This window comes from Comamonas sp. BIGb0124 (assembly GCF_003752175.1).
GTDB lineage: Bacteria > Pseudomonadota > Gammaproteobacteria > Burkholderiales > Burkholderiaceae_C > Comamonas_F.
The window spans coordinates 343,497-574,182 of sequence record NZ_RJVF01000009.1 but is presented as its reverse complement, the minus strand read 5'-3'; the positions used below and the strand labels follow the sequence as shown (position 1 = coordinate 574,182).

General features: G+C 66.0%; 198 protein-coding genes, 5 tRNA genes, 1 other RNA gene, 1 pseudogene and 2 riboswitches (2 of these 207 only partly in view). Of the genes and pseudogenes, 102 read left to right on the top strand and 103 right to left on the bottom strand.

What is annotated here, in order from left to right; all coding sequences use genetic code 11:
* Positions 1–1,044, bottom strand: the 5' portion of a protein-coding gene (locus tag EC845_RS08765) for a pitrilysin family protein (protein ID WP_123298024.1). Its footprint begins 300 nt before the window's first position; 1,044 of the gene's 1,344 nt are visible here — the first part of the coding sequence; it begins with the start codon at positions 1,042–1,044; the stop codon falls past the left edge of the window.
* A 50-nt stretch (positions 1,045–1,094) separates the two neighbouring features.
* Complete coding sequence (locus tag EC845_RS08760) at positions 1,095–2,573, bottom strand: pitrilysin family protein (RefSeq protein ID WP_123297185.1); 1,479 nt, start codon at positions 2,571–2,573, stop codon at positions 1,095–1,097.
* 686 nt (positions 2,574–3,259) lie between these two features.
* Between EC845_RS08760 and ftsY the strand changes: the two genes are divergently transcribed.
* Positions 3,260–4,432 carry a signal recognition particle-docking protein FtsY gene (ftsY, locus tag EC845_RS08755; RefSeq protein ID WP_370451293.1) on the top strand — a complete coding sequence of 391 codons (1,173 nt, stop codon included), beginning with the start codon at positions 3,260–3,262 and terminating at the stop codon, positions 4,430–4,432.
* Between the two features lie 322 nt (positions 4,433–4,754).
* Complete coding sequence (locus EC845_RS08750; RefSeq protein ID WP_123297183.1) at positions 4,755–4,946, top strand: YqaE/Pmp3 family membrane protein; 192 nt, start codon at positions 4,755–4,757, stop codon at positions 4,944–4,946.
* A gap of 25 nt (positions 4,947–4,971) precedes the next feature.
* Here the strand turns inward: EC845_RS08750 and EC845_RS08745 are convergent, their stop codons facing one another.
* Entirely contained in the window at positions 4,972–6,069 is a 1,098-nt protein-coding gene (locus EC845_RS08745; RefSeq protein WP_123297181.1) for an HPP family protein, read from the bottom strand.
* A 508-nt stretch (positions 6,070–6,577) separates the two neighbouring features.
* Here EC845_RS08745 and EC845_RS08740 point away from each other — a divergent pair.
* The 3 genes from EC845_RS08740 to gudD all read left to right on the top strand — a co-directional run bounded on the left by EC845_RS08740 (position 6,578) and on the right by gudD (position 10,138).
* A complete protein-coding gene (locus tag EC845_RS08740) occupies positions 6,578–7,579 on the top strand; it encodes a LacI family DNA-binding transcriptional regulator (protein ID WP_123297179.1) in 1,002 nt (333 codons plus the stop codon).
* Between the two features lie 160 nt (positions 7,580–7,739).
* Complete coding sequence (locus EC845_RS08735; RefSeq protein WP_123297178.1) at positions 7,740–8,720, top strand: tripartite tricarboxylate transporter substrate binding protein; 981 nt, start codon at positions 7,740–7,742, stop codon at positions 8,718–8,720.
* Between the two features lie 68 nt (positions 8,721–8,788).
* Positions 8,789–10,138 (top strand): glucarate dehydratase, encoded by a 1,350-nt coding sequence (gene gudD / locus EC845_RS08730; RefSeq protein WP_123297176.1) that lies wholly within the window; start codon positions 8,789–8,791, stop codon positions 10,136–10,138.
* Between the two features lie 50 nt (positions 10,139–10,188).
* Here gudD and EC845_RS08725 read toward each other — a convergent pair whose 3' ends face one another.
* Together EC845_RS08725 and EC845_RS08720 are read right to left on the bottom strand one after the other, a co-directional pair.
* Positions 10,189–11,520 carry an LLM class flavin-dependent oxidoreductase gene (locus EC845_RS08725; protein WP_123298019.1) on the bottom strand — a complete coding sequence of 444 codons (1,332 nt, stop codon included), beginning with the start codon at positions 11,518–11,520 and terminating at the stop codon, positions 10,189–10,191.
* Between the two features lie 147 nt (positions 11,521–11,667).
* Positions 11,668–12,567: a LysR family transcriptional regulator gene (locus EC845_RS08720; protein ID WP_123297174.1), complete on the bottom strand. Its 900-nt coding sequence runs from the start codon at positions 12,565–12,567 to the stop codon at positions 11,668–11,670.
* Positions 12,568–12,692: 125 nt separating this feature from the next.
* Here EC845_RS08720 and EC845_RS08715 point away from each other — a divergent pair, with 125 nt between their 5' ends.
* On the top strand, positions 12,693–14,096 hold the full coding sequence (locus tag EC845_RS08715) for an MFS transporter (protein ID WP_123297172.1): 1,404 nt from the start codon (positions 12,693–12,695) through the stop codon (positions 14,094–14,096).
* A gap of 25 nt (positions 14,097–14,121) precedes the next feature.
* Here the strand turns inward: EC845_RS08715 and EC845_RS08710 are convergent, their stop codons facing one another.
* The 3 genes from EC845_RS08710 to EC845_RS08700 are packed head-to-tail and all read right to left on the bottom strand — an operon-like array spanning position 14,122 to position 17,987.
* On the bottom strand, positions 14,122–15,189 hold the full coding sequence (locus EC845_RS08710; RefSeq protein ID WP_123297170.1) for an ABC transporter substrate-binding protein: 1,068 nt from the start codon (positions 15,187–15,189) through the stop codon (positions 14,122–14,124).
* Positions 15,190–15,212: 23 nt separating this feature from the next.
* Entirely contained in the window at positions 15,213–16,589 is a 1,377-nt protein-coding gene (locus EC845_RS08705; RefSeq protein ID WP_123297168.1) for an LLM class flavin-dependent oxidoreductase, read from the bottom strand.
* Positions 16,590–16,598: 9 nt separating this feature from the next.
* Positions 16,599–17,987 (bottom strand): LLM class flavin-dependent oxidoreductase, encoded by a 1,389-nt coding sequence (locus tag EC845_RS08700; protein WP_123297166.1) that lies wholly within the window; start codon positions 17,985–17,987, stop codon positions 16,599–16,601.
* Between the two features lie 271 nt (positions 17,988–18,258).
* On the opposite strand from EC845_RS08700, the gene EC845_RS08695 reads away from it, so the two are divergent.
* The 4 genes from EC845_RS08695 to EC845_RS08680 are packed head-to-tail and all read left to right on the top strand — an operon-like array spanning position 18,259 to position 22,388.
* Entirely contained in the window at positions 18,259–19,098 is an 840-nt protein-coding gene (locus EC845_RS08695) for an ABC transporter ATP-binding protein (protein WP_123297164.1), read from the top strand.
* A gap of 3 nt (positions 19,099–19,101) precedes the next feature.
* Positions 19,102–19,938, top strand: coding sequence for an ABC transporter permease (locus tag EC845_RS08690; RefSeq protein ID WP_123297162.1), 837 nt, complete (start codon positions 19,102–19,104; stop codon positions 19,936–19,938).
* A gap of 1 nt (position 19,939) precedes the next feature.
* Complete coding sequence (locus EC845_RS08685; RefSeq protein WP_370451269.1) at positions 19,940–20,746, top strand: ABC transporter permease; 807 nt, start codon at positions 19,940–19,942, stop codon at positions 20,744–20,746.
* 22 nt (positions 20,747–20,768) lie between these two features.
* Positions 20,769–22,388 carry an FAD-binding protein gene (locus EC845_RS08680; RefSeq protein WP_123297159.1) on the top strand — a complete coding sequence of 540 codons (1,620 nt, stop codon included), beginning with the start codon at positions 20,769–20,771 and terminating at the stop codon, positions 22,386–22,388.
* 363 nt (positions 22,389–22,751) lie between these two features.
* On the opposite strand, the gene EC845_RS08675 is transcribed toward EC845_RS08680, so the two are convergent.
* On the bottom strand, positions 22,752–23,936 hold the full coding sequence (locus tag EC845_RS08675; protein ID WP_123298017.1) for an LLM class flavin-dependent oxidoreductase: 1,185 nt from the start codon (positions 23,934–23,936) through the stop codon (positions 22,752–22,754).
* A gap of 281 nt (positions 23,937–24,217) precedes the next feature.
* Between EC845_RS08675 and EC845_RS08670 the strand changes: the two genes are divergently transcribed.
* Positions 24,218–25,819: an ABC transporter substrate-binding protein gene (locus EC845_RS08670; protein WP_158615657.1), complete on the top strand. Its 1,602-nt coding sequence runs from the start codon at positions 24,218–24,220 to the stop codon at positions 25,817–25,819.
* Between the two features lie 33 nt (positions 25,820–25,852).
* Here the strand turns inward: EC845_RS08670 and EC845_RS08665 are convergent, their stop codons facing one another.
* Positions 25,853–26,773 (bottom strand): LysR family transcriptional regulator, encoded by a 921-nt coding sequence (locus EC845_RS08665; RefSeq protein WP_123297156.1) that lies wholly within the window; start codon positions 26,771–26,773, stop codon positions 25,853–25,855.
* Positions 26,774–26,923: 150 nt separating this feature from the next.
* Between EC845_RS08665 and EC845_RS08660 the strand changes: the two genes are divergently transcribed.
* From EC845_RS08660 to EC845_RS22465, 11 genes are all read left to right on the top strand, one after another.
* Entirely contained in the window at positions 26,924–27,346 is a 423-nt protein-coding gene (locus EC845_RS08660) for a cupin domain-containing protein (RefSeq protein WP_123297154.1), read from the top strand.
* A 2-nt stretch (positions 27,347–27,348) separates the two neighbouring features.
* Positions 27,349–28,152, top strand: a complete 804-nt coding sequence (locus tag EC845_RS08655; protein ID WP_123297151.1) for a cysteine hydrolase family protein — start codon at positions 27,349–27,351, stop codon at positions 28,150–28,152.
* A 150-nt stretch (positions 28,153–28,302) separates the two neighbouring features.
* A complete protein-coding gene (locus EC845_RS08650) occupies positions 28,303–29,289 on the top strand; it encodes an ABC transporter substrate-binding protein (protein ID WP_123297149.1) in 987 nt (328 codons plus the stop codon).
* A 44-nt stretch (positions 29,290–29,333) separates the two neighbouring features.
* Positions 29,334–30,167: a creatininase family protein gene (locus EC845_RS08645; protein ID WP_123297147.1), complete on the top strand. Its 834-nt coding sequence runs from the start codon at positions 29,334–29,336 to the stop codon at positions 30,165–30,167.
* 3 nt (positions 30,168–30,170) lie between these two features.
* Positions 30,171–31,565 (top strand): FAD-binding oxidoreductase, encoded by a 1,395-nt coding sequence (locus EC845_RS08640; protein ID WP_123297145.1) that lies wholly within the window; start codon positions 30,171–30,173, stop codon positions 31,563–31,565.
* Positions 31,562–33,265 (top strand): CocE/NonD family hydrolase, encoded by a 1,704-nt coding sequence (locus tag EC845_RS08635; protein WP_158615656.1) that lies wholly within the window; start codon positions 31,562–31,564, stop codon positions 33,263–33,265. Before EC845_RS08640 ends, EC845_RS08635 begins: the two co-directional genes overlap by 4 nt.
* Positions 33,262–34,125, top strand: a complete 864-nt coding sequence (locus EC845_RS08630; RefSeq protein WP_199739758.1) for an ABC transporter permease — start codon at positions 33,262–33,264, stop codon at positions 34,123–34,125. The genes EC845_RS08635 and EC845_RS08630 overlap by 4 nt, the downstream gene beginning before the upstream one ends.
* Positions 34,122–34,919 carry an ABC transporter ATP-binding protein gene (locus EC845_RS08625; RefSeq protein ID WP_123297141.1) on the top strand — a complete coding sequence of 266 codons (798 nt, stop codon included), beginning with the start codon at positions 34,122–34,124 and terminating at the stop codon, positions 34,917–34,919. The genes EC845_RS08630 and EC845_RS08625 overlap by 4 nt, the downstream gene beginning before the upstream one ends.
* A 4-nt stretch (positions 34,920–34,923) precedes the next feature.
* Positions 34,924–35,901 carry a PDR/VanB family oxidoreductase gene (locus tag EC845_RS08620; protein WP_158615655.1) on the top strand — a complete coding sequence of 326 codons (978 nt, stop codon included), beginning with the start codon at positions 34,924–34,926 and terminating at the stop codon, positions 35,899–35,901.
* A gap of 11 nt (positions 35,902–35,912) precedes the next feature.
* Positions 35,913–37,082, top strand: coding sequence for an amidase (locus tag EC845_RS08615; RefSeq protein WP_123297137.1), 1,170 nt, complete (start codon positions 35,913–35,915; stop codon positions 37,080–37,082).
* A gap of 58 nt (positions 37,083–37,140) precedes the next feature.
* A complete protein-coding gene (locus EC845_RS22465; RefSeq protein WP_199739756.1) occupies positions 37,141–37,383 on the top strand; it encodes a DUF6436 domain-containing protein in 243 nt (80 codons plus the stop codon).
* 21 nt (positions 37,384–37,404) lie between these two features.
* Here the strand turns inward: EC845_RS22465 and EC845_RS08605 are convergent, their stop codons facing one another.
* Positions 37,405–38,328, bottom strand: coding sequence for a LysR family transcriptional regulator (locus EC845_RS08605; RefSeq protein WP_123297135.1), 924 nt, complete (start codon positions 38,326–38,328; stop codon positions 37,405–37,407).
* Positions 38,329–38,442: 114 nt separating this feature from the next.
* Between EC845_RS08605 and EC845_RS08600 the strand changes: the two genes are divergently transcribed.
* From EC845_RS08600 to EC845_RS08585, 4 genes are all read left to right on the top strand, one after another.
* The gene (locus EC845_RS08600; RefSeq protein WP_123297133.1) at positions 38,443–39,522 is read left to right on the top strand and encodes a 4-oxalomesaconate tautomerase; all 1,080 of its coding nucleotides are present in this window, start codon (positions 38,443–38,445) and stop codon (positions 39,520–39,522) included.
* A gap of 55 nt (positions 39,523–39,577) precedes the next feature.
* A complete protein-coding gene (locus EC845_RS08595) occupies positions 39,578–40,564 on the top strand; it encodes a tripartite tricarboxylate transporter substrate binding protein (RefSeq protein ID WP_123297131.1) in 987 nt (328 codons plus the stop codon).
* Between the two features lie 515 nt (positions 40,565–41,079).
* Positions 41,080–41,523 carry a hypothetical protein gene (locus EC845_RS22125; protein WP_148077273.1) on the top strand — a complete coding sequence of 148 codons (444 nt, stop codon included), beginning with the start codon at positions 41,080–41,082 and terminating at the stop codon, positions 41,521–41,523.
* A 15-nt stretch (positions 41,524–41,538) separates the two neighbouring features.
* Positions 41,539–46,146 carry a calcium-binding protein gene (locus EC845_RS08585; RefSeq protein WP_148077272.1) on the top strand — a complete coding sequence of 1,536 codons (4,608 nt, stop codon included), beginning with the start codon at positions 41,539–41,541 and terminating at the stop codon, positions 46,144–46,146.
* A 34-nt stretch (positions 46,147–46,180) separates the two neighbouring features.
* Here EC845_RS08585 and EC845_RS08580 read toward each other — a convergent pair whose 3' ends face one another.
* The 5 genes from EC845_RS08580 to ompA form a co-directional block, all read right to left on the bottom strand.
* Positions 46,181–46,633: a hypothetical protein gene (locus EC845_RS08580; RefSeq protein WP_123297125.1), complete on the bottom strand. Its 453-nt coding sequence runs from the start codon at positions 46,631–46,633 to the stop codon at positions 46,181–46,183.
* A 288-nt stretch (positions 46,634–46,921) separates the two neighbouring features.
* Positions 46,922–47,300, bottom strand: a transfer-messenger RNA (tmRNA) gene (gene ssrA, locus EC845_RS08575).
* Positions 47,301–47,320: 20 nt separating this feature from the next.
* Positions 47,321–48,007: a phosphoglycolate phosphatase gene (gph, locus tag EC845_RS08570; protein ID WP_123297123.1), complete on the bottom strand. Its 687-nt coding sequence runs from the start codon at positions 48,005–48,007 to the stop codon at positions 47,321–47,323.
* Positions 48,008–48,011: 4 nt separating this feature from the next.
* Complete coding sequence (gene ubiG / locus EC845_RS08565) at positions 48,012–48,728, bottom strand: bifunctional 2-polyprenyl-6-hydroxyphenol methylase/3-demethylubiquinol 3-O-methyltransferase UbiG (protein ID WP_123298013.1); 717 nt, start codon at positions 48,726–48,728, stop codon at positions 48,012–48,014.
* 127 nt (positions 48,729–48,855) lie between these two features.
* Entirely contained in the window at positions 48,856–49,509 is a 654-nt protein-coding gene (gene ompA, locus EC845_RS08560) for an outer membrane protein OmpA (protein WP_123297121.1), read from the bottom strand.
* 228 nt (positions 49,510–49,737) lie between these two features.
* Between ompA and gyrA the strand changes: the two genes are divergently transcribed.
* The 10 genes from gyrA (at position 49,738) to lapB (ending at position 62,331) form a co-directional block, all read left to right on the top strand.
* Positions 49,738–52,380, top strand: coding sequence for a DNA gyrase subunit A (gyrA, locus tag EC845_RS08555; protein WP_123298011.1), 2,643 nt, complete (start codon positions 49,738–49,740; stop codon positions 52,378–52,380).
* 131 nt (positions 52,381–52,511) lie between these two features.
* Positions 52,512–53,108 carry a DUF2059 domain-containing protein gene (locus EC845_RS08550; protein ID WP_123297119.1) on the top strand — a complete coding sequence of 199 codons (597 nt, stop codon included), beginning with the start codon at positions 52,512–52,514 and terminating at the stop codon, positions 53,106–53,108.
* Positions 53,109–53,197: 89 nt separating this feature from the next.
* Positions 53,198–54,289, top strand: a complete 1,092-nt coding sequence (gene serC, locus EC845_RS08545) for a 3-phosphoserine/phosphohydroxythreonine transaminase (protein WP_123298009.1) — start codon at positions 53,198–53,200, stop codon at positions 54,287–54,289.
* Positions 54,286–55,413, top strand: coding sequence for a prephenate dehydratase (gene pheA, locus EC845_RS08540; protein ID WP_123297117.1), 1,128 nt, complete (start codon positions 54,286–54,288; stop codon positions 55,411–55,413). The genes serC and pheA overlap by 4 nt, the downstream gene beginning before the upstream one ends.
* Positions 55,406–56,374 (top strand): prephenate dehydrogenase/arogenate dehydrogenase family protein, encoded by a 969-nt coding sequence (locus EC845_RS08535; RefSeq protein WP_123297115.1) that lies wholly within the window; start codon positions 55,406–55,408, stop codon positions 56,372–56,374. The genes pheA and EC845_RS08535 overlap by 8 nt, the downstream gene beginning before the upstream one ends.
* Before the next feature lie 13 nt (positions 56,375–56,387).
* Positions 56,388–58,430, top strand: a complete 2,043-nt coding sequence (locus EC845_RS08530) for a bifunctional 3-phosphoshikimate 1-carboxyvinyltransferase/cytidylate kinase (protein ID WP_123297114.1) — start codon at positions 56,388–56,390, stop codon at positions 58,428–58,430.
* A 185-nt stretch (positions 58,431–58,615) separates the two neighbouring features.
* Positions 58,616–60,304, top strand: a complete 1,689-nt coding sequence (gene rpsA, locus EC845_RS08525; protein WP_123297112.1) for a 30S ribosomal protein S1 — start codon at positions 58,616–58,618, stop codon at positions 60,302–60,304.
* Positions 60,305–60,371: 67 nt separating this feature from the next.
* Positions 60,372–60,698: an integration host factor subunit beta gene (locus EC845_RS08520; protein WP_123297110.1), complete on the top strand. Its 327-nt coding sequence runs from the start codon at positions 60,372–60,374 to the stop codon at positions 60,696–60,698.
* Positions 60,699–60,801: 103 nt separating this feature from the next.
* Complete coding sequence (locus EC845_RS08515; protein WP_123297108.1) at positions 60,802–61,131, top strand: lipopolysaccharide assembly LapA domain-containing protein; 330 nt, start codon at positions 60,802–60,804, stop codon at positions 61,129–61,131.
* Between the two features lie 51 nt (positions 61,132–61,182).
* Positions 61,183–62,331 carry a lipopolysaccharide assembly protein LapB gene (gene lapB, locus EC845_RS08510; RefSeq protein ID WP_123297106.1) on the top strand — a complete coding sequence of 383 codons (1,149 nt, stop codon included), beginning with the start codon at positions 61,183–61,185 and terminating at the stop codon, positions 62,329–62,331.
* A 91-nt stretch (positions 62,332–62,422) separates the two neighbouring features.
* Here lapB and EC845_RS08505 read toward each other — a convergent pair whose 3' ends face one another.
* The 3 genes from EC845_RS08505 to EC845_RS08495 all read right to left on the bottom strand — a co-directional run bounded on the left by EC845_RS08505 (position 62,423) and on the right by EC845_RS08495 (position 65,917).
* On the bottom strand, positions 62,423–62,758 hold the full coding sequence (locus EC845_RS08505) for a YnfA family protein (protein ID WP_199739755.1): 336 nt from the start codon (positions 62,756–62,758) through the stop codon (positions 62,423–62,425).
* 114 nt (positions 62,759–62,872) lie between these two features.
* The gene (locus tag EC845_RS08500; protein ID WP_123297103.1) at positions 62,873–64,114 is read right to left on the bottom strand and encodes a PQQ-dependent sugar dehydrogenase; all 1,242 of its coding nucleotides are present in this window, start codon (positions 64,112–64,114) and stop codon (positions 62,873–62,875) included.
* 204 nt (positions 64,115–64,318) lie between these two features.
* Complete coding sequence (locus EC845_RS08495) at positions 64,319–65,917, bottom strand: glucan biosynthesis protein (protein ID WP_123298007.1); 1,599 nt, start codon at positions 65,915–65,917, stop codon at positions 64,319–64,321.
* 493 nt (positions 65,918–66,410) lie between these two features.
* Here EC845_RS08495 and rpoH point away from each other — a divergent pair, with 493 nt between their 5' ends.
* From rpoH to EC845_RS08470, 5 genes are all read left to right on the top strand, one after another.
* Positions 66,411–67,346 (top strand): RNA polymerase sigma factor RpoH, encoded by a 936-nt coding sequence (rpoH, locus tag EC845_RS08490; RefSeq protein WP_123297101.1) that lies wholly within the window; start codon positions 66,411–66,413, stop codon positions 67,344–67,346.
* A gap of 208 nt (positions 67,347–67,554) precedes the next feature.
* Complete coding sequence (locus EC845_RS08485; RefSeq protein WP_123297099.1) at positions 67,555–68,538, top strand: tripartite tricarboxylate transporter substrate binding protein; 984 nt, start codon at positions 67,555–67,557, stop codon at positions 68,536–68,538.
* Between the two features lie 165 nt (positions 68,539–68,703).
* Positions 68,704–69,408 carry a GTP cyclohydrolase I gene (gene folE / locus EC845_RS08480; protein ID WP_123297097.1) on the top strand — a complete coding sequence of 235 codons (705 nt, stop codon included), beginning with the start codon at positions 68,704–68,706 and terminating at the stop codon, positions 69,406–69,408.
* A gap of 46 nt (positions 69,409–69,454) precedes the next feature.
* Positions 69,455–69,880 carry a BLUF domain-containing protein gene (locus EC845_RS08475; protein ID WP_123297095.1) on the top strand — a complete coding sequence of 142 codons (426 nt, stop codon included), beginning with the start codon at positions 69,455–69,457 and terminating at the stop codon, positions 69,878–69,880.
* 107 nt (positions 69,881–69,987) lie between these two features.
* Positions 69,988–70,064, top strand: a tRNA-Met gene (locus tag EC845_RS08470).
* Positions 70,065–70,176: 112 nt separating this feature from the next.
* On the opposite strand, the gene EC845_RS08465 is transcribed toward EC845_RS08470, so the two are convergent.
* A complete protein-coding gene (locus EC845_RS08465) occupies positions 70,177–71,265 on the bottom strand; it encodes an MBL fold metallo-hydrolase (RefSeq protein WP_123298005.1) in 1,089 nt (362 codons plus the stop codon).
* 91 nt (positions 71,266–71,356) lie between these two features.
* Entirely contained in the window at positions 71,357–71,794 is a 438-nt protein-coding gene (locus EC845_RS08460; protein WP_123297093.1) for a helix-turn-helix domain-containing protein, read from the bottom strand.
* Positions 71,795–72,026: 232 nt separating this feature from the next.
* On the opposite strand from EC845_RS08460, the gene EC845_RS08455 reads away from it, so the two are divergent.
* Complete coding sequence (locus tag EC845_RS08455) at positions 72,027–72,830, top strand: SDR family NAD(P)-dependent oxidoreductase (RefSeq protein WP_123297091.1); 804 nt, start codon at positions 72,027–72,029, stop codon at positions 72,828–72,830.
* 61 nt (positions 72,831–72,891) lie between these two features.
* The gene (locus EC845_RS08450) at positions 72,892–73,188 is read left to right on the top strand and encodes a YciI family protein (protein ID WP_123297089.1); all 297 of its coding nucleotides are present in this window, start codon (positions 72,892–72,894) and stop codon (positions 73,186–73,188) included.
* 51 nt (positions 73,189–73,239) lie between these two features.
* Here the strand turns inward: EC845_RS08450 and EC845_RS08445 are convergent, their stop codons facing one another.
* On the bottom strand, positions 73,240–74,139 hold the full coding sequence (locus EC845_RS08445; RefSeq protein ID WP_123297087.1) for a LysR family transcriptional regulator: 900 nt from the start codon (positions 74,137–74,139) through the stop codon (positions 73,240–73,242).
* A 111-nt stretch (positions 74,140–74,250) separates the two neighbouring features.
* Here EC845_RS08445 and EC845_RS08440 point away from each other — a divergent pair, with 111 nt between their 5' ends.
* Complete coding sequence (locus tag EC845_RS08440) at positions 74,251–75,915, top strand: carboxylesterase/lipase family protein (RefSeq protein WP_233597989.1); 1,665 nt, start codon at positions 74,251–74,253, stop codon at positions 75,913–75,915.
* A 72-nt stretch (positions 75,916–75,987) separates the two neighbouring features.
* Here the strand turns inward: EC845_RS08440 and EC845_RS08435 are convergent, their stop codons facing one another.
* Positions 75,988–76,884, bottom strand: coding sequence for a LysR family transcriptional regulator (locus tag EC845_RS08435; protein ID WP_123297085.1), 897 nt, complete (start codon positions 76,882–76,884; stop codon positions 75,988–75,990).
* 369 nt (positions 76,885–77,253) lie between these two features.
* On the opposite strand from EC845_RS08435, the gene EC845_RS08430 reads away from it, so the two are divergent.
* Together EC845_RS08430 and EC845_RS08425 are read left to right on the top strand one after the other, a co-directional pair.
* The gene (locus tag EC845_RS08430) at positions 77,254–79,614 is read left to right on the top strand and encodes a membrane-bound PQQ-dependent dehydrogenase, glucose/quinate/shikimate family (RefSeq protein WP_123297084.1); all 2,361 of its coding nucleotides are present in this window, start codon (positions 77,254–77,256) and stop codon (positions 79,612–79,614) included.
* Positions 79,615–79,699: 85 nt separating this feature from the next.
* A complete protein-coding gene (locus tag EC845_RS08425) occupies positions 79,700–80,737 on the top strand; it encodes a Bcr/CflA family efflux MFS transporter (protein ID WP_199739754.1) in 1,038 nt (345 codons plus the stop codon).
* Positions 80,738–80,806: 69 nt separating this feature from the next.
* Here the strand turns inward: EC845_RS08425 and EC845_RS08420 are convergent, their stop codons facing one another.
* Positions 80,807–82,069 carry a type II toxin-antitoxin system HipA family toxin gene (locus tag EC845_RS08420; protein ID WP_233597988.1) on the bottom strand — a complete coding sequence of 421 codons (1,263 nt, stop codon included), beginning with the start codon at positions 82,067–82,069 and terminating at the stop codon, positions 80,807–80,809.
* Positions 82,070–82,089: 20 nt separating this feature from the next.
* Positions 82,090–82,461, bottom strand: coding sequence for a helix-turn-helix domain-containing protein (locus EC845_RS08415; protein ID WP_233597987.1), 372 nt, complete (start codon positions 82,459–82,461; stop codon positions 82,090–82,092).
* 311 nt (positions 82,462–82,772) lie between these two features.
* Between EC845_RS08415 and EC845_RS08410 the strand changes: the two genes are divergently transcribed.
* Both EC845_RS08410 and EC845_RS08405 read left to right on the top strand, forming a co-directional pair.
* Positions 82,773–83,102, top strand: coding sequence for a type II toxin-antitoxin system PrlF family antitoxin (locus EC845_RS08410; protein WP_123297078.1), 330 nt, complete (start codon positions 82,773–82,775; stop codon positions 83,100–83,102).
* Positions 83,099–83,452, top strand: a pseudogene (locus EC845_RS08405) (type II toxin-antitoxin system YhaV family toxin); the annotation flags it as partial. The gene EC845_RS08410 and the pseudogene EC845_RS08405, both read left to right, overlap by 4 nt.
* A gap of 7 nt (positions 83,453–83,459) precedes the next feature.
* Here the strand turns inward: EC845_RS08405 and EC845_RS08400 are convergent.
* Positions 83,460–84,953, bottom strand: coding sequence for a carboxylesterase/lipase family protein (locus tag EC845_RS08400; protein WP_123297074.1), 1,494 nt, complete (start codon positions 84,951–84,953; stop codon positions 83,460–83,462).
* 7 nt (positions 84,954–84,960) lie between these two features.
* Positions 84,961–85,956: a tripartite tricarboxylate transporter substrate binding protein gene (locus EC845_RS08395; protein ID WP_158615654.1), complete on the bottom strand. Its 996-nt coding sequence runs from the start codon at positions 85,954–85,956 to the stop codon at positions 84,961–84,963.
* A 166-nt stretch (positions 85,957–86,122) separates the two neighbouring features.
* Here EC845_RS08395 and EC845_RS08390 point away from each other — a divergent pair, with 166 nt between their 5' ends.
* Entirely contained in the window at positions 86,123–87,073 is a 951-nt protein-coding gene (locus tag EC845_RS08390) for a LysR family transcriptional regulator (RefSeq protein WP_123297071.1), read from the top strand.
* 647 nt (positions 87,074–87,720) lie between these two features.
* On the top strand, positions 87,721–88,176 hold the full coding sequence (locus tag EC845_RS08385) for a hypothetical protein (RefSeq protein WP_123297069.1): 456 nt from the start codon (positions 87,721–87,723) through the stop codon (positions 88,174–88,176).
* Here the strand turns inward: EC845_RS08385 and EC845_RS08380 are convergent.
* The 10 genes from EC845_RS08380 to EC845_RS08340 form a co-directional block, all read right to left on the bottom strand.
* Entirely contained in the window at positions 88,139–88,813 is a 675-nt protein-coding gene (locus tag EC845_RS08380; protein ID WP_123297067.1) for an amino acid ABC transporter permease, read from the bottom strand. The genes EC845_RS08385 and EC845_RS08380 overlap by 38 nt on opposite strands.
* The gene (locus tag EC845_RS08375) at positions 88,810–89,499 is read right to left on the bottom strand and encodes an amino acid ABC transporter permease (RefSeq protein WP_123297065.1); all 690 of its coding nucleotides are present in this window, start codon (positions 89,497–89,499) and stop codon (positions 88,810–88,812) included. The genes EC845_RS08380 and EC845_RS08375 overlap by 4 nt, the downstream gene beginning before the upstream one ends.
* 6 nt (positions 89,500–89,505) lie before the next feature.
* Positions 89,506–90,255: an amino acid ABC transporter ATP-binding protein gene (locus EC845_RS08370; protein WP_123297063.1), complete on the bottom strand. Its 750-nt coding sequence runs from the start codon at positions 90,253–90,255 to the stop codon at positions 89,506–89,508.
* A gap of 37 nt (positions 90,256–90,292) precedes the next feature.
* Entirely contained in the window at positions 90,293–91,138 is an 846-nt protein-coding gene (locus EC845_RS08365; RefSeq protein WP_158615653.1) for a transporter substrate-binding domain-containing protein, read from the bottom strand.
* A gap of 49 nt (positions 91,139–91,187) precedes the next feature.
* Positions 91,188–91,850, bottom strand: a complete 663-nt coding sequence (locus EC845_RS22345; protein WP_158615652.1) for an aspartate/glutamate racemase family protein — start codon at positions 91,848–91,850, stop codon at positions 91,188–91,190.
* A 19-nt stretch (positions 91,851–91,869) separates the two neighbouring features.
* Positions 91,870–93,279, bottom strand: coding sequence for an amidase (locus tag EC845_RS08360; RefSeq protein ID WP_123297059.1), 1,410 nt, complete (start codon positions 93,277–93,279; stop codon positions 91,870–91,872).
* Positions 93,280–93,286: 7 nt separating this feature from the next.
* Positions 93,287–94,765, bottom strand: coding sequence for a dihydropyrimidinase (gene hydA, locus EC845_RS08355; protein WP_123297057.1), 1,479 nt, complete (start codon positions 94,763–94,765; stop codon positions 93,287–93,289).
* 16 nt (positions 94,766–94,781) lie between these two features.
* Positions 94,782–95,561 (bottom strand): SDR family oxidoreductase, encoded by a 780-nt coding sequence (locus tag EC845_RS08350; protein WP_123297055.1) that lies wholly within the window; start codon positions 95,559–95,561, stop codon positions 94,782–94,784.
* A 16-nt stretch (positions 95,562–95,577) separates the two neighbouring features.
* Positions 95,578–96,516 carry a dihydrodipicolinate synthase family protein gene (locus tag EC845_RS08345; RefSeq protein ID WP_123297053.1) on the bottom strand — a complete coding sequence of 313 codons (939 nt, stop codon included), beginning with the start codon at positions 96,514–96,516 and terminating at the stop codon, positions 95,578–95,580.
* A gap of 163 nt (positions 96,517–96,679) precedes the next feature.
* On the bottom strand, positions 96,680–97,600 hold the full coding sequence (locus EC845_RS08340) for a LysR family transcriptional regulator (RefSeq protein ID WP_123298001.1): 921 nt from the start codon (positions 97,598–97,600) through the stop codon (positions 96,680–96,682).
* A gap of 88 nt (positions 97,601–97,688) precedes the next feature.
* Here EC845_RS08340 and EC845_RS08335 point away from each other — a divergent pair, with 88 nt between their 5' ends.
* A complete protein-coding gene (locus tag EC845_RS08335) occupies positions 97,689–99,128 on the top strand; it encodes an FAD-binding oxidoreductase (RefSeq protein WP_123297051.1) in 1,440 nt (479 codons plus the stop codon).
* Between the two features lie 123 nt (positions 99,129–99,251).
* A complete protein-coding gene (katG, locus tag EC845_RS08330) occupies positions 99,252–101,579 on the top strand; it encodes a catalase/peroxidase HPI (RefSeq protein ID WP_123297049.1) in 2,328 nt (775 codons plus the stop codon).
* A gap of 29 nt (positions 101,580–101,608) precedes the next feature.
* On the opposite strand, the gene EC845_RS08325 is transcribed toward katG, so the two are convergent.
* On the bottom strand, positions 101,609–102,349 hold the full coding sequence (locus EC845_RS08325; RefSeq protein ID WP_123297047.1) for an SDR family oxidoreductase: 741 nt from the start codon (positions 102,347–102,349) through the stop codon (positions 101,609–101,611).
* An 853-nt stretch (positions 102,350–103,202) separates the two neighbouring features.
* Here EC845_RS08325 and miaB point away from each other — a divergent pair.
* The 5 genes from miaB (at position 103,203) to mdoH (ending at position 110,926) form a co-directional block, all read left to right on the top strand.
* Complete coding sequence (miaB, locus tag EC845_RS08320; protein ID WP_123297046.1) at positions 103,203–104,603, top strand: tRNA (N6-isopentenyl adenosine(37)-C2)-methylthiotransferase MiaB; 1,401 nt, start codon at positions 103,203–103,205, stop codon at positions 104,601–104,603.
* Positions 104,604–104,625: 22 nt separating this feature from the next.
* Complete coding sequence (locus EC845_RS08315) at positions 104,626–106,050, top strand: sensor histidine kinase KdpD (RefSeq protein ID WP_123297044.1); 1,425 nt, start codon at positions 104,626–104,628, stop codon at positions 106,048–106,050.
* Entirely contained in the window at positions 106,040–106,777 is a 738-nt protein-coding gene (locus tag EC845_RS08310; RefSeq protein ID WP_148077271.1) for a hypothetical protein, read from the top strand. The genes EC845_RS08315 and EC845_RS08310 overlap by 11 nt, the downstream gene beginning before the upstream one ends.
* 64 nt (positions 106,778–106,841) lie before the next feature.
* The gene (locus EC845_RS08305; RefSeq protein WP_123297040.1) at positions 106,842–108,242 is read left to right on the top strand and encodes a sigma 54-interacting transcriptional regulator; all 1,401 of its coding nucleotides are present in this window, start codon (positions 106,842–106,844) and stop codon (positions 108,240–108,242) included.
* A 599-nt stretch (positions 108,243–108,841) separates the two neighbouring features.
* The gene (gene mdoH / locus EC845_RS08300; RefSeq protein ID WP_123297999.1) at positions 108,842–110,926 is read left to right on the top strand and encodes a glucans biosynthesis glucosyltransferase MdoH; all 2,085 of its coding nucleotides are present in this window, start codon (positions 108,842–108,844) and stop codon (positions 110,924–110,926) included.
* A 105-nt stretch (positions 110,927–111,031) separates the two neighbouring features.
* Here the strand turns inward: mdoH and hemG are convergent, their stop codons facing one another.
* On the bottom strand, positions 111,032–111,616 hold the full coding sequence (gene hemG, locus EC845_RS08295; protein ID WP_123297038.1) for a menaquinone-dependent protoporphyrinogen IX dehydrogenase: 585 nt from the start codon (positions 111,614–111,616) through the stop codon (positions 111,032–111,034).
* Between the two features lie 109 nt (positions 111,617–111,725).
* Here hemG and EC845_RS08290 point away from each other — a divergent pair, with 109 nt between their 5' ends.
* Positions 111,726–113,018, top strand: a complete 1,293-nt coding sequence (locus EC845_RS08290; RefSeq protein WP_123297036.1) for an amidohydrolase family protein — start codon at positions 111,726–111,728, stop codon at positions 113,016–113,018.
* A gap of 56 nt (positions 113,019–113,074) precedes the next feature.
* Here the strand turns inward: EC845_RS08290 and ffh are convergent, their stop codons facing one another.
* Complete coding sequence (gene ffh / locus EC845_RS08285; protein ID WP_123297034.1) at positions 113,075–114,451, bottom strand: signal recognition particle protein; 1,377 nt, start codon at positions 114,449–114,451, stop codon at positions 113,075–113,077.
* Positions 114,452–114,550: 99 nt separating this feature from the next.
* Here ffh and EC845_RS08280 point away from each other — a divergent pair, with 99 nt between their 5' ends.
* The 6 genes from EC845_RS08280 to EC845_RS08255 all read left to right on the top strand — a co-directional run bounded on the left by EC845_RS08280 (position 114,551) and on the right by EC845_RS08255 (position 120,916).
* Positions 114,551–115,354, top strand: a complete 804-nt coding sequence (locus tag EC845_RS08280; protein ID WP_123297032.1) for an inner membrane protein YpjD — start codon at positions 114,551–114,553, stop codon at positions 115,352–115,354.
* A gap of 31 nt (positions 115,355–115,385) precedes the next feature.
* A complete protein-coding gene (locus tag EC845_RS08275; protein WP_123297030.1) occupies positions 115,386–115,667 on the top strand; it encodes a PP0621 family protein in 282 nt (93 codons plus the stop codon).
* Positions 115,657–117,363 (top strand): nitrogen regulation protein NR(II), encoded by a 1,707-nt coding sequence (locus tag EC845_RS08270; RefSeq protein ID WP_123297028.1) that lies wholly within the window; start codon positions 115,657–115,659, stop codon positions 117,361–117,363. Before EC845_RS08275 ends, EC845_RS08270 begins: the two co-directional genes overlap by 11 nt.
* A gap of 8 nt (positions 117,364–117,371) precedes the next feature.
* On the top strand, positions 117,372–119,057 hold the full coding sequence (locus EC845_RS08265) for a sigma-54 dependent transcriptional regulator (RefSeq protein WP_123297026.1): 1,686 nt from the start codon (positions 117,372–117,374) through the stop codon (positions 119,055–119,057).
* Entirely contained in the window at positions 119,038–119,634 is a 597-nt protein-coding gene (gene ampD / locus EC845_RS08260) for a 1,6-anhydro-N-acetylmuramyl-L-alanine amidase AmpD (RefSeq protein WP_123297025.1), read from the top strand. The genes EC845_RS08265 and ampD overlap by 20 nt, the downstream gene beginning before the upstream one ends.
* A gap of 580 nt (positions 119,635–120,214) precedes the next feature.
* On the top strand, positions 120,215–120,916 hold the full coding sequence (locus EC845_RS08255) for a histone H1 (RefSeq protein WP_123297023.1): 702 nt from the start codon (positions 120,215–120,217) through the stop codon (positions 120,914–120,916).
* An 87-nt stretch (positions 120,917–121,003) separates the two neighbouring features.
* Here the strand turns inward: EC845_RS08255 and EC845_RS08250 are convergent, their stop codons facing one another.
* From EC845_RS08250 to EC845_RS08215, 8 genes are all read right to left on the bottom strand, one after another.
* A complete protein-coding gene (locus EC845_RS08250; protein WP_123297021.1) occupies positions 121,004–121,912 on the bottom strand; it encodes a carbohydrate kinase family protein in 909 nt (302 codons plus the stop codon).
* Positions 121,913–122,024: 112 nt separating this feature from the next.
* Positions 122,025–123,404, bottom strand: coding sequence for a zinc-ribbon and DUF3426 domain-containing protein (locus EC845_RS22770; protein ID WP_123297019.1), 1,380 nt, complete (start codon positions 123,402–123,404; stop codon positions 122,025–122,027).
* Between the two features lie 40 nt (positions 123,405–123,444).
* Complete coding sequence (gene prmA / locus EC845_RS08240) at positions 123,445–124,329, bottom strand: 50S ribosomal protein L11 methyltransferase (RefSeq protein ID WP_123297017.1); 885 nt, start codon at positions 124,327–124,329, stop codon at positions 123,445–123,447.
* Between the two features lie 129 nt (positions 124,330–124,458).
* Positions 124,459–125,808, bottom strand: coding sequence for an acetyl-CoA carboxylase biotin carboxylase subunit (gene accC / locus EC845_RS08235; RefSeq protein ID WP_123297014.1), 1,350 nt, complete (start codon positions 125,806–125,808; stop codon positions 124,459–124,461).
* A gap of 104 nt (positions 125,809–125,912) precedes the next feature.
* Positions 125,913–126,365, bottom strand: coding sequence for an acetyl-CoA carboxylase biotin carboxyl carrier protein (gene accB / locus EC845_RS08230; RefSeq protein ID WP_123297012.1), 453 nt, complete (start codon positions 126,363–126,365; stop codon positions 125,913–125,915).
* Between the two features lie 246 nt (positions 126,366–126,611).
* Complete coding sequence (locus EC845_RS08225) at positions 126,612–127,166, bottom strand: TlpA disulfide reductase family protein (RefSeq protein WP_123297010.1); 555 nt, start codon at positions 127,164–127,166, stop codon at positions 126,612–126,614.
* Positions 127,167–127,244: 78 nt separating this feature from the next.
* Positions 127,245–127,856, bottom strand: a complete 612-nt coding sequence (locus EC845_RS08220) for a hypothetical protein (protein ID WP_123297008.1) — start codon at positions 127,854–127,856, stop codon at positions 127,245–127,247.
* A gap of 17 nt (positions 127,857–127,873) precedes the next feature.
* The gene (locus tag EC845_RS08215) at positions 127,874–128,851 is read right to left on the bottom strand and encodes a YihY/virulence factor BrkB family protein (RefSeq protein ID WP_123297005.1); all 978 of its coding nucleotides are present in this window, start codon (positions 128,849–128,851) and stop codon (positions 127,874–127,876) included.
* Between the two features lie 192 nt (positions 128,852–129,043).
* On the opposite strand from EC845_RS08215, the gene mpl reads away from it, so the two are divergent.
* On the top strand, positions 129,044–130,462 hold the full coding sequence (gene mpl / locus EC845_RS08210) for a UDP-N-acetylmuramate:L-alanyl-gamma-D-glutamyl-meso-diaminopimelate ligase (protein ID WP_123297003.1): 1,419 nt from the start codon (positions 129,044–129,046) through the stop codon (positions 130,460–130,462).
* 79 nt (positions 130,463–130,541) lie between these two features.
* Here mpl and EC845_RS08205 read toward each other — a convergent pair whose 3' ends face one another.
* The 13 genes from EC845_RS08205 to folC all read right to left on the bottom strand — a co-directional run bounded on the left by EC845_RS08205 (position 130,542) and on the right by folC (position 143,004).
* Positions 130,542–130,850, bottom strand: coding sequence for a hypothetical protein (locus tag EC845_RS08205; RefSeq protein WP_123297997.1), 309 nt, complete (start codon positions 130,848–130,850; stop codon positions 130,542–130,544).
* Positions 130,851–131,015: 165 nt separating this feature from the next.
* On the bottom strand, positions 131,016–132,188 hold the full coding sequence (locus tag EC845_RS08200; RefSeq protein WP_123297001.1) for a 3-deoxy-7-phosphoheptulonate synthase: 1,173 nt from the start codon (positions 132,186–132,188) through the stop codon (positions 131,016–131,018).
* Positions 132,189–132,501: 313 nt separating this feature from the next.
* Positions 132,502–133,374 carry a pirin family protein gene (locus EC845_RS08195; protein WP_123297995.1) on the bottom strand — a complete coding sequence of 291 codons (873 nt, stop codon included), beginning with the start codon at positions 133,372–133,374 and terminating at the stop codon, positions 132,502–132,504.
* A gap of 72 nt (positions 133,375–133,446) precedes the next feature.
* Positions 133,447–134,376, bottom strand: a complete 930-nt coding sequence (locus EC845_RS08190; RefSeq protein ID WP_123296999.1) for a pirin family protein — start codon at positions 134,374–134,376, stop codon at positions 133,447–133,449.
* 270 nt (positions 134,377–134,646) lie between these two features.
* Positions 134,647–136,311 carry an energy-dependent translational throttle protein EttA gene (gene ettA, locus EC845_RS08185; protein ID WP_123296997.1) on the bottom strand — a complete coding sequence of 555 codons (1,665 nt, stop codon included), beginning with the start codon at positions 136,309–136,311 and terminating at the stop codon, positions 134,647–134,649.
* A 263-nt stretch (positions 136,312–136,574) separates the two neighbouring features.
* Positions 136,575–136,651, bottom strand: a tRNA-Asp gene (locus tag EC845_RS08180).
* 80 nt (positions 136,652–136,731) lie between these two features.
* Positions 136,732–136,807: transfer RNA gene (locus EC845_RS08175), tRNA-Glu, on the bottom strand.
* 82 nt (positions 136,808–136,889) lie between these two features.
* A tRNA-Ala gene (locus tag EC845_RS08170) sits at positions 136,890–136,965 on the bottom strand.
* Between the two features lie 97 nt (positions 136,966–137,062).
* Positions 137,063–138,469 (bottom strand): glutamate--tRNA ligase, encoded by a 1,407-nt coding sequence (gene gltX / locus EC845_RS08165; protein ID WP_123296995.1) that lies wholly within the window; start codon positions 138,467–138,469, stop codon positions 137,063–137,065.
* A gap of 161 nt (positions 138,470–138,630) precedes the next feature.
* On the bottom strand, positions 138,631–140,118 hold the full coding sequence (purF, locus tag EC845_RS08160) for an amidophosphoribosyltransferase (protein ID WP_123296993.1): 1,488 nt from the start codon (positions 140,116–140,118) through the stop codon (positions 138,631–138,633).
* Between the two features lie 156 nt (positions 140,119–140,274).
* Positions 140,275–140,838 carry a CvpA family protein gene (locus EC845_RS08155; protein ID WP_123296991.1) on the bottom strand — a complete coding sequence of 188 codons (564 nt, stop codon included), beginning with the start codon at positions 140,836–140,838 and terminating at the stop codon, positions 140,275–140,277.
* Positions 140,839–140,866: 28 nt separating this feature from the next.
* Entirely contained in the window at positions 140,867–141,694 is an 828-nt protein-coding gene (locus EC845_RS08150; protein ID WP_123296989.1) for an SPOR domain-containing protein, read from the bottom strand.
* Positions 141,691–143,004 (bottom strand): bifunctional tetrahydrofolate synthase/dihydrofolate synthase, encoded by a 1,314-nt coding sequence (gene folC / locus EC845_RS08145; protein WP_123296987.1) that lies wholly within the window; start codon positions 143,002–143,004, stop codon positions 141,691–141,693. The genes EC845_RS08150 and folC overlap by 4 nt, the downstream gene beginning before the upstream one ends.
* 98 nt (positions 143,005–143,102) lie before the next feature.
* Between folC and EC845_RS08140 the strand changes: the two genes are divergently transcribed.
* From EC845_RS08140 to argG, 3 genes are all read left to right on the top strand, one after another.
* Positions 143,103–143,450: an ArsC family reductase gene (locus EC845_RS08140; protein ID WP_123296985.1), complete on the top strand. Its 348-nt coding sequence runs from the start codon at positions 143,103–143,105 to the stop codon at positions 143,448–143,450.
* Between the two features lie 212 nt (positions 143,451–143,662).
* On the top strand, positions 143,663–143,983 hold the full coding sequence (locus EC845_RS08135) for a pyrimidine/purine nucleoside phosphorylase (RefSeq protein WP_123296983.1): 321 nt from the start codon (positions 143,663–143,665) through the stop codon (positions 143,981–143,983).
* A 34-nt stretch (positions 143,984–144,017) separates the two neighbouring features.
* Complete coding sequence (argG, locus tag EC845_RS08130) at positions 144,018–145,355, top strand: argininosuccinate synthase (RefSeq protein WP_123296981.1); 1,338 nt, start codon at positions 144,018–144,020, stop codon at positions 145,353–145,355.
* 146 nt (positions 145,356–145,501) lie between these two features.
* On the opposite strand, the gene tsaD is transcribed toward argG, so the two are convergent.
* Positions 145,502–146,557, bottom strand: coding sequence for a tRNA (adenosine(37)-N6)-threonylcarbamoyltransferase complex transferase subunit TsaD (tsaD, locus tag EC845_RS08125; protein WP_123296979.1), 1,056 nt, complete (start codon positions 146,555–146,557; stop codon positions 145,502–145,504).
* A gap of 111 nt (positions 146,558–146,668) precedes the next feature.
* On the opposite strand from tsaD, the gene EC845_RS08120 reads away from it, so the two are divergent.
* Complete coding sequence (locus tag EC845_RS08120; RefSeq protein ID WP_123296977.1) at positions 146,669–148,006, top strand: nitrate regulatory protein; 1,338 nt, start codon at positions 146,669–146,671, stop codon at positions 148,004–148,006.
* Positions 148,007–148,041: 35 nt separating this feature from the next.
* Here the strand turns inward: EC845_RS08120 and EC845_RS08115 are convergent, their stop codons facing one another.
* Positions 148,042–150,228: a bifunctional diguanylate cyclase/phosphodiesterase gene (locus tag EC845_RS08115; RefSeq protein ID WP_123296975.1), complete on the bottom strand. Its 2,187-nt coding sequence runs from the start codon at positions 150,226–150,228 to the stop codon at positions 148,042–148,044.
* 604 nt (positions 150,229–150,832) lie between these two features.
* Here EC845_RS08115 and EC845_RS08110 point away from each other — a divergent pair.
* The 7 genes from EC845_RS08110 to cobA all read left to right on the top strand — a co-directional run bounded on the left by EC845_RS08110 (position 150,833) and on the right by cobA (position 160,953).
* The gene (locus EC845_RS08110) at positions 150,833–152,095 is read left to right on the top strand and encodes a CmpA/NrtA family ABC transporter substrate-binding protein (RefSeq protein WP_123296973.1); all 1,263 of its coding nucleotides are present in this window, start codon (positions 150,833–150,835) and stop codon (positions 152,093–152,095) included.
* A 58-nt stretch (positions 152,096–152,153) separates the two neighbouring features.
* A complete protein-coding gene (gene ntrB / locus EC845_RS08105) occupies positions 152,154–153,143 on the top strand; it encodes a nitrate ABC transporter permease (protein ID WP_123296971.1) in 990 nt (329 codons plus the stop codon).
* Positions 153,144–153,153: 10 nt separating this feature from the next.
* Positions 153,154–153,957 (top strand): ABC transporter ATP-binding protein, encoded by an 804-nt coding sequence (locus EC845_RS08100; RefSeq protein ID WP_123296969.1) that lies wholly within the window; start codon positions 153,154–153,156, stop codon positions 153,955–153,957.
* A 339-nt stretch (positions 153,958–154,296) separates the two neighbouring features.
* Positions 154,297–154,644 (top strand): nitrite reductase small subunit NirD, encoded by a 348-nt coding sequence (gene nirD, locus EC845_RS08095; RefSeq protein WP_123296968.1) that lies wholly within the window; start codon positions 154,297–154,299, stop codon positions 154,642–154,644.
* 21 nt (positions 154,645–154,665) lie between these two features.
* A complete protein-coding gene (locus EC845_RS08090) occupies positions 154,666–158,931 on the top strand; it encodes a bifunctional nitrate reductase/sulfite reductase flavoprotein subunit alpha (RefSeq protein ID WP_123296966.1) in 4,266 nt (1,421 codons plus the stop codon).
* Between the two features lie 193 nt (positions 158,932–159,124).
* A complete protein-coding gene (gene ybiB / locus EC845_RS08085; RefSeq protein ID WP_123296964.1) occupies positions 159,125–160,111 on the top strand; it encodes a DNA-binding protein YbiB in 987 nt (328 codons plus the stop codon).
* The gene (cobA, locus tag EC845_RS08080; RefSeq protein WP_123296962.1) at positions 160,108–160,953 is read left to right on the top strand and encodes a uroporphyrinogen-III C-methyltransferase; all 846 of its coding nucleotides are present in this window, start codon (positions 160,108–160,110) and stop codon (positions 160,951–160,953) included. Before ybiB ends, cobA begins: the two co-directional genes overlap by 4 nt.
* 72 nt (positions 160,954–161,025) lie before the next feature.
* Here the strand turns inward: cobA and EC845_RS08075 are convergent, their stop codons facing one another.
* The 3 genes from EC845_RS08075 to rodA form a co-directional block, all read right to left on the bottom strand.
* The gene (locus EC845_RS08075; RefSeq protein WP_123296960.1) at positions 161,026–161,526 is read right to left on the bottom strand and encodes a hypothetical protein; all 501 of its coding nucleotides are present in this window, start codon (positions 161,524–161,526) and stop codon (positions 161,026–161,028) included.
* A 23-nt stretch (positions 161,527–161,549) separates the two neighbouring features.
* Positions 161,550–163,022 (bottom strand): metalloprotease TldD, encoded by a 1,473-nt coding sequence (gene tldD / locus EC845_RS08070; RefSeq protein WP_123296958.1) that lies wholly within the window; start codon positions 163,020–163,022, stop codon positions 161,550–161,552.
* A 61-nt stretch (positions 163,023–163,083) separates the two neighbouring features.
* Positions 163,084–164,238 carry a rod shape-determining protein RodA gene (gene rodA / locus EC845_RS08065; RefSeq protein ID WP_123296956.1) on the bottom strand — a complete coding sequence of 385 codons (1,155 nt, stop codon included), beginning with the start codon at positions 164,236–164,238 and terminating at the stop codon, positions 163,084–163,086.
* A 290-nt stretch (positions 164,239–164,528) separates the two neighbouring features.
* Between rodA and EC845_RS08060 the strand changes: the two genes are divergently transcribed.
* Positions 164,529–165,137: a YqiA/YcfP family alpha/beta fold hydrolase gene (locus EC845_RS08060; RefSeq protein ID WP_123296954.1), complete on the top strand. Its 609-nt coding sequence runs from the start codon at positions 164,529–164,531 to the stop codon at positions 165,135–165,137.
* 20 nt (positions 165,138–165,157) lie between these two features.
* Here EC845_RS08060 and EC845_RS08055 read toward each other — a convergent pair whose 3' ends face one another.
* Both EC845_RS08055 and EC845_RS08050 read right to left on the bottom strand, forming a co-directional pair.
* Positions 165,158–166,096 carry a bestrophin family protein gene (locus EC845_RS08055; protein ID WP_123296952.1) on the bottom strand — a complete coding sequence of 313 codons (939 nt, stop codon included), beginning with the start codon at positions 166,094–166,096 and terminating at the stop codon, positions 165,158–165,160.
* 200 nt (positions 166,097–166,296) lie between these two features.
* Positions 166,297–166,737: a gamma-glutamylcyclotransferase family protein gene (locus tag EC845_RS08050; protein WP_123296950.1), complete on the bottom strand. Its 441-nt coding sequence runs from the start codon at positions 166,735–166,737 to the stop codon at positions 166,297–166,299.
* 210 nt (positions 166,738–166,947) lie between these two features.
* On the opposite strand from EC845_RS08050, the gene EC845_RS08045 reads away from it, so the two are divergent.
* From EC845_RS08045 to phnE (EC845_RS08005), 9 genes are all read left to right on the top strand, one after another.
* On the top strand, positions 166,948–169,038 hold the full coding sequence (locus tag EC845_RS08045) for a ribonuclease catalytic domain-containing protein (RefSeq protein WP_123296948.1): 2,091 nt from the start codon (positions 166,948–166,950) through the stop codon (positions 169,036–169,038).
* A 79-nt stretch (positions 169,039–169,117) separates the two neighbouring features.
* Entirely contained in the window at positions 169,118–169,987 is an 870-nt protein-coding gene (gene aroE, locus EC845_RS08040) for a shikimate dehydrogenase (protein WP_123296946.1), read from the top strand.
* A gap of 27 nt (positions 169,988–170,014) precedes the next feature.
* The gene (gene mtgA / locus EC845_RS08035) at positions 170,015–170,791 is read left to right on the top strand and encodes a monofunctional biosynthetic peptidoglycan transglycosylase (protein ID WP_123296944.1); all 777 of its coding nucleotides are present in this window, start codon (positions 170,015–170,017) and stop codon (positions 170,789–170,791) included.
* 240 nt (positions 170,792–171,031) lie between these two features.
* Complete coding sequence (locus EC845_RS08030) at positions 171,032–173,482, top strand: membrane-bound PQQ-dependent dehydrogenase, glucose/quinate/shikimate family (protein ID WP_123296942.1); 2,451 nt, start codon at positions 171,032–171,034, stop codon at positions 173,480–173,482.
* Between the two features lie 208 nt (positions 173,483–173,690).
* On the top strand, positions 173,691–174,239 hold the full coding sequence (ruvC, locus tag EC845_RS08025) for a crossover junction endodeoxyribonuclease RuvC (protein ID WP_123297993.1): 549 nt from the start codon (positions 173,691–173,693) through the stop codon (positions 174,237–174,239).
* A gap of 115 nt (positions 174,240–174,354) precedes the next feature.
* Entirely contained in the window at positions 174,355–175,308 is a 954-nt protein-coding gene (phnD, locus tag EC845_RS08020; RefSeq protein WP_123297991.1) for a phosphate/phosphite/phosphonate ABC transporter substrate-binding protein, read from the top strand.
* A gap of 26 nt (positions 175,309–175,334) precedes the next feature.
* Positions 175,335–176,213, top strand: coding sequence for a phosphonate ABC transporter ATP-binding protein (gene phnC / locus EC845_RS08015; protein ID WP_123296940.1), 879 nt, complete (start codon positions 175,335–175,337; stop codon positions 176,211–176,213).
* Positions 176,210–177,022: a phosphonate ABC transporter, permease protein PhnE gene (gene phnE, locus EC845_RS08010; protein WP_123296938.1), complete on the top strand. Its 813-nt coding sequence runs from the start codon at positions 176,210–176,212 to the stop codon at positions 177,020–177,022. The genes phnC and phnE (EC845_RS08010) overlap by 4 nt, the downstream gene beginning before the upstream one ends.
* Complete coding sequence (phnE, locus tag EC845_RS08005; RefSeq protein ID WP_123296936.1) at positions 177,019–177,837, top strand: phosphonate ABC transporter, permease protein PhnE; 819 nt, start codon at positions 177,019–177,021, stop codon at positions 177,835–177,837. Before phnE (EC845_RS08010) ends, phnE (EC845_RS08005) begins: the two co-directional genes overlap by 4 nt.
* 112 nt (positions 177,838–177,949) lie before the next feature.
* Here the strand turns inward: phnE (EC845_RS08005) and EC845_RS08000 are convergent, their stop codons facing one another.
* On the bottom strand, positions 177,950–179,242 hold the full coding sequence (locus EC845_RS08000; protein ID WP_123296933.1) for an LLM class flavin-dependent oxidoreductase: 1,293 nt from the start codon (positions 179,240–179,242) through the stop codon (positions 177,950–177,952).
* Between the two features lie 14 nt (positions 179,243–179,256).
* Positions 179,257–180,048, bottom strand: a complete 792-nt coding sequence (locus EC845_RS07995; protein WP_123296931.1) for a 3-oxoacyl-ACP reductase — start codon at positions 180,046–180,048, stop codon at positions 179,257–179,259.
* A 66-nt stretch (positions 180,049–180,114) separates the two neighbouring features.
* Positions 180,115–180,233, bottom strand: a riboswitch (TPP riboswitch).
* 90 nt (positions 180,234–180,323) lie between these two features.
* A riboswitch (TPP riboswitch) is annotated at positions 180,324–180,434 on the top strand.
* A 69-nt stretch (positions 180,435–180,503) separates the two neighbouring features.
* Here EC845_RS07995 and EC845_RS07990 point away from each other — a divergent pair.
* Positions 180,504–181,943 (top strand): sodium:solute symporter family protein, encoded by a 1,440-nt coding sequence (locus tag EC845_RS07990; protein ID WP_123296929.1) that lies wholly within the window; start codon positions 180,504–180,506, stop codon positions 181,941–181,943.
* Between the two features lie 12 nt (positions 181,944–181,955).
* On the opposite strand, the gene EC845_RS07985 is transcribed toward EC845_RS07990, so the two are convergent.
* Both EC845_RS07985 and EC845_RS07980 read right to left on the bottom strand, forming a co-directional pair.
* Entirely contained in the window at positions 181,956–182,924 is a 969-nt protein-coding gene (locus EC845_RS07985) for a tripartite tricarboxylate transporter substrate binding protein (protein ID WP_123296927.1), read from the bottom strand.
* 78 nt (positions 182,925–183,002) lie between these two features.
* Positions 183,003–184,046, bottom strand: coding sequence for a CDP-6-deoxy-delta-3,4-glucoseen reductase (locus EC845_RS07980; protein ID WP_123296925.1), 1,044 nt, complete (start codon positions 184,044–184,046; stop codon positions 183,003–183,005).
* Positions 184,047–184,147: 101 nt separating this feature from the next.
* Between EC845_RS07980 and EC845_RS07975 the strand changes: the two genes are divergently transcribed.
* Entirely contained in the window at positions 184,148–185,134 is a 987-nt protein-coding gene (locus EC845_RS07975; RefSeq protein ID WP_123297989.1) for an SDR family oxidoreductase, read from the top strand.
* A 103-nt stretch (positions 185,135–185,237) separates the two neighbouring features.
* On the opposite strand, the gene EC845_RS07970 is transcribed toward EC845_RS07975, so the two are convergent.
* A complete protein-coding gene (locus tag EC845_RS07970) occupies positions 185,238–186,203 on the bottom strand; it encodes a 1-aminocyclopropane-1-carboxylate deaminase/D-cysteine desulfhydrase (RefSeq protein WP_199739753.1) in 966 nt (321 codons plus the stop codon).
* 6 nt (positions 186,204–186,209) lie between these two features.
* Positions 186,210–188,048 (bottom strand): SulP family inorganic anion transporter, encoded by a 1,839-nt coding sequence (locus tag EC845_RS07965; RefSeq protein ID WP_123297984.1) that lies wholly within the window; start codon positions 188,046–188,048, stop codon positions 186,210–186,212.
* A 200-nt stretch (positions 188,049–188,248) separates the two neighbouring features.
* Here EC845_RS07965 and EC845_RS07960 point away from each other — a divergent pair, with 200 nt between their 5' ends.
* Entirely contained in the window at positions 188,249–188,923 is a 675-nt protein-coding gene (locus tag EC845_RS07960; protein ID WP_233597986.1) for a GDSL-type esterase/lipase family protein, read from the top strand.
* A gap of 77 nt (positions 188,924–189,000) precedes the next feature.
* Positions 189,001–189,789, top strand: coding sequence for a siderophore-interacting protein (locus EC845_RS07955; protein ID WP_123296921.1), 789 nt, complete (start codon positions 189,001–189,003; stop codon positions 189,787–189,789).
* A gap of 173 nt (positions 189,790–189,962) precedes the next feature.
* On the opposite strand, the gene EC845_RS07950 is transcribed toward EC845_RS07955, so the two are convergent.
* From EC845_RS07950 to EC845_RS07900, 11 genes are all read right to left on the bottom strand, one after another.
* Positions 189,963–190,502 (bottom strand): glycine zipper 2TM domain-containing protein, encoded by a 540-nt coding sequence (locus tag EC845_RS07950; RefSeq protein WP_123297982.1) that lies wholly within the window; start codon positions 190,500–190,502, stop codon positions 189,963–189,965.
* Between the two features lie 212 nt (positions 190,503–190,714).
* Positions 190,715–191,602: a GNAT family N-acetyltransferase gene (locus EC845_RS07945; RefSeq protein WP_123296919.1), complete on the bottom strand. Its 888-nt coding sequence runs from the start codon at positions 191,600–191,602 to the stop codon at positions 190,715–190,717.
* 58 nt (positions 191,603–191,660) lie between these two features.
* The gene (locus tag EC845_RS07940; protein ID WP_123296917.1) at positions 191,661–193,364 is read right to left on the bottom strand and encodes an AMP-binding protein; all 1,704 of its coding nucleotides are present in this window, start codon (positions 193,362–193,364) and stop codon (positions 191,661–191,663) included.
* A gap of 40 nt (positions 193,365–193,404) precedes the next feature.
* Complete coding sequence (locus EC845_RS07935; protein WP_123296915.1) at positions 193,405–194,730, bottom strand: MSMEG_0569 family flavin-dependent oxidoreductase; 1,326 nt, start codon at positions 194,728–194,730, stop codon at positions 193,405–193,407.
* Between the two features lie 106 nt (positions 194,731–194,836).
* Positions 194,837–195,118: an MSMEG_0570 family nitrogen starvation response protein gene (locus tag EC845_RS07930; protein ID WP_123296913.1), complete on the bottom strand. Its 282-nt coding sequence runs from the start codon at positions 195,116–195,118 to the stop codon at positions 194,837–194,839.
* Between the two features lie 39 nt (positions 195,119–195,157).
* Positions 195,158–196,369 carry an MSMEG_0565 family glycosyltransferase gene (locus EC845_RS07925; protein WP_123296911.1) on the bottom strand — a complete coding sequence of 404 codons (1,212 nt, stop codon included), beginning with the start codon at positions 196,367–196,369 and terminating at the stop codon, positions 195,158–195,160.
* Positions 196,362–197,363 (bottom strand): sll0787 family AIR synthase-like protein, encoded by a 1,002-nt coding sequence (locus tag EC845_RS07920; RefSeq protein WP_123296909.1) that lies wholly within the window; start codon positions 197,361–197,363, stop codon positions 196,362–196,364. The genes EC845_RS07925 and EC845_RS07920 overlap by 8 nt, the downstream gene beginning before the upstream one ends.
* The gene (locus EC845_RS07915; protein ID WP_123296908.1) at positions 197,360–197,929 is read right to left on the bottom strand and encodes an MSMEG_0567/Sll0786 family nitrogen starvation N-acetyltransferase; all 570 of its coding nucleotides are present in this window, start codon (positions 197,927–197,929) and stop codon (positions 197,360–197,362) included. Before EC845_RS07915 ends, EC845_RS07920 begins: the two co-directional genes overlap by 4 nt.
* Positions 197,930–197,951: 22 nt before the next feature.
* A complete protein-coding gene (locus tag EC845_RS07910) occupies positions 197,952–199,022 on the bottom strand; it encodes an MSMEG_0568 family radical SAM protein (RefSeq protein WP_123296907.1) in 1,071 nt (356 codons plus the stop codon).
* Complete coding sequence (locus EC845_RS07905) at positions 198,985–200,055, bottom strand: Nit6803 family nitrilase (protein ID WP_123296905.1); 1,071 nt, start codon at positions 200,053–200,055, stop codon at positions 198,985–198,987. The genes EC845_RS07910 and EC845_RS07905 overlap by 38 nt, the downstream gene beginning before the upstream one ends.
* Before the next feature lie 23 nt (positions 200,056–200,078).
* Positions 200,079–200,561, bottom strand: coding sequence for an MSMEG_0572/Sll0783 family nitrogen starvation response protein (locus EC845_RS07900; RefSeq protein ID WP_123296903.1), 483 nt, complete (start codon positions 200,559–200,561; stop codon positions 200,079–200,081).
* A gap of 413 nt (positions 200,562–200,974) precedes the next feature.
* Here EC845_RS07900 and EC845_RS07895 point away from each other — a divergent pair, with 413 nt between their 5' ends.
* The 4 genes from EC845_RS07895 (at position 200,975) to bioB (ending at position 204,896) form a co-directional block, all read left to right on the top strand.
* Entirely contained in the window at positions 200,975–202,375 is a 1,401-nt protein-coding gene (locus tag EC845_RS07895) for a PLP-dependent aminotransferase family protein (protein WP_123297980.1), read from the top strand.
* A 147-nt stretch (positions 202,376–202,522) separates the two neighbouring features.
* Positions 202,523–203,140 carry a GntR family transcriptional regulator gene (locus EC845_RS07890; protein ID WP_123296901.1) on the top strand — a complete coding sequence of 206 codons (618 nt, stop codon included), beginning with the start codon at positions 202,523–202,525 and terminating at the stop codon, positions 203,138–203,140.
* 149 nt (positions 203,141–203,289) lie between these two features.
* Complete coding sequence (locus tag EC845_RS07885) at positions 203,290–203,868, top strand: biotin transporter BioY (RefSeq protein ID WP_123296899.1); 579 nt, start codon at positions 203,290–203,292, stop codon at positions 203,866–203,868.
* Entirely contained in the window at positions 203,865–204,896 is a 1,032-nt protein-coding gene (bioB, locus tag EC845_RS07880) for a biotin synthase BioB (RefSeq protein ID WP_123296897.1), read from the top strand. Before EC845_RS07885 ends, bioB begins: the two co-directional genes overlap by 4 nt.
* A 42-nt stretch (positions 204,897–204,938) precedes the next feature.
* Here the strand turns inward: bioB and EC845_RS07875 are convergent, their stop codons facing one another.
* From EC845_RS07875 to EC845_RS07865, 3 genes are all read right to left on the bottom strand, one after another.
* Positions 204,939–205,910, bottom strand: a complete 972-nt coding sequence (locus EC845_RS07875) for a tripartite tricarboxylate transporter substrate binding protein (RefSeq protein WP_123296895.1) — start codon at positions 205,908–205,910, stop codon at positions 204,939–204,941.
* A gap of 99 nt (positions 205,911–206,009) precedes the next feature.
* Positions 206,010–206,732: a class II aldolase/adducin family protein gene (locus EC845_RS07870; protein ID WP_123296893.1), complete on the bottom strand. Its 723-nt coding sequence runs from the start codon at positions 206,730–206,732 to the stop codon at positions 206,010–206,012.
* Between the two features lie 140 nt (positions 206,733–206,872).
* Complete coding sequence (locus tag EC845_RS07865) at positions 206,873–208,798, bottom strand: FAD-binding monooxygenase (RefSeq protein WP_123296891.1); 1,926 nt, start codon at positions 208,796–208,798, stop codon at positions 206,873–206,875.
* A 101-nt stretch (positions 208,799–208,899) separates the two neighbouring features.
* Between EC845_RS07865 and EC845_RS07860 the strand changes: the two genes are divergently transcribed.
* Positions 208,900–209,403: a MarR family winged helix-turn-helix transcriptional regulator gene (locus tag EC845_RS07860; RefSeq protein ID WP_123296889.1), complete on the top strand. Its 504-nt coding sequence runs from the start codon at positions 208,900–208,902 to the stop codon at positions 209,401–209,403.
* 48 nt (positions 209,404–209,451) lie between these two features.
* On the opposite strand, the gene EC845_RS07855 is transcribed toward EC845_RS07860, so the two are convergent.
* The 6 genes from EC845_RS07855 to EC845_RS07830 form a co-directional block, all read right to left on the bottom strand.
* Entirely contained in the window at positions 209,452–210,174 is a 723-nt protein-coding gene (locus EC845_RS07855) for an IclR family transcriptional regulator (RefSeq protein ID WP_233597985.1), read from the bottom strand.
* A 152-nt stretch (positions 210,175–210,326) separates the two neighbouring features.
* Entirely contained in the window at positions 210,327–210,815 is a 489-nt protein-coding gene (locus EC845_RS07850) for a PaaI family thioesterase (RefSeq protein WP_123296887.1), read from the bottom strand.
* A 9-nt stretch (positions 210,816–210,824) separates the two neighbouring features.
* Positions 210,825–211,688, bottom strand: a complete 864-nt coding sequence (locus EC845_RS07845; protein ID WP_233597984.1) for a tripartite tricarboxylate transporter substrate binding protein — start codon at positions 211,686–211,688, stop codon at positions 210,825–210,827.
* A 217-nt stretch (positions 211,689–211,905) separates the two neighbouring features.
* Positions 211,906–213,138 carry a CaiB/BaiF CoA-transferase family protein gene (locus EC845_RS07840; protein ID WP_123296883.1) on the bottom strand — a complete coding sequence of 411 codons (1,233 nt, stop codon included), beginning with the start codon at positions 213,136–213,138 and terminating at the stop codon, positions 211,906–211,908.
* Complete coding sequence (locus tag EC845_RS07835) at positions 213,135–214,283, bottom strand: MaoC family dehydratase N-terminal domain-containing protein (protein ID WP_123296881.1); 1,149 nt, start codon at positions 214,281–214,283, stop codon at positions 213,135–213,137. The genes EC845_RS07840 and EC845_RS07835 overlap by 4 nt, the downstream gene beginning before the upstream one ends.
* 49 nt (positions 214,284–214,332) lie before the next feature.
* Positions 214,333–215,919 (bottom strand): acyl-CoA synthetase, encoded by a 1,587-nt coding sequence (locus EC845_RS07830; RefSeq protein WP_123297976.1) that lies wholly within the window; start codon positions 215,917–215,919, stop codon positions 214,333–214,335.
* 523 nt (positions 215,920–216,442) lie between these two features.
* Here EC845_RS07830 and EC845_RS07825 point away from each other — a divergent pair.
* Positions 216,443–216,667: a hypothetical protein gene (locus EC845_RS07825; protein WP_123296879.1), complete on the top strand. Its 225-nt coding sequence runs from the start codon at positions 216,443–216,445 to the stop codon at positions 216,665–216,667.
* A 456-nt stretch (positions 216,668–217,123) separates the two neighbouring features.
* Here EC845_RS07825 and EC845_RS07820 read toward each other — a convergent pair.
* Positions 217,124–217,208: transfer RNA gene (locus EC845_RS07820), tRNA-Leu, on the bottom strand.
* A 77-nt stretch (positions 217,209–217,285) separates the two neighbouring features.
* Here EC845_RS07820 and cysM point away from each other — a divergent pair.
* The 3 genes from cysM to EC845_RS07805 all read left to right on the top strand — a co-directional run bounded on the left by cysM (position 217,286) and on the right by EC845_RS07805 (position 219,066).
* Positions 217,286–218,188: a cysteine synthase CysM gene (gene cysM / locus EC845_RS07815; RefSeq protein WP_123296877.1), complete on the top strand. Its 903-nt coding sequence runs from the start codon at positions 217,286–217,288 to the stop codon at positions 218,186–218,188.
* 22 nt (positions 218,189–218,210) lie between these two features.
* Positions 218,211–218,744 carry an NUDIX domain-containing protein gene (locus EC845_RS07810; RefSeq protein ID WP_123296875.1) on the top strand — a complete coding sequence of 178 codons (534 nt, stop codon included), beginning with the start codon at positions 218,211–218,213 and terminating at the stop codon, positions 218,742–218,744.
* 64 nt (positions 218,745–218,808) lie between these two features.
* Positions 218,809–219,066 carry a sulfurtransferase TusA family protein gene (locus EC845_RS07805; RefSeq protein WP_123296873.1) on the top strand — a complete coding sequence of 86 codons (258 nt, stop codon included), beginning with the start codon at positions 218,809–218,811 and terminating at the stop codon, positions 219,064–219,066.
* A 91-nt stretch (positions 219,067–219,157) separates the two neighbouring features.
* Here EC845_RS07805 and galU read toward each other — a convergent pair whose 3' ends face one another.
* The 4 genes from galU to EC845_RS07785 all read right to left on the bottom strand — a co-directional run bounded on the left by galU (position 219,158) and on the right by EC845_RS07785 (position 223,334).
* The gene (gene galU, locus EC845_RS07800; RefSeq protein WP_123296871.1) at positions 219,158–220,039 is read right to left on the bottom strand and encodes a UTP--glucose-1-phosphate uridylyltransferase GalU; all 882 of its coding nucleotides are present in this window, start codon (positions 220,037–220,039) and stop codon (positions 219,158–219,160) included.
* 230 nt (positions 220,040–220,269) lie between these two features.
* Positions 220,270–221,118 (bottom strand): MurR/RpiR family transcriptional regulator, encoded by an 849-nt coding sequence (locus EC845_RS07795; RefSeq protein ID WP_123297974.1) that lies wholly within the window; start codon positions 221,116–221,118, stop codon positions 220,270–220,272.
* Positions 221,119–221,169: 51 nt separating this feature from the next.
* On the bottom strand, positions 221,170–222,627 hold the full coding sequence (zwf, locus tag EC845_RS07790; RefSeq protein ID WP_123296869.1) for a glucose-6-phosphate dehydrogenase: 1,458 nt from the start codon (positions 222,625–222,627) through the stop codon (positions 221,170–221,172).
* Positions 222,628–222,728: 101 nt separating this feature from the next.
* Complete coding sequence (locus EC845_RS07785) at positions 222,729–223,334, bottom strand: lipocalin family protein (RefSeq protein ID WP_233597983.1); 606 nt, start codon at positions 223,332–223,334, stop codon at positions 222,729–222,731.
* A 251-nt stretch (positions 223,335–223,585) separates the two neighbouring features.
* Between EC845_RS07785 and tal the strand changes: the two genes are divergently transcribed.
* Positions 223,586–224,533, top strand: coding sequence for a transaldolase (tal, locus tag EC845_RS07780; RefSeq protein WP_123296865.1), 948 nt, complete (start codon positions 223,586–223,588; stop codon positions 224,531–224,533).
* Positions 224,534–224,650: 117 nt separating this feature from the next.
* Positions 224,651–226,234, top strand: a complete 1,584-nt coding sequence (gene pgi, locus EC845_RS07775) for a glucose-6-phosphate isomerase (RefSeq protein ID WP_123296863.1) — start codon at positions 224,651–224,653, stop codon at positions 226,232–226,234.
* A 141-nt stretch (positions 226,235–226,375) separates the two neighbouring features.
* Here the strand turns inward: pgi and EC845_RS07770 are convergent, their stop codons facing one another.
* The 4 genes from EC845_RS07770 to EC845_RS22120 all read right to left on the bottom strand — a co-directional run bounded on the left by EC845_RS07770 (position 226,376) and on the right by EC845_RS22120 (position 230,240).
* Entirely contained in the window at positions 226,376–227,656 is a 1,281-nt protein-coding gene (locus EC845_RS07770) for an aspartate carbamoyltransferase (protein ID WP_123296861.1), read from the bottom strand.
* Between the two features lie 168 nt (positions 227,657–227,824).
* Positions 227,825–229,465 (bottom strand): chaperonin GroEL, encoded by a 1,641-nt coding sequence (gene groL, locus EC845_RS07765; protein ID WP_123296859.1) that lies wholly within the window; start codon positions 229,463–229,465, stop codon positions 227,825–227,827.
* Between the two features lie 68 nt (positions 229,466–229,533).
* Positions 229,534–229,827, bottom strand: a complete 294-nt coding sequence (groES, locus tag EC845_RS07760) for a co-chaperone GroES (protein WP_123296857.1) — start codon at positions 229,825–229,827, stop codon at positions 229,534–229,536.
* Between the two features lie 119 nt (positions 229,828–229,946).
* A complete protein-coding gene (locus tag EC845_RS22120; protein ID WP_148077270.1) occupies positions 229,947–230,240 on the bottom strand; it encodes a hypothetical protein in 294 nt (97 codons plus the stop codon).
* Positions 230,241–230,252: 12 nt separating this feature from the next.
* Between EC845_RS22120 and EC845_RS07755 the strand changes: the two genes are divergently transcribed.
* On the top strand, positions 230,253–230,686 hold the 5' portion of the coding sequence (locus EC845_RS07755) for an aspartate dehydrogenase (protein ID WP_123296855.1). 376 nt of this gene lie beyond the right edge of the window; only the first 434 of its 810 coding nucleotides appear in the window; the start codon lies at positions 230,253–230,255; its stop codon lies beyond the right edge, outside the window.

Below are 230,686 nucleotides of genomic sequence, written 5' to 3'. Positions count from 1 at the left end.
CGCCTGGTCGGGCCGGGTCTGCAGCGCCACGGCGAAAGGACCGGCCTGCAGCGCAGGGCTGAAGCTGCTGGAGATGCCGTAGGTCAGTCCGCGCTTTTCGCGCACCTCCTGCATGAGGCGGGACACAAAGCCGCCCCCGCCGAGCACGTAGTTGCCGGCCGTCAGGGCAAAGTAGTCCGGATCGCTGCGCGCGATGCCGGGCTGTCCGATCAGGACCTGGGCCTGGGCGGAATCGAAGCGGATGTCGCGCCGCACGGCCTGCGCCAGGGGCGCGACCGGCGCGATGTCCGGCAGACCGGCACAGCTTGCCTCTCGGCGGGCGTCCAGACCGGCCAGCAACCGGCGCACGATGGCGTCGGCCTGCGCACGGTCGACCGCACCGACGACGCTGACCTTGGCGCGGCACGGCACGATGTAGCGCTCATGGAAAGCCTGCATGCTGGCGGTGCCGATGCGCTGCAGGGTCTCGGGGGTTTCGGCCTGGCCGTAGGGGTGATCGGCGTAGACGGCCTGCCGGAATGCGCGCGAGGCGTGTGTACCGGGCCGCGTCTCGGCTTCCCGCAGGGCAGAGGTCCACTGTTCGCGTTCACGCTGCCAGACCGACGGCGCAAAGCTGGGACGGGCGAGCTGGCGTGCCGCGAGCGCGACGGCCGCATCGAGCAGGCGGGGCTCGGTGAGCGTGCGCAGTTCGTAGCTGGTGCGGTCGGCGGTGGCCGAGGCGCCGAAGCCGGCCCCCAGATCGGCCCAGGCTTCGCCCAACTGGTTTTCATCGAGCGCGGGCTGTCCCGCCTCCTCGCGAACGCCCTTGGACGCCATGCCGGCGGTGGCATCGGCCAAGCCCTTCAGGGCCGGCGGATCGCGGCGGTTGCCGGCGTCGAAGTCGATCTGCACCTGCACCATGGGCAGGGCCGGACTCTGCACGAAGTACACCTGCGCGCCGCTGGGCTGCTGCCAATGGGCGATGGGCAGGGCGGCACGGGCGGAGGGCAGGACCGCCGCGGCCAGCGCCAGCAGGACCAGGCCACGCCAGGATTTCAGCGACATCGTTCGTGTGGTGTTCATTTTCATGTTCATGAGGGCCATGCGCTCCATGCTCAGTGCTCGCCGCCCTGGCTGGGCTGGGCATCGCCGTCGCCACCGGGACGCCGGGGCCGTTCACCGGCTGCTGCGGCCTGAGGCACCAGCACGCCCACGGTGAGCTGGTCGTCGCCGAAGTAACGCGCCGCCACCGAGCGGACCTGCTCGGCGGTCACGGCGTCGAGCCGGGCGATGAGACGGTCGTTGGCGTCGAGAGGAAGGTCTTCGATCCAGTTGCTGCCCAGCATCCGGGCCTGCGACATGACGGAGTCGCGCTGGTAGATCTGGGCCGCTTTCCATTGCGTCTTGACGCGGTTGAGTTCGGCCGCGCTGATGCCGTCGCGTGCGATCTGCGCGATCTGGGCACGCCAGCCGGCTTCGAGCGCCGCGACATCCTTGCCTTGCGCCGGCACGCCCGAGAACAGAAACAGCTGCGGGCCGCGGCCCGACAAACCGTTGCTGGCGCTGGCGCTGTCGGCCACCCGGTCGGGCCCCTGGGTCAGGGCACGGCCGAGCCGGGCACCGCCATAGCCGTCGAGCACGGCGGACAGCACGGTGAGCGCAAGGGCATCCTGCGTGGCGGCGTCCTGGGCATCGATGCCGCTCATGCGCGGCACCTTGTAGGCCATGAGCAGGTAGGGCTGCTCGGCCACGGCCTTGAGCTCGAAGCGCCGGATGCCGCGCTGTTCGTTTTCGACCTGCGGCTTGCGAGCCGGCACGGGCCGCGCGGCGATCTGGCCGTAGGTCTGTTCGGCCCATACCCTGACCTGCTCGGGATCGACATCGCCGGCGACGACCAGCGCGGCGTTGGCGGGCACATACCAGCGGCGGTGGAAGTCCCTGACATCGTCGGCGGTGTAGGCCTCGATGTCGCTCATCCAGCCGATGACGGGCCGGCGGTAGGGCGAGATCTGGAAGGCCTGTGCCATCAGCGCCTCGTAGAGCCTGGCACGCGGCCGGTCTTCGATGCGCATGCGCCGCTCTTCCTGCACCACGGCACGCTCGGGCGCAAAGGCCGCGTCGGGCCACTGGTTGTTGGCGAAGCGGTCGGACTCCAGCGCCATGACCTCGCGCAGATGACCGGCGGGCACCTGCTGGTAGTAGCCGGTGTAGTCGAGATAGGTGAAGGCGTTCTCTTGGCCGCCCAGCGCTGCGACGCGGCGCGAGAACTCGCCGGCCGGCACGGTCGGCGTGCCCTTGAACATCATGTGCTCGAGCATGTGCGCCACGCCGGAGGTGCCGCTGACCTCGTCCAGGCTGCCCACCCGCACCCAGAGCATCTGCACGGCCGTGGGCGCGCGATGGTCGGGCTGCACGATGACGGTCATGCCGTTGTCCAGCTGGAACCGGCGCGGCTGCGGAGCCGACGGCGCCGGCGCGGACTGTGCGGCGACGCTCGCCGGCGCAGGTGCCGCGACGGTCGGCACCTGGGCCCACGCGGCACCCGCCCAGGCCATGCAACCCAGGACTTGCGGCAAAAGAGGGAGACGTTTCATAAAATACACGAGTCTTTGCAAAAACAGCGCGGCCCGATCAACGATCATGGGCCGTGGTGTGAGGTGACCGGCTGGTACGCTGACTGTCTTGCACGCGCCGGGACGTGGCCGCCGCCGCAAGCCGTCCCGGCATCGCCGATGGCCCCCCGGGCCAGGCGGGGCCGACAGGTTACCTGTTCACTGATTCAAAAAAGCCAAACATGTTCTCATTTTTCAAAAAGAAACCCGTGCCGGTCCCTGCCGATTCCCCGGCGCTGGCACCCGCGCCCCAGGCCGAACCGGTGAACGTCAGCCCAGCGCCCGCTGTCCCGTCCCCCGCCGTCGCCGCACCGGCCAGCCCGGCAGAGTCCGAGCCGCCGGCCGCCGCTCCTGCACCCGGCGGATGGGCCTCGTGGTTCAAGCGCGCGCCCGCGGCGGCTCCCACGGCGGATGCGCCGGCGCCTGCCGCCCCGCCCCTTCCCGCGCCTTCGGTGCCCGTGCCCGTGCCCGTGCCTGCGCCCGAATCCGTCCGGGCCGAGCCGGGTCCGATCACGCCCCCGTCGACGCCGCCGGTCCAGCCGCCCTCGGTGCCGCCCGCACCGGCGCCGACCCAGCCGCCGGTGTCCGATCCCCCCGGACAACCGGGCCATCCCGTGCGCGAGCCCGGCCCGACGCCGCCCGGCATCGACGAACCCGACGCCATTCGTGTGGCCCCCGTGCCGGCGCCCGTCCAGCCGCAGGTTCCGGCCTCTGTCCCAGCCCCTGCCCCTGCCCCTGCACCGGTTAATGCTCCCGCGCCATCGCCCGCCAGGCCCCCTGCCGTGACACCGACGCCGACGCCGGCACCCGCGCGCGCCCCGATTCAGCCCACCGCTCCTCCGGCCGTCCTGCAGCCGGCCAGCCCGCCGGCCGCTGCCGTTGCGGTTTCCATTCCGAATGCGGTTGGCGATGCGCCTGTTGCCATGCAGGAACCGGCCGCCGAGCGCGCCGGGTGGCTCAACCGGCTCAAGGCCGGCCTGCGCAAGACCGGCTCCAGCATCACCACGGTCTTTACCGGCACTCGCATCGACGAGGATCTGTACGAGGAGCTCGAGACGGCGCTGCTGATGGCGGATACCGGCGTCAAGGCCACGCAACACCTGCTCGACGACCTGCGCCGCCGGGTCAAGGAACACAAGGCGACCGATCCGGCTGCAGTCAAGGAACTGCTGGCCGACGCCATCACCGACTTGTTGCGCCCGCTCGAGAAATCGCTGGTGATCGGCGAGCAGCAGCCGACCGTCATCATGGTGGCGGGCGTCAACGGTGCGGGCAAGACGACCTCGATCGGCAAGCTCACCAAACACCTGGCCGACGCACAGGCGGCCGTGCTGCTGGCTGCGGCCGACACCTTCCGTGCCGCTGCGCGCGAGCAGCTCGGCATCTGGGCCGACCGCAACACCGTCGAGATCGTGAGCCAGGACGGCGGCGATCCGGCAGCCGTGAGCTTCGATGCCGTCACGGCCGGCAAGGCCCGCGGCAAGGACGTGGTCCTGATCGACACGGCCGGGCGCCTGCCGACGCAACTGCACCTCATGGAAGAGCTGAAGAAGATCAAACGCGTGATCGGCAAGGCCGATGCCAGCGCGCCGCACGAGGTGCTGCTCGTGATCGACGGCAACACCGGACAGAACGCACTGGCTCAGGTGCGTGCCTTCGACGATGCCCTTCAACTGACGGGCCTGATCGTCACCAAGCTCGATGGCACGGCCAAGGGCGGCGTGCTGGCGGCCATCGCCCAGGAACGCCCGATTCCCGTCTACTTCATCGGCGTCGGCGAAAAACTGGAAGACCTGGAAACCTTCAGCGCACGCGAGTTCGCGCAGGCCCTGCTGAACTGACCGGCATGGCGAGCCGCGGCGTCACGTGGCTGTCACACCCGGGCACTACATTCCCGTGTGTTGTCTGCGCAGACAAAGTGCGACTGCTCTCGAGCGCACACGTCGTTGGCCTCCGACGGAAAACAGAGGTACAGCCGCAGGGGCCGACCTGCCGTAATACGGTGACCGCGTAAGAGTCGTCGTCCACATTCCTCGCAGTTTTCCTGCTGCCATCCTCCGCCTTCGGCCGAGGATGGTTTTTTTTGCCGATCCGCTCGGGAGCGGAGACGGCAGCATCCGCTAGCATGGGGCATTCCCTACTCTTGCACCGAGGTTGTCTCTCATGCGTCTGCTGCTCGCCATCTTTCTGCCCTTCGTGGTGTTCTTCACCATCGGTCGCCCCATCGCCGGCGTGATCTGCCTCGTCCTGCAGATCACCCTGATCGGCTGGCTGCCTGCCGCGCTGTGGGCCGTCTACGCGCTCAGCCAGTACAAGACCGACCAGAAGATCAAGGCCTCGCTCGGCTCGCGCTGAGACGGCACTCCCCCACTGCGGCGCCTCAGCTGCGCACGGCGGCATACAGCGCCTTGATCAGATCCGATTGCGTGATGATGCCGACCAGCCGCCGCTCCTCGTCGAGGATGGGGATATGGCGGTGGCCGCCTTCCGAAAAGACCGGTACCAGATCCATCAGGAGCCGGTTGCCGCTGGCCACGCGAACCTGGCGCGTCATGATCTGGCCGACCGTGCCGGCAACGGGTGAAGCGTCTGCGCGCTTGCGCCGCCTGACCAGGTCGCGCAGCCGGTGACCCAGGCCCTCGTGCACATCGAGGTCGACCTGACGCATGAAGTCGGCGACGGTCACGATGCCGACGAGGTGGCCCAGCCGGTCGACGATGGGCAAGGCCTTGACGCGGCGCTGGCGCATCAGCGCCCAGGCCTGCCGCAGCGGGGTCTCGATCCTCGCCGTGACCGGTGAACGGGTCATCACATCGGCGCAACAGAGGTCGCCCAGGGTGCGCCTGTACGCGGCGGCTTCGGCCTGCCGCAGCAGGAACTCGAGGTCACCCCGGTTGACGTCCATGACCTGGTTGTAATGCGCGAGTGCCGCATCCAGGTCCGAACGCGTCAGGCGCGTGCCCCCGTCGGCCGGCGGTGTGCGGTTCACGTGCGGGTAGCGCCGGCCCGTGAGGGAGTTGTAGAGCATGCCGGCGGCCACCAGCAGCACGGAATCCAGCAACACCGGTTCCAGTGCAAAACCGAAATCGCTCACGCCGTTGAGGACCATCAACAAAGCCGCTGCACCGCCGGGCGGATGCAGGCAGCGCAACGCCATCATGGCCAAGATCGCCAACCCCACCGCCAGGGCGGCCGCAGCCGCCGGCTCGGGCACCGCGTGCACACAGGCAATGCCGATCAGCGCCGACACAGTGTTGCCGCCCAGCACCGCCCAGGGCTGCGCCAGCGGGCTGGACGGCACCGCAAAGACCAGCACCGCGCTGGCGCCCAGCGGCGCCACCATCCACAGCGCGAGTTGCGCGGGCACCGGCTCATGGCCCAGCACAGCCATCAGCCAGGGCACGCTCAGCGCCACGCCCAAGGTGCCCAGGGCCGCGCCCAGGCAGGCCCGCCATTTCTCGCGTGCATCGATGGCCATGGGCGCGGGCCACAAGGCGCGGACCGACGCGCGCACGGCAACCCGTGCCTGTGCGAGTGCCGGGGCGGGCGGATCGGCGGAAACGGAAGATCCGGATGCACCGGCCGATCCCGCAGAAACGGAATCGGAGGCCGCAGCGGAAGAAACGGAAGAAGCGGAATCGGAGGGCTGGGACATGGCGGGGCAGAGGGGTATGCAGCCCGCGCATCCGGTGTGCGGTGATCGCTGCACACCCGGCCGCACGGTCTGTCGAACAAGGATCAGCCCCATTGCTGCGGCGTGAACGACACGCCATGGGCACGCCTCGATGCGCGCCACACCGTGGATTCTAGGCAGGGCGGGAGACGGCTGCACGGCGGCCGGGGCAAGTCCTGCCGCCGCCCATGGACAACGCGGCCACGGCATCCCTGCGGCTGCCGGACCCCGGAGGCCTCGGTGCCCGCCAAGGCCGGCTCGGGCCCATATTGCTCTACGATGACGGCTCCTCCACTCGTGTGCCCCGGGTTTCATGACCAGCCCCGTTCGACCGTCCACCGTTCAAGATGTCGCCCGCGTCGCGGGTGTTTCCGCGATGACGGTTTCACGCGCCCTGAATGCACCGGACAAACTCACGCCCGAAACGCTCAAGCGCGTGCGCGAGGCCATCGAGCAGATGGGGTATGTGCCCAACGCCATGGCCAGCGGCCTGCGCCTGTCGCGCGCCCGGCTGGTGGCCGCGATGCTGCCCACGCTGGTGGGGCCGGTGTTCCAGGAGATGATCCAGTCGCTCGACAGCGCCCTCAACCGCCTCGGCTACCAGTTGATGGTGGGCTGTACCGGCTACGACGCGGCGCACGAGGCCGAGTTGCTGAGAACCGTGATCCAGCGCCGCCCCGACGGCATCATCATGACGGGCATCACGGCCTCGGAAGACGGTCGCCGCGCCCTGCTGGCCTCGCGCATTCCGGTCGTCGAGACCTGGGACTACACCGATGCGCCGATCGACATGCTGGTCGGCTTTTCGCACGTGGCGATCGGCACGGCGGTGGCCGATTACTTCGCCAGTCGGGGACATCGCCAATTGGGCATCGTCAGCGGAAACGACGCACGGGCCCAGGCCCGGATCCAGGCGTTCAAGGCCCGGGCCGGCGAGCTGGGGCTGCCGCCGGTCACGGTTTCCCTGACCGCGTCGCCCAGCACGCTGGGTGCGGGCCGGCAGGGACTGGCCGACATCCTGATGCGCGCGCCCGCGACATCCGCCGTGTTCTGCAGTTCGGACACGCTGGCGCTCGGTGCCTTGATCGAGGCCCAGCACAAGGGCGTCGATGTCCCCGGGACGCTGGCGGTGATGGGCCTGGGCGACCAGGAGTTTGCCAAGGACGCGCCGCCCGCACTGACCACCGTGCGGGTCGACGGCACACGCATCGGCCAACTGGCGGCCGAACTGATCGTGTCCCGAGCCGAAGGCCGGACGGTGGATCAGCCCCGGATCGACATCGGCTTCTCCATCGTCACCCGCAGCAGCACCTGATGGCGCGCAGCGTTCACCCTCCCGACTCGGGTTTTCACTGATTACGGACCGTCAGGTAACGTTAACAATCCTTCAATGCCGTGATGTTAACGTTACCTCGACAACAACGATAAAAGTCCGGGGGCGGCCTCAAACCCTCTTTTTCGAACTGGAGACAGACATGAATGCAATCAAAAAGACAGCAGCCGCCATCGGCGTGGCGCTGACGGCACTGGCTTCGGCCGGTAGCGCCTGGGCATGGCCCGACAAGCCGGTCACCATCATCGTGCCGTTCCCGGCCGGCGGCTCCACCGACACCATCGCACGTTCGCTGGGCAACCATCTGGGCGATCAGTTCAAGCAGACGTTCGTGGTCGACAACAAGGCCGGCGCCACCGGCAGCATCGGCGCCGCGCAGGTCGCGCGCGCACCGGGCGACGGCTACACCCTGCTGGTTTCGTCGCTGGCCCCGCTGGTCGTGGCTCCCCACCTCATCAAGGGCCTGACCTACGATCCGCTCAAGGACTTCACCTACATCACCGTGGCCGTGCAGACGCCCAACGTGCTGGTGGTCAACCCCACGCTGGCAGCCAAGGTCAACACCGTTCAGGACGTGCTGGCGATGCTCAAGGCCAAGCCCGGCGCTGTGAGTTTCGCGACCTCGGGCGCGGGTTCGTCCGATCACCTCACGGCCGAACTGTTCTGGCAGAAGACCGGCACCCAGGGCCTGCATGTGCCCTACAAGGGCGGCGCTCCCGCCACGGCCGATCTGCTGGGCAGCCAGGTCGACATGTCCTTCCAGAACGTGAACACGGTGTTCGCCCACATCAAGTCGGGCAAGCTCAAGCCCATCGCGGTCACCGGCAGCAAGCGCTCGCCTGTTCTGCCCGATGTGCCTACACTCGCAGAAAGCGGCATCCAGGGTGTCGACGTGTACGCCTGGCAGGGTATCGCCGCACCGAAGAACCTGCCGGCCGACGTGAAGGCCAAGCTGCACGCCGGCATCGTCAAGGCGCTGCAGGACCCGGCCGTGAGCAAGCCTTTCACCGATGTGGGACTGGAAGTCGTCGCCAACAGTCCCGAGGAGTTCGCCCAGTTCCAGGCCAAGGAGTTCGCGCGCTGGAAACAGGTGATCGAGACCGGCGGCATCACCGGCCAATAACGCCAGACGGCGATCCACCCGGCCGCGTGCCGGGTTTTCTTGTTTGAATCTTTTTAGCGCAGACTGCCATGACTCTTTTTTCCTCTGCCCCTTCCACGACCCCCGTCGTCACCGATCTGCGCGTGGTGCCGGTTGCCGGCCACGACTCGATGCTGCTCAACCTCAGCGGCGCGCACGCTCCGTTCTTCACCCGCAACATCCTCATCCTCACCGACAGCGCGGGCAACACCGGCGTCGGCGAAGTCCCGGGCGGCGAAAAGATCCGCCAGACCCTCGAGGATGCCCGCGAACTGGTGGTCGGCCAGCCCGTCGGCAACTACAACGCCGTGCTCAATGCCATGCGCACGCAGTTCGCCACGCGCGACAGCGCCGGCCGCGGCCAGCAGACTTTCGACCTTCGCATCGCCATCCACGCCGTCACCGCCGCCGAATCCGCGCTGCTCGACCTGCTCGGCCAGCACCTCGGCGTGCCCGTTGCCGCCTTGCTCGGCGAAGGCGTCCAGCGCACCTCCGTGCAGATGCTCGGCTACCTGTTCTACGTCGGCGACCGCACCCTCACCGATCTCCCCTACCAGACCGCGCCCGACGCACCCGACGACTGGACCCGCCTGCGCCACGAGAAGGCCATGACGCCCGAGGCCATCGTCGCGCTCGCCGAAGCGGCCTACACCCGCTACGGCTTCGAGGACTTCAAGCTCAAGGGCGGCGTGCTGCGCGGCGAGGAAGAGGTCGAGGCCATCCGTGCGCTGCACGAACGTTTCCCCCAGGCCCGCATCACGCTCGACCCCAACGGCGGCTGGCTGCTCAAGGATGCCATCCGCATCACGCGCGACCTCCATGGCGTGCTCGCCTATGCGGAAGACCCCTGCGGTGCCGAGGATGTGTATTCCGGCCGCGAGGTGATGGCCGAGTTCCGCCGCGCCACCGGCCTGCCCACCGCCACCAACATGGTGGCCACCGACTGGCGCCAGATGGCCCACTCGCTGTCCCTTCAGTCGGTGGACATCCCCCTGGCCGATCCTCACTTCTGGACGCTTGCCGGCTCGGTGCGCGTGGCGCAGCTCTGCCAGGCTTTCGGCCTGACCTGGGGTTCACACTCCAACAACCATTTCGATATCTCGCTGGCCATGTTCACCCACGTGGGCGCTGCCGCCCCCGGCCGCGTCACCGCCATCGACACGCACTGGATCTGGCAGGACGGCCAGGCACTCACCCGGAACCCGCTGCAGATCAAGGGCGGCTACATCGAGCTGCCGCAGCGCGGCGGCCTCGGCATCGAGCTCGATCTGGACGCGGTGGAACGCGCCCATCAGCTCTACCTGCAACACGGCCTGGGCGCGCGCGACGACGCCATCGCCATGCAGTTCCTGGTGCCCAACTGGACTTTCGACAACAAGCGTCCCTGCATGGTGCGTTGAGCCGGCAAGCGCCCCGCGCCGGATCGACGCGGGGCCCGTGGTCGACACTGTCAGTCCGCCGGGAAGAACCGGTTGCCCGGCCGCGGCAGCCCCAGGTTCTCCCGCAGCGTCGTTCCTTCGTATTCGGTGCGGAAGATGCCTCGCCGCTGCAGCTCGGGCACCAGTTGCTCGACAAAGACGTCGAGCCCGCCGGGCAGCCAGGGGAACATGATGTTGAAGCCGTCGGCTCCCTCTTCCTTGAGCCAGCGCTCCATCTCGTCGGCCACCGTGCGAACCGAGCCGACAAAAGCCAGTCCGCCGTAACCGGCCAGCCTCTGTGCCAACTGGCGCACGGTCAGGTTCTCCCGGCGTGCCAGGGCGATCACGCGCTCCTGCCCGCTCTTGCTTTCGTTGGAGGGCGGCACTTCGGGCAAGGGGCCGTCGAGATCGAATCCCGAGGCATCGTGGCCCAGGGCGATCGAGAGGGCCGCCATGCCGCTGTCCATGTGCACCAGCGAGTCGAGCCGGCTGCGCGTGGCCCGTGCCTCCTCGTCGGTCTGGCCAAGCACCACGAATGCGCCGGGCAGGATCTTGAGATGGTCCGGATGCCGCCCCGCTGCCGCCATGCGCCCCTTCACATCGGCATAGAAACGCTGGCCTTCGGCCAGGCTGGGCACCGAGGTGAAAACGACTTCGGCAGTCTCCGCTGCGAGCTGCCGCCCGGGCTCGGAGGCTCCCGCCTGCACGATCACCGGCCACCCCTGCACGGGCCGCGCGATGTTGAGCGGGCCCTGCACCGACAGGCTCGGTCCCCGGTGCGCGAGCACATGCAGCCGTTCGGGATCGAAGAAGTCGCCCCCTGCCACATCCCGCACGAAGGCATCGTCCGCCCAGCTGTCCCACAGACCGGTCACGACGTCGTAGAACTCGCGGGCCCGGGTGTAGCGCTGGTCGTGCGGCACATGGCTGTCGCGGCCGAAGTTGCGCGCGGCATCGGGATTGCTCGTGGTCACGATGTTCCATCCGGCCCGCCCTTCGCTGAGATGGTCGAGCGAAGCGAAACGCCGGGCGATGTGATAGGGCTCGTCGAATGTCGTCGAGGCCGTGGCGACCAGCCCGATACGGCTCGTGCACTGGCTGAGCGCCGACAGCAAGGTGAAGGGTTCGAACGAGGTCACGGTATGGCTGCGCCTGAGCGCGGCCATGGGCATGTTCAGAACCGCCAGATGATCGGCCATGAAGAAGGCATCGAACCGGGCTTCCTCGAGCCGCTGGACCAGGTACTTGAGCCGGGTGAGGTTGAAGTTGGCATCGGGCCAGGCGCCTGGATAACGCCAGGCACCGGTGTGAATGCTGACCGGCCGCATGAAAGCGCCGAGCTTGAGTTGGCGAATCGAACCCATGACGAAGACCTCGTGGAGAAAAGACAAGGCAGACCGCACACTTCGGGCACGAAGGCTCGCAGAACCCATGCGGCAGCGATCCAAGCAAGCGTATCAGGCACCGGATAATCGTGCAGGCCAGTGGATTTCAGGCCCAGACGGTCGAGATCAGCCGCAGCCGTCGGCCAAGGCATCGATGACCACACGCATGCGTGCGCTCATGCGTGTGGTGCGCGCCCAGAGGACATGGATGGGCAGGGGCGGGGGCTGCCATTCCGGCAGCACGGGGCGCAGCCGGCCGGCCCGCAGCGCGTCCGAGATGAACCAGGCGGGCAATTGCGCCAGACCCAGCCCCGCCAGCGCGGCCTCCTTCACCGCATCGAAGTCGCTGAACCTGAAGCGTGCGTTCTGCGGCAGGCGCGAGCTGCCCATTGCACCCTCGCGGAACTGCCAGGCTTCGTGCCGCCCCTCGCGCAGGCGGGCGATGCAGGTGTGCTGCGCCAGCTCGTCCAGGGTCGCCGGCGTGCCGTGCTGCCGAAGATACGCGGGCGATGCGCTCAGCATCAGGGCCTGCTCGCCCAGACGACGCGCCACATGCGTTGCACTGCTGTCCAGCCGGCCGATGCGTACGGCCAGATCGAAACCTTCCTCGATCAGGTCGACGGCGCGGCTCGAAAACAGCACATCCAGATCGAGTTCCGGATGGCTTTGGCTCGACGCGATCAGGACCGGCATCACGCGCACACGGCCATACAGCGAGGGCAAGGCGATGCGTACACGGCCAGCAGGCTGGCGTCGGCTGTCGCGGGCGCGGCCCGTCGCCCGGTCGAGTTCCGAGACGGCGCGCAGGCAGCTTTCGTAGAAGTCGGCCCCCTCGTCGGTGAGCGAGAGCCGGCGGGTGGTTCGCTGGAACAGTTGCACCCCCAGCCGCTGCTCCAGCCGCGCGACCGCCTTGCCGACACTCGAGGGCGACAGCCCCATCCGGCGCGATGCCACGCTGAAACTGCCGCACTCCACCGCCTGGACGAAGGCGGGAATGCCCTGGAAATGATCGGTGGGTTGGTGCATCGATTTGATACTTGAAGTCTCCAATGTTGCGATAAATTCTATCCATCCGATCACCGGTTTATTCATTAGCATGCCCTGCCCCCCTTTTTTCGAAGGGGGTTCTTGTGTTGCAGGAGCTTTTTTTCATGACCCAACCGGCAGAACGGTCGCGCAGGCTGGCCATGGCGGGCATCGCCATGGCCAGCTTCCTCGGCTGCATCGACTTCACCATCGTCAACACCGCGATTCCCCACATCCAGGCCGACCTGGGCCTGGGCATCGAACAGGTGCAATGGGTGATCACCGCGTTTGTGATGGCTTTGTCCAGCTGCACCATCGCCGTGGGCCTTTGGGCGGATCGGCACGGCATGCGCCGCGCGATGCGGGTCAGCATGGTGGTGTTCGGCCTGGCCTCGCTGGGCGCCGGCCTGTCCACCGGATTGACGGCGCTGGTGGGCTGGCGACTGCTCCAGGGCATGGCCACGGCCGGGCTCTACACGGCGTCGGCCGGGCTGGTCGCTTCGATGTTTCCGGACAACCGGCGCGGCAAGGCGCTGGGGCTGCTGTTCAGCGTGAACGGTCTGGGCCTGGCATTGGGGCCGGTCGTCGGCGGCCTGCTGGTGGAACTGCTGGATTGGCGCTGGATCTTTTTGCTCAACGTGCCCCTGATCGGCGCCAGCCTGGCGCTGTGTGCGGGGCGACTGGCTGCGGACAGCCGCCCGCCCGTGGCCGGCCGATTCGACTGGCCTGCGGCCGCCCTGCTGCTGGCTGCGCTGCCGTGCTGGCTGGGCGTGGTGATTCATGGCGCCGACTGGGGCTGGGCATCGCGCCACACCCTGGGTCTGCTGGCCGCGGCGTTGGGCTTGTCCGGCGCCCTGGTGGTCGTCGAGCGCCGCACGGCAGCGCCGCTGCTGCGCATCGCCCTGTTCATGCAGCCGCGTTTCCTGGTCGCGGCGGGCGCGACGGCAGCCCTGGCCTTTTTCTACTGCGCGGCGTTTTTCCTGATGCCCCTGTACCTCGGGGAACTGCGGCTTCTGGACAGCGCATCGACCGGCTGGCTGCTGCTGCCGACCACTGCGTCGATGGCATTGGCCTCGCCGTGGGCCGGTCGCTGGTGCGACCGGGTGGGCTGCGGCCCGGTGATGCTGGCGGGCTTCACGGCCCTGCTGGCATCGGCGCTGATGCAATCGGCCTTCACGGCCAGCACCTCGTGGCTCTGGGTGGTCACGGCCTTTGCCTGCATGGGCGTGGGCTGGGGCAGCGTGCTCGGCCCCTCGATCACGGCTGCGCTGTCGGCCTTGCCGCGAGACCTCTCGGGCATGGCGCTGGGCATGGCCACGACGCTGCACAACCTGGGCGGCGCCGTGGGCCTGGCCCTCGCGACCGCCCTGTACACGGGGGTGTCGGCACGGGCCGGGACCACGCCGCCCGACGGCGCGTTCGTGGCCGGCTACCAGGCCGTGATGCTGCTGCTGGCCGCCGTCTGCCTGGCCGCGATCGCCATGCTGGCGCTGAGCGAACGGCACCGATGGTCCAGGCGCCCGGCCTAGGCCTGGCAGCCGCCCTCCGCGAGCCTCAGGCCACGGGCTTGTCGCCGGCGTTGTGCGGGGTCCAGAACGACTCCAGCTTCAGCTCACGGATCGCCGCATTCAGGTACTTGGGCTCGAACCAGTCGTTGACCTCGATGTCGCGGCGAATCAGGCCGAACTCGCGGGCCTGCGCGGCCTTGGTGCGGTAGAGATTGCGGGTGTACTCGTCGAGCAGCGGCGAATGGCGCAGCTTCAGGTCGACGCCGTCCAGATCGGCACGCAGCACCGAATCGGGCGTTCCCGATTTGCCCCAGACCTTGATCAGCTCGTCGCGGTTGGCCTCGACGGACGACCAGTGGGCACCCCGTGTGAAGGCCTTGACCACCCGTGCGACGATCTCCGGATGCTGGGACTCGAAGGCTTCCGACACAAAAGTCGACCCCACGCGCGCGGCAGCCGGCGTGTCCTGGTTGCTCTGGTAGGCCACCCGGACGAGGCCCTGCGCCTGCAGCAGCAGAAAGCTGACATCGCCAAAGGCCGCATCGACCTCGTTGCTCGCCAACGCGGCGTTGGCCGATGCACTGTCGAGGTTGACGAGGGTCAGGTCCTTGCTGCCCAGGCCGTGCGCCTTGAGCACCGTGGCCGCCGCCAGATGGTTGTTGGTCCCAAGTTGCAGGGCCACCTTCTTGCCGCGTAACTCGGCAATGCGCTGGATGGACGATTGGGCCGGCACTGCCAGGTAAACCGGACGCCGCGTGCCACCGACCAGCAGGATCTTGCTGCGCAGGTTGCTGGCCCGCCCGATGATCGAGGGCAGATCCCCTTGCGAATAGAAGTCGAGCTGCTTGTTGGCCAGCGCTTCATTCACGGCCGGTCCGGCGCCCCTGAAAAAATACCATTCGAACTTCACGCCTGGGTCGTTCTTGAACTCCTCCTCGACCAGGCCCAGCGCATGCGTGGTCGCCCAGGTATTGCCCTGTGCGAACTGGCGGTTGTCGGCGCCGATGCCCGAATAGCCCAAGCGCACGACCACGGGGGTCTGGGCCGACACCGAGGGTGCCAGCGTAGCCAGCGACAAGGCGCCTAGGGCCAATGAGAAGTTTCTGCGATGCATGGAGAGGTTGTTCCGTTCTGTTTTCAGGAATGCGGCACCGCAGTTGCCTTGGCGCTGCGGGTGGCGAAGGAAGAGCCGAAAGCCGGGCGCTTCAGGCCCAGGTGGTCGCGCAGCGTGCGGCCGCCGTATTCGTGGCGGAACAGGCCTCGCCGGCGCAGCTCGGGCAGCACCAGTTGGACGAAGTCGTCGAGCCCCGTCGGCGACGGCGGCATGATATTGAAACCGTCGGCGCCGCCTTCTCGGAAGCAGGTTTCCAGCGCATCGGCGATTTCTGCGGGCGTGCCGACGAGTTGCCAATGCCCGCGCGCACCGGCGATTTCGAGATAGAGCTCGCGGATCGTCAGGCGCTTGCGCCGCGCCAGCTCGAGCAGCAGCGCCTGTCGGCTTTTGTTGCCTTCGGTGGCAGGCAGCGTCTCGGGAACGGGGCCGTCGAGCGGATAACCCGAAAGGTCGACGCCGCCCAGGTGGGTCTGGATGTAATTCAGGCCGACCACCGGATGGACGAGATCCTGCAGGGCCTGGAATTTGTCCCTGGCCTCGGATTCGCTGGCGCCCGTGACGATGAAGGCGCCCGGCAGGATCCGGATGCTGTCGGCGTCGCGCCCATAGGCCTGCGCCCGGGCCTTCACGTCGCCGTAGAACTCCTGTGCGTCGGCCAGGGTCTGCTGGGCGGTGAAGACCGCTTCCGCACTGTACGCAGCCAGGTCGCGGCCGGCCGGCGACGATCCGGCCTGGACCTGCACCGGCCGGCCCTGCGGCGAGCGCGGCACGCTCAGCGGACCGGCGACATCGAAATGGGTGCCCCGGTGATTCAACGCATGCACTTTTCCGGGCAGCGAGAACTGCCCGCTGGCCTTGTCCGCGACCACCGCGTCGTCTTCCCAGCTGTCCCACAGCCTGCGCACCACATCGGCATATTCGCGGGCTCGTCCATACCGGAGCGCATGTTCGCCGTAGCCGTCGAGCGGGCCGAAGTTCTGCGCCTCGAGACTGGAACCGGAGGTCACCAGATTCCATCCCGACCGTCCCTGGCTGATGTGATCGAGCGAAGCGAACTGGCGTGCCAGGTTGTAGGGCCGGTTGAAGCTGGTGGAAACGGTGGCGACCAGTCCGATGTTCCGGGTTGCGGCGGCCAGGGCCGAGATCAGCGTGAGCGGTTCGAACAGCGCGGCGCGGGTCGTCCGGCCGACGTAGTCGAGGTCGGTCGACGGTATGGCGACCTGGTCGGCCAGGAACACCAGATCGAACTTGGCCGCTTCGGCCAGCCGGGCCAACCTGACGTAGTTGGCCAGATTGACGCCGGCATCGGCCTGCGCATCGGGGTGCCGCCAGGCCGCCACGTGATGGCCCGAGGGATGAAGGAAAGCGCCCAGTGACAGTTGGCGCGGAACGTGGCTCATGACAACTCCTCAACGGACGGCGGATGGCACTGCGGCCTGGGTGGACGAGTGACGCCCCGGCCGGCGAACCGTGCCCAGGCCCAGATTGCCGCGCAGCGTGCTCGTTTCGTACTCCGTGCGGAACAGCCCCCGGCGCTGCAGCTCGGGCACCACCGATTCGATGAAGTCGTTCAGGCCTCCGGGCAGAACCGGCGCCATGATGTTGTAGCCATCGGCGGCACCGTCGCGGAAGTACTGTTCGAGTTCATCGGCGATCCGGCTGGGCGTCCCCACCAGTTGCCAGTGGCCTCGCGCGCCGGCCACCCGCAGGTACAGCTGGCGTATGGTGAGCTGTTCGCGCCGGGCCAGCTCGACCAGCAGGTGCTGGCGGCTCTTGCTCTGATGGGTGGGCGGCAGTTCGGGCAACGGCCCGTCCAGCGGATACGCGGACAGGTCGACACCGCCGAACAGCGGGCGCAGCAGCGCCAGGCCGACCTCGGGTGTGATCAGGGACTGCAACTGCTCGAACTTTTCCTGGGCCTCGGCCTCGCTCCGGCCCACGAATGGCGAAACGCCCGGCAGCACCAGCAGCTCGTCCGGACTGCGACCGTAGCGTGCGAGACGCGACTTCACATCGCGGTAGAAGGCCTGCGCCTCCGAGAAATCCTGGTGCGCGCTGAACACCACTTCGGCGTACCGGGCCGCAGTCTCGCGACCGGCATCCGACGCCCCGGCCTGGACCAGGACGGGCCGGGTCTGCGGGGAAGGCGGCACATTCAGGGGACCGCGGACCTGGAAGCGGTCGCCGCGATGATGCAGCGGATGCAGTCCTTCCGCATCGAAGAGAACGCCCGTTTGCTTGTCGTAGCGCAGAGCTCCGTCGTCCCAGCTGTTCCACAGGCCCGTGACCACATCGGTGAACTCGGCTGCGTGCGCATAGCGCTGGGCGTGATCGAGCGATGCCGGCTGCCCGAAGTTCGGGGGATCGAACAGGTTGGTCGACGTCACCATGTTCCAGCCGGCACGGCCGCTGCTCAGCCGGTCCAGCGAAGCGAATCGACGGGCCACGTTGAACGGTTCGTTGTAGACCGCCGAGGCGGTTCCGACCAGTCCGATGCGTTCGGTCACGGCCGCCAGCGCGGACAGCAGCGTGATCGGTTCCAGTCTTGCGGAACGCTCGGCGAGATGGGTGGCAGGATCGTCCGGCGATCGCACCGAGATCGAATCGGACAGGAAAACCAGATCGAACTTGGCAGCCTCGGCAGCCTGTGCAGCCTGGGCGAAGTGTTGGAAATCCAGGCCCGCAATCGAAGGCGAATCCGGATGACGCCAGGCTGCGATGTGGTGGCCCGACCCCATCAGAAAAGCCCCCAACCGCAGTTGCCTGCGCGACTGGTGCGGTATGTCAGTCCCACTCATCGTTACCTACCTCGGCTTGAACAGCAAGCTCACGACTCTAGGCGCGGCAACGCATGGCGACAAAAGAAAAAACGGCATATCGAGCCTCGGAAAGGACATAACCCGTCATCCCTTGCCGGCGAAGTCTTTCCGTTCGATCGCCGCTCAAAGCAGATATTCATGTTCGGAAAGCAGATATCGCAGGCATCGGACACGCCCCAATAATGAAGCTCCGAACATCCATCACCTCCCTCGACAGGGGCTCTCGAAGCCCTCCAGAAAGCGAGTGGCCATGAGCCGCGCATACCTTTCCATCCAGCACGTGAACAAATCCTTCGAGGTGGATGGGCGCGCGCTGCAGGTCCTGCAGGATGTTTCTCTCGACCTCGAGAAAAACAGGTTCGTGACCATCGTGGGAGCCAGCGGTTGCGGCAAGTCCACGCTGCTGCGCATCGTGGCAGGACTCGAGGATGCCGACGGCCAGGTGCTGCACGACGGACTGAAAGTCACCGGCCCCAGTCTGCATCGCGGCATGGTGTTTCAGGAGCCCCGTCTGTTCCCGTGGCTGACCGTCGAGCGCAACGTGGCACTGGGTCTCGAGAACTCGGAGCACGGGGCGGATCGGCGGCAGGCGCTGGTGGACCAGCATCTGGCCCTGGTCGGCCTGTCGGACTTCTCCAAGGCCTATCCCAGGCAGCTCTCCGGCGGCATGGCGCAGCGCGTGGCGATCGCACGCGGCCTGGTCAACCGGCCTAGCCTGCTGTTGCTGGACGAGCCCTTCGGCGCGCTCGACGCCTTCACGCGCAGCCATCTGCAGGAAGAACTGCAACGCATCTGGCAGCAGGAACACCTGACCACGCTGCTGGTCACGCACGATGTCGAGGAAGCCGTTCTGCTCGGGGGCCAGGTGGTGGTCATGTCGCCGCGACCCGGCCGCATCGCCGAAGTCATCGACGTGCCGCTGGCCTATCCACGCGATCGCCGGGATCCCGCGTTGGGGGCTCTGCGCAATCGCGTGCTCGATGCCCTCGAAGACATTCGTTCACCGGCCGGCCTGCAGACGCCAAGGCCGGCGCCGGCCCTCGCAAGCCCAGTACGGCAGCCGGATCGGCAGCCTCGCAAGGTCGCCTGACGCATGAGCAGCCCCGCCCTGGTTCCGGCCCTGCCACGAGCCCTCCCTGACGCCCGCCTGCGACAGTGGCGGCGATCCGCAGGCCGGCCGCTGCGTGCGCTGCTGTTTCCCCTGGCACTGCTGCTGGTCTGGTTCTGGGCAGCGCAGGCCAAGCTGCTGCCCGAGCAGATCCTGCCCTCGCCGGTCTACGTCTGGCAGGCCTCGCTGGACGCGATACAAAGCGGCGATCTGCTGATGCACATCGGCTGGAGCGCCTGGCGGGTGGCAGCCGGCTTCGGCATCGGGGCCTCGCTCGGTCTGTCGCTGGGCCTGGCCATGGGCCTGTGGCCTCGCCTGGACGACTATGTGCGCCCGACCTTCACGGCCATATCGCAGGTCCCGACGCTCGGCTGGATCCCCTTGTTGATGCTTTTCCTCGGCATCGGCGAGACCTTGAAGATCGTCATCATCGCCAAGGCGGCTTTCATACCGGTGGTCCTGAACACCTGCTCCGCCATCCGGAGCATTCCCTCTTCTTACTTCGAGGTCGCCCGCATGCTCAGGTTCACCGCGCTGCAGCGCCTGCGGCTGGTCATCCTGCCGGCAGCGGTTGCGCCGGTCTTCACCGGCATCCGCTACGGACTGACCAAGGCCTGGACCGCACTGGTGGCCGTCGAACTGCTCGCCGCCGCGCAAGGACTGGGCTTTCTGCTGGTCTGGTCGCGCCAGATGTTCTGGCTGGACATGATGCTGTTCGCCATGATCGTGATCGGCCTGGTGGGCTTTCTCATGGACTATGGGCTGGCACGGGTCGAAAGTCGGCTGCAGCGCTGGCGCCTCGATCCCCAGGCCGGAGCATGATGTGACCCTGGCTCGGCCTGCCTCCTCGGCACCATCCCGCCGGCGTTTCCGCTACCTCTCGGTTCGTGCGCGCCGCGGCTTGGTCCTGCCCGCGTTGCTGCTGCTTCTGTGGGAACTGTCGGCCCATCTGGGCTGGGTCGACCGGCGTTTTCTGCCGCCTCTCGAACAGGTCGCTGCAACCGCCCTGCACGAACTGCGCGATGGCGATCTGCTGCTGCATCTGTCGGCAAGCCTGAGCCGCAATCTGACCGGCTTTGCGATCGGGTCGGCCGCCGGCGTGGTGTTCGGCGCATGGCTGGGCCTGTCCCGCACGGCCAGGGAGCTGATCAACCCGACGTTCAATGCGCTCAAGCAGATCGCCGTGCTGGCCTGGATCCCCTTGATCTCGATCTGGTTCGGTTTTGCGGAAATCGCCAAGGTCACGTTCATCGCCCTGGCGGCTTTTGTTCCCGTGGCGCTCAATACCTTCGAGGGCATGGGATCTGCGCCACCCCAGATTCTGGAGGTCGCCCGATCGCTCTGCCTGAGCCGCTCGCAGACGCTGAGGCGGGTCTATCTGCCTGCGGCCGTTCCGTCCATCCTGACCGGCATCCACCTCGGACTCATCTATGCCTGGCTGGCCACGGTCGCAGCCGAGTATTTCATGACGGTGGGACCGGGCCTGGGCGGCATGATCATCGCGGGCCGCGAACGCTTCGACATGGATCTGGTGATGCTGGGCGTGGTGATCCTGGGTGCTGTCGGCTACGGCCTGAACCGGCTGGCACAGTGGGCCGAAGAATACCTGCTGCGCTGGCGCGACGGCTGAAGAACGCACGGATTTCGGAGTCATGACCCAGAACCCCTACCCACCGAGCGATCTCGTCCACGAGAACACGCACGATCGACATTACGCTGCCGACATCCTGGTCATCGGCGGCAGCATCGCAGGCTGCTGGGCGGCACTCAGTGCCCGGGCAACCGGGGCCACAGTGATCCTGGCGGAAAAGGCACAGGTGGGCACCGCCGGGGTGGTAGCCCAGGCCGGCGGCAGCGGCTACTACACCCGCCCGGGCGAGGAAGAATACAACCGCAAGCTGATCCACTCTCGCCACGATGCGGCATGCGGCCTGGACGACCTGACGGCGATCGAACGGATCTACGAAGAGAGCTACCGCATCGGTCTGCAACTCAAGGCGCTGGGGTTCCTGTCGAACAACGGCATGCCCACGCTGGATGGATCGCCACCGAGCCTGCTGGCCTTCCACGGCGCGCGCGCCATGCTGTTCCTGCGCGAGCAGTTGGAGAAGACGGGCGTGGTGATGCTCGACCACAGCCCGGCACTCGAGCTGCTGGGCGACGAAGGCACGGTGGCAGGCGCAGCGGGGCTGGACACACGCGACGGACACAGTTGGGCCGTGCGCGCAGGAGCCGTCATCCTCGCCACCGGCGGCAATGCATTCCTGTCCGGCGCCATGGGCACGCAAGGCACCACCGGCGAAGGCCATCTGATGGCGGCCGAAGCCGGGGCCAGCCTGGCGAGCATGGAGTTCAGCGGTCACTACGGCATCTCGCCGCAAGGCAGCCCCACCACCAAGGGGTTCTGGTACGGCAGTGCCACCTTCTACGATGGGCAGGGTCGTGAACTGCCGGCCAACGGGTGGGAGTCCGTCGCCGATGTGGCACGTGCCATTCTGGAGACCGGCGGTGCCTACGCCAGCATGAACAAGGGCGGCGCAAGCCTGAAGGCCTTTGCACGCACGGTCAGCAGCATCTACGATCATTTCCAGACCATCGGCCTCGACCCCTACACCGAACGTTTTCCGATCGAACTGCGCTACGAAGGCCTGATCCGCTCGGCCGGCGGTCTGGTCGTCGATGCGCACGCCGCCACCGCCGTTCCCGGCCTGTACGCAGCAGGCGATGTCACCGAACGCACCCACCTGTCGGGGGCGGCAATGAGCGGCGGCGGGCCGGCGATCGCATGGTGCCTGGTCTCCGCCAAATGGGCCGCACAGGCCTCGGTCGACTTCGCCCGTTCGAGGCCTTCCTCCAAGGCCCCGCTTCGGGCCCTGGGCGGCACGGGCTTGCGTCCGCGGCGCGGCGGCAATCCCTCCTTGTCCAGCAACGCGCTGCTGCAACGCGCGCAAGACGAGATCCTGCCCATCGACAAAAACGTGTTCCGCACGCGAAACGGCATCGCGGCATCGCTGGCGAGACTCGACGATCGCTGGACATCTGCAGCCGACGGCCTGGCCCCACAGGCACATCAGAAAGCTTGGCAGACACGCGAAGCCGCAGCCTTGCTGGCCGGCGCACGCTGGATCTACCGCAGCGCCGGTGTTCGCCACGAAAGCCGGGGACTGCATCGGCTGCAGGAAGCCCCCACCCAGGACCCGGCCCAGCGAGATCGCATCGTGGTGAACGGCCTGCACGACATCGGCTTGCAGAGAATCGCTCTTGCCCCCTGACGCACGGAACCGGCCTGAGCTTATGCCGCATTAACAAATGATGGATTCGATCCACACAAAACCGGCGGTCTGCCTAGAATTCGATCCATGGCAGCGTCTGCAACGCAAAACGCCAGCCGTCGGGCGCCAACCGACGTAAATCAAACAGGCCTCCGCAGGTGATCCTGCCGTAACACGGTGACCGCGTAAGAGTCGCCGTCCAATCTCTCTGCCGATGTCTCCTCTCGCAAACGGCGGGCTCCATCGTGAATGACCTTGCGAGACTTGATCCCACCGCCCCCCGGACGGTGGGATTTTTTTCATCCGCTTCTCAAGGTCCGCGGGCGTCAGTTGCCCGCCCTGCGGATACGCGGCTCGTCGTACTCACAGCCGCAGTCCGGCCTGCTTCATCAGCGGCAGAATGCGGTCGCCGAAGAACGCGAGGTCGGGCTTGAAATCGAAGAAACTCAGTTGCAGCCCGTCGATGCCCGCGCGCTTGAGCGCGACGAACTGCTCGACCACCTGTTCGGGCGTGCCGACCACCTCGATGTTGCCGCCGATGGCTCGCCGGTTGGCCCCGTCCAGCCCCGCACGGCCGCGCCAGGCATGGGCATCGCTGTTGAGCGTGTGGAAACCGTCGGGGGTCCGGACATCCTGATGCGCGACGATGGCGTCGTAGTACGCACGGGTCTCCTGCTCGGTCTCGCGGCTGACGACCATGGGATTGAGCAGCGTGCGGATCTCCCGCCCTTGCTCCCGTGCGGCCTGCTTGACCCGTGCCGCATGCGCCGGCAGCAGCTCGATCGCACTGGCGAAGTCGGAGGCCCCCGGACTCGTGATGAAGACCACATCCGAATAACGTGCGGCAAACGAGATGCCGGCATCCGATCCCGTGGCATTGACCAGCAGCGGCCGGCCATACACCGGCTTGGGCGTGACGAAGGCGTTGTTGAGACGCCAGCTGGATTCGCCTTCGAACGAGAACGGCTCGTCGCCGGTCCACAGCCGCTGCAGCACCTCGATGAACTCGGCGGTGAGGGCGTAGCGTCGGTCGTGCTCGATGCGATCCCAGCCGAAGGCCTCGTGTTCGACCGCACGATGCCCGGTCACCACGTTGATGCCCCAGCGCCCGCCCGAGATATGGTCGAGCGTCGCCCCCCACTTGGCCAGGTGCAGCGGATGCAACGGCCCGTACAGTACATGGATGGTCGAGACCAGCAAGATACGTTGCGTCACTGCGGTCAGCGCGGCCATGGTCTGGAACGAGTCCAGGGCATGACCGTCGAAAACACCGCCATATCCGCCCTTGGGCAGCCACTGCGACAGGGCGAACACCAGATCGAAACCCAGCGACTCGGCCTTGAGCACCAGGTCCCGGTTGTAGGGCCAGCGCCAATCCGTGGTTCGCGGCAGCGTCGAGGCACTCCAGCCTCCGGCCTGGATCGGCAGGAACAGCCCCAGCAACACCGGCTGCCGGAGAGCCTGTGCATAAGGGCTGTCGGGAAAATCCGCGGGCGAGGCGAAACGATCCAGCCCCACGAGGGAGCCGGCAGGACGAGTCAGAGTCATGCGAAGGCCGAAGATGAAATCGAACGGCGGCCAGGACGGCACGCCAAGACAGCCAACTTAGCGAAACCCGGCGCAACCGGCTGCTACGGATCTTCATATCGATATGAGCTTCGCCTTGCGGACGGCTCGACGCCTGTCTCTTGCTGCAGACGATTCCGCATCCGAGCCTTTTCCCGCTGCATCGCCCGAGGATGGATATCGGTTTTTCATCGTGGCGATTTCCGTTCACGGTCAATAGCATGCCCGAGGTCTCTTCTGACTCACAACCCTGCATTCCGGACATGACACTCGACCGTCGCCATCTTCTGAAATCCCTGCCCGCAGCCTTCTCCGGCAGCGCGCTGTGGTGGCTTTCACCCTTCGGCGCCCAGGCACAGGCGCCTGCGGAAACCCTCGGAACACTCGTCGTCGGCACCACGACCGAGCCCTCGCTGCTGACCAGTGCACTGACCACGGCCGGCCCCACGCAACTGGTCTCGGGCAAGATCTTCGACGGCCTGCTGGCCTATGCGGAAGACGGAACGCCGCGCCCCGAACTGGCCACGAGCTGGTCGGTCAGCCCCGACGGCCTGACCGTCACCTTCCAGTTGCGCAGCGGAGTGAAATGGCATGACGGACGCGACTTCAGCTCGGCCGACGTCGCCTACTCCGTCCTTGAAATCTGGAAAAAACTGCATGCACGCGGCCGCGCCATCTTCGCCAACGTCGACGAGGTTCTCACACCCGATGCGCAGACCGCCGTCCTGAAGCTCTCCAAGCCTGCGCCCTACATCCTCAACGCGCTGTCGGCCGTCGAATCGCAGGTCCTGCCCCGTCACCTCTACGAAGGCACCGACCCGCTCGCCAACCCGCGCAACAATGCACCGGTGGGCACCGGGCCCTTCAAGTTCGGCAACTGGTCACGCGGGCGCGACATCACGCTGCTGCGCAACGACGCCTACTGGGGCGGGCGGCCTAGCCTCGAACGGGTCATCGTGCTGCTCAAGCCCGACGCACAGGCGCTCGCATCCGCACTCGAAGCCGGCGACGTGCACATCGCCGAAGGCCTGTCGCCCGCCGATGTCAAACGGCTGTCGGACAACCCGTCGCTGGCCGTGCATGTATCGGACTCCTCTTTTCTGCTGACCAACGCCTACATCGAATTCAACCTCGACCGGCCCGTTCTGCAGAATCCGCTGCTGCGCGAAGCCATCGGGCATGCGGTCGATCGCGACTTCCTGGCCCGCAACGTCTGGCATGGCTACGCGCAGCCCGCCGACTCGCCCATTCCGCGCAGCCTGAAGGCTTTCTACACCCCCGATCCCACGCTGCCGAAATTCGACCTCCCGCGTGCCGAAGCCCTGCTCGATCAGGCCGGCCTGCCGCGCAACGCCCAGGGCATCCGGCTGACCCTCAATGCCGATCCCTACACGGCTCCGGCCACCATCCAGACCGCACGTTACCTGCGCGCCAACCTTGCGCGGCTGGGCATCCAGCTCAATGTGCGCGGCCAGGATACCGCCCAGTTCATCAACCGCGTCTACACCCAGCGCGATTTCGATCTGCTGATCTACATCGCCAACCCCGGCCCGGATCCAGTCATCGGACTACAGCGGTTCTTCTGGTCCAAGAACTTCAAGCCGGGCGTGCCGTTCTCGAACGGTGCCCATTACGCGAACCCCGAGGTCGATCGCCTGCTCGAAGCGGCCCAGGTCGAGCCCGACTCGGCGCGTCGCCAGGCGCTCTACACCCAGTTCCAGCAGTTGGTCGCCCAGGATCGCGTGACCCAGCCGCTGGTCTGGATCAGCAGCACCCTGGTCTCGCGCCGAAGCGTCACCGGCTTCATCAACAGCGCCGACGGCGTCCGCGGCAATTTCCTGCAGGCTCGGCTGGCCGCGGCCTGACGGCCGACCGGTGCAAGCCCTGCCTCGCACCGATCAACGCACAAAGACTTCGGAACGCAAGGCTTCCTGGATCACGCCTTTGAGGCTCTCGACAAACACCGCGGTCAGCGCGGGCATGCGGTTCTCCGGGCCGATCAGCATGAGCTGCTGCTGGTGGTGTGCCAGCTCGTACAGCGGCACATAAGTCAGCCGCGCGGTGCGCAGTTCGAACTCGATGTCGAACGGCGTGAGGAACGTGATGCCCTGGTCCGACATGGCGCCATGGCGCATGACTTCGATCGAATTCGTCTCGATGCTGAAATGCGGCTCGACCTTGGACTTGGCAAACAGCTGGTCCAGGTGCGGCCGGATCGCCATGGTCTTGTCCGCGACGATGAGCCGATGGCCCAGGCATTCGCTGATGCGCAGCGACAGCCGGTTCGCCAGAGGGTGATCGGGCGCCATCACCGCGCCGAGCTTGCCCAGCGCCACCTCCAGCACCCGCACATTGGCGCGTGACGGAAAGTCGAACCCGATGCCGAGCTGCGCCTCGCCCGAAGCCACGGCGGCCAGAATCTCGTCTCCCGTCGGCAGCAGGCGCAGGTGCAGCTTGATGCGGTGGTTGCGCTGCTGGAACTGCGTCACCGCACGCGGCACCACATTGGCCGCCAGCCCGCTCATCACGGCGACCGTGATCTCGCCGCGATGCAGGCCCTTGAGTTCCTCGATCTGGTCCTGCGAACGTTCGAAGTCCTTCAGCGTGGCACGTGCATGCCGGATGACGATTTCACCGGCCGCCGTCGGGATCAGCTTGCGCGGCGTGCGGTCGAACAGCGGCGTACCGAGATCCTCCTCCAGGGCGATGATCTGGCGGCTGATGGCCGACGGCACCACGTGCAGGCGTTCGGCCGCCTTGCGCATCGACCCCGAGCGGGCCACTTCATCGAGATAGGACAGCAGGCGGGCGTGGAGCACAAGGTTTTCTCTGTTGCTTTTTAGGAAACACAACAGACACATTAAGTCGCTTTTCATCACGCGTCAAGCCACCCAGAATGCACTTAGCCCCGTGATTTTTGCCTCGCGATCACCACGGTTCGGCATGAATCCTGCTCTGGATGGACACCCATGAAAACCTTTTCGTTCGAGCGTGCGAGAACGGCCCAGGCCTTCCGAATCTCGCCTCAAGACACCAACTACTTCGCCATCCTGTCCGACGCCAGCAAGGACGGCAACGACAACATCGCGGTCATCGAGATCTTCAATGTGGGCGGCGCCACGCCGCCCAACAGCCATGTCCGGGCGCATGAGTTCTTCTACGTGCTGCACGGCAGCGGCGTTGCCGTCAGCGACGGCGAAGAGCAGCCCATCCGCCAGGGCGACGCCCTCCTGCTCAAGCCCGGCAGCGTGCACGTCATCCGCAACACCGGCGCCGGCAAGCTCTACACCCTGACGGTGATGACGCCCAACGAGGGCTTCTCCGAGCTGATCCGAAGCGGCGAGCCGGTCCGGCTCGACGCGCAGGATCTGGCGATTCTCGAGGGAGCCTGAGCATGGACGCCTTGGTGAAATCGCCGCCGCTCCATGCGCTCGGCGCCAACTCGCGCAACGAATGGCAGGTCTCCAGCGCCGGCGTGGACATGGTCCGGCCGTCGCCCGGCGCCCGCCCGGTCCAGGTCGAAGACAGGGGCCGAACGATCACATTCGACCTCGCACGCACGGCCATCCTCGTGGTCGACATGCAGAACGACTTCTGCCATGCCGACGGCTGGCTGGCGCACATCGGCGTCGACATCGGCCCGGCCCGCACACCGATCCCGCCGCTGCAGACCCTGCTGCCGGCCTTGCGCGACGCCGCCGTCCCGGTGATCTGGGTGAACTGGGGCAACCGCGCCGACAAAGCCAATCTGGCGCCCAATGTGCTGCATGTGTACAACCCGCATGGCGACGGCGCCGGCATCGGCGACCCCTTGCCCGGACGTTCCGGTACGCAGGTTCTGCAGGCGGGCAGTTGGTCGGTCCAGGTGGTCGACGAGCTCAGCCCCGTGCCCGGCGACATCCATGTCGACAAATACAGCATGTCCGGCTTCCACGACACCGTGCTCGACAGCGTGCTGCGCAATCTGGGCATCACCACCCTGCTGTTCGCCGGGGTCAACGCCGACCAGTGTGTGCTGTGCACGCTGCAGGACGCCAACTTCAAAGGCTACGACTGCCTGCTGCTGGAAGACTGCTCGGCCACGACCTCGCCCCGCTTCTGCTGGGACGCCACGCTCTACAACGTGCGCCAGTGTTTCGGCTTCGTTTTCGGCTCCGCTGAACTGCTGGCAGAACTCGCAAGCGGAAAGCCCGCATGAACGCCGATCGTCTTTTCATCTGACGGATCGACGCCATGGACGCCCCGTTCCCGGCGCCCCGACGCACCGCCTGAATCCGAGGCGACCCGCCGTTCCACCGTCCCGTTTCTTTTTGTTTCGATCTCAAACTTTCTTGATGAGGCACAGACCATGACACGACGTTTCTCCCGGGCTCCCGCCGTTGCCGCGATCATGGCCCTGGCCGGGCTGGCTGCGCAGGCACAGGCCGCCACACCCGTCACGTTCCAGCTCAGCTGGAAAGCCCAGGCCGAGTTCGGCGGCTACTACCAGGCCCTGGCCAAGGGCTACTACGCCGCCTGCGGCGTGGACATGACGCTGCGCGAAGGCGCGCCCGGCATGGATCCTTCGCAACTGCTCACGGCCGGTGCGGTCGATGCCGCCATGGTGCCGCAGAACGACGGCGCCATGCTCATGAACAAGGCCGGTTTTGCCGCCCGTGCGGTGCTGGCCGGTGTGCAGAAGGCCCCGGCCATCCTGCTCTACCACGAGGAATCGGGCATCCGCAAGCCCGAAGACCTCCTGGGCCGTCCCATCCTGCTGTCGGCATCGAGCCGGGCATCGATCTGGCCCTACCTCAAGGCCAAGTACGGTTTCCGCGACGACCAGCTTCGTGCCTTCAGCGGCCAGATGGCGACCTGGCTGGCCGACAAGACCGCCATCCAGCAAGGCGTGGTGACGCAGGATCCCTATCGCTTCGAAGCCGAGACCGGCAAGCCCGCTCGCTTTTTCCAGCTGGCCGAGCTCGGCTACAACCCCTACTCCGCCATCATGGTGGTCTCGCAGAAGATGATCGACGAGAAGCCAGCGGTCGTGCAATGCATGGTCAGCGGTTCACGCAAGGGCTGGGCCGACTTCATGAAGGATCCCGAGCCCGCATTCCAGGCCATCCGCAAGCTCAATCCGCAGCAGACCCCCGAAGTGCTGGCCTACGCCCACCGCGTGATGCGCGACAACGGCATGGTCGTCAACGACGGCACGCCCTACGGCGCCGGCAGCATCACCGAAGCCCGCTGGAAAGCCCACTTCGACCTGCTGGTCCAGACCAACGTGCTGCCCGCGACCTTCGACTACCGCAGCACCTTCACCACCCGCTTCCTCGAACAGCCCCTGGACTGAGGTCCCGGCCGGCCCCCGTTCCGTCTTCTCTCGAACCGATGACCATGAAACTGAAATCACACTGGTGGTGGGACCTGTCGGCCCACGACTTCAGCGCACTCGACTTGAGCCAGGTGGTGGCCGTGCTGCCGGTCGGCGCCGTCGAGCAGCATGGACCGCACCTGCCGGTGCGTGTCGATGCCGCCATCGCCGAGGGCATCATGCGCCATGCCGTGGCGCTCATGCCCGACGACTTCCCGGCCCTCGTCCTGCCCACCCAGGGTGTCGGCACCTCGTTCGAACACAGCGCTTTCCCGGGCACGCTCACGCTCAAGCCCGAGACGCTCATCCGCGTCTGGTTCGAGATCTGCGAGAGCCTTCACCGGGCCGGCGTGCGCAAGGTGCTCTTCGTCAACGCGCACGGCGGCCAGCCTCAGGTCATGGACATCGTGTGCCGCCAGCTGCGTGTGCAACTGGGCATGCTGGCGGTGGCTTCGCAGTGGTCGCACTTCACGCCACTCGACGATCTGTTCGACGCCGAGGAACTCAAGCACGGCATCCACGCGGGTGAAGTCGAGACCAGCGTGATGCGTTACCTGCACCCCGATCTCGTCGACATGACAAGGGCCGAGGATTTCCAGTCGCTGTCGCAGACGCTGGAGCAGGAGTACGAACTGCTGATGCCCGAAGGGGGCGCGGTCGGCTTCGGCTGGCAGATGCAGGACCTCAACCCCAAGGGCGCCGCAGGCCATGCCGAGCGTGCGGATGCCGAGCGCGGTCGCATCACCGTCGAGCGCGCCGCCGCCCGGTTGCTGACCCTCATCCGCGAGGTCGCGAACTATCCCCTCGCCCAGGCCAACCGGGCCGTTCACCCCAGCATGGCCATCCACCAGGACTAAGACATGAGCAGCTATCCCCTCCAAGAACTGGCCTCGGCACTCGACGGCGTGGATGTCACCCTCGACCCCCGCCGCATCCGCGTCAAGAGCCGCGACCGCTACGCCATCAGCCCGCTGCTGCGCGACATGCTCGCCGACAAGCAGGCCGATGCGGTCGTGACCCCCAAGACGCTGGACGAACTCAAGCACGTGGTCTCCACGGCCGTTCGCCTGCGGATCCCGATCACGGTGCGCGGCGGCGGCTCGGCCAACTACGGTCAGAGCGTGCCGCTCAAGGGCGGCATCGTGCTCGACATGACCGCCTACAGCGGCATCGTCGCCCTCGGGAACGGCACCATCCGGGCCCGAGCCGGCACGCTGGTCGCCGAGATGGACCTGGCGGCCAAGGCCACGGGCTGGGAACTGCGCATGCACCCCACCACCGCCCGCATCGCCACCATCGCCGGGTATGTGGCCGGTGGCACCGGCGGACCGGGTTCGGTGGCCTACGGCATCCTGCGCGACCGCGGCAACATCGCGGCCGTGCAGGTTCTGACCATGGAAGAGCAACCCCGCCTGCTCGAACTCACGGGCCCGGACGCCCAGTTGGCTCACCACACCTACGGCGCCACCGGCATCATCACCGAAGTCGAGATGCCTCTGGCGCCGGCCTGGCCGTGGATCGAAGCGCTGGTCGCATTTCCCGACTACCTGCAGGCCGTGCGCTTCGGTGTCTCCCTGGCGCAGCAGACGGGCATCACCCGCAAGGTCGTGTCGGTGCAGGAATGGCCCGTGCCTCGCCTGATCCAGCCCTTTGCTCCGCTGGTGCCCGAAGGCCACTCCATCTGCTCGACCATGATCGCCAAGGGCAACCTGGTCGATTTCGAAGGCCTCGTGGCCGCGCACGGCGGCACCGTGGTCTCGACCGCGCCCGAAGGCCAGGGGCCCTACGGCGCGCCGATCTGGGAGTTCGTCTTCGGCCACGCCTTGTTCCAGATCCAGAAGACCGATCCCCGCCGCTCCGTGATCGAGGGCTTTTTCCGCGCCCCCGACCTGCCGGCGCTGGTCGAACGCGTGCACGCCAAGGTCGGCCACTATGGACCGATGCGCATGGAAATCCTGCGTGTGGGCGGTGACGTCGTGGGCTCCGGCGCGCCCTACTTCGTCTACGAGAACCCGCAGCAGATGGCCGACCTCGTCCTGGCCATGCAGGAGGCCGGAGCCGTGGTGTCCAACTCGCACTCGTCCAATGTGCGATCGGTCGGCAAGAAAGAGATCACGCCCCGCGACCTCGCCTTCAAGCGCGAAGTGGATCCGCACGGGCTGCTGAATCCGGGCCGCTTCGAGGCCGACGATTCGGCGGATGCCAAGTTCGCCATCGAACTGCCCACCGACCAATGGGACAAGCGCCAAGCATGACTGCAGCCCCCACCCATCCGGCCGGCACGGGCCTGCCGGTTCTGCGGCCGCAAACCCTGTCGATGACGCTCGGCGATGGCACCCGGCTGGATGCGGACGTCTACCGTCCGGCCCAGCCTGGCCCCTACCCCGTGCTGCTCCAGCGCCAGGCCTACGGACGCCGCGTGGCCTGCACCCTGAGTTACGCCCATCCGGCCTGGTATGCGGCACACGGCTACATCGTGGTCGTTCAGGACGTGCGGGGCAGAGGCACCTCCGAAGGCGTCTTCAGACCCGGCGAGCACGAGCGCGACGACGGCGCCGAAGCCGTGGAATGGGCCGCCCGCCTGCCGGATGCCGATGGGCAGGTCGCCCTGTATGGCTTTTCCTATCAGGCCTACAACCAGTTTCTGGCGGCTGCGGGCCACTGCCCGTCGCTGCGCGCCATCGCCCCGGCGATGGGCCCCTGGGATCCGGCTCGCACCTGGGTCTACGAGAACAGCGCGCTGCGCATGAAGCAGATGCTGGGCTGGGGTTTCCAGATCACCGCCGAAGCTGCCCGCCGCGCCGGCGACGCCAGTGCCTGGAGCGCACTCCAGGCCGCCAGCGGTGCCTTGCCGCTCGGCGGTCCGGTCACTGCGCAACCCGCCCTGCTCAAGACCCATCGGGCACTCTCGCACGTCATGGACTGGCTCGAGACGCCCAGCGACTCGCCCTTCTGGGACGGTATTTCGCCGGCCGCGCAGGCCGAAGCCATCCAGGCCAAAAGGCTGCCCACGCTGCTGACGGGCGGCTGGTTCGACACCCATCTGGCCAGCACCTGGCAGGCCTTTGCCCAACTGAGTGCGGACAACCCCGAGGTGCATCTGTCGATCGGGCCCTGGGTGCATTTCCCGTGGGTTCGCCAGGTCGGTCAGATCGACTTCGGCAACGAAGCCGCACGCGACATGGACCGCGAGCACATCCGCTTTTTCGACCGCGTGCTCAAGGGCCGCGGCGAGACCGCCGCCCGGGTCCCCATCGAATTGTTCGACATGGGCAGCCGGCGCTGGCGTGCATTCGAGCAGCTGGCCTGCGGCAGCCTGGAACTCAGCCTCGCCGGCCATGGCCGGGCATCCATCGACACCCGCGACGGCAGTCTGCGCGGACAACCCGCCGCACACCCCGGCGCCGAATTCGTGGTGCACGACCCCTGGCGTCCCGCACCCGTTGTCGGCGGCTGCTACGGCGTGCCCAGCGGTCCGGTCGACCGGCGCCAGGCCGATGAACGCGGCGACGTGGTCACCTTCACCACCGAGGGGCTCGAAACCCCGCTGGACATCGTGGGCTGCGCCGAAATCGACCTCGCCCTCGACTGCGACCGTCCCAGCTTCGACCTGTCGTGCGTGCTCTCGCGTGTGACGGCAGATGGCAAGGTGTTCCAGATCGCCAGCGCATACGCCCATTACAGGCAGTTGCGTGCCGACGGCCGCTACCGCCTGGCATTGAGCCCCACCTGCACCACCCTGGCCGCCGGCGAGCGCCTGCGCCTGTCGATCGCCGGCAGCGACTTCCCGGCCCATCCGGTCAACCCCGGTACCGGCGCGGACCCGGTCCATGCCGAGACCACCCAAGCCGTCATCACCACCGTGACGCTGCACCACGGCGGCCCGCGCTCTTCGCGGCTCGTCCTGCCGACCCCCGCACCCCATCCCCTTCAATCGACAGGAGTCCTCCCTTGAGCGCCAACCTGACTGCCCATCCGCCGACACCGCCCGCCGGTCCGGTCCGGACGTCCTCCAGCCTGCTGCGGCGCCTGCCGGCAGCCACCGACGTCGTGACCCCCTTGCTCGCCGGCGCCGTGTTCCTGTTCATCTGGGAGATGCTGGTCCACTACTTCCAGGTCTCGCGCTTCATCCTGCCCGCGCCCTCGGCCATCTTCGCCAAGCTGGTCGCGGACTTTCCCCTGCTGCTCAAGGCGCTGGCGTTCACCGCATCGATCACGCTCGGAGCCTTCATCGCCGCCGTGCTGTCAGGCATCGCCGTGGGCGTGCTGATCACGCAGAACCGCACCATCGAGCGCATCCTGTGGCCCTATGCGGTGGCGCTCCAGGTCACCCCCATGGTGGCCATCGCCCCGCTGGTCGTCATCTGGGTCGGCCTGAACAAGGTCTGGCTGGGCCTGCTGGTGCTGGCGTGGATCGTGGCCTTCTTTCCCATGCTGTCGAACACCGCCGTCGGCATGAAGTCGGCCGATCACGGCCTGCGCAACGTCTTCAGCCTCTACAAGGCCACGCGCTGGCAGCGATTCCGCTACCTGCAGTTGCCCTCGGCCCTGCCCTTCATCCTCGCGGGTGTGCGCATTTCTTCCGGTCTCTCGGTGATCGGCGCCGTGGTGGCCGAATTCGTGGCCGGCTCGGGCTCGGCCACCGGCCTGGCCTGGATCATCGTCGAGAGCGGAACCATGCTGGACATCGCCCGCATGTTCGCCGCCCTGTTCATGCTGTCGACCTTCGGCCTGCTGATCTGGCTGGTGATGGGCATGGTGCAGAACCGGCTGCTCAGCCGCTGGCATGAGAGCGAAGTCGTGCAGGAAGGATGAACATCATGGAAACCGCCATTCAGACCACCGCCCCCGGCAAGCCGCTCGTCCGGCTGAGCCGCGTCAACAAGATCTACGCCAACGGCACGGTCGCGCTCAAGGATCTCGACCTCAGCGTCCGCCCCGGCGAGTTCGTCAGCCTGCTCGGCCCCAGCGGCTGCGGCAAATCCACCGCCCTGCGCATCATCGCCGACCTGGGCCAGCACACCGATGGCCGGGTCGACCGGCCCGGCGACGACGGCAAGAGCACCGGCGATATCGGCTTCGTGTTCCAGGAACCCCACCTCATGCCCTGGTCCACGGTGTTCGACAACGTCTACCTGCCGCTCAAGCTTGCAGGCCAGTCGCGGGCCAAGGCCCACGACGCGGTGATGTCGGTGCTCGCCATGGTGGGCCTCGACGCCTTCTGCAACTCCTATCCGCGCGAGCTCTCCGGCGGCATGCGCATGCGGGTATCGATCGCCCGCGCGCTGGTCACGAAGCCCCGTCTGCTGCTGATGGACGAGCCCTTCGCCGCGCTCGACGAGATCACACGCAACCGGCTCTCGGCCGACCTGCTCAAGATCTGGCAGGCCAGTTCGGCCACCATCATCTTCGTCACGCACAGCGTCTACGAAAGCGTGTTCCTGTCGAGCCGCATCGTCGTCATGGCCGCACGCCCCGGCCGCATCATCGGCGAGTTGCCCATCGAGCAGCCCTACCCCCGCGACGCCGACTACCGCCTCACGCCGGCGTATGCAGACCACTGCCGCGAAGTCTCGGCACTGCTCTCCCAAGCCATGCTGGCAGGCTGAAGACATGGCCGCCCAGACCCAGACGCTGCGCATCGCCGCCATCGCAGACGAGGCCCAGGACATCCGCACCTACCGGCTGGTCGGCACCGACGGTTCGCCTCTGCCTGCAGCCCCGCCGGGCTCCCATCTCGACCTCTACCTGCCCGACGGCCTGGTACGCCAGTACTCGCTGTGCCAGGATCCCGGCGACCGGCACGCGTACCTGATCGCCGTCAAACGCGAACCCGCATCCCGCGGCGGATCGGCCTGGCTGCACGACAGGGCGGCAGAGGGCATGACACTCGAGGCCGGCCTGCCGCGCAGCATCCTCGCCCCTGCCCCGGCAGCACGCCACCACATCCTGCTGGCCGGCGGCATCGGCATCACGCCGCTCTACAGCCTGGCCCGGTCCTTCGAGGCGGCAGCGGCCAGCTACGAACTGCATTACTTCGTCCGTTCGGCCGCACACGCCGCTTTCCTCGGCGCGCTCCGGGCCTCCCCGTCCAGCCCCCGCCTCCATCTGCATGCCGGCCTGCCCAACGATGCGCTGGCGCCCACGCTGGTCCGCATCCTGGCATCGCAGCCCGCACACAGCCACGTCTACGTCTGCGGCCCCGTCCCGTTCATGGATGCCGTCCAGACCGAAGCCGGCCGGCACTGGGCGCCCGAACACATCCACGAGGAGCGGTTTGCAGCACCGGCGCCCCAGGCTCATGCCGCCGCGGCGAGCGGCGCCGGCACGCTCGAGGTCGTCCTGGCATCCACCGGCGCCACCATCCCCGTGGCACCGGGCACCAACCTTCTGGCCGCGCTCAACCGCGCCGGACAGGCCATCCCCACCTCGTGTGAACAGGGCTTCTGCGGCACCTGCATGACCGGCGTCGTCGAAGGCTGCATCGAACACCACGACACCTTTCTCACCCCCGAAGAACAACAGAGCGGCCGCTGGATCATGCCCTGCGTCTCGCACGCGACCGGGACACGACTGGTCCTGGATCTCTAAGGAAACCCCCAATGCTCGACACCTGCAGCGCATTCGTGACTCGCTTCGACGAGCCCATCCGGCGATCCGGCGGCACGGAGGCGCCACGCCTGCTCGAAGGCCTCACCGTGGCCGTGAAAGACAACTTCGACGTCGCCGGCCACATCACCGGCGCGGGCAGCCCCGAGTACGCAGCCGAACGCCAACCCGCTGCAGCGCATGCCCAAGAAGTCGAAGCCCTGCTCGACCAGGGCGCCCATCTGGTCGGCAAGACCCACATGGACGAACTCGCCTTCAGCCTGATGGGCCTCAATGCCCGCTACGGCGTGCCGGTCAATCCGGCCGCGCCCGACCGGGTTCCGGGCGGTTCGTCTTCGGGATCGGCATCGGCCGTCGCGGCCGGACTGGCCGACATCGGCCTGGGCACCGACACCGGCGGATCGGTGCGTCTGCCGGCCTCGTTCTGCGGCCTGTATGGCTGGCGCGCCAGTCATGGGCTGCTCTCGCCCCAGGGCCTGGTGGCCCTGGCCCGAAGCTACGACGTACCCGGCTTCTTCACCCGCGATGCGCACACCATGGACCGCGTGATGCAGGCCTTTGCGCCCGCCCCGACGGCGGGCGAGGCTCCCCGTTTCTGGCTGCCCGACGATCTGTGGGCTCTGGCAGACGAACCGGTCCGGGCGCAGCTCCTGGCCCGCCTGCCATCCCTGAACGCCGACCGCCGTCCGCTGCTGCCCGAAGGCGGTGCGGCCGCCTGCCTGCAAGCCTTCCGCATGCACCAGGGTCACGAGATCTGGCAGCACTTCGGCGCCTGGATCCAGCAATCCCGTCCGCAGTTCGGCCCCGGCATACGCGAGCGATTCGACATGACCAGCCGTATCGGTGCCGCCGAATTCGACGCCGCAGCAAGCTATCGCGCCGCATTCACGCACAAGATGCAGCGCGACCTCGCCGGTCCGGTCGTGCTGGTGTACCCCACCTCGCCGTCTCCTGCGCCCCTGCTCTGCACGCCGCAGTCCGAGCTCGAGCCGCTGCGCAACAAGGCCCTGTCGCTGCTGGCCGTATCGGGCCACGCCGGACTGCCCCAGCTCAGCGTCCCCGCAGGCAGCGTCGACGGCGCGCCTGTCGGTCTTTCATTCACCGCCGCCAGCCTTCAGGACCGGCTGCTGCTGCAGGCCGCACGACACCTCGGCCTGGCTTGATACCCCACTGACAAGTTGCCCGGTTGCCCCCGGTCCGGCCGTCGAGCAACCCCTGACGATGCGGATCAATGATCCGACGGCCCGCGCGCCCCGCGCCCTGCACCATGACGCCGGGCAGGCCTTGGTGTTCGACGACGTCTCGCAGCGCCTGCCCGCCGAGCGGGCCGTCAACACCGGGCTGGTCTGCAGCTCGGCCAACAGCTTTTTGGTCGAGCCCCTCATCGACCGGCTGATGGAAGGCCAGACCGTCGAGCCCATCGGCATGCTTGCGGTGGGCTGCTACTGCCGTTGGAAAGATTGAACGCGCGGCCAAACGACCGCATCAGGATGCAGGCCGGCTCGTTCGGCGTTTGGTCTTGGACAAGTGCATCAGCATGTCGTACAGCGGCTGCGCAGCCAGAGACAAAGATCGGCCACGCCGCTTGATCAATCCGATCTGCCGGTCGACCACCGGGTCTGTCAGCGGAATGCTGGCCAGCAGAGGATGATCCTTGGCCGGCATGGCCAGGCTGGGCACCGCTGCGACGCCCAGGCCCGCTTCGACCAGTCCCAGCAACGTGGTGACGTGCCGCGCCTCGTAGACGGGAGCGAGCCGGATATCGGTTCCGGCCAGCGCCAGATCGAGCAGCACCCGATTGCCCGACGTCTTGCCGACCGAAATGAAGGGGTGATCCGCCAGATCCCGCCAGGTGACTTTTTTCCGTTTGGCCAGCGGATGATCGCGCCGGCAGGCCGCGACAAAACGCTCGACCAGGATGCGATGGAATTCGATGTCCGCCTCCTGGCTGCCCACGAAGTTGATGCCGAAATCGGCCTCGCCATGCGCGACAGCCACCAGCACGTCGTTGGCACTTTCGTCGTGGATGCGGACCCGGATGCGCGGAAACTGCTCGTTGTAGCTCTTCACCACCGCGGGCAGAAAGTAATACGCGGCTGACGGCACACAGGCGATCGTCACCTCGCCCTGCCGAAACGCCGAGATATCGCCTACGCCGACCAGCATGCTGTCGAGATCGTTCAGCCAGTGCGTCGCCTTCTGCGCGAACTCGCGGCCCACCGCGGTCAGGGTGACCCGTCGCGTCGTTCGGTCCAGCAGCTTCACGCCCAGGGCATCTTCGAGCTTCTGGATCCGCCTGCTGAAAGCCGGCTGCGAGATGTTCACCGCCTCGGCCGCCGCACGAAAGCTGCTGAGTTCCGCCACCGCGGCAAAGGCCTCGAGGTCGACCAGATCGAATTTGTGACTCATGAAATGAACTCCCGTGGGCGGATTCGTCGGCCTGAATTCTATTGTGTCCAACGCATCAATGATTCCTTTATATGCAATTAACAAAATGGACCGACAGGCAGATCATCGGCCCCCATGACATACACACTTCCTTGCGTCCTCATGCGCGGCGGCACTTCCCGGGGTCCTTTCTTCCGTTCGGACTGGCTGCCCGATGAGCCCGACGAACGCGACAAGGTCCTGCTCCAGGCCATGGGGTCTCCTCACGAGCTTCAGATCGACGGGTTGGGCGGCGGCCACTCCCTCACCAGCAAGGTCGCCATCGTGTCGCGATCCGCACGGGGCGATTGCGACGTCGACTACCTGTTCGCGCAGGTCAGCGTCAACGAGAAGCGTGTCGACACACGCCCCAACTGCGGCAACATGCTCGCCGGCGTCGGCCCCTTCGCCATCGAGCAGGGCCTGGTCGCCGCCACCGAAGGCACGACGCTGGTCCGCGTCTTCAACGTCAACACCAACTCACGCATCGACGTGCAGGTCCAGACACCGCATGGGCATGTCGCCTACGACGGCGACGCAAGAATCGACGGCGTCGACGGCACTGCGGCACCGGTTCGCCTCAATTTCCTGGACGCCTGGGGCAGCGTGACCGGCAGCGTCTTTCCGACCGGCAAGACACAAGACACGATTCAAGGCGTCGACGTCACCTGCATCGACGCCGCGCAAGTGATGGTGTTGATGAGGGCCGCCGATTTCGGGCTGCAGGGCACCGAGTCCGCAGACGAGCTGGATTCGAACACCGCGCTGCGAACCGCGCTGGAATCCATCCGCCGCGAAGCCGGCCATCGCATGGGACTGGGCGACGTGTCCTCGAGCGTGCTGCCCAAACCCGTCCTGATCGCACCGGGTGTTTCCCCGGGCTCCATTCAATCGCGCTACTTCACGCCTGCCCGTTGCCATCGCTCGCATGCCGCGACGGGCGCCATCGGCGTCGCCGCAGCCACGGTGCTGGCGGGAACCGTCGCTTTCGATTCGCGACTGGCCGCCGACGCCTCCCACGTTTTCCGCCTGGAGGTGCTGCATCCATCCGGCGCCATCCAGGTGGAAATAGAGAAATCGGCAGGGACCGGCGACGGTTCCGAGGGCATCAAAAGGGCCTCGCTGATCCGTACCGCGCGAAAGATCTTCGATGGGACACTGCACCTGAGAACGTAGTCCATCTCGCGCACCGCCATCAAACCGGAAATCGATAATTATTCAGGAGACAAAGATGAAGACTGCAAACCAATCGCTCACACGGCGCGCGCTGATCGCGGCCGCCTGCACACTCGCGTTCTCGGCATCCGCATGGGCGTCGGATGCGTATCCCAACAAAGTGATCTCCCTGGTGGTCCCGACTGCGGCAGGCGGCGGAAACGATGCCATGGCCCGTGTGCTCGCCAAACGCATGTCCGAGATACTGGGCCAGCAGATCGTGGTCGAGAACAAGGCCGGCGGCAACGGCGCCATCGCCTCGGAATACGTGGCCCGCGCCAAGCCCGACGGCTACACCATTCTGTTCGGCTACATCGCGACCCATGCGATGAACCCCGCACTGCAAAAACTGCGTTACGACCCTGTCGCCAGCTTCTCGCCCATCGGCATGGTCTGCAATTCGCCCACCCTCATGGTGGCCAACCCCAAGCTCGCCATCTCCAGCGTGCCCGATCTCATCAAGGCGTCGAAAGCCGACCCCAACGGTTTGAACTACGCCTCGGCCGGCAGCGGCACGGCACCGCATTTTGCGGCCGAACTCTTCAAGCTTTCGACCGGCACACAGATCATGCACGTGCCCTACAAAGGCTCCGCACCCGCCATGACCGACACCATGGCCGGCCAGACTCAGATCATGTTTCCCAGCCTCTTCACGGCCTACCCCTTTGTGCAGACCGGCAAACTCAAGCCCTTGGCCGTGGCCGGCCCCCGCCGCTCCGAACTCATGCCCGACGTTCCCACGCTCGCCGAACTCGGCATCCAGGGCGTCGACGTTTCGCAGTGGTATGCGATGTTTGCACCCGCCCGGACCCCCGTCGACATCGTCACCCAATTGAATCAGGCACTCAACCAGACCCTGCAGGACAAGACCGTCGCCAAGAATCTCGAACTGCACGGTGCCATCGTCGAATGGAGTACCCCCGAACAATTGGGCACGCTGGTGTCGACCGAACTGAAAAGATGGCAGGGAGTCGTTGCACGGGCCGGCCTGACACCCGACTGAACCCACACCCCATCGCCTGATCGCTGATCGCCTGCCCGACTCATACCAGGGCAAAACAAAACGCCACACAAGGGCTGCTTGCCCCGTGTGGCGTTTTTTTTGCACCAACCGGATAGCCCGCCGCCCTCCTCCCACTCGGTGGTTGCCTACCCCAAGCGCGGCCTCTTGTTCGGATAAATCATGCCCGGTGCAGGAAAACATAGCCTCTCATCATGGTTCTTTGAGACACCTTCGTTGACGGTCACGCCGGAGTTGCCCCCTTCCCCCCAGTGCCCGTCGACATCGGCACTGTCGTCGCAGGAGCGATCAAAAGCAGTGGACCCACGACCAGGAGCCATCCGATACGCATGGATAACTTGCCCGCGGGCTCGATGAGACCCTGAAAACGGCCGTCTCGTCTATGCAGCGGGTTCAGCGGGCTGTGAGAACCTTCATCCGCAGCGTTCGCTCGCGCACTGAGGCTCACGTCTTAGTTAGAAAATTGAATATTCAACCGGACCGATCGAAAGGAAATCATGACTTACGAAATCAGGAAAATAACCTCAGATGATTTAAACCAAATCCTAGAGGACGCAAAATCAGATCCACACTGTGATTCCGAGTTATTCAGAAATCTAGATTTCCTAATCAAAGACAGAGAATACGCAATCAAGTTCATCAATAGCTGGGTCATTGATTTAGAAAAAAAATCCTACCTATTCAGAACATGCTCGATCGCAAGACGAGTCAGACCAGGCGAAACATACAACGTATTCACTCAAGGGAGGATGTTCGAAGTCAATACCGCCAGCGTCTTCGAGTCAAAGATCTATTTCACAAAAGAATTAACCCCTGACCCCATCACTCTTGAAAACACAAAAAACGATATTCTAAACCTCTTTACCACCCTAAACCCTGCGGAGCTGGATATCACGCAGTTCCCCATCACATTTGTCAACGACCCTGAAAACAACCTGTAGGACAGAAAGCAATCTATGCCACTGATCTTCCAGGATGCTGAACTGGCTCTAGCGAGCCATTCGCATACGTTGACTCAATTGGTTGAGCTTGTCCGATCAACTTCAGGCAAAGTAAATGGAGCTACCAATGAGACAACGTACCTGTTGCACAGCGGTTTTATGCCAGATGGCGTCAATACATATGTAACAGCTGGCGAGATTGCGCACGCAGGCGGTGGAACAACGGTAGCCAAAAGCGATGTTGGCAAGTTAATACAAACTCCAGAATTTGCTTCCGCGTTTCGAAAAGCCATAAAAGCCGACCTCTTCGGCGACCCACACTTTCGACCCGTCACACAAGAACAATTCGATGCCCTCAATGAAAAGTTTCACCGTATTCTATACGGGAAAAACGGCACAGGGCAATCCGCACCAAGAATCCCAAATGCAGATTCCCTATGGGACATCGCCAGTCGCAACTATGTTCTGGAAGCCCAAGGCAACTTTCGAATCATCGCACCGGACAAATTCAATGACCTGAGTGTATTCGTTCAAAACGAGCTGCCTGCCTTACTGGATAATCCACGGACAAATTTCTTTGTCGACGGCATTAATATCAACCAGTTGCGAGAACTGAGGGATAAACTGGGAATGGACAGTGTCAAGCATGTCCTCAACAGCAACTCTTTGATGCAAGTCGCCGCCAGCGACCTATCGCCTACGAATACCCAGGACTACCTTCAAAAAATAGACGTCGACCTCCCAAATTACCTTCACGCCAACCCACAAGCACAGGAAAGGCTGGCGCAGGCACTGCGGAATGTGGATGAACCTCGCAGAGCTGAATTACGGGAGTCTGCACGCCACATGATAGGGCTGGAAAGCACCGCATCGCTCGCACACGGAGCATGGGTAAGCAGGGCGGGAATGGGCACACCCGACGTAGGCACTACAGGGTCTAGCGTTGCGGCGGGAGCCAAACTGCTCAACAAGATCGGCGTCGTCGGCGCGGTGCTCAGCCTGGCGCTCGCGGCCGGGCAAGCGGCGGCGCAGAGCGCACACGGCGACAACGCAGGCGCAGCCAAGACCCTGCAGGACTGGCTGGTCGACGCAGCGTCATCCGAGCTGGGTTCGCTCATCGGGACCCTCGCCGGCGGCGTGCTTCTGGGAGCACTGGCGGCTGCCGGGCTGACTCTGACAGCGCCCGCATCGCTGGCGGTGCTGATACTGGCCGGCATAACGGGGGGCGTTATCGGCAGCGAAGTCGGAAAAACGCTGCTCGACCACATAAGGGGGCTGTTCGAAGTGGCCCAGGTCACGGTTTCGCCGCTGATTCTCGATTTGGACGGCGACGGCATCGAAACCCTTGCACAGACCACATCGGGCATCCATTTCGACCATGACGGCAACGGCTTTGCCGAACGTACGGGCTGGGTGGCTCGAGATGATGGGCTGCTGGTGCGTGATCTCGACGGCAATGGCCATATCGATCGCGGACTCGAACTGTTTGGCAACTACAGCCGTCTGGCTTCCGGAGCAAACGCCGAACACGGTTTTTCAGCGCTGGCCGAGTCGGATGCGAACGATGACGGCAGCATCGATCTGGCCGAAGCAGAGGCAGCCGGACTGCGTGTCTGGCGTGATCTCAACAGCGATGGCATAACCGATGCAGGCGAACTGCTGACCTTCGGCGAGGCCGGTGTATCGCAGTTGGGACTCGCTTACACGTCGAACGGTGCTGCCGAGGACGCTCAGGGCAACGCGCACCGCCAACAAGGCGGGTTCACCGACAGTGAGGGTCAGCATCGCGCGATGCACGACGTCTGGTTCGCCACCGATCGAGCCATCACACGAGACCTGGGCCAAGTAACGATTCCAAACGATATCCTGGCGTTGCCCGGCCTGGCGGGCATGGGCAATGTGCCGAGCTTGCATCAAGCCATGGCCCGCGATGCCCGTGGCGAAATCAAGGCTGTGCTGACGCAGTGGCAACAGGCCGATGCCACGCAGCGCCCTGCACTTTTGCTGGAGCTGATCTACCGCTGGTCCGGCGTGCACGATATGGATCCGGCCAGCCGAGCAGACAGTAGTTCCCAAAATTTCATCGGCGACGCCCGCAAGCTCGCGACGCTGGAAGCCCTGCTGGGCAACGAGTACACGAATACCGTGAATGGTTGGGGAGCCAGCCATAGGAACCCTCGCCAGACAGCAGCGACAAAGCTGCACGAGGCATTCGACTTCTGGGTCGAGGGGGTCGAATCGCAACTGCTTTATGTGACGGAGCATCGGCCCGTTTTGAGCCGACTCGGCTTGCGCTGGGACGAGTCGGTCCAGGCATTCGCACTCGATGTGAGTGAGGTGGTCCTGGCTCTCGAAGCCAGCTACGCCCGGCACGGCCCAGTATATCTGGTGCGTCTCGGCACATGGCTGACACAACATGGAGAGCCAGGGCATGCCGTAGGTCAAGCCATTCGCGACGCTTCGCAGACGCGAACCGATGTGTTCGCCCACTTGCTTTCGAAACTGATGCTCTCGCGCCACCACATGGGTCGCGAGTTTGCAGACGACACGCTGAATGCAGGCGATGCCCAAGCAGCGATTCTGCTGGGACTCGGCGGAAACGACACGCTTTGCGGTGGCTCTGGCGACGACATACTGATCGGCGGCACGGGTGACGATCTTCTAGACGGCGGTTCAGGCGATGACCTGTTGATCGGAGGCGCAGGTAATGACGCATTGCACGGCGGTGCCGGCAACGACATCTATGTTTTCCAGGCCGGAGACGGTCACGATCGGTTCCAAGACTATGACTGGCAGCGGTATTACGGCCACAGCCAAAGCGATCAAGACACCCTCCGTCTCGGGGCTGGACTGACTGCCGAGACCACTCGCGTAACCAGGCAGGGCGAAGACCTTGTACTGTCGTGGGGAACCGACGATTCGGTCACCATCGACCTTTACTTCCAATCCGCCGCCTACCGCATCCAGATCGTCACGTTCGAGGACGGCACCCGCTGGAGCACCGACGACATGGCCGCCAAGCTTGTTCAGGACGGAACCGCCGACGCCGATCAGATCACGGGATTGCAAAGCCATGCCAACCGCATCAACGGCCTGGGTGGAAACGACGTGCTGTACGGCGGCGCCCTCAACGACGTCCTCGCAGGCGGTGACGGCCATGACGCGTTGTACGGCGGACAAGGCAATGACCAGTTGATCGGGGGCACGGGCAACGACACCTCGTATGACGAGGCTGGCAACGACATCTATCTCTTCCAGGCCGGTGACGGCCATGATCGGATTCAAGACTATGACTGGCAGCGGCATTACGGCTACAGACAAAGCGATCAAGACACCCTCAGCCTTGGGGCTGGACTGACTGCCGAGACCACTCGCGTAACCAGGCAAGGCGAAGACCTCGTACTGTCCTGGGGAGCTGCCGGTTCGGTCACCATCGACCTTTACTTCCAATCCGCCGCCTACCGCATCCAGACCGTCACGTTCGAGGACGGCACCCGCTGGAGCGTCGACGACTTGACCGCCAGGCTTGTTCAGGACGGAACCGCCGACGCCGATCAGATCACGGGATTGCAAAGCCATGCCAACCGCATCAACGGCCTGGGTGGAAACGACGTGCTGTACGGCGGCAACCTCAACGACGTCCTCGCAGGCGATGACGGCCATGACGCGTTGTACGGCGGACAGGGCGATGACCAGTTGATTGGAGGCACAGGTAACGATGCTTTGTATGGCGGTGCTGGTGCAGACCAATTCATCGGTGGTACGGGCAACGACACCTCGTATGACGAGGCTGGCAACGACATCTATCTCTTTCAGGCCGGTGACGGTCATGATCGGATTCAAGACTATGACTGGCAGCGGCATTACGGCTACAGCCAAAGCGATCAAGACACCCTCAGCCTTGGGGCTGGACTGACTGCCGAGACCACTCGCGTAACCAGGCAAGGCGAAGACCTTGTCCTGTCGTGGGGAACCGACGATTCGGTCACCATCGACCTTTACTTCCAATCCGCCGCCTACCGCATCCAGACCATCGTGTTCGAAGACGGCACCTACTGGGGCATCGACGACATAGCCGCCAGACTTGTTCAGAACGGAACCGCCGAAGCCGATTACATCAATGGGCTTCAAGCTTATGCCAACCGCATGAACGGACTTGGAGGTCACGACTGGCTGCACGGAGGTGTCCTTGACGACGTGCTCTCAGGCGATGGTGGTGATGACACGTTGCAAGGAAATCAAGGCAATGACCGTCTGATCGGCGGCAGTGGCGACGATACCTTGTATGGTGGCGCGGGCAGCGATACCTATGCCTTTCGGCGTGGCGATGGCAGAGACATCATCTACGATGGAGACCCGACAGGAAACGATGTCGATGTTCTGCAATTGCTCGACCTGAATCGCAACGAGCTGGTTTTTGTCCGCACGGATAACGATCTTGACATCGGCATCAGGGATACGTCGGACCAGATCACGGTGAAAAACTGGTTCACGAACAGCACGAGCAACCACCGTATCGATCGCATCGAGACAGCCGACTCCGCACCACTCTATGTGACCGACGTTCAGCAATGGCTCCAGAACCAGGCGCTCACGACACAGAACAGCGTACCGTTGGGGTGATCACAACAAACGTCCGAGCAAGCGAGCGTCGCGATCAGCTTGACTGCAGGCGCACACTCACATAACCGAGGTGTTGCATGCACTCGCGCAGGATGAGCAGGGCTGCGGCCGTCTCGCCATCCGCAGGAATCTCGCCCATGACGCCCGGATGGCCCAGCGATGCCGAAGCCAGCCGCTGAAAAAGCGCCTCCACATCGTCACGCGTCAGACTCGCGCCCTCTGCGTTCAGGCCCGGCAGGCCGCGCAGAATCGCGTCGGAGGTGAGCAGTTCACCACGATCGGCATGCCGAAGACGGCTTGCCATCAATGCATCTTCCACGACCTCGATGGCGTGCTCCATCTCGGAGGGCGTGGGCGGCGTGTGACGAAAGATGGCGCCGACCAGATGGCTCAGTCCGATCTGAACGACGACTTCCTTGCCACTCTGCGCCGACAGCGTGATGTGCCGAGGATGAAGTCCGAAGTGGGTCGTGTCGATGAGGCTCATGTCGGTCTATGTGAGGCTGGGTGCAGGCCACTTGGCAGGTTGAATGTGAATGAATCCATTCTGCATGACACCCGGCTTCACGGACTGGCTGTGTCCGTCGAACGGTACGCCCTTTTCAGAAGGACGATCGATCGACCCAAGGCGCCCCCGGCCAGACGCCTGGACCATCGGACCCAGGCCACTGGAATCCGTGCGAATCGTGTGCGAATTTCAGCGCAATCCAAGGCCATCCAGGACAAAGAAAAACGCCACACAAGGGCTACTTTCCTTGTGTGGCGTTGTCTTGAATGGTGGAGCTGGGGGGATTTGAACCCCCGTCCGTCAGCCGTCCTCGCGCAGATCTACATGTTTAGCGGTCTGTTTTGGATCTCACCCATGCCATCGCGCAGTCGCACGCTATGACACAGGCCAGTGCCCTTGAATCTCGCCCCATGCCAAGACACCCGGCGTGGAACCAGCCAATGTAGATTACCTCGCAGCCTGGACGCCTTGCGGCACCCTTGCCCAGCCCATTGGCCTGCTGTTGCGAGGCTCACCGGTGTTTAAGCGGCGAGTGCGAAACGTTCGTCGTTTGCAGTTAGTTTTTTGAGCAGAGATTTACGAGCGTCACTCAAGCTCGACATGCACCACGGCGATTCTGTACCCACGTCGAAACCAGTGCAGCCCCGTGTCCTTCGCATTTTAGGCCTAAGCCAGGCATTGCAAGACCTCGAGGGGAGATTTAATCGTCCAGTCGGCCCGCCACTCGTCGGGGTCGACCGCGCCCAGGTAGCCGTAGTTGGCGGCCACCGTGGGCATGCCGGCGGCCTGGCCGGCGACGATGTCACGGTGGTCGTCGCCCACGTAGATACAGGCTTGCGGCGGCAGGCCCAGCCGGCGGGCAGCTTCGAACAGCGGCTCGGGGTGCGGCTTGGCGTGCGGGGTGGTGTCGCCGCTCACCACGGCGCCGGCGCTTGCAAACAACGCAATCGAAGCCACCAGCGGCAGGGTGAAACGCTCGGCCTTGTTGGTCACGATGCCCCACTGCAATCCACGCGCCTGGATCTCGGCGATCAATTCGGCCACACCGTCGAAGATGTATGTTTTTTGCGTCATGCGGGCTTCGTAGCGCTGAAAGAACTCTTCGCGCATGCCTGCAAAATCCGCGTGTTCGGGCGTCATGCCAAACGCCACGGCCAGCATGCCGCGGGCACCCGCGCCCGCCATGCCACGGTAGTTCTCCAGAGGCAACGAGGGCAGGCCCCGCGCCACCCGCATGTCGTCGGCCGCACCGCCCAGATCGGGCGCACTGTCGACCAGCGTGCCATCGAGATCGAACAGGACAGCCCGCACGGCCTTGCCGTTGCCATTCAAGGTTTCGTTGAGATCGGTCATTGCGTTACGCCTGCTCACGACGCGTCGCCAGCATGTAGTTCACACGCGTGTCGTCGCTCAGCCAGTAACGGCCGGTAAAGGGGTTGTGCTCCAGGCCGCTCGAGCCCTCGAGCACCAGGCTGGACTGGCGAGCCCAGCGGGCCAGTTCGCTGGGACGGATCAGGCGGTCGAATTCGTGTGTGCCCCGCGGCAGCATCTTGAGCACGTACTCGGCCGCGCCGATGGCCAGCGCCCAGGCGCGTGCATTGCGGTTGATGGTGGAGAAAAACACCCAGCCGCCCGGCTTGACCAGGGCGGCACAGGCCTGCACCACCGAAGCGGGGTCGGGGACGTGTTCCAGCATCTCCATGCAGGTCACGACGTCGAAGGATGCCGGCTGCTCGGCCGCCAGGGCTTCCACCGCGATCTCTCGGTACTGGATGTTGGGTGTGCCGGTTTCCAGCGCATGCAACTGGGCCACGCGCAGCGACTTGGTCGCCAGATCCACACCCAGCACCTCTGCGGCACCGCGGCGAGCCATGGAGTCGGCCAGGATGCCGCCGCCACAGCCCACATCGAGCACACGTTTGCCCGCGAGCGCCGCACGCTGGTCGATCCAGTTCAGACGAAGCGGATTGATCTGGTGCAGCGGCTTGAATTCACTTTCCGTATCCCACCAGCGATGGGCCAGGTCTGAAAACTTGGCCAATTCGGCCGGATCGACGTTCGAAGCATTCGGCATTTCGTTCATGGCTCCATTATCAAGCGGCCGCGCGGCAGCTCGCTCGCCAGCCCCCTTCGGTGCCGGCCTGGAGGCCAAAAAAAAGCCCCGCAGAGCGGGGCTTTTCTGGTGCGGATCGAGTGAACGATCAGCGACGGTTTTGCGTGCCGACCACTTCGATTTCCACGCGACGGTTTTGTGCGCGGCCTTGGCGGGTGGCGTTGCTGGCCACGGGCTGGGTTTCGCCCTTGCCTTCGGTGTAGACGCGGTTCTGTTCGATGCCCTTGGACACCAGGTAAGCCTTCACAGCTTCAGCGCGGCGAACCGACAGCTTCTGGTTGTAAGCAGCGGGACCGGTGGAGTCGGTGTGGCCCACGGCGATCACGACTTCCAGGTTGATGCCCTTGATGCGGGTCACCAGTTCGTCGAGCTTGGCGATGCCGGCAGGCTTCAGAACAGCCTTGTCGAAGTCGAAGAAAGCGTCGGCGGAGTAGGTCACCTTGGAGGCGGCCACCACGGGAGCGGGAACCACGGGGGCGGGTGCCGGTGCGGGAGCGGGTGCCGGAGCAGCAGCTTGAGCCACGACCAGAGCGCCATCGCAGCCCTTGGCAGCGGTAGCAGGCGTCCAGTTCAGATCGCGCCAGCAGTATTCGTTTGTGCCGTTCTTCCAGACCAGCTCGCCCGTACCATTTTTCCAGTTGTCAACAACGTTGCCGCCGTTAGCAGCCGTAACTTGAGCACCAGCAACAGAGACAAACGCTGCGGAGGCAAGCAACATTGCCACTTTATTAAGTTTCTTCATGGTTCTCCTCTAGGGGGAAGGCCGCAGACGCGCTGCGATATAAAACTTGGCCTTACATGACCACCATGCAAGACGCTGAATTCATTGTGCCACAGCGCCTGATCGTGCTCCAAACCTTGACATGCCGGAAATTGTCAGACGAAACCGTATAGTCCACAGACTGTTGCGACAGGGCAACAGCGGCTGCCCGCTAAAATGGGCCGCTATGACTACCAGAGTGTGCCTCTCATGACTCAGTTCGCCAAAGAAACGTTGCCCATCAGTCTTGAAGAGGAAATGCGCCGCAGCTACCTCGATTACGCGATGAGCGTGATCGTGGGCCGCGCCTTGCCCGACGCGAGGGACGGCCTCAAGCCGGTGCACCGGCGTGTGCTGTTCGCCATGCACGAACTGAACAACGACTGGAACCGCCCCTATAAGAAATCGGCGCGTATCGTCGGTGACGTCATCGGTAAGTACCACCCGCACGGCGACAGCGCGGTCTACGACACCATCGTGCGCATGGCCCAGGACTTCTCCCTGCGCCACATGCTGGTGGATGGACAGGGCAACTTCGGTTCGGTCGACGGCGACAGCGCCGCCGCCATGCGGTACACCGAAATCCGCCTCTCGAAGATCGCCCACGAAATGCTGGCCGACATCGACCGCGAGACGGTGAACTACGGCCCCAACTACGACGGCTCCGAAAAAGAGCCGCTGGTGCTGCCCACCCGCCTGCCCAACCTGCTGGTCAACGGCTCGGCCGGCATTGCCGTGGGCATGGCCACCAACATTCCGCCGCACAACCTCAACGAGGTCGTCGACGCCTGCCTGCACGTGCTCAAGAACCCCGAGGCCACGATCGACGAGATCATGGAGATCATTCCGGCACCCGACTTCCCCACGGCCGGCATCATCTACGGCCTGCAAGGCGTGCGCGATGGCTACCGCACCGGGCGTGGCCGCGTGGTGATGCGTGCCAAGTGCCACTTCGAGGACATCGACCGCGGCCAGCGCCAGGCCATCATCGTCGACGAGATTCCCTACCAGGTGAACAAGAAGAACCTGCTCGAGCGCATCGCCGAGCTGGTTCACGAAAAGAAGATCGAAGGCATCAGCCACCTGCAGGACGAATCGGACAAGTCCGGCATGCGGGTGGTGATCGAGCTCAAGCGCGGCGAAGTGCCCGAGGTCGTGCTCAACAACCTCTACAAGCAGACCCAGCTGCAGGACACCTTCGGCATCAACATGGTGGCCCTGGTGGGCGGCCAGCCCAAGCTGTGCAATCTGCAGGATCTGATCCAGGTCTTCCTGCAGCACCGCCGCGAAGTCGTCACGCGCCGCACCATCTTCAATCTGCGCAAGGCCCGCGACCGCGGCCACGTGCTCGAAGGTCTGGCCGTGGCGCTGGCCAACATCGACGATTTCATCAAGATCATCCGTGGCGCACCGACGCCGCCGGTGGCCAAGAGCGAGCTGATGGCACGTTCCTGGGACAGCTCGCTGGTGCGCGAGATGCTGACCCGCACCCGCGAGGACGGTGGCATCGTGAGCGCCGACGACTACCGTCCCGAGACGCTGGAGCCCGATTTCGGCCTGCAGGGCGATGGCCTCTACCGCCTCTCCGACACCCAGGCCCAGGAAATCCTGAACATGCGCCTGCAGCGCCTGACCGGCCTGGAGCAGGACAAGATCGTGGCCGAGTACAAGGACGTCATGTCCGAGATCGAAGACCTGCTCGACATCCTGGCCAAGCCCGCACGCGTTTCGGCCATCATCAGCGACGAGCTCACCACGGTGCGCACCGAGTTCGGCCAGACCAAGGCCGGCGCACGCCGCAGCGTGATCGAACACAACCCGCAAGACCTCGGCACCGAAGACCTGATCACGCCGACCGACATGGTGGTCACGCTCAGCCACACGGGTTACATCAAGAGCCAGCCCCTGTCCGAGTACCGCTCGCAGAAGCGCGGCGGCCGCGGCAAGCAGGCCACGACCACCAAGGAAAACGACTGGATCGACCAGTTGTTCATCGCCAACACGCACGACTGGATCCTGTGCTTCTCCAACCGCGGCCGCCTCTACTGGCTCAAGGTCTGGGAAGTGCCGGCCGGTTCGCGTGGCGCGCGCGGACGCCCCATCGTCAACATGTTCCCGCTGCAGGAAGGCGAGAAGATCAACGTCGTGCTGCCGCTGACCGGCGACAAGCGCACCTTCCCGGCCGACCAGTTCGTGTTCATGGCCACGGCCATGGGCACGGTCAAGAAGACGGCGCTCGATGAATTCTCCAACCCGCGCAAGGCCGGCATCATCGCCGTCAACCTCGACGAGGGCGATTACCTCATCGGTGCGGCGCTGACCGACGGCGAACACGACGTGATGCTGTTCTCGGACGGCGGCAAGGCCGTGCGTTTCCACGAAGGCGATGTCCGTCCGCTGGGCCGCAACGCCCGCGGCGTGCGCGGCATGACCATCGAGGAAGGCCAGAGCGTGATCGCCATGCTGGTGGCCGAAGACGAGCAGCAGAGCGTGCTGACCGCGACGGAAAACGGCTACGGCAAACGCACCAGCATCGTCGAATACACGCGCCATGGCCGTGGCACCAAGGGCATGATCGCGATCCAGCAGTCCGAACGCAACGGCCGGGTGGTCACCGCCACCCTGGTCCATGCCGACGACGAGATCATGCTGATCACCGATCGTGGCGTGCTGGTTCGCACGCGGGTCTCCGAGATCCGCGAGCTGGGCCGTGCCACGCAGGGCGTGACCCTGATCGCGCTCGACGAAGGCACCCGCCTGATCGGACTGCAGCGCATCGTCGAGAACGACGCGCAGGCCATCATCGCCGACAGTGAAGACGATTCCGTGGACGAACAACCGCCGGCCGAATAATCCCTCGGTCGTCGCGTCTGCGCTCTGCCGCAATGTGCCCGGTTCCACCGCTTGCGGGGAACCATAGGCACAAAGCGGTGCCCAAGGCTGTTCCTCTGACTATCAATCAGCCTTCTCGAAGGTCAAATATCATGAAACAACATCTCCTGACCGGTATCGTCGCTGCCTCGCTGCTGGCCGCATCCGGGGCTTATGCCCAGACCAAGCAAGAACTGGTGCAGCAAGTCATCCAGATCCAGCAACCCAGCATCGAAGGCCTGGCCCGCAGCGTGGTCGAAGAGCCCGCCATGCAGATCAGCCAGATCTCGCAGCAGATCCTGCAGACGCAGATCCCCGAAGACAAGCGCGAGGCCCTGGCCAAGAGCGTGAGCGCCGAGATCCAGAAATACGTCAACGAGGCCACGCCCCTGGTGCGCGACCGCGCCCTCAAGCTGGCCCCGACGACCGTCGGCCCCCTGCTCGAGAGCAACTTCACCGAAGACGAACTCAAGCAACTGATCGCCTGGCTGCAGTCGCCCGTGAACAAGAAGTACGGCGAGATCGCCGGCCAACTGCAGAACGCCCTGCTCGAAAAGGTGGTGAACGACAGCCGCGCCCAGGTCGATCCCAAGATCGCCACCATGGAGCAGAATGTCGGCAAGCTGCTGGGCGTGCGCACGGGTCCTGCCGGCAATGCCGCGCCGGCCAACGGTGCCGCCAGCAAGCCGGCTGCGCCCGTCAAGAAATAATAGGCCCATGGCGCCGGAGCCCGTGCTCCGCGCCAGCCCTTGGCACCCGCATGCCGGTGCCCCCCGCTTCCTCGATCCTGTCTTGTGCCATGAAACGCCCTTACAACTTTTCGGCGGGCCCCGCCGCCTTGCCGCCTGAAGTCCTGCAACACGCCGCAGCAGAGATGCTGGACTGGCACGGCTCCGGCATGAGCGTCATGGAGATGAGCCATCGCGGCAAGGAATTCATCTCGATCTACGAGCAGGCCGAAGCCGACGTGCGCGAGCTGCTGGCCGTGCCGCGCGAGTTCAAGATCCTGTTCATGCAAGGCGGCGGCATCGGCGAGAACGCCGTGGTGCCCCTGAACCTGTCGCGTGGCCAGCGGGCCGACTTCGTCGTCACCGGCAGTTGGTCGCGCAAATCGGCCAAGGAAGCCGGCAAGTACTGCAGCACCCACGTGGCCGCCGACAACACCGAATCCGGCGTGACCGACATTCCGCCGGCCAGCCAATGGCAGCTGTCGAGCGACGCCTCGTATGTGCATCTGTGCACGAACGAGACCATCGACGGCATCGAATTCCACGAACTGCCCGATCTCAAGGCCCTGGGCAGCGATGCGCCGCTGGTCGTCGACATCTCGTCGCACATGGCTTCGCGCTCCGTCGACTGGAGCCGCGTCGGCCTGGCTTTCGGCGGTGCACAGAAAAACATCGGCCCCGCAGGCCTGACGCTGGTCTTCGTGCGCGAGGACCTGCTGGGCCATGCCCTGCCGATCTGTCCTTCGGCCTTCAACTACAAGCTGATTGCCGAGGCCGACTCCATGTACAACACCCCGCCGACCTGGGGCATCTACATGGCCGGCCTGGTGTTTCAATGGCTCAAGGCCCAGGGTGGCATTGCCGCCATCGAGCACCGCAACAAGACCAAGGCCGAACTGCTCTACAGCTACATCGACCAATCGTCCTTCTACGTCAACCGCATCGCGCCGGCCTGCCGCTCGCGCATGAACGTGCCTTTCCTGCTGCGCGACGAATCGCGCAACGCCGACTTCCTGGCCGGCGCCCACAAGGCGGGATTGCTGCAGCTCAAGGGCCACAAGTCGGTGGGCGGCATGCGTGCGAGCATCTACAACGCCATGCCGCTCGACGGCGTGCAGGCGCTGGTCGACTACATGCGTGGCTTCGAGAAGGAACAGGCATGAGCACGGCACCCGACACCCCCCCCGGCGTAGCGGCCAGCAATGCGGCGCTCGCGCCGCTCCGCCAGCAGATCGATGCGCTGGACCAGGAACTGCTGTCCATGCTCAACCGGCGCGCGCTGCTCGCCGAGCAGGTCGGCGAAATCAAGAAGAAGGAAGGCTCGCCTTTCTTCCGCCCCGACCGCGTGGCCCAGCTCATCACCAGCCTGCAGCAGAAGAACCCCGGTCCGCTGCGTGCCGAACACGTCGCGGCGGTCTGGCGCGAAGTGGTCTCGGCCTGCCTGGCGCTCGAATCGCCCATCCGCATCGCCTACCTGGGCCCGGCGGGCACCTTCAGCGAACAGGCCGCCGTGCAGTACTTCGGTTCGAGCATCGGCCGCGTACCCTGCGCGAGCTTCGACGAGGTCTTCCGCGCCACCTCCTCGGGCATGGCCGAGTTCGGGGTCGTGCCCGTGGAAAACTCGACCGAAGGCGTGGTCGCCCGCACACTCGACCTGCTGCTCACCTCGCCCCTGCACATCGTGGGCGAGGTCAGCCTGATGGTGCGCCACAACCTGCTGCGCCTGTCGAACTCGCTCGACGGCATCGAGGTCGTCTGCGCCCATCCGCAGGCCCTCGCCCAATGCCATCAGTGGCTGAGCACCCATCTGCCCCACGCCGAACGCCGGGCCGTCTCCAGCAATGCCGAAGGCGCACGGCTGGCGACCGAGAACCCGGCCTGGGCCGGCATCGCCAGCCTCAAGGCCGGCACCGAATTCGGGCTGCACAGCGTGGCCCACGGCATCCAGGACGTGGCCGTCAACCGCACCCGTTTCGCGGTGGTGTGCCTGCCTGCGGTGCTCGACCTGCCGCCGCCTTCGGGCGACGACCGCGTCAGCCTGGTGGTCTCGGTGCCCAATCGCTCGGGCGCCCTGCACGACCTGCTGGTGCCGCTCAAGAAACACGGCGTGTCCATGACCCGCTTCGAATCCCGTCCGGCCAAGTCAGGCCAGTGGGACTACTATTTCTACATCGACCTGCAAGGCCACCCACAGGAGCCGCATGTCGCCGCCGCGCTGGCCGAGCTCGAGCAGTACTGCGCGTTCTGCAAGATCCTCGGCACCCACGCCATCAGCCGCGATGTCTGAGCCCGCCGCAGGGGCCGGCGATGCCGGCGTACAGCCCTGTGAACGGGTGGCCATCATCGGCTGCGGCCTCATGGGCGGCTCTTTTGCCCTGGCGCTGCGCCGGGCCGGCCTGGCCCGCCACATCGTCGGCTACAGCGCCACGCCGGCCACGCTCGACACCGCCGTCGCGCACGGCGTGATCGACAGCCGCGCAGGCAGTGCCGCCGAAGCGGCCGAGCAGGCCGACCTCATCCTGCTGGCCGTCCCGGTGGGCGCCATGGCCGAGAGTTTCCGCGCCATCGCTCCGGTGGCGCCCTCGCATGCGCTGATCATGGATGTCGGCAGCACCAAGAGCGATGTCGTCGCGGCGGCTCGCGCCGAGCTCGGCGACAGACTCGCCAACTTCGTGCCCGCCCATCCCATCGCGGGCAAGGAAAAAGCAGGCGCTGCGGCAGCCGATGCCGATCTCTACCTCAACCGCCGCACCATCCTGACGCCGTTGCCCGGCACGCCGGACGCGCGCATCGACCGCGCGACCGCCCTCTGGCAGGCCATCGGCTGCACGGTGGTGCAGATGGCGGCGGACCGGCACGACACCGCCTTTGCCGCAGTCAGCCATTTCCCTCACCTGCTGGCCTTCGTGTATGTGAACGGCCTGCTGGACCAGCCCGACGGCGCCTCGCTGCTGGCTTATGGCGGCCCGGGTTTCCGTGATTTCTCCCGCATCGCGGGCAGCGACCCGGCCATGTGGCGCGACGTGCTGCTCTCCAACCGGGACGAGATCCTGGCCCAGGGCCGTGCCTTCCGGCAGGCGCTCGACGCACTCGAAACCGACCTGATCCAGGGCGACGGCAAGGCGCTGGCGGCACGCATCGCACGGGCCTCCGAAGCCCGCAGCGGCTGGCAGCTCTCGACCGGCCTGCCGCCCGAACCGGCCTGCGCCCGCAACACCCCGCCCGCAGCCGGCTCCACATCGCGATAATCAACCGAACGATATGTTCCGCATCCCCTTCCTCGACCTCCCGCCGTTGCGCACCGCCCATGGTTCGGTGCAATTGCCGGGCTCCAAGAGCATCTCCAACCGGGTGCTGCTGCTGGCCGCGCTGAGCGAAGGCCGTACCGTCATCCACGATCTGCTCGACTCGGACGACACCCGGGTGATGCTGGCGGCCCTGCGCGAACTGGGCTGCACGCTCGAAACCCTGCCGGCTGCCGATGGCGCGATTGCCCCCGGTCTCGCCATCACGGGCATCGCGGGCCGGCTGCCGGCCGGAACCCGCACCCAGCTGTTCCTGGGCAATGCCGGCACGGCCATGCGCCCGCTCACGGCCGCCCTGGCGCTGCTGGGCGGCGAGTTCGAGCTCAGCGGCGTGCCGCGCATGCACGAGCGTCCCATCGGCGACCTCGTCGACGCCCTGCGCCAGCTCGGCTGCCCCATCGACTACCTGGGCAACCCCGGCTTCCCGCCCCTGCGCATCCATCCGCCCGACCGCGCCGCGCTGGCGCTGGACCAGCCCATTGCGGTGCGCGGCGATGTGTCCAGCCAGTTCCTCACCGCCTTGCTGATGGCCTTGCCGCTGGTCGCCGACGACCGCGACATCCGCATCGACGTGGTGGGCGACCTCATCTCCAAACCCTACATCGACATCACGCTCAAGCTGCTGGCACGCTTCGGCATTGCCGTGCAGCGCGAGGAATGGCGGCGTTTCGTGATCCCGGCCGGCAGCCGCTACCGCTCGCCGGGCGAGATCCACGTCGAGGCCGATGCCTCGTCCGCCAGCTACTTCATCGCCCTGGGCGCGCTCGCCGCCCCGCCAGAAGGCGGCCCGCTGCGCATTCACGGCGTGGGGCACGACTCCATCCAGGGCGACATCCGGTTTGCCGAAGCCGCACGGGCGATGGGTGCGCAGGTCGACAGCGGTCCCAACTGGCTGGCGGTGTCGCGCCAGGCCTGGCCGCTCAAGGCCATCGACCTCGACTGCAACCACATTCCCGATGCCGCCATGACGCTGGCCGTCATGGCGCTGTATGCCGACGGCCCCAGCACCCTGCGCAACATCGCGAGCTGGCGCGTCAAGGAAACCGACCGCATCGACGCCATGGCCGCCGAATTGCGCAAGCTCGGCGCCACGGTCGAGGACGGACACGACTTCATCCGCGTGCACCCCCTGCCCGCCGGGCAATGGCAAGCCGCAGCCATCCACACCTATGACGACCACCGTGTCGCCATGTGTTTTTCGCTGGCCGCCTTCAACCCCGACGGCTGCACGGTGCGCATCCTCGACCCGCAGTGCGTGGGCAAGACTTTCCCGGACTACTTCGAGACGCTGTTCTCCGTTGCACAGACACAACAGGAAGACATCCCCGTGCTCTGCATCGACGGCCCCACCGCGTCGGGCAAGGGCACGCTGACCACCCATGTGGCCGAGCGCCTCGGCTATCACCATCTCGACTCGGGCTCGCTCTACCGGCTCACGGCCCTGATGGCGCTGCGCCAGGGATTGGCGCTCGACACCCTGGACGGCCTGGGTCCGGTGCTGGGCGACATCGCCCGCCGGCTGCCGGTGCAGTTCAAGGGCGATACCGTGTGGCTGGGCGGCGAGGACGTGACCGACGCCATCCGGGCCGAGCGGGTGGGCAACACCGCCTCGCGCATCTCCGCGCTGCCCGAGGTGCGCCAGGGCCTGTACGAGCTGCAGCACAGCTTCCGCCGCCTGCCGGGCCTGGTCGCCGACGGCCGCGACATGGGCACCGTGATCTTCCCGCAAGCCCCCTTGAAGGTCTTTTTGACCGCCAGTGCCGCCAAACGGGCGGATCGCCGGTATAAGCAGTTGATTTCAAAGGGTATTCCAGCTACACTTTCGGACTTGCGTGCGGATCTCGAAGCACGCGATGCGCGCGACACCCAGCGCAGCACCGCGCCCCTCAAGCCCGCACCCGACGCCATCTTGCTAGACAACTCCGAATTGACGATTGAAGAATCCGTCGACCAGGTGCTGTCGTGGTGGCAAGACCGGCAGCCTGCCGCGCTGCGCTGAAGCCCGCTTCAGCCTCGCTCGGCTGCCGTTAACCGTCCCGGAGCGTCCCCGCCCGCGCTGCATGCGCACAGGCGCCCCGGGTTGTTCAACCGTAACCGCGGTCCCCACCGCAACCAACCGCCTCGGCCGAATCACAACGACAGCAATCATGCTGACGCTAACCCGCGCCGTGGATAGGAAATTTCATGTCTGAATCTTTTGCCGCCCTGTTTGAAGAATCGCTGCAGCGCACGGAAATGCGCCCCGGCGAGGTCATCACCGCTGAAGTGGTGCGTGTCGAGCACAACTTCGTTGTGGTCAACGCCGGCCTCAAGTCCGAAGCCTACGTGCCGATCGACGAATTCAAGAACGACCAGGGCGAAATCGAAGTCCAAGTGGGCGACTTCGTGTCCGTGGCCATCGGCTCCATCGAAAACGGCTACGGCGACACCATCCTGTCGCGCGACACCGCCAAGCGCCTCGCCTCGTGGCTGGCCCTGGAAAAGGCCCTGGAATCCGGCGACTTCGTGACCGGCACCACCAGCGGCAAGGTCAAGGGCGGCCTGACCGTTCTGGTCAACGGCATCCGTGCCTTCCTGCCCGGCTCGCTGGTCGACACCCGTCCCACCAAGGATCTGACGCCCTACGAGAACAAGACCCTGGAATTCAAGGTCATCAAGCTCGACCGCAAGCGCAACAACGTGGTGCTGAGCCGCCGTGCCGTGGTGGAAGCCTCCATGGGCGAAGAGCGCGCCAAGCTGATGGAAACGCTGAAGGAAGGCGCCATCGTTCAAGGCGTGGTCAAGAACATCACCGAATACGGTGCGTTCGTGGACCTCGGCGGCATCGACGGCCTGCTGCACATCACCGACATGGCATGGCGCCGTGTCCGTCACCCCAGCGAAGTGGTCACTGCCGGTCAGGAAATCACCGCCAAGATCCTCAAGTTCGACACCGAAAAGAACCGTGTCTCGCTGGGCATCAAGCAACTGGGCGACGATCCCTGGATGGGCGTGTCGCGTCGCTACCCGCAGAACACCCGTCTGTTCGGCAAGGTCACCAACATCGCCGACTACGGCGCATTCGTGGAACTGGAACCCGGCATCGAAGGCCTGGTGCACGTTTCCGAAATGGACTGGACCAACAAGAACGTTGCGCCTTCCAAGCTCGTGTCGCTGGGTGACGAAGTCGAAGTCATGGTGCTCGACATCGACGAAGACAAGCGCCGCATCAGCCTGGGCATGAAGCAGACCCGTGCCAACCCCTGGCAAGAGTTCGCTCAGAACACCAAGCGTGGCGATCGCGTCAAGGGCCCGATCAAGTCGATCACCGACTTCGGCGTGTTCGTGGGTCTGGCTGCCGGTATCGACGGCCTGGTTCACCTGTCCGACCTGTCGTGGAACGAACCCGGCGAAGCCGCCGTTCGCAACTACAAGAAGGGCCAGGAAGTCGAAGCCATCGTTCTGGCAGTCGACGTCGACCGCGAACGCATCAGCCTGGGCATCAAGCAGCTCGACGGCGACCCGTTTGCCACCTTCGTGTCGATCAACGACAAGGGCTCCGTGGTCAGCGGCAAGATCAAGACCGTGGACCCCAAGGGCGCTGAAATCGACCTCGGCGAAGACATCACGGGTTACCTGCGTGCCAGCGAAATCTCGGTGGACCGCGTGGAAGACGCCCGCAATGTGCTCAAGGAAGGCGACGAGATCACCGCTGTGGTGGTCAACGTGGATCGCAAGACCCGCAACATCCAACTGTCCATCAAGGCCAAGGATGCTGCCGACAACCAAGAAGCCATGGCCAGCCTGAGCCAGCAATCGGCCCGCGAAAACGCCGGCACGACCAGCCTGGGCGCCCTGCTGCGTGCCAAGCTCGACAGCAACAGCCAAGAGTAATCTCTTGTTGAAACACCCCTCGGCTCGTTATGATCCGAGGGGTTTTCGCTCAGTTTTTTGAATCAGCATGATACGCAGCGACATCGTCGAAGCCTTGGCCGAACAATTCAGCCAGCTCACCAACAAGGACAGCGAATCGGCCGTCAAGACCATTCTTGACGCCATGAGCGATGCCTTGGTCCGCGGGCACCGGATCGAGATCCGGGGTTTCGGCAGTTTTTCCATCAACCGGCGCCCGCCCCGCATGGGCCGCAATCCGCGGACCGGCGAAAGCGTTGCCATTGCGGAAAAACGCGTTCCCCACTTCAAGCCGGGCAAAGCCCTGCGTGAAGCGGTCGACGGGCAGGACGACCTCGATGTCGCCGATGCCCGATCGGACGCAGCGATGCGCTGACGCATTTCGCATCTTCGCCGGGCATTTCACGATGCCCGGCGTCCATGCCTCGCCTTGACCTGCACAAGCGGCAGGTAGAATCCGCAAGATTCCTTGGAGAGACATGAAATACCTCATGTGGCTGCTCAAGGCAGCCATTTTTTTTACGCTTTTCGCTTTTGCGCTGAATAACCAGCAGGAAGCGGGCGTGCACTTCTTCTTCGGTTACCAATGGCGTGCGCCCATGGTGCTGATCGTGCTCACTGCGTTTGCCGCCGGCCTGGTCGTCGGTGCCATGGGCATGCTGCCGCATTGGTGGCGGAGCCGGCGCAGGCTGGCCGCGCCGACTTCTCCCGCCGATGTCGTCCGAGCCCCGACCACCTCCGCACCCGAGCCCGTTTTCGTGCAGCCCGACGCGCCTGCCGACGAACGCCCCTCGTCCCCCCGCCCCTGACCGGACCGTGACCGGCATTTCCAGCCCGCAAGCGGGCGAGCCAGGATAGCTATGGATTTCGACATCTACTGGATACTGCTGGGCCTGCCCGTCGCCTTCGCGCTGGGTTGGCTGGCATCGCGGCTGGATTTCCGTCAGTTGCGCATCGACAACCGCCAGGCGCCCCGGGCCTATTTCAAGGGCCTGAACTTCCTGCTCAACGAACAGCAGGACCAGGCGATCGACGCTTTCATCGAGGCCGTTCAGAACGACCCGGACACCTCCGAGCTGCACTTCGCGCTGGGCAATCTGTTCCGCCGGCGCGGCGAGTACGAACGGGCCGTGCGGGTCCATGAACACCTGCTCAGCCGTGCCGACCTGAGCCGCACCGACCGCGAACGCGCCCAGCATGCACTGGCGCTCGACTTCCTGAAAGCGGGCCTGCTCGACCGAGCCGAAGATGCCTTGCGCAAACTCGAGAACACCCCCTTCGAAACGCAGGCGCGCCTGGCTCTGCTGGCGATCTACGAGCGCTCGCGCGAATGGCCGCAGGCCACCGAGATCACGCAGAAGCTGCAGGCCGCAGGCCAAGGCGACTTCAGCGTGCGGCAGGCCCACTACCTGTGCGAGCAGGCGCTGGTCGCACGCATCGCCGGCCAGTTCGAACAGACCCTCGCGCTGCTCGACCAGGCCATCGCGGCGGCACCCAATGCACCGCGCCCGCGCATGGACCTGGCCGTGGCTCACACCACCCAGGGCCAGCACGCCAAGGCCTACGCCACGCTGGTCGAACTCATCAAGCATGCACCGACCGCTCTGCCCCTGATCGCGGCGGACATGGCGCGTGCAGCCATCGCCAGCGGACAACAGGTCGAGGCGCGCCAGTGGCTGGTCGACCAATACGGCCAACTGCCTTCGCTCGATATCGTCGAAGCGCTGGTCCTGCTCGACGGCGTGCTCGATGCACCCAGCCAGGACTGGTATATCCAGCACCTGCACCACGAGCCTTCGCTGATCGCCGTCAGCCGCTGGCTCACGCCCGATCGCCTGGCCGAGCCCGAACAGCACCCGCAGATCCAGCGTGCGCTGGACGAACGGGCCCGCCCGCTCAAGCGCTACCGCTGCGCCGCCTGCGGATTCGAAGCCCAGACACATTTCTGGCACTGCCCGGGCTGCCAAGCCTGGGACAGCTACCCGCCGGTCCGCGTCGAGGAGCTCTGAGCGTCGCGCGGCGTGCGCGAGGCCGCCTGCAGGCCGACGTCGCGCAGCAGCGCCCGGCCAACGGTCCCTCGCTCTGCACGGGTCAGCTGGGTCAGCCCGGGCGTGTGCCCGCCATGATGACCACGGTGCCGGCCAGGCAAAGCGCCACGCCGATGCCATCGCTCAGGCTGGGGCGCACGCCGTCGACCAGCCACAGCCAGGCCAGGGCGGCAGCCACGTACACGCCGCCATAGGCCGCATACACCCGGCCCGAGGCGGTGGGGTGCAGGGTCAGCAGCCAGGCAAACAGCATCAGGCTGAGCAGCCCGGGCACCAGCAGCCACGCCGAAGCGCCCTTGCGCAGCCACAGATACGGCAGGTAACAGCCGACGATCTCGGCCAATGCGGTCAGGACGAACAGTCCTGCGGTACTCAAAACAGCGCTCATGGCATGACAGACAGGCAAGGTTGCACAAAGGCGAAAAACCGGCCCCGCCTGCCTTCACGGCTCACGGATGCGAGGTGCCGGACGATACCGGCACACCTCGCGCACGCGCCGCGTTCAAGGGGTGGATGCAGGCTTGAGCCGCAGCAATTGTGCACCGCTGCCGTCCGTCAGCACGTAGATCCATCCGTCCGGTCCTTGCCGGACATCGCGGATGCGTGCGCCCAGGTCGGCCAGCAGCTTGCTGCGCCGGCCGATGGTGGCCTGGTCGCCCGTGCCTTGCACCTGCAGGCGCTCGAGGTAATCGAACTTGAGCGAGCCGACCAGCAGATTGCCCTGCCAGCCCGGGCCGTAACGGTCGCTGGTGACGAAAGCCGTTCCCGAGGGTGCGATGGAGGGGGTCCAGTGCAGCAGGGGCTGGGCGAGTCCGGGGCCTTCGGATTCCCCTTTGCCGACCGCCGTGCCCGAGTAGTTGCGGCCGAACGAGACCAGCGGCCAGCCGTAGTTGCGGCCCGCGCGGGGGATGTTGATCTCGTCGCCGCCGCGCGGCCCGTGCTCGGTCATCCAGTAGGTGCCGTCCGGGGCCAGCGCCGCCCCCTGGGGGTTGCGATGGCCGTAGCTCCAGATCTCGGGCTTGGCATCGGAGCGCGACACGAAGGGGTTGTCGGCAGGCACGCCGCCGTCCTTGTCGATGCGCAGCACCTTGCCCAGGTGGCTTTGCAGGTTCTGGGCCTGCTGCGCCTGAGACGAACGCTCGCCCACGGCCAGCATCAGCTTGCCGTCGCGGGTCTCGACGACGCGGCAGCCGTAATGCATCTGGCTGGCGACCTTGGGCTGCTGCGAAAACAGCACCTTGACCTGCTCCAGCTGGCGGCGGTCGGCCGACAGGCGCGCCGAGGCCAACGCAGTCGAGTTCACGTTTCTCACGCCATCGGCCTGACCGGGTTCCGAGTAGCAGAAATAGATCGTGCGGTTGCGGGCGTAGTCACTGTCGGTGATGACATCGAGCAATCCGCCCTGCCCCCCCACCACGACGGGCGGCACGCCTTGCACGGGCTCGCCGGCCCGTCCGTCGGCTTCGATCACACGCAGTTGCCCGCCCCGCTCGGTGACGAGAAAACGGCCGTCTTCGATAAAGGCCACCGCCCAAGGCTGGGCCAGATCCCGGGCAACCACCTCGGTTTGGATGGGATCGGTGGCTTCGGCAGCCTGCGCCCAAGCGCCGGAATGCACACCGGCGCCTGCCAGCAAAGCGGTCAGTACGCCGAGATGCGCAAGCCGGAGAGCCGGCGCGGCTCGCAAGACCTGCACGGACGACGCAGGGGATGAAGAGGATGGGGGGTGGAACGACGACGGCATGCGAAACAACTCCTTGGGGGTGAAAGGTGATGGGTACGGGGCCCGTGATGGGCAGACACGTACCGCAGCGCCAGCGAAGCTGTTGTTGGTTTTTTTAGGGTCGCATGGGCCCTGCCGGATCAGTGTGGCACGGTTTAAAAGACCGCGCACGGCACCGTTGGAACAGGGGCCGGCGTCCGACAAGCCGCAAGCCCGTGCCCCGGATCAGAACGGATGGAACTGGTAGAGCCAGGTCTCGGTCAGCGTCTCGTCGCCGTTCTTGAGGAACAGGCGCATGTCGACCGGATCGTTGCCCGCCGGCGTGAAGTCGAACTGGGCGCGCCAGTGGCCGGCCTCGCCGTCGGGGATGGCTTCGGCAAAGACATACGAGAACTGCCCGGACGAGGCCGACAGCACCAGCTCGGGCTTGACGCCGAACGGCAGCTTGCCCAGCGAGCCGCCCTTGAACTCGACCATGAACTTGCGCACGCCGGCCGGCCGCGGCTGGCCCGGCTGGCCGCCGCGCCCGATGCGTGTGCCGGTGCAGCGCGCCAGCGGCGAGGGATAGGGCTCGTCGGCCATCCAGTGCAGGCGGTAGCTCAGCTTGTACGCCTTGCCCGCGCGGGCCGACTCCTTGGGCACCCAGAAGGCCACCACGTTGTCGTGAATCTCGTCGTCGGTCGGAATCTCGATGAGCTGCACCGCACCTTCGCCCCAGTCGCCCAGCGGCTCGACCCAGAGGCTGGGCCGGCGTTCGTAGTGCACGCCGTCGAGGTAGTTGCCGAACTGGCGGTCACGCTGCATCAGGCCGAATCCGCGGGGCTTGGTGTCGCCGAAAGCGGATGCGGTGGTTGCCGGCGGATTGTTGAGCGGACGCCAGATGCGCTCGCCCGAGCCCGTCCACAGCGCCAGGCCGTCCGAATCGTGCACTTCCGGGCGCCAGTCGATGCCGGTGGGCTTGACCGACTCGGAGTACCAGAACATCGAAGTCAGGGGCGCAATGCCCAAACGGGCCACATCCTTGCGCAGGAAGAGCTGGCAGTCGATGTCCATGATCACCGCCTTCTCGCGTTTCATCACGAACTTGTAGGCGCCCGTGATGCTGGGACCTTGCAGCAGCGCATAGACCACCACCGAGGTGCTGTCGTTGGCTGCCGGCGGCTCGAAATAGAAGTGCGTGAAGTTGGGAAACTCCTCGGGCTTGTCGGGCATGGCGACATCCAGCGCGATACCGCGGGCCGACAGGCCGTACTGATAGAGCTCGCCGATGGCGCGGAAATAGCTCGCCCCCAGGAAAGCCACCCAGTCGTTCTGTTTCCAGTCCAGCTTGCTCTGGTCGGCCAGACGGGATTCCTGGAAACGGAACCCCGCAAAACCGGCGCCGTCGGGCATCTGGTGCGCGGGGCTGTCGGCGGGCATGTCGAAATAAGACGCGTCGTACAGCAGCTCGCGTGCAAACCAGTTCGAGCCCGAACGCCCCAGCGTGTGCATGTGGACCGGCTCCTGGAAAAACCGGCCCAGATGGAAAAACGTCACCGGGAACTGGCCTGGGCCGTCGCGGAAGACGGCATCGTCCGTCTGGTACTTGATCTTGCCGTGCTGCTCGTAGTCGATGCGTTCGAGCACGTCCTTGGGCAGATTGCTGGTGCTGGCGTAAGGCTTGGCAGCCAGCGCCTGCGCACGGGCCACCAGCGATTCGAAAGAAAAAGGCTGAGGTCCGCTCAGCTTGAGCCCTTGCTGGGCCAGAGCGGCTGCAGGCAGCCCCAGTGCGGCCAAGGCAAGGGAGGAACTGGCGGCGGACAAGAATTGGCGGCGATCCTGCATGGCGTGGTCGAGATCCTTCGTGAACTGCAAAAAAATCCGGCCACCGTGCACTCCTGGCGCAAGCGTGCCGCATGCCTCATGTCGCATGCCGCGTCTGGCAGGGGCCCCGGCGGTGTTGCACGGATGCTACCAGCGGGCCTGCCGTCGGCCGCGTCAGACAAGGCCGGTTCTCCCCCAGCGCCGCCACCCACGCACACGGCCTGCACCGACGCCCGAAACCGCCCGCGTCCGCATGCGCAAAACCGGCGCATGCGGCATAGTGAGGGACTAAATCGGCGATCAAGATTTTCTAGCGCTGCCCGGGGAACGGCCGGCTCGAGCGGGTGTCCGACAGGAAACCCAAGCCTGGCGCGGCCTGGCGCGCGACGATGCGAGCCCGGAAGGCCCAACGGCCCCGGTGCCGGGGAACTTGGCGCTTAGCACTCAATCCTAGAGAGTGCTAATATGTCTATCCGTGACACGGTCACGACGGTTATTGAAAGGAGTTTCTGGTATGACACACCAAACTGGAGCCTCTGCGAACGCTTTGACGGTTGCATCTCCCTGGGCAGTCGTGCCCCCGCTGGGCAACCTCGACGCTTATATTTCGGCGGTGAACCGCCTGCCGCTGCTCACGCAAGAAGAAGAGCAGCGCTTTGCCCGCGAACTGCGCGACGACAACAACCTCGAATCGGCCGGCAAGCTGGTGCTCTCGCACCTGCGCCTGGTGGTTTCGGTTTCGCGCCAGTACCTGGGCTACGGCCTGCCGCATGGCGATCTGATCCAGGAGGGCAACGTCGGCCTGATGAAGGCCGTCAAGCGCTTCAACCCCGATCAGGGCGTGCGGCTGGTCAGCTACGCCCTGCACTGGATCAAGGCAGAGATTCACGAGTACATCCTGAAGAACTGGCGCATGGTCAAGGTCGCGACGACCAAGGCCCAGCGCAAGCTGTTCTTTAATCTGCGGTCGATGAAACAAGGCCTCAAGGCCGATGCCGTCGATTCGGAAACCCATCGCGCTACGCTGACCGAGCAGGAAATCGACCTCGTCGCCAGCCAGCTCAACGTCAAGCGCGAAGAGGTGATGGAGATGGAAATGCGCCTGTCGGGCGGCGATGTGGTGCTCGATCCGGCACCCTCGGCCGACGGCGAGGACAGCTACGGCCCGATCGCCTATCTGGCCGACCTGCAGGACGAGCCGACGATGCGCCTGGAAGCCACCCAGCGCGATGCCATGGCCACCGAAGGCCTGGTGGCCGCACTCGATGTGCTCGACCCCCGCAGCCGCCGGATCGTCGAGGAACGCTGGCTCAAGGTCAACGACGACGGCTCGGGCGGCATGACGCTGCATGAGCTGGCTGCCGACTACAAGGTCAGCGCCGAACGCATCCGCCAGATCGAGGTGGCGGCCATGAAGAAGATGAAGAAGGCCCTGGCAGCCTACGCGTAAGCGCCTGCCCTGCCCTTCCAAGCCCGCTGCGCCTCGAGCCCAGCGGGCTTTTTCATGCGTGAGACGCCGGCGTGTCGGCAGCCCATCCAGGCGTCCCCCGGGACTTTCCTCTTCAGGCTAATTACCGGTCGAGGCACAATAGCGCGCCACGCGCGAGCCCGGCCCGTGCGTGGGCGCGAGACACACGATCCATCCGAAGAGACCTATCATGCGACGCAAACTCCTCCTCCTGGCCGCGGCCACCACGCTTTCCACCTGGGCCGGCGCACAGCAGGCCGCACCGGCCGCTGCCGACAACTGGCCGACACGGCCCGTGCGCATTCTGGTGGGCTTTCCGGGCGGCTCGTCGCCCGACATCACCGCCCGCCTGATCGCCGAGCCGCTTTCGAAGGCGCTCGGCCAGCCGGTGTATGTCGAGAACAAGCCCGGCGCCAGCGGCAACATCGCCGCCGACCAGGTCGCCAAGGCCCAGGACGGCCATACGCTGGGCCTGATGATCAACGGCAACATGACCATTGCCAAGCTGCTCAACCCGCGCACGCCCTACGATCCGCTGAAGGACCTGGCGCCCATCAGCTTCATCGGCTCGGCCCCCCTGGTGCTGACGGCCGCCAACAGCGTGGCGTTCAACGACATTGCCGGCTTCTTTGCGGCGGCCCGCAAGGCCGGCGACCAGTGGAGCTACGGCAGCCCCGGCATCGGCACCGTTTCGCACCTGGGCATGGAACTGCTGGCCGGGCAGACCGGCATCAAGCCCGTGCATGTGCCCTATCCCGGCAACCCGCAGGTGATCAACGGCATGCTCGCCGGTGAACTGCAACTGGCCCTGCTGCCGCCCGGCCTGGCGTTGCCCCAGATCCAGGCCGGCAAGATCAAGCCCGTGGGCCTGAGCTCGAAGGGCCGCAGCCCCGTGGCACCCGGCCTGCCCAGCCTGGCCGAAGGCGGTGTGAAGGACTACCAGGTGGAAGTCTGGAACGCCGTGGCCGGACCGGCCAACATGCCCAAGGAGCGTGCACAGCGCCTGTCGACGATCCTCACCGAAATCCTGCGCCGCCCCGAGATTCGTGAAAAACTGCTGGCCCAGGGCTGGCAAGTGGTCGCCGGCTCGCCGGAAGCGCTGGCACGCCGCATGCAGGCCGACACCGCGCAGATGGGCGCCGTGATCCGCTCGCGCAACATCCGCGTCGAGTAATCGCGCTGGCCGATCGGGCCGGCGGCATGGGGAATTCCTGTTTTCGTAGCGAGTGCAGGCCGTTCTCCATGCCATGCATCGACAATCCCCCTCCATGCAGTGGCTTGGGAAGGCTGTTACCATCCGACCCAGCTTTTTAGTGGCACTGCCAGAAACCTCTCAGTCATGTCAGAAGATTCCAACGCCGGCGACGGCGTGCCCCTGTCGGTCAAGATCCGCGAGCGCGTGAAAGCGGCCCGCCAGCGTTTCCACGCCAACGACAACATTGCCGAGTTCATCCAGCCCGGCGAGCTCGAACTGCTGCTCGACGAAGTCGAAGGCAAGATGAAGGGTGTGCTCGACAGCCTGGTGATCGATACCGAGAACGATCACAACACCAACGACACGGCCCGGCGCGTGGCCAAGATGTACCTCAACGAGGTGTTCGCCGGTCGTTACAAGGCGGCACCGCCCATCACCGAGTTCCCCAACGCCGAGCACCTCAACGAGCTCATGATCGTGGGCCCGATCACCGTGCGCAGCGCCTGCTCGCACCACTTCTGCCCCATCATCGGCAAGCTGTGGGTGGGCGTGCTGCCCAACGAACACACCAACGTCATCGGCCTGTCGAAGTACGCGCGCCTGGCCGAATGGATCATGTCCCGTCCGCAGATCCAGGAAGAAGCCGTGGTGCAACTGGCCGACCTGATCATCGAAAAGACCCGCCCCGACGGCCTGGCTTTGGTGATCGAGGCCGAGCACTTCTGCATGGCCTGGCGCGGCGTGAAGGAACTCGACAGCCGCATGATCAACTCGGTGATGCGCGGCGTGTTCCTCAAGGACCCCAACCTGCGCCGCGAGTTTCTGTCGCTGATCCGCGGACGCGACTGATAGAACAACAAACCGCCCGTCCTTTCATTCGAACAAGGAATCCACCATGCTGGTCCGCCTGCTTTATGCCAGTCACGCCGTGGCCGACTGCCCCGGCAACGCCATCGAAGCCATCGTCGCCAAGGCGCGCAGCTTCAATCCTTCGCACGGCATCACGGGCATCCTGTGCTACGGCGACGGCGTGTTCCTGCAGGCGCTGGAAGGCAGCCGCCAGATGGTGAACGAGCTCTACGGCCATATCCTGCGCGACGCGCGCCACGAGCGCATCGAACTGCTGGATTACGAAGAGATCAGCGAACGCCGTTTTGCCGGCTGGACCATGGGCCGCGTCGACCTCAGCAAGCTCAACACCACCGTGGTGCTGAAGTACGCCGAGCAGCCTCGCCTCAACCCCTATACCCTCTCGGGCAAGGCGGCGCTGGCACTGCTCGAAGAACTGATGGCGACGGCGTCGATCATCGGCCGCGCCTGAAAAGACTGCGCAGGGGGACTGACCGGACAAGCGGTTTTTCTGATTCGGCTTGATCGGCATGCCAACTTTGTGGCTATAATGACGGTCTTCGCTGCACAGCAGTGATCGGCGCTTTAGCTCAGTCGGTTAGAGCGATGGAATCATAATCCACAGGTCCGCGGTTCGAATCCGTGAAGCGCCACCAGAAACAGCATGGAAAGCCCGCTATCCCAAAGGTAGCGGGCTTTTTCTTTGGCGGTTCGATGGAAGGCGATGGGAGGCACAAGAATGTGCCGGCCTGTCGCGATCGACGTGGCCTACCGCAATCCGCGCCACCACAGGGCGTTGCTTCGATCGCTGCCCACGGTCAGCACCTCGCCGATTTCAGGGGTGGCCAGGGTGATGTTGTTCTCCATGGCGAGGGTGGTCAGGCGCTCCATGGGCTCTTGCCAGGCATGCAGGGCCAGCGAGAACGTGCTGTTGTGCACGGGGTACATCACCCTGCCGCGCAGATCCATGAAGGCGCGCACCGACTCTTCGGGAGTCATGTGCACCGAAGACCAGTTCTCGTTGTAAGCGCCGTTCTCGACCATCGCCAAGTCGAAGCCACCGAAGCGTTCGCCGATTTGTTTGAAGCCTGGAAAGTACCCAGTATCGCCGCTGTAGAAGATGCGCTCGCCGCCGCTCTCGATCACCCATGAGGCCCACAGCGTCGTGCCGCGGTCCCACAGGGTCCGGCCCGAAAAATGCTGAGCCGGTGTGGCGGTCACTTTCACACCGTGCAGTTCGCCTTCCTGCCACCAGTCGAACTCCTGGATCTTCTCTGGCGCCACGCCGGCTTGGCGCAAGCGCCCACCCACACCCAGCGGAACGAAAAAACGCTGCACCTGCTCGCGCAACGCACGAACGGTTGCAAGGTCGAGGTGGTCATAGTGGTCGTGCGAAAGAATGACACCTTCGACGGGAGGCAGATCGGCCAGCGGAATGGGCGTCGGGTGAAAGCGCTTCGGTCCGGCCCATTGCACCGGCGATGCCCGCTCGCTGAACACCGGGTCGATCAGCCAGTACTTTCCGTTCAGTTTCAGCAGGTGCGACGAATGGCCGAGCCGCACCACATGCGTGGTTTCGGGATCGAGCAAATCGAGCTGGGCCCGATCGAGCATGCGCATGGGGATCCGATCGATCGGCTCGGTGCCGACCTTGGAACCCAGCAAGAACTTGGCCCAGTTCATGAGCCCCCCCTGCGACGGTTTGGCATCGGGGTTGGGCGTGTTGTGAAAGCGGCAGTCATCGCCGAATTGGGGAGAAGCCGAGAAGCCCGGCTCACAGCGGGAGGCCGACAGGCAACCCGTGGTCGCAAAACCCGCCAGCAGGGCAACAAACCAGGCACGGAAAGGTAAACGCATGTTCTGAGCAGTCTGGGTCAAAGAGGGCCGGACGATGCCGGTCAATAGAGTATGTATCCATCGCTGCAGGTGCAGCCAGCGCCTGCCTGCTTCAATCCGGCATCGCCATGCGGATCGGACGTGTGCCGATCTCCGCGCCGGTCACGGCATCCACAGCCATCGGCTCGAGGTCGGTCCCGGTCTCAGCATCCAGAAACCGCATCAACCGGCCTTCGCCCCGGTGCTTGCGACCCCAAGCGCCGATCATGAAGAGCACAGGCAGGTAGTCGCGTCCCGCCTCGGTCAGAACATATTCCTCACGCGGCGGCCGCTCGGAGTAGAGACGCTTCTCCAGCAGGTTCTCTTCTGTGAGTGTCGCCAGGCGCTTGGTCAGCATCGTCGGCGCGATGCCCAGGCTCTTTCTGAACTGATCGAAACGTGTCAGTCCCGCATTGGCATCCCGCAGGATCAGCATCGTCCAGGCATCTCCGAGGACGGCCAGGCTGCGTGCGATGGGACAGGTGCTTTCAGACGATTTTTCCGAGTTCATATCTTTTTAGTATTGACTGACTACCGAAACGATACTAACATGCGCTCGACATCGCGTCCAGCCGGCCTCGTTCGAAAGGAGCCCATGAACAGCGCGGGTCCCGGTATTGCAGCGATCAACACCTGCAGCAGGCGTGTGTCGAACGGCCCTGCTGCTCAACCGCAGAGCCAGGCACATTCATGCGTGGCTCTCAGAACCTCCCAGCCATTTGCACGTTTCGAAGCGTTATCCAATGAAAAAAACAGTATTGATCACGGGCGCATCGTCGGGCTTCGGCCTGCTGCTCGCCAACAGCCTGCATCGGCAAGGCTTCGAGGTCATCGGCACCAGTCGCGAGCCCGAAAAACATGCGGACAAGGTGTCCTTCAAACTGCTGCGCCTGAACATCGACGACGAACACTCCATCGGTGCGTTCACGGAAGAGCTGTCCCGCCACATCGACCAATTGGATGTGCTGGTCAACAACGCCGGCTACATGGTGACCGGTCTTGCCGAAGAAACGCCCATCGCGCTGGGCCGGCAGCAGTTTGAAACCAACTTCTGGGGAACGGTCAAAGTCACGAATGCCTTGTTGCCTCGTTTGCGGGTACAGAAGCAAGGACAGATCATCACGGTCAGTTCCATCGTCGGCCTGATCGGTCCGCCCAACCTGTCCTACTACACCGCCTCGAAGCACGCTGTCCAAGGCTATTTCAAGTCGCTTCGGTTCGAACTGGACCCGTTCAACATCCGGGTCAGCATGGTCGAGCCGGTGTGGTTCAAGACCAACCTCGCTCACCACGCCGTTTCTCAAACAAGCGGCCGTATCGCCGACTACGACGTCTACCGCAAGCAAGCAGACGCCGCAACGCAAAAGGGCATCGACGAAGCCGAAGCGCCCGATGCCGTGATCGAGACCATCGTCAAGCTGATCGAGACCCCAAAACCGAAGTTCAGCAACCCGGTTGGAAAGATGACCGGAATGATCCTGTTCCTGCAGCACTATCTGCCAAAGATGTTTGAAGGCGCGATTCGGAAAAGCGTCCGGACAGCCTAGACCGCCAGGTCATTGCAGCGTTTCAGATGAAACGCCTTCCACTCATTCACAAGGATTCATCATGAAATTTTATTTGTGCAAATTCATACCGCCCCGTGCAGACTTTCTCTCCACCCTGTCTGCCGATGAGCAGGATTGGATGAAGCAGCACGCTGCCTATATGAACCGGCTTCTCGAACAAGGCTCGATCGTGGCGCACGGTCCGGTCATCGACGAGAACGGCGGTTATGGCGTGTCGCTTTACCAAATCGCCGACGAGCAGGATATCGCCGCGCTGACATCACAAGACCCCATCGTGAAAAACGGCGTCGGTCACTACGAACATTACAAGATGCTCGGTTTGAAGGCACGCGGCTGAGCCCGGCTCGCCTGACCCCGGGGCTTCGAGTCAAGGCCCACGCCGTGCTGTTTATGCGCCCTGGCGGTGGCGAAGCGCTTCGACGACGAGGGCAAACGCCGGGGACATTTGGCGTCGGCTCGGAAAATACAGGTGAAAGCCCGGGAAAGGCGCGCACCAGTCGTTCAGTACGCTGACCAGTTTGCCCGCTTCAATGTGCGGGCGAGCCTGGTCTTCCGGCATGTAGGCGAGTCCGAAACCGGAGAGCGCTGCGCGCAGTCGTAGCTTTCCGCTGTTGAACGTCAAACGGCCCGAGACACGCACGTTGTACTCGCGGCCCGCTTTCTTGAACTCCCATACCGACAGGCTCTTCGATGTCGGCAAACGGATGTTGATGCAGTCATGTCCCGTCAGATCCGGCGGCCTGACCGGCCGAGACCGATTGGCGAAATAGTCGGGTGATCCGACCACAGCCATGCGCATGTCCGGTGTGATTCGGACGGCGATCATGTCCTTCTCGACCTGTCCGCCCAGGCGTACACCGGCGTCGTAGCGATCGGCGACGATGTCTGTCAGCGATGCGTCGGATGAAATCTCCATCTGGATCTCGCTGTGCTCTCGCAGCAGATTTTCGAGTTTTGGCCATACCACCGCATCGGCGACCGCTTCGCTCGAGGTGATGCGGATGGTGCCCGAAGGCCGGCTGTTGAGGTCGTGCAGGCTCGCCAGCTCCGCATCGATGTCGCCCAACCGGCTCGACGTGGTCTGCAACAGCCGCTCGCCCAAAGCCGTCGGCGAAACGCTGCGCGTGGTGCGGGCCAGCAAGGAGAGGCCCAGTCTTTCCTCGAGGCCCCGTATCGTCTGGCTGAGCGCGGACGGTGTCACGCCCAGTTTCTTCGCGGCGCGCGTGAAACTGCGCTCCTGACCGACCGCGACGAAAGCGGCCAAGTCGTCATAAAGCTTCTGTTGCATTTGTTAGCTCAGCTAAATAGCTCATAAATATTGCAGCATATTGTTGTCATAGCGACGCGGCCGTATTCTGACGCGAAGCGCTTTGCGCCGACACACGCATTGAAAGGCCGCATGTCATTTGTTCCCACTACCCCTCGCCGCCAGTTTCTGTCCATCGCGGGAGCGGCCATGGCCTTGCCCGCCTTATGGGCCGGTTCGGCGGCCGCGGCGATGCAACCAGCGGTGATCGAGACGCGCGACGGAAAGCTCCGGGGGGTGCGCAGCAACGGCGTCTACAGTTTCAAGGGGGTGCCTTATGCGGCGGATACCGGCGGCGCCAACCGTTTCCAGGCACCTCGACCGGTGGCCAAATGGACCGGCATCCGGGACGCCACAACGTATGGCGCGATGTCTCCGCAGATCAAATCCGGCATGGGTGGAGACGAGCTGTTCGAGTGGTATGAGCAAAAGGAACCGCTCGGGGAAGACTGCTGCGTTCTCAATGTCTTTACCCGGGGTCTGGACGCCGGTGCCAAGCGGCCCGTGATGTTCTACATCCATGGCGGCGGCTACATCAACGGCGGTGGCGCCGGCGAGGCCCTCGATGGCTCGAACCTCGCGAGTTTCGGCGACGTGGTCGTGGTGACGATCAACCACCGCCTCAATGCCTTCGGCTACACCCAATTGTCGCACCTCGACGCCGAGCGTTTCGGCGATGCCGCGAACGCAGGCCACCTCGACATTCTGGCCGCACTCGAATGGGTGCGGGACGCCATCGCCACGTTCGGTGGCGACCCGGGCAATGTCACGGTGTTCGGGCAGTCCGGCGGCGGTTCGAAGATCATGGCCCTGCTGGGCATGAAAAAAGCCCAGGGCCTGTTCCATCGCGCGATCAGCATGAGCGGCGCGGCGGGGCTCGCCATCGATCCCGCATCCGCCATGCAGCCTTATGTCGACGCCCTGGTGAATGAACTGGGACTGTCGGCGGGCCACCTCGAAGCGATGCAGCGTATCCCCTTCGAGGCTCTGCTGGCAGCGCGCTCGCGAGCCGTCAGACAATCGGGACTCGAGGGCGCGCGCCCAGTGATCGATGGCCGGCACATCACCACGCAGCCGATGAGCGTCGAAGGACTCGCCACGCACGCGCAGGTGCCGCTCATGGTGGGATGCACACGCACCGAAGCGTCGCTTTTCTTCCGCGACGACATGCGGAATTTCGCGTTGTCCGAAGCGCAGATGCGGGAGCGGATGCGCAGGGTGTTCAAGGTCGACGACGGAACGATCACCGCCATCATGAAAGCCTACCGCGAGGCGGAGCCTGCGATGTCGCCGTCCGACATCCTGATCGCCGTTGCATCGGATGTGCAGTTCCGGCGTCCGCTCACGCGTGCGGCCGAGACCAAATCGGGTGCGGCTGGCCAGGCGCCGGTCTACGTCTACAACTTCAATTGGACCATTCCCGCCCTGGGCGGCCTGCTGGGTGCGCCGCACGCGGTCGACATTCCATTCGCCTTCGGAACAGTCGACAAGGCTCGTGCCATGACGGGCCCAGGCGCAGCGGCGTTCGAGACCTCGATGAACATGATGGCCGCATTCGTGGCCTTTGCGCGCACCGGGCGACCCGACAACGACCGCATGCCGGCGTGGCGTCCGTACACCGCATCGAGCCGCACCACGATGCTGATCGACGCCGAATGCCGTGCAGTCACCGGCTACCGCGCCGCCGCCACAGTCGCCATCCAGGACCTGCGGATCGATCCGTTCAATCGCGCCGCGCTTTACCGCTTCTCTGCATAAGGGCGCGCGCAACCGAAGGGGCGGAGCATGGGCCGCCCCCCCCCCATCGAGCCGATGCCAACGGTGGCCGGCTCACGAGCCGTGATGTCTCAGGGTATCGACCAGAAGTGAAAAGGCAACCGACATCTGCCTGCGGCTGGGGTAATACAGATGAAAACCCGAGAGCGTGGGGCTCCACTCCGGCAAGATGCGGATCAGGTCTCCTTTCGCGACATATTCCGTCACGTAATCTTCCGCAACGGCAACGATTCCGTGGCCATCGAGTGCCGCAGTCACCAACGCCGGAATATTGTTGAACACGAGTCGCCCGGACAATCGAAGCTGTATCTTCTTGCCCCGCTTGATGAAGTCCCAGGGCAGTATGCGTCCTGTCAACGGTCGTCGGTACGTGAGGCACGCGTGGTCGACAAGATCGTGCGGGGATCGCGGCATCGTCCTGCCGGCCAGGTACTTGGGCGAAGCCACAAAAGACTTGAGCAGATCGGGCGAGATGCGGACGGCGACCATGTCCTTGTCGATGTCGTCGCCTAGGCGTATGCCTGCATCGAACCGTCCGTCCACGATGTTCGGGCCGGCAGGATCCACTTCGATCTCGACTTGCACGGCCGGATAGGTCTTCATGAATTTGGAGAGCTTGGGCCAGAGCACGACCTGCAGCGCGTGCTCGGAGGTACTGATGCGAATCGAGCCTGCCGGCTCCTCACGCAGGTGCCCGATCGTCCCCAGTCTTTCTGCAATCGATTGGAATGACGATTGCAAGGTGTCGAGCAGTTGTTGCCCGGCCTCGGTCGGCGAGACGCTTCGTGTCGTCCGGTTGAGCAGGCGAACCCCGAGCCGTGTTTCAAGACGCCTGACGGCATGACTCAGTGCCGATTGGGATGTGCCGAGCCGGATCGAGGCCTTGGTGAAACTGCGTTCTTCTGCAACGGTCGCGAAGGCGTTCAGGTCGACGATGTCTTCACGCTGCATGGTTTGATCTTTTGCGACAAGACGAACGGATGGCGAAAGAACCGCCTGATTTCATGTCGTATGAATTCTTCATTCATTGATGAATTTTGAGTATAGGCGATTTGCACTTTCATCGATTTATCGATGGGCCGCAGCTCCCTACAATCGCCGAGATTCACCTGGCCGTCATGGCCCGCATCGGCGGGCATCCATGCTGCCGAGCACCCTCGAGGCCGGCAGGACGACTCTTTTCCGCTATATGCCGCGCTGGCATCCGCAGGAGTCGGCGTGCCGACTATCCATGCTCAGGATTAATTTCAGGCTTGTGGTGAGCCTCCCTGCGGCGACGTGCGGTCAGGCGATGTATTCAACGAAAGGCTGTGAGACGAAATGAAAAAATTAGCCGTTCAGGCATTGGGGCTGTTCCATTTCCTGGTGGGACTCGTATTGCTGGTCGGAGGTGCGTACCTGATCCGTCTCGATGGGTCTGCGTTCTATTTCTGCGCAGGGCTGGCACTGTGCGTGACGGGTGCGCTGTTCGCTCGCCGCAAGCCCGTCGCCCTGGCGGTGCTTGCAGCAATCGCCATCGCCACAGTGCTGTGGTCGGTGTGGGAGGTCGGCTTCGACTTCTGGGGTCTGGTGCCCCGTCTGAGCTGGATCCTGGTGCTGTGTATCCTGGCTTCGCTGGTGGCTCCGGGCCTGCTGCAAGGTCGTGGAAAACGCGCATCTGCCGCGGTGTGCCTCGTGCTCGTCCTCTTTTCGGCAGTGGGATTGCTGCAGATGTTCGAGCCCCATGGTCAGATCCTCGACCCTGTGGCAGAGCGCAACCTGACGCCGACCAGCCCCGGGCAGGGCAACCAATGGACGCACTACGGCAAGAACTCCTTCGGTACCCGCTATGTGGACGCCCAGCAGATCACACCGGCCAACGTGAAAGACCTCGAAGTCGCCTGGACCTTCCGGACCGGACACGTGGCGGGTCCCGGCGCGGAAGACCAGAACACGCCGCTTCAGATCGACGGCACCTTGTACGCCTGCACGCCGTACAACAAAGTGATCGCCATCGACGGCGAGACCGGCGCTGAAAAATGGAGTTTCGATCCCGATATCTTTGGCGGCAACAACACCAACAGAAGTCGCAACCGCTGTCGCGGGCTGGCTTATGTGCAGGCAGAACCCGCCCCTGTCGCCAGCAACGGCTCTGCCGAGCCGGCTGCTGCGCTGTGCCGCGCACGGATCGTGCTGAGCACGCTCGATTCGCGATTGATCCAGTTGGATGCGGCCACGGGCCAGGTGTGCACGACCTTCGGCAAGAACGGCGAAGTCGACCTGACCATCGGCATGGGCCACATCGAGCCCTACTTTTACCTGCCGACGTCCGCTCCCACCGTGATGCGCGGAAAGATCATCGTCGGTGGCTGGGTGTGGGACAACCGGTCCGTCGACGAGCCCTCCGGTGTGGTGCGGGCCTACGATGCCATGACCGGCGATCTCGCCTGGGCCTGGGATCTGGGCAATCCCGACAACTCGTCCTACCCCGAACCGGGCAAGACCTATACGCGCACCACGCCCAATGTCTGGAGCACACCGTCTTTCGACGACGCATTGGGCCTGATCTACCTGCCCACCGGCAACCAGACGCCCGACTACTGGGGAGGCCAGCGCAGCCCGGAAAGCGAAGCCCACAGCTCTTCCGTGGTGGCCCTCGACATCCAGACAGGCAAGGTTCGCTGGAAGTTCCAGACCACGCACCACGATCTGTGGGACTACGATGTCTCTTCGCAACCCCTGCTGTACGACATTCCCACTGAAACCGGTACGGTTCCGGCCCTGATCCAGTTGACCAAGCGGGGCCAGATCTTTGTGTTGAATCGCCAGACCGGCGAGCCCGTCACCGAAGTGGTGGAACGCCCCGTTCCGGGCGGCGCAGATCCGAGCGACTGGACCGCTCCCACCCAGCCTTACTCGGTCGGCATGCCTGCAGTCGGAGCCGAACCGTTGACCGAGAAACGCATGTGGGGTGCCAGCATCATCGATCAGATGCTGTGCCGCATCGAGTTCAAGCGTCTGCGTTACGAAGGTGAGTTCACGCCGCCGAGCACCGTCGAGTCGCTTCAATATCCGGGCAACTTCGGCGGTTTCAACTGGGGAAGCGGAGCAATCGACGAACGACGTGCCATTCTTTATGCCACCGACATCCGCATGGCACAGCGCTACCAACTGGTTCCGTCTGCCGATTTCGATGCGGTTTCGCGCAAGCTGCGGACGGGCGAGTCGATGGCACGACAAGCCGGTACGCCGTTCGCCATCAAGCAAGGTCCGTTGATGTCGCCGTTGGGCATTCCTTGCAATCAGCCGCCGTTCGGCACGATGACGGCCATCGACCTGGTCGGCAAGAAGATCGTTTGGCAGCGGCCCATCGGAACGATCAAGGACAGCGCGCTTCCCGGTGGCTTCGTATCGCCGCTGCCCGTTGCGATCGGCATGCCCCCCATGGCGGGTCCGGTCGCAACGGCATCGGGACTCGTGTTCTTTGCCGGAACCCAGGATTACTACCTGCGTGCGTTCGACTCGAAGACGGGTGAAGAGGTCTGGAAATCGCGCCTGCCGGTGGGCTCCAACGCAACGCCCATGTCGTACACCGCACCGTCCGGCCGCCAGTTCATTGTCATCAACGCAGGAGGCGCTGCACGCAGCCCTCGCGATCGAGGCGACTACATCATTGCCTACGCACTGCCTGCTGCGCGTTGAAGCCAGGCGACGGATCAAAAGGGGGTGAGAGCCCCCTTTTTCGTTTTGACTGTCGAAGCCCGTTCGAGGCCCCCCCGTGATCGCCATGAACCACAAAGCCATCGCTCCTCGCGATCCAGATTGCAACCCAGATCCCCGTGCGCCGGGCGGCATCTCTGCAGGGTTCTTCATCGCGTTGCTGAGCGCGTTGATGGCCTTTACCTCGCTGTCGACCGACATCTACCTGCCTGCAATGCCGCAAATGCAACGCGATCTTCAGGGCAATGTCGAGCTGACCATCACCGGCTTCCTGATCGGATTCGCAATCGCCCAACTGATCTGGGGACCGATCAGCGACCGCATCGGGCGGCGCAAGCCGCTGTTGATCGGGATCACGCTGTTCATCGTGGGATCGATCGGCTGTGCGCTTTCGCAGTCGATCGGCGAGATCGTGTTCTGGCGGATGTTCCAGGCCTTCGGTGCCTGCACCGGGCCGATGCTGGCGCGTGCCATGGTGCGCGACTGTTATGGCCGGACTCGCGCGGCCGAGATGCTCTCGACCCTCACCGTCATCATGGCCATCGCGCCGATCGTCGGTCCGCTGCTCGGAGGCCAGATCATCCGCATCACCACGTGGCATGCGATTTTCTGGCTGCTGGCCGCCGTTGGCATGCTCATGCTGCTGTGCTTGCGCCGGCTGCCCGAAACCCATGCCCCGTCGCGTCGCGCGACCACGCCGGTCTGGCATGCGCTGAGCGACTATGCCGTGTTGCTTCGTCAGCCGCTCTTCATGCGCTACACGCTGTGCGTCACACTCTTCTACGCTAGACGGCGCACCCGAGCGCGCCGGCTCCGCGGCCGCGCTGATCGGGGCTCTGCAGTACGGCAGCGGCATCGTCTCGTCGCTGTTGCTCGCCTGGCTATCGGACGGTACGCCCATCGCCCTCGTCGGCGTCATGGCCGTGTTCGCGCTGGCGGCTGTCGCGATGGCCTTTTGGCCTGCGGGGCGGCTGTCCGAGAAAGACTAGTTTGGATTCAGGGCGGCCTGCAGGGCTTGGATGCGGGCTTGGTGGAATGCATTGACGCACTGACAGACGGTATTGAGGTTGAACGGGATGCAGCGCTGTCGGCCGATGATGAGTGAAGAAGGCGCCTTGCGCTGACGACCCCTGCGGACTTTGGTTTTGTCGAGCGAACCATGTCGTTCTACACGCTACGCGCGAGCGTCTAAAAGGGCCTGTCTCTGCTGCTTGAGTGCATCGCGGTCGATGCTGGCCGTGAGCAATTCCATGTCGCCCGGACTGACGCCCCGTTCGATGAAATGCGCTGCCCATTGATCAACGACGGAGGCCACCTCTTTCATCAACGCTATGGCGCGGGGCATCTTGATGCCGTATTCATTGATCTGGGTGAGTGCGTTTTCGAGGCTCGATTCCGAACCTGCGGTGCCCACGATGAGGGCCTGATAGCCCAGGTTTTGCAAGCTGGGCACAACGTCGTAGGCGGGCGTGAGGTCGTGGTAGCCATCGGCGAGGTTGAGACTGATGCTGTGGTTGCGCTCATGGTCGTCGGTGTTGTCGATGAGGATGTTGAAGACCATGCGCTTGAACAGTTCCTCGCGCATGGCAATCTGCCGGTCCGGGTGGCCCAGGCGCAGCAGGATGGTGGCCAGATTGCCGTAGCTGTGCTCCAGGCCTGCAGCGCGCAGGGCAGTGTGAGCGGACTGGCAGTGCACCCGATAGGGGCCCATGCGGTCGAACCGCTCGATCGTGAGCGCATGCCGCGCCTTGCCATAGCGTGGCGGAAGCGGCAGTACGGCAGTCTGGGCGACAGACAGGCCGGCCCGGGCCGCCAGCGTCATGGTGGCATGTTCGATGAGTGGCGTGTCCACGGGGTCGTCCAGCTCGCCGAACTTGATGATGACGGATGCGCCGTTATCCGTCTGCAGCAATGCCTTGGGCCGCGCGCCACCGAGAGTGACGCCTGGCTGGATCAGACGCCGGATGTCTTCAGTGACGGGAGCCTGGGTCTGGACATCGTCCACCGCTGCGGCCAGTTGAGCCAGATCCTTCAACTGTGGATACGGCCCGAGGTCGCGAGGAATGTATTGCTCTGCCGAGGTGGAGATGCTCAGTGCACCAAAGCGGTCGTCGCCTGCAAAGAGCAGCATTTCCAGAATGGACAGTCGCGCAGGCCTGTCGATGTGGCGAATGATGCGCTCGCCCCAACGGTCGGGGCGCGCATCGTCGAGCGCGCCGGGAGCGGTGTTTCTCTCGCCGGTAGTGAAGATCTGCCCCAGGATGATGGGCATGTCTTCGCTGAGTGCCAAGTTCCGCCAGTCTGGCGCATACGTGAAGGTGGCACAGTCGGCAACCAGGCGCGAAAGACCGACCTCGCCCACCAGCGTAGGCGACAAAGGGTTGATCATCGCCCACACATAGAGCCTGTCTTGCGGTATGTAGGTGCGCGGCGACACCGCGTTGATGGCGGGCCGGGTCATATCTTTTCAAGCTCCGACTTGGCCAGCAGGGCCGCCAGACCGGATACGACGCTTGGCGAAGCCATATCGGGCAGCTTTTTTGTACCGCCCACAGACTTGCCTCGCCTGGCTCGCACCTTGGCCACTTCTTGCTCCAGCGACGCATGATCGTTCTGCGGCGCAATCAGGTTGGCCAGCCCGCCGGCTTGATTGATCAGCCACATGCACATCACATACGAGGCCATGGCGACAGATGGGTCACCGCGCTCGATGCGCGCCATGGTGGGCTGCGAGATGCCCAGCTTTCTGGCCCATTGAGCCTGAGACTCGCCGCGCCGCTTGCGGGCGATGACGATGTTCTGCGCAAGCTGCTCGATCTGGTGCAGCACGGCTCGCGGGTAGTCTGAGGGAGGGGTGTTCTGACGAGGCATTCATAGATGTTAGTCTTTTTATTGAAATATGCAAATCTATGAATCAATCATCTTAAAAACTCCACCATGCGGGAAGCCAGACCGTTGTCTGAGCGCTTGAGTCAAACCATCTGACATCGGCACCGACTGACATCGCAACACAGCACTCGAAACACCTGCCTCACGCGCGCCGTGCTCGTCGGGGCCTATTCACCGGCCTTCCCTGCGCCTGATTTGACGAGGCAATGCAATCGCATAACCATGCCCCATACCTTTCCGGAGACCTCGCCATGCCTGCGACACTTGAAGCCGAATCCACGCTGACCGACCGCCACCAAACCACGGTTCCGGCAACCGTGCGCCGAGCCCTGCGCCTGGGCAAGCGCGACAAGATTCGCTACACCGTTCGCCTCAGTGGTGAAGTGGTTCTGACGCGTGTCGATGCCACCGAGGATGCCGACCCTGCTATCGGAAAATTTCTCGATTTCCTGGCTCAAGACATCACCAACCATCCCGAGCGCCTGCAGAGCTTGGATGCAGGCCTGGTGGAACGCATTCACGCGCTGACAGGTGGCATCGCGGTTGACCTGGATGCGGCGCTGTCAGCGGATGATGAATGAAGGCGGCACCCCTCGCTGTTCCTTTGGTCATTCATGGCTGGGCGGTCTTTGCTCATCCATTGTTCGTCGATCAGCTTGAAAGCCTGAACCGACAAGTGGAGGCACTGCGAAAAATAGACCCGATCGGGTACGTCAAGAAGAATGCGACGAAACGGCTGACAGCGATCTCCAAGCTGGCGTTTGACGAGATCCCGCGAGATCCGGCGCGACCTGAGTTTCGGCAAGGCAACACGCTGGGTGACGTCCACAAGCACTGGTTCCGCGCCAAGTTCTTCCAGCAGTATCGGCTGTTCTTCCGGTTCCATGCCGCCTGCAAAGTGATCGTGCTGGCCTGGGTCAATGACGCCGACCCGTTCGTCAACAAATGCCGCGATGATCTTCGCCGAACTGACAATGAACATCGAAATGCATGAGGGAAGCGCTTGCGGTGCCATGCGATGGCCAACCGGGACACCCCTCTTTGACGAAGCCAACCCAGGCGTCGTGCATTGTTCTGGCAAGCGAAACCGGCGCACCTGGCCCGGCGATCTCATCACCAGCCCTTGTGGCTACTTGCCCGAAGACGAATGGGATCTCGATGCCGTGGGCCGCACCCAATCTTCCGTCGTATTTCGGCGATGACCAATCGAACTCATAGAGGTAGGCCGGAATTCCCGCAGCGCTGGCAATTTCGGCAATCCTGCGGGCGGGGGCGCGATAGAAGTAGTCCGACTGCATGGCACAGAGTGCCTCTCCCGGTGAACGTCCTGCGCCAGTGGTCGAATCGATGGCGTAACGGCATGCCACCTCGGCGGTCATGCCCACATCACGCACAAATTCCTGCAGATCGGCCGCGGTGGTGCGCTCCATGGCACCAGTGGGAACGGCGTACAGTCGCATCTCCTCGCGATTGCATCCGACCAGCACTGAAAGTCTGGGCGAACGAATGGCCCATGCATTTGCCATTGACTGCAAGGGTGGTGCAGTGAGAACCGTCCCGTCCACTACGGCCCTGATCGGAAAGAAGTTGCGCGTGTTGAATCCGAAGCTTCGGCGCAGGGCGGGGTCGTCCGCCAGCCGCTTGAGCGTAGCCACCAAAGCCGGCAACGGCACTGCCGAGAGGGCTTCCCGAGTCAGCGGCACGGCCATAAGCGCAGCAATGGCGGTCGCCGCCACATCGGCCTCGGCGGGCGTGTGGGTGGCCAGGCTCGGGCTTTGCAGGATCACTCTATGGAAAAGCCCTTCGGCGCAGGGCATGCCCATCAGGCATGCGATAGCGCCGGCGCCAGCGGAGCCGCCGGCAACGGTGACGCGGGAGGGGTCGCCACCGAACGCCGCAATATTGTCTTGCACCCATTGAAGCGCTGCAATCTGGTCAAGTAGCCCACGGTTAGCCTGAGTTCCCGGCACCACCATGAAGCCATCCACGCCCACGCGGTAGTTCACCGACACGAAGACGATGCCGTTCCTTGCGAAGGCGGCCCCGTCGTACACCGGATCGGCAGCGTCGCCACGCATGTAGGCGCCGCCGGGAACCCATACCATGACTGGGCGACCATCGGCCGCATCAGTGGGTGCCCAGATGTTCAGGGCTAGGCAGTCTTCCGCGCCGAACATCGAAGCACCCGGTACACGCGCCGCCTGAGGAGAGGCGGGTGCGTAGGTCAACGCCGGCCTGACACCGGCCCAGGGCATTACGGGCTCTGGCGGTTCGAAACGCAGAACTCCAAAAGGGGCTTGCGCATACCGAATGCCCCGATAAACCGCAATCCCATCTTCCAGCAGACCCATCAACACGCCGCCATGGTCTAAGGATGTCTGAACTGTGATCCGGGGTTCAGATGGCGGTACACCGCAGCGGTCACTGTCCATGGCCGTATCACTCAGCAAGATCTAACCTTTCGATCATGGGTTTAAAAACCGCCGTATACCGGTCCGTCCAGAGTTTCACGTCGGAAGGGGACGATTTCACGGGAACGGCATTGATGGCCTCCATACGGGTGCCGTACGCCTCGGAAGCAACGCACTTGGCAGTCACGTCGCCAAGCCTCTTCAACACATCGGATGGCGTTCCGGCCTTGGCCACCAGCGCCAGCCATCCCGGCAACGCCATTTCCTTCGAGCCGGTCAGCTCGAGGATGGTTGGAACCTGCGGGAATGCCTTATCGCGGGCCTCCGTGTAGATGGCCAACGGAATCATCCGACCGTCCTTGATCAGCGGCGCGGCGGTTCCGGAGGTCACCGTCATGATCTGAATCTGACCGCCCATTAGCGCTGTCACAGCCGCGCCTTCCCCAACGAAGGGCACATGCGTGCTTTCCACCGTCAGTTGCTGCGCCACACCAGCGGTCAGCAGATGCGCTGGGCTTCCTTTACCAGGGGATCCGAAATCGATTCCGCCGGCCGCCTTCTTCGCTACCGCGGCAATGTCCGAATACTGCTTGATGCCACTTTGGACGCTAGCAACCAGCAGCAACGGTGAAGTGCTCAGCACGGTAATGCCATCGAAATCTCGTTGCGGGCTGTACGGGAGCTGTTTGTAGATATAGGGCGTTATCGTCATCTGCGACATCCCCACCGTCATGATGTTGTAGCCATCGGCTGGCTGGCTTTTCAAGAAATTTGTCGCAAGCACGCCATTGGCGCCTGGTTTGTTGAGAGTCACGATGGACTGTCCAAGCTCACGCGACGCGCAGTCGGCCCACACCCGGCTGATGGCCTCGGACTGGCTACCGGGCGGCTGCTGTGCAATCAGCTGAATCACCCGGTTGGGATAGACCGGCGTCTCAGCGGACGCATAGGTGACAGGCAGTGCTAAGGCAAACCCGATCAATTTCCCGACAGTGATCAAGGTTCGATGATTCGCTTTGTTCAAGATGTGTCCCCATTGGTTTGAATAGTTGACGTCAATCGCTTGGCCTGAGGCGCCTGTTTGCACAGCGGCGCATCGGGGCGCTCTTGGGAGTCGCAGCGAATGGTAGTAACCCCTTAATCGCAGCGCAAACGGATATTCGTAATGGCTGCCCTCATAAAATCGATGCATGCACCATTTGCCCTCAACCACCGCTCTCAGGTGTTTCGATGCGAGCGCTCGCCTTCTGAGCTTCACGAAAGCTGCACAGGTTGTGAAACTTACACAGAGCGCCGTCAGCCATCACATCCAGGCGCTGGAGCAAACCTTGGGCATTGAACTGTTTGAGCGGGACCGCAGTGGACTCAAACTCACGAAGGCAGGGCTACGTTACTGGGAAGACATCTCGACTGTTCTGCATCAGCTCGAACGCGCAGCCATGCGCGCGGTCGCTGGCGACGAAGTCGGGCATCGATTGAATATCGCGGTGCCGTCGGCTTTTGCCAATTTCTGGTTGATGCCGCGGCTGAGCAGCTTTATCGAGTGCCACCGGGACATCATGCTCAACCTCACCAACCGGATCGACGGCGAGAACGCGTTGATCAGCAACGATGACGCCGCAATCGAGTTATGCGAGGGTGCCACTCCAAGTATCAAGGCGCGCGAGATCCTCTCGCTGGTGTACCAGCCCTACGCCAGCGCCAGCCTCATCGAACGCTCCGGCGTTTCGAGAGACTCGAATGGCGCGCTGTCTACGGATGAGTTGATGCATCTGCTGTCAAACGCCCCATTGATACGAACCAGCATGGTGGGTGCCTGGACCGCTTGGATCAAAGCCTCTGGTTTGAGCAGCCCAAGCCTAGCGGAAAGGGCTGAGCAAGGCCCTGTATACGCTCAGGCCTCCTTGGCGCTGTCGGCCGCAATGGGCGGCATCGGTATTGCGTTGTTACCGAAATACATTGTGTGTGGCGCAATGGATACCGGCCAGCTTGTTCGATTGAGCGCCGTGGGCTGGAAGGCCAACCGCGGTTACTTTCTCAGATGGCCTGCCAGGCAATCTGGCAACTTGGCGCTAATGAGATTTGAAGCATGGATTGCGAGTCAAGCGGAGGCAGAGGCCGCGATGCCGACACGGGATTGACACAGCCTGCGCAATGGAAAAATCAGCGTTGCACAGCACAGTCCGTGCTGTGCAACGCGTCGGGTCCTGCTGATTTTGGCCGAAGGCTGTCGACCGGTACACGGCGAGCTATCTGCACTCTCCCCCAGCGGGGGTACCTCCATAGGCGGCAACCTCGGACGGTTTAACCCCTAACTCAGAGGCACCCTTTAAAACCCTCAACGTCGGCTGACGCGCTGCCCTAGCCCCAGCCGACTGATGAAGTTGCGCTCAAGCTCAGCCTTGAAGTCCGGCTTTTCTTCATTCCTGCGTGACCTTCGCAGTCGTCGCAGAACACCCCCCGCACGCCTGCAACGCAGATTCCAACTTTAGTTGGAAGACACAAAGACATCGCTCTGCGAAAGTGACATCGGTGGCTTGAGACATCGCTGGACACCAAACGGAAAGGGGCAACGAGCGCCTTGTACTCACATCCACAGGAGATACCTGCTCATGGCAGCTGGTGCCAGCAGGCCTTCAACAAAGGGGAGCGGCCCGCAGTTCCACCGGCCAAGCCCCCCAAAAAACCGAAGCCCCACCGTCTCGAACACGGTGAGGCTTCAATCGAGAGCAACGCAGCGCAAGCCGAATCGCTCTCTCTGTTCATGAACCCGACAAGGAACAAAAACATGTCTCATCATGCCACGCCCGATTGCGACTCCTTCGATGTCAACGACGCCCTCATCATCGACCTCCTGCAGTTGAAGGCGGTGCTGGCCACGATGGGCCATCTCTTCGGCGGCGAATGCCCGCGCGACGAGCGGCCCACGGATCTTCAGTTGTGCCTGGTGATGCAATGGGCCAGCAAGACCGGCGAGCGGGCCTACCGCCTGGCCAGCGAGAGCCCGTCGATGGATGAAGCGGTGACGGGCGAGCTCATGGAGATGAGCGCGTTGCTGCTTTTGATGGATGCCACCCATTCGGCCCTCGACATGAGGATCGAATTCAGCGATGAAATCATGGACGGCTATCTGGACGCGATGATCCGGTGTGCGCAGCGGGTCTTGGAGACGATCAATCCCGGCTTGTTTCGCCGCCCTCCTCGCCTCAATGCCTCCGGCGCCGCCGCCCCTCCAGCGTGCTGATGAGTCGCACCACGGGCCACAGCAAGGCCAGATACATCAGCGCGGCCAGGGTGAGCGGTGTGGGGTTGAACAGCACCGATTGCGCCGACTGGGCGTTGTAGAGCAGCTCGGACATGCCCAGCACGCTGGCGATGGAGGTGGCCTTGACGATCTCGACGCTGTTGCCGATGAGGTCGGGCGTGACGTTGCGCAGGGCCTGCGGCAGCACGACATGGATCAGGGCCTGCACGGTCGACATGCCGGTCGAGCGGGCGGCTTCGGTCTGCCCGCCGGGCACGCTCTGAATGCCGGCACGGATGATCTCGCAGTAGTAGGCCGAGGTCGACAGCGTGAAGCTGATGGCCAGCGACAGGATGGGCGGCAGATCGATCCCCAGAAAAGGCGTGGCGAACGAAACGAAGATCAGCAGCACGAGCTGCGGAAACGAACGAAAGAAATCCACGTACACGTTGACGGCGATGCGGCAGGCCCGGCTGCCGCTCTGGCTGTGCAGCAGCGCCAGCGCCAGGCCGCCGGCCAGTCCCAGCGGAATCGTCAGCAGCGACAGCTGCAGCGTGATGAACAGGCCGTCTGCAAGAAACGGCAAGACCTGGGCCGCGATGGCGGCATTGAAGAAGGTGTCGAGGATGTCGCTCATGACCGGTGGCCCGCCTTGGTTTCGAGATAACGCGACAGCAGCACGATGGGGAAAATCATCAGGATGTAGATGGCCGCGCACAGCGTGAGCGGCGTGGGGTTGGCGAAGTCGCTGCTGGCGACCTGCGCGGTGCCCAGCACCTCGCTGAAGCCGATGACCGAGCCCAGTGCCGTGTTCTTGACGGTGGCGATGCAGCGGTTGGTGATCTGCGGCAGCGCCGTTCTGAGCGCCTGCGGCAGCACCACGTGCTGCATGGCGGCCAGCCAGGTCATGCCGGTCGAACGTGCGGCTTCCATCTGGCCGGGCGGCGTGGTGCACAGGCCCGACCACACGCACTCTTCGATGAAGGCGGCCAGCACCAGCGACAGGCACAGCCAGGTGGCCATCACGGCGCCCATCGCGATGTCGACATAGGGCAACGCGAAGTAGACCAGGATCAGCAGCACCAGCGGCGGCAGGGCCCGCATGATGTCGGCATAGGCCACGATGAGCCCGCGCAGCACGCGGCTGCGTGTGGCGTAGCGCACCGAAGCCAGAAGAATGCCGGCCAGCACGCCCGTGACGACGATGAGCAGGCCCACCGCCAGCGTCTGCCAGGCGGCGGCCAGGATCAGCGGGGCGGTCTTCGCGACGATGCCGGCGTTGAAGAAAGTCTCGACCAGCGAGGAGAAACCGGTGGTGCTCATGTCACATCAGCCCTGCTCGCCATGGAAACGCGACAGGAACGTCGCCAGCCGATCGCTGCCGGTTCCCGAGAAGACGCGATCGGGCGTGTCGTCGGCGGCGACCTGGCCGCCGTCCATGAAGATCACGCGGTCCGAGACATCGCGTGCAAAGCCCATTTCATGGGTGACGACCAGCATGGTCACGCCGGTGCCGCGCAGCTCGCGCATCACGCCCAGCACGCTCGAGACCAGCTCGGGATCGAGCGCGCTGGTGGGCTCGTCGAACAGGATGATCTTGGGCTTGAGCGCGACGGCACGGGCGATGCCCACGCGCTGCTGCTGTCCGCCCGAGAGCTGCGCCGGATAGGCCTGCGCCTTGTGCGCCAGCCCCACCTGCTCGAGCGCGGCCATGGCCTGCTCGTGGGCCTCGGCCTTGCCGAGCTTCTTGACGCAGCGCAGCGCCAGCGCCACGTTGCCGAGCGCCGTGAGGTGGGGATAGAGGTTGAACTGCTGGAACACCATGCCCATGTCCTGGCGCACACGGTTGATGTTCACGCCTTCGCGGGTGATGTCGTGGCCGTCGAACACGATCTGCCCGCCCGTCGGCTGCTCGAGCAGGTTGCAGCAGCGCAGCATGCTGCTCTTGCCGGAACCCGAAGGGCCGATGATCGACACCAGTTCACCCTCGCGGACACGGAAGTTGACGCCCTTGAGGACCGAGAGGTCGCCATAGCTTTTCTGGAGGTCGATCAGTTCGAGGATGATTTTCGGATTCATGGCGGGGCGGCGTTGGGCGGCGTGTTCGGGGCGCTCGTTACTTGCAGACGGGCTTGGGGGCATCGGGCTGGTAGCCCTCGAAGCCCTTGACGCCGATGCCGGGGTAGATCGCGACGGTGGGCGAATCGGCGGTGGGCTTGATGCCGGTCCACTTTTCGTAGAGCTGGGCGAGTTCGCCGCTCTGCTTCAGGCACTTGAGCGCGTTGGAGACCTTGAGCTGCAGCTCGGGGCTGTCCTTGCGGAAAGCGATGGCGGCGACGTTGCCGGTGCGCACGCGGTAGCTGGCCTTCAGGGCTGGGTTGTTCTGTGCCAGCCACGAGCCGGTCTGGATGCTCGAGAGCGTGGCGAAGGCGCGGCCCGATTGCACGGCCTGGATGGCATCGGCACCGGAGCCGTAGACGTCGACCTTGAAGCCGTACTTCTCGGCGTTGTTCTTGGCCCAGGCCTCGAACGACGAGCCCTTGTTGGTGGCGATGGTCTTGTCCTTGAACTCGCTCGGGTCGGTGACGTCGGGCGCGTTCTTGCGGGTCAGGAACAGGAAATCGTTTTCAAGATAGGGCTCGCTGAACAGCAGCATGCTGGCGCGTTCGGGCGTCACGTTGACGGGGGGCATCAGCAGGTCGTACTTGCCCGAGCTCAGGCCGGGCAGCGCGGCGCTCCACTGGGCGGGGTCGATGGCGATGGTCTGGCCCATCTCACGCGACAGGGCCGCAGCCAGATCGATGGTCAGGCCCTTGAGGCCGCCACCCAGGTCGGACATCGAGAACGGCGGCAACGAGGTGTCCGAGGGCGAGAGCAAGGGCTTTGCGGACTGGGCATGAACGGGAGACACCGAGGCCATCACGGCCAGTGCCAGGGTGGACAAGGCAAGTTTGAGAGACATGGAATTTCCTAGGAGTTGTAGACGGGTGACAAGGCGGGATCGGGACGATTCAGGGGTGGGCGCTGCCGGCGAGCAGTGCCTCGACGCGTTCGACGGCGGCCTGCAGCGGCAGGATGGTGCGGACACCCGCGCTGCGGCCGAGTTGCTGCGCGGCAGCGGCAACCGGTCCGCCGCCGATGACCAGCACCTGTGCGCCCTGCTCGTCGATGGCTTGCCGCATGCAGGCCTGCACGCGCTCGACGAGGTGCTGCGGGTTCTGCGCCGTGGTGCGGGCGTCGCCCTCGGCCACCAGCAAGGCACGCAGGTGGCTTTCGCAGCCATAGCGGCGCAACTGGGCCAGCGTGGATTCGCGCAGTTGCGGGGTGATCGTGATGAGTGCAAAGGGCTGGGCCAGCGCATCGGCAGCACGCATCGCGGCTTCGCCGATGCCGACCACCGGCACGGCGAGCGTGGTGCGCAGCGCCTCGAGGCCCGGGTCGCCGAAGGCCGCGACGATCACGGCATCGACGTTCAGCGCGGTGATCTGCGCGTGCATGCCCGCCACCGCCTCGGCCGCCGTGGCCAGGGCCTGCGGATCGGCGATCAGGGACTCGCCCTGCTCGGCCGTCAGCGTCAGCCACTCCCAATGCGCCGGTCCGTACCGGCGGGCCAGTTCGGCCATCATCGCGGTGGTCTCGCGCCGGGTATTGGGGTTGATGAGCAGCACTCTCACACGATTCTCCCGGGGGTCTTCACTCGGCGCAGGCGGGCCACAGGCGCATCCAGGCGGCCTGGGCTTCGTACTGCGTGGCGAGATCGAGCAACAGGTCGTCGGCACCGAAGTCGCCGACCAGCTGGAAGCCGACCGGCACGCCCGAGGCGGTGGGCGCTGCCGGCAACGCCAGGCCGGGATGGCTGCAGGCATTGACCCAGTTGGTGAAGACCGCATGGCCACGCGGGCCGACCTTCTGGCCGTCGATCACCGGTGGGAACGGCTCGTTCTTGGGCCACGGATTGGCGGCCGACGTGGGCGTCATGATGATGTCGTACTGTGCAAAGGCATCGCCCACATCCGAGCGCAGCGCCAGCAGCAGTTCGATCACGCCCTGGTAGTCGCCGCCGGTGATGCCGTCGCCGGTGATGGCGCGATCGCGGTATTCGGGCGTGACGTCGTCCTTGAAGCGCGGGTACTGCTGGGCCATGAGCGACATGCAGACGTTGCCGATCTTGGCCCAGTTGTCGCTCACGGGCTGGATGTCGAAAGGCAGCGGGCCTTCGGTGACCTCGTGGCCCAGCGCGCGCAGCTGTTCGGCTGCGGCGCGGCAGTTGGCCGCGATCTCGGGGTCGACGGGGTTGTTGCCGTATTGCGGCACATACAGAATGCGCAGCCGGCCCGGATCGGCAGCCAGCCCGCGCATGGGCACGAAGCCGCGCGAACGCTGGTCGCGGCGGTGCGGACGCGCCAGGGCCTGCATCATCAGGCGCACATCGTCGGCGCTGCGGCCGATCGGTCCCACCACTTCGCAGTCGTACAGCACCGAGGTGAAACCGTCGGCACGCGGAATACGCGACAGCGTCGGCTTGAAGCCCACCAGGCCGGTATAGCCGGCCGGCCGGCGGATCGAGCCGCCGCCATCGGTGCCCATCGACAGCGGCACCATGCCGGCTGCCACCGAAGCGACCGAGCCGCCGCTCGAACCGCCCGTCGTCAGTTCCGGATCCCACGGATTGCCGGTGGCGCCGTAGACCGGGTTGTAGGTCGAGCCGCGGCTGGCGAACTCGGGCAGGTTGGTCTTGCCCATGATGATCGCGCCGGCTTCGCGCAGCAGGGCGATGGGCAATTCGTCCTGTTCGGCGATGCGGTCCTTGAACAGCGGCGAGCCGAAGACGAACGGCATGCCCTTGACGTAGATGTTGTCCTTGATCGAGACCGGGATGCCTTCGAGCCAGCTGAGCGGACGGCCGGCGACCAGGCGTTCGTCGCTGGCGCGGGCCGCAGCACGTGCGCCCTCGACATCGACGTAGGTAAAGGCGTTGAGCACCGGCTGCAGGCGCTCGATGCGGGCCAGGTAGTGCTCGACCACTTCGGTGGCGGTGAGAACGCGGTCCCGCAGCCGCTGTCCGATCTCGCGGACGGACATTTGATGGATTTCGAGAGTCATGGTTGCGTTACCTCGGGTCTAGGGAATCTTGGTCTTCGACCAAGCGGAGAAAGTTTTGGCGCCCGCGCGGCCGGCGTGCGGTGTCCGATGTATCGAGCGGCCCCGGCACGCCCCGGGCGATGAACCGGCCCGAACCGCGCTCGGCGTGGAGTTCGTCGTGGTCGACGATGTGGCGGCCCCGGCTGAAGACGTGCACCGGCCAGCCCTGAATCCAGCGCCCTTCGTAGGGCGTGTAGCCCACGTTGTCGTGCAGCAGGGTGTGGCTGATCTGCACCCGGCGTTCGGGGTCCCACAAGGCCAGGTCGGCATCCGCACCCACCGCGATGAAGCCCTTGCGCGGCGCCATGCCGTACATCCGCGCATGGTTGGTGGCCGTGAGGGCCACGAACTGCTCGATGCCGATGCGGCCGGCCATCACGCCTTCCGAAAACAGCAGCGGCAGCCGCAGCTCGATGCCGGGCAGTCCGTTGGCCATCTGCTTGAAGGTGGTGGCATCGCCATGGGGCAGCTTGCCGCCGGTGTCGAACCGGTAGGGCGCGTGGTCGGACGAATACACCGCCAGCGTGCCGTCGATCAGCCCCTGCCACACGGCTTCTTGCGAAGCTTCGTCGCGCGGCGGCGGGCTGCAGCAGAACTTGGCGCCCTCGAGCCCCGGCAGGTCGGCGTCTTCCGCCTTCAGAAACAGGTACTGCGGGCAGCTCTCGGCATTCACCTGGGCACCCAATGTGCGGGCGTCGCGGATCATTTGCACGCTTTCGGCGCTGGAGACATGGACCAGCAGGATCGGCACATCGATCAGGCGGGCCAGTGCGATGGCACGGTAGGTGGCCTCGCTTTCGGCCAGCGCATCGTGCGCCACGCCGTGAAACTTGGGCGCCACGTGACCCCGGTCGAGCAAGCGGTGCGCGATCCAGCGGATGATGTCGTGGTTCTCGGCATGCACCATCACCAGCGCGCCCTCGCGCTGCGCCACGGTCATCACGTCGAGCATCTGGTAGTCGTCGAGGCGCAGCGCGTCGTAGGTCATGAAGACCTTGAGCGAGGTGATGCCGTCGCGGATGGCCTTGGGCAGTTCCTCGGCCAGCGTGGTGTCGTCCGGATTGGCCAGGATCAGGTGGAAGCCGTAGTCGATCACGGCCTTTTCGCGTGCTCGCTGCGCATAGTCGCCGATCACATCGGGCAGCCGCATGCCGCGGTGCTGGGCCGCGAACGGCACGATGGTGGTGGTGCCGCCGAACGCCGCCGACACGGTGGCCGAGTAGAAATCGTCGGCGCACATCACGCCCATGCCCGAAAGCTGCTCGACGTGGCAGTGGCTGTCGATGCCGCCCGGCAGCACCCACAGGCCCTTGGCATCGACGTCTTCGCGGCCCGGAGCGAGCCCGGGGCCGATGGCGGCGATGCGGCCATCGATCACGCCGATGTCGGCCATGAAGGTCGATTCGTGCGTGGAGACACGGCCGTTGCGGATGGTGAGGTCGAACATCGAATGAAGTCCTGGGTCAGAAGGTTCCGGGATACGCGCCGCCGTCCATCAGCAGGTTCTGCCCCGTGATGAAACCGGCCTGCGCGCTGCACAGGTAGGCGCAGGCGTCGCCGAACTCGGCCGGCGTGCCGAAGCGCTGCGCCGGGTTGGCCGCACGGCGCTGGGCCAGCGCGGCCTCTTCGGTCTGCTGGTTCTTGAGTGCCCACTGGCGGGCGGTCTCGCGCAGCCGGTCGGTCTCGAAAGGCCCGGGCAGCAGGTTGTTGATGGTCACGTTGTGCGCCACCGTCTTGCGCGCCAGGCCGGCCACGAATCCGGTCAGCCCGCTGCGTGCGCCGTTCGAGAGTCCGAGAATGTCGATCGGCGCCTTGACCGCACCCGAGGTGATGTTGACGATGCGGCCGAAGCGACGGGCGATCATCCCGTCCACGGTCGAGCGGATCAGTTCGATCGGCGTGAACATGTTGTCGTTGAGCGCGGCCATCCACACATCGCGATCCCAGTCACGAAAATCGCCGGGCTTGGGGCCGCCGGCGTTGGTGACCAGAATGTCGGGCTGGGGGCAGGCTGCGAGCACCGCTGCGCGCCCTTCGGCCGTGGTGACATCGGCCACGACGGCGGTCACGGTCACGCCGGTTTCCGCACGGATGGCGGCAGCGGTTTCCTCAAGTGCCTGCGCGCCGCGTGCCACCAGCGTCAGTTCGGCGCCTTCGCGGGCCAGCGACAGCGCGCAGGCCCGGCCCAGGCCCTTGCTCGATGCGCACACCAGCGCATGGCGTCCTTTGATTCCGAGATCCATATCGGCGACCTTTCCTTCAATCGACGTTGAACACGCCGCGCTGCGCCAGCGACAGACCGACACGCGCCACGGTGGCTTCCAGTTCACGCGCGGTGATGGGGTCCATGCGCATGCCGGGTGCACGCACGAAGTCGTTGGCGATCACGCCGCGCTTGACGTAGGTGTACTTGCGCAGCGCCAGGCCCAGCTTGGGCTGGAACTCGTAGCGGATGAGGGGGCAGTAGCGGTCGAACGTGGCGGCTGCCGCAGCGACGTCGCCGGCGGCGTAGTGGCGGTAGATGCGCACCAGGATTTCGGGGAATGCGAAGCCGGTCATGGTGCCCGCTGCGCCGCGCTCCAGCTCTTCCAGGAAATACACGCCGCCCAGGCCGCCGAACACCTTCATGCGGCCTTCGGCCAGCGACAGGATGCGCGAGATCTTGGGGCCGACCGGCGGCTCTTCCATCTTGATCATGTGCACACCGCCCTCGCGGCCCAGGCGGGCCACCAGTTCGGCACTGATCTCGGTGCCGAACGAGTCGGGGAAATCATGGATGACGACCGGGATCGACACGGCCTGAGCCACCAGGCGGTAGTACTCGAACTGCTGCGCATCGCCGGCCTTGTCCAGCGGTGCGACGAACACGGCGGCCGCGCCCATCGACTCGGCCTCGCGGGCCTGCTCGATGGCACCGGCGATGCCCAGTGCACGCACGCCGACCCAGACCGGCACGCGACCGGCGGCCTGCGCGACGAACGCACGGATGACCTGCTGGCGTTCGAGGCCCGAGAGCTTGTGCAGCTCTCCCAGGAAACCCAGGATGGCCAGGCCGGCCACACCGGCCTCGATCTGGAACTCGACGAGCGTGGCGATGCTGGCCTCGTCGACGACACCGTCGGCGGCAAAAGGCGTGGGGCAGATGGTGAACACGCCCTGGGCATGGGCAAGGTGATCGGGAAGGCTGAGCGATGTCATGGAAGCGGTGGCTTTCGTCTCGGAATCTCTGCGGAAGAGGAAAGGCCCTCGGCGTTGCACCCTTCTCGGAGTGCGGCATGCCGGGGCCTGCTGATGACCGCTATCTTGGACAAGCCGGCCTCGGCTGTCGTGTGCCTTTTCATGCGCAACCCTTAACACCATGTTATGGAGCGCCGGATTCCGCCGCAGCGGCCGGGTCGCCGTTCATCAGGCTGCGCAACTGGTCGACAAAGGCCTGGGCCAGTTGCGACAGCGGCTCGAAACGCGAATGCACCAAATGGGCGTGCAGCACCGGTGCGTCCTGCACCGGACGCACCACCAGGGTGCCCGTCGGCCAGCTGCGCACCGAGAATTCGTCGACCAGCGCAATGCCCGCACCGGCCTGCACCAGCGCGCAGGCGTTCTGCGGCGAGCCCACCTCGATGGCCGGGCGCGGCTCCATGCCTGCGCCCTGGAACAGGCCCTCCACCAGTTGCCCGAAGGGTGTCTCGCGTTCGTACGAGATCAGTGGAAAAGCCTCCAGATCGGCGACCGACAGCATCGAGCGGCGCAGCAACGGATGGTTGTATGGACAGACGCAGACCAGCCGCCCGCTGCCCAGCCGCTGCGTCACCACATTGGGGTGCTCCACGGGCAGGATGGTGACGCCCACGTCTGCATGGCCGTCCAGGATGCAGTCGACCAGCGGCTTGAAGCCCATGAACTGGAAGGTCACCTTGACCTGCGGGTTGTGATGGCGGAAGTCCGCGATCGCCTGCGGAATCAGCATCTGCCCGACGCTGGGGCTCGACACCACATTGAGGATGCCTTCCCGGTGTTCGCCCAGATCGCGCGCCAGTTGGTTGACGCGCTGCACGCCGGCATAGACCGACTCGACCTCGCGGAACAGCTTCTTGGCCTCGGGCGTGGCGTACAGCCGGCCCTTGACGCGCTGGAACAGCGCAAAGCCGACCCGCAGCTCGGTGTGCGCGAGCAGGCGGCTCACGGCCGGCTGGGAGACGAACAGCAACTCCGAGGCGCCGCGGATCGAGCCGGTGATCATGACCGCACGGAAGACCTCGATCTGCCGCAGGTTCAGCGCCATGGGCGCCTCCCGATCCATAACAAAAGGTTAATCATGACGAACAAGTTAGCAAGTGCCATGCCGCAACCCGCGGCCTAGACTCGTCGCCATGTCAGGCCCCTCACTCCCACCCGCCGCGTTCGCCGCGCCCGAACTGATCCAGCGCCTGCGTGCCGCCGTGGGCGATGCCGGACTGGTCACCGATCCCCAGGTGCTCGCCGCCCTCACCACCGACTGGCTGGGCAAGTGGCACGGCCACGCCGCCGCCGTGGTGCGCCCGGCCGACACCCAGGAGGTCGCGGCGGTCATGAAGATCTGCCACGACACGCACACACCCGTGGTCACCCAGGGCGGCAACACCGGCATGAGCGGCGGCGCCACGCCCGACGCCAGCGGCGCGCAGCTCATCCTCAGCACCACACGCCTGAACCGCGTGCGCCAGGTCGATCCGATCAACAACACCCTGACGGCCGACGCCGGCGTCACGCTGGCGCAATTGCACGAGGCGGCGCTGGCACACGACCGGTTTTTTCCGCTGTCGATGGGTTCGGAGGGCAGTTGCACACTGGGCGGCAACCTGGCCACCAACGCAGGCGGCATCGCCGTGCTGCGGTACGGCACGGCACGCGACCTGGTGCTCGGCGTCGAGGCGGTGCTGCCCGACGGCCGCATCTGGAACGGCCTGCGCGCCCTGCGCAAGGACAACACCGGCTACGACCTGCGCCACCTGTTCGTGGGCTCGGAAGGCACGCTGGGCGTCATCACGGGTGCCGTGGTCAAGCTCTACGAACGGCCCACGGCACGCGCCACGGCCTGGGTCGGCGCCGATGGGCTCGACCATCTGGTGGCTCTGCTGGCCAGGCTGCGGACGGCCTGCGGCGAACGCCTGGCCGCCTTCGAGATGATGTCGCACGAGTCGCTCGCTCTGGTGCTCGCCCACACGCCCGGCTTGCGCGCGCCGCTCGAAAGCCGGCACGCATACCATGCCCTTGTCGAGCTCGCCGACACCCACGATTTCGGCCTCGGCGCCTTGCTCGAATCCACGCTGGGCAGCGCACTGGCCGATGGCCGGATCGACGGCGCCGCGGTCTGCACCAGCGACGCGCAAAGCGCCAATGTCTGGAAAATCCGCGAAGGCATCTCGCACGCCCAGGTCCGCGCAGGCCGAGCGATCAAGCACGACATCGCGCTGCCCATCTCGGCCCTGCCCGTGTTTGTACGGGAAGCCGAAGCTGCACTGCGGGCGGCGGATCCGGCCGTGCACATCGTGAACTTCGGCCACCTGGGCGACGGCAATCTGCACTTCAACGTGCTGCTGCCGCTGGACACCCCGCCCGAACGGATCCACCACGCCACGCTGCGTTTCAACGGGCTCGTGCACCATCTGGTGCGCGCCCATGGCGGCTCGATCAGCGCCGAGCACGGCATCGGCCAGTTGCGGCGCGACGAATTGCCGCTCTACAAACCCGCGTTCGAGCTCGAGCTGATGCTGCGGATCAAGCAGATTCTCGACCCGAACCAGATCATGAACCCAGGCAAGCTGCTCTGATCCAGCCCACCGCCATCTTTAATAGTTTTTTCAAATTGGAAAATTAGGTTCATTTGCTTGCGGCTATTACATTATGAGGGCTAACATGACTGGCGTTCATCAAATCAATACAGGAGCCGCCCCATGAATACCTCCGCTACGCCCCCCTCCACGGCGCCCGCCGGCCAGTGCCCCTTCTCCGGCAAACGATCTGCCAGCGCCGAGCCGGAAGCCGGAACGGCGCCGCGGCACAGCGCCGGCGGCGGCACCACCAATCGCGACTGGTGGCCCAATCAGCTGCGGGTCGATCTGCTGAACCAGCACGGCGGCAAGTCCAATCCCCTGGGCGTGGCCTTCGACTATGCAGAGGCCTTCAAGAGCCTCGATCTCGAAGCCGTCAAACAGGATCTGCGCCTGCTCATGACGGATTCGCAGGACTGGTGGCCGGCCGACTTCGGCCATTACGGTCCGCTGTTCATCCGCATGGCCTGGCACAGCGCAGGCACCTACCGCACGGGCGACGGCCGCGGCGGTGCCGGCCGCGGCCAGCAGCGTTTTGCCCCGCTCAACAGCTGGCCCGACAACGTGAGCCTGGACAAGGCCCGCCGCCTGCTGTGGCCGATCAAACAAAAGTACGGCCAGAAGATCTCGTGGGCCGACCTGCTCATCCTCACCGGCAACATCGCACTCGAGACCATGGGCTTCAAGACCTTCGGTTTTGCCGGCGGCCGTGAAGACACGTGGGAAGCCGATCAGGACGTCTACTGGGGCACCGAAAAGACCTGGCTGGGCGGCGACACCCGCTACGGCAAGAGTGCGCCCGGCGACGGCACGATCGTGGCCGACGCGGCGCTGCACGGTGCCGAGCAGGACCGCACCGACGACCAGGGCCGCCACCTCGAGAACCCGCTGGCTGCCGTGCAGATGGGCCTGATCTACGTCAACCCCGAAGGCCCCGAAGGCAACCCCGACCCCATCGCCGCCGCGCACGACATCCGCGAGACCTTTGCGCGCATGGCCATGAACGACGAGGAAACCGTGGCCCTGATCGCCGGCGGCCACACCTTCGGCAAGACCCACGGCGCGGCGCCTGCCGACCATGTGGGCGCAGAGCCCGAGGCCGCGGATCTCGAGAACCAGGGCCTGGGCTGGTCGAACAGCTTCGGCAGCGGCAAAGGCGGCGACGCCATCACCAGCGGCCTCGAAGTCACCTGGACCCAGACCCCCGCCCAGTGGAGCCACCACTTCTTCGACAACCTCTTCAAGTTCGAGTGGGAGCTGACCAAGAGCCCCGCCGGTGCGCACCAGTGGGTGGCCAAGGATGCCGAAGCCAGCATTCCCGATGCGCACGACGCCACGCGCCGCCACCGTCCCAGCATGCTGACCACGGATCTGTCGCTGCGACTGGATCCGGCCTACGAAAAGATCTCGCGCCGCTTCCACGAGAACCCGGACGCCTTTGCCGACGCCTTTGCGCGCGCATGGTTCAAGCTGACGCACCGCGACATGGGTCCGCGTGCGCTGTACCTGGGCCCGGACGTGCCGGCCGAAGAACTGATCTGGCAAGACCCCCTGCCCGCCGTCGACCATGCACTCGTCGACGACACCGACACCGTCACGCTCAAGCGCGAGATCCTGGCCAGCGGCCTGACGGTGTCCGAACTCGTCGGCACGGCCTGGGCCTCGGCCTCGACGTTCCGCGGCTCGGACAAGCGGGGCGGAGCCAATGGCGCGCGCATCCGCCTGGCGCCGCAAAAGGACTGGGCCGTGAACCAGCCCGACCAGTTGGCCAAGGTGCTGCAGGTCTTGGAAGGCATCCAGGCGCGTTTCAACGGCACGCAGACCGGCGGCAAGAAAATCTCGCTGGCCGATCTGATCGTGCTGGCGGGCAATGCCGGTGTCGAACAGGCCGCCCACGAGGCCGGCCGCACACTGACCGTGCCGTTTGCACCGGGCCGCACCGACGCCACCCCCGAGCAGACCGATGCCGAGTCGTTTGCCGTGCTCGAACCCATCGCCGACGGTTTCCGCAACTACCTCAAGGGCCGCTACAGCGTGCCCGCCGAGGCGCTGCTGATCGACAAGGCCCAGTTGCTGACCCTGACCGCACCCGAACTCACGGTGCTCGTGGGCGGCCTGCGCACCCTCGGCATCCAGACGGGCGGCACGAGCCACGGCGCCTTCACGCAGCAGCCGGGCCAGTTGAACAACGCGTTCTTCAGCAACCTGCTCGACATGAACACGGTGTGGAAAGCCGTCTCGGAAGACCGCCAGCTGTTCGAAGGCCGCGACCGCACCAGCGGCGAGCTGAAATGGACGGCCACCCGCGTCGACCTGGTGTTCGGCTCCAACGCGATCCTGCGGGCCCTGGCCGAGGTGTATGGCAGCGCCGATGCACAAGACCGCTTCTATGCCGACTTCGTGGCGGCGTGGACCAAGGTCATGAACCTCGACCGCTTCGACCTGAAGTGAGCCCGCTGGATCTCGGGCCGGAAACGGCCTTAGGCGATACCGCCATTGGCACGTACCACCTGCCCGTTGATCCAGCTGCCGCTTTCGCCGACCAGGAACGCCACGATGCCGGCGATGTCGTCGGGCTGCCCCAGTCTTTCCAGCGGGGGCATCTTGGTGAAATGGGCGATCTGTTCGGGCGTCTTGCCGTCCAGGAAAAGCTCGGTGGCCACCGGGCCGGGGGCCACGGCATTCACGGTGATGCGGCGGCCACGCAGTTCGCGGGCGAACACCCGGGTAAAGGCCTCGACCGCCGCCTTGGTGCCGTTGTACACGGCATAACCCGGCAGGTTCAAGGCCAGCGCCGAGGTCGACAGATTGACGATGCGTCCGCCCTCGCCCAATCGGCCGGCGGCTTCGCGCAGCGTGTTGAACACGCCCTGGGTGTTGATGGCAAAGCTCTGGGCAAAAGCCTGGTCGGTCATCTCGGCCAGCGGCGCGGTCTTCAGAATGCCGGCATTGTTGACCAGCACCTGCACCGTGCCCAGTTGCTGCTCGACCGTATCGAACAGCTGTCTCACCTGTTCACCGTCAGAGACATCCGCCCGCACGGCGATGGCCGGCGCGCCCGATGCAGCCAGTTCACCGGCCAGCGCCTGGGCTTCGACCGCGTTGGACGCGTAGTTCACCGCCACCGCATAACCCTCGCGGGACAAGCGGCGCGCAATGGCGGCACCGATGCCACGGGAAGCCCCCGTGATCAAGGCAACAGGATGGGTGGGGTTCGACATGGCGCGGTTCCTCGGTTGAGATCTGGAAGCGGCCATTGTGGATTATTCATCCAAATTGATAATCACCGATCATTCAATTACACAATTTCATTTGCATCAACAATGCAGAGGCGACCGGGCACCTGCCGGGGCTCTGCATAACGCGAAGTGCTTTACAGGACGTCGAGAATGTGAAATCTGTCTATGCCGTCGATGAACTAAAGAAAAAATAAAGCACCTGATATACAAGTGAAAAATACCGGGGAGAGCAATATGCAATACGTCAGACTGGGTTGGAGATCGGCAAACGCAGAGGCTTCGACTGCGGGCTATGGACAATGGGTGATCGCCACACCCGAGATGCGGCTGACGCTGGCCGAGTCGCTGGCGGCCGTGGCCTCCGATCCGCACACCGTCTGGTGGATCGAAGACACCGAAATCGAGGTCGAGGCGGCCTGAAGCCCCTTCGCCGCTGCGTGGTTGGCCGAGCAAAGCACTCGGCCTCAAGCCCCGGGGGTCGGCCTGCGCCCTAGAATCCGGTGTATTCAGCCTCTGGATAAACACCATGATTCGCTGCACCACAAGACACAGCCCACGCCCCCTCTCCTCCGGCCAGGCGCATCCGCGCCGGCAGCCCTGCCTGTCCGGGTGCGATTGCGCCGCCCATCCGCCGTTCAGACCCCCGACTGCCACGCGCCGCTGAACGGCATTCCCCTCTCCCGTACCCGCCCCGCCGGCCCAACCAGGCCCGGAACAAGCGGCCTTGACATCGCGCATCCGCCCTTCTTCTTCTTTTTGATCGGCAGATGCCGCTGCCGGCATCGCACCCGCGCTGTCACCGGCCCGCACGCACGACAACAGAAAGCGACACCCCATGACGTCCCCCAAAGTTTTCATCAAGACCTTCGGCTGCCAGATGAACGAGTACGACTCGGACAAGATGGTCGACGTGCTCAACGCCGCCGAAGGCTACGAGGCCACCCAGAATGTCGACGAGGCCGACCTCATCCTGTTCAACACCTGTTCGGTGCGCGAGAAGGCCCAGGAAAAAGTCTTCTCCGACCTCGGCCGCATCAAGCATCTCAAGGCCAAGGGCGTCAAGATCGGCGTGGGCGGCTGCGTGGCCAGCCAGGAAGGCGCGGCCATCATCGCCCGGGCGCCCTTCGTGGACGTGGTCTTCGGTCCGCAGACCCTGCACCGCCTGCCCGAGCTGCTGAACAAACGCAGCCTGCAGAACAAACCCCAGGTCGACATCACGTTCCCCGAAATCGAGAAGTTCGACCATCTGCCGCCGGCACGGGTCGAGGGCGCCACGGCCTTTGTCTCCATCATGGAAGGCTGCTCGAAGTACTGCAGCTACTGCGTGGTGCCCTACACCCGCGGCGAAGAAGTCTCGCGGCCCTTCGACGACGTGCTGGCCGAAGTCGCCGGCCTGGCCGACCAGGGCGTGCGCGAAGTCACGCTGCTGGGCCAGAACGTCAATGCCTACCGCGGCAGCATGGGCGGCACCGGCGAGATCGCCGACTTCGCCCTGCTCATCGAGTATGTGGCCGAGATCCCCGGCATCGAGCGCATCCGCTACACCACCAGCCACCCCAACGAATTCACGCAACGCCTGGTCGATGCCTACGCCAGCGTGCCCAAACTGGTCAGCCACCTGCACCTGCCGGTTCAGCACGGCAGCGACCGCATCCTCATGGCCATGAAACGCGGCTACACCGCCCTTCAGTACAAGAGCATCATCCGCAAGCTGCGCGCCATCCGTCCCGACATGAGCATGAGCAGCGACTTCATCGTCGGTTTCCCCGGCGAGACCCAGGACGACTTCGACAAGATGATGAAGCTGGTCACCGACGTCGGCTACGACGCCAGTTTCTCGTTCATCTTCAGCCCGCGCCCGGGCACGCCGGCCGCCAACCTGGCCGACGACACGCCGCACGCGGTCAAGCTGCAGCGGCTGCAGCAACTGCAGGCCGAACTCGAGGCCAATGTGCAGCGCATCGGGCAGAGCCGCATCGGCACGGTGCAGCGCATCCTGGTCGAAGGCCCGTCCAAGAAATCGCGCCCCGAAGCCCCCGAACTCATGGGCCGTTCGGAGTGCAACCGGGTGGTGAACTTCGCGGCCGGCCCCGGCATGGATCGCCTTGTCGGACAAATGGTCGATGTCAGAATCGTGGACTCGTACGCCTATACACTGCGCGGCGAGGTCCTGATTCGCGACGACGCCGGCAGGCCGGCTCACCGCGTCGCCGAAACGGCCGCCCAAGCGGTCTGAACCCCCTATTCCAGCCCGCCCGATGCAGTCCCTGATCCAGCGTATCTCGTTTCGCCCCCTGCTCCTGGTCACGTTCATCCTGATCGGCGGCCTGCTGGGCGCCGCGTCGCTGAGCGCGCTCTACACGCTCGAGGGACTGATGTCCGAGAGCCGCTACAGCGCGGCCCAGTCGGTGCAGCTCACCGCCTCGGCCCAGTCGCTCAACGAGCGCAGCGTCGACATGGAACGTGCCGCACGCCAGTCCATCCTGCTCGACGACAAGGTACTGCGCCAGCGCTACGCCGACACCGTCGCCGTGGCGCGCAAGACGGTCGACGAGCTCGCCCAGCAAGGCCTGATCGAAGATGCCGTCAAGCGCTGGCGCGCCCAGATCGAGACCATCGCCTCGCGCCTCAACGGCACGCCCGACACCACCATCGACCGCGACCAGGCCCTGGCCAACGACTTCCGCGAGCTGCAGCTCATCAACGGCTCGATCGTCCAGGAAGTCCAGCAGGTGATGGAGCAGCGCAGCCAGCAACTGCTCGACCGCCAGGAAGGCAGCCGGCGCATGCTCACGCAGCAGATCGTCGGCGCCATCCTGCTGGCCGCCCTGCTGGCGCTCGTGTTCGGCATCTGGCTCACCCGGCCGCTCAAGCGGCTCGAGCGCGCCATCGTCGGCCTGGGTGAAAACCGCCTCGACCAGCCCATCGAGATCCAGGGCCCCAGCGACTTGCAGTTGGTCGGCCAGCGGCTCGACTGGCTGCGCCTGCGCCTGGCCGAACTCGATGCCGACAAGGCACGGTTCCTGCGCCATGTCTCGCACGAGATCAAGACACCGCTGGCAGCCATGCGCGAAGGCGTCTCGCTGCTCGAAGACGGCGTGGCCGGCGAGCTCACGCCCAACCAGCGCGAGATCGCCCGCATCCTGCGCCAGAACACCGGTGTGCTGCAGAGCCAGATCGAAGACCTGCTGCGCTTCAACGCCGCGGCTTTCGAAGCCCGGCAACTGCAACGCAAACGCGTCGATCTCCTCGCCCTGGTGCAAAACCAGATCGACAACCAGCGCCTGCAGATCCAGGGCCACGGCATACATGTCGACCTGCACGGCGAACCGGTGACCCTCGACCTCGACGAGGACAAGGTGGGAACGGCCGTCGCCAACCTGCTCTCCAACGCGATCCGCTTTTCACCCGAAGGCGCTACCATCTCCGTGATACTCGAAACCCATCCCGGCATCGTGGCCCTGAGCATTCAGGACCAGGGACCTGGGGTGGCCGAGACCGATCGCGAGCGCATCTTCGAACCGTTCTACCGCGGCAGCAACCAGCCGATCGATGCGGTGCGAGGCAGCGGCATCGGCCTGTCCATCGTCCATGAATACATCGCTGCGCACGGCGGCCTGATCCGGCTCGAATCCGGAGAAGGCGGTGCCCGTTTCATCATCGAATTTCCGCATGCTTCCTGAAACCCCCGTTTTCCACCGGCGATCGGTGCGGCGACCCCAGGGCGCCGGCGCGTCGCGGCTGCTGCTCGCGGCGGGCCTGGCCGCAACGGCCGTGCTGGCCGGCTGCGCCACGCCGCTGCCCCCCGCCCAGGTGAAGGTGATCGACGCCACGCCGACCAGCACGGTCGCAGCCCCGCCTCCGGCCAGTGCGCCGCAGCAACCCGACCAGCCTTCCGTCAACCCGCCGCCACCCGATCCGGCCTTCATCGCACGGCGCGAGCTGGCCACGCAACCGTTGAAGTCGGTGCTCAGCTATGCAGACAAGGTCCGGGTGCTGTCGGCCAACGAGCTCAGCCGCGAGATCAACCGCCTGAGCCCCTTGGCCGAGCAGGTCGATCCGGAAGTCCAGCCTCAGCGGCAGTTGCAACTGGCTTTGGCCCTCGCGCAGACCCGCAATACGCCGGATCTGGTGCGTGCGATCGGCCTGACCCAGCGGGTACAGGAAGTGCGCACGCCCGTCACCCAGGAGCTGCAACCCCTGGCGCGCCTGCTGCAGCAGCGCTACACCGAGCAGCGCCGCGTGGAAGACCTCAACGAACGCCAGAGCCAGTTGCTGCGCGACACCCAGCGCCGGCTCGACGCCGCCCAGGAGCGCATGGAAGCGCTCAAGGCCATCGAGCGCAGCCTCTACAACAACCGCGGCGCGGGGGCCATACCCGGCCCCGGCCCTCGCTCCCCGGGCTCCTGAGCCCGGCCCGGCAGCGCAGCCCCGCCGCGTCCGCCCTTCCGACCTGCCCACCGAGCCGCCTGCCATGAGTGTTTCCGCCAACTCTTCCGAATCCGCCACACGCCTGCTGGTCGTCGACGACGACCCCGACATGCTGAGGCTGCTGTCCATGCGGCTCAACGGCGCGGGTTACCACGTCACGGCCGTCGATTCCGCCGAGGCCGCGCTGGCCCAGCTCGACATCGAACGGCCCCAGCTCGTGCTCTCCGACGTCCGGCTGCCGGGCAAGGACGGCCTGGCCCTGTTCGACGACATCCGGCAACGCCACCCCTCGCTGCCCGTCATCCTGCTGACGGCGCACGGCACCATCCCGGACGCGGTCGAAGCCACGTCGCGCGGGGTCTTCACCTACCTCACCAAGCCCTTCGACAGCAAGGAACTGCTCGACAAGATCGGCCAGGCCCTGGCTCTGAGCGCCCCCGCCATGACGCCGATGCCGGCCTCGGCCAACCTGGGCGAGGAAGCCTGGCGTGCAGACATCGTCAGCCGCTCCAACCGCATGGCCGAACTGCTGGCCGAAGCGCGCATGGTGGCCAAGTCCGACGCCAGCGTCCTGCTGCGCGGCGACAGCGGCACCGGCAAGGAAATGCTGGCCCGGGCCATCCATCTGGCCAGCGCACGCGCCAACAAGCCCTTCATCGCCGTGAATTGCGGCGCCATCCCGGAAAACCTGCTCGAGTCCGAGCTCTTCGGCCACGTCAAGGGCGCGTTCACCGATGCCGTGAGCAACCACAAGGGCCTGTTCCAGACCGCCGACGGCGGCACCCTGCTGCTCGACGAAATCGGAGACATGCCGCTGGCGCTGCAGGTCAAGCTGCTGCGCGTGCTGCAGGAACGTGCCGTGCGCCCGCTGGGCTCCAGCCAGTCCATCGCCGTCAACGTGCGCATCATCTCGGCCACCCACCGCGACCTCGACGCGGCCATGGCCGAGGGCCAGTTCCGGGAAGACCTGTACTACCGTCTCAATGTGGTCACGCTCACGCTGCCCACGCTGGCCGACCGGCGCGAAGACATCCCTTTGCTGGCCAATCACTTCCTGCGCCGCCTGGCGGGCAAGTACCACAAGCGGCTTTCTGGTTTTGCCCCCGAAGCCCTCAAGGCCCTCACCATGAGCGCCTGGCCGGGCAATGTGCGCCAGCTCTTCAACGTGGTGGAGCAGGTCTGTGCCCTCTCGACCACGCCGCTGGTCCCACTGGCCCTGGTGCAGCGTGCCCTGCGAGTCCCGGGTGTCGAAATCCAGACCTACGCGGATGCCAAGCAGCAGTTCGAGCGCCGTTACCTCGTCAACCTGCTGAAGATCACCGACGGCAACGTCGCCGACGCCGCCCGTCTGGCCGACCGCAACCGCACCGAGTTCTACCGGCTTCTGCAGAAACACGAGCTCACGCCGGGCAACTTCAAGGCCGAAACCGGCAAGCCGGCCTGAGCATCTGCCGGCGTTCCGGCGATCGAACCGCCGGCGCCTTTTTCCTACGCCGTAGTCCATCGCCTGACACGGCGACAACCCCTGCACGAGGCCCAGCGGTTTCAGCGACAAGGCCGATCGGCCTCGGATACCGCGAGTGCTATAAAAATCGATAGCAGAATTCTTTTTCAGTAGTTTACTGAAGCCCGAATTTCTTCATTTTTTTGAAATCGCCTGAGATCGTCGTTTTCACCGGGTCTGTCGCAAAAACCCGGATTGAGCCCAAGGCTCGTCGCCAAGTCACGACAATCCTAAGTCATTGATTTAAAACGATTAGACAGATCCCTCCCGGCACCTTGTCGGGATTCGGCGACAAAAAAGGGGGTTTCCCCTTGGTTTTTCTGAATCAACTGCTTACATATTAATAAAAATCAACGTAAGCCATTGATACAGAACAACTTTATCAACCTGGCACGGGGTTTGCCCTAGAGGTAGGCATGAAGACCTTTTCCACCCCCGTCCTGACCCCCACCGGAACCTCGGCTGCTGAGGCGACGCGGGTGCACGGCGATGCACTCGTGCAAGCCGTTCCTTCCAACATTCAACAAGGTGAGCCCGCAATGACGCACACCCCCGACACCTCCACCCCCGCCCCCGCGCTGCACCTGGCTGCACGCGACGGCCAGCGTACCGATGCGCCTGTGGTGACCCGCAGCAGCGTCCGTGAAGAACGCCATCCCAATTCGGTGACTGCACCGCCCATCAACCGGGGCTCGATGCCCGAGCGTCCGTGGGTCGGTTTCTGGAACAGCCTGGGCAACGGCCTGCGCAGCATGCTGCCCGGCCAGGCCCGCCGTGCGCCCGCTGCCGCCGACGCCGATCGTCCCAAGCAAGCCTGGCAACATGCCGCCGGCATGCGCCGCAACGTATTCATGCTGCTGACGCTGCTGAGCACGGCCTTCGCCACGGCTCTGTTCGCCGATCTGCAACCCCAGTATGGCAGCGCCTGGCTGCAATACGGCCAGTTGGGCCTGTTCGCCCTGCTGTCGGCCTGGGTCGTCAGCGGCTTCATGACCGCCATGATGGGCTTCTACGTCATGCTGCGCGGCGACAAGCACGCGCTGTCGGCCAAATCGGTTCGCGACCACGCCATGCCGACCTCGCCCGATACCCGCACGGCCGTGATCATGCCCATCTGCAATGAAGATGTGGCCACCGTGTTCGCCGGTCTGCGCGCCACGTGCGAATCCATTGCCAATGCCGGTCACTCGCAGCATTTCGACGTGTTCGTGCTGTCCGACAGCTACGACAAGGACACCGCCCGTGCCGAACGCAAGGCCTGGGAAGATCTGCGCGCCGCACTGGCCGAGAACCCCAATCAGCCCCAGGTCGAGGTGTACTACCGCCTGCGCACCCGCCGCACCAACCGCAAGGCCGGCAACGTGGCCGACTTCTGCCGCCGCTGGGGCAAGGACTACCGCTACATGGTGGTGTTCGATGCCGACAGCGTGATGAGCGGCGAATGCCTGGGCAGCATGGTCAAGCTGATGGAAGCCAATCCTTCGGCCGGCATCATCCAGACCAGCACCCAAGCCATCGGTCACGTCACCCTGCACGCCCGCGCTCAGCAGTTCGCCAGCCGTGTCACCGGTCGCCTGTTCACGCTGGGCATGCAGTACTGGCAGCTCGGCGAGTCCCACTACTGGGGCCACAACGCCATCATCCGCATGGAGCCGTTCATGAAGCATTGCGGCCTGGCCCCCATCAAGGGCGAAGGCGGCATGGCCGGCGGCATCATGTCCCATGACTTCGTCGAAGCCGCGCTGATGCGCCGTGCCGGCTACCACGTGTGGCTGGTCTCCGACCTGGTCGGCAGCTACGAGCAGCAACCTGCCGATCTGCTTTCCGAACTGACGCGTGACCGCCGCTGGTGCCAAGGCAACATGCAGAACTCGCGCCTGATGGCCGAGCCCGGCATCCACCCCGTGCACCGTGCCATGTTCGTGACCGGCACCCTGTCGTATGTGTCCGCCCCCCTGTGGCTGGCGTTCATGACCCTGGGCACGGCCCTGTGGCTGGCCGGCAGCGGCGTCACCACCCTGGCCGGCGGCATCCTGGGCAACGTTCCCAACGAACTGCTGGGTCTGTGGGCCTGGACCGTGTGCATGCTGTTCCTGCCCCGTATTCTGGGTGTGGCCGCAGTGCTCATGAAGGGTGAACAAGCCCAGTTCGGCGGCACCTTCTCGCTGCTCAAGAGCACGATGCTCGAAGCCGCTCTGGCCATCCTGCTGGCTCCGATCCGCATGGTCGGCCACACGATCTTCGTGATCGCCGCCGTCACCGGCCTGAAGCTGGCCTGGAAGTCGCCCCCCCGGGAAGCCACAACCGTGCCCTGGAAGATGGCTGCTCAGCGCTTCGCTCCGATGAGCCTGCTGGTCGCCATCCTGGGCCTGACCGTGGCGGCCGTGAACCCCGGCGCCCTGGTGTGGCTGCTGCCGGTGGGCCTGCCCATGCTGCTGGCCATCCCGATGGCCGTGCTGACCAGCCGGACCAAGCTCGGCGCCGCGGTCCAGGCTCGCAACTTCCTCCTCATCCCCGAGGAATCGCGTTCCCCCGTGGTTCTGCGCCGCGCCTGGCAGCACGCTGCCCGCCTGGCCCAGCCCAAGGCGACCGTGCAGCAGCAGAGCCTGCCCATGGCAGCCTGATCGCCCGGCAACCCGGCAACCTGACGCACGCAAGACCATCCATCAGGGGCGTGCGGCATTCACAGGGCTGGCATCGAAAGATGCCGGCCCTTTTTCTTTGGCTGCTTACCGCAGCCGCTCGGCGACCGTATCGGCCAGGCGGCGCACCTGCTCCCAGTCCGTGTATTCGACTTCACGGCGGGTGTCGGTCTCGCCGCCGGTCATGCGCATGATGAGCTGGATCAGGCGTTTGTCGAGCCAGTTGTAGCGCGGGTAACGCAAGGCACCGGCCACCACTTCGCACAGCGCGGGCTGCCATCCCAGTTGCTGGCTGGCCGCCAGAAACTTGCGGGTGTAGGCATTGGTCTCGGGGCTTTGTTTGTCCGGCTTGCGGGCCGTGAGATTGACCGAGACAAAAACGCCCAGCCGCTCGCGCAACACGGCGGCCTGCCGTGCCACCAGGGCCTGCACCGCCGGGTCGAAATGGCCGTAGCGGATCGAGGCCACGATGATCACGGCCCGGTGGCCGGAGAGGTCGGCATTCAGGCGGTCCTGCACGCGGGCCAGTTCGCCGCGCAGGCCGGCCTCGGCCAGCCGGCCGGCCAGGGCCTCGGCGATCGCGATGCTCTGCCCGAAGCGGCTGGCGTGAAGAAGCAGGACATCGGCCGCGGCGGCACCGCCGGCATGGGGGACGGGAATGGGATCGGTCATGGCGCGATGGTAAGGGCTCTTCGGTATCTTTCTTGCTTGCCGCAGATGTGATCTGATGGCAGTCCCTCCGTCCGTATCCTCCCGTGCCAGACAGAATCCGAACCCCGCCATGCTTGATCTCCTCATCACCCACGCCACCCTGGCCGACGGCCGCCGCGACATGTCGATTGCCGTCCAGGACGGCAAGATCGCCGAAGTCGCGCCCGGACTGGACGCCTCCGCCCACGAAACCGTCGATGCCCAGGGCCAGTTGCTGAGCGCGCCCTTCGTCGATGCCCATTTCCACCTCGATGCGACGCTGAGCTACGGTCTGCCGCGTGTCAACGCCAGCGGCACGCTGCTCGAAGGCATCGCCCTGTGGGGCGAGCTCAAGCCGCTGCTCACCGCCGAAGCCCTGATCGAGCGCGCCCTGGCCTACGGCGACTGGGCGGTCTCGCAGGGCCTGCTGGCCATCCGCACCCACGTCGACACCAGCGATCCGAGCCTGCTGCCGGTCGAGGCCCTGCTCGAGGCACGCCGGCTGATGGCCCCCTACCTCGATCTGCAGATCGTCGCCTTCCCCCAGGATGGCGTCTTGCGCACGCCGGGCGGCCTGGACAGCCTCACGCGCGCGCTGGACCTGGGGGTGGACGTGGTGGGCGGCATTCCCCATTTCGAGCGCAGCCAGGCGCAGGGGGCCGAAAGCGTCCGCCTGCTGTGCGAGCTGGCCGCGCAGCGGGGCTTGCCGGTCGACATGCACTGCGACGAATCCGACGACCCGCTGTCGCGTCACGTCGAGACCCTGGCCTTCGAGACCCAGCGACTGGGCCTGCACGGACGGGTCACGGGCTCGCACCTGACCTCGATGCACAGCATGGACAACTACTATGTCTCCAAGCTGATCGCCCTGATGGCCGAGAGCCGGCTCAACGTCATTGCCAATCCGCTCATCAACATCACGCTGCAGGGCCGCCACGACACCTACCCCAAGCGCCGCGGCATGACGCGGGTGCCCGAACTCATGGCCGCCGGACTCACCGTCGCCTTCGGCCAGGACTGCGTGATGGACCCGTGGTACAGCCTGGGCAGCGGCGACATGCTGGACGTCGCCCACATGGGCCTGCACGTGGCGCAGATGACCAGCCAGGAGGGCATGCGCCAATGCTTCGAGGCCGTGACCAGCCATCCGGCACACATCATGGGGCTGGACCGGTTCGGCATCGCGCCGGGCAAGGAGGCGAGTTTTGTGCTGCTGCAGGCCCGCAGCGCGGCCGAGGCACTGCGTCTGCGCGCCACCCGCCTGCGGGTCTATCGCCGGGGCCGGTTGCTGGCGCAGACACCGGCATCGACCACACGGCTCGACCTGCCGGGGCGCCCGGCGGAGACCAGCCGGATCGCACAGGACCGCACCGGGGCGCTATGAGCCTTCGAGACAGGCCGGGGGCCCTGCGGCGCCCGGCCCGGCGTGGACGGCGAGGCTCAGAACTTGGGCATGCCGGGCATACCGCCCATGCCCTTCATGCCGCCCATGCGCTTCATCATCTTCATGAGGCCGCCGCCCTTCATCTTTTTCATCATGCTCTGCATCTGCTCGAACTCCTTGAGCATGCGGTTGACGTCCTGCACCTGCACGCCCGAACCGGCGGCAATGCGGCGCTTGCGGCTGGCCTTGATGAGTTCGGGCCGGCGCCGTTCTTGCGGCGTCATGCTCTGGATGATGCCTTCCTTGCGCTTGATGTCTTTTTCGGCGCGGGTGAGATCGGCCTCCGAGGCCTTGCCGGCCATCTGGGACGGCAGCTTGTCCATCAGGCTGGAGAGTCCGCCCATGCTCTTCATCTGCTGGATCTGCATGAGGAAGTCGTTGAGGTCGAAGCCGTCGCCGCTCTTGACCTTGGCCGCGAGCTTCTGCGCCGCCGCCATGTCCACGCCCTGCGCGACCTGTTCGACCAGGGCCACGATGTCGCCCATGCCCAGGATGCGGCCGGCATGACGCTCGGCATCGAAGACCTCCAGGCCGTCCAGCTTTTCGGACACACCGGCAAACTTGATGGGCGCACCCGTCACCTGCCGCACCGACAGCGCCGCACCGCCGCGCGAATCGCCGTCGAGCTTGGTCAGCACGATGCCGGTCAGCGGCAGGGCTTCCTTGAAAGCCCGGGCCGTGTTGATGGCATCCTGACCCTGCATCGCATCGACCACGAACAGCGTCTCGATCGGCTTGAGGGTGGCGTGCAGGTCCTGGATTTCCTTCATCAGGGCCTCGTCGATGGCCAGGCGGCCGGCGGTATCGACCAGCAGCACGTCGAAGTGATGCTTGCGGGCGTAGTCGAGCGCGGCGTGAGCGATGTCGACCGGTTTCTGGTCGGGGGTGCTCGGGAACCACTCGGCGCCGGCCTGCGCCGTCACGGTCTTCAACTGCTCGATGGCCGCCGGACGGTAGACGTCGCCCGACACCGTCAGCACCTTCTTCTTGCGTTTGCCGATCAGGTGCTTGGCCAGCTTGCCGGTGGTCGTGGTCTTGCCGGCGCCCTGCAGGCCGGCCATCAGGATGACGGCCGGGGGCTGCGCGGCGAGGTTGATGTCGGCCACGCCGTCGCCCATGGTCGCGGCGAGTTCCTTGCTGACGATGCCGACCAGCGCCTGGCCGGGCGACAGCGAACCGAGCACGTCCTGGCCCAGGGCCTTTTCCTTGACGCGGGCGATGAAGTCACGCACCACCGGCAGCGCGACGTCGGCCTCGAGCAGTGCCATGCGCACCTCGCGCAGCATGTCCTGCACGTTGGATTCCGTGATGCGAGCCTGGCCGCGCACCTGCTTGACGAGGCGCGAGAGTTTTTCCGAAAGGGCTGATGCCATGTGTATGTGCTTACCAAGAACGGTTGGACGGACGAATAGGGACTCGCGGGAGCGCGGGCGTTTACAAACGGCAACGACAACTGGCCCTAAACTGTGGGCATGATTTTAGAGCCTGTCTCCACCGCCAGCCTGTGGCTGGGCCTGGCCACGGCCACCGCCTACATCGCCCCGGCCCTGGCGGCGGGCCGATTGGGCTCGGCGGCCATCCGTGGCATGTTGTTCGCGGCCTGGGTGCTGCATGCGCTGTCGCTGATCTCGGGCATCATGGCACACCGCTTCGGCTTCGCGCCGGCCTTGTCGATGACGGCCTGGCTGGTGCTCACCGTCTACGGCGTCGAAAGCCGTTTCTACCCGCAGATGCGCGCCCGCTGGGCACTGGCGGTGCTGGGCGGCCTGGCGGTGCTGCTGACGCTGCTGGCCCCGGGCTCGCCGACCCGCATGGACGAGTCGCCCTGGCTGCCCCTGCACTGGGCGCTGGGCATTGCTTCTTACGGTCTGTTTGCCGCGGCCGTGGTGCACGCCTGGCTGCTGCGGCGCGCCGAGCGCCAGATGCGCAAGGCCGCCCAGCCGCCCGACGGCGTCCCCTTGCTCACGCTCGAGCGCCTGACCTTCCGCTTCGTGCAGGCGGGTTTTGTCATGCTCACCGCAACCCTGCTGGCCGGCTGGCTGTTCGGCGAAAGCCTGGGCAGCACCTGGAACTACTGGAAATGGGAACACAAAACCGTTTTTTCCGTGCTGGCCTGGCTCACCTTTGCCGCACTGCTCATCGGACGCAAGCGGTTCGGCTGGCGCGGACGGGTCGCCGTGCGCGTGCTGTACCTGGGCGCCCTGCTGCTGCTGATGGCTTACGTCGGTTCGCGTTTTGTGCTCGAAGTCGTGCTCGGCCGCACGCTGCCCTTCTGATCCGGCCGTCTTTCCGTCCTCTCCTCACGCCATGAAACTCCTCGTCCTGCTGCTGGTGGCCCTTTTCGCGGCCTGGCTGTGGCGCTCGCGCCAGGCCCGCGCCGACTCAGACGCGGTCCGTTCGGCCCAACGCAAGCGCCGCGCCGCTTCGCGCAAGATCGCGGCCCCGCAGCCCATCGTCGCCTGCGCAGCCTGCGGCCTGCACCTGCCGGCCAGCGAAGCACTGGCCGGCAGCCAGGGCCGCCATTACTGCAGCAAGTCCCACCTGGAGCAGACCGAGCGCCGCACGGCCCCCTCCAGCCATGCGGGCTGAAGGCCGGCCCGCACGCCCGACGGCGTCCGCCGATCGCTGGCAAGGCGCGCACGCCCAGGCCGCCTTCGAACGGCTGTGGCGGGATTTCGTCAACACCCGCATCCTGGTGGGCCTCATGCTGCTGTTGCTGCAGGCCGGACTGCACCTCGCCGGCAAGCCGCCCTCGCCGCTGGTTCCCCTGTGGTGTCTCGCCTATGCCGCGCTCACCGTGCACGAGCGCCTTCGGCCGGCGCTCCGGCGCGATGCCCTGCCGCCCCGCAAGGCCTGGCGCCAGGCGATCGTAGTCGACCTCGCGGCCTACACGGGCTTGCTGTGGCTGCCCTCCGAGGCCATCAGCTACACCCCGCTGTTTGCCTTGCCCGTGCTCACGGCAGCCGTGCTGGGTTCGCGGGCCGGGGCGCTGGGCATGGCCTCGATCGTCTCGTTCATCGTGCTCGGCCACACCGCCCTGACGCTCGATGCCGCACAGCCTGTACCAGCCAGCCTGGTGTTCCAGAACCTGCTGTCGTGCGCGGGCTTCTTTTTCATCGCCATGCTGGCCCATTACCTGGCCGACCGGATGCTGCTCGAACAGCAGCGCACGCGATCCAGCCAGCATGCCGTGTGGCAGCTCGCTCAGGTCAATGCATTGGTAATCGACGAACTCGACGACGGGGTGATGATCGTCGACGCCGAAGGCACGGTGCGCGCGCTCAATCCGGCTGCACGGCGCATGCTGGCCCACGAGCGGCATGCCGAGGAGCTCGCCGCGCCGTTTGCCCTGGGACTGCCGCAATCGTGGCGGCCCCTGGCCGAGCTGGCACGCCGAACGCTGGAAAACGCCCACGGCCACACCCGGCCCGTGCGCATCGAAGCCGGAGAAACGCAGCGCCGGTTGCAAGTCCGTACCCAGCTCACACCCGAGACGCCGGACGGCCACGAGCGCCTGTGCGTGATGTTCATGCAGGACCAGCACGCCCTCGAGGCCCGCATCCGCACCGCAAAGATGGCGGCGATGGGCCGCATGTCGGCCGCCGTGGCCCACGAGATCCGCAACCCGCTCGCCGCCATCCTGCAGGCCAACGAGCTGCTGCTCGAACAGTTGAGCGAGCCGACGCAGCGCCAACTGGCCGGATTGGTCGCCAAGAACACGCAGCGCCTCAACCGCATGGTCGACGACATCCTCGACGTCGCCCACGTCGAACCGGCTTCGGCGGCTCGGCAGCCCCTGCTCACACAGGCCGCCGGCAGCGTGGCGGGCATCGTCGAAGAATGGCGGAGCCTCCATGCGCGGGCCGTCGACCTGACGCTCGACTTGCCGGAGTCGGCCTGCCTGGACATCGACCCCGAGCATCTGCGCCGGCTGCTGGTCAACCTGCTGGACAACGCCCAGCGCCATGGCACGGCGGCCCCCGTCGCCATCCAGGCCTGGGCCCAGCGCAATGCGGGCGGCGAAATCGAAATCGCCGTGTGGAGCGCGGGTCCGGCCATCGATGCGTCCCTGCAGGAGCACCTGTTCGATCCCTTCTTCTCGTCGGACAGCCGATCGAGCGGACTCGGCCTCTTCCTCTGCCGCGAACTGTGCGAACGCTACGGCGGGCAAATCGCCTACCAGCGCATGGCGCGGCATGACACGCCGGGCAATGCCTTTGTCCTTCAACTGCCCACGCACTTGCCGTCGGAATCGGACAGGACGGCGATGTCATTCACGACATAATCCTGCGCATGACTTCGTCCGCAGCAGCACGCATCCTGGTCGTCGACGACGAGCCCGACCTCCGCACGCTCTACGAGCTGACGCTGCTGCGCGAGGGTTACCAGGTCGATTGCACGGACACCGTGGCCAGCGGCCGCCAGTTGCTGGCGGCCCAGGCCTACGATGTGCTCATCACGGACATGCGCCTGCCCGACGGCAACGGGCTGACCCTGCTCCACGAGGCCCTGGCGCCGGGCCGTCGCGAGCGCTGCCTGGTCATCACCGCTCACGGCTCTGCGGACAGCGCGGTCAGCGCCCTCAAGGCCGGTGCCTTCGACTACCTCACCAAGCCCATCGACCTGCGCCGCCTGAGGCTCTGCGTGGCCTCGGCCATCCAGCAGCAACCCGGCCAGGCCGCGGGCGCATCGGCCGCCTCCTCGCTCCGCCAGACCCCCGACGCGGCACTGGACGACGACGCCCGTGCACCGGCCGAGCTGGCCCGCCTGGTGGGGCAGTCCCCCCCCATGCGCACCGTGCGCACCCGGATCGCACGCGTCTCGCGCAGCATGGCGCCGGTGCTCATCCAAGGCGAATCCGGCACCGGCAAGGAACTCGCGGCACGCGCCGTCCATGCCTGCAGCCACCGCGCCGAAGGGCCTTTCGTGGCCGTCAACTGCGGCGCCATTCCCGAGTCGCTGCTCGAGGCCGAGTTCTTCGGCTCCCGCAAAGGGGCCTACACCGGTGCCACGCACGATCGCCCCGGATTCTTTCAGGCCGCGCACGGCGGCACCCTCTTTCTCGACGAGATCGGCGACCTGCCGCTGTCGATGCAGGCCAAGCTGCTGCGGGCCATACAGGAACGCCAGGTGCGGGTGCTGGGTTCGCCGCAGGAAACGGCCGTGGATGTCCGCATCGTCAGCGCCACGCACAAGGACATGGCCCTGGCCGTGGCCGAAGGCCTCTTCCGCCGCGACCTGTATTACCGGCTCAATGTGATCGACATCACGCTGCCGCCCTTGCGCGACCGGCGCGAGGACATCCCCATGCTGGCCAGGGCCTTGCTGGACCGTATCGCGGCCGACAGCGGCGTGGCGCCGCCGGCCCTTCACGACAGCCTGCTGACCCAGTTGCAGCAGCACCCCCTGCGCGGCAATGTCCGTGAACTCGAGAACCTGCTCCACCGGGCCATGGCGCTCGGCGACGGCCAGGCCCTCGCCGCATCGCTCGAGGACGACCTGCAGTCCGTGCACGACGGTCCGGCCGCAGCGGTCGCCTCCCCCTCGGCGGCCGCGTCGGGCCCGCCCGTCGGCACACCGTCATTCGCCGGGGCCCACTCGCACGCGGCCGGTGCAGACCCGGCCGATGCAGGCCCAGGCGCACGTCCGTTCGACCCAGCCTCCGGCCAGCCGCTCGCGGACGGCGAGTTGCCGAAGGATCTCCAGGCCCATCTCGATGCCTATGAGGCCGACATCATCGGCCGGGCGCTGGAGCGCCATGGCTTCAACCGCACCGCCACGGCGGCCAGCCTCGGACTGAGCCTGCGTCAGATCCGCTACCGCATCGCGCGCCTGAACATCCATGTGCCCGGCCAGGACGCGGACAACCTCACCGTGCAGGCCATTGCCGCACTGCAGGCTCAAGGCGCCGAAGCACCCGGCGACGAGCTCGAAGATCTGCGTCTCAAACCACTGCCCCATGCCCCTGGCCAAGACTGAACCCCGCGCGATCTGGCGCCAAGGCTGGCTGTGGCCGGCCCTGCACGAACCCTCGCCCAACTGCGGGCCACGGCCGCCGGGCACCGCCATCGATCTGGCGCTCGTGCACTCCATCAGCCTGCCGCCGGGCCGGTTCGGTACCGATGCCGTCCGGCAGCTGTTCACCAACACGCTCGACCCCGATGCACACCCCTACTTCGAAAGACTGCGCGGACTCGAGGTGTCGGCCCATTTCTTCATCCGCCGCAATGGCGCGCTGTGGCAGTTCGTGAGCGCCGACGAGCGCGCCTGGCATGCGGGCAAGTCGCGTTTTCAAGGCCGCGACAACTGCAACGACTACGCCGTCGGCATCGAGCTCGAAGGGCTGGAGGGAGAGACCTTCGAGCCGCCGCAATACCGCACGCTGGCCTGGCTCTGCAGGGCCTTGCAGGCACGCTACCCGGTGCGTCACATCACGGGGCACGAGCATGTCGCACCCGGCCGCAAGCACGATCCCGGCGCCGGCTTTTCATGGTCTCGGCTCGCACACGATCTGGCGGACTCGGGACTGCGGATCGAGACGCGGGTTCAGCCTTGAATGCGGTGTCGCGCAGACGGATTTTTCGAGGCCTTTTGTCGATGCGATTGAGCAACAAAACACGGGCACAGGGCATACACCGATCCACGATGCTTTGCTTTTCGGCGAGTCACTCTCATAATCTGAGCAAAGGACTCACACGCGCCGACTCGCATGAAACGCATGGCCTTGCAAACCGCGACCCCAAGCCTGGCCTGTGCCAGCGCTGCAGACCTGACGTGCGTCGCCCGCACGGCTTCGGGCGGGTGCCGTGCTCGACAACAGCCGCACACCGATTGATGACTTCACCCCTGGCCGCACAGCGCTCGACGACACCTCCCGTCCAACAGGTCACGCATGTGCATGCCCGCAGGTCCCGCGCGCAGTCCCCTTCTTCTGGATGCGGCGCAGGCCGCGATTCCACACCAGACCATCGCACGCCGCACGACGGTGCGCACGGCGGTCGTCTGCTCCCCCGTTCATCTCCTTGCGCATGGCTGCACGCATGCCTCTGGCGGCCGTCGCGCAGTGAGATGAATCGTTTGGACCCGGCATTTCGCCCGGTCGAAACGCTCTTTGCAACTTGATCAAGGAGAAAAAAATGGCAACTGCGAAGAAAGCTGCGGCAAGCAAGACCGCACCCGCGAAAAAGGCGGCTCCCGCCAAAAAAGCCGCTGCAGCCCCCAAGGCAGCAGCACCCGCCAAGAAGGTCACTGCCGTGAAGGCAGCTCCGGCCAAGAAGGCAACCGCCGTGAAGGCGGCACCGGCCAAGAAGGCTGCAGCAGCTCCCGCCAAGAAGGCCGCTGCTCCCGCCAAGGCCCCGGCTGCCGCCAAGAAGGCCGCACCCGCCAAGAAGGCAGCAGCCGTGAAAGCGCCTGCAGCCAAGAAGGCGGCACCGGCCAAGAAGGCAGCACCCGCGAAGACGGCTGCGGTGAAGGCCGCTCCGGCCAAGAAGGCAGCCGCTGCGCCGGCCAAGAAAGCCGCTGCAGTGAAGGCCCCGGCAGCCGCCAAGAAGGCAGCCGCTCCGGCCAAGGCCCCCGCAGCAGCCAAGAAGGCTCCGGCCAAAAAGGCTGCCGCTGCGCCGGCCAAGAAGGCCGCTGCAGTGAAGGCTCCGGCAGCCGCCAAGAAGGCAGCAGCCCCGGCCAAGGCGCCCGCAGCAGCCAAGAAGGCTCCGGCCAAAAAGGCTGCAGCGACCAAGGCTCCGCGCGCCAGCAAGAAGACTGCGGCAGCCGCGGCACCGTCGGCAGAAACCACGCTCAACCCCCAGGCTGCGTGGCCTTTCCCGACCTCGCCCAAGCCCTGATCGTCCCTGCGTCGATCATGCAAAAAAGCCGGAGTGCCCCATGGGCCTCCGGCTTTTTTTATCTTGCGGATCCGATCCGCTTTTCGCTCACAGACCGCTCATCAGCGTCTGCAGATCCAGCGTGTAGTTCTGGGGTCCGGCCGTCGCGATCTTGATCGAGCCGACACGGTTGCCGAGGCGCGCGGCACGCACCAGATCCCACTCGCGCTCCAGGCCGTAAAGCAGCGCACTGCGGAAGGCATCGCCGCATCCCGTCGGGTCGACGATGGCTTCGGCCTGCACCGCTTCGACCCGCGTGCAAGCGCCATCGATCCAGACCTCGCAACCCTCGCCGCCGAGCGTGACCACCAGACCCCGGACCTCCTTCGACAGCGCCGCGAAATCCAGGCCGGTGCGTTCGCACAGCATCTTGCCTTCGTAGTCGTTGACGGTGATCCAGTCGGCCAGTTCGACGAAGCGGCGGAGTTCCTGTCCGTTGAACATCGGCAGGCCCTGGCCCGGATCGAAGACAAAGGGAATGCCGCAATCCTTGAACTGCTGGGCGTGCTGCTGCATGGCGTCGCGGCCGTCGGGCGAGACGATGCCCAGCGCCACGTCCTCGCGCGCCGTCACGACCGTGAGGTGCGCAAAGCTCATGGCACCGGGGTGGAAAGCCGTGATCTGGTTGTTCTGCCGGTCGTTCATGATCAGCGCCTGCGCGGTATAGCTGCCCTCGACCTCGCGCACGTAGTCGGTGCCGATGCCGAGGTCCCTGAGGCGCTGCACGTAGTCGGCTCCGTCGATGCCCACGGTCGCCATGGGCAAGGGATCGCCGCCCAGCAGCTTCAGGCCATAAGCGATGTTGGCGGCACAGCCACCGAACTCGCGCCGCAGGCTGGGCACCAGGAAAGACACGTTGAGGTTGTGCAGTTGATCGGCCAGGATCTGGTCGGCAAACTGCCCCTCGAAATTCATGATGGTGTCGAACGCCAACGATCCGCAGATGACTGCTGCCATAACTTACCTTTCTGACTCAAATCAAGGGCCCTGCAGCCCACTTACTCAACGGGACCCAGGCGGCGGCGCATGCTCTCGAATCGCCCCTGGGCGGAAGCTCATGGCCTCGGTATCAGTTGCCCGGCTGGAACAGACGCAGCCGGTAGCCGACGACACCCGTGCCCGCATCGGGCACGGCCGATGGATCGAGCGCCAAGGACAACTCGGCCTTCCAGTTGCTGCCGGCCTGCAGACGCGCGGGGGCCCCCGGCAGATCCGAGGGTGCCAGCCGACGCCGGACCACGGCCTCGCCGGCGGCATCCAGCAAAGACAGCTCGACATGCGGCAGATCCTGCTGATAGGGTGCGCGATTGTGCAGCTCGAAACTCAGCAGATAGGTGCCGTCGCCGCTGCGGTCGAGCCGGCCGGCGCTGATCGACACGCTGTCGGGCAGGCGGGTCGAGGGCACGTTGCAGCCGCCCAGCGTCTGGCAGACCCCGGCCACCGCCCCTTGCAGGCCCTGCGGCTGGCGTGCCAGCCAATCGGGAAAGAACCGGGCCGCGACCTGCATCGCCAGCAGCGCGGCCAGCACCGCCGCCAGGACGGCCAGCACCACCCGGCGCAGGCGTTTCGTGGGCCGGAGCCCGGCAGGTGCGGCCTCGCCAGCCGCGCCGGCATGGGGCGCGGCAAGGGCCGCATCGGCTGCCGCGGCCGGTGTATCGGCGGCGTGCCCCCGCGCAGCGGCCGGTGCCTCGGCATGCAGAGGCGTGGCCTGGGACACGACCGCCCGGGCCTGCGACTTGAGCACCGGCTGGGCGGCATGCTCATCGTCTTCCATGGAAATCGGCAATGCAGGTCCGCGGCCGGCCGAGGCTGGCGTGGCAGACACCGCCGCCGTGGACGGCACGCGAGCCGGCACCGCGACGGGAGTCGCAGCAGCGCGCGCATCGCCCGGCCTGGGCGGGGGGTGACCCAACAAGACCTCGGGCACGCCCTGCTGCGCGCTCGGAAGGGCCAGGAAATCGGGGATTTCGATGTCGCCACCGTAGACCGCCGGATCGTCCGCCCCGCCGTGCGAGGCGGCGGGCCGCGACGTCGGCAAACCGCTGTCGTGTCCGTTGCCTGAAGCGAACCGGGCAGACGCAGCCGGTGCCGGAGCCGGTGACGAAGCGGGGTCGACCAGGTCCAGACTGAGCGCGGCCAGCCAGTCGGGCATGGCCGGCGGCGGATGGCCCGGCTGTGCGCCACTGCGATGCGCGTCTTCGTCGAGATCGAAGTCGAGATCGATGGCGTCGGCCTCGGGCCACACCGAAGGCGGTGCGGGATGCGGCACGGCGGCAATGCCGGGTTGCGGCGCAGGCGGCCGTGGCCGATCGAGTGCATGGGCCTGCGCCACGAAGGCATGCTGGCAATGGCCGCAACGCACCCAGCCGTCGGCCACCTTGAGCTGGTCGGCGACCAGCTTGAACAGCGTGCCACAGGCGGGGCAGCTTGCGCTCAGCACCGCGGTCATGGCCACATCGCCTTCAGCATGTGCCAGGGCACGGGGCTGCTCACGGCTTGCGACCGGTCATGAGTATCCAGCCCTCTTGCGTATTGCTCACCTCGAGCGCCAGGTAGGGCGCGTAGGCTTCCTTCAGCTCGTCGGCCTGGCGTTCCAGGATGCCGGCCAGCACCAGGCTTCCGCCGGGAGCCACATGGCTGCAGAGCAAGGGTGCCAGCAACTTGAGCGGCGTCGCCAGAATGTTGGCCAGCACGGTCTGGTACAGACCCTGCGCGGCTTCGGGCAGACCGGCCTGCAGCTCCACGCGGTTGGCCTGCGCATTGGCCACCGTCGCATCCACGGCCGCGGGGTCGATGTCGACGGCATCGATCTGCGCAGCGCCGTACTTGCCGGCACCGATGGCCAGAATGCCGGAGCCACAGCCGTAGTCCAGCACACGCTGGCCGGTCAGGTCGCGCGCGGCGATCCAGCCCAGACACATGCGGGTGGTCGGATGGGTGCCGGTGCCGAAGGCGAGGCCCGGATCGAGCCGGATCACCTGGCGGGCCTGTTCGGGCGGCTCGTGCCAGGTCGGCACGATCCAGAAATCGTCGGTGATGGGCACGGGCGCGAACTGCGACTGCGTCAGGCGAACCCAGTCCTCGGCCGGCACTTCGTTCACGCCCAGCACCTCGCAGCCACCAAAGAAGTCCTGCACCATCAGCAGTTGCGTGGCCTCGACGGCCTCGGCACGCTGCGCAAACAGCGCCAGCACGCGCGATCGCTGCCAGCCGTCCTTGGGCGGCGGCATGCCGGGCTCGCCGAACAGGGCTTGCTCGGCATCGGTCTGCGCATCCGCATCCTCGACGGACACGCTCAACGCGTCCAGCGCATCCAGCGCATCGCTCACCAGCTCGACCCGGTCTTCGGGACACATCAGGCGCAGTTCAAACATCGTCGGTCACTCCAAGGCCCGCATCGGGCCGGCCGCCAGAAACCACAAAGCCCGGCGCCGTGCCGGCAGAACCGGCGACAGCATCGGGCAAGGGCCTGACGGCCTGGTTGCAAAAGCGTGGAAAGGGGATCAGCGGTTGCGCTGTTCCATCCACTGTTCCAGGTAATGGATGTTGGTGCCGCCGGCGCAGAAGCTGGCATCGACCATCAGCTCGCGGTGCAGCGGAACATTGGTGAGGATACCCTCGACCACCGTTTCGCCCAAGGCCGTTCGCATGCGCGCCAGAGCCTCTTCGCGGGTGTCGCCGTGAACGATGAGCTTGCCGATCATCGAGTCGTAGTTCGGCGGCACATAGTAGTTGGTGTAGGCATGCGAGTCGACGCGCACGCCGGGACCGCCCGGTGCATGCCAGGTGGTGATGCGTCCCGGCGAAGGCGTGAACTTGTAGGGATGCTCGGCGTTGATGCGGCACTCGATGGCATGGCCGCGAATCTGCACCTGGCGCTGCGTGAAAGCCAGCTTCTCGCCTGCGGCGATGAGGATCTGGTTCTTCACGATGTCCACGCCGGTGATCATCTCGGTCACCGGATGCTCGACCTGGACCCGCGTGTTCATTTCGATGAAATAGAACTCGCCGTCTTCGTACAGGAACTCGAACGTGCCGGCTCCACGGTAGCCGATGCGTTTGCAGGCCGAGGCGCAGCGGTCGCCGATCTTCTCGATGAGCTTGCGCGGAATGCCGGGAGCCGGCGCTTCCTCGATCACCTTCTGGTGGCGGCGCTGCATGGAGCAGTCGCGCTCGCCCAGGTAGACGGCGTTGCGGTGCGTATCGGCCAGCACCTGGATCTCGATGTGCCGGGGGTTCTGCAGGAATTTCTCCATGTAGACCTCCGGGTTGCCGAACGCGGCCTGCGCTTCGGCCTTGGTCATCTGCACGGCATTGACCAGGGCGGCTTCGGTGTGCACGACACGCATGCCGCGGCCACCGCCGCCGCCGGCGGCCTTGATGATCACGGGATAACCGACCGCCTTGGCGATGCGGCGGATCTCGGCCGGGTTGTCGGGCAACGCGCCTTCGGAGCCGGGCACGCAAGGCACACCGGCCTTGATCATCGCCTGCTTGGCCGACACCTTGTCACCCATGATGCGGATGGACTCGGGGGTGGGGCCGATGAAGGTGAAACCGCTCTTTTCGACGCGTTCGGCGAAATTGGCGTTCTCGGACAGGAAACCGTAGCCCGGGTGGATCGCTTCCGCGTCGGTCACCTCGGCGGCCGAGATGATGGCGGGCATGCTGAGGTAGCTCTGCGGCGAAGGCGCAGGGCCGATGCAGACGGCCTCGTCAGCGAGCTTGACGTACTTGGCGTCGCGATCGGCTTCGGAATAGACCATGACCGCCTTGACACCCAGTTCGCGGCAGGCACGCTGGATACGCAATGCGATCTCGCCACGGTTGGCAATCAGGATTTTTTTGAACATAGATGAGGTTCAGCGTTGAGCTGTCTAAGGACCGCATCGAGCCCACGCCCGGCGCGCCGGCATTCCCCATCGGTCGGGGGATGCCGCAGGGACGTGGAACTCACTTATTCAATGATGAACAGCGGTTGGCCGTACTCGACGGCTTGACCGTTTTCGACCAGGATCTTCGTGACGGTGCCGGTCTTGTCGGCCTCGATCTCATTGAGGATCTTCATGGCCTCGATGATGCAGATGGTATCGCCTTCCTTGATGCTGTCGCCGATTTCGACGAAAGGCTTCGCACCCGGGCTCGAAGAACGGTAGAAGGTGCCCACCATGGGCGACTTGACGCTGTGACCGGTCTCGACGGCAGGAGCCGCTGCGACGGCACTGGCTGCGGCGGGAACCGCGGCAGCGGCGACAGGGGCTGCCACCGGAGCGGCAACCAGCGGGGCGGCGACGACTTGGGCGCCGGCCTTGACGATGCGGACCTTGCCTTCGGCCTCGGTGATTTCGAGTTCAGAAACGTTGGACTCGGACACGAGGTCGATCAGGGTCTTGAGTTTACGTAGATCCATAAAAGATGCTCCAGACGCCGCACTCCCGGCGGCCATTAATGAAGGAGTTTACATCAAATCACCCCAAAACCATTCAAATTGGGGTATTTGACGCCATTTCCATCAATCGTCGAGCATCATCGATCAAGACATTCCAGCCTCATGCCCCCTGGCAAGCCGCGCCTGGACGCTCGATCGGCACCGTTCAAGAGAGACGGGGTGGCGAACTCTACCAGAGTCGGAGCAAATGGCAAAATCCGAAAAAAATCAGCTCGCCGCCCGGCGTGTCCAGTCCGCCAGCTCGGACGCACTGAGCTGGCCGGTCTTGCGCTCCAGCAGCCGGCCATCGGCACCGATCAGCAGCGAGTAAGGCAAGCCGCCCTTGTCGTTGCCCAGCCTGCGGCTCAAGCCCAGACCGGCCGGCCCGGCCACCCCGACAGGGAAGCGCACCGGCAGACGCTGCAGGAAGCGCTGCACCGGCGCCATCGGGTCGGCGGCGAGGCCCAGCACCTTCAACCGGCCGGCGGACTGCGCATCCACCGAATCGAGCAGGGGCATTTCCTCGAGGCACGGCGCGCACCACGTGGCCCAGAAATTGACCAGCAGAGCGTGTCCCTGCCAATCGGCCAGGCGCAGGGTGCCGCCATCGGGCTGCGGCAGGGCGAGCGTCCACAACTCGTCCAGCGGATCGGGTGTTCGGCGCGACCACAGCCACGCTCCGGCGAGCGACAACCCCAGAGCCGCCGCGCCGCCCCCTGCCAGCAGGCGCCGGCGATTCGGCTTCGGAACGCGGGTCGGGTCCGTCGAAGAAGGCAAAGTCATGAGAGGAATTCCAGTGGGAGCAGGCGCTGCGTGCCGGCTCTCTTGCGAGAAAACGGGCCGCGGCACGTGCGGTACCGCTCAGTCGGCCGCGCGTGCTTCGAGCAGCCGGGCGACCGCACGCGCATCGCCACGCGGCACACGGCCCTGCGGATCGGCCTTGAGGGCGCCCCGCAGATCGTCGAGATCGTAAATCACCAGATGCACCATCACGGTTTCGCCCGCCAGCACACCCGATGCCTCGCCACGGACGCCGATGCTCAGCACATCGACCGTCTGTCCCTGAAAACCCGGGATGCTGGCCACGTCGTAGCGCACATCCCGGTTGATCAGTTCGATCTCGGCCGATTTCGGGTCGTCGCAGAACAACTGCAGATAGATGTCGGAGAGCCGGGTGGCCGTGCCCGTCCAGACCGCACCGCTGAGGTAGGGGCGGAAATCGGCCAGGCGATTCATCCACTCGAGGGCCAGGCCGCGCAAGGCCCGCAGTTCGTCGGGCTGGGTTTCGCCGCAGAACACCGCCAGGTACTCCCGCACCTCGGCTTCGAGCTGGTCGTTGTCCGGCAAGGCCGTGCGCGCCGGCAGCTTGAGTTGCTTGAGGGCACGCCGCTTGGCCGGACCGTACTCCAGGCCTTCCTCGACCACCAGACGGGCCGCCGTGGCGGAGATCTCCGCCATCAGGTCATCACGCATATCGATTCAACTGTCCATCATCCTGAATAAGGGGGCTGGGCCGGCATGTCTCGTTCGCGCTGCACTTCCATCGCATCGATCGCCCGATGCCGCGCGGCCTGCATCGCGGCACGGTGCTCGGGGGATCCGGGCGCAGCGCCTTGGGGACAGCTCTTGAGCACCCAGGTCAACTCGGCACCATACAGGAAGATCATGGACGAGAAATAAACCCACAGCATCACCACCACCACCGAGCTGGCTGCGCCGTAGACGGAGGCCGCCGCCGCGCGTCCGAGGTAGAAGCCGATCAGCGACTTGCCCAGTGTAAAGAGCAGCGCACTGACAAAAGCGCCCGGCAGCACATGCCGCCAGGAGAACCGGCGCGACGGCAAGCCCATCATGAGGCTGCCGAAGAACGCCATGATGACGACAAACGACAGCAGCGGATTGAGCACCTGCGCAATGGCGACCCAGCCCCCGGTGTGGGCACTCACCCACTGGTCGGCAGCCGACAGATAGGCCGACAGCATGAGCGAGACCATCATGAGAAAACCGATGGCGAACAGCATGGAAAACGTCAGCAGACGGGTCCGCACCAGGACCCATCCCTTGACCAGCCAGTTGGCCTCGGGCTGGGTCGGCTCGGGTATGCACCAGACGCCGTCGAGCGAACGCCGCAGCTCCACCAGCACCCCCGTCGCACCGATCAGCAGAGTCACCAGCGCGATCACCGTCGCCACGATGCCTTCGGCCGGCCGGGACGCAGCGGCCAGCAGGCTGGTGACCAGATCGCCCAGTTGCGGCCCGGCCAGTTCGGTCACCTCGCCGACCAGTTCGTTGTGGGCCGTACCCGAGCCGAACACCAGGCCGACCACGCCCACCACGATGATGAGCAACGGCGCCAGACTGAAGACGGTGTAGTAGGACAGCGCGGCGGCCAGCCTGGGGCACTGGTCGTCGATCCACTGGATGGCGGCGGCGATCAGTGCCTGCCAGGCGTATCGAATGGTGTTCATGCGTAATCCCCAATATCTCGAGCCAAGCGATGCCCTGCCGCGCCCAGTGCGGTCATGGCAGCGTGCTACGGCGACCGTAGCTGGCCTTGATGATAAATCGGCAGGCCGGACGGGCGTGTCATCAAACAGGCCTCCCCGGCGCGGGAAAAACCAGCGGCGGGCAAGCTGAAATCAGCCGCATAAAATGCCGCGATGCATATCCATATCCTCGGCATTTGCGGCACCTTCATGGGAGGTGTCGCGGCATTGGCCCGTGAAGCCGGACACCGCGTCACCGGCTGCGACAGCGGCGTCTACCCTCCCATGAGCGACCAGTTGCGTGCCCTGGGCATCGACCTGATCGAGGGATACGGCACCGAACAGCTGGCGCTCGCCCCCGACATCTGGGTGGTCGGCAACGTGGTCTCGCGTGCCCGGCTGGCCGACGGCTCGGCCAAGTTCCCGCTGATGGAAGCCATCATGGATGCCGGCCAGCGCTACACCAGCGGGCCGCAATGGCTGGCCGAACACATCCTGCAAGACCCGAAGCGTCCGCGTCACGTGCTGGCCGTGGCCGGCACGCACGGCAAGACGACCACCACGTCGATGCTCGCCTGGATACTCGAGCATGCGGGCCTGGCTCCGGGTTTCCTGGTGGGCGGCGTTCCGCTCAATTTCGGTGTCTCGGCCCGGCTGGGCTCGGGCGCCCCTTTCGTGATCGAGGCCGACGAATACGACACGGCGTTCTTCGACAAACGCAGCAAGTTCGTTCACTACCGCCCCCGCACGGCGATCCTGAACAACCTCGAGTTCGATCACGCCGATATCTTCGACGACCTCGCGGCCATCGAGCGCCAGTTCAACCACCTCGTGCGCACCGTGCCGCCTTCGGGATGCGTGGTCCACAACGCGGCCGAAGCCAGCCTGGGCCGTGTCCTCGCACAAGGTTGCTGGAGCCGGCAGACCGGTTTCTCGGAAGCCAGCGGCCAGGGCGACTGGCAGGCCGACGGCCCGCCGCATGATTTCCGAGTTCGCCATCAGGGCCAGGTGGTCGCGCATCTCGCCTGGTCGATCACCGGGGTGCACAACCAGCTCAATGCAGTGGCCGCCATTGCCGCGGCCTCGCATCTGGGCGTCGATGCCCAGACGGCGGCCGAGGCACTGGCCGTTTTCCAGAACGTGCGACGCCGCATGGAAGTCCGGGGCGTGGTGGAGATCGAGCGCGACGGCATCCGGGGTCCGGTCACCGTCTACGACGATTTTGCCCATCATCCCACCGCCATCGCGACCACGCTGGACGGACTTCGCCGCCGCGTGGGACCGGCCAGCCGCATCCTCGCCATCTTCGAGCCCCGCAGCAACACCATGAAACTGGGCACCATGAAGGCCCAGTTGCCCGACAGCCTGCAGCAGGCCGACCTGGCCTTCTGCCACAGCGGCGGACTGGACTGGGACGCCACGGCGGCCCTCGAACCGATGGGTGAACGGGCCCTCGTGGCCCCCACGATCGAGGCCCTGGTCGATGCGGTGATGCAGGCCGTGCGCCCCGGCGATCAACTGCTGTGCATGAGCAACGGCGGCTTCGGCGGCGTGCATGCCAAGCTGCTCGAACGCCTGCGTCGACTCGGGTGATCCCCAGACAGGCAGCGGCCCCTGGCGGGACCCCGCGGCCTGGGCCGCACCCTTCACGCCGGCCAAAAGACGCGGGGACTCACACCACGGTCTGCCGCACCAGATCCACGCGCACATTCGGTCTGCCCAGCGCCCCACGCACGGCCTGGGCATAGGCACGACCCCATTCGGCATCGGCCAGCAAGGCTTCGCCGGCCTCGAGCGCAATCGCCAGCACCTTGTCGGCGATCAGCACCTTGCCGGTCGCACGCAAGGGCTCGCAATCCAGCTCGATGAACTGATCGTCCAGCCACCGGCGGGCCGACGCCGAATCCAGGGCACCGGCCGGCCCCACATCGAAGAAAAACTCCCGGCCCGTGGCCAGTACCACCACCACTTCGCTGCGCATGGATGTCTCCCGCTTGAAACCGACGAACGGCATGTATCGGCCCGCGGCATCTGCAGCGAACCCCCAGCAGCGAGACTAGGCGGTCGCGGCCGGCGCCGCCACACGGAATGTCCCTAGGCGCGATAGCCGCCGACACGACATTTGCGTGGGCCGCCGGCCCGGTCGTCAGGCTTGCACCAGCGCGCCGGCGGCGTCGGCCGCGAGTGCGGTGGCACGTGCGGCACGACGGGCTTCGACGGCGGCCGACAGTTGCGCCAGCAGCGCGACCGAGGCATCCCAGCCCAGGCAGCCGTCGGTGATGCTCTTGCCGTATTCCAGGCCGGCGACGTCGTCGCTGCCGGGCGAGAACTTCTGGGCACCGGCCTGCAGGTGGCTTTCGATCATCACGCCGAAGATGCGATCGGAACCCGAGGCGATCTGGCCGGCGATGTCGCCGGCCACCTCGACCTGGCGTTCGGGCTGCTTGAGGCTGTTGGCGTGCGAGCAATCGACCATGAGGCGTGCGGGCAACTGGGCCTTTTCGAGATCGGCGCAGGCTGCAGCCACGCTGGCGGCATCGTAGTTCGGCGTCTTGCCGCCGCGCAGGATGACGTGGCAGTCGGGATTGCCCGCCGTCTCGACCACCGCGACCAAGCCGTTTTTCTGCACCGACAGGAAATGGTGGCCACGCGCGGCGGCCTGGATGGCGTCGGTTGCGATGCGGATGTTGCCGTCCGTGCCGTTCTTGAAACCGACCGGCGCCGACAGGCCCGAGGCGAGTTCGCGGTGCACCTGGCTCTCGGTGGTACGTGCACCGATGGCGCCCCACGAGATCAGGTCGCCGATGTACTGGGGCGAGATGGTGTCGAGGAACTCGCTGCCCGCCGGCACGCCCATGCGGTTGATGTCGAGCAGCAGCTGGCGTGCGATGCGCAGGCCTTCGTCGATGCGGAAGCTGCCGTCGAGGTAAGGATCGTTGATCAGGCCCTTCCAGCCCACCGTGGTGCGGGGTTTCTCGAAGTACACGCGCATCACCACTTCCAGCGTGCCCGCGTACTGCTCGCGCAGCGGCTTGAGGCGGCGGGCGTATTCGAGCGCAGCCATCGGGTCGTGGATGGAGCACGGTCCGATCACCACCAGCAGCCGGTCGTCGCGGCCGTGGATGATGTTCTTGGTGGCGTGCCGGGTCTCGGCCACCAGCGCTTCGCTGGCGGTACCGCGGATGGGGAAAAAGCGGATGAGGTGTTCTGGGGGCGGGAGCACGGTGATGTCCTGGATTCGTTCGTCGTCGGTGTGGCCTGTGCGGTGGACGGAATCCGGATACCAGGGTTCGGAAGAAAGCGTGGGCTTGGCGTTCATGTGATGTGCTCCTGATGCGATTTGTCGGGGGGTGAAAGGGGGCGAAAGACCGGGGGGGGTTGAAAACGGTGAAGGCAAAAAAAAACCGCTGGTGGGGCTCGATGCCCCACCAGCGGTCTTTAGTGATTCCTACGCGTCGTCTACTCTACTTGTGCGTGGGCCTCTCTGCCGCTAATGGGGCGTGAGATCCAAAAATAAAAGTAGAAGTAGGCCTTCGACATATGCGGCTAATGTACTCCAGCGATCCGCAATTGCCTAGTCTCGACGATCTGTTGCGCCAAAGCCGCAGGCATCCGGCCGTCCATCCGGGGCCTCAACGATGCGGCAGGGGGATGAATTCCTCGTCGTCCTGCGGCGGCAAGGCGATCCGGCCGGCTTCCCAGTCGGCCTTGGCCTGCTCGATGCGCTCCTTGCGCGAGGACACGAAGTTCCACCACAGAAATCGCGTCCCCAGCGGTTCGCCGCCCAGCAGCATCACCACGCTGGGCTCGCGTGCGACGAGGTCGGGCACAGCGCCGGGCGGCACGATCAGCATCTGCCCGGCCGAAAGCGACTGCGTGCCGAAATCGACCGCACCCGAAACGACATAGGCCGCACGCTCGGCATGCCCGCGAGGCCACGGCCAGGCCGCCCCGGCCTGCAGGTGCAAGTGGGCGTAGAACAGGGGCGAATGCGTCTGCACGGGGCTGGTCAGGCCATAGGCCTCGCCGGCGATCAGGCGCATCCAGACACCGTCGGCCTCGGCCGTGGGCAAGGCCGCTGCGGCATGGTTGGCAAAGGCCGGCGCCGTCTCTTCGTGCTCTTGCGGCAACCCGACCCAGAACTGCAGCAGTTCGAGCCCCGAACCGGCCATGGCGGCGACGTCCTCGAAACGTTCGCTGTGGGCAATGCCGCGCCCCGCCGTCATCCAGTTCACCTCGCCCGGCGTGATGACCTGTTTCACGCCCAGGCTGTCGCGGTGCGTGACCGAGCCGCTGAGCAGGTAACTCACCGTCGACAGGCCGATGTGAGGATGGGGACGCACGTCGGCCGCACGCGCGGCTTCCGCCGCCATGCGGACCGGACCCGCGTGGTCGAAAAACACGAAGGGGCCGACCGCGCGCTGCTGCGCGTGCGGCAGCAGGCGATGCACGATCAGGCCATGCCCGAGATCGGCCTTGCGGCCGCTGAAAACAGTCTGGATCATCGATTTCTCCATGCGTGTGTCATCGACAGGCCGAAGCGCCGCAGCACGTCCCGCGGACGGCATCGGCTTGCTTCATTGGGGCGACGCCGCCTCGGCCATGCGGCCGAATCGGCCCGAATTGAAATCTTCCACGGCCTGCACGATTTCGTCACGCGAATTCATCACAAAAGGCCCGTAGCCCACCACCGGTTCGTCGATCGGTTCGGCACTGAGGACCAGCAGCCGGGCCTGCTCCGGCTGGCCGCCGTCCTCGGGCGTTCCGCCCGTGACCACCTCGAGATCGATCGCCGTCCCGGCGCGCGTCAGCAGCGCCACCTGGGCGTCGCGCAATTCATGCGGCCCGTTCACCTTCACCCGGCCGTGCAGGACCATGACCATCGCCACATGGCCTTCCGGCACCTCGAGTGTCGGGTGCGCACCGGGGGCAAGGGCGACATCCCACACATTCATCGGCGTGAAGGTGTGTGCCGGCCCTTGCACGCCGTTGAAATCTCCCGCGACCACCCGCAGCAGGCCGGCCGGCCGGTCCGAGTCGCCGGACGGAAGCGGCACCGCCGGAATATCGCCCGACACGATGCTCTGGTACCCGGCCGGCGCTTGTTTGGCACTCGCCGGAAGGTTGACCCAGAGCTGCACGTTCTGCAGCACCCCGCCCTCGCGGGTGAATCGCGGGCTGTGGAATTCCTCGTGCAGGATGCCCGCACCCGCCGTCATCCACTGCACGTCGCCGGCACCGATGAGACCGCCCTGCCCGGTCGAATCGCGGTGTGCCAGTTCGCCCTGGTAGACCAGCGTGACGGTTTCGAAACCCCGATGCGGGTGCTGGCCAACCCCGCGCGGCTGGGCGGTAGGCTCGAACGGCGTCGGGCTCACGTAGTCCAGCATGAGAAACGGATTGGCCACCCGTCCCAGGTCGTTGTAGCTGAAGAGTGTGCGAACCGGGAATCCGTCGCCCACCCAGTGGCGCGGACTGCGTCCGTGCACGCTGACCAGTTTTTTCATGGGGTCGCTCCTTGTCTGTCTGTGAAAGAAGCCCGGGCGCGATTCGCGCCAAGCCGGGCCAGGGTTGCAGGGAGCGTCTGCGCGCGCCGTGAACCCGTTCTCCAAAGATAACGACAAATCGCGTGCAGACCACACCGATTGGTGCACGAGACCGTTCCAGCCATGCAACGCTGGCCGTTTCCTGGCAGGGACGCATTCCGGTCGCCCATGAAAAAACCCCCTCCGGGCTCGAGGCCCGAAGGGGGTTTCCGCGATGGCGTCGGGCCGCGCTTACTTGAGCGGCTTGTAGCGCATGCGCTTGGGCTTGGCACCCTCTTCACCCAGGCGCCTCTTCTTGTCGGCTTCGTACTCCTGGTAGTTGCCGTCGAAGAAAGTCCACTGCGACTCGCCTTCGGCGGCCAGGATGTGGGTGGCGATGCGGTCGAGGAACCAGCGGTCATGGCTGATGACCAGCACGGTGCCGGCGAACTCGAGCAGCGCATCTTCGAGCGCGCGCAGGGTTTCCACGTCCAGATCGTTCGACGGTTCATCGAGCAGCAGCACGTTGCCGCCCGAGATCAGCGTCTTGGCCAGATGCAGACGGCCACGCTCGCCACCGGAGAGGTTGCCCACCCGCTTCTGCTGGTCGTTGCCGGAGAAGTTGAAGCGGCCACAGTAGGCACGGCTGGCGACCTGGAACTTGCCGATCTGCAGCATGTCGAGGCCGTCGGAAATCTCTTCCCACACGGTCTTTTCACCGGCCAGCGAATCGCGCGTCTGGTCGACAAAAGCCATCTTCACGGTGGAACCCACCACCACTTCGCCCGAATCGGGCGTATCGCGGCCGGCGATGAGCTTGAACAGCGTCGACTTGCCGGCGCCGTTGGGGCCGATGATGCCGACGATGGCGCCCGCAGGAATCTTGAAGCTCAGGTCGTCGATGAGCAAACGATCGCCGAAGGCCTTGCTGACGTTGTTGAACTCGATGACCTGGCTGCCCAGACGGTCGGCCACGGGAATGAAGATTTCCTGGGTCTCGTTGCGTTTCTGGTAGTCGAAATCGCTGAGCTCCTCGAAGCGGGCGATACGCGCCTTGCTCTTGGCCTGACGGCCCTTGGGGTTCTGGCGCACCCACTCGAGTTCCTTCTTCAGGGCCTTGGCGCGAGACTCTTCGCCCTTCTTTTCCTGCTCGAGGCGATTCTGCTTCTGGTCGAGCCAGCTGGAATAGTTGCCCTTCCACGGGATGCCGTGACCGCGGTCGAGTTCCAGGATCCACTCGGCGGCGTTGTCCAGGAAGTAACGATCGTGGGTGATGGCCACGACGGTGCCGGGGAAACGCTGCAGGAACTGTTCGAGCCAGTCGACCGATTCCGCATCCAAGTGGTTGGTCGGCTCGTCGAGCAGCAGCATGTCGGGCTTGGACAGCAGCAGGCGGCACAGTGCGACGCGGCGCTTTTCGCCACCCGACAGGGGGCCGATGGCCGCTTCCCACGGCGGCAGACGCAGGGCGTCGGCGGCGAGTTCGAGCTGCAGATCGGTGTTTTCGCTGCCGGCGGCCGCGATGATGGCTTCGAGTTCGGCTTGCTCGGCGGCGAGCTTGTCGAAGTCAGCCTCCGGATCGGCGTACTCGTTGTAGACCTCTTCGAGGCGTTTTTTGGCAGCCAGTGCACCGCCCAGGCCTTCCTCGACCGTTTCGCGCACGGTCTTGGCGGGATCGAGTTGAGGTTCCTGCGGCAGATATCCGATGTTCAAGCCAGGCATGGGGATTGCCTCGCCCTCGATCTCCTTGTCGATGCCGGCCATGATCTTGAGCAGCGAGGACTTGCCCGAACCGTTGACACCGAGCACGCCGATCTTGGCGCCGGGGAAGAAAGAAAGCGAAACGTCCTTCAAGATCTGGCGCTTGGGCGGCACAGTCTTGCTGACCTTGTTCATGCTGAAGACGTATTGAGCCATGTGACGTGTGTTCTCAGTCGTTTTCGAAAAAATGGGGACTGGCCCCGGACGCCAGCAAAGACGCCAGGACCGCGGCGCAGCAGGCCGAATGACGCGACGAGGATCGTCGCACACCTGGATTCTGCAGCAGTTGTCCGGACCTGGCAGCGCCGCCGCACCGGACCGGAGGCCATCGTGACGATGATGCCCGATTCTGCGCGCGGAATGACGCGCACAAAGACAAAACCCGCTACCCTTTTCAGAGTAACGGGCTTTGATTTTTATGGCGGAGCGGACGGGACTCGAACCCGCGACCCCCGGCGTGACAGGCCGGTATTCTAACCAACTGAACTACCACTCCTGGTAGATTGCGTTCACCGCACATCTAGAGCTGTGCGACCAAGTGCAACCGACTTGTGCCTACTTCACTTTCGTGAAATCTGGCGACCCTACGGGGATTCGAACCCCGGTACTCACCGTGAAAGGGTGATGTCCTAGGCCTCTAGACGATAGGGTCAAAACCTAAGAACTTCCGTTCTATCTTGCTATCAATTCTACACTAACTTTTCAGTCATTTTCGAATCGACAACTTTAATTTTTGGTGGAGGTAAACGGGATCGAACCGATGACCTCTTGCATGCCATGCAAGCGCTCTCCCAGCTGAGCTATACCCCCGTATCCACAACATCTTCCGACTGATTCAGCTTCAAGCTAGCTTGCTGCCGTTTCGTATTCATCGTTTGCTGCGAAGACTCGAATTATATACACATATTTAAGCTCTTTTCAAATCAGCGAGAATTTTTTGTTTTCCTGCCAATTCGAGAACCGCGTCGACCGACGGTGTGTGTGCTGTCCCAAGAGTCAGCACCCGCACCGGCATCGCCAAGTGCGGCATTTTAAGACCATGTGCGGCCAGAATTTCCTTGAAAGCCGCAGAAATTGCAATTTTGTTCCAGTCTTCCAGGGAAGACAGCTTCTCGGCCAGGGCCGCGATGGCGGGCTTGATGGATTCAGTCAGGTATTGGGCCCGGTCGGCATCCTGGATGACGACCTCGCCATAGAAGCCGGCAGCCCAGTCGGCCAGCGCCACGGTGGTGTCGCAGCGGTCCTTGAACAAGGCGCAGATGGCGGGCAGGCGCGCGTCGGCCTGCAGTCCGCGCTGGGTCAGGTGGGCTTCGACCCGCTTGGCCAGCGCCTCGTTGTCCATGGCCTTGATGTGCTGGGCATTGACCCAGCGCAACTTGGCCTCGTCGAACTGTCCGGCACTGCGGCCCAGATGGTCCAGGTTGAACCATGACAGGAACTGTTCGCGGCTGAAGATCTCGTCGTCGCCATGGCTCCAGCCCAGGCGGGCCAGGTAGTTCACCATGGCATCGGGCAGGTAACCCTCTTCTCGGTACTGTGTCACGGCCTTGGCGCCGTTGCGTTTGCTGATCTTTTCACCCTGCTCGTTGAGCACCGTGGGCAGGTGGGCAAAGATGGGCGTCGGCTGGCCCAGGGCCTCGAAGATGTGGATCTGGCGCGGCGTGTTGTTGACGTGGTCGTCGCCGCGGATCACATGGGTGATGCCCATGTCGATGTCGTCGACCACCACGCAGAAGTTGTACGTGGGGGTGCCGTCGGGACGGGCGATGACGAGATCGTCGAGTTCCGTGTTCTGGAATTCGATGCGGCCCTTGCACTTGTCGTCCCAGCCGACCACGCCGCTCTCGGGGGTCTTGAAGCGCAGCACGGGCTTGACGCCTTCGGGCACCGGGGGCAGCACCTTGCCGGGGGCCGGGCGCCAGGTGCCGTCGTAACGCGGCTTTTCCTTGGCGGCCATCTGCTTTTCGCGCAACACGTCGAGCTCGGCCTGCGACATGTAGCAGGGATAGGCCAGGCCGGCCTGCAGCAGTTCGGCCAGCACCACCTTGTAGCGGTCCATGCGCTGCATCTGGTAGATCGGGCCCTGGTCGTAGTTCAGGCCCAGCCAGTCCATGCTTTCGATGATGACGTCGACTGCGGCCTGGGTGGAACGCTCGACGTCGGTGTCTTCGATGCGCAGGATGAATTCACCGCCCGTGGCGCGCGCAAAGGCCCAGGGATACAGGGCCGAACGAATGTTGCCCAGGTGGATGAAGCCGGTGGGCGACGGTGCAAAACGTGTACGGACCTTGCGGGTTTCGGCGGAAGTGCTCATCACGTGTGTCTTTCTATCTGTCTATTGATCTCTGTATGTCGGAGTCTGTATCGGGAAACGGGCGGTTGGCAACCGATCAAGCGCCAACGGCTGACCTGGATGCCAGTTCAGCCGTTGTCTTGCGCCGGCCAGGATGTGCCGGCGCCCGAATGCCCGTGTGCTCAGGCCTTGGCGTCGATCGATGCCTCGTCGTCCAGGCTCACCTGCACGCGGTTGTCGTTGATGCGAGCGATGTCTGCCGCGTTGACGTCGCCGGTGACGTAGATGCCGTCGAAACACGAGGCATCGAAGCCGCTGAGCTTGGGGTTGAGTTCACGCAGGACTTTTTTCATGGCGTCCACGTCCTGGTAGATCAGGGCGTCGCAACCGATGATGGCCTGGATTTCCTCGACCGTGCGGTCGTGCGCCACCAGTTCCTCGGCCGTGGGCATGTCGATCCCGTAGACGTTGGGGTAACGGACGGGCGGCGCGGCGCTGGCCAGGTAGACCTTCTTGGCACCGGCCTCGCGAGCCATCTGCACGATTTCGCGGCTGGTGGTGCCCCGCACGATGGAGTCGTCGACCAGCAGCACATTGCGGCCCTTGAACTCGCTGGCCACGGCATTGAGCTTCTGGCGCACGGACTTCTTGCGGACCTGCTGGCCGGGCATGATGAAGGTGCGGCCCACGTAGCGGTTCTTGACGAAACCCTCGCGGTAGGGCTTGCCGATGAGCTGTGCGAGCTGCATCGCGCTCGGACGGCTGGATTCGGGAATGGGGATGACGACGTCGATCTCGTTGGGCGGCACCTTGGAGATCAGGCGCTTGGCCAGCCCCTCGCCCAATGCCAGCCGAGCCTGGTAGACGGAGATGCTGTCGAGCACCGAGTCGGGACGGGCCAGGTAGACGAATTCGAACACGCAGGGATAGAGCTGCGACGACGGTGCGCACTGGCGCGTGTGCAGCGTGCCGTCGAGGGCAACGAACACGGCCTCGCCAGGCGCCACATCTCTCTCGAGCTGGAAACCGGTGCCTTCGAGGGCCACCGATTCGCTGGCGAGCATGACCGAGCCGTCGGCGGCGCGGCCGATGCACAGGGGGCGGATGCCGTACGGATCGCGGAAAGCCAGCAGACCGTGGCCGGCGATCAGCGAGATCACGGCATAGGAGCCCTTGAGGCGGGCATGCACGCCGGCGACGGCATCGAACACGTTGTCGACGGTCAGCGGAATGCCCCGGGTGTTCTTCTCGAGTTCGTGGGCAATGATGTTGACCAGGACCTCGGAGTCGCTCTCGGTATTGGTATGGCGGTGATCGGTGCTGAACAGCTCCTGGCGCAGGGCGTGGGCGTTGGTCAGGTTGCCGTTGTGCGCCATGACGATGCCGAAGGGCGCATTGACGTAGAAGGGCTGTGCCTCTTCCTCGCTGTCGGCGTTGCCGGCAGTGGGGTAGCGCACCTGGCCGATGCCGCTGTTGCCGGGCAATCCGCGCATGTTGCGGGTCCGGAAGACGTCCTTCACCATGCCCTTGGCCTTGTGCATGAAGAATTTACGGTCTTTTTGCGTCACGATGCCAGAAGCGTCCTGGCCCCGATGCTGCAAAAGCAAGAGTGAATCGTAGATCAGCTGATTCACAGGGCTGCTACTGATCACACCAACAATGCCACACATGATTTAAGTCCCATCGAAAAAATTGCGCAGTCGGAATGCCCTGGTCTTCGATGCCGGCGAGGCATCCAGGTTCACTCGGATTGATCAACTCTTCAGCTTGTCCGCTCTGGGGCCTGTCTCCGGCGACCGACCCCGCTGTTCTCCCGCCCCCCCGGATCAGACCGGCAAACGCAACACCGGCCGCTCCGGTTGCCGGCCGTCGCGCGGCAGAAGCCCCGGCGCCGTCTCGTCGTCGGGCTTCAGGAAGTCCGAGAACGCCTGGGGCATCCAGGGCTCGAGCTGCACCAGGGCCTGCTCCAGCCAGGCCGCGCTGCGGGCGCTCTGCCACCAGTCCTCCTGGCCCAACCCCAGGAGGCGTACCGCCACGGCCAGTGCAAGCAACAGCAGCCCTGCCCTGGCGACGCCGAACACGGCTCCCAATGCCCGGTCCAACGGCCTCAGTCCGATGGCGGTGAACAATTTGCGCAGCAGGCTGGCCAACAGGCTGACGACGAACACCACCCCCAGAAAGATGAGCACGAACGCCGCCGCCAGGCGCCATGCCGCACTGCTGTCGCCCATGGGCAGCAGGGCCGCGAGATCGGTGGCCCACCAGTAGGCGGCCACGAATGCGAGCACCCAACCGGCCAGCGACAGCACCTCGAAGATGAGGCCGCGCCACGCGCCTACAAGAGACGACGCGACGACGACAGCCAATGCAATCCAGTCGAGTGCAGCCACGGCGCCGGCCTTCAGGTCGAGCGTTCGCTCACAGGCTCAGCACGCTGGTGGGAAAACCCAGCGCCTTGATCTTGCCGGCGGCCTGATCGGCTTCGCCCCGGTTGGCGAACGGTCCGACACGAACGCGGGTGCGCGGTCCATCGGCCGTCTGGGCCACCTGGGTATAGGTCTTGAGGCCCGAGCGTTCGATGCGCTGGCGCACCTCGAGTGCCTTGTTCTGGTCGGCGAAGGCACCCACCTGAACCACAAAACGGGCACCGGTCTCGGCAGCGGCGGCAGGTGCCGCGGCAGCAGGGGCGCGCCCTTCGAGCAAGGCACGGGCACGATCGGCATCGCTGGTGCGAGGGGCCGTGGGTGCAGGTGCAGGTGCAGGTGCGGGTGTCTGCGCTGCGGGGCGGGCCGGTTCCGGGCGCGGCGCGGGCGTCGGGGCCGGTGCAGGCGACGGAGCAGGCGCGGCCGGAGCGGGACTGTGTGCGGGAGGGGCGGCGGGCGCGGGCGGCGCGCTCGGTGCCGGTGCGGCAGCTGGCGCCTGAGCGACGATTTCTTCTTCGCCGGCATCCAGGCCGTTGCCGGCCTGAGGGGCCGCGGGCGCGAGCGGGGCCGTGACGTCCTTGCTGGGGATTTCGATAGCGATATCGCCCGAGACAGGACGCGGCGTGGTGTCGAAGACCAGCGGGAAGCCGACGATGGCGGCCAGCACCAGAACCACCGAGCCGATCAGACGATGCCGGGCCCGGCGGCGCATGACTTCAACGCTTTCCGTCGGGGCGGCAGCGGCCTTGCCGCGCGGTTTCTTGCCAGGCGTCGGGGCCGCTGGGGCGTCCGCGCCACCTTGGCGAAACTTGAAAAAACTCATGAGTCAGTGTTCGGGGCCGTGAAATGCGGAGCATCGAGGCGAGGCACGCCATCGTGAAGCACACCACCAACCGTGTAGAACGAGCCAAAGACGACGATTCTATCAGCGGGCTCTGCCTGAGCCACGGCCCGTTCGAGGGCGGCCTGCGGCGTGGCTGCGGTTTCGACGGGCACCTCGGGACGCAGCGCCAGGGCATTCCAGTAGTCGCGGACGTCGGCGGCCGTGGCCGCACGCGGGGTGTCGAGATCGGTGAAGATCCAGTGGTCGACCAGCGGCGCCATCCTGCGCAGCATGGGTTCGAACTCCTTGTCGGCCATCACGCCCAGGATGGCAAAGGTGGTCGGGAAAAAGCCCATGGCGTCGAGGTTGGCCGCCAGCGCCGCCACCGAATGCGGGTTGTGGGCCACATCCAGCACCAGCGAGGGCTGGCCCGGCACGATCTGGAAACGGCCGGGCACCTGGGCCAGTGCCAGCCCCATGCGCACGGCCTGGGCCGCCACGGGCAGGCGGTCGCGCAAGGCTTCGAGCGCGGCCAGCGCGCCCGATGCGTTGATGAGCTGGTTGGCGCCGCGCAGCGCCGGATAGGCCAGGCTGGCGTAACGCCGTCCACGCCCGGCCCAGCTCCACTGCTGTTTGTCGCCCGAGAAGTTGAAATCGTGGCCAAAGCGCCACAGGTCGGCACCGATGGCGGCGGCGTGCTCGAAGATGCTGTCGGGGGCCATGGGATCGCCCACGATGGCCGGCACGCCCGCACGCATGATGCCGGCCTTCTCGCGGCCGATGGTTTCGCGGTCGTTGCCCAGGAAAGCCTGGTGATCGATGTCGATGCTGGTGATGATCGCGCAGTCGGTGTCGATGATGTTGACCGCATCCAGCCGGCCGCCCAAGCCGACCTCGAGGATGACCACGTCGGGCTGGGCCTCTGCCAGGCGGCGCATGATGGCCAGGGTGGTGAATTCGAAATAGCTCAGGCTGATTTCGGTGCCTGCCAGGCGAGCCTGCTCCACGGCTTCGAAATGGGGGACAAGCGACTCGGCATCGGCAATGGCGCCGTCGAGGCGGCAGCGTTCCTCGAAGTGCACGAGGTGGGGCGAGGTGTAGAGCCCCGTGCGGTAACCGGCCTGGATGTAGATGGCCTCGAGCATGGCGCAGGTCGAACCCTTGCCGTTGGTGCCGGCGACCGTGACGACCGGGCAGTCGAAGCGCAGCGCCAGCCGTTCGGCCACCTGGCGGACACGATCGAGTCCGAGTTCGATGGTCTGGGGGTGGATGCGCTCGCAATAGGCGAGCCAGTCTTGCAGATTGTTCATGGTCCGGGACCTGACGCGCGGCGGCACCGACCGCGCCCCAGATGGAAAGGGTGACAGAAGCGGCAATTGTCACGCACTTCAAGATCCATAATCGACGCATGACTCAGCTCTACGGAATCCCCAACTGCGATACGGTCAAGCGGGCACGCGCCTGGCTCGCCGACCAGGGCGTGGCCTATACGTTCCACGATTTCAAGAAACAGGGCGTCCCTGCGGAAGCGCTCCAAGGCTGGCTGACGGCTCAGGGCTGGGAACGGGTGCTCAACCGCCGCGGCACGACGTGGCGCCAGCTCGACGAGGCCACGCGAACGGGCGTGGTCGACGCGGACTCGGCCGCACAGGTGATGTTGGCCCACGCCAGCACCATCAAGCGGCCGGTGGTCGAGTGGGACGACGGCGCGGTGACCGTGGGCTTCGACGCCGAGGACTGGGCCAGCCGCGTCTGAGCGCGTCCGGGCAGCGCAGGCCACCGGGCCGGTCAGCCGCGCCGGCAGCCCTGAGCCGCCCCCGAAAACACGGTGAACGGCGCCGGAAAGCCGGCCTGTCCAGACCCGAATCGGGGCCGCATCTTCGGCAACGGGCCGCAAGAGTTTTAAAATCCGCTTTTCGCCGGCACGTTGCCGGCCTTTTCGTCCGTTTCGCTGAAAGCGCAGCAGCCATGACCACAGAGAAAATCGACGGCGTATCCGTCACGACCCGTGCCAACGTGTATTTCGACGGCAAGTGTGTGAGCCACAACCTCACCTACCCCGATGGCACCCAGAAATCGGTCGGCGTGGTGCTGCCGGCCGAACTGAACTTCGGCACGGGCGCGCCCGAGATCATGGAATGCGTGGGCGGCGCCTGCGAATACAAGCTCAAGGGCTCGGATGCCTGGATCAAGGTCGGCGTGGGCGAGAAGTTCGATGTGCCCGGCAACTCGTCGTTCGACATCCGCGTGCATGGCGAGCCCTTCAGCTACATCTGCCACTACGGCTGATCCCCTTCCACCCGATAGAACCCTGGACCCCGCCATGGCCACCATTCTGCAAAACCTGCCCAAGGGCCAAAAAGTCGGCATCGCCTTCTCTGGCGGCCTCGACACCAGCGCCGCGCTGCGCTGGATGAAAAACAAGGGCGCCCTGCCCTACGCCTACACGGCCAACCTGGGCCAGCCCGACGAGCCCGACTACGATGCCATCCCCCGCAAGGCGATGGAATACGGTGCCGAGCAGGCCCGTCTCATCGACTGCCGCTCGCAACTGGCTCACGAAGGCATCGCCGCGCTGCAGGCCGGCGCGTTCCACATCAGCACGGCCGGCATCACCTACTTCAACACCACGCCGCTGGGCCGGGCCGTGACCGGCACGATGCTGGTGGCCGCCATGAAGGAAGACGACGTCAACATCTGGGGCGACGGTTCGACCTTCAAGGGCAACGACATCGAGCGTTTCTACCGCTACGGCCTGCTGACCAATCCGTCGCTCAAGATCTACAAGCCCTGGCTGGACCAGCTGTTCATCGACGAACTGGGCGGCCGCGCCGAGATGTCGGCCTTCATGACCCAGGAAGGCTTCGGCTACAAGATGAGCGCCGAGAAGGCCTACAGCACGGACAGCAACATGCTGGGCGCCACGCACGAGGCCAAGGATCTCGAGCACCTCAGCAGCGGCATCCGCATCGTCAACCCGATCATGGGCGTGGCGTTCTGGAAGGACGACGTGGCCGTGAAGGCCGAAGAAGTGACCGTGCGCTTCGAGGAAGGCTATCCGGTTGCCCTGAACGGCGTGAGCTTCAGCGATCCGGTCGCCCTCATCCTGGAAGCCAACCGCATCGGCGGCCGCCACGGCCTGGGCATGAGCGACCAGATCGAGAACCGCATCATCGAAGCCAAGAGCCGCGGCATCTACGAAGCGCCTGGCCTGGCACTGCTGCACATCGCCTACGAGCGCCTGGTCACCGGTATCCACAACGAGGACACCATCGAACAGTACCGCATGAACGGCCTCAAGCTCGGCCGCCTACTCTACCAGGGCCGCTGGTTCGATCCGCAGGCCATCATGCTGCGCGAAACGGCCCAGCGCTGGGTGGCGCGTGCGGTGACCGGCGAAGTGACGCTGGAACTGCGCCGCGGAAACGACTATTCGATCCTCAACACCGAATCGGCCAACCTGACCTACGCGCCCGAGCGCCTGTCGATGGAAAAGGTCGAGGACGCCCCGTTCTCGCCGGCCGACCGTATCGGCCAGTTGACGATGCGCAATCTGGACATCGTCGACACGCGGGCCAAGCTGGGCATCTACGTGCAGGCCGGACTGCTGTCGAGCGACGGCAGCGCTGCACTGCCGCAGTTGAAGGACAGCAACTCGTGAGGCCGTGACCGGCGGGGCCCGCGCGGTCCTGCTGGGGACTCGCCCAGGCGAGCTTCGGCTCTCTGACAGAAACCCCCGTGGCCTTGCGGCCGACGGGGGTTTTTTGCATCGGGGCCGGTTCCGGCCCGGTGGTGCGGACGCGCGGATCAGGCCGTGCGCAACGCCATGTCCAATGGCCAGCGCGGCTTCACGTCGAAGGCGTAGTCGTGGCTGGGGGCCTGGATGCCGGCCTCGAGGCGCATGGCGCCGGCCAGGGCGATCATGGCGCCGTTGTCGGTGCACAAAGCCAGTTCGGGATAGTGCACCCGGATGCCTCCCCGCTGGCAGGCGGCGTTGAGTTGCTCGCGCAAGGCCCGGTTGGCACCGACACCGCCCGCCACGACCAGGCGCTTGAGGCCGGTCTGCTTGAGTGCGGCCATGGATTTTCGCAGCAGCACGTCGACGATGGCGGCCTGCGTCGAGGCGGCCAGGTCGGCCTTGGCCGTCGAGGCGGGATCGTCGAGGGCGGCACCCAGCTTGCGGGCCTGGGTGAGCACGGCGGTCTTGAGGCCGGCGAAAGAAAAATCGAGATCGCCGCTGTGCAGCAGAGGGCGCGGCAGGGCAAAGGCCTTGGGATCGCCCTGTTCGGCCAGCCGCGACAGGGCCGGTCCACCGGGATAACCGAGGCCCAGCAGCTTGGCCGACTTGTCGAAGGCTTCGCCGGCGGCGTCGTCGATGGTCTCGCCCAGCAGTTCGTAGCGGCCGACGCCGTCGACCCGCATGAGCTGGGTGTGCCCGCCGGACACCAGCAAGGCCACAAAGGGAAATTCGGGCGGATCGGCACTCAGGAAGGGCGACAGCAGGTGACCCTCGAGATGATGGATGCCGAGCACGGGCCGGCCCAGGGCCAGACCCAGCGCGCAGGCGACGCCGGAGCCGACCAGCAGCGCACCGGCCAAGCCCGGCCCCCGGGTGTAGGCGATGACATCGATCTGATCGAGCTCTGCCCCGGCCTGCTCGAGCACATTGCGGGTCAGCGGCAGGACACGCCGGATGTGGTCGCGGCTGGCCAGCTCGGGCACCACGCCGCCGTAGGCCTGGTGCATGGCGATCTGGCTGTGCAGGGCGTGGCCCAGCAATTCGGGCACGAGCCCGCCGCCCCGGGTACGCACCAGGGCGACGCCGGTTTCGTCGCAGGAGGATTCAATGCCGAGGACTCTCATGGGGCATGGATGTTGCAAAGCCTGGATTATCCCAGGCTGCGGATAACATGCAGCCAGATTCGCGGTCGGCGACCGATCGCCCCCCTCTGCAGACCGAGTGACCCCACGACAATGAAATCCGGACTGAGCTTCCTGGTTGCGGCCAGGCAATGCGAAATCGACGAGCTCGAGCAACTCGCCGGCACCAGTGCGCTGGCGCATGTGCTGGGCCAACTGGTGCACGAACTGCAACGCGAGCGCGGTGCGTCGAACCTGTTCGTGGCCTCGGGCGGACAGCGTTTTGCCGAGCAACGGCGCCGCTTGATCGCCGCCAGCGACCAGGCCGTGCGCGATGCCCGCGCCTGCTTCGACCAGCTCGAGCCGCAGGCCGGTTACCCGGGCAGCCGCGCGCGCCTGTTCAGCCGTATCGCCTACGCCCTGCATGGCCTGGACGCGCTGGCCGGCCTGCGCCAGCGCGTGGATGGCCTGGCACTGGCACCGAGCGAGGTGATCGCCGCCTATATCAAGCTGATCGCCAGCCTGCTGGCCGTGGTGTTCGAGGCCGCCGACAGCGCGACCGATCCGGAGATCTCCCGCCTGCTGGTGGCGTATTTCAATTTCATGCAGGGCAAGGAGATTGCCGGGCAGGAACGTGCCGCCGGCGCGGCCATCTTCGCGTCGGGCCAGGCCAGCAGCACCCAGCAGCAGCAGTTGCTGAACCTGATCGACGCACAGGAGCGCTGCCTGCAGACCTTCGGCAATTTTGCCGACCACGAGGCCCTGTCGCTGTGGCGCACCAGCCAGGCGGGGCAGACGCTGGCCGATCTCGAACGCATGCGCCGTATCGCCTGCACGGCCGGCCAGGCCAGCCGGCTGGATGCCGAACAGAGCACGTCCTGGTTCGATTGCTGCACCCGGCGCATCGACGCGATGAAACAGGTGGAAGACTTTCTGGCTCAGCAACTGCGCCAGTTGTGCAAACAGAAGATCAGCCAGGCGCGCGGCGAACTGCTGGCGCACGAGCGGGTGCTGCAGGCGCTGGCGCAGCAGGAGGACATGCCGTCGGCACCGCCCTCGGCTTCGGGGGCTGCAGCCGAAGCGGTGCCGCTGGCGGCGTTCTTCGACAGCGGCGACCCGGTGCGGTCGGCCGGCACGAATGCCGGCGCCGGCGTGCTGAGCAACCTGCACGGCTACGGCCCGCAGATGGAGCGCGCCATTCTCGAGATGATGCAGGAACAGTCGCACCGGCTGCAGAGCATGAGCGACGAACTCAACACCGTGCGTGCGGCACTGCACGAACGCAAGGTGGTCGAACGTGCCAAGGGCCTGCTCATGGCCCACCGCCAATTGACCGAAGAAGCGGCCTACAGGATGTTGCGCCAGACGGCCATGGAGCAGAACCGGCGGCTGATCGAGGTCGCCGAGTCGGTGCTGGCGCTGGAAAACTACCTGACGACCGGCAAGAACTGAAGCCTGCGCACCGTCAGGGCGGTCTTTTCTGGCGCCTAGGCCAGGGCGGCGGGCGTGGCGAGGATCACCGTGCTGGACGGTGCGGCGCCGGGCCCGGTTTCTTCCCCGGCGGTGCGGGTGGACGGCAAAACGTCGTCCCGCACGGCGAGCACGTCGGGCACGCTCTCGATCGCGGCAAACCGGTGCGCCGGCATGGGCCGGCCCAGCAGGTAGCCCTGCAGGGCATCGCAGCCGACCCGGGTCAGGAAATCCTGCTGTTCGGCGGTCTCCACGCCCTCGGCCACGATTTTCAGATTGAGCGTGTGGCCCAAAGCGACGATGGCCGAGACGATGGCGGCATCTTCCGTGTCGCGCGCCAGCTCGCGGACGAAGCCCCGGTCGATTTTCAGTTCGCTGGCCGGCAGCCGCTTGAGATAGAGCAGGCTGGAATAACCGGTGCCGAAGTCGTCGATCGAGATGCGCACGCCCATGTCGTGCAACTGCTGCAGGATGGCCAGGCTGGCCGTGACGTCGCGCATGGCGGTGGATTCGGTGATCTCGAGCGTCAGGCAGGACGGCGGCAGCGCATGGCGCTCGAGCGTGGCGCGCACGGTGTCGATCAGGGCGGCGTGGCCGAACTGCACCGCCGAGAGGTTGACGGCCATGGTCCAGTCGGCGCGGCCCTGGCTGCGCCACTCGGCGATCTGCCGGCAGGCCTCGTCGAGCACCCAGTCGCCGATGGCGACGATGAAGCCGGTCTTTTCGGCCAGCGCGATGAACTGGTCCGGCGCGACCATGCCTCGCACCGGGTGACTCCAGCGCAGCAGCGCTTCGACGCCGGTGATGGGGCCGTCGGGCGAGACGAATTTGGGCTGGTAGTGCAGTTCGAGCTGCCCCCGGTCGATGGCCATGCGCAGGTCCTGCAGCAGCAGCACCTGATCCTGCACGTTGGCATTCATCGACGCCTCGAAGTAGCAGTAGGCATTGCGGCCCTGCCCCTTGGCGTGATACATGGCCGCATCGGCATTGGTCAGCAGTTCGTGCAGGGTGTCGCCGTTGCCGGGGTAGACCGCAATGCCGATGCTGGTCGAGACGTTGAAGGCATGGCCGGACACGGCATAGGGCTGGCGGATGACGGCCATCAGCTTGTCGGCCAGCGTGGCCGCGTCAGCGGGGTCGTCGACCGTGGCCACCAGCACGAATTCGTCTCCGCCCACCCGGGCCACCGTGTCGTTGGCGCGGACGTTGGCCGAGATGCGCGCGGCCACCTGCACCAGCAGTTCGTCGCCCACGGGATGGCCGTAGGCGTCGTTGACGGCCTTGAAGCCGTCGAGGTCCATGAACATCAGCGCAAAACGCGTGCGCTCGCGGCGGGCGGTCTCGATGGCCTGGCCCAGGCGGTCTTCCAGCAGCACCCGGTTGGGCAGCTTGGTGAGGTTGTCATGCAGGGCCAGGTAGGTCAGCTCCTGGTTGGCGTCGGCCAGCGAGCGTGCCAGCATGGAGGTGCGCGACTCGAGACGCAGGTCGAGGACGGAGGTGATGAGCGCGATGGCGAGCACCGCCAGCGTCGACACGATGATGGTGAGGGCCAGCCAGTTGGCGTCGGTGCCGTTGCCCGGACCGGCGGCGCCGCAGATGCTGCCGAGAGGAAAGTCGGCGGCGGCCATGCCGGTGTAGTGCATGCCCACGATGGCCACGCCCATGACGCACGCCGCAGCAGCCCGCATGGCCCCCACGTGGCGGACACGGTGGCGCAGTTTGAAGGCCATCCACAGCGCGGTCCCCGAGGCGGCGATGGCGATGACGACGGACAGGGCGAACAGCCAGGGATCGTAGACGATGCCCGGCATCATGCGCATGGCCGCCATGCCCATGTAGTGCATGCCGGCGACGCCGCTGCCCATGAGCAGCGCCCCGGCGGCCAGCCGCGCCGGCGGCAGATCGGGCTGGGTGACCAGCCACAGGGCGAATGCCGAGGAGGCAATGGCCAGCAGCAGCGAGCCCACGGTGATCAGAGGGTCGTAACCGAGGGCGATCGGCAGATCGAAAGCCAGCATGCCGATGAAATGCATGGACCAGATGCCGATGCCCATGGCACACGCCCCGCCGGTCAGCCACCAACGGGCCGCGCTGGTGTGTGTGGTGGCGATGCGCCCCGTCAGGTCGAGCGCGGTGTAGGACGCGAGGATGGCGACGGCCAGCGAAAAAAGAACCAACAGGCTGTTGTAGCTGCCGTTGAGCATGGAAGGATCCCCCTAGGACAGGCCCGATGCGACAGTGGCCGGGCTTCTTGGTTTGCAGGCGGGCCAGGCGGACGATGCGCACGGCTCGAGACAGGTCGGATCGACACAGGCTCGCATGCCAACGCAGGCCAGACACTTTGACCCACCAATTTAATGATAAAGCGCTAATGTGAACCGCGCATCGGTTCAGGTTATTTCCTGAGCTTGCCTGCCTTGCCGATCGCCAGGCTGTGTACGGCCTACAACAACCATGCACCGGCGGCGTGCCCGCTCGGCCCCCAGGCCTGCACCACGGGCCAGCATCGATGCACCGCGCTGGGCCGCCGGGGCGGTTTTCCGGTGCCCGAAGGGGTCTGGCGAGGGTTTCCCGGGGCATACCGCCATGGCACGCAATTTGCTGATCTGGCTGCGTCACCGGCCAAAGGCGGTCGGACCGACACGTGACACCCGTCGTCGGTGCCCAGCGTATGGGCATCGGCCTCTCGACACTTTGGACAACGGCGTCCATTGGCTGCTCGCCCTTCGAGGCGTGCGGTCGATGGGCGCCGTTTTTGTTTTTCCGGTTCTCTTTTCTTCCCCGTTTGCCCAGCCAGGAGTGCGTTTCATGACACAGCCCCACCCGCCCACGCCCCCCGTCCAGCCACAGCGCCGCCAGTTCATCCGGCGCTCGGCCGCGCTCGGCGGTGCGGCCCTGTTCTCCAGCCTCGGCCACCACGGCGTGTGGGCGGCCGGCTCGGACAAACCCGAGAAGCAGGAGGTCAAGATCGGCTTCATCCCCCTGACCGATTGCGCCAGCGTGGTCATGGCCTCGGTGCTGGGCATCGACAAGAAGTACGGCGTGACCATCGTGCCCTCGAAAGAAGCGAGCTGGGCCGGCGTGCGCGACAAGCTGGTCAACGGCGAGCTCGACATGGCGCACGTGCTGTACGGCTTGATCTACGGCGTGCACCTGGGCGTGGGCGGTCCCAAGAAGGAGATGGCCACGTTGATGACGCTCAACAACAACGGCCAGGCCATCACCCTGTCGCAGAAACTGGCCGACAAGGGCGCGGTCGACGGCGCCAGCCTGGCCAAGCTGATCAAGAGCGAGCCCCGCGAGTACACCTTCGCGCAGACCTTCCCCACCGGCACCCATGCCATGTGGCTGTACTACTGGCTGGCCAGCGCGGGCATCGATCCGTTCAAGGACGTCAAGAACATCGTGGTCCCGCCTCCCCAGATGGTGGCCAACATGCGGGTGGGCAACATGGACGGCTTCTGCGTCGGCGAACCCTGGGGCGAACGCGCCATCCTCGACAAGATCGGCGTGACGGCGACCACCACGCAGGACATCTGGCCCGATCACCCCGAAAAGGTGCTGGGCACGACCGGCGACTTCGTGAAAGCCCATCCCAACACGGCTCGCGCCGTGACGGCGGCCATCATCGAGGCCGGCAAATGGATCGATGCCAGCGCGGCCAACCGCAGCGAAATGGCCAAGACCATCGCCACGCGTTCGTATGTGAACACCAGCGTGGAGGCGATCGAAAGCCGCATCCAGGGCAAATACAGCAACGGCCTGGGCAAGAGCTGGGACGACAAGCACCCCATGCGTTTCTACGGCGACGGCGCGACGTCCTTCCCCTATCTCTCGGACGGCATGTGGTTCCTCACCCAGCACAAGCGCTGGGGCCTGCTGTCCGAGCACCCGGACTATGTGGGCGTGGCCCGGCAGGTCAACCGCATCGACATCTACAAGGAAGCCGCTGCCGCCGCCAAGGCGCCGCTGCCGGCCTCCGACATGCGCAGCAGCACGCTGATGGACGGCAAGGTCTGGGACGGCAAGAACCCCAAGGCCTACGCCGACTCGTTCGCGATCAAGGCCTGATCCTTGCAAGTTCGCCAGCCGGCGGACACCTCTTCCTCGTTCTCACCAGGAGCCAGACATGGTCAGTGCAGTCTTCCACGGTCCCCTGGACCCCCTCGCCACCGAGCCCAAGGGCCCCGGCGCGGCGCTTCACAACAAGGCGCCAGCCGTCCGTCCGGCTTCGCCCTCAACCTCCGACGAAAGCGCCTGCGCCATGGCCGCCCTTCCCACCATGCCGACCGCTGCGGCGGTCACTGCCGACAGCCCTCCCCGCCCGGCCCTGCTGGCCGGCCTGCACCGACTGGCCATGCGCCTGCTTCCGCCCGCGCTGGGCATCGCGCTGCTGGCGCTGGTGTGGGAGCTGGTGGCCCAGACGGGCGGCGGCATCCCCGGTCCGGTCGAGACCTGGGGTGCGGCCGTGACGCTGTTTGCCGATCCCTTCTACCGCGCCGGGCCCAACGACCAGGGCATCGGCTGGAACGTACTGGCGTCGCTGCAGCGCGTCGGTCTGGGCTTCGGGCTGGCCGCGCTGGTGGGGATTCCGCTCGGATTCGCGATCGGCCGCTTCACCTTTCTCTCGCGCATGTTCAATCCGCTCATCAGCCTGCTGCGCCCGGTCTCGCCCCTGGCCTGGCTGCCGATCGGGCTGCTGGTGTTCAAGTCGGCCGATCCGGCGGCCATCTGGACCATCTTCATCTGCTCGATCTGGCCGATGGTGATCAACACGGCCGTGGGGGTCCAGCGGGTGCCGCAGGATTACATGAACGTGGCCCGGGTGCTCGATCTGTCGGAATGGAAGATCGCCACGCAGATCCTGCTGCCGGCCGTGCTGCCCTACATGCTCACCGGCGTGCGGCTGGCCGTGGGCACCGCCTGGCTGGTGATCGTGGCCGCCGAGATGCTGACGGGCGGCGTGGGCATCGGCTTCTGGGTGTGGGACGAGTGGAACAACCTCAATGTCGCGCACATCATCATCGCCATCTTCGTGATCGGCATCGTCGGCCTGGTGCTCGAGGCGGCGCTGGTCAAGCTGGCATCGGCATTCACCTTCGAAGACAGCAAGGCCTGAGGAGACGACCATGAACGACGGCAAATACATCGAGATCCGCAACGTCGCACAGACCTTCAAGACCGCGAAGGGCAATTTCCCGGCCCTGCGCGAGATCGACCTGGACGTGGCCAAGGGCGAGTTCGTGGCGCTGATCGGCCACTCGGGCTGCGGCAAATCGACGCTGCTCAACCTGATCGCCGGCCTGACCCTGCCGACGCAGGGCACGCTGATCGCCGCCGGCAAGGAGATCGCGGGACCGGGTCCGGATCGCGCCATGGTGTTCCAGAACCATTCGCTGCTGCCCTGGATGACATGCGAAGGCAATATCCACCTGGCCGTGGAACGGGTGTTCGGCAAGACCGAATCGAAGGCACGGCTCAAGGCCCGCACGGCGGCGGCCCTGGCGATGGTGGGCCTGTCGCATGCCGCACACAAGCGGCCCGGCGAGATCTCGGGCGGCATGAAGCAGCGCGTGGGCATCGCCCGGGCCCTGTCGATGGAGCCCAAGGTGCTGCTGATGGACGAACCCTTCGGCGCGCTCGATGCCTTGACCCGCGCCAAGCTGCAGGACGAACTGCTCGGCATCGTGGCGCAGACGCAGTCGACGGTGGTGATGGTCACGCACGATGTGGACGAAGCCGTGCTGCTCTCGGACAAGATCGTGATGATGACGAATGGCCCGGCCGCGACCATCGGCGAAGTGCTGCGCGTCGAGCTTCCGCGGCCGCGCGACCGCGTGAGCCTGGCAGAGGACAGCCGCTACCAGCACTACCGCAAGGCCGTGATCGATTTCCTGTACACCCGGCAAGGCCACGTCGAGAAGGCGGCCTGAACGTCCGCGGGCGCAGCCGCGGCGGCTCCGGATCGGGGCCGGCGCAGGCACCATCTTGGATCGCCCATGCACCAATCCCATTCATGAAAGGCCTCGGCACGAGGCCTTTCTCGTGCAACCGGGCCGTGCACCCGTGAATCGGGCATGGCATCGAACTTGCTTGTCATGAGGCATGGAACAGGCATGGCAACGGCGTCGTGCGGTTTCAAGGACAAAGGCGTCCGCAGTTCACCGTCCCTCGGGATGGTCGTGCTGCGGACGCCTTTTTTTATTTCCACGGGCCTCTCGATACGCACACCGCCCCGCCTCAGAGCGGGGCCGAATTCCAGGACATCCCCCATGACCGCAGCCGCAACACTCCCATCCGACAACTGGAAAGCCATCTGCCGGCTCGACGACATCTGGCCGGATACCGGCGTCTGCGCCCTGCTGGCAGGACGGCAGGTGGCCATCTTCCGGCTGGCCGGCGACCGCCTGTACGCCATCGACAACCATGATCCCAACAGCGGCGCCAACGTGCTTTCGCGCGGCATCGTCGGCGACCTCGGCGGCGAGCCCGTGGTGGCCTCGCCCATCTACAAGCACCACTATCAGTTGCGCACGGGTGCCTGCCTCGAGAATCCGGACACGCCGCTGCGCACCTATGCCGTGCAGGAGCGCGACGGCACCGTCTACCTGTGCAGCTGACGCACACGGAGAGCACGCGCCATGGCCGAAGTCAAATCCGTCTGTCCTTACTGCGGCGTGGGCTGCGGCATCGTCATGGAGGTCCGGCAGGGCCGCGTGATCAAGGTCTCGGGTGACAAGCAGCACCCCAGCAACTTCGGCCGGCTGTGCACCAAGGGCCAGACCTGCGCGCAGCCGATCGATGCGCCGGGCCGGCTGGCCCAGGCCTACCTGCGCAGCGAACGCCAGCACGAGCCGGTCCGCGTGGAACTCGACCATGCCATCGCCGAAACGGCCCGGCGCCTGCAGGCGGTGATCGACACGCACGGCGCGGATGCGGTGGCGCTGTACGTCTCGGGCCAGATGTCGCTCGAGGCCCAGTACCTGGCCAGCAAGCTGGCCAAGGGCTACATCCGCACCCAGCACGTCGAGTCGAACTCCCGCCTGTGCATGGCCAGCGCGGGCAGCGGCTACAAGCTGTCGCTGGGCTCGGACGGCCCGCCCGGCTCCTACCAGGACTTCGAAAGCAGCCAGCTGTTCTTTGTGGCCGGCGCCAACATGGCCGACTGCCATCCGATCCTTTTCCTGCGCATGATGGAGCGCGTCAAGGCCGGCGCCAAACTCATCGTGGTCGATCCCCGGCGCACGGCGACGGCCGACAAGGCCCATCTGCATCTGCAGATCCGCCCCGGCACCGATCTGGCGCTGCTCAACGGCCTGCTGCACCTGCTGGCCGCCGGCGGCCACGTCGACGACGACTTCATCGCCCGCCACACCGAAGGCTGGTCGGACATGCCGGTCTTTCTGGCCGACTACACCCCCGAGGCCGTGGCCCGCCTCACCGGCCTGGACGAAGCCGACATCCGCCTGGCGGCACAGTGGATCGCAGAATCCCCCGAATGGATGAGCTGCTGGACCATGGGCCTCAACCAGAGCACGCACGGCACATGGCACACCAACGCGATCTGCAACTTGCACCTGGCCACGGGCGCCATCTGCCGGCCGGGCAGCGGTCCGTTCTCGCTGACCGGCCAGCCCAATGCCATGGGCGGCCGCGAAATGGGTTACATGGGGCCCGGCCTGCCAGGGCAGCGCTCGGCTCTGGTGCCCGAGGACCGGGCCTTCGTCGAGCGGCTCTGGCAGTTGCCGCCCGGCACCCTGCGCACCGAAGGCGGACAAGGCACGGTGGCGATGTTCGACGCCCTGGCCGACGGGCGCATCAAGGCCTGCTGGATCATCTGCACCAACCCGGTGGCCACGGTGCCCAACCGCGCCCGGGCCATAACCGGCCTGCAGGCCGCCGAACTGGTCATCACGCAGGACGCCTTCCTCGACACCGAAACCAACCGCTATGCCGACATCCTGCTGCCCGGCGCGCTGTGGGCCGAGGGCGACGGCGTCATGATCAACTCGGAGCGCAACCTCACGCTGGCCCCGAAAGCCGTCGATGCGCCCGGCGACGCCTTGCCCGACTGGGAACTGATTGCCCGCGTGGCGCGCGCCATGGGCCATGGGGCGGCGTTCGAGTACGCCAGCGCGGCCGAGGTGTTCGAGGAGATCAAGCAGGCCTGGAATCCGGCCACGGGGTACGACATCCGCGGCACCAGCCATGCCCTGCTGCGCGAGTCGCCGCAGCAGTGGCCCTGCCCGCCCAAGGCCGGCCATGCCCGCCACCCCATCCGCTACCTCAACGACGGCCGCAGCCAGACCCTGCGACTTGACGCGCAGGCCCAGGCGCCGCGCCTGTCTTTTGCGACCGCCGACGGCAAGGCACGCTTCCTGGCGCGGCCCTTTCTGCCGCCCAGCGAGCTGCCGGACGAGCAGTACCCTCACGTCCTCAACACCGGCCGCCTTCAGCACCAGTGGCACACCCTGAGCAAGACGGGCAAGGTCGGCACCCTCAACAAGCTGAACCCCGCGCCGTTCGTCGAGATCCATCCGCAAGACGCCGCAGCGCTGCGCATCCGCGACAGGCAGCCGGTGCGGCTCGCCTCGCGGCGCGGACAGGCCGTGCTGCCCGCCCGCCTGAGCGACCGCGTGCAGCCCGGCCAGGTCTTCACCCCCATGCACTGGAACGACGTGTTTGGCCAGGACCTGTGCATCAATGCCCTGACCAGCGACGCCTGCGACCCGATCTCGCTGCAACCCGAGCTCAAGCATGCCGCCGTGTCGCTCACGCCGCTCGACACCGCCCTCCTGCCCGACGACGAGACCGCCCCCATGAACGAGCAGCCCCCCACGGCCCACCGTGCCGAGTCGACCGCCACCCCGGCCGCTGCGGCCATGGCCACCGCCGCACAGCAGGACGGCGCCTTGCCGGACAGCCTGTACGCCGGGGCCACGCAGGCCGCCATGCCCCCGGCCTCTGCCTCCGCCGGTGCGACCCCCGCGCTGCTGGCCCATGGCCTGGGCCTCTCCTCGCTGCCGCCTCCCGACTTTTCGCCCGACGAACAGCGTTATCTGCAGGGCTTCGTGCGCGGCCTGGAACTTCGTCCCTCGGTCCGTCCCGCCCTGCCTGCGGACGCCCCGTTGGCTACACACCGGCGCCTGTACGTGGAAGGCCTGCTCGCCGCTTTGCTGGGCGGCGGACCGGACCAGCCCGCCGCAACGGCCAACCACGGCCCCCGCCCGCCGGCCGCAGCGCGGGCGCTGACCGTGGCCTGGGCCTCGCAGACCGGGAACGCACAGGCGCTGGCGAGCCAATGCGTGCAAGTCCTCACGGCCGCCGGCCTGGCACCGCGCCACGTCGAGCTGGGCAGCCTCGACGCCGCGGCCCTGGCGGCCACCCACGATCTGCTGATCGTCACCAGCACCTTCGGCGACGGCGAAGCCCCCGACAACGCAGGCACCCTGCACACGCTGCTCGACAACTGGAAAGGCGCGCCGCTGAACCAGTTGCGCTACGCCGTGCTGGCGCTGGGCGATTCGAGCTACTCGGATTTCTGCGGCTACGGCCGTGCCCTCGATGCCCGACTGAACACCGTGGGCGCCCAGCGGCTGGCCGAACGCGTGGATTGCGAGCCCGACTACGAACAGACGGCCGAAACCTGGCTCAATACCATGGTCAGGTGCCTGTCGGCGCCGGCCGCGGCAGCAGACGCGCCCGCTCCCTCCGCCGCCGTGGCGGCGAGCCCGCAGACCAGCGCCGCCCGCAAGCAGCCCGCAGCCGGAACCCACCGCGACCACCCGGTGACCGCTCGGCTGCACGGCAACCGTGTGCTGAATGCCGCCGGCTCGTCGAAAGAGACCCGCCAGATCGTGATCGACACGGCCGACAGCGGCCTGCAATACGAAGCCGGCGATGCGCTCGGCGTGTGGCCGGTCAATGCGGCGCCGGCCGTCGAAGCGCTGCTGCTGGCGCTGGGCGTCGAGGGCGGCGCTCCGCTGCCCCCGCTCGCGCTGCCGGCCAGCGGCCATGCGCCGGCACCCCGCACCTGGCGCGATGCGCTCAGCCACCATGTCGACATCGGCCGCCCCGGCCTGGAGCTGCTGCGCTGGCTGCAGCAACGCAACCGCAGCGCCGAACTGGACCACCTGCTCGATCCGACACGCAAGGAAGCCCTGGCCGTCTGGCTGCGGGGCCGCAACATCGCCGACGTCCTGGCCCTCTACCCCGCCACCGGCGCGGCCGCCGAGGCACTCGGGCACTTCAAGCGCCTGCAGCCGCGCCTGTACTCGATCTCGTCGAGCCCTCTCGTGCATGCCGGGCAGGTCCATCTGACGATGTCGACCGTGCGCTACACCGCCGAGGGCCAGTCGCGTGCCGGCGTGTGCTCGGGCTGGCTGGCCGACAGCGAGCCGGGCCAGCTCCTGCATGTCTTCGTGCAGCGCTCGGCCCACTTCCGGGTGCCCGCCGACCCCAGCCGCCCCATCATCATGATCGGGCCGGGCACGGGCATCGCACCGTTCCGCGCGTTTCTTCAGGAACGTGCCGCCAGCGGCGCGACGGGCGGCAACTGGCTGTTCTTCGGCGAGCAGCATGCCGCCGAGGACTACTATTACCGCGACGAACTCGAAGCCTGGCAAAACCAGGGCGTGCTGCACCACCTGCACACCGCCTTCTCGCGCGACCAGGCCCACAAGATCTATGTCCAGGATCGCATCCGCGAGCATGGAGCAGCCGTGTGCGACTGGTTGAACCAGGGTGCCCACGTCTATGTCTGCGGCGACGCCAGCCGCATGGCCCGCGACGTGGATCAGGCGCTGCGCGACGTGCTGGTGCAGCACGGCAAGCTGTCCGACGAAGCTGCGCAGGCCCATCTGAGCCAGCTCGCACGCGAGAAACGGTATGTTCGAGATGTGTACTGAAGCCACACGGCAAGGCGCCGTCTTGTGCCGCCGGCACGGGACCGGTCACACCGGCCCGCAACGGCGCGACGGGGCTTCTGAAAACGCGGCGCTGCAGCGCCGGCGCGGCCGTGCCGCGGGCGTCGAGACCACACAACACTCTTTGCCATATAACCAAAAATAATCAAAACTACGAGACAATATATCCCCCATCATGAGCATCAGCCACTACATCAAAGAAATCGGGCGCGGCAAGGACGGCGCGCGCCCGCTCACGCGCGACCAGGCCACGGACCTGCTCGGCCAGGTCCTCGATGGCGCGGTCACCGACCTCGAAGTCGGCGGTTTTTGCCTGGCCATGCGCATCAAGGGCGAGACGGCCGACGAGATGGCCGGCTTCATCGACGCCGCACGGGTCCGCATGAGCCTCGTGCCGCCCTCGCCCGGCGGCCGCGCTACCGTGGTCCTCCCCAGCTACAACGGGGCCCGCAAACTGCCGGTGCTGACGCCGCTGCTGGCGAAGTTGCTGGTCGACCGGGGTTACCGTGTCGTCGTCCACGGCGTGAGCAGCGACCCAGGCCGCACCACCACGGCAGAGGTGTTGGCCGCCATGGGGCTGGCCGCCCGTGCCGACGTCGCCGATGTGCGAGACGACGAAGTCAACTTCCTGCCCATCGAGGTGCTGTCGCCCGCGCTGCGCCGGCTGCTCGACGTGCGCCGCGTGGTGGGCCTGCGCAACTCGGCGCACAGCATGGTCAAGCTGCTCAACCCCTGCACCGACCGGGCGTTGGTGGTGGGCAGCTACACCCATCCCGAATACCTGATCTCGATGGCCCAGGTCTATGCCACGATCGCCGCCGATGCCCTGCTGCTGCGCGGCATCGAGGGCGAAGTCGTGGCCGATGCCCGCCGCACCCAGCAGATCGATGCGTTCATCGCCGGCCGGCGCTTCCGCCTGCAAGAGGCCCAGACCGGTCCCATCACCACGGTGCCGGACTGGCCCAGGGACATCTCGGCGCCCGCCATCGCCGGCTACATCCACGAAGTGCTTGCCGGCCGCCAGCCGCTGCCGCTTCCCATCACCCAGCAAGTCGAACAGATCGTCCGCGCCAGCGACGCCATCCGCACCGGGCAGGCGCCGGGCACACCGGTGTCGCACGGCGATGCGGCCGAACTCGCGCTGCAAGGCATCCCATCATGAACGCCATCTCCAGACCTTCTTCGCACGACCTCTCCTCCGGCGGCGTCGCCCTGGTCGGCGCCGGCCCCGGCGATCCGGAACTGCTCACCCTCAAGGCCGTGCGCGTCATCGGGCAAGCCACGCTGCTGCTGGTCGACGATCTGGTGAGCGACGAGATCCTGGCGTATGCCCATCCGGACGCGCGTGTCGTGCATGTGGGCAAACGCGGCGGCTGCAAGTCGACGCCCCAGGCCTTCATCGAGAAGCTGATGATCATGGCCGCGCGCGAAGGCGAACGCGTCGTGCGGCTCAAGGGCGGCGACCCGTTCATCTTCGGGCGCGGCGGTGAAGAAAAGGAACACCTCGAAGCGGCAGGCGTGAGCGTCGAGGTCGTCAACGGCATCACCTCGGGCCTGGCCGCCGTGACCAGCCTGGGCGTGCCGCTGACGCACCGCGACCATGCGCACGGCGTCGTCTTCATGACGGGTCATGCCCAGTCCGGCCAGGGCGTGGACTGGCCGCTGATGGCCCGCACGGCCGCGCAGGCCCGGCTCACGCTGGTGATCTACATGGGCATCAGCAATGCCGCCGAGATCCAGCAGCAACTGCTCACGGGCCTGCCCGCCAGCACTCCCGTGGCCATCGTCAAGCACGCCAGCCGTCCCGAACAGCGCCACGCCGTGGCACAGCTCGGGCAACTGGTCGACACCCTGCAGCGCGAAGACCTGGGCAGCCCCGCCATCATCGTGGTGGGCGATGTCGTCAAGGGCGTGGCTGCGGCCGCGCAGTCGCCCCAACTCTCGCAGTCGCTCGGTCTGCCCAGCGACGATGCATCCGCCGATCCCGCACGGAGCCACGGCTGATGCGCTGAACCGCGACGGCTGCCGCGCAGCCCGACAGGCCGTTGCGCTGCTGCCGGGCCTGCGTCCGGGTGCTCAATCGCGGCAGTAGCCTTCGCCGGCCTTCACGACCAGGCAATTCTTCTTGTCGGCCAGCCACTTCATTCCGGTGGCCTGGCCATCGCCGGCGCGCAGGCGCTCGGCTTGGCCGTCGCGCACGAAGCGCACTGCATCGCCCTCGGGCTGTGCTGCGAACGTGCGGGGGCCGTCGAGGTTCTGGATGACGACCTCGTAGCGGCCGGGTTCGCCGTCGAGCTCGAGGAAGGTGCCCTCCGGCCCCTGCCAGCGGCCCAGCCAGCCGGCAGGCAGCGCGGCCGGCGCCGAAGCAGAAGACACGGCCGACCCGTCCGATCCCGCAGAAGCCGGCGGCGCAGATGATGTGCCGCCCGGCGCGGCCGATGCCTCTTCGTGCCGCGAACAGCCCGTCAGCAAGACGGCGGTCAGCACCAGCATGCCCGAAGAAGCGGCGATGGCCGCTCTGGCCAGGCCGGAGGAGCCGGGCCGGCCTTGCCGAATGCTCGATGCGGAGCGGGCCATGCCGTGCCTTGCCGATGCCCCGCTCAAGCGGTGCCGCCCACCGTCAGGCCTTCGATGCGCAGGGTGGGCTGGCCCACGCCCACGGGCACGCTCTGGCCTTCCTTGCCGCAGACGCCGACACCGGAGTCCAGCGCCAGATCGTTGCCGATCATGCTGACGTCCTTGAGCGACTCGGGGCCGCTGCCGACGATGGTGGCGCCCTTGACGGGGTATTGGATCTTGCCGTTTTCCACCCAGTAGGCCTCGCTCGCGGAGAACACGAACTTGCCCGAGGTGATGTCGACCTGGCCGCCGCCGAAGTTCACGGCATACAGGCCCTTCTTGATGCTGGCGACGATTTCCTGGGGATCCTTGTCGCCGGCCAGCATGTAGGTGTTGGTCATGCGCGGCATGGGAATATGGGCGTAGCTCTCGCGCCGTCCGTTGCCGGTGGCAGCCACGCCCATCAGCCGGGCGTTCATGGCGTCCTGGATATAACCCTTGAGAATGCCGTCCTCGATGAGCACGTTGCGCTGGCTGGCGTGGCCCTCGTCGTCCACATTGAGCGAGCCGCGGCGATCCGCAAGCGTGCCGTCGTCGAGCACCGTCACGCCCTTGGCAGCCACGCGTTGGCCGATCATGCCCGAGAACGCACTGGAACCCTTGCGATTGAAATCGCCTTCGAGGCCATGGCCCACGGCCTCGTGCAGCAGCACGCCGGGCCAGCCCGGGCCCAGGACCACGGTCATCTGACCGGCGGGTGCCGGACGCGAATCCAGATTGGTGATGGCCGCATGCACGGCCTGCTTGGCGTACTGCTCGATCTGCTCGTCGCTGAAGTAGGCCAGGCCAAAACGGCCGCCACCGCCGGACGAGCCGACTTCGCGCCGCACCTGGCCGCCGTCGTTGCGTTCGGCAATGACGGTGATCGACAGCCGTACCAGGGGACGCACATCGGCGGCCAGGGTGCCGTCGGCACGCGCCACCAGCACCACGTCGTATTCGCTGGCCAGCCCCGCCATCACCTGCTTGATGCGGCTGTCCTGCGCGCGGGCGATGCGTTCGGCCTTCTCGAGCAGCTTGACCTTGGCCGTGCTGTCGAGGGTGGCGATGGGATCGATCGCGCCGTACAGGCTGCGGCTCTTGGCCACCTTGCGGGCCCCCACACGCACCTTCTTGGACTGCCCGGCAGCGCCGATGGTCCGCACGGTGCGGGCGGCATCGAGCAGGGAGGCCATCGAAATGTCGTCTGAATAGGCGAATGCCGTCTTTTCACCACTCACCGCCCGCACACCGACGCCTTGGTCGATGCTGAAGCTGCCGGTCTTGACGATGCCTTCCTCGAGACTCCAGCCTTCGCTGCGCGTGTACTGGAAGTAGAGATCCGCATCGTCGACCTGGTGGGTCCGGATCTCGGCCAGCACCCGGCCAAGATGGGATTCGTCCAGCCCGAAGGGCGTGAGCAGCAGTTCCTGGGCCGTGGCCAGGCGTTGGAGCGTGGGTTCGCGTGCAATCATGCAGACATTGTAGGCAGCGGCGCCCGCGTCTGCTCGCAAAGGCCGGACCGGCCGCCTCGCATCAGGTCTGCATCAGGCGCCGGCTGCGTGAAATCGACATCAGAATGCCCAGCCCCAGCCCCAGGGTCACCATCGCGGTGCCGCCGTAGCTGATGAAGGGCAGCGGCACGCCCACCACCGGCAGGATGCCGATCACCATGCCGATGTTGACGAAGGTGTAGGTGAAAAAGATGAGCGTGACCGCACCGGCCAGCAACCTGGAAAACAGGTTGGGCGCATCCATGGCGATGATGAATCCCCGCACGATGAGGAACAGGTAACAGCAGATCAACGTGACATTGCCGATGAGGCCGAACTCCTCGGAATAGGCAGCAAAGACAAAGTCGGTGGTGCGCTCGGGGATGAACTCCAGATGGGTCTGCGTGCCCTGCAGGAAGCCCTTGCCCCATATGCCGCCCGAGCCGATGGCGATCATGCCCTGGATGATGTGGAAACCCTTGCCCAGCGGATCGCTGAAGGGATCGAGCAGCGTGCACACACGGTGGCGCTGGTACTCGTGCAGGAAGGGCCAGACCACGTCGGGCTTGCAGATTTCGGGGCCGCTGAGCACGATCGCGACGATGCCGGTCAGGGCGATCAGCACCGGCGGCACGATGAGTTTCCAGCTCAGCCCGGCAAAAAACAGCACGCCCAGCCCGGCCGCCAGAACCAGCAGCGAGGTGCCCAGGTCGGGCTGTTTCATGATGAGGGCCACCGGCACCATGAGGATCACCGCGGCCACGCCGTAGTCGAGCGGCCGGAGCTGACCCTCGCGGCGCTGGAACCACCAGGCCAGCATGAGCGGCAAGGCGATTTTCAGGATTTCGCTGGGCTGGATCTCGGTGCCGATGTTCAGCCAGCGTGTCGCGCCCTTCTTGGTCACGCCGAAAAACTCCACGCCCAGCAGCAGGATCACACCGACGGTATAGAGCGGCACGGCCAGTTGCATCCAGCGCTGCGGAGGCACCTGCGCGGCCAGGAACATGACCCCCGCGGCGATCAGCGCATTGCGCCCGTGCATGACGAACCGGGTGCCGTGATCGAAACCGCTGGAGTACATGGTCACCATGCCGATGCCGACAAGCATGCCGATGGCCAGCAGCAGCCACCAGTCGTAGCCCTGGAACACCGGCAGCACGCGGCGCCAGAGCGGAGGTTGGTTGAAGGTTACGGCCATGGATCAGACAAAAAACGGCAGCCAGAGGCTGCAAAGCCGCGAATTATCGGCGTTCGGAGCCACTTCACCAACACGGGCGCGGCTCGGATGTTTCGATCCCGGCTTCATCGCAAGGTTCAGCGCGTGCGGCGCGCGAACGCACGACGCGGTCGGGGCCTCGCGCCGGCGGCCTGGGCCCGGCGCCCGCAGCCCTCTCTCGGCGCTCCGTCGCTCGGGCTTCATGGCGGCGCCGTCCGGCTTCGTCCGCCATGCGATGATCGTGTCCAGACCTGCCGCCACGCCAACCGTCCATGACCGCTCGCCACCGCACCACCCACCTGTTGTATCTGCACGGCTTCCGTTCGTCGCCCCAGTCCATGAAGGCGCGGAAGGTGGCCGAGCGCGTGGCCCGCTCGCACCCCGGCGTGACGTGGTGGTGCCCGCAACTGCCGCCCTCGCCGCGCGAGGCCCTGGCACGGGTGCTGGAGGGGGTGGCGGACTGGCCGGGCGACCGCATGGCCGTGGTGGGTTCTTCGCTGGGCGGCTTCTATGCGTCGGCCGTCGCCGCCGAACGAGGCTGCCGCGCGGCGCTGATCAATCCGGCGGTCGAGCCAGGCCGCGATCTGGCACGCTACATCGGCCTGCAGACGGGCTGGCAGAACCCCGAAGAGACCTTCTTTTTCCAGCGCCACTTCATCGGCGAACTCGACGACATCCAGCGCCGCACGCTGCAGCTCGAACAGACGGCGCATCCGCTCACCTACGCGCTCATCGCGCGCGGCGACGAAGTGCTCGACTGGCGCGAGATGAGCGCCCGCTACCCGCATGCGCAGGTCCGCCTGCTCGAGGGCGGCGACCACGCGGTGAGCGATTTCGACGACCACATCGACGAACTCTTCACCTTCCTCGATCTGGCCTGAGCGCGGCCGGGCCGGCCCGTTCAGGTCAGCACGTAATCCTGGGCCTCGGGCTCGGGCAGCAGGGTTTCGCCCAGCGCTTCGCGCAGGTTGTTCTCGATGGTGCGCGACAGCGCGTCGAGCGGCAGGTCGTTGAGTTCGGTGCCGAAAGGCTGTTCGATCTCGGCCCCCAGGGCTTCGAGGGCAAAGAACGTGTAGGCGATGAAAGCGACGATGACGGGTGTCATCGAACCGATCGAGTCCACCAGGCCGAAGGGCAGCATCACGCAATAGAAGTACACCGTCCGGTGAATGATGACGGAGTAGGGAAACGGGATCGGGGTCGAGGCGATGCGTTCGCAGCCGCCCAGCGCTTCGCCCAGACGGGCGACGGAACGTTCCAGCGTCGGCACCAGCACCGGGGAAAGACGGCCTTCCCGGCGACGGTCACGCAGCCATTCGCCCACCATGAGGAGCAGCATCGCGGGCTTGAAACGCACCCCCGACAGGCGTTCGCGCTGCGGCAGCTCGAGCAGGCGATCGAGGTCCACGGTGGGATCGGTGCCGCGCATCTGGTGCTTGAAGGCATGGGTGAAGGCGGCCAGCAGCCGGGCCAGCGCGCGAACCCCGCCCGTCGGCCCATCGGGGCCGGCCGGAGACGGCGCATCGTCGATCAGCGTCAGCGACTGCCGTACCAGGGCGCGTGTCTCGACCAGCAGGGCCCCCCAGAGCATGCGGGCTTCCCAGTAACGCGCATAGCTGGTGCTGTTGCGAAAGCCCAGAAAGATCGCCAGCGTCAGTCCGATGAGCGAAAACGGCACGAAGTTCAGCGGCACTTTCCACCACAGCAGTTGCCCGTGCAGATGGGTGACCAGGACGGCCAGGGCCGTGGTGATGATGAGCTGGGGCGCGATGTTGCGCAGGATGGAACCGCGCACGACAAAAAGCATGCGGAGCCAGTTGAGATGGGGACGGACGATCATGGGAGAACGAAGCCGGCGTCGGCCGGCTCGGCGGCGGGGCTGTGAAGAGTCGGAAAAAAGCACATGCGCAGTGCCCTGCCAGGTGCCGGGCTGCACTCTACTCCGATTCCAGCCGCTCTGTACCCCCACCGGCCCAGCCGCGACGGGCGAGCACCGGCCGCGATCGCGTCATGGCAGACGCACGGGCGGCAGCGGCCCGATCAGGGTCCCGGCCGGCGTGCGCCCCGCGCATCCACGTAGACCCAGGCCACGAGGCCCGAGGCCAGCGTGACCCGCTCGCGCCGGTAGTCGGCGACTTCATAGGTGTCGGCATTGAGCAGCTCGTCGCGGCTGACGGCGAACACCATGCCTTCGACCACGTCGCCCGCCTCGCCGCTGTACGACACCATCAGATGCACCGGCTGCCCGCTGGTGGCCAGCACCATGGGATCGGTGATGCGAAGCTGGCCCAGCCGGTAGCCGGGCAACTGGTCGGTCTGTCCATGCATGAGACGGCCGAACGTGGCGATCTGCACGGACTCCAACTGCAGGGTGCCGTAAGAGAACAGGTAGTCCTGCAGGCCCCCCAGAACGGAGGGCTGGCCGGACGGCCGGTACGCAGGGTCGGGTTCGGGTTCGGATGTCGAAGGGTTCAGGTTCATTTGCTTTTGTACTGCGGATGGTGGGCTGCGGCACACGGAGCCTGGCCAATCGAGCCGCTGCACGCCACCAAGTGGCTCCAGTCTCGCATATGCAAGACCCGGGCCCGTCTCTCCGCGCAGGTCGATCGGCCGGTCGCCGGACCGTCGCGGCCGCGCACCGGAAGGCCCGATGCGGCAGCGCAGGGGGTGGCCCATGGGACAATACGGTCCATGTATGCACTTTTTGAAGAAGCCGGCAAATTCCTCGCCGGCCGCGTGATGTCCGAGGCCGAGTCGTCGGCGCAGATCGAACTCGACTCGGGCAAACGGGTCAAGGTCAAGGCCGCCAACATTCTGATGAAGTTCGACAAGCCCACGCCGGCCGAACTCATCGCCCAGGCCCAGGCCCTGGTGTCCGACATCGACCTGGCTCTGGCCTGGGAATTCGCACCCGACGAGGAATTCGGCTTCGCCGACCTCGGCCGCGACTACTTCCAGGATCCGCCCACGCTGGTGCAGCAGGCAGCCGCGCTGTTCTGCCTGTTCGGCGCGCCGCATTACTTCCGCCGCGCCGGCAAGGGCCGCTTCAAGAAAGCGCCCGCCGAGATCCTGCAGCAGGCATTGGCGGCCATCGAGAAAAAACGCCTGCAGGCCGAACAGATCACGGTCTGGGCCCAAGAGCTGGCTGCCGGGAAATGCCCCGATTCGGTGCATGCGCAGCTCTACAAGATCTTGTTCCGCCCCGACAAGAACGCGCCCGAGTACAAGGCCGTGGTCGAGGCTGCGCGCGCCACGCAGACGGCCCCGCTGCCCCTGCTGCAGGCCGCCGGCGCCATCCGGTCGCCCTACCAGTTCCACTGGCAGCGTTTTCTGTTCGACAACTTTCCCAAGGGTGCGGGCTTTCCCAAGCTCAGCGCCCCCGCCATCGCCGACACCCTGCCGCTGGCCGAAGGCGTGCAGGCCTATTCCATCGACGACTCGCAGACCACGGAAATCGACGACGCGCTGTCGGTCCAGGGCCTGGGCAGCGGCACGGTGATCGTGGGCGTGCACATCGCGGCACCCGGTCTGGCGCTGGCTGCCGGCGATCCGATCGACGACGTGGCACGCAATCGCCTCTCCACCGTCTACATGCCCGGCCACAAGGTCACCATGCTGCCCGACGACGTCGTGCAGACGTACACCCTGGGCGAAGGCCAGGCCCGTCCGGCGCTGTCGCTCTACGTGCACTTCGACGAAGCCACGCTCGAGGTCAAGAACACCGAGACCCGGCTGGAACAGGTCTTCATCGCGGCCAATCTGCGCCACGACCAGCTCGAAGACATCGTCACCGAAGCCTGGCTGCAGCAGCCCGACTTCGAGCACGCCGGCGGCCCGTCCGAACTGGCCATGCCGCGCCAGCAACTGGCTTTCCTCTACCGTCTGGCGCTCAACCTCAAGGCCGCGCGCGAAGTGGTGCGCGGCAAACCCGAGACCTTCAACCGCCCCGACTACAACTTCCGCCTGGTCGGCAAGGACGGCTCCGAGCCCACGGGCGAGGAAACCGTGCAGATCAGCGTGCGCAAGCGAGGCTCGCCGCTCGACCTGATCGTGGCCGAGGCCATGATCCTGGCCAACAGCACCTGGGGCCAGTGGCTGGCCGAATGCGGCGTGCCGGGTCTCTACCGCAGCCAGGCCAGCCTGCTGCCGGGCGTGAAGGTGCGCATGGGCACCCGGGCCCTGCCGCATGCCGGCATCGGCGTGCCGGCCTATGCCTGGAGCACTTCGCCGCTGCGCCGTTATGTCGACCTGGTCAACCAGTGGCAGATCATCGCCTGCGTGCGCCACGGCAAGACGGCCGCGCTGGCCGCGCCCTTCAAGCCCAAGGACGCACAGCTGTTCGCGATTCTGTCGGCCTTCGATGCGGCCTACAGCGCCTACAACGGCTACCAGTCGGGCATGGAGCGTTTCTGGACGCTGCGTTATCTGCAGCAGAACCAGATCACCGAACTCACCGCCAGCGTGATGAAGGAGCGTCCGGAAGGCGGCTTCCTGGTGCGGGCCGACGACCTGCCGCTGGTGTTGCCCGTGATGGGCGCCCAGAATCTCGCGCGCAACGAAAAGCTGCGCGTGCGGCTGGGCGATATCGACCTGATCACACTGGATGTGAACGGAACGCTGGTCGAGCGCCTGGGACTGGATGCCAAGCCGGTATCCGAAACCGACGTGACGCCCGAGGACGACGAGGACGACGGCGCCGCAGGACCGCTGGCCATTGCGGTCGACGTGAATGAAGCCCAAGGCCCCGAAACCGAGGGGTTGCCCGCAACGGTGGCCCCCTGATGCCCATAATGCGGCTGCCGCGCAGCCGGATTTGCTGCAGCACCGCATCCCGGACCGGACCGGGGTGCCTTTTATTTCGATGATTTCCATGCCGCAACCCGATCAATACCGAGTGCTGGGCCATCCCGTCGAGCACAGCAAGTCCCCGCAGATTCACACGCGATTCGCCGAGTTGACCGGCCAGAACATGGTCTACGACCGCCAGTGCGTGCCGCTCGACGGTTTTGTGCAGGCCGTGGATTTCCTGCGCGCCACGGGCGTGCGCGGCTGCAATGTCACCGTGCCCTTCAAGTTCGAAGCCTTCCGTTATGCGCAGCAGCACGGCCGCGTCAGCGAACGGGCGGCACTGGCCCAGGCCTGCAACACCCTGAGTTTCGAAGGCGGATCCGTCTTTGCCGACAACACCGACGGCATCGGCCTGGTCAACGACATCCAGACCCACGCCGGTCGGAGCCTCGCCGGACGTGACGTGCTCATCATCGGGGCCGGCGGCGCGGCGGCGGGCTGCCTGGCGCCCTTCGTGCAGGCCGGCGCTCGCCGCATCGCGGTCGCCAACCGCTCGCCCGAGAAGGCCCAGGCCCTGGTCGCGCAGCACCTGGCCATGGCGCGCCATGGCGGCGTCACGCTGGGCGCCTATGGCCTGGACGACATTCCCGGCCCGTTCGAGTTCGTGGTCAACGCCAGCGCCAGCAGCCTGGCCGGCGAGGCCGCCCCGGTCTCGGCCGAGGTCCTCACACCCGACACGCTGGTGGTCGATCTCATGTACGGGCCCGCCAGCCAGGGTTTTCTGGATTGGGTGCGGCAGCAGGGTGCAGAGGGCCGTGACGGTCTCGGCATGCTGGTCGAGCAGGCCGCCGAAGCCTTCCAGCTCTGGCGCGGCGTGAGGCCGGACAGCGCCCAGGTGCTGGCCGAGCTCGAGGCCGCCCGCCGCGCGCCGGCCACGCTCTGACGCCTTTCGCTCGACGTCTTCGCTGACATGGCTCGCAACCGCCCCCCCTCGACGGCCCCTTTCACCCGGGCCCCCGTGCCGACCGTGGCGAGAGCGCTGGGACGCTGGACGCTGTGGATACTGGCCGCGGCGCTGGCCCTGCAGGTGTTCTTCCTGCTGCGCATCGCGCTCATGGCACTGGTCGATCCGCAATCCACGACGTTCCAGCGGTCGGAGTTCGTGCGCATGGCACGCACCGAGGGCGAGTTCGGCTGGAGCCAGCAGTGGGTCGACGGCGACGCGCTCTCGGACAACATCAAACGTGCCGTCATCGCCAGCGAGGACGGCGGCTTTTTCGAACACAACGGCGTCGAATGGGATGCGATCGAGAAGGCCTGGGCCCGCAACGAGCAGGCCGAGCAGCGCGCGCTCGAAGGCCGCAGCAGCCGGCCGCCCCGCATCGTGGGGGGATCGACCATCACCCAGCAACTGGCCAAGAACCTGCTGCTGTCGGGCGAGCGAACTTTCGTTCGCAAGGGCCAGGAGCTGGTGCTGGCGCTGATGCTCGAGAACCTGCTGGGCAAACGCCGCATTCTCGAGATCTACCTCAACAACGTGGAGTGGGGCGCCGGCATCTTCGGTGCCGAGGCAGCCGCACAGCACTATTTCCGCAAGAGTGCCAGCCAGCTCACGGCCTACGAGGCCGCACGGCTCGCCGTGATGCTGCCCAATCCCAAGCGCTTCGAGAAACTGCCCAACTCGAGCTATGTCGCCGGGCGTGCCCGGACCATTACCGCGCGCATGCGCTCCGTCACCCTGCCCTGAAGTGAAGCCCGGCGTCTTTTCGCCGGACGTCCTATAATTCTTTTGGACAGCGCTATCCAGCAACGAATCGGCGGCCGCTTCCGAAGCACAGCCGTGTTCGCTGCGGGCATCAAGCACGCTGTTTTCCTACGGCAGGCCGTCGGGCACCGCTCCACACTGGAGGTGCCCCCGGGCTCCGTCCTGCGGCCGAAACGGGCACGGGGTCTGCTGACAACAACTTCAAGACAAGGCGACAATCTCATGCTTTCTCCTTCTTCCAGCGGGCTCGCGGCCCGTCTCACCGGCGCGTTGTTCGTGCTGCTGAGCCTTGCACTGGGCGCCGGCGGCATCTACCTCGCCGCACTCGGCGGTTCGCTCTACTACCTCGTCGCCGCCGTCGTGCTGCTGGCGACCGGCGTGCTGCTGTTCAAACAACGGCCTTCGGCGCTGGTGCTGTATGCGCTGCTGCTGCTGGCCAGCACGGTCTGGGCCATCGGCGAAGTGCGCTTCGACCTCTGGCAACTGGTGCCTCGCCTGGGCCTGTGGGCAGTACTGGGACTGTGGCTCCTGTTGCCCCCGGTCCGCAGGGCCCTGAAAGCCCCTGCCCCTCGCCAAGCGGCCTCGGTCTCATCGGTGCGACTCGCCTCGCCCTGGCCCTCGCGCACCTTGGGCGCCGCCACGGCAGCGGCCATCCTGGTGACCGCATCGGGCCTGTTGACCGACTACCACTCGGTGCTCGGCGACGTGCCGGATGCCAGCATGGCGGCGACCGGCTACGCGGGTGTGCAAGGCACCGCAGACGGCGACTGGACCGCCTATGGCCGCTCCGACCATGGCGATCGTTATTCGCCGGCCGCGCAGATCACGCCGGTCAACGCCGGCCAGTTGAAAGAAGCCTGGACCTTCCACACCGGTGACTTCAAGGGCGACGGCGACCCCGGCGAGATCGCCAACGAGGTGACGCCGCTCAAGGCCAACGGCAAGCTCTACATCTGCACGCCGCACAACATCGTCATCGCGCTCGACCCGGACACGGGACGCGAAGTCTGGCGCCACGACCCCAAGATCAACCGCAACGCCCGCAGCTACCAGCACATGATCTGCCGCGGCGTGGCCTATTACGATGCCGCCAGCCCGGCCAATGCGGCGCTGGCGCCGGCAGCCGGGATCGATCCCGCTGCCGTGCAGGCGGCCACGGCGGCCTGCCCGCGCCGCATCTATGCGCCCACGGCCGACGCCACGCTGATCGCGCTCAATGCCGACACCGGCGAGCCCTGCACGGGCTTCGGCAATCGAGGCGTGGTCGATCTGAAGATGAACATGGGCCACGTGGTGCCCGGTTTCCTGAATCCGACCTCGCCGCCGGCCATCGGCCGCCGCAGCGTCATCATGGCGGCCAGCGTGACCGACAACGACTCCACCGACGAGCCCTCGGGCGTGATCCGGGGCTTCGATGTCGACACCGGCCGGCTGCTCTGGAACTGGGATTCGGGCCAGCCCGACCGCACCGAGCCGTTCGGCCCCGACGATGTCTACACCCGCAACTCGCCGAACTCGTGGAGCGTCTCCAGCATCGACCAGAAGCTGGGCATGGTGTACGTCCCCATGGGCAACCAGACCCCCGACATCTGGGGCGGCAACCGCCTGCCCGAGGGCGAGCGCTTCAACAGCGCCATCGTGGCGCTGAACGTGGACACCGGCAAGCTGCAGTGGGTCTACCAGACGGTGCACCACGACCTGTGGGACATGGACGTGGGCGGCCAGCCCACGCTGGTCGATCTCGACCGGCCCGAAGGCAAGGTGCCGGCCGTGATCGCGTCCACCAAGCGGGGCGACCTCTACGTGATCGACCGCCGCGACGGCAAGCTCATCGTGGCCGCCCCGGAACAGCCCGTGCCGCAAGGCGCGGCGACCGGCGATCGCACCTCGCCCACGCAACCGTTCTCTGAACTGAGCTTCAAGCCGCAGCCGCTGACCGAGAAAGACATGTGGGGCACCACGCCCTTCGACCAGTTGATCTGCCGGATCGCCTTCAAGCAACTGCGCTACGACGGCATCTTCACGCCGCCGTCCGAGCAGGGCTCGCTGGTCTATCCGGGCAACTACGGCGTGTTCGACTGGGGCGGCATCGCCGTCGACCCGGTGCGCCAGTTGCTGATCGGCAATCCCAACTACGTGGCGTTCGTCTCCAAGCTGCATGCACGCGGCACCATCGAGGTCCAGGGCGGCAGCGGCAGCGAACAGGGCCTGCAGCCCATGACCGGAACGCCCTATGCGGTCGATCTCCATCCCTTGCTGTCGCCGGCCGGCATTCCGTGCCAGGCGCCGCCTTGGGGCTACATGGCCGCCGTCGATCTCAAGACCATGAAGACCGTCTGGCAACGCAAGAACGGCACGGTGCGCGACAGCGCGCCCCTGCCGATCCCGCTGCCGCTGGGCGTGCCCAGCCTGGCCGGCGCGATCACCACCGGCGGCGGCGTGGCCTTCATGGGCGCCACGCTCGACAACTACATCCGCGCCTACGACGTGAAGAACGGCAACACCGTCTGGCAGGCGCGCCTGCCTGCGGGCGGCCAGGCGACGCCGATGACCTATGTCTCGGAAAAGACCGGCAAGCAGTATGTGGTGATCATGGCCGGCGGCCACGGCTCGCTGGGCACCCAGATGGGCGACAGCCTGGTGGCCTACGCCTTGCCCGACGGCACGCGATAGGGCCGCGCACCCCGGTGCGGAAGACGGCCCCGACCGGCCCGGCTCCGCACCTTGCGCCCCGTCGCCAGCGCGCCCGCCCTCACCGGCCGGCGCGCTTTTCTTTCGCCACGGACACGGCGGTGCGGGCTTATGATCGGCGCTTCTTTTCGCACACCGTGCTGCCCCGCTTCAACCGGCCGTTTCGGCCCAGGAAACCGATCTCTTGGCTCTGCGCATACTCGGCATCGACCCCGGCCTGCAAACCACCGGCTTCGGCGTGATCGACGTCGACGGCCATCGCCTGCAATACGTGGCCAGCGGCACCATCAAGACCACCCGCGTCGACCTGGGCAACCTGCCTGCACGCATCAAGATCCTGTACGACGGGCTGCGTGAAGTGCACCAGCGCTACGGACCCGACTCGGCCTCGCTCGAAATCACCTTCGTCAATGTCAACCCGCAGGCCACGCTGCTGCTGGGCCAGGCCCGCGGCGCCTGTCTGACGGCGCTGGTCTCATGCGATCTGCCGGTGGCGGAATACACCGCCCTGCAGATGAAGAAAGCCGTCGTCGGCCATGGCCGGGCGGCGAAGTCGCAGGTCCAGGAAATGGTGATGCGCCTGCTGCAACTGCCCGGCCTGCCCGGCCCCGATGCCGCCGATGCGCTGGGCCTGGCCATCACCCACGCCCACGCCGGAGCCGCCATGGCCCGCATTGCCGAAGCCAGTCCGCTGCAGCGCCGCACCAGCGCGATGTATCGCAAGGGCCGTACCTACTGACGGGCTGCCGGGACTCGCCCGCCCGGCCCGTCCGAAAGAATGGCGTCACAGGGCTGTCATGGCCAGGCCATAGATTCGTCTTCTTGAACTGAATTCAATGAAGAGGGAAACCGCCATGACTTCGACACTCAAGACCATCGCCTGCGCCGTCGCCGCACTGCTGCTGGCCGGCACCGCGCACGCGCTCGATGCACGTTACACCGACGCCGACGGCGATCTGGTCGCCGATGCCCCCAAGGACGCCAAGCAGTGGATCGACCCGGCCACGCTGGTGTTTGCCTACACGCCCGTGGAAGACCCCGCCGTGTACGCCAAGGTGTGGGACGGTTTCCTGCAGCATCTGGCCCAGGTGACCGGCAAGAAGGTGCAGTTCTTCCCCGTGCAATCGAATGCCGCCCAGCTCGAGGCCATGCGTGCAGGCCGCCTGCACGTGGCCGGCTTCAACACCGGCTCCAACCCGCTGGCCGTGAACTGCGCAGGTTTTGTGCCCTTCGCCATGATGGCCTCGAAGGACGATCGCTTCGGCTACGAGATGGAGATCATCACCTCGCCCGGCAGCGGCATCGAGAAGGTCGAAGACATCAAGGGCAAGAAGATGGCCTTCACCTCCGAGACCTCGAACTCCGGCTTCAAGGCCCCCTCGGCGCTGCTCGCCGACCAGTTCAAGATGGAAGCCGGCCGCGACTACACCCCGGTGTTCTCGGGCAAACACGACAACTCCATCCTGGGTGTCGCCAACAAGGACTATCCGGCAGCCGCCATCGCCAACTCGGTCAAGCAGCGCATGGAAGCCCGCGGCGTAGTCAAGCCCGAGCAGCTCAAGGTGATCTACACCTCGCAGACCTTCCCCACCACGGGTTACGGTTATGCCTACAACCTCAAGCCCGAGCTGGCCGCCAAGGTCACGCAGGCGTTCTTCAGCTATGACTGGAACGGCAGCGAACTCGCCAAGGAGTTCAACAAGAGCGAACCGCCCCAGGAAAAGTTCATGCCCATCACCTACAAGCAGCACTGGCAAGTCGTGCGCGACATCGACCGTGCCGTGGGCGTGAGCTACGCCTGCAAGTGATCGCAGCGGCAAGGACGGAAAAGAGCATGCTGGAGATCCGCGCGCTGCAAAAGCGCTACGCGACAGGCGACCTGGCCCTCAAGGGCATCGACCTGTCGGTGGCGCCCGGCCAGGTGGTCGGCCTGATCGGTCCTTCGGGGGCGGGCAAGTCCAGCCTGATTCGCTGCATCAACCGCCTGGTCACGCCGAGCGCGGGTGAAATCCTGCTCGACGGGCTGGACCTGGGCCGTCTGGGCGGCCGCGGCCTGCGGCTGGCACGGCGGCAGATCGGCATGATCTTCCAGGAATACGCGCTGGTCGAACGGCTCACCGTGATGGAAAACCTGCTGTCGGGCCGGCTGGGCTACACCGGTTTCTGGGCCAGCTGGTTCCGCCGCTTCGAGCCGCAGGACATCGAGCAGGCGCTGCGCCTGCTCGAACGCGTAGGCCTGGGCGGCATGGAAAACAAGCGGGCCGATGCGCTTTCGGGCGGCCAGCGCCAGCGCGTGGGCATCGCCCGTGCACTGATGCAGAGCCCCAAGTTGCTGCTGGTCGACGAACCGACGGCCAGCCTCGACCCGAAGACCTCGCGGCAGATCATGCGGCTCGTTCTCGAGCTCTGCCGCGAGCGGGGACTGGCGGCCATCGTCAACATCCACGACGTGGTGCTGGCCACCGAATTCCTGCCCCGCATCGTCGGCCTGCGCGCGGGCGAGATCGTCTACGACGGTCCGGCGGCACGAGTCGGCCCCGAAGTGCTCACCCGCATCTACGGCGACGAGGACTGGAGTGCCATCAGCCGGCAGATGCAGTCGCCGGCCCTCGACGACGACGCCACGGATGCGGCCGAAGACACGGCCCGGCGTGCCTCGCCGGCGGCACTTCCCTCTCACCCGACCGTCGCGCTGCGCGGCTCGCCCGCATGAGCGCCCTGACACCGACGACCGCGCCGCGTCACTGGCGCAAGCCGCCGGCCATCCGCAGCGCAGCCTGGCGCTGGGGCCTGACCCTGGGCGCCGTGCTCTACCTGGTGCTGGCGCTGGCCTCGCTGGAAATCAACTGGGACCGCCTGAGCGAAGGCTTGGTGCGGGGCTGGCGCTTTGTCTCGGCTTTCCTGCAGCCGGACTTCAGCGCGCGCTGGGGCGACATCGTGCTCGGCTTCGAAGAGAGCCTGACCATGGCGCTGACCTCGACTGCGCTGGGCGTGGCGCTGGCGATTCCGGTGGCCGTCGGTGCGGCACGCAACCTGGCCCCGATGCCGGTCTATCTGGTCTGCCGCGCCTTCATCGCGCTGTCGCGCACGCTCAACGAAATCATCGTGGCGATCTTCCTGGTGGTGATGTTCGGCTTCGGCCCGTTCGCCGGTTTCCTCACGCTGACCTTCGCCACCATCGGCTTCATGGCCAAGCTGCTGGCCGAAGACATCGAGGAGATCGAAGCCAGCCAGCTCGAGGCCCTGCGCGCCACCGGCGCCGGCCCGCTGCAGGTTCTGGATTTCGCCGTCCTGTCGCAGGTGCTGCCTCGCCTGGTGGGGTTGACGGCCTACCGCCTCGACATCAATTTCCGCGAGTCCGCCGTGATCGGCATCGTCGGCGCGGGCGGCATCGGGGCCACCCTGAACACCGCCATGGACCGCTACGAGTTCGAGACGGCCGCAGCCATCATCCTGGTGATCATCGCCATCGTGCTGGCCTGTGAATATGCCTCGGGCTGGATCCGGAGGTGGGTGCGATGAGCAGTCTTCACCCCGACGCCGCCCTGCCGGCCTGGCGCAAGCGCAGTCCCCGCCACGAGCTGCTGGTGTTCTGCGGCTGGCTGCTGGCCCTGTGCGCCGTGTACCTGGCCTTCCAGGTCATGACACGCGACACCATCTGGGTCTTCGTCACCGATGCGCCGCGCCAGGTGGCCGACGTGGGCAGCCGCATGCTGCCGCCCGACTGGGCCTACATCGGCGAGCTGGCCTGGCCGCTGTGGGAGACCCTCAACATCGCCACGCTCGGCACGCTGCTGGGCACGGCGCTGGCGGTGCCCGTGGCCTTCCTGGCCGCAGCCAACACCACACCGAGCGCTCGCCTGCTGCGGCCGCTGGCGTTGCTGGTCATCGTCTCGTCGCGTTCGATCAACTCGCTGATCTGGGCCCTGCTGCTGGTGGCCATTCTCGGCCCGGGCGTCCTGGCGGGCATCCTGGCGATTGCGCTGCGCTCGATCGGCTTCATCGGCAAGCTGCTGTACGAGGCCATCGAGGAAATCGACGGCAGCCAGGTCGAGGCCATCGCCGCCACCGGGGCCACGCGTGCACAAGTCATGTCGTGGGGCGTGGTGCCGCAGGTCGCGCCCACGCTGGCCGGCATCTCGGTCTTTCGCTGGGACATCAACATCCGCGAATCCACCGTGCTGGGCCTGGTGGGCGCAGGCGGCATCGGCGTCAAGCTCGAAGCCGCGCTGGGCACGCTGGCCTGGCCCAAGGTGACGCTGCTGCTGCTGGTCATCCTGGCCACGGTGGCCGTCAGCGAGTGGACCACGGCACGCGTGCGGCGCCACCTGATCTGAGACGCCCGGCGCGGCGGGACGGCTTTCGCGGCCCTGAAAACGCCGGTCCTCCCGTGCAGATGCACGAATGCGCCAAAGCTAAAAAGTGCAGGTGCGCAGAGGCACCGTGCGCTCAGGACCGGCCCGGCGGTCGCGCCAGGCCCAGGTGATCGCGCAGCGTGTGCCCTTCGTAGTCGCGGCGAAACAGGCCCCGCTGCTGCAGCACCGGCACCACGTGATCCACGAAGTCGTCGATGTCCCGGGGCAGGGCCGGCGGCATGAGGTTGAAGCCATCCGCACCGCCGTTGCGCCACCAGTGCGCCATCTGGTCGGCGATCTGCTCGGGTGTGCCGACCATCGTGCAATGCCCGCCCCCGGCCGCCAGGCGGCCCAGCAGCTGGCGCACGGTGGGGCGTTCGGTTTCGACGATGCGCAGGATGGTGCCATAGCGTCCTTGGGGCCCCTTGAACGCGGACAGCGGCGGCAGCGGCGGCACCGGTTCGTCCAGGGCCCAGCCGCTGCAGTCCTGGCCGACGAAACCGCCGAGCTGGCGCAGCGACGAGGCGACCGGCAGCAGTTCGTCGAGCGCACGCTGGCGCGCACGGGCCTCGGCTTCGGTCGAGCCGACATAGACCACCAGGCCCGGCATGATCGGCACCGGCGAGGTGCGGCCGGCCGCCGCCACGCGGCGCTTGATGTCGCTGTAGTACGACTGCGCGGCGGGCAGGTCGTAGGCCACGGCGTAGACGGCCTCGGCCCGGCGTGCGGCCAGATCGCGCCCCTGTTCGGAAGCGCCGGCCTGGAAAAGCACGGGGTGGCCCTGGGGGGGACGCGGCACGGTCAGCGGACCGTCCACGCGGAAATGTTCGCCCCGATGGTCGACGGCGCGCACGCTGCCGGGCCTCACGAAATCGCCCTGGCGATCGTGCACCAGCGCGTCGTCGTCCCACGAGTCCCACAGCGCCTGCACGGCGTTCACCATTTCCTCGGCCCGCTGGTATCGCCAGTCGTGCGGCGGCATGGCCTCGTAGCCATGGTTGCGCGCCTCGACATCGAACATCGACGTCACGACGTTCCAGCCCATGCGACCGCGCGAGATGTGGTCGAGCGAGGCCAGTTGACGTGCCACGTGGAAAGGCGTGCCGAAGGTGCTCGAGACCGTGCTGACCAGGCCGATACGCTCGGTGGCACGCGCCATGGCGGCCATGGCGGTGAGCGGCTCGAGAAACCAGCGCGGGCCGTCGTTCACATCGAGCGCGGCGTGGCCGTCGGCAAAGAACACGGCATCGAGCTTGCCGCGCTCGGCCGTGCGGGCCAACGCTTCGTAGTAGGCGATGTCGCCGAGCCGATCGACCGCCGAATCCGGATGCCGCCAGGCGGCCCGGTGGTGGCCGCAGCCCATGATGAACAGGTTGAGATGCAGCATGGACGGGCGCGGGTTCATCCCTTGACCAGGCCGCCGTCGACCACCAGGTTCTGGCCGGTCACGGCCCGCGACCAGGGCGAGGCGAAGAACAGCACGGCATCGGCAAATTCGGCCGGCGTGGTGACCTGGCGCAGCGGTGTGCTGGCCGCGATGAGATCGAACACCGCCGGCGGCGTGGCGGCCGAGGCGTCGGTGGTGCGCAGCAGGCCGCCGGACACCATGTTGACGGTGATGCCGTCGGGGCCCAGGTCTTGCGACAGCGTCCGCGTGAGCGACAGCAGCGCGGCCTTGGCTGCGGTGTAGTCGTGGTAGGGCACGACGGGGTTCTGGAAAAGATTGGTGCCGATGTTGACGACACGGCCGAAACCGGCCGCCCGCATGGCCGGCAGTGCGGCCTGCACGGTATTGAGTGCGCCGCGGACGCTGCCCTCGAGTTGCTGCAGCACGCTGTCCCAGCCCAGCGTGTCGGCCTGCGGACGGGCATCGCCATTGAACTGGAAAGACGGCAGGGCATTGTTGACCACGGTGGTGACCGGTGCACCCAGGGCCAGCCCGGCCTGCCGCAGCATGCGGGCCACGGCCTCCGGATCGCGCACGTCGGCCTGCAAGGCGACGGCACGCCCGGCAGGTGCCTCGTCGACCAGGGCCTGGGCCGCATCCCCGCTGGCCAGGTAGTTGACCACGACCCGCGATCCCTGCGCCAGGAAGGCCCGGACGATGTGGGCCCCGAGTCCGCGGCCGCCGCCGGTCACGAGGACGATTTGGTCATTCAAGGCCAACGGAAGGGGGCGAACAGGGCTGCTCATGAAGGCGTCTCCGGAAAAGAACTGGCCGGGGACGATCGAGCAGGTCGGGTGCGGTGGAAGACGCACGCTGTGCCGAACGGACATCCCTACGCCAGTGTGAACTGAATCAGGTTCGACGGGTGTGATCTCAGTCCGGCCCTCGGCGCCGCATCGGCCCCGGAGCGCGGACACCCCGTGCCGCGAAGGCCGCACGATACCACGGACGGTCCGGCAAGCGGCCCTGTTGCCGATGCGGACGGCGATTGACAAGCGCCCGCCCCTCCCCTAGTCTTGCGCCCCAATCCTAGGGGAGCCCGCGTATGCCGGGCTGAGATTCCACGGCAGCGTGGTCACCCTTCGAACCTGATCCGGGTCATGCCGGCGAAGGGAAGGAGCGGCTTGCCGCGCGTGGCGTGCCCTTCCTGGTTTTTTCATCCAACCGGCCCCGATTGCGCGGGGCAGAAGGCACACGCACCATGCTCACTTCCGTCTCGGCCCTCTTCTGGCTGCTGCTGTTCGCCGGCGGCTTTGCCCTCGCCAGCATTCTCTACGCCCGCCGCCGCCAAGGCTCGCTCGAGGACTACATCGTCGCGCGCAACAGCCAGAGCGCGGTCGCCACGGTGATGACGCTCATGGCCTCGACGCTGGGGGCCTGGATCCTGTTCTCGCCGGCCCAGGCCGCCACCTGGGGCGGGCTGTCGGCCGTGATCGGCTATGCGCTGGGCTCGATGTCGCCGCGGCTGGTGCTGATTCCGCTGGGCCGGCGCATGCGCGAGATCATGCCGGCGGGCCACACGCTCACCGAGTTCCTGCTGGCGCGCTACGGCCGGCCGCTGTATGCGCTGGTGCTGCTCATCATGCTGTTCTACATGTTCATCTCGCTGGCCGCCGAAATCACCGCGATGGCCAAGCTGGTCACGCTGCTGGCGCCGGTGCCGCTGTGGGTGACGGCAGCCATCGTCATGGGCTGCACGCTGCTCTACACCTCGTACGGCGGGCTGCGCGCCTCCATCTTCACCGACCGGCTGCAGATGGTCATCATCGTGCCGCTGCTGCTCGGCCTGGCCGTTCTGGGCTGGAAAGCCACCGGCGGCATCGCCCCCACCGTCGCGACGCTGCAGCAGAATGCGCCCCGGCTGCTCACGCTGACCGACCCGCTGGGCATCAAGGCGGGCTTCACCTTCCTTGTGGCGATCCTGCTCACGGGCCTGTTCCACCAAGGCAACTGGCAGCGCATCTACGCCGCACGCGACACACGCACCATGCGCCGGGGCTTTGTGCTCGCCGGTATTCTGGTGGGGCCGTTCATCCTGCTGATGGGGCTGTTCGGACTGGCCTTCATGGCGATCACGCCCGACGGCGACGCGTCGGTGGCGCTGTTTTCCGTGATCATGCCGCACGTGCCGTCCTGGTTTGCAGTGGCCCTGATTCTGCTCGGTCTGGCGCTGGTGATGAGCACCGCCGATACCGCCATCAGTGCCATCTCGAGCATCGTCGCGGTCGACCTCGGCCGGCTGGCTCCGCAGGCGACGCCCGCATCCCTGCTCAAGGTGTCGCGCGGACTGATCTTCCTGCTGGCCATTCCGGTGATGATCGTCGCGGCGCAGGGCTACAGCGTGCTGTATCTGTTCCTGCTGGCCGACCTGCTGTGCTCGGCTGCGGCATTCCCGGTCTTCTTCGGGCTGTTCAGCAAACGCCACGACGGTGTCACGGCCACCGTCTCGACGCTGGCCGGACTGGCGGCCGGACTGCTGGTGTTCCCGGCCCCGAATGCCCCCATGACCTACCTGCTGGAATCCTTCCTGCTGGCGGCCCTGGTGCCGGTGGCCGTGACCGGCGTGCTGCGGCTGCTGCGCCACCGCTCGGCCGATTTCGACTTCGCTGCGCTCAACGCCACGGTGCGCAGGCTGAACTGAGCGCTTGCTGCGTCAGTCCACCCGGGCGCCCGTCGCCTTGACGACCGCCTGGTACTTGTCGCGCTCGGCTTTCATGAAGGCGTCGAACTGCTCGGGGCTGGTGGGGACCGGCTCGGCCAGCAGCGCGGCGAACCGCTGCTGCGTGTCGGGGTTGCGCAGGGCAGCGACATAGGCCTGGTTGAGCCTGTCGATCACGGCCCTGGGCGTGCCGGCCGGTGCCACCAGGCCCCACCAGGTGTCGATGGCGAAACCCGGCAGCAGCGAGGCCACGGGGGGCACGCCGGGCAGCATGGGGCTGGACTCGGCGGTGGTCACCGCCAGCGCCTTGAGCTTGCCGGCACGGATATTGGGCGCGGCCGTGGCCAGATTGTCGAAGTTGAAATCGACCTGGCCCGACAGCAGGGCCAACTGGGCCGGGTTGCCGCCGTTGTAGGGAATGTGCACGGCGAAGATGCCGGCACGCTGCTTGAACATCTCTCCGGCCAGGTGCCCGGCGCTGCCGTTGCCGCCGCTGCCGTAGTTGAGCTTGGCGGGATTGGCCTTGGCATAACGCACCAGGTCGGCCACGTTGCGGATGCCGAGCCGCTGCGCGGCCTCGGCATTCATCACCAGCACATTGGGAACCCGCACCATCTGCGTGACAGCCGCAAAATCCTTGGCTGCATCGAAGGGCATGCGGCTGTAGAGCCAGGGGTTGACCGCGTGCGTGGCGGTCGCCGAGATGCCGATGGTCAACCCGTCGGGTGCTGCGCGGGCCACCATGTCGGCACCGATGTTGCCGCCGGCACCGGGCTTGTTCTCGACGATGACGGTGCCCAGGCTGTCGCGCACCGCTTCGGCCAGGATGCGGGCCGTGACGTCGATCGGTCCACCCGCGCCATAGGGCACGACGATGCGCATGGGTTGCTGGGCCAGAACCGGCGGCGAGAGGGCCAAGCCGGCCGCCAGCGCGGCGCCCGAAAGCAGGATTCGACGTTTCATGAGATCTCCTCGTTGTTGTGGGTGCCCGGCATCGGCGCCGGGATGGCATGCGGCCGGCGGGACGGCGCAGCACAGCCGTCAGGCCATGTGTTTGTCGCGCTCGCTGGTGAAGGCGTCGGCGTAGAACTCGTCGGCCAGCAGGCCGGCCCGCGCCGTGAACTCGCGCTGAGCCGATTCCACCACAATCGGCGCGCCGCAGGCATAGACCTGATGACCGGACAAATCCGGATGGTCATCCAGAACGGCCTGGTGGACAAAGCCCGTGCGCCCCGTCCATCCGTCTTCGGGCAGCGCATCGGAGACGACAGGTACAAAACGCAGATGGGGCATCTCGGCGCACTTCTGCTCGACCCAGTCGCTCATGTACAGATCGCCGGGCCGGCGCCCACCCCAATACAGCACCGCAGGCCGCGTGATGCCCTTGAACTGCATGTGCTCGATGATGGCCTTGAGCGGCGCGAAACCCGTTCCGGACGCCAGAAAAATCAGGGGCGCAGCCGAATCCTCGCGCAGGAAAAAACTGCCGTAGGGGCCTTCGATGCGCAGGATTTCCTTTTCCTTCATGCCGCCGAAGACATGGTCGGTGAACTTGCCGCCCGGCATGTGGCGCACGTGCAGTTGAATCGAAGGTTTGCCCGGCTCGGGCTGCACATGCGGCGCGTTGGCCATCGAGTAGCTGCGGCGGCTGCCGTCGCGCAGGATGAACTCCACGAACTGACCGGCGTGATAACCCAGCGTATCGTTGGCGGGCAACTGCATGTTGATCACCATCACGTCGTGCGAGCGGCGTTCGAGCGACAGCACGCGCGTGGGCATCTTCTTGATCGGGAAACCGCCCGTTTCGGTGACCTGGCGGCTTTCCAGCACCACATCCGTCGAGGGCCGTGCGCGGCAGGTCAGGATCTGGCCCTCGGCGGCTTCGGCCTCGCTCAGGGCACGCGGCTGGTAGCTGTCCATGACGACGCTGCCGTCGAGCCGGCGGCACTTGCACGATCCGCAGGCGCCGTCCTTGCACGCATAAGGCAGGCCCACGCCCTGGCGTATCGCGGCCGCCAGCAAGGTTTCATCGGGGTGGCACAGGAACGTGCGGCCGCTGGGCAACACGGTGACATGCAGACTCATTTTCTCGGGGGTCCTTGGATGCTTGTATGCTGCGGCCGTCAGTCCGCTGCTGGCTTCCGGCGCTGCCGGGCCACTGGTTCTCCCCGTTATTTTCGCCCAACATGCCCCTGTCCGACAAACTGTCCCCGTCCCGCGGCTCCTCAGGTGCCCTGCCCGCCCGCTTTCGCCGTCCCCGCCTGCTGGTGGTGGGCTGCGGCGACGTGGGCCTGCGTGCGGTGCAGGCCCTGCTGGGCACATCGGCGCAGCCCCGTCTCACGGTACGGGCCCTGACCTCGTCGCCCGGCCGTGTGGCGGAACTGCGCGCCCGTCGCATCACGCCCCTGCTGGGCGACCTGGATCGGCCCGCCACGCTGACACGCCTGGCGGGACTGGCCACCCATGTGCTGCATCTGGCACCGCCCCCGGGCACCGCCGGGGCCACCCACGATCCGCGCAGTGCCGCCCTGCTGCGTGCGTTGCGCCGCAGCGCATGCGCGGCACCGGGCGTGGTCTACGCCTCGACCTCGGGGGTGTACGGCGACGCGCAGGGGGCCTGGATCGACGAGACCCGTCCCACCGCGCCGCGCACCGACCGCGCCCGGCGCCGGGTGGCCGCCGAGTCGCTGGTGCGGCGCTACGGACTGGACAGCGGCGCACGCAGCAGCGTCGTCCGCATTCCCGGCATCTACGCGCCCGACCGGGAAGGCGGAACGCCGCGCGCCCGGCTCTTGCGCGGCACACCGGTGCTGTGCAGGGCGGACGATGTCTACACCAACCACATCCACGCCGACGACCTCGCTCGCGCCCTGTTGTCGGCGCTGTGGCGCGGTGCGCCGCAGCGCATCTACCATGCCAGCGACGACACCGAGCTGCTGATGGGCGACTACTTCGACCAGGCAGCCGACCTCTACGGCCTGCCCCGGCCGCCACGCATCGGCCGGGCCGAAGCGCTGCAGTCCCTGCCCGCCATGCAGTTGAGCTTCATGTCGGAATCGCGCCGGCTGCGCAATACCCGGCTGCACAAGGAGCTGAGGGTGAAACTGCGCTACCCCACGACCGCGCAAGGCCTGGCCACCGAAGCCCGCCCTGCCGCAGCAACCGAAAGCTGAGGCCTGCGGCAACGGCAGCCGGGCGGCATCGGCAATCACACGATCGGAGCCTGCGCACATCGCACGGCGTGACGGGCCGGCTGCGCAGCACTGAGGCGGCGCATCATGCCCCCTCGATCAGGCCCTGCCCCCGTGCGGCGAGTGCGGCATTCATGCCGGCAATGCCTTGCAAGCCGCCGGTGTGGATGGCCAGCACACGTTCGTCCGCGCCTATCGTGCCGTCGGCCAGCAGCGCACACAGCCGGAACATCATCTTGCCGGTGTAGACCGGATCGAGCCGAATGCCGGTCTCGCGCCGGAACGCATTCAGGAAAGACACCAGGCGTGCATCGATGCGCGCATAGCCGCCGAAGAGGTCGTCCTCCAGCACCGTCCAGTTGCGCTTCGGTGTCCAGCCGGCAACGGCTTCGGCCACGCCTTTCGCATGGCCCTTGAGTGCGGAAAAACCGATCACCCGCTGATGCGGCGCACTGCTCTCGACGAGTCCGGCCAGCGTGCCGCCCGTGCCCACGGCACAGCAGATGACGTCGTAGCCGGCATCGCCAGGCCCCAGGATCTCGCGGCAGCCCGCGACACCCCATGCGTTGCTGCCGCCCTCGGGCACCAGATAGGCATCGGGATAACGCCGCTGCACCTCGGCGATGGCGGCCGGCTCGTGACGGCGCCGGTAGTCGGCGCGCGACAGGAACACCAGTTGCATGCCGGCCTGCAGGGCGCCTTGCAAGGTCGGACTGTGCCCGGGCCGCCCGGCCCACTCCTCGCCGCGGATCAGACCGACCGTGCGCAGGCCCGCCGCGCGCCCCGCCTCGGCCAGCGCGGCGATATGGTTGGAGTGCGCGCCCCCCCAGCTCACCACCGCGCCGGCGCGGCATTTCAAGGCCTCCAGCAGGTTGTACTTGAGCTTGCGGTACTTGTTGCCCGGCACGGTGGGATGAACCAGATCCTCGCGCCTGAGCCAGACCCGGCCGGCGGGCAGGCCTGAAAAAACCAGCGCTTCGTCGGGCACCCGGGGCGGCTGCAGCCAACCGGGTGGACAGGCGACCGTGCGCTCCAGCGCCATGCCCGTCATGAACCGTCAGTCCTTGCGCTTGAGGGCATAGCCCGGCGGGCCCCATTCGCTGCGGCACTCCTCGAAGACACGGGCGCTGCACGTCCGGCAGACGGCTTCGTCGAGCTTGCCGTAGATGTCGTGAATGGCGGTCCGCTTGTCCGGGTAGACGTGATCGCTGCCCAAGCACTCGAGAAAGCCACTGCGGGTCCACAAATCGACCACCTGCGGCCTGGGCCGGTGGAAATACAGGTCGCCGCCCATCTTGCGGCGGGCCTGCAGTTCACCGGCCCACAGGTCGTTGCCAGCCACGTCGATGAAGTTCATGCTCTTGGCCATGACCAGCAGATGTTTCTGGGGATCGGGCTGCGCGCGCAAGTCGTGCAGGCGATCGGACACGTATTGCGTCGCGCCGAAATAGATCTCGCCCTCCATGCGCAGCAGCTTGAGCTGCGGGCATTCGGGCAAGGCGGCCGGATGGCCTTCGAGCACCTCGAAGCGGCGCGACAGGCCCATGCGATCGAAACCCATGCTGCGCATCATCGGATGCGAGGTGCGGTACAGGTAGACGATCAGCGAGACCATGGTGCCCAGCAGGATCGCGATCTCGAGGCGCAAGGTGAGCGTGGCCACCAGGGTCACGGCGGCGATGACGCACTCCCGGCGGTCCTGCCGCCACATCAGGGCCCAGCGTTTGCCGTCGAGCAGGTTCCAGGCCACCAGCAGCAGCAGACCCGCCACACCCGCCATGGGAATGAGGGCCAGTTGCGCCGACAGGGTCACCACCAGGGCCAGCAGCAGCAGCGAGGAAAAAACCGCAGCCAGCGGCGTGCGCGCACCGGCCTGCAGATTGGGCAGCGAACGGTTCACCGAACCGCACGACACGTAGCAGGAAAAGAAACTGCCCACGATGTTCGACAGCCCCTGTCCGCTGAACTCGCGGTTGACGTCGATGCGCTGGCCCGAGTATTGCGCCACGGCCTTGGCCATCGACACCGACTGCCCCAGGGCCACGATGGTCAGCGCAAACGACAGGCCCACCAGATCGGCCAGGCGGCTCCAGTCGGCCAGCGGCCAGCTCGGCTGCGGCCAGGGCGAGGGAATGGCGCCCACCGTGCGCACCGGCTTGGCCAGCAGCCAGCCGGCGTGCCATTCGGGCGTGTTGACGAAGACCGCCAGCAGCGTGCCGGCCAGCAGGCCCAGCAGCATCGCCGGCCAGCGCGGGCGCCACCAGCGCACGGCCACGGCCACGGCCAGCGTCAGCAAGGCCACGGCGACCGCGGCAGGCTGCAGCAGCGGCAGGTCGGCGGCCACCTCCTGCAGAACCTGCAAGGCACGATGTCCCACCACGTTGGTCAGGCCCAGAACGTCCTTGAGCGCATGGACCATGATCAGAAGCGCAGCGCCGTTCGTGAAGCCCATCAGCACCGATGGCGAAATGAAGTTCGCGACCGCCCCCAGCCGCAGCACACCGACCAGCCACTGCATCACGCCGACCAGCAGTGTCACCATCAGCGTCAGTTCGATGTAGGCATTGCTGCCCACCAGCGCTAGCGGACTGAGCATGGCGAACAGTGCCAGCGAATTGGCGTTGGTCGGGCCCGACATCACATGCCAGCTCGACCCCAGCAGCGCGGCAACGATGCACGGCACGATCGCGGTGTAGAGCCCATACTGCGGCGGCAGTCCGGCCAGCGCGGCGAACGCGATGCCTTGCGGCAGCACCAGCACGGCGCCCAGCAGGCCCGCCAGAAGATCGGCCCGCAACGTCTTCGGAGACACCCAGAACACCCACTGGCCCAGCAGGCGGGAACAGGCACGTTGCCACAGGGGCGCCATCGCGGCAGTGGAATCGGGGGTCGTCATGGCGAGAAACGGCCGGCCGGCGCACGAGCCGCCAGCCGGCAAGCAAGGTCGTTGTCGGTCAAGCGCCGATCATGCCAGACCCACCCTGCCGCGGCACGCACAATGGGGCAAGATCAGGGCAACACCGGATCGGCACGCGCCGTGCGTCCGCTCCGCGACCGCTTCTTCGCCCGCTACGTCCCGTCCCCTGGAGTCTTGTCTTGCGCCATTTCCTGTCGTCTCCATCGATCCTCCCTGCACAGCGACCGACACGCCGCCAGCTGCTGGCCGGCGGCCTGCTGCTGACCACGCTGGCAGCCTGCGGACGAGCCCAGGCCCCTGCACCGCTGCCCGCAAACGCCCGGGTACTGGCCTTGGGCGACAGCCTCACGGCCGGCCAGGGCGCGCCGCGCGAGCAGTCCTGGCCGGCCCGGCTGCAGGCTCTTTCGGGCTGGCGCGTGACCAACGCGGGCCGCAACGGCGACACCAGCTCGGGCGCGCTGGCACGGCTGCCCGGCCTGCTGGCGGATACGCGCTACGACGCCATCCTCATCGGCATCGGCGGCAACGACATGCTGCACAGCGTGCCGCGCGAGCAGACCCTTGCCAACCTCCGCGCCATGCTGGCACTGGCCCGCCAACACACGCGCCATGTGGCGCTGCTGGCGACCCCGCAGCCCGATATCTGGCGAGCCTCGATGGGCCAACTGCAGGATGCGCCCTTCTACGCGGAAATCGCCTCCGAGAGCGGCGTGTTGCCGATCCCCGATGTCTACAGCCGCACCCTGTCGCAACCGCGCCTGCGTGCCGACCAGATCCATGCCAACGCGCAGGGCTACGCCGAGATCGCCCAGGCCCTGTACGAAGCGCTCGGCGCAGCCGGCTGGCACCCCTGATCGCGCCATTCTGTCCGCAAGCGCTTTCTGATCGCCGCCCCCCCCCCCCCCGAGACCCATCCGAACACCCCGCCGTCATGTCCCACATTCGTCCACCGCAGCGCGAGGGCACCGTCACCGTCATCCGCCGCGAGCCGCTCACGGCCCACCTGCTGCGCCTGCATTTCCACGCACCCGATCTGGCCGGGCTGGAATTGCCCTACACGGCGCATGCACTGCGCCTGTGGTTCGGCGAGCCGACACCGCAGGACAAGAGCCACCGCCGCATCTTCACGCTGCGCCGGTTCGATGCCGCCACGGCCACATTGGCCCTCGATTTCCTGCTGCACGACGACGGCCTCGCCTCGCGTTGGGCCGGTGCCGCGCAGCCCGGCGATACGCTGGTGGCCAGCGGTCCGCGTTCAGGCCTGCAGTGGCCGCCGGAGGCTCGCTGGCTGCTGGCCGTGGTCGACGAAAGTGCCCTGCCGGCCCTGGCCTGCGTGATCGAAAGCCTGCCCGCGCAACGCATCGTTCATGCCGTGGTCCGCACCCGCCACGCCGCCGAGCAGGCCTATCTGCATCGTCTGCACCGGCAGCCGGGGCACGACCAGGTCCCGGCTGCCGCAGAGGACGCGGGTGCATGGCCGCAGCTTGTCCTCCACCCCATCGTGGCGGCTCCGGACGACGACCATGCCGCACATGCGCTGGGCACCGTGCTGGCCCACAACAGCTGGCCGGCGCAAGCCGGGCTGGCTTTCATCGCCGGCGAATCCAACTGGGTGAACACGGCCCGCAGCGCCGTCGAATCGCATGCCGCGCTCGGCGCGCTCCAGGTCCATGCGTCGGCCTACTGGAAACAGGGCCAGGCGGGACACGCCCATGGCTGATTCGGGCCACATCTCGAGCAGGGCCTGGACCCCTCACCCCTTCTTGCCGCTGCAGACGCAGAAAAGCCCGCAGACCGAGCGCCTGCGGGCTTGTTGCCGACTCTGGTGTTGCCGACTCCTGCGGGAGGGTCTGCAAAGACCCGTCCGTGCAAGCCGCCCGATTCAGAGGTCGATTACTGCTTGACCAGCACCAGTTGTCCCTGGCCGTCGAGGGGAATGCGCGAACCCGGATCGTGGTCCATGCGCACCTGGCGGACCTGGCCGTCCATCTCGTAACGCACGTTGTAGCCCACCAGCTTCTGGCTCTTGTTCTGAACCGTGTCGCAGCGCGTTTCGGTGGTCTGGTAGGTCGAGCGGTTCTGCATGCCTTCCTGCACCTTGTTGCCGGCATAACCGCCGCCCACCGCACCCGCCACCGTGGCCAAGGTACGGCCGCTGCCACCGCCGACCTGGTTGCCCAGCAGGCCACCTGCAACGGCGCCGAGCAGCGTGCCGGCCACCTGATGCTGATCCTGCACGGGCTTGCGCCGATTCACCGTCACTTCGCGGCAGACCTGCTGCGGGTTGGAAACCGCCTGGTGGATCGGCTCGGCGGCCACCACCTGCACGTGATCCGGCCGCTTGCTGGCCATCACACCGTAAGTCGCCAGCGCACCGCCTGCAGTCACGCCGATGGCGCCGATCACAGCGCCGATGATGAGCGATTTATTCATGATCATTCTCCGAAGATCCCCTCCAGTTCCTGCATGACGGGTCTACCCTTGGCAGGAACTCCGCGGCCTCGGCTTCGTGATGCATCGCACCCGTCGCCACCCCTGCCGCAGTGGGTGATGGTTCATGGACACCGGCCAACGTGCGCCGGTTCCCGGCCTTTCAAGCGGATGCGGCGCAGTCCTACACAAGCGGGAAACGCATGCAGGAGCCGTCAGCCCAGGGCCTGCGCCACCAGGGCGTGCCCGAACAGCACCCCGTCGCCCCGGGGCCGGCGCCCCCGGACCATGGCGGTGGTCACGCCGACCTGCGACAGTACCCTGTCGGCCAGCCAGCCGGCCATGACGGGATCGCCAGGCAGGTCGATGCGCACGAACTGCCCGGCAACCGAACCGAGCAGGCGATCGATCAAGGCCTGTGCCAGGACACGATCCGGGGCCACCACCGGGCCGATCACCAGGCCGCGCCCAAAGCGTCGCATGGCCGCAAAACCGCATGCACCCCGGCTGTCCTCGAGAACCATCGCCTGCACGGCTTCGGCGAGGCAATGGGCGATCAGCCTGCCGCGCGGAAAACCGCGTGCCGCTTCGTCCAGCACGGCCAGAGAAGGCGCTTCGCCAGGCCGGGCCTGCCGCAGGTGCCAGCCGTGCGGCAACGCGGCACCGGCGGCCTGGCGCGCCAGGCCCTGGTGCTGGTGAACCGTGCCGACCGGCTCGTAACCGAGTTTTTCGTAGAGCGGACGTCCCTCCTCGGTGGCATGGAGCATCAGCGCCCGATCGTCCAGGCCCTGCGCCAGGGCCTGCATCATGCGCCGGCCCCATCCTTGCCCGCGCCAGGCCGAGGCCACGATCACCACGCCGATCGAGACGGCCTGCTCACCCCAGGCCCAGCGCATGCCGACGGCGGCCAGGTCCTGCCCGTGGATCGCGGCACGGCCTTCGCCCAATTGCAGGAAGGCCTGCCAATCGGCCAGTCGATGCGGCCACTGCAGCGCATTCGACAGCGCCCACGCAGCGGGCAGATCCGGCTCGCCCAGGTCGCGCAAGGCCGTCGAATGGCATGGAGAGTCCGGCCACGCCGGGCCGGAGGAAGTCAGCGTCATCACAAAAGACCCATCAACACCGGAAGAGCCGGCAGCAGGGCCGACCCGGGAACCGGGCCTATGCTATCCGTTCGGGCGGGCGGGCCACCGATTCCCGCAGCTCGGCCTTGAGCACCTTGCCCGTGGCATTGCGGGGCAGGCTTGCGCGCAATTGCACGATGCGCGGGTACTTGTAGGCCGCCATGCGGGCCTTGCACCAGGCGACGAGATCGGCAGGCTCCAGCGTGCCGCCCGGTCGGCAGACGATGCAGGCGGCGACCTCCTCGCCCAGGCGCCCATGCGGCGTGCCGACCACGGCAGCCTGGGCTATGGCCGGGTGGGTGAGCAGCAATTCCTCGATTTCGCGCGGATAGATGTTGTAGCCGCCCCGGATGATCAGGTCCTTGGCGCGGTCCACGATGCGCAGCGGCCGGCCGGCATGCGCCTCGCCCTCCGCGCCGGCAGGCTGCGCACCGTTGCCCTCGCCGCCGCCGTCGTATTCGCCGATGTCGCCGGTGGACAGCCACCCATCCGCCAGCACATCGCGGGTGGCATCGGGACGCCGGTAATAACCTTTCATCACGTGGTGCCCCCGCAGTTGGACTTCGCCGCGTCCCGGCTCGCCCCCGGCTGCGGCAGCCCCCGGCCTCAGCCGGGTTTCCGTGCCGTACAGCGGGTAACCGACGGCGCCGGGCAGGCGCGGTGTATCGCCAAACGAGAACAGCGCCAGGGGGCTGGTCTCGGACAGGCCGTACCCTTCGAGCAGGGTGAGTCCGAACTGCTGTTCGAAGGCCTGGATGGCCGTCAACGGCAAGGCCGATCCACCACACATGCCCAGGCGCCAGGTGCCGGCGACCGCCGCCAGATCCACCGGACCACCCGCTGCATTTCCGGCATCGAGCAGAGCCAGGTACATCGCGGGCACGCCGGCGAACAAGGTCACGCCATGGTGTGCCAGGGCTTGCAGCGCGCGCAGGGGATCGAAGCGGGGCATCAGAACCATCTCGGCGCCGACCACCACCGCGGCATTCATCTGCAGCGTCTGCCCAAACGAGTGGAACAGCGGCAGCGCCACCAGATGCACGTCGCGGGAATCGGCCTTCTGCATCAGGCCGGAGTAGGCGGCATTCAGCGTCAGGTTGCTGTGGCTGAGCTCCGCGCCCTTGGGCGTTCCGGTCGTGCCCGAGGTGTAGAGGATCACGGCCGTATCCGTCTCCTGCGTCATCACGGTGTCGAACGTGGCGGGCATCGCAGCGATCCGGCTGCGCAGCGAGTCCGCGAGAAAGGCACCCGGCGTCTCCTCGTTCGCCGCGGGTGCCGGCGTCGCGCCCGCGTCCCGTTCGTCCCACTCCTCCGACCGGCCAGGCACGTCGTCGGCGATGGAGAGGAACAGCGCCTCGGGCTTGCCCAGGGCCTGCCACGCCAGACGGGCCTGGTGGCCGGTCTCCGTCTCGCCCCGGCCTTCGAGGCACAGCATCGCACGGACCTGCGCATCGTCGAGATGGTGCATGAACTCGCGGGTCTTGAACTGCGGATTGAGCGGCACCACCACCGCACCCAGCTTGAGGATGGCGTAGTAGCTCCACACGAACTCGGGGCGGTTGCTGCAGCACAGGGCCACGCTTTCGCCAGGACCGACGCCCAGGCGGCGAAGCAGATGGGCGGTGCGGTTGCTCAGCGCATCCAGCGTGCGGTAGCTGAGCGTGGTGCCGCACCAAGAGATGGCGGTGCGGTCGCCAAAGACATGGGCGCTGCGGCTGAGATGGGTGGCCAGATTGAGCATGGCTTCCTTTGCGATGAATGAACCGTCTCGGCCCGGGGACTCAGGCGGGATCCATGGCCTCTTCGTGACAGGCGTCGGCCGCCAGGGCTCTGCCCGAAGCCGGCTTCAGGCGAAACTGCTCGATCTGCTCGGCCAGATACTGGGCGTCGCCCGCAATGCCCGAGAAGCGCCCCGAGCCCCAGGTGTGCAGCCACGGCAGGCCCAGGAAATAAAGACCGCCGACCCCGGTCACGCCGCGCAGGTGGACGGGATGACCCCGCCCCGTGAACACGGGCGCATCCACAAACGAAAACCCGGGCATGAAGCCGATGCACCAGATCACGCTGGTGATGCCCGACTCCGCCAGGCCGAGCGTGGTGTGTTCCGTTGCGGGCTGCCAGACCGCTTCATAAGCCGTGGCAGCAGGCGCATCCAGGCCCTGCGCGGCGATGAACTTGTCGATGGAGGCGTTGATGCCGTTGTAGATGCGGTCGGCATCGTCGAGATGGCGGGCCAGGTCGGGACGGAACGTGAACGCACCGTCGTCGTAGCCGCTCAGCACGCCGTACAGCGCCATGCCGTCCTTCGCAAACTGCCGCAGGTCGATGTCGCGCCCGCCGTCCCGGCCGGTGACGTAGTGGTTGGTGTTGTCGCGCACGCCTTCGCGCAACGGGTGAGCCGTGACGGGCATGTCGTAGTAGCCCATGTCCGCCAGCCAGTCGACCACGTCCTTGCCCCGGTAGAAACGGGCGCAGCGCGGGGCATTGCCCACGGCGAGATGCACCTGGCGGCCGGCCAGATGCAGATCCTCGGCGATCTGGGCACCGGATTGCCCGCTGCCCACGACCAGCACCCCGCCCTCGGGCAACTGGGCCGGATTGCGGTAATCGGCCGAATGGACCTGCGTCACGGTGGCGGGCAGGCGTTCCGCGTAACGCGGCACCATGGGCACATGATAGCCGCCGGACGCCACCACCACCTGATCGGCCGTGTACAGGCCGCGGCTGGTCTCGACTTGCCAAGGGGCCTGGAGCTCGGGCTGCGAGACCCGCTGGACCTCGGTCATCTCGAGGGCCGGAGCGCGGACCTGCTCGACAAACCCCGCCAGCCAGGCGTTGATCTCGTCCTTCACCATGAAACCGTGCGGATCGTCGCCCCGATAGGGCCAGTCCGGCAGGTTGCACTGCCAGTTGGGCGTGACGAGGCTGAAGGCATCCCAGCGCTGGTCGTTCCAGGTGTGAACCAGTTTGTTTTTCTCGATCACGAGGTGATCGATGCGGCGCTGCTGCAGGTAGACGCTCAGGGACAGACCGGCTTGGCCGCCCCCCACGATGATGACGCTGTAGTGGCGAACGGCAGGGTCGAAGGTGCTGGAAGGGGTGGGCATGACGTTCTCTTCGGATGTGTGGGTGGAGGTCGGGGGAGTGGATGCCGCGCGACCCGAAGGTGCGCCGGGCGGTCCGTTGCAGTGCGCTCTCGGATCGGCCGCGTTGTCAGGGGCCGAATGCCGTCACCGTGACGCGGCTGTCGGGCCGGAACCCTGCAGCCAGGCTTTCGATCTCGGCCAGTTGGTCCAAGGCTTGCGAACAGGCGAATCCGTACTTGGCTCGGACCCTTTCGGAGGCGATGTTCAGGGCCTCCCGGACCTGGTCCAGAAAATCGCCGAGCGCGTATTCGCTTCCCGGCTGGAAATAGTCCTGAATGACCAGCGACGGTGAATAGCAGCGGGTTTCCTTCTGGTCCGGCCAGCGGACGGAAAAGTGCATGGCAGGCATGGCGTCAATCCTCTTTAAACGACTTTCTCATTGATGAATTCATGCGGCGTCGCATGCGACGGCGGATGCGCTGGCGCCGCACATCAGCAACCGCCGGTAGTGCGCCACGTGCTGGCGGGCACTGACATGCCAGTCGTAGTGATCGGCCAGACGGCGTGCGGTGGCCGCCGTCTCGACAGGGTCGTACCCGTCGAGGGCCTGGCTCAGGGCCTGGGCGATCGAGGACGGATCGAGGGGATCGGCCCAACGGGCATCCTGCGGCGCCAGGTAGTCGACGAAGGGCCGGATACGCGAAACGACCACCGGCGTTCCGCAGGCCAGCGACTCGAGCACCACCAGGCCGAATCCCTCGCGCAGAGAGGGCATGGCCGTGACGCTCGCCAACCGCATCAGGCCCGGCATGTCGGCATCGGGCAGCGGTCCGGTCACGACAACGGCCTGCCCTGGGCCTTGTGACAGGCCATGTTGCGCCAGGGCCTGCTGGAAATCCCGCGCCATGGCGCTGTGGTCGAGCAGGCTGGCCCCGCCGGCGACGACGAGCTGAGCTGCAGGCCGCGATGCGCGCAGTTGTGCGAATGCATGCAGCAGGCGGACGGTGTTCTTTCGTTCTTCGATGCCGCCGATGCACAGGACGACCTCCCCACCCGGCACCAGCCCCAGGCGCCGGCGCAACGCCCCGTCACCCGGACCGGGCAGCGGCCGGTAGCGCCGCAGGTCGACCCCGTTGCAGACCAATCCGCAATCGCGGCCCAGGCTGTGCCGCAGCCGCTGCTGCCACATGGGGCTGACGCACAGCACGGCATCGGCTTCGCGGTAGCCCCGTTCCTGCCATGTGGCCAGTTGGACGTCGTCGAAATGATCCAGGTGATGCACCGTGCGGACAAAATGGGGCACCAGGCCTTGCCCGCGCAGGTTGGCCAGCGCATTCGCGCCGATCGGATCCTGGGCATGGAAGATGTCGAACCGGCGGCGCTGGAGCAAGCCGCCCGGGCTCTTCAGATGCTGCTCGATGGCGTGGATGCGCAGGCCGATGTCGTCGGCGAGCCGGGCGGCGGGCTCGCCGGTCAGGAAGACACACTCGCTGTCACCGGCGACCGGGCGAAAGAACGTCTGGCCCGGCCGGGCCGGGGCAATCACGGTGACCGCGTGGCCTTGCGCTTGCAGGGCCTGGGCCAGTTCCAGGGTGTGCACCACGCCGCCCCTCGGATTGACGGAGTGGGTGAACAAGGCGATCGACAGGCTTTCAGTCATGGTGGACGCTCTCTGCTGCACGGATGAACGGTTGCTCGGCCCAATCCCACAGCGTGTCCGTATCCGAGCCGTGCTGCAGGCACAGGGCACTCGAAGCCTCCACGGTTCCGATGACCGCTGCGGCCAGGCCCCGTCCGGCAAAGGCCGCCAGGACCTGGTCGCGATGCCGGGGCCTCACGCTGAGCACAAAACCGAAGCTGGGGAAAGCCGTGAGCCAGCGCAGCAGTGCCACGCCGGGCGGGCGCGGAACGGCATCGAGCGACACCCGGGCTCCCACCCCGGAGCTCTCCAGCAGCATCAGTGCCGTGCCCAGCACGCCGGCCATGCTGATGTCCTTGGCGGCATCGCACAGGTCCGACTCGGCCAGGCGGGGCAGGATCTCGAGGTCGTCGCGCAGGCGCGCCGGAGGAGCCGATGTCGAGGCGTTCCAATACGGAAACGGATCCTGCCACTCGCCACGCAGATCCACCGCCATGACCAGATCGTCGCCGGGCTGCGCATTGAAGCTCGACAACAGCTTGCGGGCATGGCCGAGGATGGCCACGGCCAGTTGCGGCCGCTCGCTGCGGTTGTTGCTGTGGCCGCCCACCAGGGGCACGCCGTAACGTGCGGCGGCGCAGGCCATGCCTTCGAGCATCTCGCGGCCGGGCTCCATGCCCTGACTCCACAGCGCATTGACGACCGCCGTCGGGCGTCCGCCCATGGCATAGATGTCGCTGACGTTGACCATCACCGCGCTGTAGCCTGCAAACCAGGGCATGCGCACGATGAAGTCCTCGACCAGCCCTTCGATCGCCAGCAACTGGTGGCCGCCGTGGCCGTCCGGCAGCGCCGCGCAGTCGTCGCCGATCGGCACCGAGGTGCGGCCGAAGGGCGGCCAGTTTTCGGTGGCGGCAGCCTGCAGCGTGGAGACCACGCCGCCGATGTCGGTCTTGTGGGCAAAGCCCCGGCTGGCGCGCAGGTCCGCAATGAGTTCGGGCAAGCTGCAGTTCATGTGCGGCTCCGGGTGCGAGTGACAAAGCCGCTCAGCGCATCGTGGCAGGGCGGATAGGCGTCGAGATCGGCCTGCATTTCCAGATGGGGACGGCCGTGGATGGCCAGTTCCTGCCGCGGCTGCCAGCGCAGCTTCTCGAACATCGGCCCGTTCTGTGCCTGCACATGCGCCATGAAACGCTGGCAGCCTTGCGCATGGGCCCGGGAAACCGCCAGCCGGATCAGCGTGGCCCCCAACTGGCCCAGGCTGCGAAAGGCCGGATGCACGGCCAGCCGCGAGCCCCACCACACGCCCGGCGAGGCCTCGTGGATGCGAACGGTGCCCACCACCTGGCCGGCAATGCCGGCTTCGCAGGCCAGCGCCACCAGCAGTTGTGCCTGCGTGTCGACGGCATCGCGGTCGTCCTGCAGGAAGATGCCCTGCTCGATGCAGAAAACGGCCCGCCGCAAGGCCATTGCCTCGCGAATCTCGCAATCATGGATGGCCTGGCGCACCAGGTACTCGCAGGGCAGATAGGTGGCATGGGCCACGGTTTCTTGCACCGAGGCATCGAGCAGGCAGTTCATGGCGGATCTCCTTGTGGCTGCTTCAGCTTTCGTAGACCGACAGCGACGAGCAGGCGCCGCACTTGCCGCAGCCGGCCTTGATGTCCGCCGACCGCAGGCGCGCATCGGTCACCATGCGGCCCAGCGGTTCGAGGATGGATTTCATGAACTCGGGCGTCGGCGGCGCGTGGTCTTCCAGCGGTGTTCCGCTGATCGGAACGAAAGGCACGACAAACGGATAGACGCCGCGCGCCAGCAACTGCGTGCACATCTCGAGGATGGCATCGCGTGTGTCGCCCAGTCCGGCCAGGATGTAGGTGCTGACCTGGCCGCGTCCGAAGACCTGCACGGCGGCCTCGAAAGCGCTCATGTAGCGCGCCACGGGCACGCTGGCCTTGCCCGGCATGATGCGTTCGCGCACGGCGGGCGTCACGGTCTCCAGATGCATGCCCAGGGTGTCGATGCCGGCGGCGCGCATGCGCTCGAACCAGCGGTCGTCGTCCGGTGGCTCGCATTGGCCCTGGATGGGAATGTCGACGGCCGCCTTGATGGCGAACGCGCTGTCGCAGAGGATGGAGGCGCCGCGGTCGGTGGCGTTCGGTGTGCCGGTCGTCATCACCATGTGTTTCACGCCGTCGAGCAGGACCGCCATGCGGGCGACCTCGGCCAGCTGGTCGGGCGTCTTGCGGGCGATCGTGCGGCCGGCGGCCAGCGATTGGCCGATCGCGCAGAACTTGCACATCTTGCGCCGGCTTTCATACCGGATGCAGGTCTGCAGCACCGTGGTGGCCAGCACGTCCGAGCCATGCAGCGTGGCGATGTGCGAATAGGGCACGCCGTCGAAGGTCTGCAGCTTGTAGAACCGCGGCTGCCTGGGGAACGAAACACGGGCGATCGGGATGGTGCCCCGCGTGACCACGCTCACGCCCTGCGCGTCCGGTGCCTGCGCGGTGAACGGCGAGGACCAGGCCGACGACGTGTGCACGGGCACCATGATGGTATGGCCGTCGACCGTGACGGCCTTGTGGTCGGACGGACCGGCGCCGCCCTTGCGGCTGGCCGCGCCGGCCCCCGGATCAACCAGCCGCAGCCCGAAGGACTGCAACTCGGTCATCAGCTGTCGATTCGAGATGGCGCTGCTGGGGTTGTTCATGATGCTCTCCGGTGACGTGCGGAAACGGGTTGACGGGGCCTTGGGCTTCGGGGCCTGCGGCAGGCATGGCGAACATCGGCTGGGCCGGCCGATCGTTGACGGCGAGGCTCAGCAGCTCGGGCCGCGCGTAGTGGCCCACCGAATCCATCATGCGTTTGCGTTTGGTGATCAGCCCGAGGTCGAGGTCGGCGACGACCATGCCTTCGCCTTCGGTCAACGGTTCGGCCAGGTACTTGCCCTCGGGCGAGACGATGGCGCTGTGGCAGCCGCCGCGCAGCGCACGCTGCAGCCCGGGGTCGGGCGTGACGGACTGGATCTGCGCATCGGTCAGCCAGCCGGTCGCATTCACCACGAAGCACCCGGATTCGAGCGCGTGGTGGCGGATGGTCACCCCCATCTGCTCGGCGAAGATGGGGCCGACCAGCGAACCGGGAAACTGGGCGCAGTGGATTTCCTCGTGCTGCGCCATCAGCGCATAGCGGGCCAGCGGGTTGTAGTGCTCCCAGCACGCCAGGGCACCGACCCGGCCCACGGCGGTGTCGACGACCTTGAGGCCTGCCGCGTCGCCCTGCCCCCACACCATGCGCTCGTGATAGGTGGGTGTCAGCTTGCGCCGCTTGAGCCTGAGGCTGCCATCGGCATCGAAGATCAGTTGCGTGTTGTAGAGGCTGCCATGGTCGCGCTCGTTCACCCCCAGGACCACCACCATGCCGTGGCTGCGGGCAGCCTGCGCCACGGCATGCGTGACCGGGCCCGGAACGACCACGGCCTGCTCGTACAGCGCCAGGTGCGGCGCGCCCTGCTGGCAGGGCGGCAGCACGAACGAGAAATAGGGGTAGTAGGGCACGAACGTCTCGGGAAAGACGGCCAGTTGCACGCCCTTGCGGGCGGCGTCCTGCAGGGCCGCACACACGCGGTCGAGCGTGCCATCGGGACGATCGAAGTCCGGCGCGATCTGGATCGCGGCGGCACGGACGGAGCGCGGAGCGGCCATGGTTCGGGCTTTCCGGAAAAAGATCAGAGGGTCCAGGTGTCGAGGATGAAGGCGCCGGCTTTGCGGTGCAGCAGCACGACATCCAGCACATCGAGCGGATTGATCGGACGGATGCCTTCGATCAATGCCCCTTCACCGTGCCCATAAAGGGCTTGCAGCGCAAAACGGCAGGCGTAGACCTTGCCGCCTTCCGCGATGAACTTCGCGATCTGGTCGTTGAAGTTCAGGTGACCCGGGAATGCGGCATCGCCCAAGGTAGGGAAACCTCTTTTCACGCCCAGCGTGACCCCGGGTCCATACAGCAGGATCGAAGTCTCGAAACCCTTGCGCTGAAGCCGCGTGGCCTGCAGCAGGTTGACAAAACCGATCGAGCCTTCGAAGGCCACGGTATGGAAGGTGACCAGGGCCTTCTCGCCGGGCTCGGCCTTCACGTCCTCGAATACCTTTTCCTCGTAGTCGACCAGGAAGTCGCCTTTTTCGTTGGCAGGGCGCGTGACTTTGGGCATGGGGAATCTCCGTCAGGTTGATGAACGCGGCGGGTGCCGCTGGACACCGACGGTGTTGCATGCGATGTGCCAGAGATCGCGCAGAGCCCGCAGAAAAAAGCGATCAATCGGCGATCAAGCGCACCGCACGGGGCCCGTCGCGCCGCCGGCTTGCGACGCCATGCGGCCACCGCCTCCAGAACGTGGCTCGCCGGGCGAACAGCCGATGCGCAATCCATCGGCGACGCTGCGATCAATGCACGCAATCATTTCCACGCGTTGCACCAAACTGGCTGAATCCGCCTGTTTATCGGGCATGAAGGCGTCAGCGGCAGGGTCATTGATCGGCACGATGTTTGCAATCTATTGATTGCATGGGATGCGATCAATGCGACCGCCGCCCTGCCCGCATCCCGAACATTCAGGAGCTGCCCATGGTGACCACGCCCAGACATTGGCTCAAACGCATCCAGGAAGGCGCCAAGCCCGCCTACATCCTGATCGCGGAAGTGATTGCGGAAGACATCCACAAAGGCAGCCTGGCCGTGAGGGACCCGCTGCCGACGCTGCGCGACCTGGCGCGCGACCTGGGCCTGAACTACACCACGGTGGCGCGCGGTTATGCCGAGGCCCGCAAGCGCGGGCTCATCGACACCCATGTGGGCATCGGCACGGTGGTGCGCGGCAGTCACCCCGGCCTGCCGATACGGGCCGGCACCGGTGCGGCGATGACCATGAACTCGCCGCCCGAACCGGATGCGCCGCCGCTGCTGCAGGCCATGGCCGACAGCCTGCACGAGGTGATGTGCCCCCATGGCAAGCCCGCCCTGTACGACCTGCTGCGTTACCAGGATTTCGGCGGCAGCCACGAAGACCGCGAGGCCGGCGTGCAGTGGCTGCGCTCCCATCTGCCGCAATGCACGGCGGCCCAGGTCATGGTGGCCCCCGGCATCCATGGCGTGCTGCTGGCGCTGATGTCGCTGCTGGCCCGCCCCGGAGAAATCGTCTGCGTGGAGTCGCTCTGTTATCCCGGCATCAAGGCCATCGCCGCGCAACTGGGCGTGAAGCTGCAGGCCCTTCCGATGGACGGCGACGGCCTGCTGCCCGAGGCGTTCGAGCACGCCTGCAAGACGCTGTATCCGCGCGCCCTGATCTGCAATCCCACCATCCACAATCCGACCACGGCCACCCTGCCGCGCGAACGCCGCGAAGCGATCGCCGACATCGCGCTGCGCTACAGCATCCCGCTGATCGAGGACGACGCCTACGGCAAGCTCACCGACCGGAACCTGCCGACCCTGAGCAGCCTCGCTCCGGAGCTCACCTACTACATCAGCGGGCTGTCGAAGAGCCTGGGTGCGGGCCTGAGACTGGCCTACGTGCACGCCCCCAGCGAGATGCTCGGGCAACGGCTGGCCGGTGCACTGCGCGCCACGGCGGTGATGGCCTCGCCGATCACCGCCGCGCTGGCCACGCGCTGGATCGTCTCGGGCCTGGCCTACCGCATGCTCGATGCGATCCGCGCCGAGTCGGCCGCGCGCCAGGCCCTGGCCAGCCGCTACCTGCAGGATTTCGAGGTCCAGACCCATCCCGACGGCTTCCACCTGTGGCTGCAGGTGCCGCAGGCCCGCAGCGCCACCGAACTGGCGGCGTCTCTGCGTGCCCAAGGCGTGCCGGCCGTGGCCAGCGTGGCGTTCTCGACCGATGCCGATCCGCCGCCCGCCCTGCGCCTGTGCCTGGGCGGCCATGTCAGCCGCAACGACGTGCAGCAATCCTTGCGGGTGCTGGCCATTGCCATGGACCAGATGGGCCAGGGCTACAGCAGCGCGCTCTAGAGACCGGGGCCGGCGACCCTGCAGGCGCCCGTGTGCAGGCATGGTGCGCCGAACACGGTCGCCGAACGGGGCTTCAACGGCAGAACGGCCCGGTTGGCGACGAAAATAGCCCCTTGGCCCGCCCTCCCGGTGCATGCACATCCCTCTATGACCGCTCAAAAAGACAATACGCTCGCCGCCCGCATCAGCCGTGCCCTGGCAGAACAGATCATTTCAGGCTCGCTGGCGCCCGGAGTGAAGCTGGGGCAGGACAGGATCGCCGAGGAATTCGGTGCCAGCCACGTGCCCGTCCGGGAGGCTTTCAGACGCCTGGAAGCCCAGGGGCTGGTGGTCAGCGAACCGCGCCGGGGCGTGCGCGTGGCCGGCTTCAGCCTCGAAGAAGTCAAGGAAGTCGCGGAAATGCGCGCCGCCCTGGAAGTGCTGGCCCTGCGCCACGCCGCGCCCCACCTGACACCGGCGATTCTGGACGAGGCCGACGAGGCCAATCGGCGCTGCGACAAGGCCCCGGATGTGCAGGCCTGGGAAGAGGCCAACCGTTCGTTCCACCGGCTCATCCTGGCCCCCAGCAACATGCCGCGCCTGCTCAAGACCATCGACGATCTCCACTCGACCAGTGCGCGGTTCCTGCTGTCGGGCTGGCGCAGCGAGTGGGAGGCCCCCACCGACCGCGATCACCAGGCCATTCTGACGGCCTTGCGTGCGGGCCAGATCGATCGGGCCGCGACCGTGCTGGCCCGGCATGTGCAATGGATAGATAAAAAATAGATAAATTCAATTTCCAGGATTTAGAGCAACTTATCAATAAATGATATTTTTTACAAAAACTTAAAGAATGCATCCATTGCTCATTCGGTAATTTTTAGAGATAAATAAAATAATTTATCTATACTTTCGATCTTTCACGGAGATCGGAAATGCCTCTTTTTGCCTTGTCGCGTCGTTCCGGCGACGTCATCACCCCTTTGCGAACGCTGGCCACCGTCGTGGCCGGCGCAGGACTTCTCACGCTGGCCGCCAAGGTGCAGTTGCCCTTCTGGCCCGTCCCCATGACCCTGCACACGCTGGCCGTGATGGCACTGGCACTGGGCCTGCCCCCCCGACTCGCCGTGGCGGCTTTCATGGCTTACCTCGCAGCAGGCGCCTGCGGCTTGCCGGTGTTCTCGGGCTCGCCCGAACGAGGCATCGGCTGGGTCTACCTGATGGGCCCGACGGGCGGCTACCTGCTGGGTTACCTGGTGGCCAGCGGCCTCGTCGGACGGCTGGCGGCGTCTGATTCCAGCGGCATCCGGCGCCTGCTGGCCATGCTGGCCGGACTGCTGCCCGTCTATGTCCTCGGGGCAGCCTGGCTGGTGCGCTTTGTCCCCTTCGATCAGGTCCTGGCCCTGGGCGTTACGCCTTTCCTGCTGGGCGATCTGGCCAAGGTGCTGGTGCTGGCCGCCGGCTGGCCCCTGCTGAGCCGCGGTGCGGACTGGTTCCGGAGCCTGCGGTCATGAGCCGGCTCGACGGCGTGCTCAGACACGACTGGACGATCGACGAGATTCGCGCCCTGCACGACCTGCCCCTGCTGGAACTGGTCGGTCGGGCCAACGCCGTGCACCGCCGGCACCACGATCCGAACCAGGTCCAGAAAGCCAGCCTGCTGTCCATCAAGACCGGCGGCTGCCCCGAGAACTGCGCGTACTGCCCTCAATCGGCCCACCACCGCGAGGTCGAACTCGACCGCGACAAGCTGATGAACCCGGCTCAGGTGGTCGCCATGGCGGCCACCGCACAGGCCGCCGGGGCGGAGCGTTTCTGCATGGGTGCCGCCTGGCGGCAGGTGCGCGACGGCGCGGAATTCGATGCGGTTCTCGAGATGGTGCGCGGCGTGCGCGGCCTCGGCATGGAGGCCTGCGTGACACTGGGCATGCTGCAGCCGCACCATGCCGCACAGCTGGCGGAGGCGGGCCTCACCGCCTACAACCACAACCTGGACACCAGCCCGGAGTACTACCCGCAGATCGTCGGCACCCGCACCTACGGCGAACGGCTCGACACGCTGGCATCCGTGCGCTCACACGGAATCGACCTGTGCTGCGGCGGCATCATCGGCATGGGCGAAAGCGTGCGCGACCGCGCCTCCATGCTGCACGTGCTGGCCACCATGACGCCCCATCCCGAAAGCGTTCCGCTCAATGCCCTGGTGGCGGTGGCCGGCACGCCGCTGGCGGATCTCCCGCCCATCGATGGACTGGAGCTGGTGCGCATGGTCGCCACGACGCGCCTGGTCATGCCCGCTTCCACGGTACGGCTGTCGGCCGGACGATCGCGACTGAGCCGCGAAGCACAGATCCTGTGCCTGGTCGCGGGCGCCAACTCGCTGTTCTACGGCGACACCCTGCTGACCACGCCCAACGCCGGACTCGGCGAGGACGGCGAACTGTTCGCGGCCCTTCGAGCCCTGCCGGGCGCACCCGAGACAACGCCTGCTGCTGCGGCCCGGCCCCGCCGCACCGTGCTCATGGCGACGGCACAGGCCTGAACGACGCCCACCGGCCCTGCCGTCCGGTGTCGCCGCAAAGCCTCACTCGGCCTTGATGTTGGCCGACCGCGCCAGCTCGACATACCGTGCGCTGTCGGTCTTGATCAGCTTGGCGAGATCGGCGGCATTGCCCTTGTAGGGCTCGACCCCTGCATTCGAGAGATTGGACTGCACGGCCTTGTCGTCGAGGATCTTCTGGACGTCGGCGGCAATCCGGCTCACCACCGCCGCAGGCAGATTGGCCGGTCCCATCAGGGCATACCAGATCGCGAAATCGAAGGGCTGGAGCCCCTGCTCCTCGAAGGTGGGGGTATCGGGCAGCAGGTTGTAGCGCTGTGCGCTGGAAACGCCCACCACTTTCAGCCTGCCGGTCTTGGCATAAGGCGCGACCAGGTTGGCACTGACGATGGCCATGGGGATCTGCCCGCCCAGCACATCCGAGACGGCAGGCGCGCAACCCTTGTAGCCGGCATGCACCGCAGCGATGCCCGTCTTCTGCTTGACCAGCTCCATCACGAAGTGCTGGGGCGTTCCGATGCCGCACGATCCGTAGCTCAGCGATTCGGGCTTGGCCTTGGCCGCGGCCAGCAGCTGCTCGACGTTGCCGATGCCTGCCGAGGGATGGGCGGCCAGCGCAATGGGCGTGATGCCCAGCAGCATGATGGGCGTCAGGTCCTTCTCGGCGTCGTAGGGCAGCTTGCCGTAGACCCCGAGGTTGGTCACCATGGTGCTGTTCTGCAGCAGCAGCGTGTAGCCGTCAGGCGCGGCACGCACCACCTCCTGCGTGCCGATGTTGCCCGATGCGCCGGCCTTGTTGTCCACCACCACGCCCTGGCCCCAGGCCTTGGAGAGATCGGCGCCGATCTGGCGGGCCAGGATGTCGGAGCCGCCGCCCGTGGCATAGGGCACCACGATGCGGACGGCTTTGGAGGGATAGGTCTCGGCCAGCGCGCCGGCGCCGACGCCGACCAGGCTCAGGGCGGCGAGGGTCGAAGCAAGGATCTTGAAAGTCATGGCGTTGTCTCCGGGTTGTTGTCTTGGGGTCTTCGTCTGCGCGATGCGCGATGCGCCGATGCGGCCTGCGCGGGATGCAGGCCGCCTGCCGATTGGGTCTCAGCGGTCGAGGTCGATCTCGCCGAGGCGGCGCACCCAGAGGCTCCACGAACGCGGCAGTTGCCCGTCGTTCATGTCCGAGGACAGCTGGGCCTCTTCGGCATTGAGGAACGTGATCTCTCCCAGCGCCTGCGCGCCGAGCTGCAGCTTGGCGTTCACTTCGGCATAGATGGCGCGGTAGACCACCTGCTGCAACGAGGTGCCGACCACCGTCGAGCCATGGCCGCGCATCAGCACGCAGCTGTGGCGCCCCAGCGAGCGGGCCAGCGCGGCACCGAGGTACGAACTGCTGATGAGCATGTCGGTGTTGCCGCCGGCCTCGCGGATCTCGAAGTGGGCCGAGCCCTCGCCCAGGAAACCCGACATGTGGAAGACCGGCTTCAGCGCGTTGTGCGTGATGGCGAAAGGAATCACGCTGGGCGAGTGGCTGTGCACCACCGCCATGACATCGGGGCGCTCGCGGTAGATCTCGGCATGGATGAAACGCTCGAGGTAGGGCCGCTCCTTCTGGTCCGACAGCGTGTTGCCGTCGAAGTCGTAACACGTGATGTCCTGGCGCCGGACAAGGCCCGGTGCCCGGTTGCACGACAGCAGGAACACACCGGGCTCCGTGGGATGGCGGACGCTGGCATGCCCCAGGCCATCCACCACGCCCTGGTCATAGAGAATGCGATTGGCCAGGACGAGCGGGTCGACAAGATCTGCAGGGACGGCGAGGGACATGATGGTGCTTTCGATGAAGGAAGGAAGCGGTCCGCAGTTGCGGGAAGGGATGGGCAGGGGTGGACGACGGCACAACCGGAACCCTCGAAGGTCCGGCGTGCCGCGTGCATCGCAAGGCGCCTGGAAAAGGACACGTCACGTCAATCCAGCATGAATCGCCGAAAGAAAGCGGCGAGCTCGGCATGGGCGGCAAGCGGCAGGACATGCGCGACGTACTGGTCGGGACGCACCACGACCAGCGCCCCTTGCGCCCGGTCGATGCCGCGCAGATCGAAGACGTCGGGACCGTGCTTGAAATCCGGGCAGAACACCTTCTCGTAGTCCCGCAGGCCGAATCGGCCCTTGGGCGGCAGCAACAGGCCGGGCAGATGGTCGATGGCCACCTCGGTGTGCCTTTGCTGAAAGATCGCCAGCACATCGAAGACCGCATCGACATCCTGGCCGGGACGCGTATGGCGACGAACAGGCGAATCATGCGACTGCGACAGGAACTCGCACAAGGCGTGAATGCCCGCCTGCCTGTCCTGCAGATCGTTCGCGCCGGCGAATGCATACAGCCGCCAGCGGCCATCGGCCTTGCCCGCGTGGCCCAGGTGCACCGGTCGGGCATCGCTGACCCGCAGCACGGGTGCCGAATGCAGGCGTGTACCGATCACGAAACCGGTGGCCAGATTCTGGTGCGTCGATTCACCGCAGATGAGCGAGGGGCGGTAATGCGTGCCGACACCGGCCGTGAATCGGCCATGCTGTTCGAAATAAGCCTGGAACGCCTTGGGGTCCACGCCCGCAGCGGCGCCGCCCTCTTCCTCGTGGCGCGGCCGGTCGCTGAACATCCGGGCCCACTCGCGATCGAAATCGATCAGCTCCTGCGCGACCACCTGCCGCTCCTCGGAATAGGTATGCAGCAATTCCGGCCTGGCCTGACCCCGCAGCACCGCCGCCAGTTTCCAACCCAGATTGAAGGTATCCTGCATCGAGAAGTTCATGCCCTGACCCGCCTTCGGGCTGTGTGTATGGCAGGCATCGCCGGCAATGAACACGCGCGGAAAACGCTCGCCCGTCCCGACTCCCGGCACGTCGTCGTATTTGTCGCAGATGCGCTGGCCGATCTCGTAGACCGACCACCACGGCACCTCCTTGACCGCCAGGGTGTAGGGCGAAAGGATGCGCTGCGCCGCCTCGACGAGCTGATCGGACGTGATGTTGCGGCTGGCCACACGCTCGGCCTCGCCCAGCTTGTCCATCTCCACATAGAAACGCACCAGGTGGCCGCCTTCGCGTGGAATGATCAGCAGGTTGCCATGGGCCGACTGTATGGCCACCTTGTGGCGGATATCGGGAAAGTCGGTGACGGCGAGCACGTCCATCACGCCCCAGGCATGGTTGGCCGAATCGCCCACGAGTTGCCGGCCGATGGCTTTGCGCACGCCGCTGCGCGCACCGTCGCAGCCGACGGCATAACGCGCCTTCACCGTCTCGACCTCGCCCTGGCGAGGGCCGGCCAGCCGCTCCAGCCGGACGGTGACCGGATAGTCCGCGGCCTGTGGATCGATCTCGATGTCGACGACCCGCCTCGCATAGTGCGGCTCCAGCCGGTTCGGCGCGTTGCGCATGCGCTCCAGATAGAAGTCATGCACCCGCGCCTGGTTCAGCACGACATGCGGGAACTCCGACAGGCCGTCTTCCGTGTCCTGCACCCGGCCATGGCGGGCGATGGCATCCGGATTCCGCTCGTCCGGTTTCCAGAACGTCACCTCGTTGATCCAGCAGGATTCCTGGAGCACCCGTTCGCTGAAACCGAAGGCCTCGAACATTTCCATCGTCCGGCAGGCGATGCCGTCGGCCTGGCCCAGTTGCAACGGGCCGTCCTTCTGCTCGACGATGCAGGTGTGGATGTCCGGAAAGGCCGCCAGCTGCGCCGCCAGGGTCAGCCCGGCGGGACCGCAGCCCACGATGAGCACATCGACCTGGGATGGCGTGGCATCGCCGTCGTGCAGCGGCGCGTGGGGATTGGCGACGGAGACCCGGGGGTCTCCCGGTCTGAACCCATCGAAATGGAACTGCATGGAACGTCCTTCAGCAAACTGTTTTATTGAAAAGCACACATATCATCAGCATGCTGATCATTTTGCAATGAGACAATCACGGCACACAACAAGGGTTAACCATGGCGAGCGAGATCGATTTGAAGTTTTCCACCCTGTCCCCCAGCCTGGAGCTGGAGAACTACCCGGGTCACAGCATCCGGCGTCTTCAGCAGATCGCCGTCGCCGTCTTCATGCAGGAAACCGAGGCTTCGGCCGTCACACCGGTGCAGTTCGCGGTGCTCCGCACCGTCGCCGATCAGCCGGGCATCGACCAGCGCACGCTGGCCCGCTCGGTCAGTTTCGACACCTCCACGATCGGCGGCGTCATCGACCGGCTGGAGGCCCGGGGTCTGCTCAAACGGAGTTTTTCAGCGCAGGACCGGCGCGTCAGGCTGCTCAATCTCACCCCCGACGGCAGCGCGTTGCTCGATGCCGTGATTCCCCCTGTGCTGCAGGCGCAGGACCGCATGCTGGAGCCGCTGTCGGCAACCGAGCGCCAGGCATTCATCCGGCTGATGAAGAAGGTCATTGCCCATCACGAGCAATCCGGTTCGGCCGCCGACGCCGGTTCGGAAAAAGACTGAGGCCGAGATCCGCACACGGGGCCGGGCGGTGTTTCGGCAGGCTCGGCATCACTGCCCGCCCGACAGCGCCTTGACTTCGAGCCGCATGTCGTGAACCAGCTTGCCCACCGTCCCGGAGTCCATCAGGCTGCTCAGCCCCACGGCGACGATCGTGTGCGTGAGCTGGCCGGCCGAACCGAAACAAGGCAGCGCCACGACACTGAGGCCCCGCACGAAATGGTCGCGGTCCAGGGCCCACTGCTGTTCCCGGGCCAGCTTGACCTCGTCCTTCCAGCGCGCAAAGGTCGGCGCATCGTCCCATTGGATCGCCGAAAAGATCTTCTTGAGCTTGGCATCGGTGTAGTCGCCCTGGGCGGCGACCAATCTGCCGGTTGCACTCACCAGACTCGAGAATTGACTCCCCACATCCGTATGCAGCCGGAAAGGCTGATTCGACTTGGACAGCGCCAGCACGATGACGCTGTGATGCGACGTCACCTCGACACCCATGGCGGTCACGCCGTGTGCCGTGGCCAGGCGATCGAGACCCGGCTGCACCCGGCTGGCGAAACTGCCGCCGTCCAGAACGCTTCGGGCCAGGCTGATCATGCCGGCGGCCAGCGAATAACGCTTGGTCGCAGGCTCGATCTGGACCAGGTTCTCTTCGACCAGCACCCGCAGGATGTGCAGGCATGTGCTCGGCACCAGGCCCAGCCGGTCGGCGATCGCTTTCACGCCCAGCCCCGGCCTGGCCTCGCCGAGCAGCCTCAGGATGGCGATCGAGCGACTCACCGCGGGGACCGGACGCACCCTGACGTCCTTCGCTTTCGTTGGCCCATCAACTGGCATATGGCTCGCTGTCTGTTGGCGACGACGTTTCGTCGGTGCAACGAGCTTACCCGAAGCCGGCGGGCCCCACGGCATCCACGGGGGGGCATGCAGGTTCATGCCGATGGCCCCGACTCGATCGCCTCGGGTCGTTTCGGCTGGACGATCTTCATGATGGCCTGCGCCTGGAAAACAGGGACCTCGCCGACGGCTGCGCAGGCATGGAGAAACACCAGGCCGCGGGTGCGTTGGCGCACGGCCGCCCTCACCTCGACGAAACTCAGCGGCGCCACTGCGCCGACGAAATGCCCGTCCAGTTGAAGGGTGAGACAGGGTATGCGGCCGCACGCCTGCCAGGCCACGGTGCTCACGGCATGGTCCACCAGCGTGAGCAGCGCGCCGCCGTGAAGAACCCCGGCCGGATTCAGATGCCGCGATGTCGCCAGCATGCCGTAACCCCACTCGCCGTCTTCCCGCCGCGTCCAGAGCGGTCCGCAGGCGTTGAGGAATCCGGTGGAATCGTGCCGCCGCCAGCCGTCCGCATACAGCTTGGCCTCGAGTTCCCGGACCGCCCCGGGCTCTGCGTTTTCTCGTGAAGGCGTCATGGCGGCCACTCAGTCGACCTTCAGGCCCGCAGCGGAAATCACGCCCTGCCACTTGGTCCGCTCCTGCTTGCCGAAGGCACTCAGCGTCTCGGCACTGCCGCCTGCCGGCTCGAAACCGAACTCGAGCAGCTTCTGCCGCGTCTCGGGTTTCGACAAGGCTCGGTTGAAGGCCGCATTGAGTTTGCCCACGATCTCCTTGGAAGTGCCCTTGGGAGCGTAGAGCGCGTTCCAGGCGATGACCTCGAAACCCGAGAAGCCCTGCTCGGCAATGGTCGGAACCCCGGGCATCAGTGGGCTTTCCTGCTTCGAGGTCAGCGCCAGCGGCCTGATTTTTCCTGCGGCGATATGGGGCCGCAGGCTGGTCGGGGTGTCGACGATCGCGGGCAACTGGCTCCCCATGAGGTCGGTGATGGCCGCGCCCGATCCCTTGTAGGGCACACCGAACAGCTGTGCGCCCGAGGTCTCCTTGAGCAGTTCGACCACCAGCCGCGCGCTGGTGCTGGGCATCGCGATGTCGGCCGCCCTGGGCTTGGACTTGACCGCGGCCAGCAACTGCTGCACGGTCGTGAACGGCGAATGCTGCTCGACGGCCAGCACCATGGGAAAGGTGCCGACCATGAGGATGGGCTCGAAATCGTTGGCGGGGCTGTACGACAGATTGGAATAGAGGAACTCGTTGAGCACATGCGTGGCATTGGTTCCCATGGTCAGCGTGTAGCCGTCCGGCGCCGATTTGGCGGTCATGTCGGTGCCGAGATTGCCGCCGGCGCCCGGCCGGTTGTCGATCACGATGGGCTGGCCGAGATCCCGGCCGACCTGGTCGGCCAGATAGCGGGTGGCGATGTCGGTTCCCTGCCCGGCGGGATAGGCCACGATGATTCTTATCGGCCGCGATGGATAAGTCTCGGCATGAAGCACGGGGGATGCGAATAGGCATGCCGCACAGGCCACTGCAAGTGTCATCAGTCTCATGTCTGTCTCCATATCGTTTGTTGTGCGAACTTCTCCGGTTCGCAGGCTTTCGTGTCCAGGCCGGACCGAATCCGCCGCAGAGGAAAGCCGAGAGTGCCGATCGCCAAGGTGCCGGGTCCTACTTCATGTGAACCTCCTGCACCTCTCGGGTCGATGCAGATTCACGGGAAGCGGCAGCGACGTCAACGCGGAAATCCCTTTCCGAAGCCCCGATCCGCGCGAGGATGGCCTGCCGATCCTGGTCGAAGGCCGGCGGCGCGCGTCCCGGAACGGCAGGCGTGCCCATCAATTTCATCGGCGATCGCAGGCCGGTGTAGCCGCCCTCCCCGTGCACCAGCAGTTCGCGGTGGGCGGTGTGCGGATGATTCAATGCCGCAGCGACGTTGTTGACACAGGCCGCCGGCACCCCGGCCTTCATCAGCGTCTGCGCGAGTCCTTCGGCCGGCCACGTGCCGGTGACCGATTCGATCTCGGATTTCAGGGCCGTCCTGTGCGTGACCCGTTTCTCGTTGTTCGAAAAACGCACGTCGGCCACCAGCGACTCGCGGCCGATCGCCGCACAGAACCTTCTGAACTGGCCGTCGTTGACGACCCCGACGAACACGTCCCCGTCGGCGGCCCGGATCTTGTCGTAGGGCGCGATATTGGGATGCGCGCTGCCCAGAGGCCTGGGGCATTCGCCCGAGTAGATCCAGTTGGCGGCGTGCGGCAGCAGCAGGCTGATGGCGGTGTCGTAGAGCGTCACCTCGACACGCTGGCCCTGGCCGTCGCGGTCCCTCGCCCGCAACGCCATCAACAAACCCGAGAGCGCAACGTAGCCGGTGAGATGGTCGACCACCGGAATGCCCAGTTTCGTGGGCCCCGACGCCGCATCGCCGTTGATGCTCATCAAGCCGCACGCGGCTTGCAGCACGGCGTCGTAGCCCGGCAGGCTGCCCAGCGGACCATCGGGTCCAAAACCGCTGATGCTGCAGAACACCAGGGCGGGATAACGGGCCGCCAGCGCCTGCTCGTAGCCCAGCCCCCAGCGCTCGAGCGTGCCGGGAACGAAGTTCTCCACCAGCACATCGGCATCCGACAGCAAGGCGTGGAGCACGTCCTGGCCGTCAGGGGTGGACAGATCGAGGCTGATCGATTGTTTGCCCCGGTTCAGCGCCGAAAAATAAGCGGATTGCCGGCTCGGCGTGACCGGGGGCAGGAGCTTGCGGGTCTCGTCGCCGGACGGTGGCTCCACCTTCACCACCTCCGCGCCGTGGTCCGCAAGCATCTGGGTGCACAAGGGCCCTGCAAGGACCCGGGTCAGATCCACCACCTTCAGCCCCTGCAGGGCCCCTGCTCGGGCTTCGCTCATGGCCGTGCCTGGCGCGTCGGGAGAATGATCGTGCCGCCGCCGATCACCGACAGCTCGTCGTCCTGGTTGTGGGCCACCTGTTCGATGTCCACCATGGACTTGCCGTCCTGAACATACTTGCGCACCACCTTGCCCTTGATGAACAGCATGTCGCCCTCGGGATTGTGGCGGCGGATCTTGCAGCTCGCCTTGTGCAGGAAGCCCGTGTCGCCCATCCAGTTGGTCAGGTGATGGGTGAGCCACGAAGTGCGTTCCGGGCCGTAGTCGTAAGCACCGGGGGCGCCGACTTCGAGTGCAAAATCCTCTTCCCAATGCACACGCTCGGGGACATCCGGAATGCCGAAGCGGTTCTTGATGCCGACACCCGGATGGGCATCGATCAACTGCCAGGCCAGCTTGTTGGCGCGGATGTACAGGCCACCCCAGCCCTGGGCGTAGGCGATGAAGCCGGTGACCGTCATCGGTCCCTTGAACATCACCGGCAGGGCATCGCCTTCGTTGACGTCTTCCCAGTAGCGCGGAACGGCTCCGCGGATTTCCTCGTCCCGGTAGAGTTTGTAGGCTTCGCCCAATTCTTCATCGGTGTAGGTGCGAGGACCGCGTTCACGCGCCTCCTGGTATTTCGTGCCCTGTTCGCGGGCATGATCCCGCTCGGTTCGGAAACACCAGCTGTCGGCTTCCGCGACCTTGTCGCCGCTCTGGTTGAAGAAATCGACGTGGTAGATCTGCTGGATCGCCCGGCCCGCAAAACGGGTCTGGTGTTCCACCAGGTCTTTCAGATGGGCTTCCGTGTGGATCTCGTCGTTGCGGAAGACCGGCTTGTGCCAGGTCCAATCGGCACCCGACCACATCGCGTGCACACCCGGCAGGCCGCCGACATAGCCCGAAACGATACGGCTCGTCGAAAACAGAAAGCTCGGCAGGGCCACGATGCCGCCGTAATGCGATTTGGCTGCATAGGCGGGATCGCACCAAAGCGGATTGTCGTCGCCGATGCCATGCGCGTAATGGCGGATGTTGTCTCGCGTCGCTTCGTGGCACCAGGGCTCGGCGGTCTGGCCGATCTTGACGCCGATGCGTTGGCGGAGATCGTCCAGCCCGTTGTCCGTGATCTTGGGAAAGCTGCGCTGTACCTTCATGTCCATGTTGACTGCTCCTGAGTGACTTGCGGGGGTGGAAAAAAAATGGCGGGCTTCAAGCCGTTGCAAAGGCGGCGTGTTCGTCTCGGTCCCGGTCCGCCAGCTCGCGCTCGCGCAGAACCTTGCGATGCACCTTGCCGGCAGGGGTTTTGGGGAGTTCCGAGACCACGGCCACATGCCTCGGGTACTCGTGCTGGCTGAGCTTGGTCTTGACCAGTTCCTGGATCTCGAGGGCCAGCGCCTGGTGCTGGCCGGCCGGGCGATTCGTCACGACAAAGGCCTTGACGACCTGTCCCCGCACGGCGTCCGGAACCCCGATGGCCGCAGCCTCGAGCACATCCGGATGCATCAGCATGACGTTCTCGATCTCGACCGCGCTCATGGTCCAGCCCGCCGAGATGATCACGTCGTCGGCCCGTCCGCCATGGTAGAAATAGCCGTCTTCGTCGGTCCGGCCGAGGTCTTTCGTGGGAATCCATTCGCCGCGGCGGCGCACCACCAGTTGGCCGGTCACGCCTGCAGGGCAGGGCTGGCCCTCGGCGTCGTGGACCTGCACCTCGGTACCCGGAACGGCCTTGCCCAGCGATCCGCGCTTGACCTCGAAATCCGGTGCGCCGGGGTAGCTGGCCAGCACCACGCCGATCTCGGTGGTGCCATACATGCTGCAGACTTCCAGGCCCAGGGTTTCATGGATGAAATCCGCCGTGTCGTCGTCGATCGGCTCGCCGGTGAACGACAGCTTCTCGAAAAAGAACCGGTACTCGCCTGCCTTGCCGCAGTTCTTCATCATCCGGTAGTGCGTGGCAGCGGCCGACATGTTGGTGAACCGGTGCGCCGCGAGCGCCTGCAACAGCCGTTCGGGGTTGAAACGGCCGCTGTATGCGCCCACCGTCAAACCCAGCGCCAGCGGTGCCAGCGTGCCGTGCCACAGTCCGTGACCCCAGGCAGGCGATGACGGACAGAAAAAGCGGTCGCCCGGACGCAGGCCCGTTCCATACAGTGCAGCCACCATGAGCGTGACCAAGGCCTTGTGCGTGTGCTTGACCGCTTCGGGCAGCTCGCGCGTCGTGCCCGAGGTGTACTGAAAAACCGCCAGATCGTCCGCTTTCGAGCGAGGCGTGTAGCTCGGCGAGAAACGGCTCAGGTCGTCGACAAGCCGCTCGTCGAAGATCTGGACATTCGGGTGCCCGGTCGAACGGGCCGCATCGGCCTTTTCGCGATTGGTGATCAGCAAGGCCGGACGGCAGTCGTTGACGCGAAGCCGTATGCCGTCGGGCCCGAACAGCGTGAAGAGCGGGACCGCAATGGCGCCGCTTTTGATGACGCCGAACATCGCCGTGTAGAAAGCCGAAGAGGGCTCCAGCATGATGGCGACGCGATCGCCGGGCACGACGCCCTGGGCTTCGAGCCAGTGGGCAAAGCGCGACGAATTCGCCGACAGTTCCGCGTAAGCGATGACCTCCTCGCCTCCCTCGGCCTTCACCACGATCAGCGCGTCGCGCCCCGAAGCCGCATACCGGTCCACGCACTCCGTGGCGATGTTCAGATGGGCGCGGTCGCCCTCCATCAGATCCCACAGTCGATCCGGCGAGAACGCCTTCTGCGCATCGGCGTAGCTCTGGAAATCGGTCAGCTTTTTCATCTTCTGCATCCAAGTCGTTGACGATTGAATGCAGTGTTGAGTTTCACCTTTCTTTTGTCAAATGGATCGTCTATTTGTACTAATACAAAACTAATCTGGTCAATGACCGGTTTTTTCTGGGTGCAGCGGCGCAGTTTCCGGCGACGAAAACAGCCGGTCCGAACAGTGATTCGAGATCGAAAATTCCTGGGATCCGTTTGCCGGGATTCCGTTGCCTGCTCACTTTTCGAGCATCGACGATCCGTCCGCAGGCCGGGGATGTCAGCCCTGGCTCATTCACGCGCCGATGTCGCGCAAAACGCCATGCGCGGCGCGTGCCCCCCGGCCTCGACGCGATGAAGTCAAGGGTATGTCCCGACCCTCATTGGGCATGGGGCTCCAGGATAGAAACCGCCGTGTGGACTTGCGCGTCTGGAGCGGTCAGGCGGGTTTCAAGCGGAGTCAAGTCTCACGATCCAAGGGCTCGAAGGCGATCTTGCCTCGCGCAGGCGGTAGCATTCAGGTCTGTCCTGCCGAGATGCCCATGCACAACTACGAATTGCTCTATCACTACCGAACGCAGCGACTGGTCAAGTACGGCGCCCATGAGTCCAAGCTCCCGGCCGAAGAACTGCTGCTGTTTCGCCTGACCCACGAAAGCGGCGCCGTGCGCGCGGAAGACGAAGACGGCGAACTGCCCGAGCTCCCGGTGTCCGAGATCCTCGCCGTCAGAGGCTACTCGGACGTGCAAGTCAAATGGCTCGATTGAGCCTCGTCCACGTCTTTGCCGCGATCAGTCCCCGAGGAAGAGGCCATCGAGCCTGACCGGGGGCGCGGCTTTCAAGGTCTTCGGGATGAGGCGGCTTGCGGTGTGGGCCGCCCGCCGCTTCAGCGACACGGGCGATCGCAGTCTCCCTGACCAGCATTGCGGCAAGGCGCGAGGCCATGGTTTCCTCTTGCATCATGCTGCTGGCGACGCCGACAGGCAGGCCGCTGAGCGCCGGCATACGGCGAGATCGAGGGGGAAGAGGCGCGCGACAAAGAGACATCAGGGGGATGTCGCTGCGCGGCATGCGGAAGCGGGGTGCAGATCTGGCCGGCGACGTGCAAACGGCGTCGAAACGGACCACAGAGATCAATACCGCACAAAGGCCGTCAGACGAACGCGGAAACGAACACAAAAGCCATGCGCGAACTCACTTGAAAACCATAGCGCTTGCGTCTATGGTGCCGAAGGCCGGACTCGAACCGGCACACCTTGCGGCGGGGGATTTTGAGTCCCCTGCGTCTACCGATTTCGCCACTTCGGCCAGTGAGAGGGGGTATTCTAACCAGGTTTGACCCTCCTCACGCCACTGGACGCACAATAGCGCCCATGACGCATTCCATGAACTACCCCACCATCGAACAGGCCGTCGGCAAGACGCCTCTGGTTGCGCTGCAGCGCATCCAGGCCAGCGCCAACGCAGCGCGCCGCAATGTCGTCCTCGCCAAGCTCGAGGGCAACAATCCCGCCGGCTCGGTCAAGGACAGGCCGGCCCTGTCGATGATCGTGCGGGCCGAGGAACGTGGCGAAATCCACCCCGGCGACACGCTGATCGAAGCGACCTCGGGCAACACCGGCATCGCCCTCGCCATGGCCGCGGCCATCAAGGGCTACCGCATGGTGCTGATCATGCCCGAGGACCTGTCGATCGAACGCGCGCAGACGATGAAGGCCTTCGGCGCCGAACTCGTGCTGACGCCCAAGAGCGGCGGCATGGAATACGCCCGCGATCTGGCCGAGAAAATGCAGGCCGAGGGCAAGGGCCGCATGCTCGACCAGTTTGCCAACCTCGACAACCCGCGCATCCATTACGAGACCACCGGTCCCGAACTGTGGGAACAGACGGGCGGACGCATCACCCATTTCGTGAGCGCCATGGGCACCACGGGCACCATCACGGGCGTCAGCCGTTTCCTCAAGGAAAAGAATCCGGCCATCCAGATCATCGGCGCCCAGCCGCAGGAAGGCTCGCGCATCCCCGGCATCCGCAAGTGGCCGGAAGAATACCTGCCCAAGATCTACGACGCCTCGCGCGTGGATCGGCTGGTCTACGTCTCGCAGGCCGATGCCGAACACACCTGCCGCCAACTGGCCCGCGAGGAAGGCATCTTTGCCGGCATCTCGGCCGCCGGCGCGCTGTGGGTGGCCCAGCAGATCGCCGGCGAGGTCGAGGACGCGACCATCGTCTTCGTGGTCTGCGACCGCGGCGACCGTTACCTCAGCACCGGCGTGTTCCCGGCCTGATGGCCCCGGCACCGCTGCCGCCATGAGCGATTCGCCGCCCTCTCCCCGCTTCTGCCCGCAGTGCGCCACGCCGCTGCGCGAGGTGACGCTGGACGAGGACGGTGGCGCCAAGGCTCGCCTGCGCTGCACCGCCTGCGGCTGGACCCACTGGAACAACCCGACACCCGTGCTCGCTGCCGTCATCGAGTACCGGGGCCAGGTGCTGCTGGCACGCAACGCGGCCTGGACGGGCCGGCAGTTCGCGCTCATCACCGGTTTCATGGAAGCCGGCGAGACGGCCGAGCAAGGCATCGCCCGCGAGATCCGCGAGGAAACCAACCTCGAGACCCAGTCGCTCGATCTGCTCGGCGTCTGGAGCTTCGAACGCATGAACCAGATCATCATCGCCTACCACGCGGTGGCCGACGGCGAGATCCGGCTCTCGCCCGAGCTGGTGGAGTACAAGCTGTTCGATCTCGACCGCGTCAAATGCTGGCCTGCCGGCACCGGGCAGGCCCTGGCCCAGTGGCTGCGTTCGCGCGGCCATGAGCCCGAATTCACCGAGTTCCGCCGCTGAACGAGGGGTCTTCGGCTGCCGCGGTTTTCAGCGGACAGCGGCCCCGCTCCATTGCTTTCACCCCATGACCGATTCCAACGCCTCACCCTCCCCTGCAGCCTTCGATCTCGAAGTCGACGCACGTGGCCTGAGCTGCCCGCTGCCCATCCTCAAGGCCAAGAAGGCGCTGAACACCATGGCTTCGGGCCAGGTGCTTCGTGTGCTGGCCACCGACCGCCATTCCACGCCGGATTTCCAGGCCTTCGCCAAACAGACCGGTCACACGCTGGTCGAGCAGCGCACGGAAGGCGACGTGCACATCCATTTCCTGCGCCGCCGCTGAACCGGGGCCCTGCCGGGCTCGCGGCAGCCGGCAGGCCAAAAAAACGGGCCCCAAAGGCCCGTCCGTTGTCGGCGATGAGGCTGTGCCGCCATCAATCGATCTTTAATCCCTTGAGGTAATCGCGGAAATACGCACCCACCTGCGGGTGCTTGAGCGCCAGCTCGACGGTGGCCTCCAGGAAACCTTCCTTGCTGCCGCAGTCGTAGCGTTTGCCCTTGTACTGGTAGGCGTAGACGGATTCCTGCTGGGTCAGGTCCGCAATCGCGTCGGTCAGCTGGATCTCGCCGCCGACGCCGCTCTTCTGGCGGGCGATGAGATCGAAGATGGCCGGCGTGAGGACATAACGGCCTGCCACGCCGATGCGGGAGGGCGTCTTGTCGGGACTGGGTTTCTCGATGATCTGGTTGACCTTGGTGAGGCGTTCGCCGGCGCTGTCGCCGGCCACGATGCCGTAACGCTTGACCTGGTCGAGCGGCACTTCCTGCACGGCGAGCACCGAAGCCTGCAGTTGTTCGAACTGCTCGGCCATCTGCGCCAGCACCGGCGGCTCGCCCATCATCAGGTCGTCGGCCAGCAGCACGGCAAAAGGATCGTTGCCCACCAGATGGCGTGCGCACAGCACGGCGTGGCCCAGGCCCAGCATGCGCGGCTGCCGCACATACGAGCACACCATGTCGGCCGGCATCAGGCTGTGCACCAAGGCGAGCAACTCCTTTTTGCCGGCCAGCTCGAGTTCGTGCTCGAGCTCGTAGGCGGTGTCGAAATGGTCCTCGATGGCGCGTTTGTTGCGGCCGTTGACGAAGATCATGTGGCGCACGCCGGCGGCATAGGCCTCCTCGACGGCGTACTGAATCAGCGGCTTGTCGACCACCGGCAGCATTTCCTTGGGCTGCGCCTTGGTGGCGGGCAGGAACCGGGTACCGAGGCCGGCAACAGGAAACACGGCTTTCTGGAGGATGCTTTTGCGGGTCATATCGAAAAGTGTCGAAGTTCTCAGTCAGGGAGGCGCCCGAATCGGCTGCCTGCGCCGCCCTTGCGGCGGGTGAAGGCAAGGAAACGAACGCGATGCTTACCTTAAGGCGTGCGAAACGGCACGCCACGTAGGACGGAGCCGCGCCGCCTGCACGGTGCGGGCGCCGAGTGCGCCCGAATCATCATGCGGCAAAAGAGGTGTACCGTGCATGCCGGACCGGTGCCGGACACTCAGGTATAACGTTTGTCGCGCAGGTTCTCGCGCATTTCCTCGAGCATGGGGCGCAGGGTCTGGCCGCCGATGCGCAATGCCACGCATGTGGCCAGGATGTCGATGATGGTGAGGTGCAGCAGGCGCGAGACCATGGGGCTGTAGCGGTCGTAGCCTTCGGGGTGATCGGCCGCCAGATGGATGTCGGCCAGGGCGGACAGGGGCGAACCGCTGGCCGTGATGACGATGGCCGTGGCACCGTGGCGCCGCGCGATCTCGGTGGCATCGATCAGATCGCGCGTGCGGCCCGAGTTCGAGATCACCACCACACAATCGCCCGGACGCAGCACCGAGGCACTCATGATCTGCATGTGCCCGTCGCTGTAGGCCACGGTGTGCAGGCCCAGACGGAAAAACTTGTGCTGTGCATCCTGAGCCACGATGCCCGAGTTGCCCACGCCGTAGAACTCGATGCGATGCCCGCCCCGATAGGCCGTCATGAGGGCACCGACCGCCAGCTCGATCGCATGGCCGCTGGCGTCGTTGCGGTACTTCAGGAAAGCCGCGACGGTGTTGTCGAGGACCTTGACCAGCACATCGCTGGTCTTGTCGTCGGTGTCGACGCTGCGGTGAATGAAAGGCACGCCCTCGCTCACGCTGCCCGCCAGCTTGAGCTTGAAATCGCTGAGACCGTCGTAGCCCATGCTGCGGCAGAACCGCACGACCGTCGGCTTGCTCACGCTGGCTCGCTGGGCCAGCAGGCTCACGGGCTGGGTGGCAAAGGCACGGGGGTCGTCGAGCACGAGCTGGCCCACCCGCTGTTCGGCGGGGGCCAGGGAAGGCAGAGAGGCCTTGATGCGGTCAAGCATGTTGATCAGGGAGAAAAGAGCAGGCTGCAAGCATAGCCGCCTTGCGCTGCCTCAAGACTCTTCGCTCCAGTGATAACCGTCGCGCGCGATCATGGCGCTGGAGGCGCTGGGGCCCCAGGTGCCCGAGGGGTACGAACGGGGACCGCTGCTGTCCTGCTTCCAGTATTCGATCAGGGGTTCGACCCAGCGCCACGCTTCTTCCTGCTCGTCGGCCCGCACGAACAGATTGAGCCGGCCATCGATCACGTCGAGCAGCAGGCGCTCGTAGGCCCCGACCCGCTCGCTGCCGAAACGTTTGTCGAAATCCAGGTCGAGCTGCACCGACGACAGCGCATCCATGTTGCGCCGGTTGTTGGCACCCTGCGCCATCAGGTGCAGTTCGAGACCGTCGCGCGGCTGCAGGTTGATCACCAGCTGGTTGGCCGCACCGCCGCCGGGCAGCTTGAAGATGCTGTGCGGAACGGGCCGGAAATTGATCACGATGCGCCCGTCGCGGCCGGCCAGCCGTTTGCCGGTGCGAATGTAGAACGGCACGCCGGCCCAGCGCCAGCTGACGATTTCCGTGCGCAGCGCCACAAAGGTTTCGGTATGGGTCTCGGGATTCACGCCCTGCTCGTCGCGGTAGGCGGGCACCCGCTGGCCGTTGATGGTGCCGGCGTCGTACTGGCCCCGCACCGAATGCTGGGTCAGCGTTTCGGGCGTCCAGGGCTTGAGCGCACGCAGCACCTTGAGCTTTTCGTCGCGGATCGCATCGGCATGGTCGCTGATGGGCGGCTCCATGCCGATGGCGCACAGCAGTTGCAGCGCATGGTTCTGCACCATGTCGCGCAGCGCGCCGGTGTTGTCGTAGAAGGGCCCGCGTTTCTCGACGCCCAGCTCTTCGGCCAGCGTGATCTGGATGTTGGCCACGTTCTCGCGGCGCAGCAGCGGCTCGAAGATGGCATTGCCGAAACGCAGCGCCATCAGGTTCTGCACCGAGGGCTTGCCCAGATAGTGGTCGATGCGGAAGACCTGGTTCTCGTCGAAGACCTCGCCCACCTTGCTGTTGATGGCCCGGTTCGAGGCCAGGTCGTAGCCCAGCGGTTTCTCGAGCACGATGCGGGTGCGCGGCGAGTTGAGCGCCGCGGCCTGCAGTTGTTCGATCACCTGGGTGAAGAGGGTGGGCGCTGTCGCCAGATACATCACCACCGTGTCCGCATCGCGTTCTGCCAGGGTGCGCTTGAGCGCCTGGAAGTCCTCGCTCTTGGAGACATCCATGCGCTGGTAGTACAGCAGCGAGGCGAACTTCGCGAACTCGTCGGGATTGGGGCGCTTGGCCGTCTCGACCTGCGCCAGCCGCTCGCCGATGCGCTGGCGGTAGTCCTCGTGGCTGGCATCGTCGCGGCCGACGCCGATGATGCGGCCGCCCTCGGGGAGCGTGCCGTGACGGAAAGCCTGGAACAGCGCCGGCATGAGCTTGCGCCACGCCAGATCGCCGGTACCGCCGAATAAAACCAGATCAAAACTCATGGTGGTGTGACGTCGGGACAATAAACGAAACAGGCCACCAATGTAACGGAGTTTCAGAACCGATGGCCGCAGCGGGAGGTTTTGCCCATCGCGGACAGAGGTCAGACGGCCGTACGGATCACGCGTCTCACCGGAAAACCCAGTGCGCCAGCATACTCGAGCAGCTCGCGCACCTTGGACTCCTGCAGGCGGGGCCGGCGTGAGAGGATCCACAGGAAACGACGATCGGGCGTGCCGACCAGGGCGTACTGGTAGTTCTCGTCGAGCTGGATCACCCAGTACTCGCCCCAGACCGGCGGCAGCCAGCTCAGCCAGGCCGAGGCAAAACGGACCGCCAGGCGGCCGGGAGACGACACGCCCGCAACCGGCATGCGCTTGGCGACGCCCTGTACGGCCTCGACGTGGCCGTCACGGCCGACGCAGCGATTGAGCACGCCCACCGTGCCGTCGGCGCGCACGCTGTAATGCGCGCTGACCTGGCCGCCGCAGTTGCGCTGGAAGCGGTTGGGCAGGCGGGCCTGCTCGTACCATGTACCGGCGTAACGGGCCAGGTCGACGTCGGCGACCACCGGCAGCGTCTGCCCTTCATGTCCGCTGCGCCAGTGCCGAACGGCCAGATAGGCGGCCACGCCGGCGACACCGGCTATGCCGAGCACCGCTCCGGCCTTGGCGCCCGACGAGGCGCGCCGGACTTTTTTCGGCACCACGGCAAGGCGCTCGACTTTCGCCAAGGCCTCTTTGGGCAAAGGGGCTTTGGCGAGCTGTCGCCGGGCGGATGCGACGGCAGAAGCCGCACGCCGGGGCGCGGCGTAGTCTTTGGTATGCGTATTTTTGGCGAATAGGGTCATAGGTCAGACTATGGTGCCAGCACGCCTCAAAGTTGATCGGACAAAGCGCCCGGCTCCTTGTCGGCCATTGCTGACACAAAATACGGCCTTCAGCACGTAATAATGTGACCATGACCCAACTCGACGCCCTCAAGCAACTCACCACCGTTGTGGCCGACACCGGTGACTTCAAACAACTCAGCGCCTACCAGCCGCAGGATGCGACGACCAATCCGTCGCTCATCCTCAAGGCGGTGCAGAAGTCCGACTACGCCACCCTCCTCAACGAAACCGTGGCCGCGCACCGGGGCAAGCCCGTCGACGAGATCATCGACCACCTGCTGGTGCGTTTCGGCAAGGAGATCCTGGCCTTGATCCCGGGCCGTGTATCGACCGAAGTCGACGCCCGCCTGTCGTTCGACACGCAGGCCACGTACGACCGCGCCCATCGCATCATCGACCTGTACAAGGCCGAAGGCATCGACACCAGCCGTGTGCTGATCAAGATCGCCTCCACCTGGGAAGGCATCCGTGCCGCCGAGAAGCTCGAGAAGGAAGGCATCCACTGCAACCTGACGCTGCTGTTCTCGTTCGCACAGGCCGTGGCCTGCGGCGACGCCGGCGTCAAGCTGATCTCGCCTTTTGTCGGCCGCATCTACGACTGGTACAAAAAATCCGCCGGCGCGGACTGGAACGAGGCGGACAACGCCGGCGCCAACGATCCGGGCGTGAAGTCGGTCACCGCCATCTTCAACTACTACAAACACTTCGGCATCGACACCGAGGTGATGGGCGCCAGCTTCCGCAACGTCGGACAGATCACCGCGCTGGCCGGCAGCGACCTGCTGACCATCAGTCCCGATCTGCTGGCCAAGCTGGCCGAGAGCAACGATCCCCTGCCCCAGGCACTCGATGCCCAGGCCGCCAGACAGCTGAAGCTGGAAAAGGTCTCTTACGACGAAGCCAGCTTCCGTTATGCGCTCAACGAAGACGCGATGGCGACCGAGAAGCTGGCCGAAGGCATCCGCGCCTTTGCCGCCGACGCCGTCAAGCTCGACAAGCTGATCGCAGCGGCCTGATCCGCCGACATGCCGCGGCCGGACCCGACGGCCGCACCACCAGGGCCTGCCGGGCGAGCGATGCTCCCCGCAGGCCTTTTCTCAATCCACCCGCCCCCCGAGGCCCCTGAAGACACGATGACCGATACCTCCGCCTTGCCCAACCTGCCGGCAACCACGCGTTGCGACCAGACGGTCGCCTGGCAGGCCCTGCACACGCATTTCGCGGCGCAGGGCCGAGACTTCGATGCGCGTCAGGCGCTGACCCAGGATGCGGGCCGGGTGGAGGCCTTCCGCCAGACGGCGCCCTACATCAGCGCCGATCTGTCGAAGAACCGCATCGACGCACAGACCGAGCAACTGCTGCTCGAGCTGGCCGAACAGAGCGGTCTGGCGGCCTGGCGCGACGCCATGTTCGCGGGCCTGCCCATCAACAACACCGAGCAGCGCCAGGTGCTGCATGTGGCGCTGCGCAGCCAGGCGCTGGCGCAGGAATGCGCCTGGGGCGCGGCCATCGATGTCGAAGAGGTGCGGCAGACGCGCGCGGCCATGCTGGCCTACGCCGAGCGGGTGCGGGCCGACGACAGCATCACGGACATCGTCAACATCGGCATCGGCGGTTCCGATCTGGGCCCGCAGATGGCCGTGCTGGCGCTCGAGGCCTACCGCCATCCGGGCAAGCGGCTGCATTTCGTCTCCAACATCGACGGCCACGAGCTGGCGGGTGTGCTGGCAGGGCTCAAGCCGCAGAACACGCTGTTCCTGGTCGCCTCCAAGACCTTCACCACCATCGAGACCATGACCAATGCGCGTTCGGCACGCGCCTGGTTCGAGGCCGAGGGCGGCACCGACGTGGCGCGCCACTTCGCGGCGCTGACCACCAACGTCAAGGCCGCTGCCGAGTTCGGCATCACGACCACCTTCGGTTTCTGGGACTGGGTGGGAGGCCGTTACTCGCTCTGGTCGTCGATCGGTCTGCCGATCGCCATCGCCATCGGTGCCGAGCACTTCGACGCCTTCCTGGGTGGCGCAGCCGCCATGGACGAGCACTTCCGCACCGCCCCGCTGGCGCAGAACCTGCCGGTGCGGCTGGGCCTGCTCGACGTGTGGTATCGCAATTTCCACGGCTACACCAGCCGCTGCGTGGCGCCTTACCACCAGGGCCTGCGCCGTCTGCCGGCCTATCTGCAGCAGCTCGAGATGGAAAGCAACGGCAAGCGTGTGGACCGCCAGGGCCAGGCCTTGCCGATCGGCACCTCGCCGGTGGTCTGGGGCGAACCCGGGACCAACGGCCAGCACGCCTTCTTCCAGATGCTGCATCAGGGCACGGACGTGGTTCCGGTCGAGTTCATCGTGACGCGCGAAGCCGCCCACACCCTGCCCGGCCACCATGCCAAGCTGCTGGCCAACGCGATCGCCCAGGCCCAGGCGTTTCTGCAGGGCCAGCAGGGCGCGGACGGCGCACGCGACTTCCCCGGCAACCGCCCCAGTACCTTCCTGGTGCTCGAACGGCTGGATCCGGCCTCGCTCGGCGCCCTGATCGCACTGTACGAGCACCGGGTCTTCACCAGCGGCGCGCTGTGGGGCATCAACAGCTTCGACCAGTTCGGCGTCGAGCTGGGCAAGGTGCTGGCCAAGGACATCGAGCCCCGGCTGGCTTCGGGCGACGTGCAGGGTCTCGACGCCTCGACGGCCGCGCTGGTCCGCCAGTTGCAGGGTTGAGTCACCGGCGCTGAGCACCGGCCCGCAAGCCCCTGGGCTTTGCTGCCGGGCCGCTATCCCCAATGAAAAAGCCCTGCGGCGCCGGTGTGCCGCAGGGCTTTCTTGTCTGAAACGGCCGCCCCGCAACGGGCGTTCGGGCGTTCAGTCGATGCCGTGGAAGACCGCGTCGTCCGGGCCCACCATGGTGGGTCGGCGCCAGGTGGCGTCGCGCATGGAACGCTGCACCTGGCCATCCACGCCCAGCAGGACCGCAAAGATCGCCATGCGCACGGGGATGCCGTTGTCGGTCTGGCGGAAGATGGCCAGGCGCGAGTCATGGTTGAGATCGGTGCTCAGGTCGTTGGCATCGGGCCGACCGTCGCGCGGCAGCGGATGCATGACCAGCGTGTCGGGACCGCAGGCGGCATCGAGCGTGGCCTTGTTGATCTGGAACTCGGGGGTGTAGCCCTCGAAGGACTCGTCCTTGAAACGCTCCTTCTGGATGCGAGTGGCGTACACCACATCGGCACCGGCCAGGCCCTTGTTGAGGTCATGGGTCTGCTCGATCACATGGTCGTTCTTCGCCAGGCGGTCGACCACGTAGGACGGCATTTCGAGGCCGGGCGGCGAAATCAGCGTGAGCTTGATGCCTTTGTAGAGCGCCAGCAGCTTGGACAGCGAATGCACGGTGCGGCCGTACTTCAGGTCGCCGACCAGCGCGATGTGGGATCCGTCGACCAGCTTGCCCAGCCGCGAGAACTCGCGCTGGATGGTGTAGAGGTCGAGCAGTGCCTGGCTCGGGTGTTCGCCCGGGCCGTCGCCGGCGTTGATGACGGGGATGTTGGTGGCGCGTGCGAACTCGGCCACCGAGCCCTGCTCGGGGTGGCGCACGACCAGCGCATCGACATAACCGGCCATGACGCGGCTGGTGTCGTAGATGGATTCGCCCTTGGCCATGGACGAGAAGGTGAAGCCCGTGGTGTCGCACACCGATCCACCCAGGCGGCAGAAGGCAGCCCCGAAGCTCACCCGCGTGCGGGTGCTGGCCTCGAAGAACAGGTTGCCCAGCACCGCGCCTTCGAGTACACGTGAAATCTTCTGGCGGCGGGCGATGGGCTGCATGATGTCGGCGACCCGGAACAGCGCCTCGGCCGATTCACGGGTGAACTGGTCGACGGACAGCAACTGGGGACGGCCTTCGAAGGCGATGGCATCGGCCAGAGGCTGACTGTGTACGCTCTGCGTCGATTCTTCTTGGCGCTGCAGGATCTCGGTGACAAAACGCTCGACGATTTCCGGCATGGCGCGCGACTCCTGGGAATCGTCCGGAAGCAGCCAGGTGTCCAGTGCCCGGCGCGACACGCCGATGCGTGTGGCGAAGGCCTCGCGGGTCATGTTCAGGCGACGCATCGCATCGCGCAGGAAAGTTTGCTGGGCACTCATAAGGCGGCATCCTCAATATACACGGTGCGTATAGTATCGATTTTTGCCGTCGCTGTCGCGTCTGTTGCGCGATGATCCAAAAAAAAGCCGCGAACCCGAAGGTTCGCGGCTTTTTTGGCTGGGCACACGGGGCGGCGGCTGGCGCTGCCCCTTGGACCGGCAGGGCTTTTACATGCCCATGCCGCCCATGCCACCCATGTCGGGCATGCCGCCGCCGGCCGGTGCGTCGTCCTTGGGCAGCTCGGCCACGATGGCGTCGGTCGTCAGGATCAGGCTGGCCACCGATGCGGCGTTCTGCAGCGCCGAGCGGGTCACCTTGGCCGGATCCAGCACGCCCAGTTCCACCAGGTCACCGTAGGTGCCGTTGGCGGCGTTGTAGCCGAAGTTGCCCGTGCCTTCGAGCACGCGGGCCACGACCACGCTGGGTTCGTCGCCGGCGTTGGCAACGATCTGGCGCAGGGGTTCTTCGACCGCGCGCAGCACGATCTTGATACCGGCGTCCTGATCGGCGTTGTCACCCTTGAGGTCCTTGATCGCGGAACGGGCACGCAGCAGAGCCACGCCACCACCGGCAACCACGCCTTCTTCCACTGCAGCGCGGGTGGCGTGCAGGGCGTCTTCGACGCGAGCCTTCTTTTCCTTGAGTTCGACTTCGGTGGCAGCACCGACGCGGATCACGGCAACACCGCCGGCCAGCTTGGCCACGCGCTCTTGCAGTTTTTCACGGTCGTAGTCGCTGGTCGCTTCTTCGATCTGGATGCGGATTTGCTTGACGCGGGCTTCGATGTCGTCGGCTGCACCGGCACCGTCGATGATGATGGTGTTTTCCTTGCCGATCTCGACACGCTGGGCTTGGCCCAGGTCAGCCAGGGTGACCTTCTCGAGGGTCAGGCCGACTTCTTCTGCGATGACCTTGCCGCCCGTCAGGATGGCGATGTCTTCCAGCATGGCCTTGCGGCGGTCGCCGAAGCCAGGCGCCTTGACGGCCACGACCTTCAGGATGCCACGGATGGTGTTGACCACCAGAGTCGCCAGGGCTTCGCCTTCGACGTCTTCGGCAATGATCAGCAGGGGACGGCCAGCCTTGGCGACTTGTTCCAGCGTGGGCAGCAGGTCGCGGATGTTGCTGATCTTCTTGTCGAACAACAGCACGAAGGGGTTGTCCAGCAGGGCAACTTGTTTTTCGGGGTTGTTGATGAAGTAGGGCGACAGGTAGCCGCGGTCGAACTGCATGCCTTCGACGACGTCGAGTTCGTTGATCAGGCTCTTGCCGTCTTCAACGGTGATCACGCCTTCCTTGCCGACCTTGTCGATGGCGTTGGCGATGATCTGGCCGACGTCTTCATCGGAGTTGGCCGAGATGGAGCCGACCTGGGCGATTTCCTTGGAAGTCGTGGTGGGCTTGGCGATGTTCTTGATTTCGGCGACGACGGCGGTCACGGCCTTGTCGATACCGCGCTTCAGGTCGGTGGGGTTGAAGCCGGCGGCCACGTACTTGAAGCCTTCGCGAACGATGGCTTGTGCCAGCACGGTGGCGGTGGTGGTGCCGTCACCGGCGTTGTCGTTGGTCTTGGAAGCGACTTCCTTGACCAGCTGAGCACCGATGTTTTCCAGCTTGTCCTTGAGTTCGATTTCCTTGGCCACGGACACACCGTCCTTGGTCACGGTGGGGGAGCCGAAGGAACGCTCGAGCACCACGTTGCGGCCCTTGGGACCGAGGGTCACTTTGACCGCGTTGGCCAGGATGTTGACGCCTTGCACGATCTTTGCACGTGCGTCGTCACCGAAAACTACTTGTTTGGCTGCCATTTGAATGAGCTCCTAATGAGATGGGGAAGGTCGGTTCGTGAAGAGGGAGAGGCGATCGCTCGGCGCGATTACTTCTCGACCACTGCGAACAGTTCTTCTTCCTTGATGACCAGCAGTTCGTCGCCGTTGACCTTGACGGTCTGGCCGGAGTACTTGCCGAAGAGCACGCGGTCGCCGACCTGCACGCCCAGAGCGATCAGTTCGCCCTTGTCGTTCTTCTTGCCGGGGCCGACGGCCAGCACTTCGCCTTGGTCAGGCTTCTCGGCGGCGTTGTCGGGAATGTAGATGCCAGAGGCCGTCTTGGTTTCGTTTTCCAGACGCTTGACGATCACGCGATCGTGCAGGGGGCGAAGGCTGCTCATTGCTGCTCCTTGAATGCTTGCAATACGAATGAAATGGACAAGAAAAAACGCGGGCTCTTGCAAGTCAGCGTTCGATAACTTTGCCGGGGAGGTGGGCCATCGCGGCACCGGGGCCGCTGCTAGCACTCACCCCCCTTGAGTGCTAATAATAAGGGATGCGTGGCAAATTTCAAGCGCGACCGTGCGAAATCGGGAAAAAAGGCGGGGATCCCGGGTGGTGACCCTGATGATGGGAACGGCGCTGGCGGCGCGAATGTCGGCGCAGTGGGCGTGCCGTCGCGATGCGGCAGCATGCGGTCACGCAGCACGGTGAGCCAAGGCTCGCGCGGGCCCGAAAAGCGCCAGAATGCCGAATCGATCCGGCCTGGGTGCCGGATGTTCATCGGCACGCCGCTGCCGCTTTTGTTGTCCACAGGAGCCCTCTCATGCCTCCCCTTCGACTCGCCGTGATCGGCTGCGGCGCCATCGGTTCGGCCGTGCTGCGTCACCTGGCCACCGAGCCCTCGGTCCGGGTGGCCGCCGTCGTGCTGCGCGACCCCGCTTCGCCGACGGGCGGAATTGCACGCACGCTGGCGCCCGGCGCGCACGTGCTGGCGCGGCTGGACGACGCCCCGGCCCCCGTCGATCTGGTGCTGGAATGCGCGGGCCATGACGCCCTGGCGGCCCATGTGCTGCCGGCGCTCGCGCGGGGCGTGGATTGCATCGTGACATCGATCGGGGCGCTGGGCGATGCCGAACTGGCCCTGCGGCTCGAACAGGCCGGGCATGACGGCGGCTCGCAGCTGGAGCTGGTGTCCGGCGCCATCGGTGCGATCGACGCGCTGGCCGCGGCACGACTGGGTGGACTGGAGCGGGTGAC

Excerpts from the sequence above, each read along its gene's own strand:
- EC845_RS08760 (WP_123297185.1), bottom strand. The coding sequence starts at position 2,573 with ATGAAACGTCTCCCTCTTTTGCCGCAAGTCCTGGGTTGCATGGCCTGG.
- EC845_RS08750 (WP_123297183.1), top strand. The coding sequence starts at position 4,755 with ATGCGTCTGCTGCTCGCCATCTTTCTGCCCTTCGTGGTGTTCTTCACC.
- EC845_RS08745 (WP_123297181.1), bottom strand. The coding sequence starts at position 6,069 with ATGGCCATCGATGCACGCGAGAAATGGCGGGCCTGCCTGGGCGCGGCC.
- EC845_RS08740 (WP_123297179.1), top strand. The coding sequence starts at position 6,578 with ATGACCAGCCCCGTTCGACCGTCCACCGTTCAAGATGTCGCCCGCGTC.
- EC845_RS08735 (WP_123297178.1), top strand. The coding sequence starts at position 7,740 with ATGAATGCAATCAAAAAGACAGCAGCCGCCATCGGCGTGGCGCTGACG.
- gudD (WP_123297176.1), top strand. The coding sequence starts at position 8,789 with ATGACTCTTTTTTCCTCTGCCCCTTCCACGACCCCCGTCGTCACCGAT.
- EC845_RS08725 (WP_123298019.1), bottom strand. The coding sequence starts at position 11,520 with ATGGGTTCGATTCGCCAACTCAAGCTCGGCGCTTTCATGCGGCCGGTC.
- EC845_RS08720 (WP_123297174.1), bottom strand. The coding sequence starts at position 12,567 with ATGCACCAACCCACCGATCATTTCCAGGGCATTCCCGCCTTCGTCCAG.
- EC845_RS08715 (WP_123297172.1), top strand. The coding sequence starts at position 12,693 with ATGACCCAACCGGCAGAACGGTCGCGCAGGCTGGCCATGGCGGGCATC.
- EC845_RS08710 (WP_123297170.1), bottom strand. The coding sequence starts at position 15,189 with ATGCATCGCAGAAACTTCTCATTGGCCCTAGGCGCCTTGTCGCTGGCT.
- EC845_RS08705 (WP_123297168.1), bottom strand. The coding sequence starts at position 16,589 with ATGAGCCACGTTCCGCGCCAACTGTCACTGGGCGCTTTCCTTCATCCC.
- EC845_RS08700 (WP_123297166.1), bottom strand. The coding sequence starts at position 17,987 with ATGAGTGGGACTGACATACCGCACCAGTCGCGCAGGCAACTGCGGTTG.
- EC845_RS08695 (WP_123297164.1), top strand. The coding sequence starts at position 18,259 with ATGAGCCGCGCATACCTTTCCATCCAGCACGTGAACAAATCCTTCGAG.
- EC845_RS08690 (WP_123297162.1), top strand. The coding sequence starts at position 19,102 with ATGAGCAGCCCCGCCCTGGTTCCGGCCCTGCCACGAGCCCTCCCTGAC.
- EC845_RS08680 (WP_123297159.1), top strand. The coding sequence starts at position 20,769 with ATGACCCAGAACCCCTACCCACCGAGCGATCTCGTCCACGAGAACACG.
- EC845_RS08675 (WP_123298017.1), bottom strand. The coding sequence starts at position 23,936 with ATGACTCTGACTCGTCCTGCCGGCTCCCTCGTGGGGCTGGATCGTTTC.
- EC845_RS08670 (WP_158615657.1), top strand. The coding sequence starts at position 24,218 with ATGACACTCGACCGTCGCCATCTTCTGAAATCCCTGCCCGCAGCCTTC.
- EC845_RS08660 (WP_123297154.1), top strand. The coding sequence starts at position 26,924 with ATGAAAACCTTTTCGTTCGAGCGTGCGAGAACGGCCCAGGCCTTCCGA.
- EC845_RS08655 (WP_123297151.1), top strand. The coding sequence starts at position 27,349 with ATGGACGCCTTGGTGAAATCGCCGCCGCTCCATGCGCTCGGCGCCAAC.
- EC845_RS08650 (WP_123297149.1), top strand. The coding sequence starts at position 28,303 with ATGACACGACGTTTCTCCCGGGCTCCCGCCGTTGCCGCGATCATGGCC.
- EC845_RS08645 (WP_123297147.1), top strand. The coding sequence starts at position 29,334 with ATGAAACTGAAATCACACTGGTGGTGGGACCTGTCGGCCCACGACTTC.
- EC845_RS08640 (WP_123297145.1), top strand. The coding sequence starts at position 30,171 with ATGAGCAGCTATCCCCTCCAAGAACTGGCCTCGGCACTCGACGGCGTG.
- EC845_RS08635 (WP_158615656.1), top strand. The coding sequence starts at position 31,562 with ATGACTGCAGCCCCCACCCATCCGGCCGGCACGGGCCTGCCGGTTCTG.
- EC845_RS08625 (WP_123297141.1), top strand. The coding sequence starts at position 34,122 with ATGAACATCATGGAAACCGCCATTCAGACCACCGCCCCCGGCAAGCCG.
- EC845_RS08620 (WP_158615655.1), top strand. The coding sequence starts at position 34,924 with ATGGCCGCCCAGACCCAGACGCTGCGCATCGCCGCCATCGCAGACGAG.
- EC845_RS08615 (WP_123297137.1), top strand. The coding sequence starts at position 35,913 with ATGCTCGACACCTGCAGCGCATTCGTGACTCGCTTCGACGAGCCCATC.
- EC845_RS22465 (WP_199739756.1), top strand. The coding sequence starts at position 37,141 with ATGCGGATCAATGATCCGACGGCCCGCGCGCCCCGCGCCCTGCACCAT.
- EC845_RS08605 (WP_123297135.1), bottom strand. The coding sequence starts at position 38,328 with ATGAGTCACAAATTCGATCTGGTCGACCTCGAGGCCTTTGCCGCGGTG.
- EC845_RS08600 (WP_123297133.1), top strand. The coding sequence starts at position 38,443 with ATGACATACACACTTCCTTGCGTCCTCATGCGCGGCGGCACTTCCCGG.
- EC845_RS08595 (WP_123297131.1), top strand. The coding sequence starts at position 39,578 with ATGAAGACTGCAAACCAATCGCTCACACGGCGCGCGCTGATCGCGGCC.
- EC845_RS22125 (WP_148077273.1), top strand. The coding sequence starts at position 41,080 with ATGACTTACGAAATCAGGAAAATAACCTCAGATGATTTAAACCAAATC.
- EC845_RS08585 (WP_148077272.1), top strand. The coding sequence starts at position 41,539 with ATGCCACTGATCTTCCAGGATGCTGAACTGGCTCTAGCGAGCCATTCG.
- EC845_RS08580 (WP_123297125.1), bottom strand. The coding sequence starts at position 46,633 with ATGAGCCTCATCGACACGACCCACTTCGGACTTCATCCTCGGCACATC.
- gph (WP_123297123.1), bottom strand. The coding sequence starts at position 48,007 with ATGACCGATCTCAACGAAACCTTGAATGGCAACGGCAAGGCCGTGCGG.
- ubiG (WP_123298013.1), bottom strand. The coding sequence starts at position 48,728 with ATGCCGAATGCTTCGAACGTCGATCCGGCCGAATTGGCCAAGTTTTCA.
- ompA (WP_123297121.1), bottom strand. The coding sequence starts at position 49,509 with ATGAAGAAACTTAATAAAGTGGCAATGTTGCTTGCCTCCGCAGCGTTT.
- gyrA (WP_123298011.1), top strand. The coding sequence starts at position 49,738 with ATGACTCAGTTCGCCAAAGAAACGTTGCCCATCAGTCTTGAAGAGGAA.
- EC845_RS08550 (WP_123297119.1), top strand. The coding sequence starts at position 52,512 with ATGAAACAACATCTCCTGACCGGTATCGTCGCTGCCTCGCTGCTGGCC.
- serC (WP_123298009.1), top strand. The coding sequence starts at position 53,198 with ATGAAACGCCCTTACAACTTTTCGGCGGGCCCCGCCGCCTTGCCGCCT.
- pheA (WP_123297117.1), top strand. The coding sequence starts at position 54,286 with ATGAGCACGGCACCCGACACCCCCCCCGGCGTAGCGGCCAGCAATGCG.
- EC845_RS08535 (WP_123297115.1), top strand. The coding sequence starts at position 55,406 with ATGTCTGAGCCCGCCGCAGGGGCCGGCGATGCCGGCGTACAGCCCTGT.
- EC845_RS08530 (WP_123297114.1), top strand. The coding sequence starts at position 56,388 with ATGTTCCGCATCCCCTTCCTCGACCTCCCGCCGTTGCGCACCGCCCAT.
- rpsA (WP_123297112.1), top strand. The coding sequence starts at position 58,616 with ATGTCTGAATCTTTTGCCGCCCTGTTTGAAGAATCGCTGCAGCGCACG.
- EC845_RS08520 (WP_123297110.1), top strand. The coding sequence starts at position 60,372 with ATGATACGCAGCGACATCGTCGAAGCCTTGGCCGAACAATTCAGCCAG.
- EC845_RS08515 (WP_123297108.1), top strand. The coding sequence starts at position 60,802 with ATGAAATACCTCATGTGGCTGCTCAAGGCAGCCATTTTTTTTACGCTT.
- lapB (WP_123297106.1), top strand. The coding sequence starts at position 61,183 with ATGGATTTCGACATCTACTGGATACTGCTGGGCCTGCCCGTCGCCTTC.
- EC845_RS08505 (WP_199739755.1), bottom strand. The coding sequence starts at position 62,758 with ATGAGCGCTGTTTTGAGTACCGCAGGACTGTTCGTCCTGACCGCATTG.
- EC845_RS08500 (WP_123297103.1), bottom strand. The coding sequence starts at position 64,114 with ATGCCGTCGTCGTTCCACCCCCCATCCTCTTCATCCCCTGCGTCGTCC.
- EC845_RS08495 (WP_123298007.1), bottom strand. The coding sequence starts at position 65,917 with ATGCAGGATCGCCGCCAATTCTTGTCCGCCGCCAGTTCCTCCCTTGCC.
- rpoH (WP_123297101.1), top strand. The coding sequence starts at position 66,411 with ATGACACACCAAACTGGAGCCTCTGCGAACGCTTTGACGGTTGCATCT.
- EC845_RS08485 (WP_123297099.1), top strand. The coding sequence starts at position 67,555 with ATGCGACGCAAACTCCTCCTCCTGGCCGCGGCCACCACGCTTTCCACC.
- folE (WP_123297097.1), top strand. The coding sequence starts at position 68,704 with ATGTCAGAAGATTCCAACGCCGGCGACGGCGTGCCCCTGTCGGTCAAG.
- EC845_RS08475 (WP_123297095.1), top strand. The coding sequence starts at position 69,455 with ATGCTGGTCCGCCTGCTTTATGCCAGTCACGCCGTGGCCGACTGCCCC.
- EC845_RS08465 (WP_123298005.1), bottom strand. The coding sequence starts at position 71,265 with ATGCGTTTACCTTTCCGTGCCTGGTTTGTTGCCCTGCTGGCGGGTTTT.
- EC845_RS08460 (WP_123297093.1), bottom strand. The coding sequence starts at position 71,794 with ATGAACTCGGAAAAATCGTCTGAAAGCACCTGTCCCATCGCACGCAGC.
- EC845_RS08455 (WP_123297091.1), top strand. The coding sequence starts at position 72,027 with ATGAAAAAAACAGTATTGATCACGGGCGCATCGTCGGGCTTCGGCCTG.
- EC845_RS08450 (WP_123297089.1), top strand. The coding sequence starts at position 72,892 with ATGAAATTTTATTTGTGCAAATTCATACCGCCCCGTGCAGACTTTCTC.
- EC845_RS08445 (WP_123297087.1), bottom strand. The coding sequence starts at position 74,139 with ATGCAACAGAAGCTTTATGACGACTTGGCCGCTTTCGTCGCGGTCGGT.
- EC845_RS08440 (WP_233597989.1), top strand. The coding sequence starts at position 74,251 with ATGTCATTTGTTCCCACTACCCCTCGCCGCCAGTTTCTGTCCATCGCG.
- EC845_RS08435 (WP_123297085.1), bottom strand. The coding sequence starts at position 76,884 with ATGCAGCGTGAAGACATCGTCGACCTGAACGCCTTCGCGACCGTTGCA.
- EC845_RS08430 (WP_123297084.1), top strand. The coding sequence starts at position 77,254 with ATGAAAAAATTAGCCGTTCAGGCATTGGGGCTGTTCCATTTCCTGGTG.
- EC845_RS08425 (WP_199739754.1), top strand. The coding sequence starts at position 79,700 with ATGAACCACAAAGCCATCGCTCCTCGCGATCCAGATTGCAACCCAGAT.
- EC845_RS08410 (WP_123297078.1), top strand. The coding sequence starts at position 82,773 with ATGCCTGCGACACTTGAAGCCGAATCCACGCTGACCGACCGCCACCAA.
- EC845_RS08400 (WP_123297074.1), bottom strand. The coding sequence starts at position 84,953 with ATGGACAGTGACCGCTGCGGTGTACCGCCATCTGAACCCCGGATCACA.
- EC845_RS08390 (WP_123297071.1), top strand. The coding sequence starts at position 86,123 with ATGCACCATTTGCCCTCAACCACCGCTCTCAGGTGTTTCGATGCGAGC.
- EC845_RS08385 (WP_123297069.1), top strand. The coding sequence starts at position 87,721 with ATGTCTCATCATGCCACGCCCGATTGCGACTCCTTCGATGTCAACGAC.
- EC845_RS08380 (WP_123297067.1), bottom strand. The coding sequence starts at position 88,813 with ATGAGCGACATCCTCGACACCTTCTTCAATGCCGCCATCGCGGCCCAG.
- EC845_RS08375 (WP_123297065.1), bottom strand. The coding sequence starts at position 89,499 with ATGAGCACCACCGGTTTCTCCTCGCTGGTCGAGACTTTCTTCAACGCC.
- EC845_RS08370 (WP_123297063.1), bottom strand. The coding sequence starts at position 90,255 with ATGAATCCGAAAATCATCCTCGAACTGATCGACCTCCAGAAAAGCTAT.
- EC845_RS08365 (WP_158615653.1), bottom strand. The coding sequence starts at position 91,138 with ATGTCTCTCAAACTTGCCTTGTCCACCCTGGCACTGGCCGTGATGGCC.
- EC845_RS08360 (WP_123297059.1), bottom strand. The coding sequence starts at position 93,279 with ATGACTCTCGAAATCCATCAAATGTCCGTCCGCGAGATCGGACAGCGG.
- hydA (WP_123297057.1), bottom strand. The coding sequence starts at position 94,765 with ATGTTCGACCTCACCATCCGCAACGGCCGTGTCTCCACGCACGAATCG.
- EC845_RS08350 (WP_123297055.1), bottom strand. The coding sequence starts at position 95,561 with ATGGATCTCGGAATCAAAGGACGCCATGCGCTGGTGTGCGCATCGAGC.
- EC845_RS08345 (WP_123297053.1), bottom strand. The coding sequence starts at position 96,516 with ATGACATCGCTCAGCCTTCCCGATCACCTTGCCCATGCCCAGGGCGTG.
- EC845_RS08340 (WP_123298001.1), bottom strand. The coding sequence starts at position 97,600 with ATGGCGCTGAACCTGCGGCAGATCGAGGTCTTCCGTGCGGTCATGATC.
- EC845_RS08335 (WP_123297051.1), top strand. The coding sequence starts at position 97,689 with ATGTCAGGCCCCTCACTCCCACCCGCCGCGTTCGCCGCGCCCGAACTG.
- katG (WP_123297049.1), top strand. The coding sequence starts at position 99,252 with ATGAATACCTCCGCTACGCCCCCCTCCACGGCGCCCGCCGGCCAGTGC.
- EC845_RS08325 (WP_123297047.1), bottom strand. The coding sequence starts at position 102,349 with ATGTCGAACCCCACCCATCCTGTTGCCTTGATCACGGGGGCTTCCCGT.
- miaB (WP_123297046.1), top strand. The coding sequence starts at position 103,203 with ATGACGTCCCCCAAAGTTTTCATCAAGACCTTCGGCTGCCAGATGAAC.
- EC845_RS08315 (WP_123297044.1), top strand. The coding sequence starts at position 104,626 with ATGCAGTCCCTGATCCAGCGTATCTCGTTTCGCCCCCTGCTCCTGGTC.
- EC845_RS08310 (WP_148077271.1), top strand. The coding sequence starts at position 106,040 with ATGCTTCCTGAAACCCCCGTTTTCCACCGGCGATCGGTGCGGCGACCC.
- EC845_RS08305 (WP_123297040.1), top strand. The coding sequence starts at position 106,842 with ATGAGTGTTTCCGCCAACTCTTCCGAATCCGCCACACGCCTGCTGGTC.
- mdoH (WP_123297999.1), top strand. The coding sequence starts at position 108,842 with ATGACGCACACCCCCGACACCTCCACCCCCGCCCCCGCGCTGCACCTG.
- hemG (WP_123297038.1), bottom strand. The coding sequence starts at position 111,616 with ATGACCGATCCCATTCCCGTCCCCCATGCCGGCGGTGCCGCCGCGGCC.
- EC845_RS08290 (WP_123297036.1), top strand. The coding sequence starts at position 111,726 with ATGCTTGATCTCCTCATCACCCACGCCACCCTGGCCGACGGCCGCCGC.
- ffh (WP_123297034.1), bottom strand. The coding sequence starts at position 114,451 with ATGGCATCAGCCCTTTCGGAAAAACTCTCGCGCCTCGTCAAGCAGGTG.
- EC845_RS08280 (WP_123297032.1), top strand. The coding sequence starts at position 114,551 with ATGATTTTAGAGCCTGTCTCCACCGCCAGCCTGTGGCTGGGCCTGGCC.
- EC845_RS08275 (WP_123297030.1), top strand. The coding sequence starts at position 115,386 with ATGAAACTCCTCGTCCTGCTGCTGGTGGCCCTTTTCGCGGCCTGGCTG.
- EC845_RS08270 (WP_123297028.1), top strand. The coding sequence starts at position 115,657 with ATGCGGGCTGAAGGCCGGCCCGCACGCCCGACGGCGTCCGCCGATCGC.
- EC845_RS08265 (WP_123297026.1), top strand. The coding sequence starts at position 117,372 with ATGACTTCGTCCGCAGCAGCACGCATCCTGGTCGTCGACGACGAGCCC.
- ampD (WP_123297025.1), top strand. The coding sequence starts at position 119,038 with ATGCCCCTGGCCAAGACTGAACCCCGCGCGATCTGGCGCCAAGGCTGG.
- EC845_RS08255 (WP_123297023.1), top strand. The coding sequence starts at position 120,215 with ATGGCAACTGCGAAGAAAGCTGCGGCAAGCAAGACCGCACCCGCGAAA.
- EC845_RS08250 (WP_123297021.1), bottom strand. The coding sequence starts at position 121,912 with ATGGCAGCAGTCATCTGCGGATCGTTGGCGTTCGACACCATCATGAAT.
- EC845_RS22770 (WP_123297019.1), bottom strand. The coding sequence starts at position 123,404 with ATGACCGCGGTGCTGAGCGCAAGCTGCCCCGCCTGTGGCACGCTGTTC.
- prmA (WP_123297017.1), bottom strand. The coding sequence starts at position 124,329 with ATGTTTGAACTGCGCCTGATGTGTCCCGAAGACCGGGTCGAGCTGGTG.
- accC (WP_123297014.1), bottom strand. The coding sequence starts at position 125,808 with ATGTTCAAAAAAATCCTGATTGCCAACCGTGGCGAGATCGCATTGCGT.
- accB (WP_123297012.1), bottom strand. The coding sequence starts at position 126,365 with ATGGATCTACGTAAACTCAAGACCCTGATCGACCTCGTGTCCGAGTCC.
- EC845_RS08225 (WP_123297010.1), bottom strand. The coding sequence starts at position 127,166 with ATGACTTTGCCTTCTTCGACGGACCCGACCCGCGTTCCGAAGCCGAAT.
- EC845_RS08220 (WP_123297008.1), bottom strand. The coding sequence starts at position 127,856 with ATGCGTGATGACCTGATGGCGGAGATCTCCGCCACGGCGGCCCGTCTG.
- EC845_RS08215 (WP_123297005.1), bottom strand. The coding sequence starts at position 128,851 with ATGAACACCATTCGATACGCCTGGCAGGCACTGATCGCCGCCGCCATC.
- mpl (WP_123297003.1), top strand. The coding sequence starts at position 129,044 with ATGCATATCCATATCCTCGGCATTTGCGGCACCTTCATGGGAGGTGTC.
- EC845_RS08205 (WP_123297997.1), bottom strand. The coding sequence starts at position 130,850 with ATGCGCAGCGAAGTGGTGGTGGTACTGGCCACGGGCCGGGAGTTTTTC.
- EC845_RS08200 (WP_123297001.1), bottom strand. The coding sequence starts at position 132,188 with ATGAACGCCAAGCCCACGCTTTCTTCCGAACCCTGGTATCCGGATTCC.
- EC845_RS08195 (WP_123297995.1), bottom strand. The coding sequence starts at position 133,374 with ATGATCCAGACTGTTTTCAGCGGCCGCAAGGCCGATCTCGGGCATGGC.
- EC845_RS08190 (WP_123296999.1), bottom strand. The coding sequence starts at position 134,376 with ATGAAAAAACTGGTCAGCGTGCACGGACGCAGTCCGCGCCACTGGGTG.
- ettA (WP_123296997.1), bottom strand. The coding sequence starts at position 136,311 with ATGGCTCAATACGTCTTCAGCATGAACAAGGTCAGCAAGACTGTGCCG.
- gltX (WP_123296995.1), bottom strand. The coding sequence starts at position 138,469 with ATGAGCACTTCCGCCGAAACCCGCAAGGTCCGTACACGTTTTGCACCG.
- purF (WP_123296993.1), bottom strand. The coding sequence starts at position 140,118 with ATGTGTGGCATTGTTGGTGTGATCAGTAGCAGCCCTGTGAATCAGCTG.
- EC845_RS08150 (WP_123296989.1), bottom strand. The coding sequence starts at position 141,694 with ATGAGTTTTTTCAAGTTTCGCCAAGGTGGCGCGGACGCCCCAGCGGCC.
- folC (WP_123296987.1), bottom strand. The coding sequence starts at position 143,004 with ATGAACAATCTGCAAGACTGGCTCGCCTATTGCGAGCGCATCCACCCC.
- EC845_RS08140 (WP_123296985.1), top strand. The coding sequence starts at position 143,103 with ATGACTCAGCTCTACGGAATCCCCAACTGCGATACGGTCAAGCGGGCA.
- EC845_RS08135 (WP_123296983.1), top strand. The coding sequence starts at position 143,663 with ATGACCACAGAGAAAATCGACGGCGTATCCGTCACGACCCGTGCCAAC.
- argG (WP_123296981.1), top strand. The coding sequence starts at position 144,018 with ATGGCCACCATTCTGCAAAACCTGCCCAAGGGCCAAAAAGTCGGCATC.
- tsaD (WP_123296979.1), bottom strand. The coding sequence starts at position 146,557 with ATGAGAGTCCTCGGCATTGAATCCTCCTGCGACGAAACCGGCGTCGCC.
- EC845_RS08120 (WP_123296977.1), top strand. The coding sequence starts at position 146,669 with ATGAAATCCGGACTGAGCTTCCTGGTTGCGGCCAGGCAATGCGAAATC.
- EC845_RS08115 (WP_123296975.1), bottom strand. The coding sequence starts at position 150,228 with ATGCTCAACGGCAGCTACAACAGCCTGTTGGTTCTTTTTTCGCTGGCC.
- EC845_RS08110 (WP_123296973.1), top strand. The coding sequence starts at position 150,833 with ATGACACAGCCCCACCCGCCCACGCCCCCCGTCCAGCCACAGCGCCGC.
- ntrB (WP_123296971.1), top strand. The coding sequence starts at position 152,154 with ATGGTCAGTGCAGTCTTCCACGGTCCCCTGGACCCCCTCGCCACCGAG.
- EC845_RS08100 (WP_123296969.1), top strand. The coding sequence starts at position 153,154 with ATGAACGACGGCAAATACATCGAGATCCGCAACGTCGCACAGACCTTC.
- nirD (WP_123296968.1), top strand. The coding sequence starts at position 154,297 with ATGACCGCAGCCGCAACACTCCCATCCGACAACTGGAAAGCCATCTGC.
- EC845_RS08090 (WP_123296966.1), top strand. The coding sequence starts at position 154,666 with ATGGCCGAAGTCAAATCCGTCTGTCCTTACTGCGGCGTGGGCTGCGGC.
- ybiB (WP_123296964.1), top strand. The coding sequence starts at position 159,125 with ATGAGCATCAGCCACTACATCAAAGAAATCGGGCGCGGCAAGGACGGC.
- cobA (WP_123296962.1), top strand. The coding sequence starts at position 160,108 with ATGAACGCCATCTCCAGACCTTCTTCGCACGACCTCTCCTCCGGCGGC.
- EC845_RS08075 (WP_123296960.1), bottom strand. The coding sequence starts at position 161,526 with ATGGCCCGCTCCGCATCGAGCATTCGGCAAGGCCGGCCCGGCTCCTCC.
- tldD (WP_123296958.1), bottom strand. The coding sequence starts at position 163,022 with ATGATTGCACGCGAACCCACGCTCCAACGCCTGGCCACGGCCCAGGAA.
- rodA (WP_123296956.1), bottom strand. The coding sequence starts at position 164,238 with ATGGCCGTAACCTTCAACCAACCTCCGCTCTGGCGCCGCGTGCTGCCG.
- EC845_RS08060 (WP_123296954.1), top strand. The coding sequence starts at position 164,529 with ATGACCGCTCGCCACCGCACCACCCACCTGTTGTATCTGCACGGCTTC.
- EC845_RS08055 (WP_123296952.1), bottom strand. The coding sequence starts at position 166,096 with ATGATCGTCCGTCCCCATCTCAACTGGCTCCGCATGCTTTTTGTCGTG.
- EC845_RS08050 (WP_123296950.1), bottom strand. The coding sequence starts at position 166,737 with ATGAACCTGAACCCTTCGACATCCGAACCCGAACCCGACCCTGCGTAC.
- EC845_RS08045 (WP_123296948.1), top strand. The coding sequence starts at position 166,948 with ATGTATGCACTTTTTGAAGAAGCCGGCAAATTCCTCGCCGGCCGCGTG.
- aroE (WP_123296946.1), top strand. The coding sequence starts at position 169,118 with ATGATTTCCATGCCGCAACCCGATCAATACCGAGTGCTGGGCCATCCC.
- mtgA (WP_123296944.1), top strand. The coding sequence starts at position 170,015 with ATGGCTCGCAACCGCCCCCCCTCGACGGCCCCTTTCACCCGGGCCCCC.
- EC845_RS08030 (WP_123296942.1), top strand. The coding sequence starts at position 171,032 with ATGCTTTCTCCTTCTTCCAGCGGGCTCGCGGCCCGTCTCACCGGCGCG.
- phnD (WP_123297991.1), top strand. The coding sequence starts at position 174,355 with ATGACTTCGACACTCAAGACCATCGCCTGCGCCGTCGCCGCACTGCTG.
- phnC (WP_123296940.1), top strand. The coding sequence starts at position 175,335 with ATGCTGGAGATCCGCGCGCTGCAAAAGCGCTACGCGACAGGCGACCTG.
- phnE (WP_123296938.1), top strand. The coding sequence starts at position 176,210 with ATGAGCGCCCTGACACCGACGACCGCGCCGCGTCACTGGCGCAAGCCG.
- phnE (WP_123296936.1), top strand. The coding sequence starts at position 177,019 with ATGAGCAGTCTTCACCCCGACGCCGCCCTGCCGGCCTGGCGCAAGCGC.
- EC845_RS08000 (WP_123296933.1), bottom strand. The coding sequence starts at position 179,242 with ATGCTGCATCTCAACCTGTTCATCATGGGCTGCGGCCACCACCGGGCC.
- EC845_RS07995 (WP_123296931.1), bottom strand. The coding sequence starts at position 180,048 with ATGAGCAGCCCTGTTCGCCCCCTTCCGTTGGCCTTGAATGACCAAATC.
- EC845_RS07990 (WP_123296929.1), top strand. The coding sequence starts at position 180,504 with ATGCTCACTTCCGTCTCGGCCCTCTTCTGGCTGCTGCTGTTCGCCGGC.
- EC845_RS07985 (WP_123296927.1), bottom strand. The coding sequence starts at position 182,924 with ATGAAACGTCGAATCCTGCTTTCGGGCGCCGCGCTGGCGGCCGGCTTG.
- EC845_RS07980 (WP_123296925.1), bottom strand. The coding sequence starts at position 184,046 with ATGAGTCTGCATGTCACCGTGTTGCCCAGCGGCCGCACGTTCCTGTGC.
- EC845_RS07975 (WP_123297989.1), top strand. The coding sequence starts at position 184,148 with ATGCCCCTGTCCGACAAACTGTCCCCGTCCCGCGGCTCCTCAGGTGCC.
- EC845_RS07970 (WP_199739753.1), bottom strand. The coding sequence starts at position 186,203 with ATGACGGGCATGGCGCTGGAGCGCACGGTCGCCTGTCCACCCGGTTGG.
- EC845_RS07965 (WP_123297984.1), bottom strand. The coding sequence starts at position 188,048 with ATGACGACCCCCGATTCCACTGCCGCGATGGCGCCCCTGTGGCAACGT.
- EC845_RS07955 (WP_123296921.1), top strand. The coding sequence starts at position 189,001 with ATGTCCCACATTCGTCCACCGCAGCGCGAGGGCACCGTCACCGTCATC.
- EC845_RS07950 (WP_123297982.1), bottom strand. The coding sequence starts at position 190,502 with ATGAATAAATCGCTCATCATCGGCGCTGTGATCGGCGCCATCGGCGTG.
- EC845_RS07945 (WP_123296919.1), bottom strand. The coding sequence starts at position 191,602 with ATGACGCTGACTTCCTCCGGCCCGGCGTGGCCGGACTCTCCATGCCAT.
- EC845_RS07940 (WP_123296917.1), bottom strand. The coding sequence starts at position 193,364 with ATGCTCAATCTGGCCACCCATCTCAGCCGCAGCGCCCATGTCTTTGGC.
- EC845_RS07935 (WP_123296915.1), bottom strand. The coding sequence starts at position 194,730 with ATGCCCACCCCTTCCAGCACCTTCGACCCTGCCGTTCGCCACTACAGC.
- EC845_RS07930 (WP_123296913.1), bottom strand. The coding sequence starts at position 195,118 with ATGCCTGCCATGCACTTTTCCGTCCGCTGGCCGGACCAGAAGGAAACC.
- EC845_RS07925 (WP_123296911.1), bottom strand. The coding sequence starts at position 196,369 with ATGACTGAAAGCCTGTCGATCGCCTTGTTCACCCACTCCGTCAATCCG.
- EC845_RS07920 (WP_123296909.1), bottom strand. The coding sequence starts at position 197,363 with ATGAACTGCAGCTTGCCCGAACTCATTGCGGACCTGCGCGCCAGCCGG.
- EC845_RS07915 (WP_123296908.1), bottom strand. The coding sequence starts at position 197,929 with ATGAACTGCCTGCTCGATGCCTCGGTGCAAGAAACCGTGGCCCATGCC.
- EC845_RS07910 (WP_123296907.1), bottom strand. The coding sequence starts at position 199,022 with ATGACCGAGTTGCAGTCCTTCGGGCTGCGGCTGGTTGATCCGGGGGCC.
- EC845_RS07905 (WP_123296905.1), bottom strand. The coding sequence starts at position 200,055 with ATGGCCGCTCCGCGCTCCGTCCGTGCCGCCGCGATCCAGATCGCGCCG.
- EC845_RS07900 (WP_123296903.1), bottom strand. The coding sequence starts at position 200,561 with ATGCCCAAAGTCACGCGCCCTGCCAACGAAAAAGGCGACTTCCTGGTC.
- EC845_RS07895 (WP_123297980.1), top strand. The coding sequence starts at position 200,975 with ATGGTGACCACGCCCAGACATTGGCTCAAACGCATCCAGGAAGGCGCC.
- EC845_RS07890 (WP_123296901.1), top strand. The coding sequence starts at position 202,523 with ATGACCGCTCAAAAAGACAATACGCTCGCCGCCCGCATCAGCCGTGCC.
- EC845_RS07885 (WP_123296899.1), top strand. The coding sequence starts at position 203,290 with ATGCCTCTTTTTGCCTTGTCGCGTCGTTCCGGCGACGTCATCACCCCT.
- bioB (WP_123296897.1), top strand. The coding sequence starts at position 203,865 with ATGAGCCGGCTCGACGGCGTGCTCAGACACGACTGGACGATCGACGAG.
- EC845_RS07875 (WP_123296895.1), bottom strand. The coding sequence starts at position 205,910 with ATGACTTTCAAGATCCTTGCTTCGACCCTCGCCGCCCTGAGCCTGGTC.
- EC845_RS07870 (WP_123296893.1), bottom strand. The coding sequence starts at position 206,732 with ATGTCCCTCGCCGTCCCTGCAGATCTTGTCGACCCGCTCGTCCTGGCC.
- EC845_RS07865 (WP_123296891.1), bottom strand. The coding sequence starts at position 208,798 with ATGCAGTTCCATTTCGATGGGTTCAGACCGGGAGACCCCCGGGTCTCC.
- EC845_RS07860 (WP_123296889.1), top strand. The coding sequence starts at position 208,900 with ATGGCGAGCGAGATCGATTTGAAGTTTTCCACCCTGTCCCCCAGCCTG.
- EC845_RS07850 (WP_123296887.1), bottom strand. The coding sequence starts at position 210,815 with ATGACGCCTTCACGAGAAAACGCAGAGCCCGGGGCGGTCCGGGAACTC.
- EC845_RS07840 (WP_123296883.1), bottom strand. The coding sequence starts at position 213,138 with ATGAGCGAAGCCCGAGCAGGGGCCCTGCAGGGGCTGAAGGTGGTGGAT.
- EC845_RS07835 (WP_123296881.1), bottom strand. The coding sequence starts at position 214,283 with ATGGACATGAAGGTACAGCGCAGCTTTCCCAAGATCACGGACAACGGG.
- EC845_RS07830 (WP_123297976.1), bottom strand. The coding sequence starts at position 215,919 with ATGAAAAAGCTGACCGATTTCCAGAGCTACGCCGATGCGCAGAAGGCG.
- EC845_RS07825 (WP_123296879.1), top strand. The coding sequence starts at position 216,443 with ATGCACAACTACGAATTGCTCTATCACTACCGAACGCAGCGACTGGTC.
- cysM (WP_123296877.1), top strand. The coding sequence starts at position 217,286 with ATGAACTACCCCACCATCGAACAGGCCGTCGGCAAGACGCCTCTGGTT.
- EC845_RS07810 (WP_123296875.1), top strand. The coding sequence starts at position 218,211 with ATGAGCGATTCGCCGCCCTCTCCCCGCTTCTGCCCGCAGTGCGCCACG.
- EC845_RS07805 (WP_123296873.1), top strand. The coding sequence starts at position 218,809 with ATGACCGATTCCAACGCCTCACCCTCCCCTGCAGCCTTCGATCTCGAA.
- galU (WP_123296871.1), bottom strand. The coding sequence starts at position 220,039 with ATGACCCGCAAAAGCATCCTCCAGAAAGCCGTGTTTCCTGTTGCCGGC.
- EC845_RS07795 (WP_123297974.1), bottom strand. The coding sequence starts at position 221,118 with ATGCTTGACCGCATCAAGGCCTCTCTGCCTTCCCTGGCCCCCGCCGAA.
- zwf (WP_123296869.1), bottom strand. The coding sequence starts at position 222,627 with ATGAGTTTTGATCTGGTTTTATTCGGCGGTACCGGCGATCTGGCGTGG.
- tal (WP_123296865.1), top strand. The coding sequence starts at position 223,586 with ATGACCCAACTCGACGCCCTCAAGCAACTCACCACCGTTGTGGCCGAC.
- pgi (WP_123296863.1), top strand. The coding sequence starts at position 224,651 with ATGACCGATACCTCCGCCTTGCCCAACCTGCCGGCAACCACGCGTTGC.
- EC845_RS07770 (WP_123296861.1), bottom strand. The coding sequence starts at position 227,656 with ATGAGTGCCCAGCAAACTTTCCTGCGCGATGCGATGCGTCGCCTGAAC.
- groL (WP_123296859.1), bottom strand. The coding sequence starts at position 229,465 with ATGGCAGCCAAACAAGTAGTTTTCGGTGACGACGCACGTGCAAAGATC.
- groES (WP_123296857.1), bottom strand. The coding sequence starts at position 229,827 with ATGAGCAGCCTTCGCCCCCTGCACGATCGCGTGATCGTCAAGCGTCTG.